Genomic DNA, 230,686 nt, shown 5'->3' with positions numbered 1-230,686 from the left:
TGGCCTTTACACCGTGCAGTTCGTCATACATCTCCTGCTTCTTGACGGGGTCGAGTGGCTCATTGGTAGCCGCCGTGCTGGGATATTCAACCGGGGCCGTGGTGGTCGACTGGTAGCGGGTTAGGGTAGTGGACTGTGGTTTGGCAGGCGCTTTTTTCACCACCGACGGTGCCATAGTGGACTTACGCGTGGTGGTAGTTGGCTTCTTTTTAGCAGTTGATTTCTGCTGGGCCATACCCAGTGTGGTAGTGAAAAGCAATGCCAGGGCGACGAAGAGTGCTCTCATATGTCGATGTGGGTGTTTAGTTGAGACAAAGTTGTTCTATTCCTACACGAGTTACTACGTGATTTGAGGTAACGGCCAAATTTAGCAGTAAGTCTGAAAGCGGCCCCAGATAAAAGTTTAAACAAGCAACGCCCTAACTGATTTTAGTAAGAAACAGCAGCTTACTCCATGACGACTGAACACCCAAAAACTGCATTTATAACTGGTGCTAACAAAGGTATTGGCTTTGAAGTGGCCCGTCAGTTGGCTAAACGTGGTTTCGCCGTTTTTATTGGTGCCCGTGACATAGCCAAGGGCCGCGCCGCCGCCCAGTCGCTTTGCGACGAAGGCTACGAATCGACGTTTATTGCGCTGGACGTGACCGACCCGTTAAGCATTAAGCAGGCGGCAGGCACATTTTCACAAAAGGCCAGCCACCTCGACGTGCTCATCAACAACGCCGCCATCCTGGAAGACCACGGCGAGAACATTATGAAACTCAACGCTGAGTTGCTGGACCGGACGCTGAAGACCAATGTGACCGGTCCGATGATGGTGACGCAGGATTTTTTGCCTTACCTCCAGAAAAGTGAAGGTGGTGCCCGCATCATCAACGTGTCGAGCGATGTAAGCTCTCTGCAAACGATGGGTACCTATGCTCCCGCCTACAGCATTTCGAAAACGGCCCTGAACGCCATTACCAAGCAGTTTGCGGCGGCGCTCACCAGTCCACCCATTGCCGTCAATTCGGTTTCGCCAGGTTGGGTACGCACCGACATGGGTGGTAACAATGCCAACCTGTCGGTCGAGCAGGGTGCCGAAACCATTGTCTGGCTCGCTACCGATGCACCCGCCACCGAAACCGGCAAGTTCTGGCGGGATAAGAAAGAGGTGGGGTGGTAATAAGTGATGAGTGGTAAGTGCTGAGTGATGAGTTTGCTGCCGCACGAATAATACGCTGGCGGCAGCAAACTCATCACTCAGCACTTACCACTCATCACTTTATTTCTATACCGGCTTGGCGAGGTGTGGAGTTTCTGCTGGAAGAGGCGGTTAAGGGTACTGATGTTGTCGAAACCCGTTCGGAGGGCGATCTGACCTACTGGAAAATCGGTTGAGACCAGCAGCTGGCAGACGTGCGTAAGCCGCACTTTGTTGAGGTAGTCTACAAACGTCAGGCCCATCTGCTGTTTGAACCAGCGGCAGAACGCGTTGGGCGAAAAATGACAGGCCTGAGCAATTTCAGGCACGAGAATAGGGCGTTGGTAGTTGGCGTTGATAAAATCGATGGCCGTGCGGATACGGGTGGGCGCATCAGAAAGCGCCGCATGACGCTGGTATACCTCCGTCAGAATCGGAACCCGCTCCGTTGCGTTGGTAAGCTCAGCCAGTACGGTCATCAGCGCCATCAGCGCGTTTACCCCGGTCGAGAATACCGCCCGTTTCAGGCAAGCGATAAGTTCGTCAGCAGGCTGGGCGAAGGCAAGCCCCCGGTTGGCTTCCTGAAACAACGCTGTCAGCGGGCGGCATTCGGTGAACGAATCAAATAGCTGGGCCGGAAACTGAATGCACAGCGCCTCAACAAACGAGGCCGATTCGTCTTCGTACGTAACGAACGTATGGGGCAGGTTTTCGCCGATCAGAAACAGCTCCCCTTCCTGGTACATCGAAATGTCGTCGCCGATGAAGCGGATGCCTTTGCCTTTGCTGAAAAACACCAGTTCGAGTTCGGGGTGGTAATGCCAATGCGACCGGAATGCCGGCTGATGGAGCCGAAATGCTTTGAAAGAAGCATGGGGCTGGTTGCTAATGCCGAGTTCGCGTTCTGGTTTCATTGCCTATACTATCTACAAAATCAATACGAGCTATATATATTGGTAGAATACGCATAAAAGTAGTGTAGATGGGTAAAAGAAGAAACCCGTTTTCGTTTCGACTTTTGCCCATGCAACGTGGTCATCGATGGCCCTGCATGTAGCTACGCTTCTTAGATGGAAACCCTCGACACCCCTTACGAACTCAGCCCAGAGCAGGTAGAGTTTTTTCAGACAAATCGGTACATCAAGCTTCGGCAGGTCTTCGACGCCGACACGCTAGCCTACTACAACGCGGTCATTACCAAGCAGGTAGACCGGATGAATACGGCCACGCCCGCCCTCGAAGAGCGCGATACCTACGGCAAAGCGTTTCTGCAACTCTTTAACCTCTGGCGCGAAAACGACGAGATCAAAACGTTTGTGTTCAGCAAACGGCTGGCCAAAATCGCCGCCGACCTCATGCAGGTAGCGGGCGTACGGATGTACCACGACCAGGCCCTGTTTAAAGAAGCCGGTGGGGGCATCACGCCCTGGCACGCCGACCAGTATTATTGGCCCCTCAGCAGCGACAAAACCGTTACGGCCTGGATTCCGCTTCAGGCCACGCCCCTGCCCATGGGGCCGCTGGAGTTCAGCGCGGGTAGCCACCGGGTGGTGGAAGGCCGCGATCTGAAAATTGGCGACGACAGCGAAAGACAGATCGCCGAGAAGCTCCGGGTAACCGATTTCGAACACGTCGTTGAACCGTTTGACCTGGGCGAGGTCAGTTTTCATTCGGGTTGGGTGTTCCACCGGGCGGGGGCCAACGTGACCGATCAGATGCGGAAGGTGATGACCGTAATCTACATGGACAAAAACATGCGGCTGCAACAACCCGCCAACAAAAACCAGGAAAACGACTGGCACACCTGGTGCCCCGGCGCTGTGGTAGGCGAGGTGATCGATACCGAACTGAATCCGGTGTTGTATTGACGTGCCTGATAATCAATCACTACCAAAATGAAATACCTCATTTTCCTCCTGCTGTTTACGGCAAGCCTGACCGGTTGGGCGCAGCAATCGCTGTCCAAACCCCAAAAAGGTGAGGTCATTTACCACGTTTGCCAACGGAGTTTCTACGACAGTAACGGCGATACGCAAGGCGACCTGAACGGACTGCGGCAGAAACTGGATTATCTCCAGGAACTGGGCGTCACGTCGATCCTGCTGATGCCCCTCTACGACGCCGACTGTTACCACAACTATTTCGCCAATGATTTCGAGAAAATAGATGCTGAGTTCGGCACCATGGCCGACTACATCAAGCTGGTAAAAGACGTACACCGGCGTGGCATGAAGATCTACCTGGACATGGAAACGCAGTACGTCACCAGCAAGCACCGCTGGTGGAAAGAGGCCGTGGGCAACCTCAAATCGCCTTATAGCGACTATATTCTATTTGACGATGCAGCCCATCAGCAGCCCACCACCATGATTTTCAACCTGCGCGAACTCATCAGCTACGATGGCACCGTGATACCCATTACCACCGTCAATCTGCGAAACCCGGACGTGCTGACCTATAATGTCGGGCTGTTCTCTTACTTCCTGGACCCCAACAAAGACGGCAATTTCGACGATGGTGCCGACGGGTTCCGGCTCGACCACGCCATGGATAACCTGGACGAGAAACCCGCCCTGACCAACCTCTTCGCTACGTTCTGGAAACCGCTGGTGACCCGGCTGAAACAGGTAAACCCCGCCATGACCATCGTGGCCGAGCAAGCCAACTGGAACGACGTCGGCACGGATTATTTCGAGCGGGCGGGCGTAGACCGGATGTTTGGCTTCGGCCTGCAACGCGCCATGCTCTCGTTCAACAAACAGCAGCTCATCAACAAGGCCGACTCCATCCTGAGGCTGTGCCCCCAGGGTAAGGACCAGCTTATCTTCCTGGAAAACCACGACATAGACCGGTTTGCTTCGCTGGAAAAAGATGGTCGAAAACAACGGGTAGCGGCAGCTTTACAACTCCTCATCGGCGGCATTCCGGCTATCTATTACGGGCAGGAAATCGGGATGCAGGGGCGAAACGGCTCGTTTGGCAACACCGATGGCAACGATATTCCCCGGCGGCAGGCGTTCGACTGGTACAAGTCGGGCGAGGGACCGGGCATGGCGGTCTGGTATAAAAATACGGGCCAATGGTGGGCGCAGAGCACGCTGAAACCCAATGATGGCATCTCGGTAGCCGAGCAACTGGCCAGCCCAACCTCGCTGCTCAGCTACTACAAAAAGCTAATTGCGCTGAAACAAAGCAACCCCGCCCTGGCCACCGGTCGCTACGAAAACGCCGACAACACCAACGCTTCTATTTATGGGTTCTACCGAACCACAGGAGCAAGCCGGGTGCTGGTGCTGGTCAATCTGTCAGACCAGCCGCAGCAAACCACCCTAACCGGACGGAGCAGGCCCTACAAAACCTTGCTGGGACCGGCCATCGGCCTGCAACGCGCTAGGCTGGCCCCCTATGAAGTGGGCGTTTGGGAAGTCCGTTAAACTGCCAACTCAATCATAACCCATGCCCCAGACTACCTATGCCCTGGCTTTCTGTTTGGTCCTACTAAGTCACCTCGTCTATAGCCAGCAACCAACCGTGGCGAGTGGCACCCTGAACCGGTGGGCTAATTTCCCGTCGAAGTTTGTCGATGCCCGACACGTAGATGTCTGGCTACCCGATGGCTATTCGACAAAAACCAACTACGCGGTGCTGTACATGCACGACGGGCAAATGCTATTCGACAGCACCACCACCTGGAACAAACAGGAATGGGGGGTAGACGAAACGCTGGGCAACCTGCTGGCTAAACAAAAAATCAGGCCCTGCCTCGTGGTGGCGGTCTGGAATGTGCCAGCAAAACGGTTTGCCGATTACTTTCCGCAGAAGGCGATCAGCCACATCTCGGAGCCTACCCGAACCAAAATCCTGACGCAGCAACTTAAGAGCACTCCTAACGCCGATAACTACCTGAAATTTCTGGTTACGGAACTCAAGCCGTTTATCGACAGCGCGTATTCCACCCGGACAGATGCCGCCAGCACGTTTATCATGGGTAGCAGCATGGGCGGCCTCATATCGGCCTATGCCCTCTGCCAATACCCCAACGTGTTTGGTGGGGCCGCCTGTTTGTCTATCCATTCGCCATTGGTCATGCCCGATCTGGTCAATGACCGCACCGACGCCGATGTGGCAAGTAAGTTTCGGGACTATCTGGCCACGCATCTACCCAGGGCCAACACCCGCAAACTCTATTTCGACTACGGCGACCAGACCCTCGACTCGCTTTATAAACCCTATCAAACCGCCATTGACGCCCTCATGGCGCGAAAAGGTTATTCGGCTACCCACTGGCAAACCAGATTTTTCCCTGGCGAAAGCCACTCCGAACAGTCCTGGCGCAAGCGATTAGCCATCCCACTAGCATTTCTTCTGGGCAAGAAGCCTTAACCCACTAACCCCGTGAAACCCCGCCCTACCCTACTCTTACTGATCGCCCTGCTGCTGCCCATGCTGGGGCTGGGTCAGCACCATACCGACCATGCGATGCCCAAAACCGGGCTGGGTGCTACCGCAGCGGCGCTGCCGGTCATTACCAACATAGATCCGCAGCCGTTGCTGGCGCAGGCGCTCCGGTTGCAACAGGCGCTGTCATTTTTGGGCAGCTCCCTGGCTGAATCAGATGCCAACCGCCTGAAAGCCCTGCAACAGCAACCCCCAACCGCGGCCACCATTGCCCAGATTCAGGCTATTCTGGATCCGTATTGCCTGGCCATGGTCACGATCAATCCCGAAGCGCGGGTGACCGTACAGCGTGGCCCGGCCCCCGCCAGGCTCATGCAGGGCGGCTGGACATCGTTTCTGGTGAAAGTACATAACGAAGCCCACGCAACGGCCGAGCTACAGGTGGACAGCCCAAACGCGCAGTTTCCGTTTCAACGCTTCGAGTGGAACCCCAACGACCAAAAAGAAAAGGCTATTTCGGCGGGACAGGTGGCCCAACGATTTCTGGAAGTACAGCTATATAAGAATCGCCCACTGCTGCCTAGCCTATCCGGCCTTCTGCTTGAATATGCTGTAGTTCAAGTATATAGCAAAGACAGAGGGCAGCGAGAGGCCCAAATTGGCTTCAACATTGGGCAGGGTAGTCAGGATATTGGCTTTCGCAACGTGATGCCCGTGCTGTTTACTATAGCCCCGGCGGTGAAGGTAGTATTGCGCGTGCGCGACCACGACGGCACCCCCACTATGGCCTCGTTTGTCATTGCCGACGGTATTCAACGCACGTCGGCCAACCCCGCCGACCGCAGTCGGGCCGATTTTCGCCTGACGGGCTACGCGCGGGAGTTCAACATCGACAACGCGTATCTGGGCCAGAAAAGCTTGACGGGCATTTACCCGCTGCCCTCTCGTCGGGTGGCCGAGACAGACGAGTATCCCGATTTCTATTTTCATCCGCAGGTGTACCGAGCCGATGGCGAACACGTGTTTTTGCCACCCGGCACCTACACCGTCACTTACACCAGGGGGCCGGAATACCTGATTCAGGCCAAACAGGTCACCATCCCCGAAGGCGTTGACTCTACGACGATTTCGTTCGATCTAACACGCTGGATTCACCTGGCCAGCCTGGGCTTTCACAGCGCCGACCACCACATTCACGCCGCCGGGTGCAGCCATTACGAGATGCCTCAGGAAGGCGTAAACCCGCAGGCCATGTGGCGGCAAATCCTGGGCGAAGACCTCAATATTGGCTCGTCGCTGGCGTGGGGACCCAGCTGGTATCATCAGAAAACCTTCTTTACGGGCAAAGATGAGTCGTTATCAAACACCCGCAACCGCCTCCGCAACGACGTAGAGATATCGGGGTTTCCCTCCTCTGATAGTGGGCATCTGGTGCTGCTGCGCCTGAAAGAAGACGACTACCCCGGCACGAAAAAGATTCAGGACTGGCCCACCTGGACGCTGCCCATTATGCAGTGGGCCAAAGCGCAGGGCGGTGCGGTGGGCTACGCGCATTCGGGTTGGGGGCTGGAGCCGGTGACGCCCACCAAAGCCCTACCCTATTACGAAATGCCCAAAATGGACGGTATCGGGGCCAACGAATTTATCGTGACCGTGACCCAAAACGTGGTCGATTTCTACAGTGCCGGCGACACCCCACCAACCTGGGAACTGACCATGTGGTACCATAGTCTGAACAGCGGGTTCCGGCCAAAGCTGAGTGGCGAAACCGACTTTCCCTGCATATTCGACGAGCGCGTGGGACTGGCCCGCAGCTATTTCAAGACCGACGGCCCGTTGAGTTACGACGGGTTTGTAGAGGCCATCAAAAAAGGCCGCGCCTACGTATCGGAGGGGCACGCGCACCTGATGAACTTCGCCGTAAACGGGCAGGAAGTGGGCATCAACAACAGTCAGCTCACGTTTACCGGCAGACAAACGGTCACGATTTCGGCCACGGCAGCGGCGTATTTGCCTGAGCGCCAAGACTCATTGGGTGCAGCCATTGCCCGGCGCGACCCTACTCAGCAGCCATACTGGCACATTGAACGAGCCAGAGTGGGCACCTCCAGAAAAGTAGCAGTCGAGCTGATCGTCAATGGCTTCCCCGTCGATACCGCCGAGATCGTGGCCGACGGAAAACTGACCGACGTGCGGTTCAGCTACCCCATCAGCCGGTCAAGTTGGGTAGCGCTACGGGTGTATCCGGGGGCGCATACCAACCCCGTTTTTATCGAGATTGGCGGTAAACCCATTGCCGAACCCAAAAGCATCGATTGGTGCCTGAAAGCGGTAGATCAATGCTGGCGGCAGAAAGCCAAGCACATTTCGGCCATCGAAAAACCCGCCGCTGAAAAAGCCTATGAAGCAGCCCGGCAAGTGTATCGGCAACGCCTCCAAGCAGCGGGACAGAAGTAGCTGGCACTAGCCTGATTGCGGCACCCTGGCCTGTGTCTCCACAGGCTTACGCATCCGGATGGTTAGCGTTGGCTTGCGCAGGAATAGGCCTATGGGGACACAGGCCAGGGTGCTCAACGTAGCTTCTTATGTTGCTGTAACTAACGTTACTTTTATGCGCAAAACCCCCGCCCCAATGTCCTCTCTATTACTTCCTGTGCTTTTTTTGGTTGGTCTGGTCTATGCCTCGGTGGGGCACGGTGGGGCCAGTGGCTATATCGTGGCCATGACGTTGCTGGGTGTGGCCCCAGAGCAGATCAAGCCTACGGCCCTGCTGCTCAACCTGTTTGTGTCGTCGGTGGCGTTTTTCCAGTACTACCGGGCGGGGCATTTTCGGTGGGCCACGTTCTGGCCATTTGCTATCAGCAGCGTGCCGCTGGCCTTTGTGGGTGCCCGCATCCCGCTGTCCGATACCCTCTACAAACAACTGCTGGCCGCCGCTTTGCTGTTGCTGATCGTGCGCCTAGTCTGGTCGGCCAAGGCTACTGAGGAAACCCAAAAGCCTATTCCGCTGGGGGTTGGGCTGCTGGTGGGCGGGGCAGTGGGGCTGCTGTCAGGTATGCTGGGCATTGGCGGGGGCATCATCCTCAGCCCGTTGCTGCTGATGTTCAACTGGGCCACCATTCGCCAGACAGCAGCTACGTCGGCCCTGTTTATTTTCGTCAACTCGCTATCGGGGCTGGTGGGGCTGGTCACCAAAGGTTACAGCCCCGCCCCCGAACAATACGCCTGGATTGCGGCGGCTTTTGCGGGCGGACTGGTGGGTGGCTACCTGGGCAGCCACCGGTTTAGTATACCCGTTTTGCGCTACGTGCTGGCTCTGGGCGTGGCCGTGGCCTGCGTGAAGCTGCTGATCTGAGCAAGGGCAGGTAAGAGACAAGAAGCAAGAGACAAGAGGTAAGAGGCAGGAAGCAACAGGTTTTTATGGCTCGTGCGTTAGGCATTTACAGCGCGTAGTCTGGACTATAAAATCCTGTTGCTTCCTGTCCCTTACCTCTTACCTCTTGCTTCTTGTCTCTTGCCTCTCACCTCTTTTATTCAAGGAACTAAAGGTCTTACGATGGGTTTATGGCAGTGAATCGAATACTAAAAACGACATAAACAACGTACGATTATGGCAGCAGGAACACATGCTATTGAAGCCACCGACGCGAACTTCAACGACCTCATCAACTCAGATATTCCCGTGTTGGTTGACTTCTGGGCGGAGTGGTGCGGCCCCTGTAAAATGATTGGCCCCGTGGTGGAACAATTGGCCGCCGAATATGAAGGTCAGGCCGTGGTAGCCAAAATGGACGTTGACCAGAACTCACAGGTACCCGGTCAATTCGGCATCCGCAGCATCCCCACCCTGATGGTCTTCAAAAATGGCCAGATGGTCGATAAAGTGATCGGTGCCGTACCCAAATCGGTGCTCGAACAAAAATTGAAAGCCCAGTTGGTGCAGGCGTAACTTGGTTTAAGGTTTAATGTCTAAGGTCCAAACGGTCCGCCGTCGCGGTTGCTTCGCGTGCGGTTAGGCTGAGCGCGAAGCAACCGCGACGGCGGACCGTTTGGACCTTGGACATTAAACTTTAAACTCCCTCCGAATAAAACACCCGTTTCACCCGTTCGCTGATGCCCGTCAGCACTTCATAGGGGATGGTGTTCATTTGCTGAGCCAGGGTGGTGACAGGCAGGTTTGGCCCGAAAATCTCTACCCGGTCTCCTTCAGTGGCGGGGGCATGGGTCACGTCGATCATGGCCATGTCCATGCACACATTGCCTACCGTGGGGCACAGCACCCCGTTTACCCACACCTGCCCTACTCCCTTCCCCAGCCGCCGGTCGAAGCCGTCGGCGTAGCCAATGGCCAGGGTGGCAATCTGGGCGTCGTGCTCAAGCAATCCGCTACGGCTGTAGCCCACGCTTTCTCCTGCTTTCACGGTTTTGATCTGACTGATGGTGGTGCTCAGCGTACCTACCGTGCGCACCCGATTGGCCTCCAGTTGACTGCTTTCCACGCCATACAAGCCAATACCCACCCGCACCATGTCGAGGGTGTATTCGGGAAAGCGCACGATGCCCGCCGAGTTAAGCAGGTGCCGCACCGGCCGATACCCCAACCCGGCCTCCAGCATGGCCACCGCCTGCGCAAATGCCTCGGCCTGCTGCCGCGAGAATTCATTAAATCGGGCTTCGTCGGCACCCACCAGATGACTAAACACCGTGGCTATCCGACACGCCGGGTGCTGCTTCAGATACTCGATCACGGCAGGTATCTCCTCCGGCAAAAATCCCAGCCGGTGCATGCCGGTGTCGATTTTTAGATGGATTGCACCCCCACCCCACTCGGTCAACAACGCCATACTATACATTTCCGGCTCTAAGTGGTTGTCAATCAGCGTCTGGAAGGTTTCGGGGGCGGGATTCATCACCATGATCGGGAGCGTGATGCCCTGCTGCCGCAGAAAAACGCCCTCGTCGGCGTAGGCCACGGCGAGGTAATCAACGCGGTGAAACTGAAGCAGGCGGGCTACTTCGGCACTGCCGCTACCATAGGCGAAGGCCTTCACCATCACCATCAGGCGCGTTTGCGGGCCTACTTTTTCGCGGTAATAATTCAGGTTGTGCGTCAGCGCGTCGAGGTCGATGTGGAGCACCGTGCCGTGTACTTTTTCCTGCAACCGGTTCACGATTCGTTCAAATGAAAACGCCCGCGCGCCCTTAATCAACACGACGCTCTCTTGAAACCAATCGGTCGAAAATTGGGACAGGAACGTGTCTGTATCGGGGTAAAAACGGGCATTTTCGGCGAAAAAACGCCTATTCCGGCTAATGACGGGGCCAATGCCAATCACCTGCGAAACGCCCTGTTCGGCCAGCAGCGCCCCAATAAACGCGTACAGATCGGCCTCGTCCTGTCCCGATTGCAGCACGTCTGAGAGGATCACCGTTTTAGGCAGGCGGCTGCTTTGCTGCTTCTGAAAATCGAGCGCCAGCCGTAGCCCCGCCACGTCGTTGTTGTACGAGTCGTCGATGAGTACGCAGCGGTTGATACCCTGCTTCAACTCCAGCCGCATCTGCACCGGGCGCAGCCGGGCCACGCGCCCGTTCAGGTCGTCGGTGGCCACGTCTTTCAGCGACAACAGCGTGAGCAGGGCGTGGGTCAGGTTCTCGACAGAGGCAGCGTCGGTAAAGGGAGTCTGAATGGTCCACGTCCGGCTGTCGGCGCGGCGCGTCAGCGTGAGTTGATCACCGTTTATGCGGGTCCAGAAAGCGGCCTCCGGATGCTCCTGCGCCGACCAGCCTAGGTAAGTTGCGGATGGATTCACGGCCCGCAACATAATGGCTACCTCGCTGGCAACCACTTCGTTATCAAGGCAATAGATCAATGTCTTCACCCGCGTGAACAACCTAAGTTTCTCGGCTACCTTCTGCCGCAGGGTCTTAAACCCCTCATCGTGGGCCGTGCCAATGTTGGTCAGGATGCCAATAGTGGGCTGGATAATAGCTTCCAGCGCCGCCATCTCCTGGGGTTTAGAAATGCCCGCTTCAAACACGCCGATGGTGTGGGCCGACGTGAGCTGATGCACCGACAAGGGGACCCCCACCTGCGAGTTATAGCTCTTGGGCGACCGCACCACCACAAAATCGGGCTGGGGCGAACCGCCACTCAGCAGTTGGGCCAGCCATTCTTTCACAATCGTTTTGCCGTTGCTGCCCGTAATGCCCACCACCGGAATACGGAACTGTTGCCGGTGCCGCGCCGCCTCCTGCTGCATAAACGCCAGCACATTTGGCACGGTAATAAACTGAGCATCAGTATACTGTGTCGCCTCTGCTACGGGCCGGTCGACCACAAACTGCCGCACACCCTGGGCATAGAGATCACCAATGTACCGGTGCCCATCGTGGTGATCGCCGCGAATAGCGAAGAAAACACTCTGCGCAGGCACAAGCACCTGCCGCGAATCGGTAAGCCAGAAGGGATTCAAGATAAATTAAGAATGCAGAATTAAGAATTAAGAATGGCTTCGCAATCGACAAATCAGGTAAGATATCATTCTTAATTCTTAATTCTTAATTAAACATTATATCCACTTCTGCTTCCGGAAGTAGACGATCATACCCACAAAAATAGCTCCCATCACGCCCAGTGCCCAGAAATAGCCGGTACGGGTGTGGAGTTCGGGCATGTTGTCGAAGTTCATGCCATAGATGCCCGCAATGAAGGTGAGTGGCAGGAAAATAGACGACATCACCGTCAACGTTTTCATCACCGCGTTCATCCGGTTGCTGGTGGTAGAGAGGTACACGTCGAGCAGGCCGGGGATCAGTTCGCGGTAGGTATCCAGCGTGTCTACGATCTGATTGACGTGGTCGGCAAGGTCGCGGAGAAACGGGTCGGTGTGGTCTTTGATCAGGGCCGATTCTTCGCGTTGCAGGGCATTGAGCATGTCGCGCAGGGGCGACACATAGCGGCGCATGATCGTGATTTCGCGTTTCAGGGCGTAAAGCATACTGAGCGTTTCGCGGCCAGCCAGTTCCTGCACAATCCGGTCTTCGACGGCGTCCAATTTTTCGCCGATGTTGTCTAGGACCACAAAATAATTATCTACAATCAGGTCCATGAGCGAATAGAGCAGGTAGTCGGGACCATTGCGCCGCGTTTTGCCCGCCGACGCCCTGATGCGCTCCAGCACCGGCGTAAAAATGTCGCCGGTACGTTCTTCCTGAAATGAAAGCAGAAACGTTGGCCCCAGCACAAAGCTGACGTGTTCGGCGTCTACTTCATGCTGCCGGGGGTCGTGGTGCAACATTTTCATGGTCACGTAGATCACCGGAGAGCTTACCCGGTCGTCGTCATAAAAGTCGACTTTGGGCTTCTGCTCGGTGTTCATTACGTCTTCCAGCAGCAACGGGTGCAACCGAAACTGGTGCCCCAGCGTAGCTACCACCGGCGCTTCGTGGATGCCGTCTACGTCGAGCCACAGCACATGCGGTGCACCGCCGTTGGGCAGTTTGCAGGCACTCAGCTTTCCCGAATCGTCGACGTTGTAGTCGGTTTCGTTGTACTCGATCCGCTGAATGTGCGTAGCATGGTCTATTTCCTGCCCCACATACGTGAGCGTACCCGGCGAAGTGCCGACCTGGGTCTTAAACGATTTATTCCGGCGACGTGACAAGGGGGGAAGGGGTTTTCAGTTTTCAGTTGCTTCGCGCTTTGGCGTAGCCCCCCGCCCTAAAGGGTGCCTGCTGGCGCATGAATAGCTTCGCCAGAGGTGTACTCATGCGCCAGCAGGCACCCTTTAGGGCGGGGGGCTACGCCAAAGCGCGAAGCAACTGAAAACTTATTTTTTGTTAAACCAACAAGTTAAAAACGTGTCGAACGGCCAAATATCGGGGATTAAGTTATGGGCCGGTCCATTTTATACGCACTCTTACTTACCGCCGGGCTAAGCGCCTGTAACAGCGGCAAAACAGCTTATCGGCGCGGCGACTATGCCGAAGCCGTTCAGAAAGCCAGCACCCGGTTGGCCCAGAAAAAGGGCTGGAGCAATCGTGGGCATGAACTAGCCGCGCTGGTGTTGCAGCAGGCCTTTGCCAAAGGCTATGCGGAGCATCAGGAAACCATTCGGCGGCTGAGCGCCAACACAGCCATGCCATTCCGCTGGGAGGCCGTCTATGCCGAATACAGAACCCTGCAAACTATGACCGACGAGGCCCGCCAAACCCTGACCCGTCCCGACGCGCAGGCCGACACCAACTGGCTGGCCCCCTACCCTGCTGACTACGATACCCACCTGGCCGAAACCCGCCAACTGGCCGCTGCCGAACGCTATGCCCTGGCCGAAGCCGCCTACGCCCACCGCGAAACCGACCGCTTTGCCGCCCGCGAAGCCTACGAGCAGTATGGGCAGGCCCTAAACTGGGAACCTAACTACCTCGATGCCAGCCAGAAACGCTTGGTCGTTTCGTCGTTCGGGCTGTTGCGGGTGCTGGTGGAGCCACCCACCCAAACCCGCGAGTTTGCCCCCGACGATACCCGCGACCTGGGGCAGTCGGTGTTTGCCAGTCTGGTGAAAAACAGCACACCGGCACCGTTTGTGCACCTCTATCAGCCCGATCAGATCGAGGTGACGCCCGACGGGGAATATCGCCTCTTCGACGGGCAGCCCATTGCCGAAACGGTGCAGTATCTGGTGAGCCGGTATGTGCCTTACGATGAACACGTTACCACCAAAACACAGACCGTAGAAAGCAACCAGCTATATAAGGTGGGCGTAAAACGCATCAACGACTCAACCGTAGTCGACGTGCTGGAAAAGGTAAAGGGGGTTATCACGACCTACACGCACCACGTTGAAGCGCGGCTGTCGCTGCAACTACGGGGAGTAGATACCCAGACCGATGCCGTAGTCTGGACCGACACTGACTACCTCACCCGCGACTGGACCGGCACCTGGGAAACGTTCAGCGGTGACGAACGCGCCCTCAACGGCCATACCCTCCTGACCCTGACGGGCACACCCCCTACCCCTAGCCAATTGCGCTCCGATCTGGTGAGCGGGGCGGGTGGTTCGGTGGTGAGTACACTTCGGAAGCAGTATAAAAATCGGTAGGTTTGCCCTATGCAAACTGCCCTCGACCACCTGCGCCAGGACCCCGTTCTGGCCAATCTGATTGCCATTACCGAAGCCCCCAAACCCGCCCACGCCCACGACGATATTCCCGAACATGACCGGCTGTATGTAGCCCTGCTGGAAAGCATCGTGTCGCAGCAGATTTCTACCAAAGCCGCCGACGCCATCTTCCGCCGGTTCAGGATGCTCTTCAGCCAAACCGCCGAAGCCGAGGGCTATCCCAGCCCCAAACAGCTATCAGAGGCCACGGTAGAAGACCTCCGCACAGCCGGGCTGTCGTTTCAGAAAATCAAGTACATGCACAGCGTGGCCGAGTTCGCCCTGACCAACTCGCTGGATTTTGACTACGTGCAATCGCTTGACGATGAGGCCATTATTGCGTATCTTACTCCTATCAAGGGCGTTGGCCGGTGGACGGTAGAGATGCTGCTGATGTTTGTACTCGACCGCCCCGACGTGTTTCCGGTCGATGATCTGGTAATTCGCCAAAAGATGATCCGTGCGTACGACCTCACCGAAACGGGCCGCCCCCTCATCCGCCGCCTCCACGACATAGCCCAGCCCTGGCAACCCCACCGCACCCTCGCCTGCCGGTACCTGTGGCGGTGGAAACCCTAGAAGGGGAGGAAAGGGAGGAAGGGGAGGCTGACACATAAGCAATACGCTGGCGTCAGCCTCCCCCTCTTCCCTTTCCTCCCTCATTCTACCAACTCCCCAAACAACCTCGCCAGCGTTTCGGCGGCGTCGGTGCATAGGCCGGGGTGAACGGCGGAGGCCTGAATTACGGTGCTACGGGTGGCGGTGAGCCAGCGAAACCGGGCCGCCGGGGCAAGTTGACCAATAGGCCCGCCCGTGGCGCGGCCAGCGCAGATTTTGTTGAACGAATCGAGCCGGGCGTGTAGCTCGTCAAGGTCTACTTCGGGCGAAAAAGCGCGGAGGCGATCTTCGGGCAGGTAGTGCCTTGTTTGCAGAAAACCCTGGGCGGCGCAGTAGAGGATCACGCCTACATTCAGGAATTCTTCGCGCTCAACCCGGGGCACCACGCGGATGACCGCGTATTCAAATACGTGCATGGCGGGCGTTGATTGCTTCCTGAACAAAAAGATGAGAATGGGCCAGCCGATCCTGCAAAAATCCGACGTAAACCGCCCGGCGTTCGGCCGCCGATTCGGCGTCGGGGTCGTTGGCGTCTACCAGCCATTCGTTGGGCACCAGATCAACGATGTCGGCGATGCGTTCAGGCGTGAGCAGCTGGCGATATTCCGCATCAACCGTCTCTAATTCAGATGCTTGCGACAGCAACACATGGTCTTTTACGGGCACAAACGGCCGTCGGCTTTGCTCCTGCCAGGGTTGACCACTATGGTGAAAATAGAGTGCCGCGCCGTGGTCAATAAGCCAGAGTTCCTTGTGCCAGATCAGCATATTGGTGTTGCGGGCGGTGCGATCTACGTTGGTCACGAAACAGTCGAGCCACACAATTTGCGAGGCCAGCCGGGCGGGAAGGGTGGTTACCAGCGGGTCGAAAGTGATGGCCCCGGAGAGGTAATGGATACCCATGTTCAGGCCCGTACTGGCCTTCAGCAGATCCTGAATTTCTTCGTCAGGTTCGGTACGGCCAAAGGCTTCATCGAGTTGGGCAAACACAATTTCGGGCATCCGCAGGCCTAGGGTGCGGGCCAGTTCGCCTGCAATGAGTTCGGCCACAAGCGCCTTCAGCCCCTGCCCGGCCCCCCTGAATTTAAGTACGTACAAGAAGCCGTCGTCAGCTTCGGCCAGCGCCGGCAACGACCCGCCCTCACGCAGCGGCGTAACATAGCGCGTAACCCGGACGGAGCGGATAGGAGAGTCCAACTGATTTACGATTTACGAGGTACGATTTACGATTGTTGCTGACGCATCAGCTTACGCACGATAGGTTGACGCGTCAGCAAAAATCGTAATTCGTACCTCGTAAATCGTAAATCCCTACAGTTTATTCACCGAAAACGCGGCCTGGGCTTCTACTTTCAGGAGAATCTGGATGCCTTCGGGGCGGATGGCGAAGCGCTGGGGAATAAAGCGAAATGACTGAATGGCCAGGTCGTTTTTGCGGCCTACTTTGCCCTGTTCAAAAGCCCGGCCAATCAGGCCCGGCAAGCTTAGCACCTGCGTGCGGAGCGGTATGTGCAGCGCCCGTTGCAGCGTGTCTTTCATGCGGTCGTGCAGCAGCCAGTCGGCGGTGCGCAGGAGGCGCTCTTCCGTTTCAATATCGAAATCTATATCCTTAACTAGCAGCGTGTTAGACAAGGTATCATAGGCGGGCTGACCTCGAAAATACAGCGTTCCGTTTACGGTCCCGCCCACATCGGTGCGGATCACGAGCGAATGCTGTGCGCCATAAACGACTGCTTTTCTGATTTTCAGCGTCCCCCCCATTAGGCTCATTTTTTGTTTTACAATGGTTTTTGTCAGCACCCGATTAATGTCGGAATAAGGCAACAGACTCAGCACCTGTATATCAGATACCTGCCGTACGTGGTGATCTTTCCGTACGGCGGGCAGCACCCGGTTAAGGGGCACAGATGGCTTTGGTCCCAGATGCGTGCTAGTATAAAACGCCACCCGAATAGGAATGGTGAGGGTGGTTTCGCTACCGGTCACGTCGCCAACGGCTACGCTGAATGGCGTGGGCACCAGCCAGAGCGTATCTGGTTTTTTGGTCAGCAACAGGGGCTTTTGCAGGTCAAGCCAAACGGGGCGCACCTGTTTGTCGAGGCGTAGTTCATCATGCACCGCCGCGTCAATCGCCGACTCGATGTAGGCCCGGCGCTTGGCAAGGGCTTTTTCGGCAATGCGCTGCACGGGTATATTGATGCCCAGAATACGCACTTTGGGTGTCTCGATCCAGGTGTAGTCTACAAATTTCACCCGTGTCGACAATCGCCAGTCGCTCGATACCTGCAAGGGGCTTTGGAACTGCACGGCTAATTTGCAGAGTGGGTGGGTGGCTCGCTTTTTCTTATTCAACCGCAGTGGATTGTCAAGCCAGACGCTGAGCGGTGCCGAAAACGTGACCCGGTGATTGGTATAGCGCAGCCTGATCCGGCCCGTGCGAATAACCCGCAACGTTACGGCGCTGCCTTCTACTTTTTCAGTGTTTACAATTTCGGATTTCAGCGCCGCATTGATCTTGTCCTCCAAACTACGAAGCCGGAAGGTGATTGGGCCAGCCAAAAACGACCGCACAGGCGGAATAGCGTCATCATAGCCTCCCGCCTGAGGCGGTTTAGGCTTTACCCGATTACAGCCAATGGCCAGACCGATGAGTAGCGTGATAAATAGAAAGCGGATGGTTCGATAAGGGATCATAATCCCATCGAACCATCCGCTTTCTATTTATGATTTTTCTGACCTCCTAAATCTTATTGAATGACTGCGTTTTGTCGGCAGCACAACCGCAACCTTTACCGCAGCCCGCCTGTTTAGCGGCCATTGCCCGGTAGCCTCGCCAGCCTAGATAACCCAGCGCCGCCACAAAAAGCACGAAAATCAGTAGGGTCTGCATAATAAACGGGTGTTTATCCAGAAACAGTGGCCTACGCCCATCCGTTCCGTTCGGCCAGGCGGTAGATATGCTGGTAGTGATGCTCGCCATGCCAGGCATACAGGGCCAGCACGTCGGCTACAGAATATGTACGCTCGCTGCCGGGGTGGTAATACGTACGTGCCAGATCGTTGTCGGTCAGCGCATCGAGGCAGGTTACCCAGCGTTCGTGCAGCACCGTTAGTAGTGTCAGCGATGGCGTAATGGACAAGGCCGAATCGGGGAGTTTGGCCCACTCACCTTCCTCATAAGGGCTAATACGCGGGTTCTCTTCGGTCAGGGCCAGTTTGGTGCGTATGTAGGCGTTCATGTGACTGTCGGCCATGTGATGCACCACCTGCCGCACGGTCCAGCCTTCGGGGCGGTAGGGGGTATCGAGCCGATCGTCGGGCCAGCTAGCTACGAGTTGGGCCAATTTGCGGGGGAGCGCGGCAATCTCGGCCACGTAGCCCTGCGCCTGACCAGCAGCCAGCGGGGGAGCGACGGGCATCGCGCCAATGGGGTAACGTAGGGCATCCAGATCTTGCATGGAACGGCGATTTAATAGCGATTGACGGGAAAGTTACGCTGAACTTTTCAGGCCCAAAAACCTTTTTCTGTGCAACAATAACCAACTACCAATGAACTGGACCAGGCTAACCGACGCTACCCAACTCGACCAAATTAAGGAAGAATCAACTGAACAGCCCGTGCTGATCTTTAAGCACAGCACTACCTGCTCCATCAGCGCAATGGCCCTGAGCCGTATGGAACGCAATTGGTCTGATGCCGCTGGTATCAAGCCATATTACCTCGACCTATTGGCCAACCGTTCGCTGTCAGCTCAGGTGGCCGAAACGTTCGACGTGCAACACCAGTCGCCGCAGGTGTTATTGATCCACAATGGCGCGTGCGTTTACGACGCTTCACACATGGCAATTTCCTTCCAGATGCTGACGCAGGCAGTTTAATTTGCTTACTGGCGTTACCTTTTATCTTCCAAGCAGTCATATTCGCCAAGAGTGTGACTGCTTTTTTATTAAAATTGTGACTTTAACGTACTGAATCTCAGGCAGTATAATTTTAATCACCATTTTTGTACTAAAATATGTAGTTACACATAATCTAAAAAGCTGCTACTTTCGTAAGTCTATTTGTCCTGATAAGTTGATAGGGTAAGGTCTTTTCGACCAATAACCGGTAGACTTATACGCCTCATCGGGATCTCACGCTTTTCACATTGCTCTTGCTGCGCTCCTGACAGACGCACGGCTACTGTTTGTATGAAAAAAGTTTACTCCGATGAGGCATTGGTCGGTGCGTTTATACGCACACACAGCGACCAGGCCTTTGCCGAATTGTACCGCCGTTACAAAGCGAAAGTGTACCAGAGCTGCTTCCGGTATCTCGACGATACCGATGACGCAGAAGATCAGACACAGGAAATCTTCAGCAAAGTGTTCATGAAGCTGGACACCTTCCGAGGCGAAGCCAAATTCTCGACATGGCTCTTTGCCCTTACCCGCTTCCACTGCCTGTCGGTCCTCGACAGCCAGAAACGCCGCTCAACGGTCTCGCTCGACCAACTCGACGAAACGCACATTGGCCCCATTGAGAGCGATGAGCCTAGCCTGGACGAACGCTGGTACAACGCCGAGGTCACCCTCGACAAACTCTCGATGAGCGACCAGGATTTACTTCGTCGGCGTTACCTGGGTAACAAAGATGTAGCCACGCTGGCTGGCGAAGACAACGTAAGCCTTAGTGCCATGAAAATGCGCCTGAAACGCGCCCGCGACATGGCCCAATCATTCCGCAAGCCGGACTGAGGGTGAAAGAGTGAAAGACAGAAAGAGTGAAAGAGTGTTTGCTACAGCGTAATACATTGGAGCAAACACTCTTTCACTCTTTCTGTCTTTCACTCTTTCGCCATTCACTCTTTCACTCCTTGAGCGTAATCCGGGCGCGGTGGCAGACGCCGCCGATGGGCGGGTTGAATTTCGACACGCTCACTTCTACGGTGTCGACGGCGGGGTACTGCTGCTTTATTTCGGCGATCAGGCTGTGGGCGATGTGCTCCAACAGTCGGGCGGGGCGTTTCATCACTGCCGCCGTAATCTTGTACAGGTCTTCGTAGTTGACCGTGGCACTGAGCCGGTCGCGGCGGGCCGCCTCCGAGAAGTCGGCGTAGACGGTAATGTCTACGGCGTATTTGTTGCCTATTTTCTGCTCCTCGTCATAGAAGCCGTGGTAGGCAAAAAACTCCAGCCCTTCTAGTGCAATGGTTCCCAATGAATTATGATTTTTACGAAGGAGAAGCAAGAGGTAAGAAGCAAGAGACAAGAGCTTACGCAGGCCTAAGTCTATCGCGTAAACTCTTGTCTCTTGCTTCTTACCTCTTGTTTCTCCCTCCTAGATCTGATCAAAAAACGACCCACCTTTTTTGGGGTTGCTTTCTTCCTGGATGGCTTCCTGGTGGGCCGTTTCGGCCGGTTGGGGAGCGGCACCTACCGCAGCGTCGGCGCCGGCAAGGGCTAGTGGCTCGTCGGTGACGGGTTCATTGGTGGGCAGGTCAGTTGGCACGTCGGCGTCGGCGGGGAGCGTGACGGCATTGGCGGCCAGCACCGAGGCCGTGGTAGGCAACGGCTGCGACTCGTCATCGTCAAACTGATCAAAATCGTCTTCGTGCTGCACCACCTCATTAGCGGCGGGGGCTTCGTCGACCAGACCTGTGGCCGTGTTGTCAACAGAAGCGTTTTCGGCAACGGGCATCTGCTCTGCCGCAGTATCGGCCGTGGTAGACTCAGCGGGCATATCGACCGACTGAACCGGTTCAGTTTCAACGGCTTGTTGGGCCTCCGGGGCGGCTACCTCATCGAATTTCTGCTTGGCCGATTGTTTCGCAAATTTCTTCTCAAACCGGTCAACGCTTTCCATGGCGTTGGTGGCCAACGCCCGAATCTGCACCATCAGGTTGTCTTTGTAGCGCTCCATGGCCTTGAAATCCTGTTCCAGCGACTTCAATTCCGACGATAGGTTTTCGCGGACGTAGCGGGTTTGGTTTTCGGCATCCTGCACCATCACAGCGGCTTTACGCTTGGCAGCGGTAATCTGCTCATCGGCTTTCTGGCGGGTTTCGGCCAAGTATTTTTCGGCTTGCTGGTTAGCCTGTTCGGCAATACTGGCGCTGCTGTCTTCGGCGTTTTTTAGCGTACGGAACAGGGTTAATTCGATTTCTTTCAGCTTATTAAGCTCTTTTTCGGCCAGTTCGAGCTGCATCTTGAGCATCTTGTTTTCGCCCGTTACGCGCTCCCACTCCTGCGAAAGCGACGATAAAAAGGCATCAACTTCATCGACCCGATAACCGCCTAATGGCTTTTTTTCAAAGGTATGCTGCCGAATTTCGATGGGTGTAATTTTCATATAGTTGGTGTCTCGAAAGACGAAATGGCTTGGCTGGAGGAGGTGAACAATAATCCCAAACAGGAACTCCCTGGGGGAATTAACAACAATATTCGTTAAAAACCGTCAATAGCCCACACCACCACGGTGCGGTCGTCGCTGGCGGTGGCAAACTGGGTGTTGCTTAACCAAAGCACCTTGTTGACAGATGTACTATGCCCACCATGCCGCGCCCGGTCGACCACTTTGCGCAGTCGCAGCGAGTCGGCCTCCCAGATCTTGATGGTTTTGTCCATGCTCACCGTGGCCAGCCACAGCCCGTCGGGGCTGTAGGCCATATGGTTGATCGTATACATATGAGCCACAATGTCGGCATCGGAGCGGTAGCTGGCTTCTACATCCCACGACCGCAAATGAGCATCGCGCCCCCCGGCCAGCATATGCCGGAAATCGGGCGAATAGGTCAGTGCAAAAACAGAGTTAGTCGGGCCTTCCAGGGTTTGTTTCAGATCGAACGTGTTGAGGTCGAATAGGCGAATGCGGTGGTCACTGTAGCCTATGGCCACTTCGCGTTCAACGGGATTGATGGCCACGCACCGCGCCGATTTATCACTGGCCTTCAAATACTTACGCACTGAGCGAGTGGGCACGTCGAGCACCACCACTACCCCGTCGGCCAGAGCCACAAAGGCGGTTTGGCCATAGAGTTGAATGTCGAAAATGGCCGCTGTAGTGAGTTGCAATGACCCGGCCACGGTGCGGGCCACGGGGTCGATAAACTGGAGTCCCTCGTAATTCTGCCCTACCCACAAAAGCCCACTGGCAGGATCACGCGCCAGGGCATAGACCGACGCCGGAATCTGCGCTACCAGCGACCCCAGATCGGGCCGGGCCATGTCCCAGTCGGCTACCTGCCCGTCGGCCCCTGCCGAGAAGAAGTGGCCCGGCTGGCCTGACAGAAGCAGCGTGAAAACACTATCGCGGTGCCCACCAAAAGTGTCGAGGCGTTGGATGTGGAAGGACATAGTAAGTTCAAAGTTCAATGTTTAAGGTCTAAAGTCTCAGAAAAGACACTGTTTCCGAAACTTTAAACCTTAAACATTGAACTTTGAACTTCAGACTTTAAACTCGCACATGCCCCACCTTGCCACCCACGCCATTACCGCCGAGTGTACGCTGATTCGCTGGCAGATTACCGAAGATGAGCCTACTCTGGCCGGACAACTGTCCTTGACGAATGAGGAACGGGCTGATCTGGCGGGGATTGCGCACCCGGGGCAGCGGGTGGAATGGCTGGCCTGCCGGGTGGCGCTGAAAACGCTGGTCGAGGCGCGGGGGTTTGTGTATGCCTGTATCTGGAAAGATGAATTTGGCAAACCGCACCTGTGCGAAGGGGCTTCCAGGCAGCCTACAGGGCATATTTCTCTGTCGCACACGCCCGGCTGGGCCACGGCAGTCTGGCACCAAACCCGCCCCGTGGGGCTGGATATTGAGCCCATCCGCGACCAGTTTACGCGGGTTGTACCACGTGTGCTCTCGCCGTCGGAAATAGCCGATGCCAACGGCCTGCCCGACCGGCTGGCGGTGTACTGGTGCGCTAAGGAAGCGCTCTACAAACTGTATGGAAAACGGCAGCTCACGTTCCGCGAACACTTGCTGGTTGACCCCTTCCCCACCGGTGCTACCTTACTAACCGGCCATGTTCGCCTGCACGACCACCAGGAAACGCTGCAAATTCACTGCCTGCACGTAGCGCCGGGGCTAGTTGCGGTAGCCTTTTAGGTCCACTTACTCGATTATTTCCGGCAGGTAAGTAGAAACAATAGCTGACTGGCTTAGTTTTATAGTATAATTGCCAGATACTACTGTCTTTTTTTGCGAAAGCTGACAGTCTAGTACGCTATCACTCAACGTCTTATGAACGAACGACTACCCGCCCGCTTCTGGCGGCGCACTTCCCTGTATCTATGGTTTTGGCTACTGCTACCCGCTATCGGACTAGCACAGGGCCGTGTTGTGTCGGGGGTGGTGAGCGACGAAAAAGGCCAGACATTGCCCGGCGTAAACGTCATTGTGAAGGGCACCAACGCAGGGGCCACCTCCGACGTAGAGGGGCGCTACAAGATTTCGGTGCCTTCTGACCAGGCCGTATTGCAGTTTTCTTATGTGGGCTACACCGGTCAGGAAGTGGTTGTAGGCGCTCAATCGGCCATCAACATTACTCTGCTGGAAGACAAAAAAACGCTGAATGAAGTGATCGTGGTAGGGTATGGTGCCCAAAAACGCAGCGACCTCACCGGGGCGGTTTCCACCATTACAGCCAAAGACATTGCGCGCCTGCCCGTGGCAGGTATCGACCAGGCCTTGCAGGGAAAATCGTCGGGGGTGCGCGTTACGCAGTCGACGGGGGCACCGGGCGAGGGCGTGGCCGTACGGATACGGGGCGTAGGCACTGTCAATGACAACAGTCCGCTGTTTGTGATCGACGGGATTCCTACGAAAGATGCCTTCAGCGTATTGAACCCGGCCGATATCGAGAGCATGTCGGTATTGAAAGATGCCTCATCGGCCGCTATTTATGGGTCACGCGCGGCCAACGGCGTCATTGTGGTGACCACGCGGCGGGGAGCATCGGGCGCACCGCGCATCTCGTTCAATGCCTACGGGGGCGTGCAGACCCACGGGCGACTGATTCCGATGGCCAACACGGCCCAGTACGTCAGTATCTACAACGAAGCGGTAGCTAATGACAACGCCGATTTTACCGACCCAGCCCTCTTCCGCCGACCCATCACCCCCGAAATAGCCGCCACGCTGCCCAACACCAACTGGCAGGAGGAAATATTCAGGCCCGCGCCCATCCAGAATTATCAGTTGCAGTTTAGCGGCGGCAGCAAGCAGTCGCACTACCTCATTTCGGGCAATTATTTCAATCAGCAGGGCATCGTGCTCAACTCCGGCTACGAACGGTATTCGCTCCGCACGAGCGTGGACTCCGACATTGGCGGGAAGGTGCGCGTAGGCACCAACCTCAACCTGACCTACAGCAACCGCAAAATTGTGGGCAGTTCGGGCGATGGCTTTGGTGGCAACGGTGGCAGTATTGTTCGCTACGCCCTGTTCCGTGCCCCCGCCACGCCCGTCTACAACCCCGACGGCACGTTTTTCGACCTGCCCACCCGCACCGATCTCTTCGGCGATGGCTACAACCCGGTGGGGCTGGCCCTGAAAGCCGACAACACCCAAACGCAGTACCGCCTCTTTGGCGACGTGTTTGGCGAGTGGACCATCAACCGCAATCTGACATTCCGCACCAACGGTGGCATTGACCTTAACATCCTGAACGACAAGCGTTTCAACGAAAATTGGGGCACCAATGGGCGCATCAACAGCCCCGCCACGCTGAGCAATACCATTAGTCCCATCAGCACGCTGACCTGGAATAACACGCTGACCTACAGCCGCAAATTTGGGGGCGTGCATGACGTAACGGTGCTGGCGGGTACCGAGGCTATCCGCAACGTGAGCCGCGCCGTGGGTGGGTCAGACCGCAACTTCATCGACCAGGACCCCAGCCTCCGGTACCTGGGTCGGGGTGTTGACCCCACGGGCCGCAACAGCACTGAGGCTGACCAGCGTTGGGCGTTGTTTTCCTTGTTTGGGCGGGTCAACTACGCCTACAAAGACAAATACCTGGCTTCGGTCAACGTACGCCGCGACGGGTCGAGCCGGTTTTCGCCCGCCAACCGCTACGCCAATTTCTTTTCGGGATCGGTGGGTTGGAACATCGACCAGGAAGCCTTTTTCCAGCCTATCGCCAACACGGTTTCGCTCATGAAACTAAGGGCGAGCATTGGGCAGTTGGGCAACCAGGACATTGGCAACTATCCCTTTGCCAGCCTCATTGGGTCGGGGTTCAATTATCCGTTTGGGTCGCCGCAGGCCCAGCAGCCGGGCTATACGGTGGTGAGCCGGGGCAACGCCAACGTGAAATGGGAGGCCTCTACCCAAACCGACATCGGGCTGGACATGGCGTTTTTGAAAAACAAACTGCAACTCACGCTGGACGTATTTCAGAAAACCACCTCCGATATTCTCATTCCCGTACCCGTGCCGCGTTCGGGCGGCACCACGGCTTCGGCACCGTACGTGAACGCCGGGCGGGTGGAGAACAAGGGGCTGGAAATTGATCTGATCTACCGCGACAAAAAAGGTGATTTCACCTACGATATCACCGCCAACGCCTCGTTCATTCGCAACCGCGTGGTGTCGCTGTCTGACGGGCGACCCATTCCCGGCGGGCGCATCGACAACGGCGTGTTTGCTACGCTGACGGAGCCGGGCCATCCCATTGGGTCGTTTTACCTGCTCACGCAGGCCGGTATTTTCCAGAACGAAGCCCAGCTTTTCACCAGTGCCAACCAGGGCAACGGCATCAAACCCGGCGACGTGCGCTACGCCGACCTCAACGGCGATGGCCTGATCACCAGCGCCGACCGGTCGCACGTGGGTAGTCCGATTCCGACGCTGACCTACGGCCTCACGGCAAATCTATACTGGAAAGGTTTTGACCTGAGCGCGTTTTTTCAGGGCGTCACAGGCAACAGCATCTATTACCAGGTAGCCACCGACATCGAGGGTTTTTACCGGGCGTTCAACATCACGCAACGGGTGGTAGATGGGCATTGGACCGGCGAGGGCACAAGCAACAGCCAGCCGAGGGTGTCGTGGCGGGGGTCGGCCAACAACAAGTTGCCGTCCACGCGCTTTCTGGAAGACGGTTCATATACCCGCCTGAAAAATCTGCAACTCGGCTACACCCTGCCGGGCAACATCCTGAAACGATTTGGAGCGTCGAACCTGCGCATTTATGTGGGCGGGCAAAACCTGCTGACGTTCACGAAGTACCCCGGCCTCGACCCCGAACAACAATCGAGTGATAACCTCAACACCGAACAGTTTCGCGGCGACGTGGCCGTGGGCATCGACTGGGGTACGTACCCGTCGGCAAAGACCTATACCGTTGGGCTAAATGTGAACTTCTGACCCACACCGCAACGGCGGACCGCCATGAAAACAAACCTCATTACTTTCCTCTGCCTGCTTTGCCTCGGCGCTTGTTCAGATATGCTGAACGAGCAGCCGCGGGGTGATTATGCCGAAGCGGCGTTTTACCAAACCTCGGCGCAGGCGGTTTTGGCCATCAATGCCGCCTATCAGCCGCTCTCATTTGCGTCGGACAATAACCGGCTGTGGGTCTTTGGCGACGTGGCTTCCGACGATGCGGCGAAGGGCGGCGACCCCGGCGATCAGGCCGACATTGGGCTGGTCGATAATTTCCAGATTTTCCCTAACAATGGCCCTGTAGAGTCGGAATGGGGTGTTTTGTACGAAGGCATCAACCGGGCCAATCTGGTGTTGCAGCGCGTACCGGCCATCAACATGGACGCCACGTTGAAGAACCGGGTGCTGGGCGAGGCGCGGTTTCTGCGGGCATTGAACTACTTCTACCTCGTGAATATCTATGGCGACGTACCCCTGATTCTGGAGCCACTCAACGCCGACAAGTTGCAGGTAACGCAGTCGCCGGTAAGCACGATTTACACGCAGGCCATCGAAGCCGATCTGCTGGTGGCAATCCAGAACCTGCCCGCCGCCCATGCCGGTCCCGACGTGGGGCGGGCCACCAAAGGCGCGGCGCAGGCCCTGCTGGCGAAGGCGTATTTGTACCAGCAAAAGTGGCAACCCGCGCTGGATCAGGCGCAGGCGGTAATCAACGGCGGGCAATATGACCTGCTGCCGGTGTATGCCAACAATTTCCGGGCGGCCTACAAAAACAACCGCGAGTCGGTGTTTGCGGTGCAACACTTGTCGGGGCAGGTACCGTTTCAGGGAAACCGGCTGAACCAGTGGTTTGCGCCCCGTCCCAACGAGAACGGCTATTTCTTCGATGCCCCCACGCCGGGTTTCGTGGCCGAATTTGAACAGACGGCGGCCAAAGTAGCCGACCCCCGCCTTGACTATTCAGTAGGCCGGGCGGGCACGACCTGGCTCAACGGCGAACCCTTCGACCCGCAATGGTCGCCGACGGGGTATCTGAACAAAAAGCACGTGCAGCCGCTGGCCGAAGTCCCCGCCGCCACCAAAGGCGATGGCAATTTGAACTACGTCATGATCCGCTACGCCGATGTGCTGCTGATGGCTGCCGAGGCCCTGACGGAGCTAAATCGGGGAGCTGAGGCCCTGCCCTATCTGAACCGGGTGCGGAAACGCGCCCGCGAAAGCTACCTCAACGACCCTGCCCTTGCCCCCGCCACGGGTGCGCCGGCGGTACCTGCCAATCTGTTGCCCGACGTGGTGAACACCAGTCAGGCCAACCTCCGCGACGCCATCCGGCACGAGCGGCGGGTGGAACTTGGCCTTGAGTTTCACCGCTATTTCGATCTTGTGCGCTACGGTCAGGCCTACGCCGAAGCCGCCCTGCGCGACAAGAATTATTCCTTCGCCAAAAACCGCTACGTGCCCCTCCCCCAGAGTGAGCGCGACACGAATAAGGCGTTGAAGTGAAAGAAGGGAATGTACAATGCATAATGAACAATGTACAATGAACCTCGCGCACAGCGCATTCCGAGCGCGAAGCCCATTGTACATTGTTCATTATACATTGTGCATTCCCTCTCCCCCCTTTTGCAACCATTTTTTCTCAATACATATATGAAAAACAAGTCGATTTCTCTCCAGACGCTACTCAAATCAGTACTGGCTATCTTGCTGCTACTGAGCGTGTTTGAGGCGTGTAAAAAAACGGATGACCCGGTGGTGATTCCTGTTGATAAGTCTAAGTTGAAGGCGCGTATTGACAGCGCCACCGCCATCTACACCGCCGCCGTAGAAGGTGTGCAGGTGGGCAATTACGAAGTGGGGTCGAAGGCTACATTCAAAAATTACATCGACGCGGCTTCTATCGTGAACGGTAACACCGCCGCCACCCAAAGCGACGCGACCAACGCCTATGCCAACCTGGGCGTGGGCATGACCAATTTTGCCGCTAAGCGAGTGCAGGAGATTGCCGCGGCCAACCTGATCCTCTACCTAAAAATGGATGGCAACGCCAACGATGCGTCAGGGAAAGGATTCAACGGCACCTTGAAAGCTGGTGCGCAACCCATGTCTGCGACAGTAACCTCAGGCACAACAACCGCCGCGGTAAGCTGGACGGGTTGGGGTGGTAGCGCCACCAACGTACCGGCGCTGACCAAAGACCGCTACGGTGTCGACGGCAAGGCTTATACCTTCGATAAAGGATCGAACATTGAGATTCCGTATAACTCGGTGCTGAACCCAGCCAAAGAACTTACCGTAGCAATGTGGGTGCGCCCGACCAGAATTTGGGATAATAACTATGTCCTTTCGCTGAACCGCTGGAACGGATATAAATTAAATCTACAAGGGGCCAACAAGGTGTTCATGACGGTAAAAACGGCTCCTGGTAAGATTATTGACAAAGACAATGATTCGCCCACACTCGACGTAAACAAATGGTATCACGTTGCGGTGTCGTACAAGTCTGGTACGATGACCTTCTATCTCAACGGTACACCTGTAAAAACCTGGACCGACGTATCAGGTGACCCGTACGCCGTAAAGAGTAATATCAACATGACTATCGGGCAGGACTTACCATCCAACTTATACAACTTGAGCACAGATAATGATGCTGATGGCAACGTTTTCTATGGCCCTTGGGGTGGCTTCTTCACCGGTGATCTGGACGAGATTCGCATGTACAATGTCGTGCTGAGCGACACGCAGGTGAAGTCGATTTATAACGCGGAGAAGCCGTAACATGAAACCCCACCCCCAGCCCCTCCCCGTTAGGGAGGGGAGCCGCTTCAGCCTGTTGGTCCGCATTGGTACGGTAGTGCGGCTCCCCTCACTAACGGGGAGGGGCTGGGGGTGGGGTTTGCTTTCCGTAATTCTCTTCCTCTCCTGCCAATCGCCTAACCCCACCACCGCCCCTACCCGTCCCCTGGTGCTTTGGTGCTCCAACAATGCGCCAGAGATCACCTTTGCGCGGGAGTTTGTGGGGGCGTGGGGCAAGGCTCGTCCCGATAAACCGCTGCGGTTTCAACCCATACCGGAGGGGCAGTCGAGCGAGGAAATCATCCTGGCGTCGGTGGTGGGCAAAACCACGCCTGACATCTACGCCAACATGTGGCAGGGCAGCGTAGAGATGTACGCCAAAGCGGGCGTGCTGGTACCGCTGGACACGATTCCAGGCTTTCGGACTTTCCTGCAAACACGCTGCGATTCAGCGGTTATGAAGGAAATAACGTCGGCTGACGGGCATATTTATCAGGTGCCGTGGAAGGTGAACCCGATCATGATGCTGGGCAACCGGCAGGCGTTGAGCAACCTCGGCGTGGGCGGTCCACCCTATACGTATGGCAGCTACACACAGGCGGGGCAACGCTTCCGCAAAGACCGCAACGGCGACGGCTACGTGGATCAGTGGATTGGCTATACCGAAGTGAAAGCACTCTGGTATCAGCGACTGTTTAATTTTTACCCGCTCTACCTCGCCGCGTCTGACGGAGCGCCGCTGCTGAAAACTGGTCCCGACGGGCATCAGCGGGCGGCGTTCAACAACGCGGCGGCGGTGGGCGTGTTTCGGTTTTTACAAAACCTCTACAAAAACAATTTCTTTGCCCGCGAACGGCTCTCGGCCACCCGCGACCCGTTTCTCGATCAGCGCATTGCCACCCAGTTTACGGGGCCGTGGCAGGTAAGTTTTTTACAGCGATATGCCGCCCCTGACCTTCAGTACGACTTTTTTCCCATGCCCGTGCCCAATAATCACACGGGACCAGCCTACACCTATGCCGACCCCAAAAACATTGTCATCTTCAACACCTGCCCCGACCCGGTGGCCGCCTGGCAGTTCGTAAAAACCCTCATCGACCGCCCCGGCGATCTGCGACTATTGGAATTAACCGGCCAGTTTCCCCGCCGCAGCACGCTGAACACCGACCCCTTTTTTGCTAGTTATTTGGCCCAGCACCCCAAGCTAAAACCCTTCGCCAAGCAGTCGAAGTACCTGCGCGGCGTAGACAACAGCGAGGTGATTGTGGAGGTGTTCGACATCATTTCGCAGGAGTACGAAGCCTGCGTGATCTACAACCGCAAAACCCCCGAAGCCGCCATTGCCGAAGCTGCGAAGGCCGTGGATGTGCTGCTGGGGAATTAGTGCATGAAGAAACTCACCCCCTACCTCCTTGTCTCGCCGTACCTGCTGCACTTTCTGGTGTTTGTGGCATTTCCGGTTGGGTTTTCGGTGGTGCTCACGTTCCACGACTGGAACATCATTTCGCCGATGAAGTGGGTGGGGCTGGCCAACTACGGGCGGGTGTTCCGGGACCGCGAATTTTGGCAGGCCGTCTGGAATACGCTGCGGTTTCTGGTGGTGCATATACCCCTCCAGATCGCCATAGCCCTGTTTCTGGCCGAACTGCTCAACCGAACCATCCGGGGTGCGGCGTTTTTTCGGGCGGCGTTTTTCCTGCCCGTGATCGTGTCGGGCGTGGTCGTGACCATCCTGTGGCAGCAGTTGTACAGCTTCAACAGCGGCCTGCTCAATCGCGGTTTGGTGGGGCTAGGCCTCGGTCGCGTGGGCTGGCTCGACGACCCCGACGTAGCCATGTATAGCATTGCGGTGATGGCCACCTGGAAGAACGTTGGGCTTTATGTGATCCTGTTTCTGGTGGGTCTGCAAAGCGTGCCGGAGCAGTATTACGAAGCCGCCGACCTGGAAGGGGCTACCACCTGGCAGAAGTTCCGCTACATTACGCTGCCCATCATCAACCCCACGCTCTTCACCGTCGTGGTGCTGTCGACTATCGGCGGATTTTCACTGTTCATCGAACCCTACATCATGACCGAAGGCGGGCCGCTGAACAGTACGCTCTCGGCCGTGATGTACATCTATAAACAGGCTTTCCAGTACTACCACATGGGCTATTCAGCCACCCTCGGCTTCTGCTTTGCGCTCATCATCCTGCTGGTGGTGGTCGTGCAGCGGCGGTATGTGGAGAGGGAGATTTAATGAAGAATGGATGATGGATGTTGGATGTTGGATATTGGCTTCGTTAGCTAGGCCCCTCGACTGCGCTCGGGGTGACAGGCTACTAAAACAAGTGTCCTAGCTTGATTCAAGTTCGTTGTCACCCCGAGCGCAGTCGAGGGGCCTAGCTAACGAAGCCAATATCCAACATCCAATATCCATTAAAAAACATGAAACCTCTCCGCTACATACTCCTTACCCTGGCCGCGCTGACGTTCATTTACCCGTTCGTCTGGATGGTGTCGGCGTCGCTGTCGAGTGAGGCGGGGCTGGGGTCGCTGACGTTGCTACCTATTGGGGCGAGCATCCAGAATTATGTGACCGTCTTCGAGCGCATTCCGCTGGGACGGGCGTTTCTGAACAGCCTGTTTGTGGCCGTGTTCACCACCGGACTCGTGCTTATTTCCGGGGCCATGGTGGGCTACGCGCTGGCCCGGATGACCTTCCGCGGGCGCGACGCCATCTTCTACCTCATCATCTTCACTATGACGCTGCCGTTTCAGATTACGCTGATTCCCAACTACATAACGATGGTAAAACTCGGCTGGGTAGATTCGTGCCTGGCGCTGATCGTGCCGTTTGCGCTCAACTCGCTGTCGGTGCTACTGTTTCGTCAGGCCTTTGCCAGCCTGCCGCAGGCCCTCATCGACGCCGCCCGCATTGACGGGGCCAACGAACTGCGCATTATCTTCCAGATCCTGATTCCGAACATTCTGCCCACGGTGCTGACCATCACGATCTTAACATTTATGGGCCTCTGGAACGAAGCGCTCTGGCCCCTGATCGTGATTCGCGACGAGGCCACCATGACCATGCCGCAACTCGTCACGCTGTTCTCGGTGGGGGGCCGCGCCGATGGGCAGCTGGGCGTCAAGATAGCGGCCGCCGTGCTGTTGGCCCTGCCCATTATCATCCTGTATTTGTTCTTCCAAAAACACTTCATCCGCAGCATGGCGTCATCCGGCATGAAGGACTGAGGGGTCTCAACTATATGAAAAAACTCGTTCTTCTTCTCTTTCTTTCCTCCTTTTCATGCAAAAAGGAGGCACCTGTAACCCCCACGCCGCCCGCAGCGCGGCAGGTGAATACGGCCCACCTGAACAGCCTGTTTCAGACCGTGAAACTGGCATCTAACGGGGTTGAGGTGGGCACGGTGGCCATCTACAGCGAAGCACCTGATTACCGGCTTGTTACCGACGCCGACGAGGGCTTCACCTGCGTAGACGATGTGGCGCGAGCGGCCATTTTCTGGCTGGCCGAACCCGACTTTGCCACCAACACCGACAAGCAGGCCAAACACAAACTGGCTACCGAATTTGTATTGCAGCTACAGGCTCCCGCAGGTGACGCCGGGGCGGGCTATTTCTACAACTTTCTGTGGCCCGACAAAACGATCAATAAGACCTACAAAACCAGTGTGGCCGAAGCTAATTTCTGGTCGTGGCGGGCCTTGTGGGCGTTGTCAGAGGCGTACCCAACGTATCTGAAAAGCGACCCGGCCTTTGCCACCCGAATGCGCACGGCAATGGACCGGGTGGTGGCCAATATGCTCCGTGATTTTGGGTCGAAACCCAAAGACTACACCTTCATCAAAGGCATCACCGTGCCCAAGTGGTTGCCGTTTGGGTCGGGTACGGATCAGGCGGCTATTATGCTGCTGGGGCTAGCCAACTACCAACAAATAGCCCCCAGCGCGGCCAATTTGGCCCTTATTGATCAACTGGCGGCGGGTATATTGGTTATGCAGCAGGGCGACGCAGCCAAGTTTCCATATGGCGCATTTCTGAGTTTCGAGAATGGCTGGCACGCCTACGCCGCCGATCAGGCCTACGCGCTACTACACGTGGGTAAGCAACTCAACAAGCCCGACTGGATCACCGCCGCCCGCAAAGAAATCGACAATTTTTATCCGTATCTGCTCAAAGAAGGTTTCCTGGAATCATTCTCAGTGGAAGCGCGAGACGGGGGAATTGGCCTGCTGCAATCGAACAAATTTCCGCAGATTGCCTACGGCATCCGGCCTATGATCTGGGCCACGATGGAAGCCTACGACCAAACCAAAGACGCCAAATACCTAACCCTGGCAAAGCAACTATATGGCTGGTTTCAGGGCAAAAACGTCGCCAGCATCGTCATGTATGATCCCGCCACCGGCCGCGGCTACGACGGCCTGCTAAGTGGTTCAAGAATCAACCAAAACGCCGGTGCCGAATCCACCATCGAGAGTCTGTGGGCGGCGCAAAAAGTGAAAGAGTGAATGGCTAACGTACAACTCAACCATATTGCCAAAGCCTATGCCGATGGTCCGCGCGTGATTCGTGACGTGACCATCGACGTGAAAGACCGTGAATTTCTGGTGCTGGTGGGGCCAAGCGGCTGCGGCAAATCAACCTTGTTGCGGATGATCGCGGGGCTGGAGGATATCACTGATGGCGACCTGTTGATTGATGGAAAACGGATGAACGACGTGCCGCCCAAAGACCGCGACATTGCCATGGTGTTTCAGAACTACGCCCTGTATCCGCACATGACCGTGTTCGAGAACATGGCCTTCGGGCTAACCCTGCGCAAAATGCCCAAAGCCGAAATAAAACAGCGGGTAGAGCAGGCGGCGCGGATTCTGGAAATAGAACCCCTGTTGCATCGGAAACCAAAAGATATGTCGGGCGGGCAGCGGCAGCGGGTGGCCATTGGGCGGGCCATCGTGCGTGAGCCAAAGGTGTTTTTGTTCGACGAACCGCTTTCCAACCTCGACGCCAAGCTACGTGGGCAGACCCGGATTGAGTTGCAGAAGCTGCACCGGCAACTTAACGCCACCATGATCTACGTCACCCACGATCAGGTAGAGGCCATGACCCTCGGCGACCGGATTGTGGTGCTGCGCAGCGGCGACGTGATGCAGTTCGACACGCCGATAAACCTCTATAACCACCCCGTTAACCTGTTTGTGGCAGGCTTCATCGGCACCCCCCCCATGAACTTCCTGCCCGGCACCATTCGGCAAGATGGCAGCAGTTTATCGTTTGGTAGTCAGGGAAATACATTAACAATTGACCTGATAAACTCGGTGCATTATCAGCGATTACAGGCCTACGTGGGTAAGGGAGTGGTGCTGGGTATCCGGGCCGAACACCTGACCGATGCACCCACGAGCGGAGACCGGCCATTCTTTTCGTCGGAACAATTGCCGTTCGAAGCCATCGAAAACATGGGCAACGAAGCCCTCGGCTACCTCACCATCGAGGGTGTCCGCGTCGTGGCCCGCCTCACGCCCGACCGTGCCGCTGGGCTTTCGGCAACAGATACAGTTAGGCTGTTCTGGGATGTAGACAAGGCGCACTTTTTCGATGCGGAAACGGAGGAGAGGATATACGGGAGTGTGCAGTAGGCAGTGGCTTCGCGCTCTACCCTACCAAACTCTGTCCCGCTACGAAGCCCGTTGTCCAGGCGTTTTGGAAGTTAAAACCGCCCGTAATGCCGTCAACGTCAAGGACTTCACCGGCGAAAAAGAGGCCGGGGTGGGCCAGGCTTTCCAGCGTCTGCGGATCAATAGCACCAAGCGAGATGCCGCCGCAGGTGACAAACTCGTCTTTGAACGTACTCTTGCCCTGCACCGCAAACTGACTGTTACCGATGCGTTCGATCAGGCGGTTTTGGGTCTTGCCGGGAAAATCGGCCCAACGAACACCCTCAACAACCCCGGCGTCGGCGCATAGATATTCCCACAGGCGGGCAGGCAGTCCGAAGGGATTGTAGCTCATTACCTGTTTGCGTGGATTCAGTTGCCGAAGCTCGTTGAACTCGAATTTTAGCTGGTCTTCGTTCCGCTCCGGCACCCAGTTCACACGCAGCGAAAACTGGTAATCCCGGTCAGCCAGTTCACGCGCTGCCCAGGCCGAGAGGCGCAGCACGGCGGGACCGCTGAAGCCCCAGTGCGTAATCAGCAGCGGCCCTTTTTGCGATAGTTTTGTGCCCACCACCTGCACCATCGCCATGGGCACCGATACTCCCGCCAGGGTCAGCAAAGGGTTATTGGGCGTGTTGAATGTAAACAGCGACGGCACCGGGAGCATCAGTGGGTCGGTCTGTTCGGGTAGCCAGCCATAGGACGGGGCCTGCGGATAACCACCCGTTGCCACCAACACCCGATCGGCCATAACCTGCTCACCACCAAACAATTGCATCAGGTATGTTCCATCAATGTGTGGTTCCAACCGCTCAATACCGCTGCTCGTACGCACCTGAATACCCAGTCGACGGGCCGTGCTGAGGAGGCAGTCAATGATCGTTTCGGACGAATCGGTGGTGGGAAACATGCGACCGTCGGCTTCGGTTTTTAGCGGCACACCGCGCTCCTCAAACCAGTCGACGGTATTGACAGCGTCGAAGCGGGTTAGCAGTGGACGAATCCAGGCGTTGCCGCGGGGGTAGTGGGCGGCGAGTTTTTTATGATCGAAACAGGCGTGGGTCACGTTGCAGCGACCGCCCCCCGAAATGCGCACTTTTTGCAGCACCTGGCGGCCTTTTTCATAGATGGTTACGGTGGCCGTAGGGTCGGCTTCAGCAGCGGCAATAGCCCCGAAAAATCCGGCAGCCCCCCCACCCACCACGGCAATGCGAAGCGAAGTCATACCAAGGCAACATCGGCTGGGGTTGGCGGGTTCGGCGGTGGTGCAAGAGTGAAAGAGCGTCTTGCCTTGTCACTCTTTCGCCACCGCTACCCTGACCTGTGTCTCCACAGGCCTACGCCTGCGTCAGCCATTTGGCGCGTAAGCTTACGCACGAGTAGGCCTGTGGAGACACAGGCCAGGGTAGCGGGGTAGCGGGGCTTCGCCCTCTGCTCCTGGCCCGCCGCTCCATGCCTTTTTATCGTAGCTTTGCCCTATGTCTCATCATCCTAAAAAAATTACCCTCCGCAACGGGTTTCGGTTGCGGGGTAACGTGCTCATTTTGTTATTTGGCTTTTTTCTGGTCGGTCTGTTTTTGCATTATAAAGGCCGTACCGAGCCGGTAGTGGCGTTTTGGAATGACGTTCGCGAGTTGCTGGGCATCCGGCGTGGCCATGCCGACCGCAACGAACGCAACCCCTACCAGGCCCCCGAACCTCGTACCGATGAGGCCTCGGAAGATCGCACCGACAAGGCAACCAAACCGACTGACAATGAAGCATCGGCCGATGGGTCAGCCACGGCAGAAAACACGGTTGGTGATGGCTCATCGGGGCAAAAACGCACATCGGGAAAGCTGTTTGACTTTGAAAAGCAGGTAGATTTCATCCTGCCTGCCGGGCTGAGCAATGACCAACTGGTTCGACATGAGGGCTATACGCTGCGGTATGATGAAGACCTGAAAAACCCCGTCTGGGTAGCTTACCCCCTACTAGCCTACGAAATCACCGGCGACGCCGAGCGCGAAGGCAGCAGTTTCATGCCCGACCCCGCCGTAGAAGGCGGCACGGCTTTGCCGTCTGACTACACCCGCTCCGGTTATGACCGTGGGCATCAGGCCCCGGCAGGCGATTTCAAGTTTTCGCAGCGGCTGATGAGTCAGTCGTTTTATATGAGCAACATCTCGCCGCAAGCCCCGCAGTTTAACCGGGGCATCTGGAAACAACTGGAAGAACTGGTGCGCGCCTGGGCCTTGCGCGACGGAGGCCTGTATGTCGTTACCGGCCCCGTGCTACGCGAGGGGTTGCCCACCATTGGCCGCGCCAACGAGGTGGCCGTGCCGGAATACTTTTATAAGGTAATTCTTTACTGCCGCAAAGGCGAGTCGCCCGACATCCGCATGATTGGCTTTCTACTCAAAAACGAACCCTCGCGCGAACGACTGCAAACTTTTGTCGTGCCCGTCGACCAAATTGAGAAAGCCACTGGCATCGACTTTTTCAATAAAATCCCCGACGATCTGGAGCGCCGCCTCGAAAGCCAGTCCCCCGCCGATATGGTGGATAAGTGGTTCTTTTAACAGTGAGCAACCAACACTGTTGGTTGCTCACTGCCACTGCTCACTGTTGGTTGCTCACTGTACGAACTTCGCGGTTATCTCAGCGACGCGTTTTCCCTGAAAGCGCGCGGCAGCAAGGGCGGTGTCGTCGGGTGAAACGGTGCCGTTTTGGCTCGTGAATGATGCACCATACGGATTGCCGGCCTGGAACTGAATAGGATCGGCGTAGGCGGGCGGCACAATCAGGCAACCCCAACTGTAGAAAATATTATTCAGCGCCAGCAGTGTAGATTCATGACCGCCATGGTTTGTAGCCACCGTTACAAACGATGACCCGATCTTATTGTTGAGTTTGCCCTGCCCCCATAGTGGGCCGGTAGTATCAATAAACTGCTTGAGTTGTGCTGATGGCAGTCCGTAGCGCGTGGGCGTACCGAAAATAATAGCGTCGGCCCATTCCAGGTCGGCCAGTGTAGCTTCAATTATGTGCTGTGTCTCGAGGCGATGCTTGCTCCAGCCTTCGTTTGAGGCAATCGCCTCTTCTGGCGCTAACTCTTTCACTTTCAATAGTTTTACTTCAGCACCAGCTTGTTTAGCCCCTTCCTCAATGGCCTTTGCCAGTTGGTAGGTAGTGCCCGTGGCACTGTAGTAAATGATCGCGACCTTTGCCATATCCCTACTTGATTGATTGGTTTAATTATTTTAATTAAATGTAGCTACATGTAATTTTGTTTCAGGGACAACCTTTATTTACCAAAATCCCGATGCTATGGTCTCAAAGAGTATTGACAACCTATTTAGTATAGCATGTAGCCAAAGTTTGGCAACTATTACTATTTTCGCGTAGATTGCAATCGTTCATCCATCCTACTTTTCTACTTATGAAATTCACCGCTACCCTTCTCGCCCTCACGGTCTTACCCGTCTCGCTGGCAATAGCACAAAGTCAGATTGTGGTACCCGACAATACGCCGGTAGCTATCAGCTCAGACAATGGCACCAACGCACTGTATGTAGGGCAGAGTACATCCCTGGCCAATGGTTCATCGGCCAATACTTTTTTGGGTACGCAGTCGGGGCAGGGCACTACGTCGGGTGCCCGCAACACGTTTTTGGGCCTCAAAGCGGGTTTTCCCAACACCACCGGATCGAACAACACGTTCGTGGGTTTCGAGTCGGGCAAGAATAACGTCGACGGCAGCGACAACGTGTTCATGGGCTTCAACGCCGGGCAAAACCTGCGCAACGGGCGCGGCAACAGCGCCATTGGCGTAGGTGCCGGGGCCATTGAGGGCGACGGTGATCAGAATACGTACATCGGTTTCAACGCCAACAGCAGCGGCAAAGGCCTGAGCAACGCCACCGCCATTGGGGCCAACGCCCGCGTCATGACCAGCAATGCCCTGATCCTGGGCAATGGTGCCAACGTGGGCATCGGCAACTCGGCCCCTCAAAGTCTGCTCGAACTGACCGCCCGCTATGAAAACCAAAGCGGTCTGCGCTTCACCCACCTCACGGCCAACTCAGCCGCCCAAACGCAGGTAGCTGAGAAGTTCCTTACGGTGTCGGATAAAGGTGACGTGGTACTGGCTAATAAGCTGACCAGCAACCAGTTGGTGGTGCGTACTGCTTCGGCGAAGGCCTGGGCCGACTATGTGTTTGAGAAGAATTATAACCTGCAACCCCTGGCGCAGGTAGAGCAGTACATTCAGCAACACGGCCACCTGCCCGGCATTCCCGCCGCCGCCGACATGGCCTCAACGGGTGTAGAACTGACTAAACTGCTGACCACGCTGGTGCAGAAAAACGAAGAACTAACCCTGCACCTGATTGCTCAGCAGAAGCAAATCAACGCGCTTCAAAAGCAGCTTGTTGCCAAAAAACGCCGGTAGTTCGCTCAGTCATAGGCCCATTGTGGGTATTGAACAGAAACGCCAATCTCGTGCTTATACTAGCACGAGATTGGCGTTTCTGCTGGTTGGCCCTATATCTTTGCGACTTTTTTTAGTACCAATATGGTAGATGATACGTTGATTGCCGACACCGAGTCGGTAAGCTGGCGGGCGGCCTGGAAACGCCCCCGTTTTCGCCGAATGGCCATTGGAGGCCTGTTATTAGTGCTGGCGTTGCTGGCGGTCTGGCCTACCTATCTGGCTCGTATTGAAGCCCGTGATGGCATCCAACTCAACGACGTTGTGCTGTATGCACTACCCGTCTACGATGCATCGCTGGCCGTTTTCATCAGCCTCTGGAGCGCGGCCCTGCTGCTCATTTACCGCGTTCAGCGCAGCCCGGCCATGTACCTGCACTTCATCTGGGGCTATGCGCTGCTGTTTATCACCCGCATCATCAGCATCGGCCTTACACCCCTCGACCCGCCCAACGGCCTGATTGAACTCCGCGATCCGCTGAGTAACTACTTCTACGGTACCACCTTCATTACCAAAGACTTATTCTTTTCGGGCCACACGGCCAGTATCTGCCTGATGGCGTTCTGCCTCACCCTCCCCCGCGACCGTTGGCTGGTGTTCTTCGGCACGGCAATCGTGGGCGTGGGTGTACTGCTCCTCCGCATCCACTACACCGCCGACGTTATTGCCGCGCCCTTCTTCGCCTACGGCGTTTATCGCCTGGCCAAATGGCTGGTGCGGGACGCGTTATAAAGTGAAAAAAGCGGTCTACCTTGCTTTGTCATACAACCGCCTAAGCCATTTTTCATGATTCGACACCTTTACGTTTGCGTTTTGCTCTGTTTGGCTGTCGGTCAGCTACAGGCTCAGTCTAAAAAAATTGTCCAATCGCTTACCGGCTACATCCGTCACGCCACCACCAAAGAACCCATTGTTGGTGCTACCATTTTCATACAGAGTAGCCGAATAGGCACCACCACCGGCAAAGACGGTTTCTTTGTTATTCCCCTCGAAGAGGGCAGCTATCCCATTCGTATTTCGCACGTAGGCTACCTCTCGCAGACCATGACCGTCAACGTGAATAAACTCACGCTGATCAATGTCGAACTGGTCGAAGACACCCAGTACCTGGAAGAAGTAGTGGTGCAGACCGAAGCCCCCGACAAGAACGTACGCAAGGTAGAGTTGGGCGTTACGCAGCTGAGCATCAAGAACATACGGCGCATTCCGGCCTTTATGGGCGAGGTAGACGTGGTGCGAAGCCTGCTGCTGCTACCCGGCGTAACGAGCGTGGGCGAAGGAGCCACGGGCATCAACGTGCGGGGCGGTTCCATAGACCAGAACCTGGTGCTGCTCGACGATGCCCCCCTGTTCAACACAAGCCACCTGCTGGGCTTTTTCTCGGTCTTCAACCCCGACGTGGTGCGCGACGTGACCCTGCACCGGGGGGGCATTGCTCCGGCCTTTGGCGGGCGGGCATCGTCGGTGCTGGATATTAAGATCAAAGAGCCGGAGACCGAAAAATGGTCGGCCTACGGTGGCATCGGCATCGTGTCGAACCGGGCGGGCGTGGAAGGGCCAATCATCAAGAAAAAGCTGACCATGCTGGCTGCCACGCGGGTGTCATACAACGATTTCCTGTTCAAGCTTGGCCCCGCCAGCATCAGTGGCACCCGCGCCAATTTCTACGACCTGACCACCAAACTAAAGTGGCAAGCATCTGAAAAGCATACCATTACGGGCACAGGTTATTTTGGCCGTGACGTGTTTCGGCTGGCGTCAGACTCGCTCTCAAGCGTCGAAATCAACTCATCGTCTACCCAATTCGATTACCAGAGCCTGGCGGGTACCGTGCGCTGGAACTACTTCATCAACCCCCAGCTGAACCTCAACACTACGGCCGTTTGGAGTCAGTACCGCAGCGAAACGTCGGCACCGGATTCGGCCAATCAGTTTAGCCTGGTGGCCGAAGTGCGCCACAAACAGATCAAAAGCGACCTGACCATTGCCCTTAACGAGCGGCACGCGGCGCAGGTGGGCCTCAGCGCCATCGATTATTACGTACAGCCCAACGCCCTCACGCCGGGTCGTTTTTCCAACGCGCTGCCGTTTGCGCTGCCTACCGAACGCGCCTACGAACTGGCCGCCTACGTGCAGGACGAATGGAAGCTGTCGGAGGCCACGTCGCTGCTGGCCGGGTTGCGGTATTCGCTATTCCTCAACGACGGCCCCACCACCCTGCGCAACTACAGCCCCGAACTGCCCCGCCTGCCGGGCACGGCCACCAGCCTCACGCCCTACGCCGCCGGCACGATATACCATACCTACGGCGGTCTGGAACCCCGGCTGGCCCTGCGCATGACCATCGGCGAAGGCAAGTCGATCAAGGTTGGCTATAACCGGATGCGGCAATACATCCATTTGGTGTCCAACACCACGGCGGCGCTGCCCACATCGCGCTGGCTGCTGAGCAACCCCAACATTAAACCTCAGATCGCTGATCAGCTGTCGGTGGGGTACTTTGCCAACGGCAAGCAAAACGAATATGAGGCCTCGGCCGAAGTGTATTATAAGACGCTGACCAACGCTATCGACTACCGCGACGGGGCCAATTTGCAACGCAACCCCGCCCCCGAAACCGATTTGTTGCAGGGCACGGGGCAGGCCTACGGGCTGGAAATGCTGGTGCGGAAAAACAAGGGTGCCTGGACGGGCTGGGTGAGCTACACCTTTTCGCGCACATTGCTGACCATGAACGGTCGTTTCTCCGACGAGCAGGTAAACAACGGACTAGCCTACCCCGCCAACTTCGACAAGCCGCATACGCTCAACGCCACGGCCACCTACCGCCCCAGCCTGCGGTTTAGCATGTCGTTCAACTTCACCTACAGCACCGGTCGACCCGTGACACAGCCCTACGGCCGCGCCCGCATCAACAACGTGGTGGTGCCTATTTACGTAAACCGCAACCAGGAGCGCATTCCCGACTACCACCGCCTCGATTTTTCAATGCTGTTTGAACAGGACCCCGCCAAAAAGCGGAAGGTGCAACAAAGCTGGAACTTCGCGATTTACAACGTGTACGCGCACAAAAACGCCTATTCGGTCTTCTACCGCTACGACCCGCGCCAGTTTGAGGACGCCTTCAAGCTCTCCATCTTCGGCACGGCTTTTCCGTCATTGACCTACAACGTGCGGTTCTAAACTGCCCGATCAGCTACGTAATTACAACCGATACTCATGCCCCGTTTCTATAAGACTTTGCCCGACTTGCTTGCCCGCCGACTCAGCCTGCGCCGGTTTCTGGTGCCGCCGCTACTTTATGTGGGCGTTATGGCCTGCGTAACACCCTACCAACCCGAGACTAAATCGTTACCCAACAAGATCCTGATCGTCGACGGCTATATTACCAATCAACTAGGACCACATCAGGTAAGTCTCACGTATACAGCCGATTACACCAACGCATCGGTTAATTTTCGGGCCGATAAAGCTACGGTATACCTCACCGACAGCACCGGCAAGCGGCAGGATTTTCTGGAAGTAAGCCCCGGCCTGTATCGCACACCCGCCAGTTTTTCGGGGGTGACGGGGCAGAAGTACAAGCTCAACATTACACTGGCCGACGGCCGTAAATACGAGTCGACACCAGAGACAATAACGGCAGCGCCACCCGTGCTGAAGGTCTACGACGAGTATACGGAGAAGCCAGTTATCGGTACGAAAACCTTCGACAAGGGCTTCAACATCTACCTCGACACGAAAGACCCCGCCACCCCCGGCGACTATTACCGCTGGCGCTGGACCAACTTCGACCCGGTCATTTTTTGCAACACCCGGTCGGTTACTATCCGCAACAATACCACTGAATACGGCTACTATTGTTGCCAGCAATGCTGGGATGTGCGTACCTGCGCGGGACCTGCCTGCCTCAACGCCACCTCCGACGAGGCCATCAACGGCAACGCCATTAGCCGACAGTTTATTCTGCGGGCACCGTTTGAAAGTTTCGACCGCTATTACGTTGAAATAGAGCAGCTTGCTATTTCCCGCGCGGCCTACGTTTACTACAAAACCATTGGTAACCTCACCAGCAACAACGGCGGCATTTTCGACGCAGCCCCGGCTTCGGTGCGGGGCAACATGAAGTCGCTGACCAATCCCGACGAACCAGTTTTTGGCTTTTTCAGCGCCGCCGGGGCACAGAAGCTGCCCTATGTGGTAGACCGTACCCGTGGGCAGGGCGCACCCAATATTAGGGTGCAACCTTTACCCGACCCCGCTACCCCACCTCCACCCTGCGCCGCCTGCGTAGAGAGCGACTTCCGAACCCGCATTAAACCCCGCTGGTGGACGTTCTGACCAGTTAGCTAGTGTTGCCCACATTGGTTACATTAGCGTATTGACAGACATAGGTAGTCAATCCTGGTTGCACTGCCCGTAAACCACACGTTTATGAAGCACTGGTTTATCTTCGTAAGCTCATCTTGGGTGCCTACACAGCGAACAGCGCTTTTCCTGTTACTCATCGGTGCCGTTTTTGCCTGTGTCACACCCTACCAACCCGATACTAAATCGTTGCCCGACAAGCTACTCATTGTCGACGGTTACATTACCGACCTGCCAGGACCGCATCAGGTCATGCTTTCATACACCGCCAACTTTACCAATGCCTCGACCAACTACCGGGTAAGCGGAGCCACTGTCTACGTGACCGATAGCGCCGGCAAGCGGCAGGATTTTTTGGAAGTTGGTTATAGAACAGGCGTATACCGTACGTCTGCTGACTTTCAGGGCACTCGGGGCAACACCTACCAACTCAACATCGTGCTGACCGATGGCCGACGCTATGTATCAGGATTCGAAACCATCAAACCGGTATCTCCCATCGACAGGGTATATGACGAGTACACCCAAAAGCTTATTCCCGGCACCCTTGTGTTCGATAAAGGCTTCAACGTGTATATCGACACCAAGGACCCCGCCACCCCCGTCGACTACTACCGCTGGAGATGGACCCACCACGAGTTGGTAAAATTCTGTGCGATTAAATCTGTCAGGGGTGCAGATAACCCCACGTTGAACAAGGAATATTCATATGGCTGCTGCGAGCAATGTTGGGACATAGAAACCTGTAGCGGCCCGAATTGCCTTAACGCTTTTTCCGATGAGGCAATCAACGGTAATGCCATCAGCCGACAGTTTATTCTGAGAGCACCCTATGATGAGTACATTCGCTATTACCTCGAAATTGAACAATTATCTATTTCACGCAGTGCCTATGCCTATTACAAGGCTACAGAAAACTTAACGGCCAGCAATGGCGGTATTTTCGACGTGGCCCCTGCCAAATTACAGGGCAATATCCGGTCGCTGGACAACCCTGACGAGTACGTATTGGGGTATTTCAGTGCTTCCGGAGCGCAAAAGATACCCTACTTCGTGTTACGCAATAACCGGTCACCACTGCCCCCCGACCTGCGCTACTATCCCCCCACGCCCCCCTTCTACGCAGAGTGCTTCCCCTGCGTGGAAAGCGACTACCGAACCCGCATCAAGCCTCGCTGGTGGGATTTATAACGTAGTTTTGCCCTATGGCAAAGTTTCTCATCCTGCGGTTTTCGTCTATCGGCGACATTGTGCTCACCACGCCGGTAGTGCGTTGTCTGAAACAGCAGGTGCCTGATGCCGAGGTTCACTTCGCCACCAAACGCGCCTTCGCCACCCTTCTCGACAGCAACCCCTACCTCGACGGACGTCACTACCTCGACGGCTCACTTCGGGCGCTGGTCGCGCAGCTTCGCGCCGAAGGGTTCGACTATGTTATTGACCTGCACAATAACCTTCGCACCCGCCTGATCAAGCTGCAACTGGGCGTGAAATCATACGCCTTCGATAAGCTGAACTGGCAAAAATGGCTGCTGGTGCAACTGAAAATCAACACCTTACCCAACGTACATATCGTAGACCGGTACCTGGCTACGGTGGCCTCGTTTGGTGTAACGAACGACGGCAAAGGGCTTGATTATGTCATCCCCTACAAAGACCAGATCGAACCCGACTGGCTGCCCCAAACCCACCGGTCGGGCTACGTGGCCTATGCTATTGGTGGTCAACATGCCACCAAAAAACTGCCTGTGCTGCGGATGATCGAGCTGTGCGCCCGGATCAACTACCCGGTGGTGCTGCTGGGTGGTAAGGAAGACCAAGAAGCGGGCGCGGCCATCGAAGCCGCCGTGGGGTCAGCGCAGATTTACAACGCCTGCGGACGGTATAACCTCAACCAGTCGGCATCGCTATTGGCAGGGGCGCGGGTGGTGTTCAGCCACGATACGGGCCTGATGCACATTGCGGCGGCCCTGCAAAAACCGGTGTATTCGATCTGGGGCAACACCACACCTCTGTTTGGCATGTACCCCTACAAAACGCCTTATGTCGCCCTGGAAAACAACCATTTAAGTTGCCGTCCCTGCTCGAAAATAGGCTATGCCAAGTGCCCCCGCGGCCACTTCCGCTGCATGAACGACCTCTCGTTCGATTTTGAGATTAAGGAGTTGGAAGGTAAGTGATGAGTGCTGAACGGTGAGTGGTAAGTGCGTAAGGTTGAGAGCCGACCCTACGCACTTACCACTCACCGTTTAGCACTCATAACTTACCTTCAATTCCCCTCCGCCATTTCTGGGCGATGGCTATTGCCGTTTCGAGCATGGCGGGTTGCCAGCGTTCTGGTTGCCAGGCCGTGTGGGCCAGTTCTGACGAGGCCAGGCGGGTTTGCGCTTGCTGGTAGTCGGTGGCGGTTTCGAGGATCGTGGCTAGGGTGCGTTGCTGCGCATGAAGAGCGGCGTCAGTCAGTGGCGGGTTGCTAACTGACGCTTGCTTTGGTGGTAAAAAACTGTTTACCAGCCCGTTACCGTCCGTATCCATTGCTTTTACAATGGCATCCATCCGCCGAAAATCGGCCCGGAACTGCTGGCGGCTTTCATCTGTATCCAGGGCGGTGCCGAGTTGCTCCAGCACCACGAAGCGCAGGTTGGGGCACTGATCCATTACGTAGGTGAGCAGGTTGAACACGGCATCGGGCACGGCATCGTCGTGGGTGTCGCGGCGGATGGCGCGCGTGGGGTCGGCGGCAGAATCGTGCCAGCTTCCACCAGATATATGAATCTCACGCACCCGGTCCAGCGGGTAGAGAGCCAGCAGGTCAGGAGCCGAGATGTCGAAATTCATGAGCTGGCAATACAGGTTGTGCAGGTCGAGAATGATGAAGCCGTTGATGGGTTCAATCAGCTGCCGCAGGAACTCGCCATGTTGTTTCACCTCATCGGGGGCATAGGCGAAGGCGAGATTTTCCAGCCCCACGGGGCACCCACAGGCGTCCTGAATCCGCTGCAACCGGTCGCGGCCCAGGGCCAGGGTTTGGGGGGTGCAGGGTACGCCCAGCGGTGCACCCTGATGAAAATTGGCCCCGGTCATAAACCCGAAATGTTCGGTAACATGGTCGAACCGGAACCGCTGACTCAACGCCCGCAGGCTGGTGAGCCAAGCCGCCTGTTCGGGAGTCCACTGGCCCGAAAACAACGAAAAAAACACGCCATGCCCCACCAGCCGCCCCGCCTCGCCATAGGTGGTGAGCAGGTCGGCAAACCAGCCGGGCAACTCGTCGTAGCGATACAGGCTGTCGAACGCCCACTCAATAGCCCCTACCTCCCCCGCCTCAAAAAGCGGCAAGGCAGCAGCCATCAGGTTGGCATCTAGGTTAAAGGCGATTGTTGAGTGGATCACGGGGGGGTATTGGTAGTTTGTGGTTGCTTCGCGCTACGTGCCCTTCGACAGGCTCAGGGTGACAGGCAACTAAGAAAGTATCCTAGCTTGATTCAAGGTTGTTGTCACCCTGAGCTTGTCGAAGGGCCAAGCGCCGAGACGTCGGACCGCAGCAACCCACAGCGCGAAGCAACCACCAACCACCAACCAATACCCCCTTTACCCCATACCACAACCCGGACAAGGATCTGGGTTGGTTTGGCGGATTACCTTCTTCTCAGGGTCGATGGTCTTGGCTTTTTTGCAGGAACTGGCCGCCGACAGGGTGACGGCTAACGCCATGGCGGAAAGAATGGTCTGGGAAAGTTTCATCGCTAAGTGAGTCATTTTTTGGGTAGACCCGCATGAGCAGCGAGGGGTTGGAAGGCAGGGAGTGAATGATGAAAGAGTGAATGGCCGCACCCTACTCTTCGCTCTCTGCCCTTTGCTCTTTCACTTTGGGAACAACAGCGGCCTGTTTTTGGTCTTTAGACTAGCGGGTTTTTGGCCCGCTATTTCAACTGTATGGCAAAACGTAAAGACGCGCCGGTTCAATCGTCCGACGTTATTTTAATTGGGGCAGGCATCATGAGTGCCACCCTGGGGGTAATGCTTAAAGAACTCAACCCCGACATCACAATCCAGATTTTTGAGCGGCTTGATCAGGCCGCCGCCGAAAGCTCCGACGCCTGGAACAACGCCGGCACGGGCCACTCGGCTTTTTGTGAACTCAACTACACCCCCGAACGCGAAGACGGCACCGTCGAAACGGTGAAGGCCGTGAAAATTGCCGAATCGTTCGAGCAGTCGAAGCAGTTCTGGGCGCATTTGGTGGAGCAGGGCTTTCTGAAAGATGCCCCCAACTTTATCCGACCTATTCCGCACATGAGCTTCGTTTGGGGCGACGATAACGTGACCTACCTGCGCAAACGCTACGAGGCGCTGCAACAGTCGCACTTGTTTCAGGGGATGCAGTACACGGAAGATAAGGCCAAAATTGCCGAATGGACGCCCCTGGTGATGGATGGCCGCGACCCGGCACAGCCCGTAGCGGCCACCCGCATGGACCTCGGCACCGACGTCAACTTTGGCGCACTCACCCGCGCTATGTTCCGGCGGCTGGAAGAAATGCCCGGCGTGACGATGCATTTTGCCCACGACGTACACGAAATCTGGCGCTCGAAGACGCTGGGCGGCTGGAAGATCCAGGTCGAAAACGTGACGACCAACAGCGTCTACGACGTCCACGCCAAGTTTGTGTTTATCGGTGCGGGCGGTGGGTCGCTGCGGCTGCTGGAAAAATCGGCCATTCCCGAAAGCCGGGGCTACGGTGGCTTCCCCGTTAGCGGACAGTGGCTGCGCTGCACCAACCGCGAGATCATTGAACGGCATCAGGCCAAGGTCTACGGCAAGGCGTCGGTAGGGGCGCCGCCCATGTCGGTACCCCACCTCGACACCCGCATGATCGACGGTAAGCGCGAACTGCTGTTTGGTCCCTACGCTGGTTTTTCGACTAAATTCCTCAAGAACGGCTCTTACTCCGACCTGCCTAAGTCGATCCAGATGAGCAACCTCGCGCCCATGCTCATGGCGGGGATGCACAACCTGGCCCTCACCAAATACCTCATTCAGCAGGTCATGCAGTCGCCGGAGGATAAGTTGGCGGCCCTGCGCGAGTACTTCCCCGAAGCCCAGCTAAACGACTGGGAACTGGAAATTGCCGGGCAGCGGGTACAGGTGATCAAGAAAGACGACGAAGAAGGTGGCGTACTAGAATTTGGCACCGAAGTGGTCAGCGCCGCCGACGGTAGTATTGCGGCCCTGTTGGGTGCTTCGCCGGGGGCTTCCACCGCCGTTTCCATCATGATCGACCTGCTCAACAAGTGCTTCCCCGACCAGATGCAGTCGGCCGACTGGCAAGAAAAATTCCGCGTCATGATCCCCAGTTTCGGGCAGTCGCTGGCCAAAAACCCGGAACTGACCGCGCAACTGCGTGAACATACCAGCCAGGTGCTCGGCCTGACTCAGTATGAATACACGGCCTGATTGAGTACCGTCTCTCTTCGAGAAGCCCCGTCGGCTATGTCGGTGGGGCTTTTTTTGTAAGCACAGTGGGCTAGCTCTACGCGAGCAGCCTGTGAGAGCTGACTAATTAATTCGTTTATAACCAGCAGTTAATGAGCGGTTAACGAACCAGAACTACGTTTCATGACCAGAACCTGATCCTAGTTCATTATGAAAACCTGGCTACTTTTTTTACTCATTCTATCGCTGCCGTCAACAAGTTGGGCGCAGGCAGATACTACGTCTTGGCCCAGAAAGCACCTGCTTCAAGCCGACATTGGGCTTACTTCACTACCCGTTCCGCGTGATCGGGGGCTGGGCTTTACCATCAATTTCCTCTACCAGCCCTGGCCGCGGTCGAACGTCTCAACGGGCTTTGCCATGACAATCGGGCAGGTGCGCAGTTCCGATTCGTTTGGGTATACCGTAGCCCAGCCGACTGTCTTTTTGCTCGATCTGGGCTGGATAAACCAAATCCGGCTCGTGAAGGCCAACCGGTTTGCCGTCGACGCCAGCCTGACGAGTTCGCTGCTGATTACCAAATTGGGCGACTGGGCCAAACCCCGCACGGTATACACCCGCTACGGCCGAACCACCGAGCCAACTTACATCAAAACAGATGCCTATTTCGCACTGGAGCCGGGCTGTCGGCTTACCTACCACTTGACCCCATATCGGTCCGATGGGGTGTCGCTTTTCGCCTGGGCGTTGTACCGGTTTACTTATGGTGTCGGCGGTTTTAGTACGGCATCTGAGCTGACCGCCCCGGTATTCATCACAGGCCTGATGATCTCCGGCTACTCATACCGATAGCCTCGCTTCGAAAACGCTGCCCTCCCCTTGCGCCAATTGCCAATGGGTAGCCACGGGTGCTTACTTGCTGGTGACGGTGACGACATACGTTTTTTTCACCTGCCCGCTCCCGTCTGTGCCAGGCTGTTTTTCCGCAAAAACCACCCTGGCGGTGCCCGCCGTGACGCCTTTGATGAGAAAAACAGCCGACTCGTTTGAGAGACCAGCACCCGTGGTTTTGCGCGACACGTCGACAACTTCCTGATTGTCGGAGGTGGCGGTCAGTTGCCAGGTGGTGTCGGCGCGGGGAGTCATAGACACCTCCCTGATATCGCCTACGCTCAGCCGCATCTTCTGGCCACTGGCCGTGTCTATACGGCTACCCGTGCAGGCACTCATCAGGGCGAACAAACAGAGCAGTAGCGTTAGTGCGTACAATTGTGGTGGGGACGTTCGGTTGTTCATAGCAACTGTAACCTGGTTAGTGGTCTTACGGTTTAGTAAGTCCAAGAACTAAACCTACGCCTTTCGGGCATGAATCAACCCGTAGTCCAGCAAGGTTGGGATAACGTCGGGCAGGGGTATCAGACCGGCGTCGGTAAACCAGCGGTGGTGTTCGGCGCGACTGTAGCAGCGGCCTTTGGTGACCCAAAAAAGCTGGGCCGAATAGTCGGTGGCGGCCAGGGAACCATCCAGCGTATCGTTCAGGAAGGTGTCGTGCACCCAGATGTCGCCATCGGAGCGCAGGGCAGCGGCAAACCGGCGGGCCAACGCCTGGCAGGTATCGGTAGGCCAGTCGTGGAAGAGGCTGCCGGCCAGTAGCAGGTCGGTAGGGGGCAAAGGGTCGGTGAGCATATCGCCGGGCTGGAAGGTTACCCGCTCTCTCACGGTGTCGGCACCGGGCCGCCCACTTTGCGCCCAGTCATCCAGCAGTTCGGCGGCAACGGTCAGCACAGCGGGGCGGTCGAAGAGGGTGGCCGTGGCGGTTGGGTTGAGCAGCAGCCATTCGTAGGTGTAGTAGCCCGTGCCGCCCGCCACGTCGAGCAGGTGTCCCGGCTGCGTGGGCAGGTTGGCAGCCACCAGGGGTGCCAGCAGCCGCGCCCGTCCGGCCAGCCCCAGCGTGAATTTTCGGGCCGATTTGGGATCATCCATGGGCGAAGGGCCATCGCCTTCTTTCACAAACGAAATGCCCGCTGGTGCTTCCAGCGGACCGTCGTTTCGTAGTAGCTGCGCCATGTGCAACACGCCCGGATCGTCTTTTTCCAGGCCGGTGTATCCCGTCAGGTTCGGCTCCTGATCCTGCACCAAGTATCGCCCTAATGCAGTCAACGTCAGCCGATTATGAATATCATATTCGAGCAACTGCATGGCGCAGAGGGCCGGAAAAAGCACCATGGCCGGGCGTTCGGCCAGGTTGAGTTGCTGCCGGAGGTCGGCCAGCGAGAGCGGTTCGGCGCTGAGCGTGTCAAACACCGCCAGTTCGTGGATAGCCGCCAGCAGCAGGCGCGACCCGAACATGGCGCGCAGCTGCCGGGTAATGGGTGCGGGATCGGGTTGAGTAGTACTGAACATCAGGTAACGTGCTTTGTAGACGGTGAGTGAATATGTTGCTGATGGGAGGTAAGTTGCTGCCGCGCGGCAGCAACACATTCATTCAACCACAACCTACATCAATTACTGCCGGTTTGGGTGATTGTTCCCGTGTTATTGTTGCCGATCTGGTTTACGTTGGCCATGTTGGCTATGGTTGTGGTGCCCGTCTGCGTCACGGTCAGGCCGTTGTTGTTGCCGTACTGAAGGGCCGGGTTGGTTATCATCGGGTCAGTCGGCAGGCCGCGCAGGGTGCTGTTGCCCTTTTGGGCTACGGTGGCGGTGTTGGCGGTGCCCCCTTGCACCAGGTTGGTGGCGTTCATGTCGTTTTCCTGGTTGATGGTAGCCTGATTACCCGACGAGATCACGTTTAGCCCCGTCACCGGCGAGATGCCCCCGCTGAAGCCCTGCTGCACCTGGGCCAGATTTCCGGTGGTGGCGGTGGTGGTGCGGTTTTGCACAATGCTGGCCTGGTTGCTGGTGCCCAAACCCGTGTTGGCCCCGGCGCTGCCACCCGCGTAGGCGTAGGTCTGCACGATGGCTGCGCTGTTGTTGCTGCCACCCGCGCCCTGCTCAATGGCCGCCTTGTTGTTGGCCGACTGGGTGCTTTGGTCAATAAACGCTGCGCTATTCTGGCCCGTCTGCCCAATGGTGGCCTGGTTGTAGTGGCTCTGGTCGGTCTGGAAGACGGTGGCTCCGTTGCCGCTACCGGCCCCCGTCTGTTCCACGGTGGCCTCGTTATAAGTCGCGTTGTTGGTCTGATAGACAAGGGCCACCCCGTTTACGTCCGTTTGCTTCACGTTCACCCGGTTGTCGGTGCTGACGTCGGTTTGGCGCACCTCGGCTACTTTGGCCGACCCTTCCTGCCCCACGGTGGCCCCGTTGCGCTGGCTGTTGTTGGTTTGCAGCACCACCGCGCCGTTGTTTGTAACCCCGCCATTTACGGCACCCTGCCGGATGGTGGCCCGGTTCTGTATTGACAAGTTGTTCTGGTCAATGACCGTGCTGCCGTTGTTGCTGCCGATCTGCTGAATCGTGGCCGAGTTGGCCGCGCTGGCCCCGGCGATTCCGGCGTTCTGCCGGATGCTGGTGACGCTCCCGGCGTTGACGTCGCCGTTGCCCGACCCGGTTTGGGTGATACTCGCTTCGTTGCCCGCGTTGGCCGGGCCGGGGCCAACGGGACTGCCACCGTAAAGCTGCGCCCCACCACTACGGAAGCCGTTGCCGCCGTTCTGGTCAATCGTGGCCGTGTTGCCCGACCCCGTCGTTTGGCGGATGGTGCCCTGGTTGAAATCGGCCCCGTTAAGCTGGTTGATCGTGGCCTGGTTGGTTTGGCTGGTGCTGTTGGCCTGCTGGAACGTGATGGCTTTGTTGCCCTCGTTCATGACGCCCGCTGTACCCGTCCGTTGCGTAATCACCGAGTTGTTACCCGCGCCTTTCTGCTGCACGTCGGTGCTCTGGTTCTTGCCCGACTGGTTAACCGTCGAGGTGTTTTGGGCCTGTAGGGTCGTAAAGGCACCCAGGCCAAGCAGCCCGCCCAGGGCCAGGGGAATGATATGTTTTGTGTTCATAAAGAAGTTGGGGGTTGGAAAAGATGGGGTGAGGTGGTGGGGGTAGTTTGTAGTTTGTGGTTGCTTCGCGCAGTGGCGTATTGCTGCCGCGCGGCCCCTCGACTGCGCTCGGGGTGACAACGACCTTGAATCAACTCAGTAACCAGATATAGTTTCCTGTCACCCCGAGCGCAGTCGAGGGGCCGCGCGGCAGCAATACGCCACTGCGCGAAGCAACCACAAACCACAAACCCCCTCCCCTCACTGCTTCAGCACGCGCACGGTTTGGGTTCGGCCTTCCGAGCGTACCTGTAAGAGGTAAATGCCGCCGGGGTAGGCGTTCATGTCCAAGTCTACGAGCTGCTCGTAGTCGGCGGTGGTCCAGTGTTGTTTGTTTACCACGTAGCCGTTCAGGTCGATGGCCTGCACGTGTAGCGGTGCCCCGCCCGCGCCCCAGATCGTGGCCCGCAGCCTTCCCGATTCGATGGGGTTGGGCATGAGCCGCACCGTCAGGGGTGTGGTGGGTTCGGCAGTAGCGGCCAGGCGACCACCGTTGGCAATGCACCCTCCATTGATCTCAACGGCAAACGGACCACTCCACGCGAAGCTGCCGTTAGCCCCGAACACTTTGGCGTAGTAGGTGGCGTTGGTCTGCACACTCACCAGCGTGAGGCTGCTGGCGGTGGTGCCCGTTTGCACACCCATGACGTCGATGAGCCGGTTGGCAACGGTTTGGCCGTTGCGATACCACTCGTAGCGCGTGCCGGTGAGCGTGGCGGTGAGCACCACGCGGCTGCTGCGGCACACGCGCTGGCTGGCGGGCGTACCGGTGTAGTCGAGCAGGCGGGCGGGGGTGGGTTGGTCGTAGCTACTGTTGCTGGTAGTGAGCCGACAACGATAATAGACCGGCGCATTGACCGACGCGGCGTAGGTGGCCCCGGTGGCGTTGGGTACGTCGGTCCAGGTGCTGCCCGTGGCCGACTGCTGCCACTGGTACTTCATCACGCTGCCGCTCATGTTGACCGACAACATACTGGCATAGGGCACAGCACCGGTCGTGAGGGTAGCCTTGGTCACCAGCCCCTGCACCGTGCCCGTCAGGACACCCTCTGTCATCATGGCGGCGTTGGGGAACTGATCGGTGCGGAGGTAAAGCTGCCCGTTGGCGTTGAGGGTGGCGTTGCTTCTGAGCGTGGCCAGGCCCGTTACGGAAAACAGGCTGTTGAGCGTGCTGCTGCCGGTGATGCCGTTGACACCGAGGTTAACGACGGTAGCCGTGCCGGTGCCGCCGTAGGTGACGGGGCCGGTGAAGACCAACGGCCCGGTGGCTAAGCTCAGCGTACCGTTGTTGGTGAGGGTGCCCCCGCCGTAGGTAATCCGGGCATCCCCGCTGCTGACCAGGCGGGTGTTGCTGCCGATGCGCAGCGTGGGTTGGTTGACCACAACCAGCAGGGTCTGATCCTGCGCATAGGGCGTACTATTGACCTTGGTTAGGACTGGCTGAGCTAGTGTGCTGCTGACTACCGCCAGCAGGCATAACAGGGAGAGAAGTCTCATAGTGAAGTCGTTCGCGGTTTCGTGAAAGATGATTTCGTAGGAAAACGCGTACTAATTCAGCTTCACAATCGTCAGCACCGTGCCGCCGTTGTTGTTCAGTGTGGCCGTTTGTGCTGAGTTGACTCCAAGTGCCCGGATGCGAATGGCATCACCAGCACTTAGGGTAAGCAAGTGCATATCACGGCCCTGCCCCCTTAAACCGTTGGGCAGGTTGTTGGGGCCACCTGAATTGGTGACATACGTTGCATATGAGTTACTCGATGAGATCGCATTTCCGTTCACCTCAACGTAGTTGTAGACCGCTATCGTGTTGGTACCGTTGTCAGTTACGTTGTATCGAAACGTGATTAGGTACGTACCAGCAGTGCCTATGATGTACGTGTTGTTGGAAGTGTTGTACGAGCCAATCGTTGGTGTCGTGATCACATTGTTGAAAGTCACCACATCGCCCTGATTGCTGGAATTCGCGAGAGCGAGTTGTTGCGTAGCGTTGGTTTTTGAAACCACCAACTCGGTTAGCGCACCGGTGCCGCCAGCCCAAGAAGTGCCACCGTTACCGTTCGTGATCAACGCCTGCCCGGCATTACCGCGTGTAGTAGGTAAGCTCAATGAGTTAGAACCGCCGTTGATGCTTACCCCGCTGCTGCTCCAGCTTAGGGCCGTGCTGCCGCCAGCCGTGCCGTAGCCTAAGCGGCCACCGCCAAAGCCCGACAGCACGGGACCGTCTGTGGTGCTGTTGTAACGCAGAAAGTGGTTTCCGTCGCTGGCTCCGCGTAGGCTTAGGGCGTTGTCGTTGAGGCCCAAGTTACCTGTGCCGCCAAAATCCAGCGTTTTGCCGCCCATCGTTATGGTGCGGTTGGCAGTCAGCGTACCATCGGTGGTGTAGAGACTGGCTCCACCGCCCGCGCTGGGCGTTGTCCACTCCGTGTTGTAGTTGACACCATTTACTTTAGTCAGCACTTGTCCGGGGGTGCCGCCCGTGGGTACGCCCTGTCCGGCAGTGCCTTGCGGGCCAGTGGGGCCAGCCGCACCCGTTGGGCCAGCTACACCAGCGGGGCCAGTTGGTCCCGTTGCACCGGTTGCTCCTGCGACCCCAGTATCTCCTTTATCACCCTTCACCCCTTGTGGGCCAGTTGCTCCAGCCGGACCTGTAGCTCCGGTCAGGCCCGTATCGCCCTTGTCGCCCTTGTCGCCTTTCAAACCCTGCGCCCCAGCCGGGCCGGTGGCTCCGGTTAGGCCCGTATCGCCCTTGTCGCCTTTGAGGCCCTGCGACCCTTGTGGGCCGGTTGGCCCTGTGGCCCCGGCTGGGCCAACAGCCCCCGTTGCGCCCGTAGCTCCGGCTGCGCCTGTATCACCCTTATCGCCTTTTGCGCCCATAGCACCAGTTGGACCAACGGGACCAGCCGGGCCGGTTAAGCCAATCGGACCTTGTGCCCCCGTATCGCCTTTATCACCCTTATCACCTTTGGCTCCCTGTGCACCGGCTGGACCTTGCGGCCCCGTTAAACCGGTGGGGCCTTGCGGACCAGCCGCGCCAGCGGGACCCGTAGCACCGGCTGCGCCCGTATCGCCCTTGTCCCCTTTAGGACCTTGTGCGCCAGTCGGCCCAGCAGGTCCAGTCAGACCAGTTGGCCCTTGCGGACCCGTAGCCCCTGCGGCACCCGTGTCGCCTTTGTCGCCTTTAAGCCCCTGTGCACCAGCCGGGCCGGTCGCACCTACGGCCCCAGGATCACCCTTATCACCTTTGAGACCAGCAGCACCCGTGGGACCGACGGGGCCAGCCGGACCGGTAGCACCAGCGGGACCTGCCACCCCTACGTCGCCTTTATCACCCTTGTCGCCTTTGGCCCCTTGTGGCCCAGTCGCGCCAGTTGCTCCAGTATCGCCTTTGTCACCCTTGCCCCCCTGCGGCCCTTGTGCGCCGGTAGGGCCTTGGGGTCCCTGCGGGCCGGTGGCTCCGGCACTGCTCAGGGAGGTCCAGGCCGTGCCGTTGTAGAAGTAGAAGCCCGGTGTGCCGTCTGTTTGGTAAACGAGCAGGCCGGTGGCGGGGCTGCTGATGAGGCCGCGCTGCTGGGCGTTCATGCGGGGCACGAGTACGCCCTGGGTGGTGCTCTTCACGTCGAGCAGGGCCGAGGCGTCGGCGTTGGACCCGTCGGTGTTGACCGCCACCGAGCCGTTTTGGGCCTGGGCAACGGTGAGGGTTGCCAGCAGGGCCACGCCCGTCAGCAGGGAAGAAGGTAGAAATCTGAAGCGCATAAACAAGAGAGAAGTTGGTAGCAAAAAGGTTGTTTAGTAATTGTTAATCAAGCAGTTGCACTGATGAACGCCGGTTTACATACCGCGCCAGGATGGGGTGGTGCCACAACTGTTTGCGCACCGGCGTAATACGGCGGCGGGCCACCTCGATGCATTCGCCCGTGCGCAGCCAAACCAGCATCCGTTCAGCGACGGGGCGCTCGATGCGGTCGATGTAGTCGAGGTTGACGGTGTAGTCGCGGCGCAGGCGGATAAACTGGTCCGGGGGTAGCTGGCCCTCCATGTATTTCAGGGTACGGGGCAGCAACACCCGTTCGCCGTTTTGCCACAGCAGCCAGGTGTAGTTGGCGCTCGACTCCAGGCTCATAAGCAGGTGAACAGATCGGTGCTGCCGTTCTTTCAGTACACTCATGTACAGGCGCAGGTTGGGCGAGTTGTCGGCGGGGGCGTTTGTGGTAATGGCTTGTGGCATCATGAATGAGTAGGCTGACGGGCAGGGCCGCACACAGCGTTTGATTGGTAGCGAGGATGGCGGCGGGGTTAAATCGCCGGTCAAACGTAGGCGTAGCGCCAGGGGATATCCCTACCCGTGCGGGTAGTTATGTAGGGTAGTGGTGCCTTTTTTGGCAAAAAATTATAAATTTTTGTATGTTAGGTTTACTATTTGATGATTTTATAATACTAAGTATAGAATTGGCTTGGTGCGGGTGTGGCTTCGCGCATGTGGCCCTTCGACTAGGCGTCCCCGACAGGCTCAGGGTGACAGTTAATAACCACCAGACCTTAGCTAAAACATGGTGGTTATTAACTGTCACCCTGAGCCTGTCGGGGACGCCTAGTCGAAGGGCCACATGCGCGAAGCCACACCCGCACCAAGCCGTTGCTTTATTTCCGCCAGACGCTGCCGTTCGTTTTGTCGAACAGGTCCAGCACACCATCGCCATAGAACCTGAGGATGTGCCCCTGGCCTTTCGTGTTTGTTTGCCAGAGTACTTTATTGGCCGTATCAACCACCACCAGATTACCGTCTGGCTGAAAAACCAGCTCGTTCACCGCCCCTGACAGTGGTATCGACCAAACTACGCTTGTGTGGGCACCCATATCATCGCCCGTTGTGATGGTGACGGTTTTTTTGGCGACAAGCGCGTTGCGTTCGAGTGCCAATTCGGCAGCGTCGTTACCTCTGGTCGCTAGCAAGGGCGCATCGCCTACTTTCATCCGCCAGTTTGCGCTGGCCAGCAACTGAGCCGGTCGTTCGGCAGCGTTTACGTCGCCGTTGTTAGTAGGTGGCTGGGCAAAAGCAGTGGTGAGGCTCAGTAGCAGCGCGAAGACCGCCAGGCATTGGGTTTTCATAAATAAATCGGGTTTTGGTTGGTAATTGATTAGTAATGAACGGGTTGCTGATTAGGGTGATTAATTTTTTGGTAGCGCACGGTGTTGCCGGTCGTACCTACCGATGGGTGAGTTTAGTAGCTGTGATCGCCGTGGTATCCGTGGCCTCGTCAGTTTCGATGTGGCCTTCGTAAAGCACCGTGCCTTTTGCCCCACTGAGGCTATACATACCCTTCCATTGACTCAGCGTCAGCGTGTCGAGCGTCCAGGTCCCGGTCTCGTCGCCGGCCTTTTTCGCCAATATGCGCCCCGGCTGACCGGGCAAAAACACCTCCGCCTGCCCGTCTTCGTCGAACGAAGCAAACACCAAATAGGCCGTTTGGGCGGTATCGGGGCCGGTTGAGGCCAGTTTGATGCCCGCCTCGGCCAGCCGTACGCATCGTTGTTGCACGGCTGACCATTGGTAGCCTGCCGAACCTTTGCAGCCGTGTTTGTCAGCATCGGGCGGTGCGGTTTCGTTGGTTTTTTTGGAGCCGGACGAACAGGCCCCGGCCAGCCCCAGCAGGACAGTTAGGCCAAGGAGGTAGGTTGTGTTTTGCATGGGGGGAAGGGGGTTCGTAGTTGGTGGTTCGTGGTTCGTAGTTGATGGTTGGCGGTTGGCGGTTGGTGGTTCGTAGTTGATGGTTGGCGGTTGGTGGTTGGTGGTTGGCTGGTGCGGGTAGCGATTGACCCCGGCGGGGTCTGGTCTTTGTAGCAGCAGTCCCGTACCGCTACGTTTCGACTCCAGCGGAGTCGCGTCTGTGTTGTAGTTCACTTCATACAGCTACGTAATGAAGCAGTTGCACAGGCTTGTGAGCGTCGTTATCACCCAAAAGCCTGTCTCCGTTGCGCCAACACAAACGCGACTCCGCTGGAGTCGAAAGCGTTCAGGGCGACCACATGGCTACAAAGACCCCGCTGGGGTCAATCGCCACTCGCACCAGCCAACCACCAACCTCCTTCCCGCTCCGGTCACTTCACAATGCGGTAGGTTTGGGGCAGGCCCTCGGTGGGTTCCAGGTGCAGCAAGTACAGCCCCAACGGTTGATTGACGACCGACACCCGGCTTAGCGTGCCTGGCTCGTCGGCCTGTTGCACCACCTGCCCCAGCAGGTTGGTAAGCCGGTAGCGGCGGTAGGCCACGGCGGGTTCCAGCGCGGCCTCGCCCTGCGGCCCCATGGGGTTAGGAAACAGCACCGGAGCGGCCCCTTCGCGGCTGAGGGCAATGGGTTTGCTGGGTATGCGGCTGCCGTCGCGGTCCACCTGCACCAGCCGGTAGTAATTGACGCCGGGCCGGGGTTGCGCGTCTACGTACTGGTACGTTAGCTCGGTGGTGGCGTTGCCGTTTGGGGCTTTGCTGGGTACGTGGGCGATGGCCTCGAAGCCCTGCAAGTCACCGCTGCGTTCGAGGAGGAAGTGGCTGCTGTTGATTTCGCTGGCGGTGGCCCAGCCCAGCAAGGCTCCCTCGGCCACCATCCGCCCGCTGAAGTAGCGCAGTGTGACAGGCAGGGCACCCAAGGCATCCAGCTTGCTCACAAAGATGTCCCGCGACCCCGCCGAGACAAGGTTGCTGGTGCCTGCCCCCGGGTCGAAGTCGACTGTACCGGTGAAGGGGCCTGTGGTGTGGACATTGCCCGACCCGTCTACCGCAATGGCATTGCCTATATCACTCCCCGTACCGCCCATGGCTTTGGCCCACACAAAGTTGCCCGACCCATCCAGCTTGCTCACAAAGATGTCAAAAGATCCCACCGCCGTCGAGGTGAGGTTGGCTACCCCTACCCCCGGGTCGAAATCGACTGTACCGGCAAAGTGTCCGGTGGTGTAGACGTTGCCCGACCCATTCAAGGCGATGCTAAAACCAATGTCAGAATCCGTACCGCCTATGCGTTTGGCCCACACGAAGTTGCCCGACCCATCCAAGGCAATGCCATTGCCTTGATCAATACTCGTACCACCCATATTTTTGGCCCAGGTGGTTTGGGCGTGGGCCGTCTGGGCGGTGTAGAACCAGCTTACCAGCAGCCAGGCCCAGATACAATATCGATGCCCACAGCGGGCCGAAACAAAAGTAGTCGTGTGCATCATGGGCAGGTCGAGTGGGTAGTAGTGGTCTGTCAGTGGTGATAGGCTTGCGTTGGTCGTGGGTCAGCCGGGGCAAACGTACCGGTAAGCGAAGGGTTCATCCCTACCCCTACGGGTAGTTTTGCGGGGTAGTGACCCCTTTTTTGGCCTAAAAACAGGGTTTTGGCCGCTTACTTTCCCGTCAGGTTCACCAGCAGGTCTACGCGGTCTCTCACGTTCAGCAGGACGTAGATGTTCTTGAGGTGGTACTTCACGGTGTTCTCCGAGACGAATAGTTTGTCGGCGATGTCGCGGTTGCTGAGGCCCGCCACGATGCCGTCGAGTACGTCGCGCTGCCGGTCCGAGAGGGTGCTCAGGTCGGGGCGTTGCAGGCGCGGCGGGTAGGTGGGTGTAGGCGCGGCGGTGGGGGTCATGGGCAAAACGGCGGGCGGAACCAGCGGCGACGACGACAGGGTCATCAGGGCGGTCAGTTCGGTACGCATCCGGTCCAGTTCCGCTTCCATCCGTAGCTGCCGGGCGCGGCGGCGGCGCAGCGCGATCCACAGCCCCAGCGCGAGTAGCGCCAGCGTACCCAGCCCCGCCAGCGCGTAGGTAAGCCACTGCTGTCGGGTGGCCAGCTGCCGGTCCTGCTTTTCGCGTTCCAGCGTTTGGTGTTGATTATGCAGTTCGGCCATGTGCTGCGTCTGGGCGTAGGCCTGGTTCAGCGAATCGAGTACCGACGTGGCCTGGGCCATCCCGATCAGGTCGTGGCGGGCTTTGTATATACCCTTCAATTCGTCGTAAGCGTAGATTTTGTACTTCACAATGCCGCACGAATCGGCATACCGGCAGGTTTGTTGCAGGGTTGTTTCCACGCGCTGCATCTGGTTCATGGCGGCGTAGAGCTGCATTTTTTTCACCAGAATCATGGGCATATCGCAGGGCGACGAAGCCTGTAGGTCAAGCATCGCGCGGTCATAAAGCGCGTCGGCTTCGGGGTATTGTTTGGCCAAAAACAGCAGATATCCCTGCTGATGCACGATTTTGGCCCGGTTTTCGGGATCAAGGTAGCGGAAATGATTGCGCTCCAACTGCCGCATCAGCCGGTCGGACTTGGCATACTGATAGGACAGGGCCAACTGCGCCTGAATCTGCGTCTGGTTGGAATCGGGCCGGGTGGTTTGGCGCGCCAGTTGCCCGGCTTTGGTTAGCCACGACAGGGCGGTGGTGTAGTCGAGCAGGCGTTTGTAGGTATACGACAGCAGCACGGTGGCCTGAAACTGCTCGTCGGGCGAGTAGGCGGGGTTGTCGAGCAGGGGAATGAGCAACGCCTGCGACTGCTCGTACTTCGCTTCGTTGTTGAGCCGGTACACCTGACTTTCCAACTGCCGGAACGTCGCCGACTGACCGTAGGCGGCGGGGCAAAAACTACCAGGCAGGCCAGTAAGCCAGCCGGTAACGAGTAGTGTAGCAATTGAGTAAAATTGACCCATATTGTTTTACAAATCGCTCTAAATGTGAACATATATAAATGACAAAAATCACGGTATGGGCAGTCAAAAAAAATACCTCGCGCGAGGTATTTTTGTCTAGTTCATCTGTAGGCAACTTTACCGTTCGTTTCTCCTTAACTGACCCATGACTAAACGGGTAAACGTGGGTGTGTTGCTGTTGGGGCTGGGTGTGGCCCTCGGCGGCTTTCTGCTGGGTCAGTTTTGGCACCCGATTCAATGGCGTCCCGAAACAAACGTACCCGTCTATACGCTACCCCCTTCGTTTGATACGGAGGCGCTCAACAACCGAATGCTGGTCAGTCAGTCGTTCGCCTTCGACACGACGCAGCCAGTCCGGCAGCTCACGTCCGTTATTCGCCGGTCGTTTCGCCGCAACCCGCACCCGGAGGCGGTATTGCACGGCAACGCGGCGTTGGCACCGGTGGGTTGGGCTTTCATCGAACTCCGCAACGCCACCGATCAGCCCCAACGCCTGGTGTTGTCGATGCCCCAATACCGCGCTAATCAGGCCACACTATGGATGGGGCAAAGGGATCGCTTCGCGTTTGTGGGTACGTTGCACAACAACACCCCCTTGGGCGAACGGTTTTACCCGTTTCTGAACTACGCCTTCCCCATCGTTATCCCATCCCAAACAACCGTACCGCTGCTGTTACGTACCCAGTTCTACGCCGGTTTTCACGAGGTAGACGTGCGCCTTTCTCACCAGCATACCTACGCCGATGATGCCTTCATCGGTAGCGTCGGCGACGGCGTCACGATGGTCGTGTTTGCCCTGCTGGCCGTGGTTGCCCTGCTGGTCGGTGGATTTTCGGGGAGCCGGTTGCTGGTTTGGTTTAGCGTGTACCTGAGTACGCTGACGGTGATATGCGCCAACGTCGTGGGGTATCTGAGTCTGCTGCCTTACCCAGCCGGGCTGGCCCTCAGTGCCAACACCGTAGGGCTGTTCTGCCGCATCTGGCTGAACCCGATGATCCACCCGTTTTTCTACCAACTGATCAAACCGGCGGTTCGGCAACCGCGCCGCTATTGGTGGGCGGTGGGTGCCTACAGCGTGGTCAGTGGTGGACTGATGGCCCTGTTCCTGCTACCGCCCCAGTCGTTTGACCTACTTAATTACGGCATCATCAACGGCATGACGACCCTCACGATTATCAACACCGGTTGGCTGGTGGTGTGGGTGGTGCTGGCCTACCGCCGGGCGGGTATCTGGGCACCGCTATTGGTCTGTGTGCTGGGGTTGGCTCCGATTATTCTGGCGCAGGTGATCGGGTTTGTTCAGGCCATCAACGGGCAGGACACGTACCGGCAGATAACGCTCCCACCCTTTTATTTTCTGTTCATTTTGAGCTACTTAGCCTTCGATGAGTTCCGAAAAGAACTCGTTACGCGGCAAGGAATGCGACGACAGGTACGGGAGCTGACCAAACACAACGAGGCCCTGCGGCGGCAGGAGATCGAGGGCATTGGCCGCGACCTGCACGATCAGGTGGGCAACACGCTCGCCACCGCCCTGAGCTACCTGGGCCGCACACCCCTGAACCCCGACAAACTGCGGAGTATCCTGCTCAGTGCCATCGGCGAACTGCGCTTCCTGAGCCACAACCTGGTCAAAGACGACGACCGCCCGCTTACCGACAAGGTCCAAACGCTCGTCAGCCGCTTTACCGATTTTGCCCCCGTCCGGCTAGCCTACACCGACTACACGCAGGGGCAGATTAACCAGTTGCCCCCACTAACGCAGCAAAATCTCTATCGCATTATTCAGGAACTGCTGACCAACGTGATCCGGCATTCGGGGGCCACACAGGCCAGCGTTCAGTTTTTTTGTGACGGCACAACGGTCGATGTCAGCGTGGAAGATGATGGCGTCGGCTTCGACGTGTCGGCGGGCCAGCAGAAAGGCATCGGTATTCAGACGATCTATAAACGAGCGGCGCTACCGGGCATCAGCGTACGGTTCGACGCCGCCCCCACCGGCACCAGCGTCCTGCTCCAGACCACCCTTGCGGCCCCCGTGCTCACCCCCAGCCATGCCAACCCGAACCCTGCTTATTGACGACCACCGCCTGTTTAACGACGGCCTGAGTCTGGTCCTGCGCGAATCGACGGATTTTGTGGTGGTAGAGCAGGTCTACGATAGTCGCCTGGCCCTGGATGCCTGCGCCCGCCACCTCCCCGACCTGGTGCTGGTGGATGTGAATATGCCCCATTACGACGGGCTGGCGGTGGTGGAGCAACTCAGGCAACTGCCCACGCCGGGCAAAATCGTGATCATCAGCATGTATGCCGAACGGCACGAGATTGCCCGGTTCAACGCCCTGAACATCAACGGCTACATTGCCAAGACCGTGGCCGCCGACCGTCTGCTGACGCTGCTGCGGCAAGTAATGGCGGGGAAACTCGTCATTGAAACCGACGCGGCACCCAGCCCGGCCCTGCCCGCCAGCGACATGGCCCGGTTAACCTACGGCCTCACCAAACGCGAGGTGGAGATTCTGAAACGAGTAAAGCAGGGCCTGACGTCTGAACAAATTGCCGACGTCCTGAGCCTGAGCTACTACACGGTGCAAACCCACCGCAAAAACATCAGCCAGAAGCTGCCCTTCACCACCAAAAAAGACTTCTACGATTTTCTGGAGACCCTAGCCTGACGCACCCATGGGCGGGCTATTCGGCTACGGCAAAAACGTACACCAGTGCCTGGGGTTCGTTGGGATACGTTGGCTGATGACGTACATAGCGAAAGCCGTTTTGGGTCAGCAGGTCAAGCAACGTCTGGTGGGTGAACAGAGGCTTTTTGCAGCCATTGTGTAGTCTTCCCGGCTTGGTTGAGATCATTTCCATTACGTACAGCAGCCCGCCTTTTTTCAGACTCTTGCGCACGTCGGCAAGCACATCGGCTGGGTTTGTAAATTCGTGCAAACTATTCTCAATCAGCAGCTTATCTATCGTCGAAGCAGGCAGTTTGGTTTCGCTTTCAGTACCGATGACCGGAATAAACGTAGCGGTGTTAGCCCGGTTGGCAGTGGCATATAGTGTGGCGGCGTTTTGGGCGATGGTCTGGGCAGCGAGGCAAGCCGGATCGATGTCTTGCAGGTAGAACGTCAGGCTGTCGGCCATCATCGAATAAATGATTTCTTTGGTGCCGCTACCCGCGCCAACTGAGGCAAACACCTCGCCTTTTGCAGCCTCGTAAATGGGCTTATAGATGGCCTGGTGTTCAGCAATGGCTTTGGGTTTGCTCATGTACGTGGCCAGACAAGGGTGCTTTTTCGACTGCGCCAAACCAGGCGTAGCAACCACAAGCACTGCCAGCAACAGGCACAGGCTGGCTTTATAGCGTACTTTGTCGAGTTGGGCAAGGGACTGAATCATGTGCTGCTTTTTTGTCGTGACTGTTCACCAAATTTACCCCTTCAGACCGAAATACAAACCCGGCCCCCAGCAGCCGTACACCCAAAACATAGTTTCCAGATGAACACGCCCGACGAGAATTTTGCGGCCATGAATCTTCAGCTGCCCCCCGCCCCCACGCCCAAGGGCGTTTACAAACCCAGCCTCATCGTAGGCAACTTCATCTACGTATCGGGCCACGGCCCCTACCTGCCCGACGATAGCCTGATGACGGGCCGTGTGGGTAGCGAGGTAGACCTGGCTTTTGGTAATGCCGCCGCCAAACAAACGGGCCTCGCCATCCTGGCTACCCTCACCGCTGCCCTCGGTAGTCTCAACCGGGTGAAGCGCGTAGTGAAGATCCTGGGCATGGTCAACGCCGTGCCAGAGTTTGGCGAGCACCCCAAAGTCATCAACGGATGCAGCGACCTGTTTGCCCAAATCTGGGGCACCGAAAACGGTATCGGCGTACGTTCGGCGGTGGGCATGGGGTCGTTGCCGGGCAACATTTCAGTGGAAATAGAAGCGATGTTTGAACTGGAAGCCTAGGCGCACTAGCCCAATCAGGCTAGTAAGTCCGGGAGTGGTTGAGCTTATAGGTACTGTTTAACGGTACATACCTCCTTCCGCTCCCGGCTTTCTATGTCGCCTATAACCTCCCTCTCGCGCCGTCATTTTCTGGCCAGCATCGGCGCTTCGGCCCTTACCGTGCCCTCCCTTACGGACGCCCTTGGCCAGCCCCTGTCGAGCCAGACCGGGCAGGACAAAAAGCTGGGCATCGCGCTGGTGGGCCTGGGCAGCTACAGCAAAAATCAGCTGGCCCCGGCCCTGCAACAAACGCAGCACTGCCGCCTCGCGGGCATCGTGACGGGCACCCCCGCCAAGGCCACCGAGTGGACCCAGAAATACAACATTCCGGCAAAAAACGTCTACGACTACAAAACCTTCGACCGCATCATCGACAACCCCGACATCGACGTGGTGTATGTGGTGCTGCCCAACTCCATGCACGCCGAGTACGTGATTCGGGCGGCGCAGGCGGGCAAACACGTGATCTGCGAGAAGCCCATGGCCATTACCGAAAAGGAATGCCAGGCTATGATCGACGCCGCCAGGAAAGCCAACAAGCAGCTGGCCGTGGGCTACCGGCTTCATTACGAGCCGTTTACGCAGGAAGTCATGCGCCTGGGTCAGCAAAAGGTGTTTGGCCCGGTAAAGTTTGTCGAAGCCAGCGACGCCTTCCGCATCGGCGACCCGTCGCAGTGGCGCATGAAAAAAAGCATGGCCGGCGGTGGTGCGCTCATGGACGTGGGCATCTACGCCATCCAGGGTGCCCGCTACGTCACGGGCGAAGAGCCGGTTTCGGTAACGGCCCAGTTTTCGCCCAAGACCGAGCCGGAGAAATTCAAAGACGTGGAGGAGACCATCTTCTGGCAGTTTCGGTTTCCGAGCGGGGCCGTCAGCACCTCCACCAGCAGCTACACGGCGGGGGTAGAACGCCTCTACGCCTCCTGCGAAAAAGGCTGGTTCGAACTCGCACCCGCCTTTGGCTATGGTCCGCTGAAAGGCCGCACCAGCAAAGGCCCCATCGAGATGCCCGTGGTGAACCATCAGGCCGCCCACATGGACGGTGTCTGCAAAGACCTGCTGGCCGGAAAAACCCTCCCCAACCACATCACCGGCGAGGAAGGCAAGCGCGACGTTCGCCTTCTCCAAGCCATTTACCAGGCCGCCGAAACGGGCCGCACCATCAAGCTGGCGTAAGGGGTCAACCTTCTTTGTGCACGTCCTTAAACCGGAGCATGTCGCCCAGGCGCAACTCTTTTTCGGGGTCGAAGCCGCAGGTTGACGTGAACTCTTTAGGGTTTTGGTAGGTACCAAAGAGCATGTCCCACCAGACGATATCGCCGTAGTTGCTGGTGTGTTTTTCGTATTCGTGGTGAATGCGGTGCATCTCTGGCCGCTGAAAAATGTAGCCGATCCACTGCGGTGTCTTCACGTTGGTGTGGTAGAAAAACTCACCCAGGGCCGTGCAGAGGGTATAAATAGCCCCCGCTTCGGCGTTCAGCCCCAGCAACGTGTAGACCAGCAGGCTACCAATAATGGAGTTGACCGTCATTTCGAGCGGGTGTTTATAGAACGACGTGATCACCTCCAGCCGTTGCGGGCTGTGGTGTATCTGATGAAAGTGCGTCCACAAAAAATCGACGGTATGCCGCCAGCGGTGCCACCAATAGAACAGGAACGTAGCAATGACGTAAGCGATGATGCCGCCCGCCGCATTACCTACCACCGCCGACAAGTGAAAAAGCGAGTAGGCCGACAGCCACTTTTCCCAGGTATAGCCCGCCACGACCACCACCAGTAGTTGCACGAAATTGATGGCCAGCACCCGGATAGTCCAGGTGGGCACGGCGGGTAATTTCCAGCCCGGCATGAGCCGTTCGAGCAGAAAACAGGCGGCAAATACGCCAAAAATGAGGGGTAACATAGGCAGTTGGGTTTGAGGTGATTGATACCCCAAAGCAAGCCTCCTACGAGTGCCCAACCATTGACGGATGTCAATATTGATGCTACCCAAACCTAACCCTAGCCATGAAAACGTCTTTTACTCAAAAACTCCGTAGCCCATCGCCATCATTGGGCACGTTGGTATCGTTGCCCGCGCCGGAGGTAAGCGAGATGCTCTCACTGGCGGGGTTCGACTGGCTCTTTATTGATATGGAGCACAGTACGCTGTCATTAGCTGAGGTACAGCGACACCTGCAAGCCATCCGGGGCGAGTGCAGTGGCCTGGTGCGCGTAGCCGAAAACAACCCAATCTACATTCAGCAGGCCCTCGATCTGGGAGCCGACGGGGTCATTGTTCCTGCTGTCAACTCAGCCGAAGAGGCCCGTCGGGCTGTGCAGGCAGCCAATTATCCACCCACCGGCACCCGAAACGTGGGTATTGGCCGGGCGCACGGGTATGGCCTCGCCTTCGCTGATTACGTGGCCACCGCCAACGAAACCACGGCCCTGATTATCCAGATCGAACACATAGATGCCGTCCGAAATCTGGATGAGATCCTGGCCGTACCCGGCATCGACGGGGTATTTATTGGCCCCTACGACCTGTCGGGCAGCATGAACCGCCTGGGCGACGTGCAACACCCCGACGTACAGGCAGCTATTCAAACCATAAAAACGGGTTGTGTAGCGCGAGGTATTCCGGTAGGTATCTTCACCCGCCAGCCCGAGGCCATCACCGCCGAAATCGCCAGCGGTACCCGTTTCATCGCCGTTGGCACCGATGCGGGGTTCATCTGGCAGTCGGGCAAAGCGGTTGTTGATGGATTTCGGAGCCTTGTTTAGCGGAGTGAGGCGCACAGCCCGTTGTTTGGCGGACCGTTCCGCTAGACTGCCTTCCGACCTCGCAATCGGCTGAGGGTTTCGGGCGAGATGCCCAGGTGCGAGGCAATATATTTCAGCGGCACCCGGCCGAAGATATCTGGGAAATCGGTCAGCAATTGTGCATAGCGTTCGGGGGCGGTGAGCATCCGCAGGTTCTGCGTGCGCAACTCGCTCAGTACGTAGTAGGTCTCGGTCAGTTTTCGGCCAATGACGTTGAACTCCGGGAAGTCGCGGTAAAGCTGCTGTAGCTGCTCATACTGAATGGACCAGACCACGCCGTCTTCCATCAGTTCCACATACTCGCGGGCGGGTTGGCGGGTGTAGAAGCTCACGATAGAGACAATGAAGTCGCCTTCGCGCATGAACCACGAGGTCACCTCGCGGCCGTCTTTGAGGTAATAGCCCCGCACCACGCCCTGCTGAATAAAATACAGCCGATCCGACACCTGACCGGGTTGCAACAGCCAGCTTTTCCTGGCCGGTTCCTCCCGCCGCAGCAATCCCATCAACGCCGATTTCAGTGCCTCAGACAACGGCCCCAGCGTCTGTATCTGGTCGATGAGTTGGTTCATGCGCGGGTTAGTGGTAGGCTGATGGCTTCGGTTTTTGGCAGTGGCTGCGTTGGCTTCACAAAAAACGCGATTTTTGGGTTCTATGGCCACGTTTTCCCTCCCCAACGACCCGCAACCCTGGCAGGTCGAGCAGTCTGACTACATTCACCGTCAAACCTGGTTTACCGTCCGCAAAGAGGCCATCCGGATGGCGGGCGGTGGTTATATCCCTGATTATTACCTGCTTGAATACCCCGACTGGATTAACGTTGTGGCCGTTACCACAGGCGGCGACCTCGTGCTGATCAGGCAGTATCGGCATGGGGTCGGCGATGTGCATTATGAACTTTGTGCCGGTTGCGTTGATCCGGGCGAGACACCGCTTGAGGCCGCCCAGCGCGAACTACTGGAAGAAACCGGCTACGGCGGCGGGCAGTGGCAACCATTGATGACACTCTCGGCCAACCCTGGTACTCACACAAACCGGAGTTATTCGTTTTTGGCCCTGGGGGTAGAAAAAATTGGGGAACAGGACCTCGAACTGACCGAAGAAATTGCCGTCTGGACCGTGTCGCCAGTCGAAGCGCTCACCGTTCTCGACACCGGCCAGATGATGCAGTCGCTCCACGCAGCCCCCCTGTTGCGTTACCTGCTAGGCAGTTTCGACGTGCACCCATAGAAGCGACTAGTATGAGCCGCCTATATCGGGCGATTCGTTAACTTGGAACCGGTTGTACAAAACCACCACAAGCCCGCTAAACCCACTCCGAATGCCAGCTACCACTACCCGTTTTTTGTCCCTGGACGTGTTCCGGGGGCTTACCGTTTGCTTCATGATCGTGGTGAATACGCCGGGTGCGGGAGCCACGCCCTTTGCACCACTGCTCCACGCCAGCTGGCACGGCTTCACCCCCACCGATCTGGTGTTTCCGTCGTTTCTGTTTGCCGTGGGCAACGCCATGAGCTTCGCCAACGCCAGGTTTCAGTCGATGCCCACGGCGACGGTGCTGGCCAAAATCCTGCGGCGGACGGCTATTATTTTTCTGCTCGGCTACCTTATGTACTGGTTCCCCTTTTTTCGGGTGAACGAAACGGGGGCTATCGTGGGTGCTCCCATGGGCGAAACCCGCATTTGGGGCGTGTTGCAGCGCATTGGCGTGTGCTACGGCCTGGCATCGTTGCTGGTTTATTTCTTCCCACGCCGCACGGTGATCTGGCTGGCCGTGCTGTTTCTGGTGGGCTACTGGCTTATCCTGCTGGGGTGGGGCAACCCCGCCGACCCGTTTAGTCTTCAGGGTAACGCCGTGTTGCGGCTCGACCGGTGGACCATCGGCGATGCGCACCTCTACATGGGCAACGGCGTTCCCTTCGACCCGGAAGGCCTGCTCAGCACGCTGCCCGCCATCGTGAACGTGCTCATTGGCTACTACGCCGGGCAGACGGTGCAGCGCGTGGGCAAGAACTACGAAAGCACCACCCGGCTGCTGCTGGCGGGCGCGGCCCTAATCTTCCTGGCCCTCTGCTGGGACGCGGTGTTTCCGATCAATAAAAAGCTCTGGACCAGTTCGTTCGTCCTGCTCACTACCGGCCTCGACCTGGTTATTCTGGCCGCATTGATCTACGCTATCGAGATTCGCCGCTGGAACCGGGGCAACTGGACCAACTTTTTCGTCATCCCCGGCAAGAATCCACTGTTTATCTACCTGCTCTCTGAACTGGTCGTGATCATTCTGGCCATGATCCCCGTCGGCAACGGCGAAAACCTGCTGGACTGGATCGGTACGCACCTGTTCCAAAATCTGGCCCCCGGTCCCGCCGGCTCCCTCCTCTTTGCCCTCACCTTCATGCTCTTCTGCTGGAGCGTGGGCTGGCTACTTGACAGGAAGCGTATTTACGTGCGGGTGTAAGGTAGGTGCTTCGGTTAGCGGCTCACGATGATGTAGACAAGGGTGATTAGCATGACCAGCAGTATAAAAAGGCCATAGCCCAGCAAATAAGCTGCTGCGCTTCGCCACACAATAGTTCGCGTGGGCAGTTTTCCCTGGTAAAGCTGCGTATGCACAATCATGTTATAGCCCATCATGACCAGGAGGCTCAGCGACATGCTGCTGGAGTACACGGCCATCGACGAGCCCATTGCCCAATACATCAATACCGGGATGAGCGAGAACAAAAGGGCAAAATTGGCCACGAACGTCTGTGTTACCAGCAGTTCCGGGTAGTTATAGCCACGGCGGCGGAACATGATCCAAAACCCCAGCGCGTAGATGGGAATCAGCGCAATCTGAACCAGGGTGCGGTTTCTTTCCACAAACTGGGATGCTTCCTTCTGAAAAGCCTGCAGTCGACCCGACTTAGTTGCTGAGGCGGGCGACAGCAGTTTTTGGGTATCCTGCGCGATGTTCACGTGCAGGCTGTGGGTGACAAACACCACTACCGCCCCCAGAATAAGCAGCAACGCCAGGGGCCGGTAATGCTTGACCCGTTTGCCCGCTAAAAATTCGCGGACGGTATGGCCGGGGCGCGTGCAGAGTTCGCGCAGGGTGAACAATATGCCCCGGTCGAGGTGCCAGACGCTATGGGGTACTTCGTGCCAGATGTAGTGCCAGTTGACGGCGTGGGTATGCGCCGACTGACCGCACTGATTGCAAAAATGCCCCTCGAACGGATTAGCACAGTTGCGGCACGTGATTTGACCTGTTGCGTGGTGGTTGTGAACGTCAGTAACGGGTTCGGAGAGCATAGCTATAAGCAAAGGGTTGAGAGGCAAATTCTCATTATTTCACCAGGTCAGCAACGGTGCTCATTAAAATCAGTGGCCCAGTAGTTATTCATAGCACCATCACACCTTCCCCACCATCTCAACGGGCACTACCCACTGATCAAACTCGTCGGGGGTGAGGTAGCCGAGGGCCACGGCGGTTTCTTTCAGGGTTGAGCCGTTTTTGTGGGCGGTTGGGCGATTTCGGCGGCTTTGTAGTAGCCGATTTTGGTGTTCAGCGCTGTCACCAGCATGAGCGAATTCTGCACGTGCTTGTCGATGTTGGTAATGATCGGTTCGTTACCCGAAGTACGTTTATCCGAGGAGTACTTATCGGCCAACCTTAACTTGTACGCCTGTTCCCAAAAGCAATTTTCCGGCGTTAGTATACCAAATTCGTTGAGCTTCTGCGATTTGCCCTACACCCACGACAACAGAATGGCGTAGGAGAACGGTGTCGGTGCTGGTGGGTATATTTCCACAGGACCATACTGACTGGTCATACCATTGACCCGGTTTAAGGCTATTTATAATGCCATTGTCGGCACCAGTCCGATTAGTACAGAAAGCCAGCCAGTCCCCACCGTTTGCCAAACCCACATTACCCGAAATATCTACCGTTTTACCGCACAAATTTGTCAAGGAAACCGGCAAACAACCTGTCAACTTATTGGAGGCTACATTCAACCGTTGCAACGCAGACAGGTTACCCAACCCCGATGGAATACGGCCTGAAAGCTGGTTGAATCCCAGAGAGAGCGACGTAAGTTTTGTGAGCGAACCAACCGAGGCAGGGATTGGCCCCGTTAGTCCGTTTGCCGATGCATCAAGCAGAGTGAGACTGGTAAGCGCACCAATTGATGTTGGCAGACCCCCAACAAGCTGAGGGTTATTATTAATGAGAAGCTGCTCCAAACCGCTAAGGACAGAAAGACTAGCCGGCAAGGTGCCCCGCAAATTGTTACCTGCCATTGGTGCAGATGGAGGTGATAAGTTTAAACTTGTTACCTGCCCCGTTAGGGGGCTTGTGGTTAGTCCAAACCAACCACTGTAGGGGGAACAAGTCGTTAGCCAACCGCTTTTGTTTGTCCAGTTTGGGCCGTCTGTGGCGTAGAAAAAATCAGCCAAAGCGTCAAATTCAGGATATGAACTTGCTTCGAGCGAGAAGGTAGCTCTTGTGGAGTAAGCACTGCCACAAGCTGCTGACAGGAACACTCTGTACGAAACAATGTCGCTTGGCCGGGCATCCCAGATGGTGAGTGTAGGACTGGTAGCCCCACTAATTCGGACCGAATTGGTGAGCGGGCCAGCCTCGTTATACCATTGGTACGAAACTGGCAGGCTGCAAGCCGCACTTACCTTGAGTTGCACAACCCCGCGATTGCAGGCGTACTGCATAGTAAATGGCTGTTGGGTTATGAGCAGATCGCAGGGTGGACAAATACCTGTCTGATTTGAACAAAAAGCGGCCCAGTCACCGTTGCCGGGCAAGCCTGCGTTATTGCTTATAGTTATAGTTCTACCGCACAACGTAGCAAAAGAGCGTGGAATGCAGCCGCTGAGTTGATTGCTTTGTGCCGAAAAACTCTGTAGCTGCACTCGGTTTGCTATATCACCGGGTAAACTTCCCGAAAATTGATTATTACTCACATCTACGTATCGCAAATAGCGGCTGTCTGTAAAGGCAGGTATTTCTCCTATAAAGCGATTATTTGCGGCTAAAAAAGATTGTAGATTAGACAAATAATTAATCGATTCTGGTAACGAACCAGTTAACTGATTATTGGCAATAATGAAATTATACAAATTTCTCAAATTACCGATTGTTGAAGGGATACTTCCCGAAAACTGATTATCATTAATTGTAAATATATTTAACCTGGGCAGGTCCCCAATAGAAGCTGGTAATGCACCTGAAAATTGGTTATTTGCCAACCTGACATCAAATAAATTGGTCATTCGTCCAATTGTCGTTGGTAACTGACCGCTCAATTGATTTTTTTCTACATCAAACGTACTCAACCTGGTAAGTGCGGTATACGATTCAGGTATGCTGCCTGTCAGCTGATTTGTATTTAAATTCAAAACGTAGAGTGCTGCCAACTGACCAAGACTACCTGGCAGTGTACCCGTCAATTGATTACCATACAGAACCAAATTCTCTAATTTGCTGAGCCGCCCTAAGCTAGAAGGAATAGGGCCAGTCAACGCATTTTGGCTGAGATTGAGTAACTTAATATTTTGCAGCGAGGTGAGCGAAGCAGGTATGCTTCCCGTTAACTTATTGTTACTTAATACTAACTGAGTTAACGCAGTGAAGGAAGAAACAGAGCTAGGGATTGGGCCAGAAAGTTGATTATCATTTAGGTAAAGAACTATCATGTTTTTGAGTTTGCCAAACGATTCAGGTATCGAACCAGTTAATTGACTCTGCTGAACATATATCTGAGTCAGTGCTGTACAATTACCTAATTCAGCAGGTAAAGAACCGCTGATTTTTGTTCCTCTCAATTGAAGAAATGATAATTTAGTTAAGTTCCCTAACGACTCGGGCAATGTGCCGGACAAACGCTCGTTGTCAACCAATTGAATATATTCTAAATCAGTCAGTTTCCCAATTGAAGTTGGAATTGGACCACTCAATCCTCTGTTGTACGATAAATTTAATGTAGTTAATTTCGTCAGTTGCCCAATACTTTCTGGTAAACTTCCAACCAGATTATTACCGTCATAAGTATAATCTACGTTGGCAAGTTCAATGCCCGTAACCCTGTTATTACTGCAAGAAATTCCGGTCCAACCGCTACAAGGTTCACAATTGGTGGCCCAGCCTCTTTTCAATTTCCAACCCGCTCCATTTGTGGCGTAGTACAAACTCATCAGGGGTAAATAATCAGGATGAAACGCGCTTGCAACGGCAGTAGTTACGGTATCCGTGCAGTTGCGTTCCCAGTTAGTGGCTGTCACTGTATACGTTCCGTCGGCTGTGACACTTGTTACGCCGGTTGTATTCCACGTAAAAAAGTTATTAGGGCCGCTGAAACTATAGAAAACACCACCTGTGCAGGAGGATAACGCAGTAATAGTCGCATTTTTTTGTGAACACGATAACGTGTTGCTTACTGAGACGGTCAACCTCCCCTGCGCTTTTCCCGATAAATAAGTAAGACTACACAACCAACCAATTATAATAACGCGGTACAACAAGCTACTTTTTACAAATGGGTAGAGTAGGAACATAATTTATAGTAGATGGAAGTAGTAGTTAAAACTAAGTTAATTGACAGCTATATCAAATCATTGTGCTTGCTGATATAGCTGTCAATAGTCTGGGCTTCTACACCTTTCCCACCATCTCGACGGGAACAACCCACTGATCAAACTCGTCGGGGGTGAGGTAGCCGAGGGCCACGGCGGTTTCTTTCAGGGTAGAGCCGTTTTTGTGGGCGGTCTGGGCGATTTCGGCGGCTTTGTAATAGCCGATTTTGGTGTTCAGCGCCGTCACCAGCATGAGCGAGTTCTGCACGTGCTTCTCAATATTGGCTTCGATAGGCCGGATACCTTCCGCGCACTTGTCGTTGAACGATACGCAGACGTCGCCGATGAGGCGGGCCGAGTGGAGGAAGTTGAAAATTATCACCGGCTTGAACACGTTCAGCTCGAAATGGCCATTCATGCCGCCGATGTTGATCGCCACGTCGTTGCCCATCACCTGCGCCGCCACCATGGTCATGGCCTCGCACTGCGTGGGGTTTACCTTGCCCGGCATGATACTGCTACCCGGCTCATTATCAGGAATAAACAACTCGCCAATGCCCGCACGGGGTCCACTCGCCAGCATCCTGACATCGTTGCCGATCTTCATCAGGCTGGCGGCTACGGTCTTCAGCGCGCCGTGGGCCTCTACAATGGCGTCGTGGGCGGCGAGGGCTTCAAACTTGTTTTCGGCGGTGATGAAGGGCAGGCCCGTGAGGTCGGCAATGTGTTTGGCCACGTTTTCCGAGTAGCCGGGGGGCGTGTTGATACCCGTGCCCACGGCCGTGCCGCCCAGGGCCAGTTCGCTCAGGTGGGCCAGCGTGTTGCGGATGGCGCGAAGGCCGTGATCCAGCTGCGACACGTAGCCTGAAAACTCCTGCCCCACCGTCAGCGGGGTGGCGTCCATGAAGTGAGTACGACCAATTTTCACCACGTGCATAAACTCCTTCGCTTTGGCATCCAGCGTATTACGCAGTTTTTCGATACCCGGAATCGTCACCTCCATCAGGATCTGGTAGGCCGCAATGTGCATGGCCGTGGGGAAGGTGTCGTTGCTCGACTGCGATTTGTTGACGTCGTCGTTGGGGTTCAAAAACTTCTTCTCGTCGGTGAGCGCGCCGCCATTGAGCACGTGGGCGCGGTAGGCCACTACCTCGTTCATATTCATGTTGCTCTGCGTGCCCGACCCGGTTTGCCAGACCACGAGCGGAAACTGATCGGCGAGTTCACCGGCCAGAATCTCGTCGCAGACGCGGCCAATGAGATCGGCTTTTTCAGGCGAAAGCACACCCGCGTCGAGGTTGGTGAGGGCGGCGGCTTTTTTGAGCACAGCGAAGGCCCGGATGATCTCGCGGGGCATTTTGTTAGTGTCCTGCGCAATGCGGAAGTTGTCAATCGAACGCTGGGTTTGTGCGCCCCAATATACGTTGGCAGGCACCTGTACCGGCCCCATCGTGTCTTTTTCTATGCGAAAGTCCATGTTATTGATAAGCAAATTAGTGACGGTCCGGCGCTCCGGTGAGTGAATGAGCGAATGCCTGGATCTGTGCAATATGCCTTTCATAACTCCCAGGCATTCGCTCACTCAATACTGGCGCAAAGGTATTGCAGCCGGGCGATTTAGTTGGCTGAATTTGATCGGGTACACCTAAACTGAGCGTAGGCGTTAGAACCGAAGCTTCACTGGCTTTACCCAGAAAGCCACCAAACCAACGGGCCTCATGGATCAGCGCATCATCAACCTCTTCGACGAGTACACGCACAAACCGCTTAACCGCGACGAGTTTTTGAAGCGGCTGGCCAAGCTTACGGGTGGTACCGCAGCCGCCATGGCCGTATTGCCCCTGCTGGAAGTCAACTACGCCAAAGCCGAAACCGTAGCGAACCACGACGACCGCCTCAAAACCGAGATGGTTTCCTTCCCCGGTGCCGACACCACCATGAAAGGCTACATGGCCCGGCCCGTGGCTAACGGCAAATACCCCGCCGTGGTGGTCATCCACGAAAATCGGGGCCTCAACCCCCACATTGAAGACATCACCCGGCGCATGGCCCTGGCCGGTTTTCTGGCCGTAGCGCCTGATGCCCTCTCGGCCGCCGGTGGTACCCCCACCGACGAGACCCAGATGCGCGAACTCTTCGGCAAACTGGACCCCGCCAAAACCCGCGACAACTTTGTGAAGGCCGTGGAGTACCTGAAAACCCGCCCCGACAGCAACGGCAAGGTGGGTTGCGTGGGCTTCTGTTGGGGTGGGGCCATGGCCAACCAACTCGCCATTTACGCCCCCGATCTGAAAGCGGCCGTACCCTTCTACGGTCGCCAGCCCGACGCTGCCGACGTGCCCAAGATTCACGCGCCAATCCAGCTCCATTACGGTGGCCTCGACGAGCGGATCAACGCGGGCATTCCGGCCTATGAATCCGAACTAAAAAAAGCGGGCAAGCCGTACGAACTGTACGTCTACGAGGGTGCCCAACACGCCTTCAACAACGACACCGCCCCCAGCCGCTACAACGAAGCCGCCGCCAAACTAGCCTGGGAACGCACGATCACGTTTTTAAAGAAGAATCTGGCGTGACAGCTTTAATAGGTTCCTATCGTTAAGGTTTTACAAGCGTCATCTTTTTCACTCACGTGGACCCCACTCATGATTTTTGGTCTGTAGTCATCCTGCTAGGTGTAGTACAGGGGTTCTTCCTGGCGATTAACTGCTTCTCCATTTCGCGACGGGGCCAGCCAGCCCATACCTTGCTGGGCTGGCTCCTGGTGAGCGTATGCCTGACGGTGGTGGAGGTGTTGCTCTGCTATTCAGACACAATCGCTTCTGTTCCTTACCTGATTGGCTTTTCAGAGCCGTTTAACTTTGTTTTCCCCCCACTCTTTTACTTCTACACGGTAGCGCTGGCCCGCCCCAATTTTCGGTGGAAGGCCAGCTTCAACTGGGCATTCCTGCCTGCTTTGCTCCACGCTATCTATTTGATTCCATTCGTTGCTCAGTCAAACACGTGGCTCCTTCAAACAGTGGAGATAGCCTACCGCAGAGCCACTCAAACAGATGCTGTGTTTCGTGATCTGTGGTGGGCTAGCTCTTACAAACCTTTTTATCAGGTCTTCAAATACCTGTTGGCGAGTTACCAGATCGGCTACCTCCTGTTGACGCTTCGGTTAATTAGCCAACTTAAACAGAAGGACGAAGCCACAAAGATCTCGCTGGAATGGGTGCGACAACTCTGTTTGTCTTTTCTGCTGGTAATCGTGGTTTATGCGGTGCTCACGTTCTATTATCAAAGCGACGTTGGCGATGTATACATAGCGACCTGCGTTTCGCTGGTCTTCTTCACCATGAGCTTTCGGCTGATTTCTCAGTCAAAAATTCTGGCCCGCCAGGCAATGAATGATGGTACTGCGACCTTGCCTCGCGTTAAATATGAAAAAACGGCCCTGGATGAGCAGACCTCGATTCAAACACTGAACCGGTTGCTAAACTATATGGAACGGGAGAAGCCATATCGTCAAAATAACCTCACCCTGTCGGTATTGGCATCACAACTGGCAACGGCTCCCCATCATCTGTCTCAGGTGATCAACCAATACTGTAGCCAAAACTTCTTCGATTTCATTAATGCCTATCGGGTTCAGGAAATTCAGTCGAAGCTGGTCGTACCCCAGTATAGCCATATCAAAATAGAAGAAATTGCCTATGAGTCGGGCTTCAATTCAAAATCGGCGTTCAACGCCGCGTTCAAGAAAATGACTCAGCAGACCCCTTCCCAATACCGTAAAACGGGCGTGAGGGGCTAACGGCAGGCCGTACGACCTTGCAAGGTGATACGGCTGCCTTGCAAGGCCGGTCGCTTACCGCTCCCTGAGGGAATAATTTTGGCGCTTATGAAAGCGACCACTCACCGGGCCATCTGGCTTGATTACTTACGTTCATTCGTCACGATGCTGGTTGTTGCCCACCATGCCGCCCTGGCGTATCCCACATTTGCCAGGTTTAACCCTGCCCATTACATATGGTCTACGGCCCCCATTGTGGATGACAGCCGATGGTATGGGTTCGACGTGTTTATTGGCTTCAACGACGCGTTTTTTATGCCGCTTATGTTTCTACTCAGCGGCCTGTTTGTCTATGGCGGGCTTCGTAGAAAAGGGTCCAAAAAGTATGTCGCAGATCGACTCGTTCGGTTAGGCATTCCATTCCTGATTGCCGAATTGGTGCTAATTCCAGTAGCATACCTACCTTCTTTCTACCAGTCTACGCAATCTTTTCAACTCGTTCCATTTGGTAGCGATTACGTTGTCGACCAGCAATGGCCAGTAGGACCTCCCTGGTTCGTCTGGCTTCTGCTGTCTTTTGATAGCATCACGGCACTGCTCTTCAACTATAAGCCATCCTTTTTTCCCGCCATCGCTGCCAGACTGGCCAGGTTGAGCCAATTTCCAATTCGTTTTGGGGTACTGGTGTATGGGGTTGTAGCGCTGAGTTTTATTCCGCTCAGTTTGTGGGTAGGTCAATACACCTGGGTAGGCCATTGGGGGCCTTTCGATTTTCAGCTCAACCGGCTCTTGTTCTACTGGTTGTTTTTTCTTCTTGGCAACTGCTTGGGAACCATCGACTGGCAAACGTATTTGTTTCACCAGGGGAAGCTATTGGGCAGGTCGCAGGCTTTCTGGCTTGGCCTTAGTCTAACCTGTTATGCGCTGGTGATAATTGAATCTGGGTGGGGGGCAGCGCAAGTCAAAAATGGTCAGCTAACGGCCACCGAGGGGTATTTGCTCTATGATCTTGTTTTTGTGGCAAGTTGCCTGGCAAGCATAGGGGCGTGTCTGAGCTTTTTTCGAAATCACGTAACAACGTCGATTCAGATATGGGATAGCTTGTCGGCTAATGCATATGGCATTTATATCGTGCATTACGGCTTTGTCACGTGGCTTCAATTCATCTTATTACCCGCTGACTGGCCCGTCCTTATAAAGTTTTTGGTTGTCTTTCTAGGCGCAGTAAGTCTCAGTTGGCTCAGTTGTAGGCTGATTAGGCGTAGCCCATTAATTGCCAGAGTTTTATAAGCACCACTTTTTTCGACGAGCAAACTAGTGTACGTAGTGACCTATACCGCGCATAAACCCTTAACGATCTTTAAGGCAACTGCTCAATCAGTTTGAGCACGAGTTTGGCTGAGTTGCGGGCGGCGATGCCCAGGAATTGTTGCATATCCATCCGGGCGTTGCTGTTGGCTTTGTCGCTCAGGCTGCGGATCACGAGGCAGGGCACCTGTTCCTGATAACAGATTTGCGCCACGGCAGCCCCCTCCATCTCAGTAGCGTCGGCCCCAAACTCGCTCCTGAGTTGAGCCACTTTCTCTTCCGACGATACGAATACATCACCCGTAACAATCGTCCCGACCACCACCCTCGGCGGGCGACTAGTGACCGGAATTGACTCAAAATCAATCGTTTTGGCCGTCTCCTGTGCCCTCGCCAGTAGCATCGAGTCGGCCGGGAGATAGAGTGGGTTCTCCTGTTTGGTGATGGCGTTGCGCGTTTGGTGAGAGAGCCGGGGCGGTGTGGTCATGGTCATCCAGCTATAGTCATGGTGGGCCACGCGTTGGCCAATAACCATATCGCCGGGTTGCAGGTCGGGGTTGGTACCGCCCGCAATGCCGGTAAACAGCACCCGCCGGGGCCGGAAATAGGCCAGCACAAAGGCGGTTGTGGCGGCGGCGTTGACTTTGCCAATACCCGTTTCGGCCACCACCACCCGCTGCCTGCCCACCCGCCCGGTGGTAAACGATATCCCATTAATCACGCGCGTTTTCGGACCATGCAGCGACTGCCGAACCAGCGTCAATTCTGGCCCAAATGCCCCCAGCAGCGCAGTTACGGGGCGGGGCTTGTACAGTTGCGCATGAGCTAACGAACTGACGAGCAAAAGCAGGAAGAGAGGTAGTCGTTGCGTCTTCATAGCGCAAAATTACCCCACCAGCGATAGCACGCACAGGCCATCTACCACCCACAACCCGGCAGGAATTTCACGTACCCGACCAGTGAACACCCGCACGATGGTCCACGATAAAAAACCCCAGACAATGCCGATGGTGATGCTGTAGCTGAATGGAATCAGCACCAGCGCCAGAAACGCAGGCAAGGCTTCGTCGAGGTGGTCCCAGTCTATTTTCAGGATCGGTTTCATCATAAATGCGCCCACCAACACCAGCGCCGGGGCCGTGGCAATAGCTGGAATCACAGATAGTAAGGGCGACAAAAATAGAAACGGCAAAAACAACGACCCCGCCACAATGGCCGTCAGCCCCGTGCGCCCGCCCTGCGCAATCCCCACTGCCGACTCGATGTAGGCCGTGCCGGGACTGGTGCCCAGCACCCCCGCCAGCGTAGTAGCTACGGCGTCGGTCAGCAGCGAACGGTTTAGGCGAAGGGGTTCGCCGTGTTCATCGGTGAGGTTGGCGGCTTCGGCTACGCCCACGAAGGTGCTAATGCTATCGAAGAGGTCGGTGAAGACAAACGCAAAAATGACCGGCCACAGTGACCATCGTAGTGAACCCACCAGGTCCAGTTTGCCGATCAACGAAAAATCGGGCAGGGCCAATAGCCCCTGCCACTGTACCAGCGGCACCGTTCCGCCCCACCACCGTCCAATGGGCAGCGCGGCCAGCGTAGTGAGCACAATACCGATGATAATGGCACCGGGTACGTTCCTGATGAGCAGTACCGCCGTGAGCAGCAGCCCGCCCACAAACGTTAGCACGGCGGGGTCGGTGAGGCGAGCCACTCCAACCAGCGTAGCCGGATTCGCCACGATAAAATGGGCATTTTCAAAGCCAATGAGCGCGATAAACAGCCCGATACCCGCGGAGATAGCATACCGCAACGGTCTGGGAATGAGCCGCACCAGCGCCGACCGCACGTTGACAGTCGACAACAGCAAAAACAGCACGCCCGCCCAGAATACGGCTCCCAGCGCCACTTCGGGCCGGATACCCATGCCCTTGACGGCTGTAAAGGTGAAAAACGCGTTCAGCCCCATGCCGGGAGCCACCACCAGCGGGTTGCGGGCATACAGGCCCATCATCAGGCTGCATAAAAAAGACAGCAGCACCGTAGCCGTGAGCACCCCCGAAAACGGCAACCCCGCCTGATTCAAGATCGCTGGGTTGACCACAATGATGTACATCGTCGCGAGGAACGTGGAGACGCCCGCCAGGATTTCGGTTCGTTTGTTCATTATTGCGTCTATTAACAGACAAACTAACCCGTTTTAGTAAGTATGCCTTTCTCATGCTGAAAATACGGTTTACCCACACATACAGCTACTTGGCGGCGGCTCTGGCTTTGTCGGTCAACTTTTGTGGAAACATATAACCCTCCGTCTAATAAACATATACCTACCGTTTATCAGATTTCCGAGTTATGCTAATCCGCCAATTAGTCGATCAAACCTATCGGAAATTCACTACCTGATGATCCTCAAAGTCGTTTTAATTTGCTTAATTTATAGGTTAACACCTTGATTAGTAACAACATATGAATAAATATATTGACTCACTTACGCTAACCCATACAGGGAATACAGCTGCATTTATATAAGAAAATAATAAACTATTTTCATTTTACATCCCAATACACAGCATTGTGTACTAAGATGAGGGCTTTAGCTTTGTTATGAAATTTTGCTTTGACAAGCAACTGAATGCTGCCTCAGAGTTGGAAACTTCTATCCACATTCCTCATGAAAGCAACTTTCCTATGTACCAGTTTGCGTCTTGCCGTAACGGCGGATGTGCTCAGTAGCATCAAACCAGTTGCTCCTCCCTGGAACTGCCAACGTCTAATACCGCGCATCGAATAAGCGCATTCACCTCCTGTTCTGTAGCAGTCGACCTGCTCAACATCAACCTATACTTACTCTTGACTAACGCAATTTGATTCGCGCCGGAGCCTGATTTGCGTTTATGTATTTTGTAACCAAATTTGTTGTTTTTACCACAAAACCGCAAGTAAGTAACACGCTGACAGGAGTCAGATGGCTTATCGACGTGCTCAGCTACGGTCTGAGGTTGTACGTGATAGGTTAACATAGACTGATCCGTGTACCCCGATACCAAGGCTTTGGTGCCTCATCAGGGTCAGTAACACGCAGATTAGTACGTGTCGGGCTTTGTTTGCCGACACTGCGCACAAGCCTGGTGATGACGCTCGCTGGCCAGGAGCTGAACACACACAGAAACCGCTCTGCATAACGGCTTTATGCCGACAATATCTGCTTATCAGTCAGACAGTTACAATACGTTTTCACTCCATTGTATCCATGAAAAAAGTTATCTTAACCGGCGCGGCTCTAATCGCCTTTGCCGCTACGGGCTTCGCCCAAAATACCTCAACGGTTAACCAGAGCGGTAACCAGCAAACAGCGAACGCCACTCAATTGGGTAGCCTGCTGATTTCCAACATCCAGCAGACGTCAACTGGATCCGTCACCAATCAGGGTAATTACGGTGCCACCAGTCAGAAGCTTGGCATCACGACGCCCGCCCGGAACAATGAAGCGTACATCAACCAGATCGGTACAAAATCGGGTTTCGCCAACATTGGGCAGGAAGGGGGCGGTTCAGGGAAGAACGTAGCCACGATTAACCAAAAAAATAACACGGGTGGCAGCGGGACAGCCATCACCGCCGCCAGTGCGCCGGGCGCACCGCTTGCCCAGGGTAATGCGCCTAATGCAGCGGGTATTGCGGCTGTTAAGGCTGCGGGGGGCAACTACGCGAACAGCTACCAACAGGGTCATAACCAAACGCTGACCATCAGCCAGAACGACGGTTTATCGGCCAACGACGCCGACGTGCGGCAGGACAACTACGGTACCGGGCAGACGGCCACGATTAACCAAAACAACGTATCGACCAACAACTCGGCAGCGACGAATCAGTTCGGCGATGTTAACACGTTGACGGTCAGTCAATCGAACAAGTCGAGCAACAACAAAACAACCGTACGGCAGGGTTTTTCCAACGCAGCGAGCGGGCCAAATTCCTTCTACGCCGTGGCCACGGTTGAGCAGAACGGTACCGGCACGAACGCCAGCACGGACAACATCGCTACGGTTGCCCAAAACGGCATCAACGGAGGCGATGCCACCATCCATCAAAACGCTGGTACCAATGGAAACAGTACCTTCAACGAGGGCACTATCACCCAAACCAGCAGCGGCGACATGGGCACCATCAACCAAAACGACCGCAGCGATAACAACGACGCTACCCTGACGCAGGCGGGTACGGGTGGGCACACGGCAACGGTAAACCAAAATGGCAGCTCATCAGGAACCAGTTCTAACAACGAGGCGGTGGTTGGTCAGACTGGATCTGCCAACCAGGCTACAGTCAATCAACTGGGTGTAGACAGCAACGGTGGAGGCGTTGGCGACAGCAACAACAACGATGCATTCGTAACCCAGTCGGGGCAGAGTAACGAAGCCTTTATTAATCAGAACGACGGCAGTACCGGCAACGTGGCGACTATTAATCAGGCTGGTGGTGGAGCCGGTGATTTGGCGACCATCGACCAGAATACCAACGCCTACACAAACGCGGCCACGATTAACCAGGGAAGCCTGAGCACGGGCGGCAACACCGCTGCCATTACTCAACAGAATACTTTCAATGATGGCGGCACGGCAACCATCAACCAGAACACGACAATCGGGGGTGGGGGTAACTTCGGTGCGCTTGTGCAAGGGACACCGGGAGCGGGAACCCAGTCTGTTAATAACACGGCCACACTCAGCCAGCAGGGCAGCTTCAACCAGGCACGCTTAGAACAGATCGATGACCTCAATACGGCTACCATTACGCAAACCGGCAACTACAACGTGGTGCGGAATGTTTCTGGGGCAGCCGGCTCGTTTGCGCGGCAAGAAGGCACATCTAATACGCTGACTATCAGCCAGACCAGCCCAGGAGGCGCGGGTATGGTTGGCAACATCGCCAACGTCTCGCAGATCGGAACCGGCAACGGGTCAGTTATTACCCAGACAAACAATTAGTGCGTTTCGCGTTTTTCAGCCCACCTGCCACAAGCCGGTGGGCTTTTTTTGTTGGGTCAGCCCAGCCACCGGGCCAACTACTTCACGTACCCCAGCGTGCGGGGAATCGTGTAAATTTCGGTTTGGCGACCGTCAATGTAGCGAAAGGATTGGCCGTCGAAAAAGCCGTCTTCTTCCAGCATGATGCGGACCATTTTCTTCCATTCGGGAATTTCTACGGCGGCATTTAGCTCAATCGAATAAGCCGTGTTAGCCAGCAGCGGGTAGTCGCCGGAGCCGGGAACGCCCTTTTGCTGATCCCAGAGGCCGATGGTAGGTCCGGCGGCGTGGCCGTGAACGCCGATTGGATGCGAGTAGATCGTGCCTTTGATACCTTCCGTTTCGGCCTGGGCCAGGGCCGCCAGCAGAAGTTGGTTACCCGTTTTTCCCGCCGAAAACTGCTCCGTTAGAATATCCTGCAAGCGGTTGCCCTGCACAAACGCCTTACGGATACTTTCAGGTACGTTAGTTTCGCCGGGACGAAGTACGTAGGCGTGTTGCTGTTGATCGGTGTTGAGCCGCAGGTACGTAATGCCAAAATCGACGTGGAGCAGATCGCCCGCCTGAATCACCTCTTTGTCAGGGCGTTTCGAGAAAGTACGCAGGTGGTTGAAATCGTTTTGGTCGGCCCGTTGCACATCTACCGTGGGGTGAAACCAGGTGTCTACACCAAGATCGGTGATGCGCTGCCGGAACCACCACACCACATCGTCGGTGGTGGTGATGCCGGGCTGGATTACCTGTTCCGAAAGGCCTTCCTGAATGATCTGGTGCGAGAGGCGGCAGATCATGGGGTACACGGCCATTTCCTTTTCCGTACGCGATTCGAGCCAGTCCACGGCGAGCTTTTCAGCCGACACAATGCGTTTTTGGTAATCCTGAGGCAGTTTTTCCAGGAACTCACCCTGTTCGGTAGCCGTCAGCCCGTCGGCGTGGGCGTAGTTGGCCGAGCGGTTGAGGCCAATTTTTTTGGGTTTACGGTCCTGAATAATCTTGGCAAGAGCATCCCACTGGTTGGGCCGCACGTCGATGTCCCACGCGCCTTTCAGCAGGTTGCCCACATCGTAGCGGGCAATGGCTAATTTCTCTACTCCTTCTTTCTCGCCCCGGTCAAAAAAGACCATAATGGTCCGCCGCCGGGCCGAGAGCCAGGTGCTGGGCAGCATGGTTTTCAGGACCGGATCTTCGTTGTATTCGCGCGAGATAATCACCCACATATCGATGTCCTCGCGGCGCATGAGTTGGGGCAGCAGGTTGGTGAACCGGTCTTCCAGCACCTCATCCACAAACTGCGCACGGGCACGTTCGGCCAGGATAGTAGTAGGCTGAGCAGCAAGAAGAAATGGAGTAAGAAACAAAAGGAGTAAGTATAGTAGACGCATAGTAGCATGTACGTTGTGTGCAGACAAGTTACGGCTAAGCCCGGATTTGTGTTCTGCATTGCTTATACGTATAGCCAATACCGTAAGCTGTTCCGCTAATTTTTATCAGGCTAAAATTTTTCTTACAGCCATAAATGTCTCATAGCCAATAACTAACAAGATCAATTGTAGTTTGGAGTCATTCCTTCCTACGATCAGCCATGTACTATATCAAACCAAACACCGTTCACAAGGCAAACACTAACGCTTTATCCAATGAAAAAATCGTATGTCTACGGGCTGCTCGTAGCCCTGCTCGGTGTGGCCGCGTGCCAGTCTGATAACAGCCTGACCCCAGCACAAGACGGCACAAAAGTAGCTACCTCGTCTACTAGTCTGGCTACTGAAGGTGCCACGGCTACGTCGTCGGGCGTGATTACGGGTAGTATTAACACGGCCAATGCCTCATCTAGCCCGATGGGGGCGCGGGCGGCATCGGCGGCGTTGCAGCAGGAGATTTTGACGTACCTGAACGCCGCCCGGTCGAAATCATGCTTGTGTGGTTCAACTACTTATCCGGCCGTACCTGCCCTGGCGCTGAACACCAAGCTGACCACGGCTTCCGACAAGTTTGCGCTGGATCTGGCCACCTACAACTACTTCAGCCACACGGGCCGCGACGGCTCGCAACCCTGGGACCGCATGACCCGCGAAGGATATGTCTGGCGGGCAGCCGGTGAAAACATCGCCGCGGGGTACCCCACCGCCCGCGCCGTGGTCGACGGCTGGCTAAAATCGCCGGGACACTGCGCCAACATCATGAGCGCCAATTTCAAAGAGGTAGGCGTGGGCTATGCCTACACCACCACGAGCACCTACAAACACTACTGGGTAACGGACTTCGGTACGCAGCGGTAAAGGGAAAGTTTAACGTTCAACGTCTAAGGTTTAAGGTTGGCTGACGCGAACGTACTGGTGCGTCAGCCAACCTTAAACCTTAGACGTTGAACGTTAGACTCCCTTTACAACTTACTTGCCGCGGCTTTGTCCAGAAACCAGACAAACTCCTCTGTTTTCGGCTTGATGCGCTGTGAGGGGTATTTGCTGGGTTGGTAATCGCCTTGCAGCACTTCTTTGAGCGCGTCGGCTTTTTTGGCACCCTCTACCTGGAAGATTACCGCCGCTGCCGCATTCACCACCGGGGCCGTGATTGTGAGGCGGAACATGTCCTGTTGCGGCAGAAAAAACGCCTTTGTCCAGTCTCGGTCTTCGTTGACGACTTCCGTGCCGGGAAACAGCGACAGCGTGTGTCCGTCGTCGCCCATGCCGAGAATGACCAGATCGAAGGTGTGTTCGTGACCATCGAAATACTGGTGCAATAACGTGCCGTACTCGGCCATCGACGCGTCGGGTGGCAGGTCGATGTTCATCGCGTAGATCTGCTCTTTGGGCACGTCGACGTGGTTTAGCAGCGTCTCGAAGCCCATTTTGGCATTATTCCGGTCGTCACTGAAGAGTACACAGCGTTCGTCACCCCAGAAAATATGCACCCGTTTCCAGTCGATCCGGTCGCGGTAGGGTGGCGCGGCCAGCAGTTTATGCAGCGCAATGGGCGTACTCCCTCCCGACAGTGCCAGCGTGAACCGTTCGCGTTGTTGCAGCACCAGTTCGGCATAATCAGTAATCCACTCAGCAGCTTCCCGCGCACAGTCGGCCGGGGTATCGGCGATATTGATGTTCATATGGAAAGGGGAGGAAGGGAAGAGAGGGAGAAAGGAGGAAAGGGATTTGAACTACAGTGTTCACGCGTAAGCAACCCCTTTCCTCCTTTCTTCCTCTCCTCCCTTCCTCCTTTTTTCACCCATTCATCCAGGTAAACCCGTCGCGTTCGGTGAGTTTGGTGGCTTCGTCGGGACCCCACGAGCCGGGGGCGTAGGTAGGCATGGCGGCGGGCGGTCCCGCGTCCGGGTCGGTTTGGGCGGCCCAATGATCCAAAATGGGCATCACAATCTGCCAGGCCTCATCTACCTGATCGGCCCGCATAAACAGGGTCGCATCGCCCGCCATCACGTCGAGCAGCAGGGTTTCGTAGGCTTCGGGTTGCTGCTCTTTAAACGACGTATCATAATTGAACTCCATCTCGACCGGGTCAAGCGCCAGGGTCTGTCCGGGACGCTTCGCCTGGAACCGCAGGCGGATGTTCATATCGGGCTGAATACTGATGATCAGGCAGTTATGCTGCCACGTCTTCGTCGCTTCGTTCGGAAATGCGTAATGCGGCGCGGGCCGAAACTGCACCGTAATCACCGACGACTTGGCCGCCAAATGCTTACCCGTGCGGACGTAGAACGGGGTTCCCTCCCACCGCCAGTTGTCGCAGAAGAAAGTTACGGCGGCGAACGTTTCCGTCATCGAATCTGGCTTTACCCCTTCCTCCTGCCGGTAAGCGGGCGATGATTTTCCGTTTTTCTCACCAGCGCCATACTGCCCCCGCACGGCAATGGTATCGACCTGATCGGGCGACACGCGGCGCATGGCCCGGAGCACGTCTACTTTTTTGTTTCTGATCTCGTCGGCCTCAAACGAGGTAGGTGGTTCCATGGCCACCATGCACAGCAGTTGTAGCAGGTGGTTCTGAATCATGTCGCGCAGGGCGCCAGAGCCTTCGTAGTAGCCTCCGCGGCCTTCCAACCCCACGGTTTCGGCGGCAGTCAGTTGCACCGACTCCACGTAGTTATGGTTCCAGATTGGCTCGAACAGGGTGTTGGCGAACCGCATGGCCAGAATATTCTGCACCGTTTCTTTACCCAGATAGTGATCAATCCGGTAGATCTGCTCTTCGGCGAAGTGGCTCAGTAGCAGGGCGTTCAGCTCACGAGCACTTTGCAGGTCGTGGCCAAAGGGCTTTTCCACCACCAGACGTACCCGGCTTTTGTCGCCACAAAATGGCAGCTGACTTAGGTTGGTGGCAATGCCCGGCACGAGTTGCGGGGCCACCGACATATAGAAAATAATGTTGGCGGGCGTACCCCACTTGTCCTCGCGGGCCTTCACGCGGTCGGCAATGAGGTGGTAGGCGGCAGCATCACCCCCGTCCATGCGCAGGTAGCCCACACGGCCCGAAAACGTTCCCCAGGTGTTGTCGGGGCCGTTTTTGCGCCTCGAAAACTCCTGAATACCCTCTGCCAGCCGCTCCCGGAAGGTGTCGTCGTTGTAATCGCTTCGACCAATGCCCACCACATCGAAGTGTTCGGGCATATACCCATCGAGAAAGAGGTTATAGAGGGCGGGTGTCAGCTTGCGGAAATTAAGGTCGCCGCTGCCGCCAAAGATGAAGACAATGGTGGCTGGTGGCCGCTGTGGCGCAGGAGATGTAGTCATGAGAAGGAGGTTGTACTGGTTTACGAATTACGATGTACGAATTACGATTTTTGCTGACGCAGGAGTACGCTGGCGTCAGCAAAAATCGTAATTCGTACATCGTAATTCGTAAATCAGTACAACCACAACCCAACATGCTTAGTTTGCAAGACTTGCGCGATGCCCACAACCGGATTCGGCCATTTATTCACCGGACACCCTGCCTCACCAGCCGCACTATCGACCAGATGGCCGGGGCAACGCTGGTGTTTAAATGCGAAAATTTTCAGAAGATAGGAGCGTTCAAAGCGCGGGGTGGCATGAATGCAGCCTTGCAACTCGCTGACAGTGAACGTAGAAATGGTCTTGCCACCCATTCGTCGGGCAATCACGGGCAGGCGGTGGCCTACGCGGCGCAGCAGTTGTGTATTCCGGCCTACGTGGTCATGCCCCGCACAGCCCCGCAGGTGAAAAAAGATGCCGTACGGGATTATGGCGCCACTGTTATTGAGTGTGAACCCACCATTGTAGCCCGCGAAGCCGGAGTAGCCAACATCGTTGCCCAAACTGGTGCCGCCCTCATCCACCCCTTCGACGATGACCGCGTGATCGCCGGACAGAGTACCGCCACGATTGAACTCATTGACGACAACCCCACCGGTAAACCGTTCGACGTCATCATGGCCCCCGTGGGCGGTGGTGGCCTCATCAGCGGAACAGCCCTGGCCACGTACTACCTGTCCACAACGGCCGATGGCTCAAAAACGCGGGTTATTGGGGGTGAACCAGAAGGTGCTGCCGACGCCGTTTTATCCTTTAAAAGCGGCCATGTAGAAACCGCCCCCTACATTAACACCATCGCCGACGGACTTATGGCTCCCCTCAGTCAACGCACTCTGGGCTATATCCGGCAGTACGTCAGCGACATCAAGTTGGTGAACGACGCCGAGATACGCGCCGCGCAACGCCTGGTTTGGGAACGCATGAAAATCATCATCGAACCCTCCTGCGCCGTCCCCTTGGCGGCAGTCCTTCGCTACCGAAACGAGTTTGAAAGACAAACTATTGGGATAATTCTGACGGGAGGAAATGTGGATCTAAAATAGTGGTAAGTGCTGAGTGCGGTCCGACGGGTCGGTAAGTGATGAGTTTGCTTCCGCACTAGTAATTGCTCCGGCGGAAGCAAACTCACCACTTACCGACCCGTCGGACCGCACTCAGCACTCACCACTATTTTAAACTCCCCATACCCCCATCAACGCCGATGATTTGGCCAGTGATCCAGGAGGCCTGGTCAGCGAGGAGGTAGGCGGCCATTTGGGCGATGTCTTCGGGCGTACCGACGCGGTTGAGGGGGTGGCGTTTGTCGGCGGCTTCACGCTTTTCGGGTGTGCCCAGCAGCCCTTTGCTTTCGGCCAGGGGTGTGTCGGTCAGGGACGGTGCTACGGCATTCACGCGGATGTTATACGGGGCAAATTCCGCCGCCAGTGATTTGGTCAAGCCTTCCACGGCTGACTTCGCCACCGACACCGATGAGTGCAGGCCCATACCCAGTTTGGCCGCAACCGTGCTGAACAAGACAATGCTGGCCCCTTTCGACTTCTTCAACAATGCCAGCGTAGCGTGGATGGCCGATACGGCACCCAGCACATTGATTTTCAGATCATTGTCGTAGTCTTCCGGCTGCAACCGCTGAAACGGCTTCAAGTTGATCGTGCCGGGACAGTACACCAGTCCATGCAGTGTGTCGGGAAGTTGGTTGAGCGCATCCACGGCGTTAGCCTGGGTCACGTCCCACTGCATGTGTATGGAGGTGATGCCTTCGGGTTGCCGCCGTCCTGCCGTATAGAGTACGGCCCCCTGCTGCTGTAACGTTAGCGCCAATGCGTACCCAATGCCTGAGCTAGCGCCGATGATGAGAATATTCTTGCCGGTCATAAAACTGTTCAAAGTTTAACGTCTAAGCGGTCCGCCGCTGCGGGTCCAAAGTTACTTCGCGCTTTACTTTTCCGAACGCGAAGCAACTTTGGACCCGCAGCGGCGGACCGCTTAGACGTTAAACTTTGAACTCCCTTATATTGTTGGCTTAGCCATGCCCACGTACTTCAGAAACTCCTGTTTCGTGGCCTCGTCCTCGAATTTGCCGCTGTAGGCAGCCGTGAGAGTCGACGAGGCAGTATCGTTCACGCCACGGGTCGATACGCACAAGTGCGCGGCGTCGATGATCACGGCCACGTCTTCAGTCTGTAGCGCCTTCTTTAGTTCGTCGGCGATTTGCATCGTCAGGCGCTCCTGTACTTGTGGCCGTTTAGCAAAATGCTGTACAATCCGGTTCAATTTCGACAGCCCAATGACCTTGCCGCTGCTGATATAGGCTACATGCGCCCGACCAATGATGGGTACAAAGTGGTGTTCACAATACGACTGCACCGTGATGTCGCGCTCCACCAGCATCTGGTTGTACTGGTACTTATTGTCGAAAAGCGTGGTGCTGGGTTTGTTGGCAGGGTTGAGGCCCTTGAACGTCTCGTTGACGTACATTTTAGCCACCCGGCGGGGTGTACCTTTCAGGCTGTCGTCGGAAAGGTCGAGGCCCAGAATGGTCATTATTTCGCGAAAATGTTCTTCAATCAGGTCAATCTTAAGGTTATCGTCCAGATCAAAAGCGTCGGCGCGGAGGGGTGTTTCCAGGTTAGCACTGCCGTGCGTATCGCCTTGTTCGTCAATGAGTTCGTCGGTAAGCAAATCGTCGTGGTTGTGGGAATGGCCGTTGCATGAGTGGCCGTTAGAGAGGGTATTCAACGAAATTCCGTTCGGTTTCATAGAGTCTGATTTTGAGGTCGAGCGTGGGCTCAAGTTGTTCACGTAGTATGTTGTAAATGACGATGGCGATGTTCTCGGCCGAGGGGTTCAGGTCACGAAATTCGTCGGTGTCCAGGTTCAGGTTTTTGTGGTCGAACCGATCCGTCACATGCGCCTTTATCAGGTCGCCGAGGTACTTCATATCGATCACATAACCCGTTTCAGGATCTACCGGGCCGTTTACCTGCACAATCAGGTCGTAGTTGTGACCATGGTAGTTAGGATTGTTGCACTTGCCATAGACACGCGCATTTTTTTCATCCGACCAAGTGGGGTTGTTTAGTCGGTGCGCAGCGTTAAAGTGTTCTTTTCGGAACACCGCAACGCGAGGGACAGTTGTCCCGGGGGTATACGTCATGTGTACTAGATCAAAATCAGTTGATCAACCTGTCGTTACAAAGTATGTGTACAACACAGGCAGACCTGGGCGCGGTACTGGCTGGGAGTTGTCCCAGTGCGCAGAGGAGTGCTTTGAGTCAATAACATAACCAGCCTGTTTAAGAGTTTGTTCAACGTTTTGTATCAAAAGTTAAACAGGATGATTAGTACCATTGGCTTACTTTTCTAACGTAACCGGTCCTTACTTTGTTCATTAAGCAGCTGGTTACCTGGTGCCTGTTTATCTTGCCACACTCTATCCAGCACCCCTGTATGCAACAACGCGCTACCCGACGCACCTTTCTGCGCACGGCCACATTGGCCACTGCCTTGGCTCCTTCCATAAGCACCTGGCTCACAGAGTCAGCAAAGGCAGCAACAACTGGTCCTGTCAGGCTAGCAATCGTAGGTGCCGGAAATCAGGGGCAGTATTACCTCAGGCAAGTTGTAAGCCGCTCCGATGTGTATATTTCGGCTATCTGCGATTCTGACCCTGAGGCTATCCGTCAGGCGCTAAGCTTATTCGATGCACTAGGTAAACCCCACCCGGCTATCTGTTCGAGTGATGAATCGGCTGTAGAACAACTTTTTCAGCAAACGAACATCGACGGGGTACTACTAGCTGCTGCTGCCAACCAGCAGGTACCACTGGCCATCCAGGCTATGCAGGCAGGCAAGTACGTGGGTATGGCCGTAGTTGCCCCCATCAGCGTTGGCCAATCGTGGGCACTGGTTCACGCCCATGAGCGGACGCAGACACCTCTTATATTGCTGGAAAGCACCTGTTACCTCCCCGAAAATATGGCTGTGCTCACCCAAATTCGGCAGGGCGCGTTTGGCGAAATCACTCACGCCCGGAGTGGCTATCAACAGGGCCGAAGCGGGTCCACCCCCTACCCTACGCATGGGCTTGGGCCGGTGGCGCAGTGGCTGTCTATCAATCGGGGAAACCAGTTTGTATCCCTCAGCAGTACCATCAACAAAAGCCGGGGATTGGTCCGGGTAGCCGCTGAAAAGGGGGTATCTAGCCTGTCTGGCACTACATACACGCTGGGCGAGGTTATCACCACCACCATCTTGTGTGCCAGCGGAGCCACCGTCGAGCTTATTCACGAGGGCGAAGCTACCCGCCCTTACGCGCCGGGATTCCGAGTACAGGGAACCCAAAAGCAGTGGATGGGTGCCCATGAAACAAGCGCCGATGCGCAGGCCAGTGCAAACGCCCTACTGGTGCATGACTTCGTTCGGGGAGTCCAATCCAAAGCCACCCCAGCCATCGACGTATACGACGCGGCGGTGTGGTCCTGCGTGCCTTATCTGGCTATGGAGAGTCTGGCAAATGGAGGTCAGCCGATAGCTATACCCGACTTCACGAAAGGCAAGTGGCAAACCGCTCTGGTATAAGCTTACCCGTTTAGCTCTACCACCTGCCCGTCCATACAGCGGAGGGTACGGCCCGGAAATTTGTGTAGCAGATCGTAGTTGTGTGTGGCCATCAGAATAGCGGTGCCGGCGTTGTTAATCTGCTTGAACACGCTCATAATCTGGTCCGACACACCAGGGTCGAGGTTGCCGGTGGGTTCGTCGGCCACCAGAATGAGGGGTTCGTTGAGCATAGCGCGGGCAATCACAATCCGCTGCTGCTCACCACCCGATAGCTGATGAGGCATCCGTTTATGAGCCGTGCCCAGCCCCACCTGCATCAGCACTTCCGAGATGCGGTTGGTCATCTTTCCCTTGTCGGTCCAGCCGGTGGCTTTCAGCACAAACTTCAGGTTCTCCTCCACGTTCCGGTCTGAGAAAAGCTGAAAGTCCTGAAACACGATCCCGATTTTACGACGCAGGTAAGGCACGTCTTTGGGCTTCAGGTTTTCAAGGGCAAACCCCGCCACCATGCCTTTGCCCTGTTGCAGCCACAGATCGGCATACAACGTTTTCAGCAACGACGACTTGCCACTGCCCGTTCGCCCAATCAGGTACACAAATTCGCCTTTGTGGATATCAAATGATACATCGCCCAGCACCAGCTTGGTATCCTGATAGATATCAGCCTGTTGCAGCGAAAGAACGGGGTCGGAGTTGAACATAATTAGTCAGTGGTAAACGGTAAACGATAAGTGGTGAGTTTGCTTTCGCAAGAATAACACGCGTCAGCAAACTCACCACTTACCGTTCACCGCTTACCACTATTTTTTATCCGTTGCTCGCTTTCTTGTGGTCGGCGAGGAATTTGGCGAGGCCGATATCGGTGAGGGGGTGGTTGAGCAGGGCCAGCATGACGCTGAGGGGGCCGGTCATTACGTCGGCACCAATTTCTGCGCATTGCACTACGTGCATCGGGTGCCGGATCGACGCGGCCAGCACTTCGGTGGTGTAGCCGTAGTTGCGGTAGATGGTCACGATCTGCTCGATCAACTCAATGCCATCGGTTGAGATATCATCCAGCCGACCTACAAACGGCGACACGTACGACGCACCCGCTTTGGCCGCCAGCAGGGCCTGACCAGCCGAGAAGATGAGCGTGCAGTTGGTACGGATGCCTTTCTCCGAGAAGTATTTCAGGGCTTTCACCCCGTCGCGCGTCATCGGAATTTTTACCACGATGTTGTCATCGAGTTCGGCCAGTTCTTCGCCCTCGCGTACCATCTCGTCGAAGGTAGTGCCGATGACCTCGGCGCTCACGTCGCCCTCTACGATGTCGCAGATTTGTTTGTAGTGGCGCATCACGTTGTCTTTGCCCGTAATGCCTTCTTTGGCCATCAGCGAGGGGTTGGTGGTCACCCCGTCGAGAATACCCATGTCCTGTGCCTCCCGAATGTCGGCGAGGTTGGCCGTATCAATAAAGAACTTCATATGCTGGAATCGTGTGTGCGGTTGTGAACTGGTAAAAGTAAATCAGTTTACAGTATGTGTGTGCCGTCTTCGATCACGCAACTATAGATTGACGTGTCTTTGCCGGTTTGGGCTTTATACTGTTCGCGGATAGTTTTCTCAAAATCGGCCAGGGCTTCTTCGCGCACGAGGTTGATGGTGCAACCGCCGAAGCCCCCGCCCATCATGCGGGCACCCAGCACACCGGGGTGATTACGGGCAATGGTCTCCAGAATATCCAGTTCGGGGCAGCTTACTTCATACCACTTGCTCAGCCCCTCGTGCGAACCGTACATGCGCTGCCCAAAGGCCGCCACGTCGCCGCGTTGCAGGTCGGCCACGCCATCGAGCAGGCGACCGTTTTCAAGCACCACATAAGCACAGCGGCGGTACAAAAGAGGTTCCTGATCGCGCACGTGCTGATTCAGCATGTCGATAGTCACGTCGCGGAGGCTCTGAATGCTGTCGCCATAGACGGCCTGAAGCATGGCCACGCCTGCTTCACATTCGGCCCGGCGCGTATTGTATTCCGAAGTCACGAGCGAATGTTTTACCCGCGAATCGCAGAGCACAATGCGGAAACCATCCAGTTGAAGAGGGGCATAGGCGTACTCCAGCGACCGGCAATCGAGCTGAATTACGCTGCCCTTCCGGCCCATCATGGAAGCAAACATGTCCATGATACCCACTTTAGCCCCCACAAAATTATTTTCGGCCCGTTGCGACAGCTTCACCATCGACACGCGCTCCATACCAAGGTTGTAGAGGTGGTTCAGGGCGAAGACCACGCCGTTTTCCAGCGCCGCCGACGACGAAAGGCCCGCCCCGATAGGGATAGTCCCGCCAAAGACGACGTTCAGGCCGGTGGCAAGGGGAGTAAGTTTGTTTACTTCATCGACTACGCCGAGCAGGTAGTTGGCCCAGCCTTTGGCCGCGTGCGTGAGGCTGTCGAGTGAGCCTTTGTAAGTACTGTTAAGGTCGGCGGCAATAAAATGGAGCTGCCGGTCGGTGCGAGGGCCAACAGCCAGATAGATGGCTTTATCAATGGCGGCGGGCAGCACGAAACCCATATTATAGTCGGTATGTTCGCCGATGAGGTTTACCCGGCCCGGCGACTTAATAAGCACCGGCGTTTCGCCAAACGTAGCCGCGAAGGTGGCGGACAGCGTATCCTGAATTTGCATAGGCAGGAAAAGGGTTTAAAGTTTAAAGTCTAAGGTTTAAAGTTGGCTGACGCTCCAGTACGCTTGCGTCAGCCAACTTTAAACCTTAGACTTTAAACTTTAAACTCAATTTAAATGGCAAAAAAAATGGCAAACCGAATGTCTCACCGCTACGACCACCTACCCTTGCTTCCGTCAGGACCTGGGGGATTCAGCAGGAGCTGGTAGCACCGATTTGCCGATGCAAAAGTAGGGCTTTGTTACGAATTTGTAAAGGGGTTGGGGCTAATTTTGGGGATAAAAGTCGTAAGTCGATAGTCGTAAGTCGTAAGTCGCTCTAGCTGAGCACAAACGTAATTCGGGTTGTCCTTGCGACTCGCCATACTGACGACTTATGACCAACTTACGCCACGTTCTTACATTGTTCATTGTTCATTGTTCATTGTTCATTATCACAGGTTGCACCTCCTCGACCGACTACCTGGAGCAGGGGCGGAAACTGCTACGCGAGGGTAAAACTCGCGAGGCAGTGCAGGTGCTCAACCAGGCCGTGGAGGCCGACGCCGACAATGCCGATGCGTTCAATACCCGCGGCGTGGCTTATTTCGAACTGAAAGAGTATAACAACGCCCTGCTGGATTACGAACAGGCCCTGAAAGTGAAGCCCGATTTCTACAGCCCCTACTACAACCGTGCCCTGCTGAAAACCACGCAGGGGGACATTCAGGGAGCCTTGACTGACTACTCGCAGGCGATCCGGCTGGCACCCGACACCGCCAAACGAGGTGCCTCAGAAGCGTTTCTAAACAGAGGACAATTGTTTGCTGCCCAAGATCAGATTCAGCCCGCCCTCACCGATTTCGACCAGTCGATCAAGCTTAACCCACGCAATGCGCTGGCTCTCTATAACCGGGGCAATCTGCGGTTCAACCAAAAAAACCTCGACGGAGCCATCGCCGATTTCCAGGCCTGCATTGCCGTCGATGCCAAATTTGGCAAAGCATTCTACGGTCTTGGTCTGGCGCAAGTGCTTGCCAATCAGCGCGATGCCGCCTGCCTCAGCCTGAAACAAGCCCAAAAGCTAAACTACCCCGACGCTGCCAACGCGGTTGCGGCATATTGTCAATGATAAAGAGTCTGGAAAGTCACGGTCCGCCGCTGCGGTAGAGGGGAGTACAGGTAGTCTGGAAAGTCACAAGCTATAAAAACGACTTTCCAGACTACCTGTACTCCCCTCTACCGCAGCGGCGGACCGTGACTTTCCAGACTATAAAGCCTATGAAACCCTTCTCGCTCATTTTTGCCGTTGTTTTCGTGCTGTTTGCGGCGGTGCAATACAACGATCCTGATCCGCAAGTCTGGATTCCGATATACGCGTTTGCGGCCATAGGCTGTATTATGGCCTATGCCGGACTGGGCCGACCCTGGTTTTTTATTGCTATGGCTCTAGTGTATGGCGGAGCTGCCATCTGGCAGTGGCCCCCGGCGTTTGAGGGCTTTCTGCTCAACGAGGTAGGCATGAAAACGGTGAACATCGAACTTGCCCGCGAGGCTGGTGGCCTGGCCATTTGCGCCATTGTTATGGGTACGCTCGCCTGGCTGACGCGGAAACGGTAGTGCGTTTGTAGTTGGTGGTTAGTGGTTGGCTGACGCATCAGTAGCTGACGCCTGGCCCCTCGACTGCGCTCGGGGTGACAACTACCTTGAATCAAGCTAGGATGCTTTCTTATTGGCCTGTCACCCCGAGCGCAGTCGAGGGGCCAGGCGTCAGCTACTGATGCGTCAGCCAACCACTAACCACCAACTCCATCACCCCATTCAGATACCTCAAAAAAGGCCAGGGCGGTTTTCCAATGGAAAACCGCCCTGGCCTTTTCTACTACAACCTAATCGAACCGCTACATACCACCAGCTTCAAACGTGACCGTGTCTACAGCGAAAAGCGGTTTGTTGGCTGAGTTGGGGTTTACAAATACCAAATACAGCTTGTGGGTGCCTGTTTCGGGCTTTTTAAACGGAATCTGCACCGGTGCCATCGTGCCCTGTTTCACTTCGGCTTCGCCCAGCAGCGGCCCCGTGGGCGAATCGGTACGGACCTCAATACTACCACCAGCAGTGCGGGGGTCACTGGCAATAGCCAGCACACTAACTCCGGTCAGGCCCGTCAGGTCGATATTATTGTAAGCCGTGAAGCTGCCATTGCCCAACGCCACGGCGGCATCGTTGCCAGTGGGCATCTTGAAATTCATGATCTCCTTCTTATCGTCGTAGCTCGCCGCACGCATTTTGGGGCTGCGCAACGCTACCGACTGCACCTGCGTGAGCGGGCCGATGTCGCCGTTGCCCCGGTCGGTGTAGGTGGCGGTGAGTACGTATGAGCCGTCTTTGGCGTGGTTCTCAGCGACGTAATTGCCTTGCAACGGCTGCTTGTTGGCCATCTTCGTATCGGCCAGCGACAAGATGTAGCGCACCATGCTTTCGGCATCTTCCTTCTTCAGCTGAGGGTGGGCACTCATGGCCTGTTCGCCCCAAACCCCGCCGCCACCGTTGATGACTTTGTTCACCAGCTTAGCTTCGATCATAAACGCACCTTTGTACTTTTTAGCCACGTCGATGTAGGCGGGTCCGATTGATTTCTTGTCAATGCCGTGGCACGACTTACAGTCGCTCAGTTCAATCAATCGCTTGCCGCTCGAGTAGCCAAGGTTTGCCTGGTGGCCCTGCGCCAGCATCGTTTTGTCGAATCCTTCCACGTAGTCGATGGTCATGGTCACGTCGTCGGGGTTGATGCCTTTGGCCAGCGTACCATCTTCTTTATCGACCACGTTGGCCTGATAAACAATGGGTTGTTTAGGGAAGTAGAACGTTTTGTTGCCCTTCACGGCCAGGTCAACTTTCGGCATGTCGTTGCCCACTTTCACGGTCATCGTCTGCGTGACTTTGTTACCCGATGCGTCCGTTACGGTGAGCGTAGGCGTGTAAATACCTGGCTTGCTGAACGTTACGGTGGGGTTGCTCGCCGAACTGGCTGGAATACCCTTGCCGAAATTCCAGCTGTAGGTCAGCGCGTCGCCGTCATAATCCATGGTGCCGTTGGTGTTGAACGTTACCTTCAGCGGGGCAGCCCCGGCCATCGTGCTGGCCGACGCCACGGCCACCGGCTTGCGGTTGCCTGCATTGTAGGTGATCCTAGAGAGCCGGGCGTCGTCATTCTGGGCAAACCAGTTCTGGCCGTATTCCAGCGTGTAGAGGCTACCATCGGGCGCAAACTGCATGTCGATGGTATGCGAGAATTTGGTGTTAGGCAGGAACCGCTCCATCTTCACGAAATCACCGTTGGGGGTCATCGTGACGGGGTTGATCCAGTCGCGCATCCAGTCGTAGGCGAAGAACTTGCCGTCGTAAGCGCGGGGGAACTTCACTTTCGAATCGGCCGCGTAGTCGTCGTAATAATAGACCGGGCCACCCATGGCGTTGCGGCCACCCTTGCCCACAATGGCACCAAAATCGGGCGAATCGGCGTAGGGATAGTAGATAAATGCTTTCTGCGCTGGGGGCAGGTTGTTCAGGCCCGTGTTATGGGGCGAATCGTTAACTGGCTTAGCAGCATCGAAAAGTGGTCCCGACGCCTTGGTAGCGAAATCGTAGGCGTTGTAAGCTTTGTTGTCGGCCACAAACAGAGGCCAGCCGTAGTAGCCAGCCTGCCGGGCCTGGTTCATTTCGTCGTGCCCACGGGGGCCGCGGCCCTCCTTGTTGTCGCCGGCATCGGGACCTACTTCACCCCAGTATAAGAATCCCGTGCGCTGGTCTACCGAGATCCGGTAGGGATTGCGGTTGCCCATGACATAGATTTCGGGGCGTGCCTTGTCGGTGCCTTTAGGGAACAGGTTGCCGTCGGGAATGCTGTAGCCGCCGTTGCCGTCGGGGGTGATGCGCAAAATTTTACCCCGCAGATCGTTGGTGTTGCTCGACGTAGCGCGGGCATCCCATCCCTGCCGACCAGGTTGGCCATCGCTGGGCGAGAAGCCGTCAGAGGCAAACGGGTTGGTGTCGTCGCCGGTAGAAAGAAACAGGTTGCCTTTGCGGTCCCAGGCAATAGACCCGCCCGTGTGGCAGCAGCCGGTACGCTTTACGGGCACGCGCAGCACCACTTTTTCCGAATCCATCAGCAGCGTGTCGCGCACGTCGTCATACGTGAACTGGGCTAGGTGCTGGGCAGTGTCGGCCCCAAATTTGGCGGCGTCGGGCGAATAATAAAGGAACAGGCGTTTGTTTTGTGCGTAGTTCGGGTCGGCATTCACACCCATCAGACCATATTCAAATTGGGTAAACACCGGCATTTTGGCCACTATTTTAGTCTTCTTGGTAACAGGGTTGTACATCTTCAGCAGCCCCTTGCGTTCACCAAAAATCACCTTACCCCCCGGCAACACCACCAATTCGGTAGGTTCGTCTAGTTTGTCAACCAACACGGTCCGCTCGAATCGGTTTTCTTCAGCAGGCGGCTGCGATTTGGCTAGCGAGTAGTCCAGCTTCGCGGCCATCACCGACTGTAGTCCGCCCAGCAGGTGCTTCAGAAACACGGGGTTGCTATAGGTCTCGTCGGGGTGGCCAAAGTTGGTGTAAAACGCCTTGCCGCCGTCGTAATCGTGGTACCAGGCCATGGGGTGGTCGTCGCCCATCTTGCCATCTTTGTAGGTCTTCTCGTCGATTTTGACGAGCACATTTACGGCCTTGTTGAAATTCTTGAAGTCGTAGAATTCGTCTTTGATGGTCCAGCGGTCGGGGAAACCAAACATCGAAGCATGGTTTTTATTGATAGCTACGGCCTCTCCCGTTTGCACGTTGGGGTTGCCGGGGTGCGAGGCAAATTGCGCACCCGACAGTTTATTATACCACGGCCAGTCATATTCGGTATCGGTGGCCGCGTGAATGCCCACATAGCCGCCGCCAGCCTGTATGTACCGCTCGAAAGCGGCCTGTTGGGCATCGTTCAGCACGTCGCCGGTGGTCGAGAGCCACACCACGGCATTATAGCGCTTCAGATTAGCCTCGGTAAACTTGCCGCCATCTTCGGTGGTGTCTACGGCAAATCCGTTTTGCTGCCCCATGGTCATGAGCGTGGCCTGCCCCACCGGTATTGACTTATGCCGGAAGCCAGCCGTGCGGGAGAAAACGAGGATGCGCTTTTGGGCAGGGGCGCCTGCCGTCGCAGCCGTGGCAGGGGCCTTCGCGCGCGTCTGCGCCATAGCTGGCTCGCCGACCAAAAGGGTCACCAAACCACCAGCCAGTGCAAGTGTTTGAAACAGAACTTGTTTATACATAGGATTGTGACGGTTCTTATTATGGCTAAAGGGTTAAGACAGGGGGTTTTCTACTTGCTTGAGAAGCAGAGGGCACGGGGCGAAGGGCGGGGAGCGGGATCGTTGTCGCTTGGCTCTCCGCCCCATGCCCTCTGCTCCTGGCCCTTCGCCCCTACCGCTTACCCCACCAGATAAGCAACCCTGTGGCGGTAACGATGGTCATGGCTAACGAGAGGATGAAATAGATCGTTTTGCTAACAAGACCACCGAAACGGCCGTAGTGCAGTTCTTCGTTGATGTGTTCAAACTTGTATTCGGCGTCTTCGTTATTGGCGTTGAATACCTTCGTCAGGGCACCTGTTTTGGTGTCGAATTCGGTGGCGGCGGTGAATTTGCCATAGAACGGATTGGCATCGGCACCGTTACCACGCACCACCAGCGGCCCGTCGGGCTTTTCGGGGAAGCTGATGACCTCAGCTACAAATCCAGGCACACTAGCTGAGCTTTTAGCCAGCAGCGCATCGACCGACGTAGTTAGTGTCAAGGCCACCGGTTCGGGGCGGGGCCCACGCGGACGACCTTCGCCGAAGGCCCGGTCAACGGTTTTTTCCCAGTGGAAAAACGTGCCGGTGGCCCCCATAATTAGTAAAAAGAGCAGCGCGGCCACCCCCAGGTATTTGTGCAAATCGCCGTAGACGATGCGTTTGGGCTTGTTCCAGCGCACACCGACGCTGAACACGCTCAGCAGTGATTTGCGGTAGTACCAGGTCCCGGTCAGCACCGAGCCGACGAAGCTGATGCCCACCAGCAGCAAAATCCAGTCGCCAACGGGGGGTGCCAGGAGGTGTTCATGCAGGTTGCGCACCTGCCGTACAAAGGCGTTTTCCATGTTGCGCTGCCCCAGAAAATGGCCCGTATAGGGGTCTACGTAGGCCCAGAGACGTTCGCGGCCCTGGTTCACGTCGGCACGAAGCGCACGGTTGGGGACGGCGGGATAAAGGTTGAGGTTTCTGAGTCCACCCGCCGGAAATTGCCGCTGCAAGGTCTGCACGGCGGCATCGTAGGGTTGGCGGGCGGCGTTGGCCGGGGCCGAAACGGTCACCAGGCCGGGGTTCAGCCAGCCGTCTATGACAATGTCGAAGAGAAGAATGCAGCCCGTAAGAGATAACATCAGGAGGAAAAGCCCCCCAACGAGGCCAAAAATGCGGTGCAAAGAGTAAGCCAGTTTGTCGGTACGCGTCATGGTCAGGTTGTCAGTATAGTACAAAAATACGCGCTACGTGTCAATGCGTTGCATCACGTATTTATTGATGCCACCACTTAAAGCGATGGCATCAACGGGATGGCCTATCCGGAGCCTAACGCCATGTATTGGTTCAGTAGAAAGCACAACGTGTTTACTTCGGCACTATATGAAAAATCGGAACGACGCTACACAACACACCCGTTTGCCGGGCTGGCTTTCGCCCACGGCAACAATACCCCAACCCTGTCTCGCCGGGGGCATAGACCGCAGGCAGTTTCTGAGCCTGGCCGGGCTGTCGGCGCTGGCGCTGGCAACTGGTTCGCGGGGGTTAGCGCAGGCACCCAATCATGAGGGCATTCACATTGGTTACTCGGCCATCACCTGGGGCGGCAGCGACGCGCAGGCTATCAATGATATTTCGGCCACGGGCTTTAAGGGCATTCAGCTACGGGCCAATGCCTTCGGACCCTACCGCGCTAAACCGTCGGAACTGAAGGCACTGCTGGATCAGCACAACCTGAAACTGGTCATGTTTTCGAGCGGCAACGTAGACATCAACCCGGCCAACGAACAGAGTACGATTGACACCCACGTGGCACACGCCAGCTTTGTAAAAGCCCTGGGTGGTTCGGCCATTCAGCTGACCAACTCGGCCCGGCCCAAAGACCGCCAACCTACCCCTGAAGAACTGAAACGGCTGGCCACAGTGATGAACGAAATTGGTAAGCAAACCGCCGACCTGGGGGTGCAGGCCGTATACCACAACCATATGCACCAACTGGGCGAAACCCCCGCCGAAGTAGACATGATTGTGCAGGCTATGAACCCCAAAGCCGTGCGCCTGCTGCTCGACATTGCCCACTATCGGCAGGGCGGCGGCCAGCCCGAAAAGGCCGTGAAGCAGTATAAAGACATCATTCATTCGCTGCACCTGAAAGATACCCTCTCGCCCCTCCCCGACCGCCCCACCGACCCCAACGCCTACAAGTTTGTGGAGCTTGGCCGGGGTAATGTCAACGTGCCGGCCGTGTTTAAAGCGCTGAAAGAGATCAATTTCTCAGGCTGGGGCATCGTTGAACTCGACGGAGTGCCCGACCAGGGCCGCACGGCCCTGCAATGCGCCCAAACAAACAAAGAATACATCACCCAGACGTTGAAAGTGAAATTATGAGCGCAGCGAACAACACCAAAACATGGCTAAACCGGCCCTTTATTAGCCGCCGCCAACTAATGCTGGCGGGCCTAGAAACTGCCCTGTTTGCCGTGGGCTTTCTGCTGTCGGCCAAAGCGCCCGTTCAGCCTAACACCCTGACTAAAAGCGAAATACGCGAAGGCTGGAAGCTACTCTTCGACGGTAAAACCACCACGGGCTGGCGCGGGGCCTACAAAGATGCCTTCCCCGAACGGGGCTGGCAAGTGGAAGACGGCACGCTCACGATTCAGAAATCGGACGGCTCGGAATCGCAGAGCTACGGCGACATTGTGACCGTGGATGAGTACAGCCAGTTCGACCTGAGGTTTGAGTTTAAGCTGAGCGAAGGGGCTAACAGCGGCGTGAAATATTTTGTGGCCGAAACAACGCCTAAACCAGCCGGATCGGCCTTTGGGCTGGAATTTCAGGTGCTCGACGATGCCCGCCACCCCGATGCCAAACTGGGCCGCGACGGCAACCGCACGGTGGGGTCGCTCTATGATCTGATTACAGCCCAGGGCAAAACCGTGAACCCCATTGGCCAGTGGAACGCCGGGCGCGTATTGGTGCGCGGCAACCACGTAGAGCATTGGCTGAATGGCAAGCGGGTGGTGTCCTATGAACGGGGGAGCGAAGCCTTCCGGGCGTTGGTTGCGAAAAGCAAGTATGCCGCCCCCGCCTACAACGCCAACGGCCGCTTCGGCGAAGCCCCCAAAGGCCACATCCTCCTGCAAGACCACGGCGAACAGGTGGCGTTTAGGAATATTAAGATCTTAAATAAGTGATAAGTGCTGAGTGGTAAATGATGAGTTTGCTTCCGCCCGTTTAATACGCTGGCGGAAGCAAACTCATCACTCATCGTTTATCACTCATCACTACTTTCTAACGTTTCCAGTACGTCCATGAGCGCTCCGAAGTCTTTGCTTCCGGGGCGTTCTTCGTTTTCGCCCGCCAGGGCAATGCCTGCCAGGGGTAGCTGGGTCAGAAGGGTATGCACATTGTCGGGGGAGATGCCCGTGCCCAGGAGCACGGCGTGGCGGCTGGCGAGTTGGCCCAGTGCCGCCAGCAGGTCATCGTCAAAATGAACGGGCGAGGCACTCTCCAGCAACAGGTATGTCATGTCGGGCATGGGAGTGCTGGCCAGGGTATCGAGTTGGGCCAGGGTGGTGCCTACCAGGTCGAGGCGCAGGATCAGGGGTTTGTTGAGCGTGTGCAAAAACGGCAGCAGGGCCGCTTCGTCTACCTGCACCATGTCGGGTTGGTAAACATCAACCATACTACTCACCGCTTCGGGGTCAATGGATTGCGTTTCGCCCACAATTTGTACGCCCGCCACCCAGCCCCGCATTTCGCCCACTTTTTCCGGGGCTACGTAGTCGGCACTGTGGGAGTCCATTGAGAAGCCAAGCATGTCTACGCCCATACCAGCGCAGTAGCGGGCATCGCTGAGGTTGGTAACGTTACTGATTTTAACGGTAGTCTGGAGAGCCATAAGGGAAGCGGTTGCCATTGGGCGTCCCAAAATTACACGATGCGGGCTAGTTCATCGACCGAAAATTGGGGTGGTTTGGTGCTGGTACGGATGTAATGGCCAACCACCATGTCGGCTCCCTGCGTCACATCCTGCGCAGCCGTCATTGTTGGTGCACCCGACAGGCAAATGGTAGCCCCTCCGTTGAAGAAAGCCAGCTTCAGTGGAGACGTGGCGATACTACTGTTGGAAAAAACGGCCATATTACCCGCCAGCTTGACTGTTGTTTTTGACACAGTCAACTGATTTTGAACAGGTTCATCGGTGACCGCCAGCATGGCAACGGCCAGAATCTTCTCGCCCATTTGCTGGATGTGTACTTGAGAAAATCGGTTTTTGGCACTGTAGCCATACTGATACAGACCCGTCAGATCAGCCAGCTTTGCTCTTGGTTCTTCGAGTTGTCGTACCGTACTTAACGAAAAAGCAAGCGACCGACTTGGCAAGCTGGGGCTGCTCCAGGTGCCGGAATACCCCGCCCTCGACCATTTGCCCAAGTGGATACCCGTGACATTACCCTTCCTATCGAACTCATGCAGGAGCAGTTCGTCACCAGCTAGCGTCCCTACTACCGGAATGGCAATACCCGACCGCATGTAGAGCAAGGTACCATGCGCCAAAGACCCCGTCGTAGTCAGTGTGAGGGTGACGGACACCGAATTGTTGATGGCGCCAACTAATGTCTGCGTCAGTTGTGATTCTGGTGGCTGTGTTGCATTGAATAGCGAGAAGAAAGATGGTAAAGCTGGCATGACAGTAGTAGCAAAAAATGGCACAGGCATATACACACACATATGTCGCCAAATACCTGGCTACAACCATTGTACCAATTCTGGTTTTAGGGCTATTCACCCTTGTGATCGCTTCAGAACGCTGCCTAAAAAGCTGCCTACAAATGTGAGCCCAATAGCGCCATACAAGCAAAACGCTTCGAGTTCACGAGCTACACTCGACGCCGACGGCCCAACCACCAGCCAGTAGCCAGTGAGCAGCAGAACCACCTGCCAAACAGCTAGTAACCAGCCTTTTCGTGGTTCGGCAAAGCCAATAGCCCCCGCCGAAAAGGCTGCCAACAAGTAGGGCCAGTGAATAACGGGACTCCGCTTAATCAATATTAACAGGATTAGGGCATTCAGTGTTGTAAAAAGTGCGTGAATAACCAGCTGACGGGTAACAAACGAGGTAGTGGTGGGGTGCGTTTGCCCCAACACATCGCGGGCCGCCTCAACGGTAGCCTCGGCTTTGGCCATGTCGCGGGCGGCCTCCTCAGCCTGGTTTAGATGCTGCCGGGTGCGGCCCCGCCAGTAGTATGACTCAGCAGAGGCACCATGGAAAATGGCTTTGTCGAAGTCGAGAAATGCCTGCTGATAATTGCGCTTGTCGAATTGAATCTGTCCCGTTTCCAGGTGCAGGTCAGCCACGGTGTCGTCGTAGCTTTTGCCCTTCTCCAAATCGGCCAGAGCAGCCTTGGTGTCATTGAGGGCGCGGTAGATGCGGGCGCGGTAGAGATAAGCCACCGCCAGTTTGGGCCGCGTGGCCAGAGTATTGTTGAAATAGGCTAGTGCCGCCGCAAACTGATCGTTTTCGTAGAGCGAAATACCCTCCCGCAGTTCGTCGGCCTGTTTTTGGGCGTCGTTGCGCCCATCGGCATAGTAGCGGAGGTAAATAATATAGCCTACAAAGGTGGTGATGGTCAATAATTCGATCATGACAGGCGGCGGAGGGGAGCATCAGTTGGTGGCCCCAAATAAGCAGCGCCGGACTTAGTTGGCCGGGATCAGCTTGCGGGTGAACTCCTGAAAGCGAATATGCCCAAAATCTCGTTTCCCTACCCGTTCGGGGGGCGTTATGCGTTCGCTTTTACCTCCATTAACCAATTCACTCTTAGACATACTAATAGTGTAGAGCAGCCAGTCTTTTTCTTTGTCCTCGTACCGAAACGTAACGAACTCATTTGTTTTCAGGCCCATGCCATAGCTCTGAATGAACGTCAGGCTTTTACCAAAAAAATCGACTCGGCTCAGGGGGTCCATCAATGAACCGCCGCCGCAGGTGCTACAGCGTAGCAGTTGATCGGTATAGGGGCCGTTTTTAAACCGCCCATTGGGTTCGTTGAGCAGCAACAGTACGCGCCGGTCGTAATTTACGCGGGTGGTGTTGGGCTTGGGGTTGGGTTTATGCGCAATAATCACCACGTCGGCCTGACGGTCGTTGTTGATGTCGCCGGTGGCGTGTTGTTCATACGTGTAGCCGCCCGGCGTTTGGGCAATGTGCCTTTTAAAGATGGCTATCGAATCGGCTCTGGATACGCGCTTTTGGGCTAACGTAGGCAGGCTGAGCAGAATAAGCAGGCAGGCTGTAACGGGCATCCGGGCAGTAATCAGACGGAGCATGGTGGTTGAGCTTGAGGTGTTTTATGACAACCAAACCACCGATACCGTTGAGTCGTTATAGCTAAGCGCATTAGGGCATTAGATATGGCTATCATCATCAGTAAAGAGCGTGTTCAGGTCCTTGATAAATTATTGTACTTCGAGATGGATGAAGAACAACGGTGTTTCATTCATATGAAACAAAAAAAATTTGACCAGTTAGTCAACTTTGCTGACAATCTGGTGTAGCTGCTTGTCCCATCGGGACATCACAGCGTAGCGTCGGTAGCTGTAGGGTTGGGGTTTCCCCTCCATGCGTGCCGTAGGTACGCCACTGGTAGCGTACCTACGGCACGCATGGACTCAGGACGAACTTGTTTTTCTACCGACGCTACGCTGTTAAATCCCTACGGGATAAGCAGCTACACCAGCTTGACACGCACCTCCGTAAACTGCCAACTGCCACTGCCCACTGCCTACTTATTTCTTCGCACGTTTCACCAGTTCGTCGCGCTTTAATGTGATCTGGCGGCCTGATGGCTGGCCGTTACGGTAGGTGATCGTGCGCAGCGTTACGTTGCCGTCGGGAATAAGCACGGGCTGGGTGTAGCGAAGGCTATAGCGGCCGGGCATGGTGTCATCCAGGGAGTAGTAAATCTCCGAATCGGGGATCTCGCAGTCGAGCATCAGGGTCAGCTTGCCGTCGGCGTTGGTGGTGCTCACAATGGGGTCGTAGGCGGCGCGGGCGTAGTTGATACCGGCGGCCTCGGCGCGGCGCATCTGGGTTTCCAGGCGGGGTATAAACCCGGCCCAGCTGCGTCGGCTTTTCGGGGTCCAGAACGTCTCGGAAAGCGCCCACACGCGTGGGAACGACATATATTCGGCATGGGCGAAGGTGCTGAGCTGCTCGCTCCAGAGGTTGCCCTGCCCACCCAGAATCAGCGTGGAATCGATACCATCGGGCACCGGCTCAAACTCGTAGCAGGTCTTCAGGCGCAGGCTGGCGTAAATACGCGGCTCCAGCGTGGGGTCGCTCTGCATATAGTCGATGTAGGTAAACGGGGCGGGGGTCATCACCACTTTATACCCCATTTTGGCCGCGTCGATACCCTGCTTCACCCCATGCCAGCTCATCACGGCGGCGTCTTTCGAGAGTTGGGCGTTGGGATCGTGGCTCTCGATGATCTCGTCCCAGCCAATGAGCTTTTTCCCTTTCGACTGGATGATCTTTTCCACCCGCTTCATAAAATAGCCCTGTAAGTCTTCCATATGCCCAAAGTTGTTGGCCTTCATGAGCGCCTGGCAGCCGGGGTCTTTTTCCCAGTAGCCTTTGTAGCATTCGTCGCCACCGGCGTGGATATACTGCCCCGGAAAGAGGCTGGCCACTTCGCCGAAAACCTTGTCCAGAAACACATACACGTTCTCATCGGCGGGGTTCAACGTATTGTCGATCAGCATCTTAAACGTACCGTCGGCATACCATTCCGAAAACTGCGTGCCGGGGTTCACGCGCACCGACGTGTCTTTGCTGCACGACAGGTTGGGGTAGGCCGCCAGCGCCGCCATGCTGTGGCCGGGCACGTCTATTTCGGGTACGATGGTAATGTTGCGGGCCTGGGCATAGCCAACTACCTCGCGGATGTCGTCTTGCGTGTAGAAACCGCCGTAGGTGGCCGGTTCGCCGGGTTTGGGGTCGGGGCGTTCGCCAAAATGACCATCGCGGGGTACGCGCCAGGCCCCCACGCTGGTGAGGCGGGGCAGCGATTTGATCTCGATCCGCCAGCCGTTGTCGTCGGCCAGGTGCCAGTGGAAGGTGTTGATTTTCAGCTGCGCCAGTTCGTCGATGTAGCGCAGCACCTCACTTTTGGGGAAAAACGTGCGGCTCACGTCGAACATGACACCCCGCCACGCAAAACGCGGGTAGTCAACCACTTGCACGCCGGGGATGGTCTGATTGGCCTTACCCATAGCCGGACTGGCCAACTGAACCAGCGACTGCACACCGTAGAAAATGCCGGCCTTGTTGTTGGCCGAGATCGTGATGCCTTTGGCCGAACTGCTGAGCCGGTAGCCCTCGCGGCCCAGCCGGGCGTCGGGCGTGGGGATAAGCTCCAGGCTGATGGCGGTGGCAGCGGGTGACTTCGCCAGGCGGTGGGCCAACGTCAGGCCCGTGGGGCGAGTAAGCTGCTCGGAAAGTCCAGCGGCAATGGTGGCCAGTTCGGGGCTGCTATAAACAATGGCGGTGGTTTTGGTCAGGGTGAATCCCACGGCCTGCGGTACTACGCTCACAGGCTGCGGAATGAGGTGGATGGGTGATTGGGCAAGGGACACAGTAGCCAAAAGGAAGAGGCAGATGAAGAGGCTTAGACGCATAAGAGGGGGCTTATTAGGTATCTGTTCCCAAAGTACGGAATTGCCGTCAGCGATTATGTGGGTTCGTTAAAAAAGCCACGCCCCTGTTTACACAGCTATACCTGCTTGTCTCGTTGGCCACATTAAGCCAGGCAACTGATTAACGCCTTACCTATCGTGACAGATCTCAGCCACCGGCCTGTATTTTGCTGAGTTGCGTGAGTACCACACCTGTCAGGACAACAATCAGCGCAACAACCTGTAGGCCAGTTACTGCCTCACCAGCGGCGAGCCAGCCTATCAGCACAGCAATAAGCGGGTTTATATACGTATGGGTACTGACAATGGCGGGCGGCTGAACGGTGACCAGCCAGGCAAAGGCGAGGTAGGCGATGAGGGAGCCAAAGAGAATCAGAAAAGCAAGTCCGCCCCAGGCTGGCAACGGCACGGCCAGCCATACAAAGCGATTCCATTCGCCGTTGACCATCGCCAAAAACGTCGCAAAAAGCCCGGCAGCTACTAACTGAATAGTGGTGTGCCAGAGGTTATAGCGGCCAGGCTTTATCCTGCGTGCCGCAAACAGGGTGCCACTCACCCACAGGATAGCCCCCACCAGAACAATCACTGTGCCTAAGAATTGGTTGGTTGACTGGTCTTGTTGAGGGGAATTGGCAGGTGCCATCTGGGCAAACAGAACGACGCCCGCAAAGCCAATAAGCAGCCCTGCAATAATTTTTCCATTGCTGAAATACAACTTCCACCGAGGCTGGTCCAGCAGAACAAACCAAAGCGGCTCAGTGGCTACAATGACAGCAGCAGAGCCAGACGTAATATATTGCTCGGCCACAACGACCAGGCCAGAGCCACCTACCAACATCAATACGCCACTGATGGCCAAATCTCGAATCTCTTTCTTTTGTGGCCATGCCTGGCTTTTACCGTAGGCGAGTAGGGCTAGCAATAAGCCCGCAACCAGATAGCGGAGTGCCGATATGACAAACGGCGGAATAGCCTTGAGCGCATACAGGTTGGCCAGATAGGTCGTTCCCCATACAAAGTAGATAGCGAAAAAAGCCAGCACCAGCCAAAAGCGAGAAACAATCGTTGTGTTCATCATATAACCTTTAAAACACGTTTTAACAGTATGAATTTCGCTACATAAACTATAACCGTTTAAACTTGTTTTACTGGTTATATAAATTGTCATCTTTTGAGCATGGCCAAGGTTAGTACAATTGCCGAAATGGACCTCACGGGCGGAATAGCGTGTCTCGATTTCATTAACACGGCACTCGGCGATCACTTGTCAGTAGAGCGCCTGCATAGCTACAGTGATCTGCTAGTTCTAAGCCGCCGGTTATCACTGCTCGACACGGCCACCCTTGACACCCTGGAGCTTATAGCCAACCAGCATTCAGAGCAGGCTGAGCGTGTCTTGCTGGAAGCCCGTGACGTCAGGCAGTCGATGTTGGGTGTATTCGACGCGCTGGCAAGTGGTCAGTTGCAGCAGGTTACGGCTCAGTTGTTGACATCCTTTAACGGGTATGTTCACGAAGCGCTCTGTGAACGCGGTTTTTCTATACAGGGCAACAAGCTGGCAATGACCCTGGAACGGTCAGAAAAACAGCTTATGCAGCCTGTCTGGTCTTTTAGCCTGTCGGCCTATGACTTGTTGACAACCAGAGACCAACAACTGGTTAAACAATGCGGTGCCTGCGGCTGGTTTTTCCTGGACGAAACCAAGAACCATCGTCGGAAATGGTGCGATATGCAAACATGTGGCACAAACCAGAAAGCCCGCCGCTATTACCAGCGTAAGAAACTGGCATCTTTGGGCTGACGTAGACTGTCTGTCCTATCCTGACCAGCACTCAAATACCCGCGCTCCACTACCCCATTTAGTCAGGGGTACCAATCGTTCGGGGGTGATGCTGTACTTTTGGGGTGCCAAGACTACCCCGCATGCTGTTCAATTCGCTTCATTTTCTCGTCTTCTTCCTGTTTGTCACCCTCAGCTACTACAGCCTCTCCAAACAGGGTCGGTGGGTGTTGCTGCTGGTGGCCAGTTGCTACTTCTACGCCGCCTTCATCCCGTCGTACCTGCTCATCCTGGGCGTAGTTATCCTGATCGACTACTTCGCCGCACTCTGGATTGAACGGTCTGAAGGCTCCCGGCGGAAGGCGCTGCTCATTATCAGCCTGGTGGCCAACGTGGCGCTGCTGGCCTTTTTCAAGTACTTCGATTTCATCAACCAGTCTGTTGACAGCCTGCTGGCGCCACTGGGCTGGCAAAGTTCGGTGCCCATGCTCGGCAACTGGTTACCCGGCGTAGTGCTGCCCATAGGGCTGTCGTTTCATACGTTTCAGTCCATGAGCTACACCATCGAGGTGTACCGCGGCAACCAACCCGCCGAACGCAACTTTGGGGTCTACTCGCTCTATGTGTTGTTTTATCCGCAGCTCGTGGCTGGTCCCATTGAACGCCCCGGCCATATGCTGCCGCAACTCAACGCCTTCCATGCGTTCCACTGGCCCACGGTGCGGATGGGCCTACTGCGCATGGCGGGCGGTTTCGTGAAGAAAGTGGTCATCGCCGACCGGCTCGCCCTGGTGGTCGATCAGGCTTATTTCGACGTCGATAGGTCATCGGGCACGACCATGCTGCTGGCCAGTATTTTTTATTCCATCCAGATCTACTGCGATTTTTCGGGCTACTCCGACATTGCCATCGGGGCGGGGCAGGTGATGGGTATCCGGATGTCCGAAAACTTCCGCACCCCCTACCTCGCCGCCTCTATCGGCGACTTCTGGCGGCGGTGGCACATCTCGCTCTCCAGCTGGTTCCGCGACTACGTCTATATTCCGCTGGGGGGCAACCGCCGCACCGCCACGCGCACGGCCCTCAACGTGCTATTTGTGTTTGGACTAAGCGGCCTCTGGCACGGTGCCAACTGGAAATTTGTGATCTGGGGTCTGTTGCACGGACTGTATCTGGTTATTAGTCAGTTCATTACCCCGTCGGCGCGGCCGTTGACCATTCAGGACGACAGTTCGGCCACGGTGCAACTCCGGGGCGTGGGCGGCGCGGTTCGGCACCGGGTCAATCAGTTGCTCACCTTCGGGCTGGTCACGCTCACCTGGATCTTCTTCCGCGCCCGCACCACCGACGATGCCTTTACGGTGCTGAAAAAAGTGTTTACGCTTAACCCCGCCGTGCCCGCCCAAACGCCCATGGCTCCACCCGAACTGTGGCTATGTGCGGCACTCATTGGGCTATTGCTCTACGAAAACACCTGGATTCGCTACGTGCCCCGCGCCAGCACCACCGCCTTCTGGGTGATGATGCCCCTGCTGGCCCTGATCTGCTATTTCCTTGGCGTGTTTACGTCAAACCAGTTTATCTATTTTCAATTCTAAAATGAGTTCAATGTTTAACGTCTAGGCGACCCGTCTAAAGTTGCTTCGCACTCGCAGGTTTGTACGCAGAGCAACTTTAGACGGGGTCGCCTAGACGTTAGACTTTAGACCTTGAACTTCACCCCCCCATGCTCTCCCTCCTCCGCTGGTTTTTTCTACTGCTGTCTGGCCTGGTGCTGTTCGTAGGGCTTACGCCACCGTTGCAACGCAAACTGAGCAGCAAAGGATTGATTCCCAATCAGTTCACTTATGGCGACCTGTATAATATGACCAACCTGCCCGCCTTTCGGGAAAAGAACATTGGCGAAAATATGGCCCTTACGCCGCAGGACAAGCCCGCCCGCCGCTACGAGAACGTACATTTCTACAACTTTGGCGACAGCTTCACCGATATCGACACGAGCTACTACGCAGGCGGGTTCAACTTCCGGGCGTCGCAAAATGAGCATCTCCAGCCCATCCACCTCGACCGCAGCAAGAAGAACATCCTGTTTTTTCAGTTCATCGAACGCGTCATTCGCGAACGGTTGCAGCCGTCAGTTTACCCCGCCATGTACATTCAGAATGGCGTGATGGACACCACCGGCAAGGGACCACTGCCCCCCCAGATCGCCGCCAAACCCAGCCCCCTGCCCGACTGGGCACTGGCGCAGTTTGGGCATGATATGTCGTCGCGGCTGGAGTTTATCCTGTTCAATTTCAAGCCGTTTCTGAAACTGAAAGAAGCCAAGGCGCAGTTCACCCTCGACGTGCTGGGTCGGGTGCCTGCCGCCGAAGTATCGCGCGACCACCAGCATGTTTTCTACAAGATCGAAGCCAACGGGCTGTCGAGTTCCAGTTCATTCTATCCCGTCGATGAAGCCGAACTGAAACGGGTAATCAGGGTCATGAACACCATCCGTGACTACTACAAAAAAATGGGGTTCGACGAAGTGTACGTGGCGTTTATACCCAACAAAGTAACGGTCTTGGAACCCAACCACCGGCCTTTTGGCCAGCCCTATAACCACCTCATCGAACGCCTGGAGGCCGATACCACGCTGAAAACGCCCCTGCTGTCGTTCTACGGCACCGTGACGAAGCACCCCGAATGGTACCACCTCGGCGACGGCCACTGGAACAACCAGGGCAAACGCTACTGGCTCAGCCGTGTCAACACCCTCATCGGCCAGGTCAGCCGCGGGGATTCCATTCCGAGGATACAGTATAAGTGAAAGAGTGAATGGTGAAAGATTGAAAGAGTGAATGGTGAAAGCGTGTGGCCTGGCACTCACTCTTTCACCATTCACTCTTTCAATCTTTCAATCTTTCACTCTTTCACTGAGGGAACCCCTGGAAGCAGACGGGCCTTGTGAAGCGGTAGATGGCCGTGGTGCCTACTGAGGTGCTGCGGCTGTCGGTGGTGGCGGGGAAGGGGCCGCCGTGCACCATGGCGTGGTTGACCTCTACGCCCGTGGGGAAGCCGTTGAAGATAAGTCGCCCCACCTTCGTGGTCAGGATGTCGATCAGGTCGGCGTACTCGGCGAGGTCGGCTTCGGTGCCATGGATGGTGGCGGTGAGGTGGCCCGTCAGCTGCCGGGCAAAAGAAAGCAATTCTTCCTTCGACTGAGCCAGCACCCCCACCGTCGACGGGCCAAATACTTCTTCAGATAATTCAGGGTGTTGTAGGGCATTATCTACTGATGTGAGCAGCAGGTGCGGCTGGGCCGTACCGCCTGTCCAGGGGGTTGGTTGCCGGGTGTTGGCAATGGTGCGCAGGTGCGTGATACCATGACTGTACGCCTGTTGAATACCCGCCGTGAGCATAGTACCCACGGGCATAGCGCTCAGTTGCCGGGCCAGTTCATTGGTGAAATCGGTGGCGGCGGCACTCGCGACAAACAGGCCGGGATTGGTGCAAAACTGCCCCACGCCCTGTGTTACCGACGCCGCAAATTGGGCCGCCAGCTGATCGGTTTGGCCAGCCAGGGCACCGGGCAGGAAAAAGACAGGGTTGGTACTGCCCATTTCGGCGTAGACCGGAATAGGCTCAGCCCGCCGTACGGCCAGGTCGTACAGGGCCTTGCCTCCTCGAAATGAACCCGTGAAGCCCACCGCCTTGATGGCCGGGTGCTGCACCAGCCGCTCCCCCACCCGGTTCGACGCGCCGTGTACCATTGAGAATACGCCATCGGGCATACCGGTCTGCCCAGCCGCTTTCTGAATAGCCCGGCCTACCATCTCGCAGGTGGCGGGGTGGGCGGGGTGCGCTTTGAACACCACCGGACAACCTGCCGCCAGCGCCGACACGGTGTCGCCGCCCGCTACCGAAAACGCCAGCGGGAAGTTACTGGCCCCAAAAACGGCCACCGGCCCCAAGGCAATTTGCTGTTGACGCAGCAGGGCCGGTTCGCCGTTGGGCATCTTCTGCAATTGCAACGGGCTGCTGATTTCACGCACCCAGCTACCGTCGCGGATGAAGTCGGCGAAGAGGCGCAGTTGGTTCACCGTCCGCCCCCGTTCGCCCTCGATGCGGGCGGTGGGTAGGGCCGACTCCTGCGCGGCGGTGTCGATAAGGTCGATGCCCAGGGCCAGTATTTCGGTGGCGATGGCCTCTAGAAACGCCGCCCGCGCTGCCCCGGTCGTTTTGCGGTAGGTCCAGAAAGCCCTATCGGCGGCGGCTACAGCGCGGTCAATTTCGGCGTCGGTGGCCTCGTAAAATGCCGTCGCCGTGGGTTTCCCGTTATGGGGTGTATACCCATGAAACGTAGTAGTTCCTTCGGCCACCAGCTCACCGTTAATCAGTTGTTTTCCAGTTAGTTGCATGTGTTTGGTCATTTTTCACTCCACCCAATTCTGCAAGGTACCGATACCGTCGATGGTAATGGTGATCACGTCGCCAGATTGGAGGGTGAAGGTATTTGGCGGGACAATGCCGGTGCCGGTCATCAGATACACGCCCTGTGGGAAGCTGCATTCGCGGAAAAGAAACGAGACCAGCTCGGTATGGCTGCGCTTCATTTGACTGATGAGAATTTGCCCCGAAAACTGCGCCTCGCCACCGCGTTCGATGGTCAGGCCAATCTGTGTGTCGGGTGAAATGGGCTGGTTGGTCACATAGAGGCAGGGACCCAGCGCGGCGCAGCGGTCATAGCTTTTGGCCTGCGGCAAATACAGCGGGTTTTCACCCTCGATGCTCCGCGAGCTCATGTCGTTGCCCGCCGTGTAGCCCACAATCTTACCCGAACTCGTCACGAATAGAGTTAGCTCCGGCTCCGGCACGTCCCAGGTCGAATCGCGGCGGATACGGACGGCATCGTGGGTGCCTACGGTGCGCCCGGCCGTAGCTTTAAAGAACAGTTCGGGGCGTTCGGCGTCATACACCTTATCATAAAACGTGTCGCCTCCCGATTCTTTCGACTCGTCCATGCGGGCGTTGCGGCTACGCAGGTAGGTCACGCCCGACGCCCATATTTCCTGACTTTGGATGGGTGGCAGTATATGCTGATCGGCCAGCCAATCGGCGGGTTGTAGTAGGGCGCGGGTGCTGTTAAAATCGGCCATGGCAGCGTCGTAGAGGTCATCGCGGTTGATGAACGTGTCCCAATCGGTATGGCCCAGCAGCTTGATTTGCCCGTCTAGTTCGAGTGCAATGCCAGCTGTAGTGCGGTAGAGTTTCATAGACGTGAAAGCAAGCCGCGCCCCGAAACTATTCAGCCGCGGTTCGTGGTTGATTAACTTTGTACTTATATCAATCCTATCGCCGGACTTTGAACCCGGTTAGATACCATGAGCAAACACGGACGAATCCTGGTCGCGATGAGCGGCGGGATCGACTCTTCGCTGGCGGCGGTACTGCTGCACGAAGAAGGCTATGAGGTCATTGGCATGACCATGAAAACCTGGGACTACGCCTCGTCGGGCGGGACCAAAAAAGAGACCGGCTGCTGTAGCCTCGACTCCATCAACGACGCCCGCAACATTGCCGTCAGCCTCGGTTTTCCCCACTACATCCTCGACATCCGCAACGAATTTGGTGATGCCGTCATCGACCATTTCACGGGCGAATACCTCGACGGCCGCACGCCCAACCCCTGCGTGATGTGCAATACCCACATCAAGTGGGACGCGCTGCTCCGCCGGGCCGACCGCCTCGACTGCGAACACATCGCCACGGGCCACTACGCCCACATTCGGCAAGATGTAAGCGAGGGACCATCCAACGGGCGGTACGTGATTTCTAAAGGCGTTGATACGCTGAAAGACCAATCCTACGTACTCTGGGGCGTATCGCAGGAGAGTCTGGCGCGGACCATCCTGCCCCTGGGCAACCTGCGCAAAACCGAAATCCGCGAGATGGCCACCGAGCGCGGCTTCATGGAACTGGTCTCAAAATCAGAGTCATACGAAATTTGCTTCGTACCTGACAACGACTACCGGGGTTTTCTAAAGCGCCGTGTGCCTACGCTGGAAGCTGAGGTGGCGGGCGGAAATTTCGTGATGGAAAGCACGGGCAAAGTAGTAGGCAAACATGAAGGCTACCCGTTCTATACCATTGGTCAACGCAAGGGCCTGGGCATTGCGCTGGGGCATCCCGTGTTTGTGACGGAGATTCGCAAAGACACCAACGAGGTGATCCTGGGCCTCGATAAAGACCTCTACCGCAATGGCATGCTGGTGAGCAAGCTGAACCTGCAAAAGTACCCCAGCATCGACGCTCCCCTGCAAACGGTAACGAAGGTGCGCTACAAAGACGCCGGTACACCCGCCACCATTATGCAAACTGCCTCCGACAAAATCGAAGTTCATTTCGACGAGGGCGTGTCGGCCATTGCCCCCGGCCAATCGGCGGTTTTTTATGAAGGCAACGACGTCATCGGCGGCGGCTGGATCATGAAGAGTTTTAATCAGGAGTAGGTGTACGTACCACGGACTTCAGTCGGGGACGCCTAGTCCGTAAGATTGGTTATTCTTATGGACTAGGCGTCCCCGACTGAAGTCCGTGGTACGTTTAATGATAATATCGAAACCAAAGCGGTAGAGAACCAGCAATAAATTCTGGCTCAGGCGAAGAGAACCGACGCGAATAAATTAACTCTATGGTTTCTGCCCTAACATTCACAAGTTGCAGTCTGTCAAGCAAGTGTTTATTTTTGGCAAGCAGTGGAAATGTATTGTGGTACATCGCTTCTACTATTGATGGCTCAACAGCGTGACCACCAGCTAGTTGCCTTACCCTTGCTCGATCCAAACAAAGCTGTAAGTCGTCGGTATAAAACAAAATGACAGTTATAGTTCTGAACGGATCGCGTTGTCGGACATCATGAATTACCGAATAATGATTATCAAAGCCCAGATTTAGTTCAAGGCCAAAATCGAGCTTGTTAGTTATTTTATTGGTAACGAATTCTTTCGCCTTCTGGCTGGCTATTTTTTGAAAATTAATAGCCCCTGCATTTTTATAGCGAAGCGCAATATAATCGTGATTCAGAATGTCAACTTGCGGATTAATAAAAGAGGGACCGTGAGTACTTTTTCCAATACCCGGTGGCCCGGCAATAACATAGGTTGTAGCCACTATTTACAAAGTCGTGATTGATCCGTCGGCAAATTCAGCGATTGTCTTTCCGTTCTTCTGGTATACCAATGGCATATTGATCGAAAAAAGGTACTGCTTTGCTTTTTCAGCACATCGGGCATAGTACACCTCTCGTTCTTCTGAAGTCATGTCCAGAATATCTTTTTCCATCTCACCCCGACGAATACCGATCTGATCGTGTTCTATATCTACAGCTAGCATCTGATTGTGTTGGCTTTACAGCAAGTTAACTATATCGCCCAAACGCGCAAGTTTGCCGTTTCGTTTATCACGTATTCCTCCTCTCCGCCCTTTCTCCTTTCTTCCTTCCCTATGCACCTCACCGAATGCCCACGCGATGCCATGCAGGGCCTGACCCGGTTTATTCCGACAGCCGACAAGATCCGGTACCTCAATGCACTCCTGACCGTGGGCTTTGATGTGCTGGACTTTGGCTCGTTCGTGTCGCCGAAGGCTATCCCGCAACTGCGCGACACCGCCGACGTGCTGGCCGGGCTGAACTGGGCCGCATCAGCTACCAAACTGCTGGCTATTGTGGCCAATGTGCGTGGGGCCGAACAAGCCGTAAGCCACGAAGGCATCCGCTACCTGGGCTTCCCGCTGTCGGTGTCGGAAACGTTTCAGCAGCGCAACACCAACAAGTCCATTACCGAGGCCCTGACCGACGTGGCAACCATGCACCGCTTATGCCAACAAGCTGATAAAGAATTGGTTGTGTATTTATCAATGGGTTTTGGCAATCCCTACGGCGACCCCTACAGCCCGGCCCTGATGCTCGATTTCACAGCCCGCCTCGCCGACCTGGATATCAAACACATTGTTCCTTCCGATACCATTGGCACGGCCACGCCAGCGGCCATTGAAACCCTGTTCAACACCCTCTCCGATGCGTTTCCGCACTACCGGTTTGGGGCACACCTGCATGCTATTCCTGGCGAAGCTCCCGCCAAAGTACGCGCCGCCCTTGATGGGGGCGTAGGGCGGCTGGAGGGGGCCATTGGCGGGCTGGGCGGTTGCCCCATGGCGGCAGATTCGCTCACGGGCAACCTGCCTACGGAGGCCATTCTGGACACGCTGGACGGAATGGGCATCAAGACCCGCATTGATCCTGATCAGTTTGCCGAAGCGGTCCAGCTTTCGCGGGAGTTGCTTTACTAAGAAGTGTTGCTGTTGCGCGGCCCACTAGAGCGCGTAGCTAAACGTCGGAATATAACCTGCCACCCACTTCCCTACTCCGCCTTGCCGTCGTCATTGCTGATGCGTTTTTTAGTACGCGAGGCTTTGGCTTCCATCTTGCCGAAGCGCCAGTTGGCACTTAGGCGGATGTTGCGGTAAGCGTTGTAGCTGTAGCCGTCGGTGATGAACTGCACCGTTCTGAACTCGTTGTAGATCGTGTTGTAGCGCGACAGGAAATTCTCCAGGTTCAGGGTCAGCACCACCTGCTTCGGCTTGAATTCCTTTCGAAACGCCAGCACATAATTGTAAAAACCCGACGACTGCCCCTGCAACTGAATCCGGGGCGAATTATAGGAACCGTTGGCCTGAATGCTGTAGTCCTGTGGCAACGGCACCGAGGCGTTGAGCGTGACGCGGTAGTTCCAGTTGGTGTTGCGGATATTCAGCGCCACGCTGTTTAGCACGTTGTAGTTCAGCCCAAACGAGCCGTTTAGCTGCCAGTTTTTGTAGGGCCGCCCCGCCGCAAAGAGGTTCATGCCGTAAGTGGCGTTTTTGGCAATGTTCTGAAACGTACTGTACGAGACGTTGGCTGTATCTACGGTCGTGATGCGCTCAATGGCATTATTGGTCAGGCGTGCAAAAAGCAACGCGTTGATATTCAGCCCTTTTTTGGTGAACGTGCTGTAAGTCAGTTCCACTGAATGGGCCAGTTCAGGACTGAGGTACGGATTGCCGAACGACAAATTCTTGGGGTCGGTGGAGTTGATGTAGGGGTTTAGGAAAAAGATCTGTGGCCGCTGAATCCGCTGGCTGTAGTTGAGCCGGATACGCTGACTCGTGCCGAAGCGCTTCGAGAGGGTGATGTTGGGCAAAAAGTTGCGGTAGTTGCTCGCAAACATCGTTTTCGTCGACATGAAGTTGGCGTCGATGTGGGTGATCTCGTAACGCCCGCCCAGCGTGTAGCTCCATTTTTTGGGCGTAACCAACCGAAACGACGCGTAGGCCGACCCCACCCACTGCCGGTAGTTGAACTGGTTGGCGCGGCTGGGCACGTCCTGGAAGGCGGTGCTGTCGGTGGCGTTTTCAAGGCGGTAATCACTGGCCACGGTCCGGTTGATGCTCTTGGCCCCCACTTCCAGCGTCTTTTTGCCCGTCTTGAACGGATGGGCGTAGTCGGCCTGTAGCGTTACTTCGGTGGTGGTGTTGAGGTTGGTATTTCGTTCGCGGTAGTTGATCAACTCGGTTTGCGGCAGCGGATACTGGTCCAGCGAATAGCCGCTGTTGTTTTTGTTGCGGTTGGCCTGCGCCAGAAACGTAAACTGCTGGTCGGTGCGTTTGAACAGCCGGGTATAGTTTACGTTGCCGTCCACGCTGTTGTTGCCCGACGGGCTATCGGTATAGCGCCGAAAGGGTTGCCGGGCATCGTCGGTACTGTAGCGGGTATCGCGAATAGACGAGCCGCTGCGAGAGCCACTGTTAAAGCTGCCGTCTAGCCCAAACTGATTAGTCGAGTCGAGGTCGTAGTCGAGGTTAAACGACCCAAACCCCGCCCCGCCCGTGTTGCGGTTACTGCTGGTCTGCTCCAGAATACCGCTGCCGGTGGTAGGAATCAGGCTGCGCCGAAGTGAGTACGAGCCACCGTCGTTCTGGTTCAAATTGGCCCCGGCATAGGCCGTCAGGGCCGTTTTGTCTTTCCGCATGTTCAGGTTGGCCCCCACATTGTGCTGCCGGTTGCCGGTGGTCGCGTTGAGGCCACCCATCAGCCCCTGCAACCGGCTTTTGGTGATGATATTGATCACCCCCGCTGTGCCTTCGGCATCGTATTTGGCCGATGGTGCCGTGATTACCTCCACCGATTTAATGGCATCAGCAGGGATCATCTGCAACGCCTCACCAATGCTCCGCGCCATAATGCTCGACGGCTTTCCGTTCACCAACACCTTAATGCTCGTACTGCCTTTCAACGTCAGCGTCCCGTCGGGGTCAACGGTAAGGAGAGGCACTTTTTTCATCACGTCGATAGCCGTGCCACCGCTGTTGGTGGGGTCGTTGCCTGCGTTATACACCAGCCGGTCTTCTCGATCTTCGATCAGCTCGCGCTTGGCGGTCACTTTCACCTCGTTCAGCGTCTGGTGCGAACTACGCAGCAGCAGTTTCGGCAGGGTCACGTCGGGCTGTACGGGTGTGACCATGAAGACGTTAGCCAGTTGGTTTTCATAGCCTACGAAGCTAATCAGCAGCCGGTAGGTACCGGGCGGTACGTGGTCGAACGAGAAATGCCCGCTGGCATCGGTGGTGGTGCCGGTGATGGGGCGGTTGCTTGTCGGACCCAGCAAGGCCACCGTGGCAAACTCCACCGGACCCTGCCCCGCCGAATCGAGCACCATGCCCGTAATATGGCCCGTTGCTAGTGCCGCAGGCTGATTACCGACAGATGTAACACGCAATGAATCAACGCGTTGTGCTGTAGAATCGGGCGGCGCGGGCTGGTTCGTTTTCTTCACCAGGCTATCCGGTGTCATTGTACCTTCGGGTGGAACGGTGGGGGTCTGCGCCCAGGCGGAGAGGCTGAACAAGGCCAACCAGAGGAGGAAATACTTTTTCATAAGTTGAGTTCGTAGGGGCGGGCACGATGGCCCGCCCCTACCGTACTACCGGGAACGCCGAAATACGTAACCTTGTCGTGCCCATGGGAATCAGCGTGATTGTTTCGAGAGGTTCGGCGGTGGCAACGGGGCTCTGGGGCAATACGGCGCACAAGCCATACTTATCTACGCCCCAGTCAGGAATTTTGCGGACTTTGGCCGTCAGGGTAATCGGAGCGGTGTCGGGCGTAAAGGGAAAGGTGCTGGTGGCTCCTTTTTTCTTCACCACCGTAAACGACGCTTCTGGTTTGCTGCCGTTTAGCACTAGCCCGTAGTTCCAGGCTGATTTCGGAAAAATCTCGAATGAGGGCCACTGCGTTGGGTCGGCGTTGGGTTGCCATTTGGAATCGCCAATGGCCGTTTTTTTGCTGTCTTCCTTCCGAAACTCTTCGTCAATTTTGGTCGAAAACGTCAGCGGGCCGTAGTTCACGCTCACGCTGTTTTTGTTCTTGTCCCACGTCCGCACGGCAAGGTGCATGGGCAGGTCGAGCGTGATCTTGTCGCCCTGCTTCCAGGTGTCGGTGAGCACGATATATTGGCCGGGTTTGGCGTCGGCTTTTATCGCCTGCCCGTTGATGCGCACGGTGGGGTTAGGGCACCAGGCCGGTACGCGCAGGTACAGTGGAAATGATACGGGCTTGGCCGTCTGTACCGTCATACACACCTGTTCGTCAAACGGATAATTTGTCTCCTGCTTCAGCGTAACAACCTGTCCACCAGCCACTTTTGCCGTTACCGACGAGGCATTATAGAGCACCGCCGCGAGGCCATTATCGGGCGTGGCCATCCAGAGGTTTTCGGCGTAATAGACCCATCCGTTGGAGTGGTTGTGCTGGCAGCAGCGGCTGCTGAAGGGGTTCATCATCAGAAAAGGCCCTTCGTTTTGCAGGCCGGGGCTGTGGTTTTTGCTGTCGCTCACCACCATATTAGGCGCGGTGAGGTAGCGTAGCGACCGGTAGTCGGGCATGAAGGCGGCGGGCAGGGTATTAAAAGCCACGTCTTCGCAGTTTTCGGCCCAGAACGGGTCGCCAGTGAAGCGCATCAGCAATTCATCAGAAGCCATTTGCTCCACCATGCCGCAGGTTTCCACCGCCTGCCGGGGGTCGTCGTAGCCGGGGCGGCTGTTTTCGTCGCCACCCCACATGCCGCCGGGCACCTGCCCGAATCGTTCGCGCACCATAGTATAGTCGCGGTAGGTGGCTTTCAGGTCGTCGGGGTCGTTGCTTTGGAGGTAATAGGTGGCCGGTTCGCGGAAGCACTGCGCAATGTTTACGTTGTGCAGGTTGGGCAGCTTGTTCGCCTGCCGCCAGTTGGCGGTGTTGTTATGAATTTTTGTACCCAGCTCCAGCAGCTTGGGGTTTTTGGTGCGGTTATAGAGCCAGTAGACGCTGTAGAGGTTGTCGCCACCCCGGCTGTTTTCCCAGTAATCTTCCAGAAACTGATCGTCGGGGATGGTGCTTTGCCATTGGAAATAGCGCGTCATCAGGGTCAGGATGCGCGGGTCGGGCTTGTGTTCGTAGCTCGATTGCAGGCACCAGAGCATGAGCATCTGCGCCCAGAGGTCGCGCTTGCCGTTTTTCATCACTATTGGCCCAAAGTCGCCGTTGTCGCGCTGACTGTTTATCGTGCCATCGAGCCATATTTTCGTTTCGGCCAGCAGGTCGGGGCGGTTCAGCACGTAGGCCATGTCGCCGTAGCCTTTTAGCCAGTAGGGCAGTTCTTCCCAGCCGTATTCGCCCTTGCCGGTTTTGCTCAGCCAGGCGTTGTCTTTCTTGGTTAGCCAGATGCTGATCTGCCCCAGATGCCCCGCCAACCCGTTGGCCTGCCGGTTTAGGTTTTCGCGCAGCCACCCCGCCGGTTTGATAGCTCCGATAGGCAGCTTCACCAGAAATTCGGGCCGCAGTGGCGCCTCGTTGCTCACGTAATGGGCGTTACGTGTACCAGTAGCCGGCCGGTCTACCACGGCAACAGTGCGGGTGGGGGCAGGCTTGTTGGGTGCCACAAATGCCGTTGCGGAGAGGGCAAAAATGGGAATGAGGTGTTTCATAAAGTTGGGGGTTACGCCGAAGCGACTACTTAAACAGCGGTGCGTGAATGGCTTTCAACGTTTCAACGGGGATTTTGATCACCTCGCGGTCATACGTCAGCAGGCCGTTGACTTCGCCTTCCACGTCGGTAGTTTGGGTATACACGGCCGCCGACAGCGCCTGCTTCTGGTAGTACTCCACAATCTTGGCGTATTTCTTCCGGTAGGCGGCTTCCACGTCAGCGGCGGTCTGGTAGGTCTGGTAGCCCCAGTTGCGCATCTCCGGGTTCCAGAGGTGCCCCTGCACCGGCCAGCCGATGCCGCCAAACTCGCCGATCACCACGGCCCGGTCACTTTTTTGGCCCGTGGGGCGGGGTTCGGGTTCGTAGGTGTGAATGTCGTAGAGGTCACCGCCGCCTCTGTCATTCCAGCCGCTGATGGCGTTGACCAGCCGGCTGGGGTCGATACCCTTTACCCAGTTAGCCAACCGGACGTTGTCATACTGCCCCCAGCCTTCGTTTTGAACTACCCACGTCACAATGCTGGGGTGGTTGTGCAGGTTGTTGAGCATGCGCCGGAACTCCAGTTCCCACTGCTCTTTGGCCCGCGACCGGCGCACCGGCTCGGTCACGTCGCCGGGAATTTCGTTCTGCCCTTCCAGAAATCCCGACGGCATATCCTGCCAGATCATCATGCCCATTTTATCGCACAGGTAGTAGTACCGGTCCGGCTCTACCTTGATGTGCTTGCGGAGCATGTTGAAACCCGATTTTTTCAGGAAGTCGATTTCATAGGCCATCGCCTCGTCAGAGGGGGGCGTGAGCAAACTGCCGGGCCACCAGCCCTGATCGAGCGGGCCGTTCTGAAACACAAACTTGTTGTTGAGCAGCATCACCGGCTGACCAGCCACGGGACCACCCGCACCAATGGCGCTTTTGCGCATGGCAAAATAGCCCGTCACGACGTCCATCGGTGCGCCTGTGACGGTGGCGTTGGCATATAAGGCCCGTTCTGTTTCGTTCCGATGCCCCCGCTTCTCTCTGGCCAGGTTGGCAAACGGGTCAGCCACCGTGACGAGTTCAACGCGGTAATCGTAGAGAAACGGGCGGTCGGGCGACCACAGCTTGGCATTTGGAATGGGCAGGTAGGCCGGGCGGTTTTCGCGCACCAGCGTAGTAGCTACTGTCTGCCCGCCGTCGAGGGCGGTAATCCGAATGGCGTTGGTGGCTTTGTTCAGCGACGTGTTGAGCGAAACATCCACCCGCACCCGCCCCGAATCGACCTCCGGCGTCAGGTGTACCTCTTCGATATAGGCCATTTTCGGCACCGGCTCCAGCCATACGGTTTGCCAGATACCCGACACCGGCGTGTACCAGATACCGTTGGGGTTCATCAATTGCTTACCCCGCGCCTGTTCACCAGTAGAGGTGGGGTCCGTAACGCCCAGAACGATCTGGTTAGTACCATTGACGAGGTAATCGGTGATGTCGAAGGTGAAGGCATCAGAACCACCCACATGTCCGCCCACGTAGGCCGCGTTGATCCACAAGCCACATTCGTAGTCGACCGCGCCGAAGTGAAGCAGCACCCGTTGGCCAGCCCAGTCGGCGGGGATGGTCACATTCCGCCGATACCACAGGCGCTCATCTGCCCCAAGAGACTTGTTTGCCTTCGAAACGGTCGATTCAAGACAAAACGGCACCAGAATTTGCGCTGTGTAACCTCGTGGCATCGTCGAGTTTTTGGGAACGATAGCGTAGTCCCACAGGCCGTTGAGGTTCTGCCACTGCTTGCGCACCAGCTGCGGACGGGGGTATTCGCGCCAGGCGTTTTCGGGCGTAATAGCCTTCTCCCAACGGCTCATAACGTTGGCCTTACGGGGGGCGTTGACCGTGGTTTGCGCCAATGCAGAGGCCACGCTAAGGCCCAGCAGGCAGATGACGAGGTGTATTTTCATAAAGTATATCGTAAATCACTTCGCCAGTTTTCCTTCCAGCATCTTGATATAATACCCTCCAACGACTGAACGGGCCTGAAAACCAACCTGTTTGGCATCGGTGGTTTCGTGCCAGTCGGTGAGAGGAACGCGGCTGGGTGTTTCGTTGGCGAACTTCCAGACGGGTGAAATGAGTGCCTGAAAATCCTTATTCGAGTCGGCCATGGTAGCCGTCCACATAATCCAGTCCGACTTGGTATAGGTCTTGCGGCTGTCGAGGGGCAGGCCGTAGGTTTGCTGATTCTTCAGGTAAAATGCAATTTCCTTCTGGGCCACTTCTTTCGGAAACACGTTCATACCCAGCAGTTTGTCCCAGACAATATTGTACTTCTGGCTCCAGCTATTTGGCGTTTTATCAAACGTCAGGGCGTAGTGGTCACCTTCACCGTCCATCACCATCCATTTTTTGGCCAGGTCGCGGGCCAGAGCCATGTGTTCATCGGCGATCTTTTTATCGCCCATCATCTGCGCCATTTTTCCGTAGCAGGCAATGCCCATAATGGCCTTGGCGGAGAGGTTGGCATTGCGGGCGAGGTGACCGGCAAAGTCGTCGGTGCAGAGTTGCGTACCGGGGTCGAAGCCGTCGCGTTTCAGGAAACTAACCCACTTGGTCAGCGTAGGCCAGTGCTTTCTGGCGAAGCTGGCATTGCCGTCTACCTGTGCTACTGCCGCCGTTATGATCATCATATTACCGGCTTCTTCCACGGGCATGTCTTCGCCGTAAGTCTGGCCGTTGGCCAGCGGGTAGGTACCCACGTCGTGCGCCGGAAAGTCTTTTTTCCACCGCCCGGTTTCGCTGTAGTCAAAAATAAACCGCAGCAGTCCCTTCGCTAACTCGTTGTTATACAGCAGAAACATGGGCGCCGAGGGGTAGGTTATGTCTACCGTACCGATGGAGCCGTTGGAGAAATTCTCTTTCGAGAAAAAGAACAGTTCGCCCTTGCGGTTAGGGTTTTCCACCATCTTGTGGGCGGCAATAGCCTGCCGGTAGGCCAGCACACATAGGTCGGCGTACTCCTTGCCGCCCGCTTTCTGGGCATCGGCGCGTAGTTGGGCATCAAAGGCGGTGCTTTTTTTGGTCAGGCGGGCGTAGTCTTTTTCGGCGGTCTGGAGCAGCATAGGCATGGTGGTCTTACCGTTGCGCCGCCACCAGGGCCGCAGGTTCTGACCAAAATACTGCACCGAATAGAGGTCATCGTAGGCCAGCAGAAGGTGTTTTTCCACCCCACTCGCCCCGACCGACCCCACCGGAATGCTCACTGCCAGGCCCACCTGACCCGCCGTACCCGTGTTGGCCCGGCCCGTGGGCACGGTACCTTCTTTCAGAAACGCGTCTTTCATAGCCGTCAACGACCCGCCCGATAGTTTGGCGTTGGCCTGTGCGGGGGCGGCCAGGTAGGCATAGCCCCAGTCAATGCGGACGTTGTCGCCTTTACGTTTCAGCAGCGGCTGCGCCTGCGTACCCACGTTGAGCCACCGGAGGCCCCCGCTGCCGCCCGCCGCTATCACCACGTCCTGATCGGGCGAATTGGTAGCGATGGTTCCGGCCTCACTCATAAACAGTTGCACGTTATGCGACTTGCCGTCGGTGGCTTTGGCCGTAAACGTAACGTAGGATACCGGGCGAGCCACCACCTCCAACTCGTCGAGCAGCAGAGGCGACAGGAAATTGACGGTTAGCTGCACCGGACCGGCCGCAAACGTGTAGTTCGTCTGCGTAGCCGACACCCGGACGCCCGTTTGCGTGGCCGTGCTCAACCCCATTGCGGGCGGGTTAGGCACCACAATGCCCACGTCGACAAAAGAGCCGCCGCCGGGGCTAGTGCAATGAATGGCCAGCACGTTTTTGCCTTTTTTTAAGGCCGCCTGCCCCGCCGCCGACAGGGGAAGCAGGATGTACTCGTTTACGTAGCCCGGTTTGTTCAGGATACTCACGCCGTTAAGGTAGATCTCCACGTCGTCGTCGTGGTTCAGGCTGAGCAGCAGCTGACTGGCATCGGCGGTGCCGTCGTAAGTGAATTCGCGGCGGGTCCAGATCTGGCCGGTTTGCCCAGTGCCGTTTCGCCAGTTAGTGCGGGCATCGGGCGTATCGCCGAAGGGCCCTGGGCCGGTTTGCCAGCTTGTGGCCACGTAATCGGCTGACTGCCAGTCGGCTTCTGGTTTGGTAAACGTGTATTGGGCGGTGTAGGGCCTGGTTTCGCCGGTGGGTAATATGGACGTGTAGGTGGTGGGCACGGCACCCAAAAACTGATACGAAACGCCATCGACCCGCACCACGCCCTCCAGCGATTGCGGCTTGCCGGTCCAGTGGCGCGTGGGCGAATCGGTGAGTTTGTCGGTTTCGCTCCAGACGCTGAAATAGGGGTCGTGGGTAATGAGCGGGTAGGCCGGTGGGCGCAGCGACTGCGCCTGCGAGAAGGAAATAGACCCCAGCAGGGCCAGATACAGGACACTATTTTTCATAACTCGTGAAGCAGGTATTGTATCAGCAGAAGAAAGCTGGGGGGAAAAACTATCCTTCTGTAGCTGCGGAATCGCTACACAACTCAGAAAATCCATTACCTCGAAAAAACAGCCCCGGCTCGTAGTCGTCTGTTAGGTAAAGACACAAAAGCCTGACGATTGACCTGCCTGACTATGCACCAACGGCTACTGACGATGGCCCTTTTTGCGCTGACACCGCTACTGACTAACGCTCAGCCTTCCCGTATCACTGACCACAATGCCATCGGCTGGTTTACGGTCAACGGCGACTACAAGCTGACCCGCCAATGGACTATCCATACGGAAGCACAGTGGCGGCGCGCTAATTTCATAACCAATTGGCAGCAAGCCCTTTATCGGCTGGGTTTGGTGTATAAAGCGACTGACAAGATTCAGCTTTCCGGGGGCTACACGGCCCTGGTTACCTACCCCTACGGCGGCTACCCGGTTGCCGATACGGGTGTGCCCACTACCGAACACCGGGCCTACGAAGACGTGACACTGTCCGATACGGCGGGCATTGTGAACCTCAGCCACCGCGTCAGGCTGGAGCAACGGTGGCTGGCGAACCTCCTGCCCGGTGGGTCGCGCGAGGTAGCCAACTGGCGCTATCAGAACCGGGTTCGCTACCAGCTACAGGCCACGGTGCCGTTGCAGGGCCGGACGCGGGACAACCGGGAATGGTACGCGTTCTTTTATGACGAAATTTTCATCGGTTTCGGGGAAAACGTGGGCAACAATGTCTTCAACCAAAACCGCATCAGCGGTGGCCTCGGCTACCAGTTTTCCGACGCGATCAGGCTGGAGCTTGGCTACCTGAATCAGATCACGCAACACGCTGATAATGACACCGTGACGGGCAAGTCGGTATTTGAAAATAACAACGGCTTCCGGCTGAACGTGGCCTGTGATTTTTAAGTCTGGCCAGACTACCCGTACTCCGTTTAACGACTGGCCAGACTTAGTACTTTATCGACCGTGATGGGCAGGTCGCGGAAGCGGTGGCCGGTAGCGTGGTAAATCGCGTTGGCGATGGCCGCCACGGTACCCACCACCCCAATTTCGCCGATGCCTTTTACGCCAGCAGGGTTCACGATATCGTCGGCTTCTTCGATGAAAAAACCGTCTATTTCCCGAATGTCGGCGTTTACCGGCACGTGGTATTCAGCCAGGTTGGCGTTCATCACGCGGTTGGTCCGCATATCGAAAGCTGTCTTTTCGTGGAGGGCCATACTCACCGCCCAGACCATGCCACCGAGTACCTGACTGCGGGCCGTTTTGAGGTTTACGATACGCCCCGCCGCAAACGACCCCAACAGCCGCGTAACCCGCACTTCGCCCAAGAGTTCATCAACCTCCACTTCGGCAAAAACGGCCCCAAAGGCATTCATGGAGTATTTTTCTTTCTCGTCGCCCTGCTTCGACTGCACTGTGGCCTCTACGGGATTATTGCCATTTCGCTTCAGCAAATTGGTGATGGACTCCCCTATTTTCGGGTTCGACTTCTGCTGCAAGCGGCCACCTTTTTCGGCCACAATGTCGGCTTCAGCTACGTTGAATAGCGGCGATTTCGAGTCTTTGAACGCCAGTTGTTTCGTTTTTTTGAGCACCTCCCGCGCCGCCTGCTCCACCGCCGACCCCGTGCTAGACGTGCAGCGTGACCCTCCCGATACCGACGAAGCCGGGTAGATTGAATCGCCGGCGCTGAGCGTCACCTGGTCGGGGCTAACACCAAAGACTTCGGCGGCAATCTGGGTCATGATTGTAAACGTGCCCGTGCCCAGATCCTGCGTGCCGGTTTCTACCTGTAGCGTGCCGTCGGGTTTCAGGCGCACCAGTGCCGATGACTCCGCCCGGTTCATGGGGTAGACCGTAGTACCCATGCCCATACCCCGGAGGTAATGACCGTTTTTCAGGCTGCGGGGTTCAGCGGGGCGTTTGCTCCAGCCAAAGCGTTCGGCCCCCTGCCGGTAGCATTCGCGCAACGATTTCGACGAAAAGGGCTTGTCCTTGTTAGGGTCTTTCTCCGCATAATTGGCCAGCCGAAACGCCAGTGGGTCCATTTTCAACTGCGCGGCCATTTCGTCGATGGCGCTTTCCAGTGCAAACACGCCGGGGGCCTCGCCCGGTGCCCGCATGGGGGTTGGCGTGCCAATGTTGGCGCGGATAAACTTATGGGTGGTGTCGAGGTTGGAACAGGCGTAGAGCATCCGGGTGATGGTGCCCGCCGGTTCGGCAAAGTCGTCAAAATCAGACGTTTGCACCAGCGAGTGGTGCGCCGTGGCCAGCAGTTTGCCATCGTTGCCGGTGGCCAGCGTCAGCGTCTGCTCCGTGGCCGACCGGTTGCCCACCATGCCAAACATCTGCTCGCGTTTGAGCACCAGCCGGACTGGTTTGCCCACGAGTTTAGCCGCCATAGGGGTCAGCAGTACGTGCGAAAACGTGGTGCCCTTGCTGCCAAAGCCGCCACCCAGAAACTGCGTAATCACGCGGACGTTTTCTTTGGGCATGCCGAAGAGTTCGGCTACCCGCTTCTGGCAACCCGAAATGCCCTGCGTGGCGTTGTACATGGTCAGCTTGTCGCCCTCCCAGAAAGCCAGTAGCGCGTGGGGTTCCAGCGCGTTGTGGTTCATGGTGGGCGTAGTGTAGGTAGCCTCTATCCGCTGCGTTGCCGCCCCTAGTCCCGCCGCCAGATCACCCCGTTTGGTATCGACCTGATCGTCTATGCGGGGCAGTTGCTTAGGCGTAGCCAGGTCGGCTTTGCCGGTGGGCAGCGGCTGTTTCACGGGTTGAATCTGGTAGGTCACCCGCACCAGCGAAGCCCCCTCGGTAGCCTGCTCCAGGGTATCGGCCAGGACCATGGCAATGGGCTGATTGTTGTAGTGCACCAGATCGTCCTGAAAGAGCTGCAACACCCGGTCAGTGGCGATCTCTGACGCCTTGTTTTTGTCTATTCCGGCCAGTTTAGGGGCATTTAGGTGGGTCATCACGTTCACCACGCCTGGCAGTTTCAGCGTCGCGGCGGTGTCGATAGCCGTAATTTTTCCGTTGGCCACGGTGCTCATCACCAGTACGCCATGCAACATACCGGGCCGTTTTATGTCGCCCGAATAGCGGGCACGTCCGGTCGCTTTCAACGCTCCGTCGACGCGGTTTATGGGATCACCCAGCAGTTTCTTTGCCATGTTTTTAGGAGGAGTTTAAGAGGGTTGGTGGTTGGTGGTTAATGGTTGGCTGACGCAAGCGTATTCTCGCGTCAGCCAACCACTAACTACTAACCGTTTGCAACGCTCTGATGATGGCGTTTTCGGCGAGCTGGATCTTGAATGCGTTGTGTTCGTGGGGTTTGGCACCGGCAAGCAGGGCTTGGGCAGCCGTTCGGAAGGTGGCTTCGGTGGCGGGTTTGCCAACCATCGTTTGCTCTACGACGGGCAGTCGCCAGGGTTTGTGGGCTACGCCGCCGAGAGCAATTCGGGCTTCACGGATCATGCCGTTTTGGGTCACCAACCGCGCCGCCACCGATACCAAAGCAAACGCGTAGGAAGCCCGGTCGCGCACTTTCAAGTAATGCGATTTACCACCAACTGCCGACGTCGGCAGGTCGATGGCCGTGATTAACTCGTTGTCTTCCAGCACGGTATCTCGCTGGGGTGTGGTGCCCGGCAGGCGGTGAAACTCCAGGATGGGAATGGACCGGCTGCCATTGGGGCCGGTTACCTGCACCACCGCGTCGAGGGCCGCCAGGGCCACATTCATGTCGCTGGGGTTGGTGGCAATGCAGCTTTCCGACGACCCCAGAATGGCATGGATCCGGTTGTAGCCGCCAATGGCCCCGCAGCCAGTCGGTCGGAATGCCGCATCACCGGCGTCCCGGCCAGGTGTCCGCTTGTTGCAGGGCTGACTGACGTCGTAGAAGTAATTACAGCGGGTGCGTTGCAGCAGGTTGCCGCCCATAGTGGCCATGTTGCGCAGTTGCGGCGATGCACCCGCCAGGAGCGCTTCCGCCAGCAACGGAAACTGTTTCTGTACCAGCGCGTTGGCCGCCACGTCGCTATTGCGGGCCAGGGCACCAATGCGCAGTCCGCCGTTAGCAGGCTCTATTTTGGCCAGATCGAGATGGCTGATGTCAACTAGCCGGTCGGGGTTTTCGACGGCGTATTTCATCAGGTCAACCAGGTTGGTGCCGCCCGCAATAAACTTCGATTGGGGCTGTGCGCCAAGCAGTTGCACGGCATCGGCGGGCTTGGTGGCCTGGGCGTAGCTGAATGATTTCATCCGATGGTGTCTCCTTTTTTAACCGATTCAATAGCCGCCACGATGCCCGCATAGGCCCCGCACCGACATATATTGCCGCTCATCCACTCCCGAATGTCGGCGGGCGAATCGGCGTGACCGTCGCGCAGCACCGCCACGCCCGACATGATCTGTCCGGGGGTGCAGTAGCCGCATTGCAGGCCGTCGTGCTTCACAAAAGCCGCCTGTAGGGGATGCAGTTGCTCCTGTCCGTTGGTTTTTCCGGCGGGGGCCAGCCCCTCGATAGTCGTGATCTCGCGGCCCTGCTGCATTACGGCCAGCAGCAGACAGGCGTTGGCCGTACGACCGTCTACGTGTACCGTGCAGGCCCCGCACTGCCCGTGATCGCAGCCTTTTTTGCTGCCCGTGAGGTCGAGCCGTTCGCGTAGCACGTCGAGCAGCGTTTCGCGGGGTTCGGCGTCGAGCCGGTACGTTTTTTTGTTGACTTTCAGCGTAATGGCCTGTTTCTGAGTCGCATCTACTGCTGGTTCTGCTGGTATCATAGCCCTCGTTGGTGCTACCAGCGGTGGCAATGCCAGCAGCCCCGCCAGAGCCGAAGACTGCTTCAAAAACCAACGCCGATCACTCCCATCAATTATGTGTATTTTATCTGCTGCCATACCCCTTCCCGGTGCTCGTTGGTTCGTATTCATACGTCTGTGCCCGATTAACGAAGGCATTCCAGGAAGGTTATAATAATTTAGCCAGCACAAAAAGTAGTCGGCATCAACGAACCGCTTCTTACCAAAACGTTCATTTTCCTACTTGGCCATTATGCCTATGTCTCCCACCCCCACCCGAAAACAGTTTCTTCAGCAGGCTGGACTACTCAGCGCGGCCACCCTGCTTGGGCCGCTGACTGGTCAGGCGTCTATCATGGCTCAGGCTCCCGACAAACGGGTGCGGATCGGACTCATTGGCTGCGGCAGCGTCTCGAATATGTACCTGCCGCACCTGAGCAAATCGCCCTTTGTGGAGTTGGTCAGCACCTGCGACATCATTCCCGAACGGGCACAGCAGGCCGCCGCCAAGTATAACATCGCCAACCACTACCCCCACATCGACCAACTCCTGGCTGGTGCGCCGTTCGATTTGCTCGTGAACCTGACCAACATGCAGGAACACGGCCGACTGAATCGGCTGGCGCTGCTGGCGGGCAAGCACGTCTGGAGCGAAAAACCAATGGCCAACACCTACCGCGAAGGCCGTGCCCTGCTGGAACTGGCCGTTCAGAAAAAGCGGCGCATCTGGGGCGCTCCGGCGGTAGTGCAGAGTCCACAGTTTGCATTTATGGCGCAGGCCATCCGCGACGGTAAACTCGGAAAAGTATCCGCAGCACACGCGCACTATGGGCACCTTGGCCCCGACTGGTCAGCGTTTTTCTACGAAAAAGGAGGTGGCAGCCTGCCCGACCTGGGGGTCTATAATTTGGCTACGCTGACGGGCTTACTGGGTCCGGCCAAATCTGTAATGGCCATGACGAGCATTGTGACGCCTACCCGCAATACTACCAACAAAGGGCAGATTCCGGTGGTAGCCGAAGACAACGCCATGGTGCTGCTCGACCACGGAAACGGCGTTTTATCGCACGTGCAGTGTGGTTTCAACTACTTCGACCCCTACGGCCACGAAGGCAAAGGCCAGGAAAAGCCCACCATTACGGTCTGGGGCACCAAAGGCAACCTGGCCCTGATTGGCTACGACTGGGCACCCTTTGGCGTGGACATGGCCACCACCGACAACGAAAAAGGCGACCGTTTTGCCACCGACGCCGGGGCCTATCGCTGGGAGATGGGCGCGTCGGTGATTGCCGAATGTTTGGCTACGGGCAAAGAGCCGCTCATCCACCCCGAACACGCCCTGCACGTGCTCGACATCATCGAAGCCGCCCGCAAATCGGGCGACACCGGTCAGCGTATAACGTTACAGTCCACCTTCCGATGGCCGGTGGTGTAGTGAAAGAGCGAATGGTGAGGGGCTAGGAGTCTTGAGTGATAAGGTTGTACTCAGCGTAGCTATGCGCTCTAGGCCTTTCACCCTTTCACTATCCGCACAGCTAACTTAATAAGCGCCTCGTTGGTGGCTTCGTCGGTGATGTGGCCGCTGGCATCCATCTTTTTTCGGACCGACGAAATCACCAGCGAACAGCCATCGGGAATACGTGTGTTTAGGGCCGTGAGCGTGGGTAAGAGCGACGCCATAGCTTTCTGTCCACCCTCATAACCCGGCGAGGCACTGACAACACCCACTAGTTTTTGATCCATCAAAACGGTGGATACAGTCCAATCAAGGGCATTTTTCAACACACCGGGGATGCCAAAGGCGTATTCGGGGGTGCTGATAAGCAAGGCATCGGCCTCGTCGATAGCAGTACGCCACCGAGCTACAGAAGGTAATGGGGCTGTGCCGTTTTCATGATCAGCATCCCGTTCGGGACTGAAATGAGGCAGGTCATCGAGGCCATCAAATACGGTTATCGTAACCCCTTTGGGTAACAGGCCGGCCACGGCCCGAAGAAGTAGCGCGTTGGTAGATCCCTGACGAAGACTACCTGAAATTCCGAGAATTGTCATGTATGCGTTAAAACGTCAATAAGCGATGGCCCGCTCTTTAACCCGTTCACTCGTTCACCCGATACCCTACGGTGAAGCCGACCTGGATATCGGGTTGGAAAAAGGTGTGGGAGCCTGACTTACCAAAGCGGTCGGCCGTGGCGAGGGGATTGTAATAGGGAGAGAACAGGTAATCGGAGGGGTATTGACCACTCAAACTGGCATCGAGCGGTGCCCGTCTGGTCCAGGCGTAGTTGATGCCAAGGCCCGCGTAGAGATCGAGCAAAAACCGGTAGGTACCGTTCAGGCGGGTTAGGGGTACGATCTTACCCACTTTGCCATAAGCCCCCACTACGTAGCGCGTAGCCAATTGATTGACCAACTGAAAATAAGCGCAGTTACCATTCCGGCAATCGCGACCAAGCGTCTGATTATCAACGGCGTTGACCTGTTTATACGTACCTTCCACGGCCCAATACCACGGCGAACTGGTGGCTACACCTTCGCGGGCATACCACCGGTATTGCAGCCGCGCCCGCCAGTTTTCTTTGTTCGTGTACGTGTCTGAGTCGAAGTTCATCAGGCTCCGAAACGCCCCGTAACCCACTTCGGTCTGTATGGCCCCGATCTTGCCCACGGGCGCTTCAACACCCCCATACACGGCCCCGTCGACACCCACGGCCATCAGCGGATTCAGCTTAATCACCACCGACCGGGGAATGGGGCGTTCATACAGCACCGGCCGCGGCTGCCGGACAACCTGTTTATAGCCCGGCACCTGGTCATACCGGGGTACGTTGGAATAAGGGTTCTGCGCCAAAGCCATCAGCGGCCCCAGCCAGCAACACAGCAGCAGGGTTGATTTCATCGGGGCGCGAAGGGAATGGTGCTCAGCAGTTTGATCGATTTCAGATTGCTGTAGTCATACTGGTAAATGCCTTTGGTACCCGTCACAATCAGCACGTTACGGGCCGGAATGAGGTCGTAAGTACTGATGTCCTGGAGGAAGGCAACCTCGCGCAGGTTGGCCGGGTCGGTGGCATCAAACACACGCAGGCCCGAATCGCCCTCACCCACAAACAGCGTGTTGCCGTCGATACCCAAGCCACGGGGGTTGGTCATGGGGTAGCTGCGAATAAGTTTCGGCTTCAGCGGGTCACTGATATCGACGGTTTCGAGCAGGTTTTGCCCGTTTCGGCAAGTGGTGCCGCTGCGGAGGGTAGCGTAGGCAATGGTGCCCTGCGCCACCACCGGGTCGCAACTAAACCAGTGGGTGTATGTGCTCACGTAGGAGGGCGTGGCGGGTTTCTGGCTGCGGTCGTAAAACAGGATGCCCGTAGGCGTACCCAGCAGCAGGTAGTTGCCAAACGGAAAAATGGTTTCGGGCATGGTGCCATACAAGGTGGTGCTGCTTCCAAATACTGGGTTCTGGCTGGCGGTTACTTTGTATGATTGCAGCGTTTGCTGGTGCAGAATATACAGAAAATCGTCGGCCACGGTAAACCGGGCCGTAGACCCACCCGTGCCCGCGCCAGTGGTGGGCGTGAGTGCATCGCCACTCGACCGGCAGGCGCACAAACCGGCTAGCAGCAAGACATATAGGACAGCTTTCATAGGCATAACGGTTTGGTGGTTAGCGGTAGCACTGTGGGTTGGTAAGGGCGGTACGTTCCCAGCCCACCACATAGCCTTTAGCCGGGTCGGGACACTCGAACCACACCTGCCGGGCATCGGGGTAGTTGCTGATGGTGAAGACGTCGGCCATGCGTTTTACCACCCGCACGCTGGCCGGGCGGCCAATATTAATGGCTATGAGGTCGGGGCCGTTGTTGGCGTAGAGCGTACTGTCTTTCACGGCCATTTCCGAGTTACCGGGAATACGCAGAAAGCCCAGTTCGACCGGTTTGGCAGGGTTGCGGTTGTCGAAAATATGGATGCCCCGCTGCTGATCGTTGATGAACAGGTAGCCGTCTTTGATGTAGATTTTGCCGGGGCTTTGCAGCGGCTGCGGGGCCTCTACCGTCACGTTGCGCAGGTCTTCGTTGGTGATGTAGACGGGTCGGTAGCCGTTGGCGGGGTCGCCTGGTTGCGGCGCGGGGGTGAATGGGTGCTTACAGCCGTCGAGCAGCAAAGGTACCAGCAGGGTCAGCAGGCATAATCGCGTATAGGTGTGCATGGGGCATAAGTTTATACATGACTTCACCAAGATACAATTTTCTGGTAAAGGGTTGGAATCGGTTGCTGGCAGGGGCTGGCCGGTACGTATTGGTGGCTGAGCGTATATTCTGCTTACTTCGTCCTTTGCTGTCAGCAGCCTATTCCTAAACCACGCTCTGCTTCATGGTGCCCCAACCAATAGCCTCACAAACCACCACTACCCGCTCGCTGATCAGCGTCATCGGTGCCTCGTCGGTGGGTACGCTCATCGAATGGTACGACTTCTACATTTTCGGCTCACTGGCGTCGGTGCTGGCCTCGAAGTTTTTCCCCGAAGCCAACCCCACGGCGGCGTTTCTAAGCACCCTGGCCACCTTCGCGGCGGGCTTTGTGGTGCGGCCATTCGGGGCGTTGTTTTTCGGGCGGCTGGGCGATATGATTGGCCGGAAGTACACGTTCATGGTCACGCTGCTGCTTATGGGCGGGGCCACGTTTGCCATTGGCCTTGTGCCCGGCTATGCTACCATTGGCTTTCTGGCTCCGGTGCTGGTGCTACTATTGAGACTGTTACAGGGGCTGGCCCTCGGCGGTGAGTACGGCGGCGCAGCAACCTACGTGGCCGAACATGCCCCCGCCCATCAGCGTGGCTACTGGACGTCGTGGATCCAGACAACGGCCACGGCAGGTCTGTTTGTGTCACTGCTCGTGATCATGGGTACGCGGCTGGCCCTTACCAAAGAGGCGTTCGACGATTGGGGCTGGCGGGTGCCGTTTTGGGCCTCGGTCATGATGGTCGCCGTGTCGTACCTGATCCGGCGCAACATGAGCGAGTCGCCCTTGTTTGCCAAAGCGAAGGCAGAAGGCAAAACCGCCACCAACCCACTGAAAGAGAGTTTCGGAAACCGCTACAACGTCAAATTCGTACTCCTGGCCCTGTTTGGGGCCACCATGGGGCAGGGTGTCATTTTCTACACGGGACAGTTTTACGCCTTGAGTTTCATCGAAAAAATCGGCCACGTCGATAAGATGCAGACCGACGGACTGATGACGATTGCCCTGCTGATGGGGACGCCCTTTTTCGTGTTCTTCGGCTGGCTGTCGGACAAGATTGGCCGGAAAGGCATCATGATGACGGGTATGCTATTGGCCGTGCTGGCCTACCGCCCCATCTACCAGCGGATGTACGAGGCCATGAGCCTGCAAAACCGCACCGAACAGCCCGACAAAACCACGCGAAAAAACACCCAAACCCCCGACCCGGTCATTGGCGGCGCAACGGTACAGACACAGACCGTGCAACGTACCTATACCGACGGTACCATGGCCACCGAGGTGACAACCACCAAACAACTGGCCGACGCCACGCAAGGTGAGCTGGGGCCACCGGTAACGACGGTGAAAGAAACGATTACACTCAACAGCAGCGACCGCTGGACGTTGATCTGGCTGGTGTTTGCGCAGGTGCTGCTGGTGACGATGGTGTACGGCCCCATCGCCGCGTTTTTGGTCGAGCTGTTCCCCACGCGCATCCGCTATACGTCGATGTCGTTGCCCTACCACATTGGCAACGGCGTATTCGGCGGGTTGATGCCCGCCGTAGCCACGTACCTGGCCACCAACGCCAATAATGCCAACGCAACGGCCAAACAAGCCGGACTAGCCGCTCCCTACGCCGCCCCATACCTGGAAGGCCTCTGGTACCCCATCGCCGTTGCCGCCGTCTGTTTCGTGATCGGCCTGTTGTACATCAACGGCAACGATAAACGTGGTTCGTAGTTGGTGGTTTGTGGTTGCTTCGCGCTGTAGTGGCTGACGCAACCACAAACTACCAACCACAAACTACCAACTACGAACCCCCAACCTTTCCCTCATGAACGCTCTCAAAAAATACCTCGGCATTGCCTGGCTCGCCTTAGCCGCGTTGGTTGGCTATTTCGGCATTATGGATTTTGGACTGCCCAAGCTGGGCACCGGCAAAACCGATGACCTCGTCTTTGGCATCATCATTTTGTTTATTTTGATGCCCATCATCGTGGGCGGCCTTGTCACGTTCGGCTGGTTCGCTCTCCAGGGTGATTATGACGAATAGCCCCTTATGCCCACCACCAACAACTACGCCGACCAATACCACCGCAGCCTGACCAACCCCGATGGTTTCTGGGCCGAGCAGGCTTCGCGCATCCCGTGGTACACGCCTCCCACGCAAAGTCAGTCTACGGATGCCGACGGCCTCACCCGCTGGTATGCCGATGGGGTGATGAACACCTGCTATGCCGCTATTGACTACCATATTGAACAGGGCCGGGGTGAGCAACCCGCCCTGATCTACGACTCGCCCGCCACGGGGCAGGTGCGTACCTATACCTACCTCGACCTGCGCGACGAGGTGGCACGGGTGGCGGGTATGCTGCGCAATCTGGGCGTAAGCAAAGGCGATACCGTGGTGATCTATATGCCCATGGTGCCCGAAGCGGCCTTCGCCATGCTGGCCTGCGCCCGGCTGGGGGCCGTGCATTCGGTGGTGTTTGGCGGGTTTGCTTCGCCCGAACTGGCCGTGCGTATTGATGATGTCCGGCCACGTGTGGTGCTATCAGCGAGTTGCGGTATTGAGTTCGGCACCGTCATCCCCTACAAACCCCTGCTCGATGCGGCATTAGCCCAATCAGCTTATCCACCCGCACACTGCGTCATTCTTCAACGCCCTCAATGTGAGGCCATTATGCAATCTGGTCGTGATCTGGACTGGGCTACCTTGCTGGCCCGCGCTACCCCCGCCGACTGCGTACCCGTGCTGGCCACCGACCCGCTGTATGTGCTCTACACGTCGGGCACAACGGGCAGACCCAAGGGCATTGTGCGCGACAACGGGGGGCATGCCGTGGCGCTAGCCTACAGCCTGGAAGCGATCTACGACGTACGGCCCGGCGAGGTATTCTGGGCGGCTTCAGACCTGGGCTGGGCAGTAGGCCACAGTTACATTGTCTATGGCCCACTGATCTACGGCTGCACGGCCATTTTGTTTGAAGGCAAGCCCGTCCGCACCCCCGACGCCGGTACGTTCTGGCGTGTCATTGCCGACCATAAGGTCAACGTGTTTTTTACAGCACCCACCGCGTTCAGGGCTATTCGGAAAGAAGATCCGGAAGCATCGCTGCGGCGCAACTACGACCTCTCATCGATCAGGGCCTTGTTTGTAGCGGGCGAACGTTGCGATCCACCCACCCTCGGCTGGCTCGATCAGATACTGAACATCCCCGTCATTGACCACTGGTGGCAGACCGAATCGGGCTGGCCGATGGTGGCCAATCAGTTGGGCCTCGACCCTATTCCCGTGAAAATGGGGTCGTCCTCGAAACCTGTTTGCGGCTACGACTTGCAGATTCTGGACGAAGATGGGCAGCAACTTGGGCCGAATCAGGAGGGGTACGTTTGTGTGAAATTGCCCCTACCGCCGGGGTTTACGCCCACCCTCTGGCACGACACGCCCCGCTTCCGCGAGTCGTACCTCAACCGCTTCCCTGGCTATTACCTCACCGGCGACGGCGGATACATCGACGAAGACGGCTATGTATTCATTATGGGTCGGGTAGACGACGTAATCAACGTGGCTGGTCACCGGCTGTCGACCGGCGAGATGGAAGAGATCGTGGGGGCGCATGCCGCCGTGGCTGAGTGCGCCGTGGTGGGGATTGCCTGCCCCCTGCGCGGACAGCGCCCGGTGGGGTTTGTGGTGCTCAAAGACGGCCAAACCATCACGCCCGAGCAACTGGAAACTGAATTAGTCACGCTGCTCCGTGAGCAAATCGGGGCTGTAGCTTATTTCCGTAATGCATTGGCCGTGAAACGATTACCGAAGACGCGCTCCGGAAAAATTCTCCGTAAAACCATCCGCCAACTCGCTGATGGCGAACCGTTCACCATCCCCGCTACCATCGACGACCCCGCGATTATCGACGAAATTCGGTTGGTACTGGCAAGCCGGAAGGTTGGGGTTGCGTTTGGTGAATAGTGTGTGCGATGGTGTAGCTTCGCGCTAGTACGGCTTCGCTAGCTAGGCCCCTCGACTGCGCTCGGGGTGACAGGCCAATAAGCAACTATCCTGGCTTGATTCAACATCGTTGTCACCCCGAGCGCAGTCGAGGGGCCTAGCTAGCGAAGCCACCACAGCAACAAGCCACTGCTAATACAAGCTCCCCCCTCCTTAACCATGAAAAAATACTACGTCTACCCGCTTCGCTGCGCTGACCGGACGTATTACACGGGTGTCACCAACGACCCCGACCGGCGGCTCGCGGAGCATCTCGAAGGTGAGGACGTGAACGCGTATACGTACCCACGCCGCCCCGTCGAATTAGTTTGGTACGATGCGTTTCAAAGCCCAATGGCCGCTATCGAAGTAGAAAAGCAGGTTAAAAACTGGAGTCGTAAGAAGAAAGAAGCCCTCATCGCAGGCAAATTTGACCTGCTTCGTGAGCTGGCTACCTGTTTGAATAAATCTCATTTTTCGTTGAAAGAGGTCCGAATGAAACGAAAAGATGAAGGTGACTAGCTGGTGTAACTGTTAGCGTGTGTGGCTTCGCTAACTAGGCCCCTCGACTGCGCTCGGGGTGACAGGGGAATAAGCAACTATCCTAGCTTGATTCAAGGTCGTTGTCACCCCGAGCGCAGTCGAGGGGCCTAGCTAGCGAAGCCACACACGCACGCAATCCCCGCACCCTCAACTGCGCCCAACTTTGATCTACTTAGCCAGGGGTAAACTTCGCCGATGCCTGTACTTTTACCCCGTCAATCATTCCGTTACCCATGCGCATTACAACCTTTGCCGAGTACGAAACCGCTTACCAGAAAAGCGTCGAAGACCCCGAATCGTTTTGGGCCGAAATCGCCCAGGAGTTCCAGTGGCGCAAACCGTGGACCAAAACCCTTCAGTGGAACTTCACCGAACCCAACGTGAAGTGGTTTGTCGGCGGTAAACTCAACATTACCGAAAACTGCCTCGACCGGCACCTCGCCACCCGCGGCGATCAACCCGCCCTGATCTGGGAACCTAACGACCCCTCGGAAGCGGGCGTCACGCTGACCTACCGGATGCTCCACGATCAGGTATGCCGGATGGCGAACGTGCTGAAAAAGAACGGCGTCGTGAAGGGCGACCGGATCTGTATCTACATGCCGATGGTGCCCGAACTGGCCATCGCCGTGCTGGCCTGCGCCCGCATCGGGGCCGTACATTCGGTCATTTTCGGGGGTTTTTCGGCCCAAAGCATCGCCGACCGGATCAACGACGCGGCCTGCAAGCTGGTCATCACTGCCGACGGTGCCTACCGGGGTAACAAAGAAATTCCACTCAAAGGCACCGTCGATGATGCCCTGATCGGCTGCCCCACCGTGGAACGCGTGATCGTGATGACCCGCACCCGCACGCCGGTGTCGATGCTGAAAGGCCGCGACGTCTGGATGGAGCAGGAACTGAAGCATGTCACCGCCGACTGCCCCGCCGAGGAGATGGATGCCGAAGACATGCTGTTCATCCTCTACACGTCGGGCAGCACGGGCAAGCCCAAGGGCGTGGTGCACACCTGCGGCGGCTACATGGTCTACGCGGCCTACACCTTCCAGAACGTGTTTCAGTACGACGCCCCGCTGGGCGAACGCGCACCCACTGAACGCAGCCCGGTCCATTTCTGCACCGCCGACATTGGCTGGATCACCGGGCATAGCTACATCGTCTACGGTCCCCTCGCCTGCGGGGCTACCACGTTGCTCTTCGAGGGCGTACCTACGTACCCCGACGCGGGCCGGCTGTGGGACGTAGTAGACAAGCACGACGTGAACATCCTCTACACCGCCCCCACGGCCATCCGATCTCTGATGGGATTTGGGTTGGATCCTGTGAAGGACAAGGATTTAAGCAGCCTAAAGGTGCTGGGGTCGGTGGGTGAGCCGATCAACGAAGAGGCCTGGCATTGGTACGACGATAATATCGGCAAGAACCGCTGCCCCATCGTGGATACGTGGTGGCAAACCGAAAACGGCGGCATCCTGATTTCGCCACTGGCGGGCATCACCAAAACCAAACCGTCGTTTGCTACCCTGCCGCTGCCCGGTGTGCAACCTGTGTTGGTCGACGAGAACGGGAAGGAAATCGAGGGCAACGGCGTCAGCGGCAACCTATGCATCAAGTTTCCGTGGCCGGGCATCCTGCGCACCACCTACGGCGACCACGAACGCTGCCGCCAAACGTATTTCGCCACCTACCCCGGCCTCTACTTCACCGGCGACGGCTGCCTCCGCGACGAAGACGGCTACTACCGCATCACGGGCCGCGTAGACGACGTGCTCAACGTGTCGGGCCACCGCATCGGTACGGCGGAGGTCGAAAACGCGATCAACATGCACACGGGCGTGGTAGAAAGCGCCGTTGTCGGCTACCCCCACGACATCAAAGGGCAGGGTATCTACGCCTACGTCATCACCGACCAGCAGCCCACAGATCACGACGCTGAACTGACCAAACGCGACATACTGGCCACCGTCACCCGCGTGATCGGGGCTATTGCCAAACCCGATAAGATTCAGTTTGTCAGCGGCTTACCCAAAACGCGTTCGGGCAAAATCATGCGCCGCATCCTCCGCAAAATCGCCGAAGGCGACACCAGCAACCTGGGCGACACGTCTACGTTATTGGACCCGGCGGTGGTGGAAGAGATTAAGAATGGGGCGGTATAGCATATTTGTGATACGTAAAAACGGAAGCCAGCAAGGTAATTTGCTGGCTTCCGTTTTTACGGAATTTGTATAATTTCTGTCCCTTCTCCTTTTTTCGGATACTTTACCTTAACCAAGTTCAAACCAAAAGGGACTAAATGATCATAATCGTTATCTGAGGTGTAGAGGTTTAGCTCATAAAAAATAGCTGTTGCAGCAATCCAAAGATCGTTTTTACCCATTTTCCGGGCTGTCTGTCCTTTCGGAGGTGGATCGTTCGGCAACTTTCCCTTACTGTAACAATCTATTCGTACATACTCATCGAATAAAGCCACATCTACAGCAATCTTTGGCAGTCTGTTAAGCATTCTTTCCAGCGGCCTTATGCGATTTTCGCCCCAATTCTATTGCTTAGCTAATGAGCGTAATTCAGCTTCGGTGACTAACGAGATGAATGAACTGGGAGGTAAGTTTAATCCGCTACGTAAGGCATTTACAACAACACACGTATCCAAAAGTGCAGCCATCTAGTAGTGCTTAGTTATCGCTACTTAAGTCATGTGTCATTTCTTCCCATTCCTTTTCCGAAATTTCAATCAAAGGCGCTTTTATAGAACGGCTATTACCAATTGCTTCGCTTAAAGCATCGATACCGCCCGCTTCCCGAATTTCTCTGGATGAGTAGACAGGAAACGAGGTTTGGCCGTCTGAGGCAGGTACAAATAAGGATGTTTGAGAGATCGGCAAAGCCACTTTAATAGCTTCACTAGAGAGAATAAATGTATTATCTCCTGATTTGACAACTACAAAACCTTCTCCAGCATTGTTGCGCCTTACTCTTGCCTTCCGTACAGAAGGATGTCTGCCTGTGCCAGTTTTATGCGTAGATTTCATAAGTCGTTTTTCTTAACCAAATATACATTTTTTGCCTGAGGATAGTTTATCCCAACCGGCATAAACACGTTACAGTCTTACTACGTCTATGCCTCGCCTGTTGCTGTTACTATTTTTTGGTTGTCTGAGTGCCTGTGGGCAGGGGCAGCAACCGCAGCAGGAAGCACATGCTGTAGCCATAGCACAGCTACCCGCGCCAACACCCTACGCACAGAAACTGTCTGAAGTAGCCCTCAGCCTGACCCGGCAATCGGTACAGTATGACCCGACCTATTTCCGAATTCCCTACCCCAACGGCGATGTTCCCGCTGACCGGGGTGTTTGTACCGACGTGGTTATCCGGGCATACCGCAAACTGGGCGTAGACCTGCAACAGCGCGTTCATGAGGACATGAAAGCCAATTTCGACCGCTATCCAAAAAAGTGGGGTCTCAGGACAACCGATACGAACATCGACCACCGGCGCGTCCCAAACCTGATGACGTTTTTCAGCCGACACGGGCAATCGAAATCCTGCTCCAACCGGGGCCGTGATTACCTGCCCGGCGACATTGTAACGTGGAATTTACCCGGCAACCTGACACACATTGGCATCGTGGTAAACCGCCTTTCGACAGACCATACTCGCCCGCTCGTTGTGCACAATATTGGTCGGGGGCAAGAAATATCCGACTGCCTCTTTTCGTGGCCCATCACCGGGCATTACTACTACACGCCATAGTAATCAGCGACCATACACAGGCGAAAAACCATACATGGCAGAATCGTTTTGTCGGACAGAGAACCCGTCTCGGCCGTTCTTTTTGCGGCTTCGGTACACCTTTCGACAACGTACCTAGTTGAACAGGCGAGGTTTGTGGCGTTCAATCAACGCACACAACACCATGTCGCTTTCCAGGCGTCTTTCTTTGCTACTTGGCTTTGGGCTACTGCTGAGTGGTCTTTTTTGGGGTTTCAGTAACCCGCAGTCAGACGAAGCAACTGCTGCACCAGGGCCAACTAACCCGCCCGACAAAACGGCGGCGGTTAACGTACCCAGCCCGGTTACCGTACAACGGGCAACCGCGGGCATCACGGCGACAACCACATCCGGGTCGCTCGAGTATGCGGGTGTGACCATGCCTAATCGCACAGTCGTCATTACTTCCGAGACGCAGGGGCGGGTGGTGCAGGTGCTGGCGAAAACGGGGCAGACCGTACAGCGCGGGCAGACGTTTGCCGTGGCCGATACGTACCTGAAAACGTTGGCGGTCCGGGCGGCGGAGGCCCAACTAACGCAGGTACGTGGCCAACTCGAACAGGCCCGCCGCCAAACCGACCGGCTTCGTGCCCTTGCCGCCGAACGCAACGCGTCGGTGGTTGAACTGGAAAACGCGCAGAACCAATTGAGTCAACTGGACGCGCAGCATACCGCCGCGCAGGTACAGCTTCAGCAGGCCCAACGCCAACTCGCCGACGCCACCGTGCGCGTTCCCGCCGCGGGCATTCTGGTCGAACGAACCGTTGAACCCGGCGCGGTGCTTCAACCCGGCACCGAACTCGGCAAAATCGTCGATATCTCGACCCTCAAGGTTCGCATCATGGTTCCGGAGCAGGAAGTATTCCGCCTGCGCCTCGGCCAAACTGCCCGCCTTCAGCCCGACGCGCTGCCGGGCCTCTCCCTCACCGGGCGCATCACCCTCATCGGCAGCCTCGCCGACGACGTCCGCAACTTCCCCGTCGAACTCACCCTCGCCAACCCAACCAGACGCTTGAAGGCGGGGCAAAGCGTAAGGGTAACGGTAAGCGGTGAGCGGTAAGTGATAAGTGGCTTCGCAAAGCCAACACGCAGCAAAAGCCCACTTACCGTTTACCACTCAGCACTTACCACTTAAAAAAATGAACCTCACCAGGCTCGCCATTTATCGCCCTATTCTCATCATCGTGCTGTTTACGGTGCTGGGCGTGCTGGGGCTGTTTAGCTACCGGCAACTGAGCTATGAACTGCTGCCGAACCTCAACACGCCGTTCGTCACCATCGCCACCACCTACCCTGGTGCCGCGCCCGCGGAGGTGGAACAAAGCGTGACCAAACCCCTCGAAGACGTGGTCTCGACGGTCGAGAAAATCAAGCGCGTCACGTCGTTTTCGAGCGACAGCTACTCGATGGTGACGCTTGAATTCAGGATGACGGCCAACGCCGATCAGGCCGCGCAGGAGGTGCAGCGCAAAGTAAACGAGATCGTCGGTACGCTGCCCACGGGCGTAAAAACGCCGATGGTGCTCAAATATGACATTGGGCAGTTGCCCGTGATTCGGGCGGGCGTGACGGCGGCGGGATTGTCTGGGCGGCAGTTTCGCGAGTTGCTGACCCGGCAGGTACGTCCCCGGCTGGCGCAGTTGCCGGGCGTGGGGCAGGTGGCGATAATCGGCGGCGACGAGCGCGAAATCCGGCTGTCGCTCCGGCCCGATGCCCTGCGGCTGTATAACCTCACGGCCCTGCAAGTGGCGCAAACTATTAAAAGCGCTAACCTCGACGTACCCGCCGGATCGGTACAAAACGGCCAGAACGAAGTCAGTTTGCGCGTGATGGGCCGCTACGTATCGCTCGATGCGCTGCGCAACCAGGTGATTACCCGCACGGGCAGCGGCTCGGAGGTACGGCTGCGGCAGGTGGCCGACGTGCAGGAAGCCACCCGCGATGCCCAGACCATCGGGCGGCTCAACGGCGTAGCCTCGGTGGGGCTGAACATCCAGAAACAAACCGACGCCAACGCCGTCGAGGTGGCGCGGCTGGTGCGGGCCGAACTGACGGCGCTGGAGACTGAATTTTCCGCCGAGAAATTCAAGGCCACCATCGCGTCTGATTCGTCGGAGTTTACGCTCGATGCCGCCGATGCCGTGAATCACGATTTGTTGCTGGCGGTCTGTCTGGTGGCAGTCGTTACGCTGGTATTTCTCCACAGCCTGCGCAACGCGCTGATCGTGATGGTGGCTATTCCGGCGTCGTTGGTCAGCACGTTCATTGCCATGTATGCCTTCGGGTTCTCACTGAACCTGATGACCCTGCTCGCCATGTCGCTGGTGATCGGGATCCTGGTAGACGATTCGATTGTGGTGCTGGAGAACATCTACAAGCACCTCGAAGCCGGAAAAGAACCGAAACGGGCGGCGGAAGACGGGCGGACCGAAATCGGGTTTACGGCCCTGAGCATTACGCTGGTCGATGTGGTGGTGTTCCTGCCTATTTCGGTGGTGCCGGGGCTGGTGGGCAACCTGCTGCGTGAGTTTTCGCTGGTGATGGTGGTGTCTACGCTGCTGTCATTACTGGTGTCGTTTACGGTCACGCCCATGCTGGCCAGCCGTTTCTCGAAGCTGGAACACCTCAGTACAGGTACGCTGATGGGGCGCTTCGGCCTCTGGTTCGAACGCGGTTTCGAGCGGCTGACCAACGGATATGAAACGGCGTTGCGCTGGGCATTGGCGCACCGAAAAACAGTGTTTCTAACGTCTACGACCCTGTTTGTCGGCTCACTGTACCTCGTCGTGGGTGGGTACGTCGGCTCTGAATTTGTGGCCGCTACCGACCGGGGGCAACTATCGGTGGTGGTTGAACTCCCGCAGGGCACGCGCCTGCAAACCACCGACGCCGTGGCCAAACGCCTGGAAGCCCAACTGCGCGCCCGCCCGGACGTACAGCGCGTGTTCACCAGCGTTGGTGCCACATCCGAAGGCGGGGGCACGGGCGAGAGCCTGCCCAACACGGTCGAGTTTTCGGTCACGCTTGTTAATAAGGAGCAACGTACCCAAACGTCAGCCGCGGTGGGTCGAGCCATCAAACAACAACTACTACGCGAATCCCGAACAACCGGAGTCCGAAAAGTGCGCGTGGGCACCATTGGCCTCTTCGGCACTGTCGATGATTCGCCCATTGTGGTTGTGATGACCAGCACCAACCGCGACACGCTGCTGTCGGTAGCCCGGCGGATGCTCACCTTAGTGAAAAACGTACCCGGCACCGACAACGTCCGGCTGTCAACGTCGGAACCCAAACTCGAAACCCGCGTGGCTCTTGACCACGACAAGCTGAGCCAGTTTGGCCTCACCACCGACAACGTGGGCTACGGGCTGCGCGTGGCGTTCAACGGTGATGACGAAAGCAAATTCCGCATCGGCGACAGTGATTACCGCATCAACATCCGCTTTGATTCCGTCAGCCGCGCGCAATCCGACCGGCTGGACCGACTGCCGTTTGTGAACGACCGGGGACAGGCGGTGCAGTTGCAGCAGATCGGGCGTGTCGAGACGGCGCAAAGCCCGGCAAAGCTGGAACGGCGCGCCCGCAACAACGCCATTGTGCTCTACAGCCAGCTCAATAACCGCCCCAGCGGCGACGTGGGGGCCGATATTCAGGCGGCGGTGGCGAAAGCGGGTCTCGACAAACAGGTACGGATCAGCTACGAGGGCGACCTCGAACTGGCCAATGACGGCTTCGACGCGCTCGGCCTCGCCCTGGGTGCCGCCATCCTGTTTGTGTACCTCATCATGGTCGCGCTCTACAACTCGTGGGCCTATCCGCTGGTGGTATTGTTCTCCATTCCGGTAGCCATTGTGGGAGCGTTGGCCGCGCTGTGGTTAACGGGTAATGCCCTAAGCATCTTCTCCATGCTGGGTATCATCATGCTCATTGGGCTGGTCACGAAAAACGCCATCCTGCTCGTGGACCGTGCCAACCAAAACCGCGACAACGGCACCGGGAGCGTCACGGAGGCCTTAATCGAGTCGGGGCGGAGTCGGCTGCGGCCCATTCTGATGACCACCCTGGCGATGGTGATCGGGATGCTGCCCATTGCGCTGGCGTCGGGGGCGGGGGCCGAGTGGAAAACCGGCCTGGCGTGGGTGCTCATTGGCGGCCTCTCGTCGTCGCTCTTCCTGACCTTGCTCCTCGTTCCGGCGGTGTATTACGACGTGGCGCGGCTGGTCGCCTGGTTTGCCCGAAAAACAGGGCCGACTATTGGAAAGACGGTCGTAGCGGGGGCGGTGTTGATGGGGCTTTGCTCGTCGGGATTTGCAATCCCGACGAGCGACACGCTCCGCCTTTCGCTCGATGATGCCATTCGGTTGGGCCTCGCGCAAAACGCTTCCGTAAAAGTGGCGCAATTGGAGGAGTTGCGGGCGCAGCAGCGGGTGCGGGAGGCGCGTGGGTTCCGGCTGCCTGAGGTGAGTGCCGGGCTTAGCTACAACCGGTTTCTTCAGGTGCCCAAGTTTCTGTTTCCGTCGTTTGTGGCCGACCCTGATGTAGGCGTTCGGGTCGATGAAGGCAGGTTTCAGGTGATCGACGCAGGATTGCGCAACGCTTGGAACCTGACCGGGCAGGTGTCGGTGCCGATCATCAACGGTGGGGTTCGCAACGGCATCCGGCAGGCCGAGGCGGGCGTTCGGGTGGCCGAGGCGCAAACCGCACAGGCCCGGCAGACACTGGTGGCCGAGATTCGGAAAGCCTATTACCAGGTGCTCATCGCTGAGGAAGCACGGGATATTGCCCGCCAGGCCATCCGCCGCGCGGAGGTCAGTTTAGCCGAAACCCGCCAACTCGCCCGCCTGGGTATGGCTACCGACGCCGACACCCTGCAAGCCTTTGTGCAAACCGAAAACCACCGCCCCGATGTCGAAAAAGCCGCCTCCGGCCTCCGCACGGCCCAAACCTTGCTCACGTACCTGATCGGTGCCGAATACAATACACCCGTGCACCTCACCGACCGCCTGACTCCCAACCTTAATTCGGTTCCCGATTTATCCACTGCCTACGCCGAAGCCCTCGCCCGTCGGCCTGATCTAGGTACATTGGCGGCGCAGGTGGCAGCCAGTCGGCTGCAGATCGAAGCGGCGGTGCAGGCCACCCGGCCCACCCTGGCGTTTTCGGGTCAATACACGCTGTCGCCGCAGGCCAATGACTTCAATTTTAGCCGGTATTTCTGGCCGCAACAGTCGTTTGTGGGCCTCACGCTAAGCGTACCCATCTACGCCGGTGGGCGCCACGACGCCCGGATTCAGCAGGCCCGAATTGCGCAGCAACAGGCCGAAGCCCAGCAGGCGCAGGTACGTCGGCAGGTGGCTACGGAGGTGCAAAGCGCGCTGGCGCAGGTGCAGGACGCCCGCCGCCGCATCGACAGTCAGGTACGTACGGTCGGGGCTGCCGAGCGGAGTTATGCGCTGATTAACAGCCGTTACCAGAAAGGCCTGGCCAAACGTACTGACCTGGCCGAAGCCGACTTTGCCCTTCGACAGGCTCAGACAAACCGGGTGCAGGCGGTCTATGATTACCTTGTGGCCGTGAGCGAGTTAGAACGCGTAACGGGGCAATAATGGCTTTGGTATATGTCTTCGCAGTTTGAAAAATGGTTCAGGTGGGTGGTGTCGCCGCTGGCGGGGCTGATGGTCTACGCGGCCTGCCAGTACCTGCTGCCCCCCAACCCGTTCGACGATTATTACGCTACGTTTGGCTGGAAAGCCTACGCCATCGACGTGCTGGCCACGTTGTTTGGCACCCTGCTCTTATCGGAAAGCAGCATCCTCCTCTCCCGAACCCTGGACAGGCTGATGCCCTGGGAACGGCAACCGGCCTACCGGCTTTTGTTGCAGTTCGTGCTCTTGCTGGTAGTCAGCACCCTGACCATCTATAGCATCGCTGAATTGATTGGCTTACTGACCACGCCGCCCAATTACGTCTATACAAAAGCCGATGAGCTGAGCATCCGTCAAACGCTCATTGTGGGGGGGCTGGTGGCGTTTGTGCTCAACGGCCTCTATACAGGCGAGTATTTCTTCCGCCGTTGGCGCGATGCGTTTCTGGAAACCGAGCGGCTTAAACGCGACACACTAACGGCGCAGTTTGAGACTCTGAAGGCGCAGATTGACCCGCACTTTCTGTTCAATAGCCTCAACACACTTACCACGCTGATTGAAGAACACCCACCAATGGCTGTGCAGTTTGTCGACAAGCTGGCGCAGGTGTACCGATATGTGCTGACTAACCGCGCCCAGGACATGGTGCCGTTGCGCGACGAACTGACGTTTCTGAACGCCTATACCTACCTCGCCCAGATGCGGTTTGGCGATAACCTGACCGTAACGATCTGCGTCAATGGCGCTGCCGACACGGCCACAATTCCACCGATGGCGTTACAAATGCTGCTCGAAAACGCCCTGAAACACAACGTCGTATCCCGCAGCCAGCCCCTCACCATCAGCATCAGCGAAACGCCCGACGGTTGGCTCGACGTGCGGAATACGCTCCAGCCCAAACCGCATCCCGAACCCTCTACGGGCCTGGGGTTGCTCAATATTCAGAACCGCTACAAACACCTCACCAACCGGCTACCCGACATCCGGCAGGAGGCCGGTACGTTTGTGGTGCGCCTACCCCTGCTGCTTCCCGAACCATGACCACTATTCTGATCGAAGACGAAGCCCCGGCGGCGCGGCGGCTGGCCAAACTACTCACCCAACTGGAACCCGACATCCAGATTCTGGCCCAGCCCGACACCATCACGGGGGCCGTGGGCGCGTTGCGGCACAACCAGCCGGACCTCGTCTTCTCCGACATTCGGCTGGCCGACGGGCTGAGTTTCGAGGCCTTCCGGCAGGTGGAGGTTAGTTGTCCCATCATCTTCACGACGGCCTACGACGAGTACGCGATCCGGGCTTTTTCGGTCAACAGCATCGACTACCTGCTCAAGCCCATCGACCCCGAAAAGCTGGCCCAAAGCCTGGTTAAGTTCCGACAACTGCGCCCTACAACCCTGCCGGAATCCACTACGTTTCAGGCCCTTATGACGCGCCTAATGCAGCAGGGGGAAGCAAACCGCCCCGTTTACCGGAGCCGATTTTTGGTCAGCTACCGCGATCAGCTAACCGCCGTACCTATCGACGACGTGGCGTATTTCTATTCCGAACAGAAAATTACGCATCTGATTACGGCGGGGGGCAAACTGTATCCCGTTGCCCAAACGATGGACGAACTGGAGACGCAACTAGACCCGCAGCGCTTCTTTCGGGCCAACCGCCAATTTATGGTCAGCGTGGGGGCCATTGGCACTATTTTCACCCATTTCAACGGCAAACTAAAGCTCGACCTCCGGCCCGCCACGCCCCATGAGGTGCTCGTCAGCCGCGAAAAAGCTACCGCGCTGAAAGCCTGGCTGAACAGTTAGCGGCCCTATCACCGCGTCGGCATCCAGACCAGGGTGGCCTGGCAGTAGGCTACTTCGGTGCCGGTTTCGTCGGTGATGGGGCTGGTCAGCACCAGCTCGCCGCGTTCGGTCTCGGCAATGAGCCGCGCCTGCTCATCGGTGAGCGTGGCCGTGGCCCGGATGCCCCCCTGCGCCCGGCGGCGGTAATCGATGGTGACGGTTTTAGCTACCACCAGGCGGTTATCGGGCAGATTGGCGCCCACCACCAGCGCCATGGCACTTTCGGCGGTGGTGTAGAGGCCGCCCGCCTGAATGCCGCCAAAACCGTTCTGCACCGCCCCGCTGTTGGGCAGGTGTAACTGGCAGTGGGTGGCTTCGTAGGCTTCGACCACCACGCCCAACGTACCCAACATCGGAATGATCCGCTGCATGGTAGTCGTCAAAGCGGAGGTACGGGCCTCGGCGGGCAGGGTCAATAGCTGTTGCTTGAGTTGGCTAAATCGGTTGGTCATACTTAAGGGAGTAGGGTTTCGAAAAGCTGGTCAATTTCCTGTCTTACCTGAAACGGGCTTTGCCGAAAAAGATCGCCCATCGCCAGTTGAATGGTATCACTGACGGCCTCGCGGCGGGTGTGCACAACCTGCTCAATGGTCTGGGTATAGTGGCGGTTAAACAGCAGCCGGTCTTTATCAACAACACCCTGTTGCACCATCGCCCTGGCTTTTTTGGGACAGCGGCAGGGGTTGCGTGGGTCGACAAGGCCGCACTTGCCCCCCACAAACTGCCGGAGGTCGGCGTTGGCGCGGTGGAGCCGTACCCGGTAGTTGCCCGGCGTGAGATCGAACAGCGCCGCACCAAGCTCGTGGTCGGCCCCGAAAATGTCGCCGATGATGTAGAGTAGCCGTTGTTCGCGGGTGAGGCAGAGCAACATGGCCGTAGCACACAGTACCCGCACCTCTTCAATTTCGGCTTCGTTGGCTTCGCGTTCCGGTACGTCAGGGAGTTGGCTCAGGTCGGCGACCCGGTCGTGCTGTTGTTCGTAACGGCGGAGGGGGCTATTCAGAAAATGGTTGACCACAATCCGGTACAGCCACGTCCGAAACCCACTTTGTCCGGCAAACGTCTTCAAACTCGTTACCACCTTAATCAGCACCTCCTGCGTGGCATCGAGGGCATCATCGGGGTGTAGAAACAGCCGCAGGGCCACGTTGAACACATAGTCTTGGTGGCGTTTCAGCAGCACCTCCAGCGACCGCCGGTTGCCGCCCACAGCGTCGGCCACCAGCGTTTCGTCGGGCGGGTTGGTTGGCACAGCCTGGTGGAATGGATGCATAGCCTACTAGGGGTTGGGTGACAACACCGTTTTGTTGTTCAGCAAAACCGGCGTTTTATACCAGTCGTAGTGCGTCAGGTGCTGTTTGGCAATAAACGACCTGGCCGTATCTGCCGACGCAAACAAAAAGAAGCCGCCCTGCTGCCCACCCGATTCTCCGACAAGATACGTCTGCCATAGGCCATCCTGCGCGCTCAGGGCGTGTTGCCGTTGTTTTTCGCTCAGGTTGTGCGCAAACACCGTCACGCAATCAGTCTCGTGCTGCCGGTAATTGAAGGAGGGGGTTACGAAGGTAGCCGTCTGTACTACCGGGAAATAATCGACCGTTGGTTTTACGTTCCGTTTTCGCTCCACGTCGGCAAACCAGGCGGGCGAAAACCATTGCCGGGCTTGCCGTTCGCTATCCCACCAGTAGATGCCCCCAAAAAATGTACCGTCGGGCCGGTCGATGCTGGAGAACGCTTTGAACCGAAGTCCATCGAGCGACTGGTAGGTGGGCAGCGCCTGGCGAAAGCCGCGGCGCAGCAAAAAATCGAAGGCATACCAGGGTGCTTTCACCCGAACAATAGTGATTACCTGCCCCGTGGTCTTAACCGCATCGGGTGGGGTGGCGGCAGCCGGTGCGTGGGGTTGGTGCGTGGTGGCTAGCAGCACCGTGCCGGCCAGTACCAGGTGGAGAAAAACAGGCGTCGTCATGTGTTAGCTCGATTTGTTGACGACACTTAGACCAGCATTCGGGCAGGTGTTACAAACTATCGACAACTTGCCTATTATCTTGTTGTATAGAAACATGATGAACCGCGTTGCTCCGATAGCTATTCAAAAAGTAACGGCCTCGACGATGGGCGAGGCCCAACCCGATCTGCTGGCCGTGGAAGAACCGATGGAAATCAGGCTAAGCTATGGCGAGATTACCGACCGGCAGCAGCGGAGCATTTCGGTCACGATGCGCACCCCCGGCCATGATTTCGAGCTGGCCCTGGGCTTTCTCTTCACCGAAGGCATTATCCAGAGCCGCCGACAAATCCACAGCATACGGCACTGCACCGACCTGGGCCGACAGGAAGCCGCGGGAAACATTGTCCGCGTGGAAGTAGCCCCCGACGTGACGGTTGACCTGCGCAGCACCGAACGAAATTTCTATACCACGTCCAGCTGCGGCGTATGCGGAAAAGCGTCTATCGAGGCCGTCAGGAACACCGACTGCCCGGTTTTACCACCCGCTGAGGCATTTGTTGATGCTGACATAATTCACACTTTACCGCAAAAACTCCGCGCCACACAGGCCGTTTTTGAATACACCGGAGGCCTTCACGCCGCCGCTATTTTCGACCAAAACGGTAACTTGTTGCTGCTGCGCGAAGACGTGGGGAGGCATAATGCACTGGATAAAGTGATTGGCGCGGCCATGCAACAGGATTTACTGCCCCTGCACCAGTCGGTACTTTTTTTAAGCGGACGCATCAGTTTCGAGTTAGTTCAAAAGGCCCTCATGGCCGGTATTCCGCTGGTGGCTGCCGTGGGTGCCCCGTCGAGTCTGGCCGTGCAGATGGCGCAGGAAACGGGTATGACGCTGCTGGGCTTTGTCCGAAATCAAACGTTCAACATCTACACCCACGCCGAGCGTGTTTTGGTTTAAGGTCTAAGGTCCAAGGTTTAGGGTTGGCTTCGCGCTGTGGTGGCTTCGCTAATCGGGCCCCTCGACTGCGCTCGGGGTGACAACCACCTTGAATCAAGCTAGGATAGTTGCTTATTGTCCTGTCACCCCGAGCGCAGTCGAGGGGCCCGATTAGCGAAGCCACCACGGCGCGTAGCCAACTTTAAACCCCAAACATTAAACTCCCTTATGGATAAATCACCCAATAACGAGCGCAAACCTATTGACCCGGCAGCGCAAACAGCAGCGGGCCAGAAAAGTGGCGAACGGCCCGAACTAGGTACGCCCGTGGCCCCCGACCATTACGATACCCACGGCAAACCCGACAGTGATAAGCGCATTTTTCCCGCCCCCGACAACGTGACCGCTAAAGACAAAAATCCCATTCTGGCCCAACCGCCCGCCGACCTGCTCGACCTGAAGCTGGAGCCAATTCCCACCGTAGCCACCGGCCTCACCGCCGTGCTCAAATCGGGGCAGTATGCCTGGGGATGGGACGGTGTGGGCCGGGGCACCAAAGCGCTGCTCAACCTGAACCAGAAAGACGGTTTCGACTGCTCGTCGTGCGCCTGGCCCGACCCCGACGGCAAGCGCTCCTTTGCCGAATTCTGCGAAAATGGGGCCAAAGCCACCGCCTCCGACGCCGACACCCGCCGCGCCGACCCGGATTTTTTCGCCAAACACAGCCTCGTCGAGCTAAGCCACATGACCGACCGCGACCTGAACAATTCGGGGCGGCTCACGCACCCCATGGTCCTGCGCCCCAGCGATACGCACTACCGGCCCATTGCCTGGACCGATGCGTTTCGGCTGGTGGCCGACGAGCTAAACGCCCTGGCATCGCCTAACGAAGCGATTTTCTACACGTCGGGAAAAGTGCCGAACGAACCGGCGTTTTTGTACCAGCTGTTTGTGCGGCAGTTTGGCACCAACAACCTGCCCGACTGCTCGAATATGTGCCACGAGAGCAGCGGTTCGGCCCTCAGCCCCACGCTGGGCCTGGGCAAAGGCTCGGTCACGCTCGACGATATCCACGAGGCGGAAGTGATCCTGATTATGGGTCAAAACCCCGGCACCAACCACCCGCGCATGCTGACGGCCCTACAAATTGCCAAGCGAAAAGGGGCCAAAATCATTGCCGTAAACCCCCTGCACGAGGTAGGGCTGAGTCGCTTCAAAAACCCGCAGGACTTTGCCAATCCGCTCAAGGCCCTCCCTACCCTGCTGGGCAACGGCACCCCCATCAGCGACGTGTATTTGCAGGTGAAGATCAACGGCGACATGGGTGTGTTGCGGGGCATCATGAAGCTCCTGCTGGAAGCCGACGAAAAAGCCCCCGGCACCGGCGTTATCGACCACGAGTTCATCAAGCAATACACCGCCAACTACGACGAGTTTGTGGCCACTATACGCAACACCAGCTGGGCGGACATTGAGCAGATTAGTGGGCTGACGAAAGACCAGATCAACGAAGCCGCCGACATCATTGCCACCCGCAAAAAGCTCATTACCTGTTGGGCCATGGGCCTGACGCAGCAGAAAAACGGCGTCATGAGCATCCAGGAGATCGTGAACCTGCAACTCATGAAGGGCGCGATGGGTATTCCCGGCGCAGGCACCTGCCCCGTGCGCGGCCACTCGAACGTGCAGGGCGACCGCACCATGGGCATCTGGGAACGGCCACACAAGGAGTTTCTGGACGACCTGAAAAAGGAGTTCAACTTCGAGCCGCCCCGCGAACACGGCTACGACACCGTAGAGTCCATCAAGGCCATGTATGAGGGCAAAACAGGCGTGTTTATCAGCCTCGGCGGCAACTTCCTCTCCGCCGCACCCGACACCGAATTTGTTGCCGAAGCCCTGCGCAAACAGCGCCTGACGGCCTTTGTGAGCACCAAACTCAACCGCGGCCACCTCGTCACGGGCAAGACGTCGCTTATTCTGCCCTGCTTCGCTCACGTCGATATCGACAGGCAGGCGTCGGGGCACCAGTTCACCTCCTGCGAAAATTCGATGGGGGTAGTGAGCCAGAACAAGGGCGTACTGGAGCCTGTGGAAGGTGAGATGCTAAGCGAAGTGGCCATTATTTCGGGCATGGCCATTGCCACGCTGACGGAAGGACGCCCGGATGCGAAAACCACCGCCAACTGGGTGGGCTTTACCGAAAATTACGACACCATCCGCGACGCCATTGGGCGGGTGATTCCAGGCTTCGACAACTTCAACGAGAAGATTCGCAAGCCGGGCGGGTTCTACCTACCCAACGGCCCCCGCGAACGGAATTTCACCACCGAAAACGGCAAAGCCAATTTCTCGGTGACGGAGATGCCGTTGCACCAACTGGAACCCGGCCAACTCGTGCTGATGAGCATCCGCAGCCACGACCAGTTCAACACCACGATCTACGACTACAACGACCGCTACCGGGGCGTCTATGGCGAACGGCGGGTGATTTTCATGAACGCCCAGGACATGGCCGACCGGGGCATTGCTGAAAAACAGTTAGTCAACATCACGAGCCATTTCGAGGGGCAGCAGCGGCACCTGGAGAAATTCATTGCCATCCCCTACAACATCCCCCGTGGCAACACCGCCGCCTACTACCCCGAAGTAAACCCGCTAGTACCCGTAGCCAGCGTGGCCGCCATCAGCAACACGCCCACGTCTAAGTATGTGGTGGTGACGGTGGGCTGATTTACGATGTACGAATTACGATGTACGATTTATTGCTGACGCCTGGGTTTGCTCTGGCGTCAGCAATAAATCATACCTCGTAATTCGTACATCGTAAATCAGACCATTTAGTCATAAATAATTCCTTGATCGCCTACTCATTTTCTGATCTATACTTCTCTACTTGAAGGATATTATTCTGAATGTCCTGCATAATCCACCTGGCCCACCAACTGGCGTAAAAATTAAACGTTGTGTGCAGCTTAAAATGACTGTACAAATGTAGTCTATGGGTAGTAGTATTTAACCGTTCAAGTTCATACGTCCCATTCAACACATCAAAATACTGACCACCAATAACTACATGCTCGTCCATAGTGGTTGATGGTATCTCGTGAGGATAGGCTTTAATGGCAAACACCATTTTCTGTCTATCGATGTAATCAGAGACTGTCTCGTGAAAAACCAGGCCATCGGTAAAAATTGCTTTTCTGTAGCCACCAACGCCGTTGTAATTCAGCTCTGCCTTAACAGGCCTGGGGAAACCAAGAAAACGCGTCAGCCAGCCCTTATCCTGTGCTGCTGAAATCCCGCGAACCCTGGTCACGTTGCCCCATATTTTGTCGGCGGGGGCAGTAATATCAATATATGTGTATGCCTCATAAGTGCCGGGTATAGAACCAATTATGGCCTCAATTGGCGCAGCTATTAGTGGCAATAGAGCAATCAGTGATATGTAAAGTTTATTGTCATGCTTACGCATTCTTAATCGGCCGCCAATCAGGCCACCAACTGACGAAGCAATCAAAAACAAGGGTAAAATCATCAACCAGCATGCCCACCCTTCAATAGAAAAGGCCGTGGTGATTAACAAGAGGATAACCACCGGAATCCAGGGAACGAAAAAACGATAACTAAATTTTCTTATATCATCAATGTCTGAATAATATACGGTAAGTATACCCATAATCGTAGGCACACAAAATAAAAATGACATCGACATAACGTAAAACAAATTCCCCCAGGCAGTAACGCCAAAAAACAACCTGAGTACCACAGCGTACAGCGTGGGTAATGCTAATATTTTTGCTACTGTTATTAAATTTTCTCGATTCATAAAAGCGTTTTTAACTTAAGACTAACATTCAATCGTTCAAGCCTTTGATCGGTCTGTTTTCTTTCGAGCCGGGGCCGAAGACGGACAGGCGTTTTTTGGGGTTGTTGATGAGGGCGTAGAATTGGTCGAGGTAAAGGATCGTGTCGCGGATGTAGGTTTTCTCCAGCAGCGGATTGTTCTCGTAGAGTGCGTAAATGGCCCGCTTCTTTTCGTTGAACCGGGCAAACACGCGGTTGAGCAACGCCTCCGAATAGCTCGGTCCCCGGTAGATCCGGTCGCGCACCGAGTCGATCATGAGCTGCTTGTCGGGCACGGAATAGCTCGTTTCTACAATACCGGCGTAGTCGAAATCATAGGGCACGGCCACAAACTGATTCCTGACCGTGTCGATCATCACGTTTACATTATGCTGGTAATTGACCGACCAGTCGGTGTTGCCAATCATGTACTGGAAAACGCCCACCGTGGCCATCGTCAGCGAATCGGTATACACAGCCTTAATGCGCTGATCGGTCAGTTTCAGGCCGTTCCGTTTGGCCACATCGTCGTTGTCTTCCACCAAAAATGCCCAGTGGGTGCCGCCCTGCTGCTTGTTGGTCGAGTCACGGTAGGTGATTTTAGCCAGCCGGGCGCGGAAGCTCAGGTCGGTGAGTTCGTTGAAGAGCTTGTAGACCAGGTACTCGCGCACAATGTAGTTGTCTTCCTGGCAGTGCGTCACCAGCTTCAGCTTGTTCTGTTCGGCAAAGACAGTGCCCGCCAGCTTCTTTTTGGGCAGGTCGAGCGAGAGCGGCGGGAAGATGCAGTTGCCCGCGTCGCGGCGGAAGTTACCCCGTACGGTGAGCGAAACCGGCAGCCGCAGCGGGGCCGAACCAGCCATAGTGAGCAGCGCCGGGTGCTTCTCGGCCTTTTCGCCGAAGGGAATCTTCACCCGGTCTTTGTTCAGAATCTGCAACTGCGTGGTCAGCGTAAACGATAGCGGCGCGTTGTCGGCAAACAAAGGCACCGTAGGCAGTTGCGCAAGGGCCTGCTGGCCCAACGTCAACGTAAGAAACAAGGCGTAGAAACGGTTCATAAAAGTCATTTAGAACTGAAACTGGCAAATAAGTGGCCGTCTTTGTCGCCGTTGAAGAAATTGGCCTTTACGGCAGCGGGGTCATTAATCAGGGCGTAAAACTTGTCGAAGTAGGCTATCGTCTGCTTCACATAGGCCTCAGACAGGCGCGGGTCATTGGTGTAACGGGCGTAGAAACGGGGTTTTAGCTCATTAAACCGGCCAAACACACGCTTCAGCAGCCAACCTGGATACAACGGTCCCCGGTACTGTCGCTGCCCGGCATCATCGGCTTTGGTGGCATACGAGGCATCGACAATAACGGCATGGTCGAAATCATACGGTGCTGGTGTGGGCGGATTGTTACTGCCCGGCAGGTTCATCAGGCGCACATTGTGGCGGTACATCACCTCCCAGTCAATATTGCCGATCATGTATTCAAACACCGCCATGGTAGCCATGCTGAGCGAGTCTACCTGAATCATCTGCGTTGGAACTTTGTATTCCCGCAGGCCATTACGCCGGGCCACGTCGGCCTCATCTTCTATTAAAAAGGCCCAATGTGTTTCGGCAGGGCGCTTTTTTACTGAATCGACGTAGGTGACGCGGGCCATCCGGGCGCGGAAACTGACGTCGGAAACCAGGTTATACAGTTTATAGACCAGGTATTCGCGCACAATGTATTCATCGTCCTGGCAGTGCGTTACCAGCTTCAGTTTGTTCTGTTTGGCAAAGGGCGTACCGGCCACGCGCTTCTTCGGAAAATCAAGATAGAGCGGGGGGAACTTGCAGTTTTTGGCCTTCCGGCGAAAATTACCCCGCACCACCAGCGACAGCGGAATAGCCCACTCCACACCGCGAGCGGAGTCGGCCACGTAGGTGAGCCGGGCGGGGTGTTTGACGGCCAAGCTGTCGTGAGCGGGGTAATTGCGGTCTTTCACGATGGCCTGCATCCGGGCCGTCAGCGTAAACGACAGTGGGACGTCGCTTGCAAACAAGCCACCAGCCACCTCCTGCGCCGAAGCACTCAGCGTACACAACAGACCACACAGCCACGGGGCAACAGAAACGAAGAGTGATTTCATACGGGGTGAAGATACAAACCCGAAGTACGCATTTTCAACCACGCAAAAGAACATCGGCCGCTACGGCTAGTTTACTAAGCCTACAAGGCTCAACCCACATGAAGAATCAACCAACTGACCACGCCGTACTCGACGCTCTTCCCGCAGGCGACGTCATCACGGCCACACCCTACGATGTAACCCACGATGTGTTTGGCATTAAAACACTGTTTGTCAACGTCTTCTTTATCGGCAAACCCGGCCCCGGCCACCCGTGGGTGCTGGTCGACGCGGGTTTCTTTGGTTATGCCGATGCCATTCAGCAACGTGCTGACCTACTTTTCGGCCCGAACAACCCGCCTAAAGCCATCGTACTCACCCACGGACATGCCGACCATGTTGGCTCGTTGCGTAAACTGCTCGACCGCTGGGGACCCGTACCCGTGTATGCTCACCCGCTGGAACGCCCCTACCTCACCGGGCTATCGGCCTATCCCCCACCCGACCCAGCCATTGGCGGTGGTGGCATGTCGCTCATGTCGTGGGTATTTCCCATTGGCCCAACCGATTTCAGCGACGTCTTCCACGCCATAGACCCGTCTGGCACCATTCCTGAATTACCCGGTTGGCGGACCATTCATACGCCCGGCCACGCGCCGGGCCATGTGTCGCTTTTCCGCGACAGCGACCGTACGCTGCTGGCCGGCGACGCGTTTGTGACCACCAACCAGAACGCACTGAGCGAGGTCATCAACCAGACCCAGGGCGTTCACGGACCACCCGCCTATTTCACCTGCGACTGGATCGCCGCCGCCGATTCGGTCCGGAAACTGGCCCTACTGAACCCCACGCGGGTAGGTACCGGCCATGGCGTGTCGATGCATGGGCTTGATCTTCAGCTTGAACTAGGCAGGCTGGTGAGCGAATTTCCCGAACGCGCCATCCCTTCGTCCAACGGGCGATACGTGCAGGAAGCCGCCGTTACTAACGAAAACGGCATTGTCACCATGCCAACGCCTACCTCCTTCATTGTGGCCCGCCTCCTGGGCATCGGCGCAGTAGTGGGCCTGGCCTGGTGGCTAGTGGTGAAAGAGTGAGATGGTGAAAAAGCGAATGAGTGAAAGTTGCTGCCGCCAGAGTACGTTTGCGGCAGCAACTTTCGCTCTTTCACCATTTCACTCTTTCACTCCTTGCTCCCCTCCGCTGAACAAGCTTACATCCTGGCGCACCTCACGGCCGACGTGCGGGCGTTGCTGCTGAACCCACCGGCCAAACCGGCACTGAATTACCGGCTGGTGGCCGAACAGATTCAGGCACGCCAAAAAGCTCGCGAAAAACTGCCCCGCTGGTATGCCAACCCCGATTTGGTGTTTCCGGCGGCCCTTTCAGTGGAACAGGCTTCGTCGGAACAGACGGCGGCGTATAAGGCGTCGCTGGTGTCGGGGAGTTTGCTGATTGACCTCACGGGCGGTATGGGCGTCGATGCAGCGGCGTTTGCAGGGCGTGTGGGCCGGGTCATTTACGTAGAGCGCAACGCCCAGTTGGCGCAACTTACAGCCCACAACCTGCGCGCACTGGGGCACTCAAATGTGGATTTTATCTCTGGCGATGGCCTCGAACAGCTGGCCTGCCTCCCCACCCCCGCCGACTGGGCTTACCTGGACCCCGCCCGCCGCGACGACCGGGGTGGCCGCGTGGTGCAACTCGCCGATTGTGAGCCTGATGTGCTCGACAACCTGCCGTTGCTGCTGGCTAAAGCCAACCAGATCTTATTGAAAACCGCGCCCCTGCTCGACATCGAGGCCACGCTTCGGCTGCTGCCCACCACCCAGGCGGTGCATGTGGTGGCCGTGCAGGGCGAGGTGAAAGAAACACTTTTTGTGCTGGGACAGACCCCCACAGACCCCGCCAACGTGCTGATGAACGCGGTCAACCTGCGCAGTAACATGGCTGACCATCAGTTGTTTACGTTTTTTCGCGGTGAAGAAGCTGCCGCACCGGTAATGCTGGCCGACCCGCAAACCTACCTCTACGAACCCAACGCGGCGGTGCTGAAAACGGGCGCGTTCCGGTTGATAGGGCAGCGGTTTGGCCTGGCCAAGCTGGCTCCGCACAGCCATCTCTACACGAGTGGGACACTTGTGGACGGGTTTCCGGGACGAACCTTCCAAGTGGTGGCCACCTGCAAGCCTGACCGCGCCGAACTGCGTAAGCTACTGCCCGACCAACAGGCCAACCTGACCGTTCGTAATTTTCCCGAAACAGTGGCGCAGCTTCGCCAGAAATTGGCCTTGCGCGAGGGTGGAAATACTTACATTTTTGCCACCACCTTCGCGAACAACGCCAAACGGCTACTTGTTACGGAGAAGGTCTAACTTGTAAACCATGTACCGAACCTACAAAGCCATGATGATGACAATGCGTACCGGGCTGCTCAGCGCCGCCCTTTTCCTGCTGACCACACTAAGCACCGTTGCCCAAACTGTTTATACAGGCGATCAGGTCATTGACAAAGTAACTTACAAAGGCATTTTCCTGACCCTACCCATCAGCGACCGGCAGGTGGAAAAAGAATGGGAAGACTACATCAAGCCATACGGAAAAATTTCCTCGTCGCGCAGTGTTTACCGCATCACCACCGCCGACATGCGCGACATCTCAGCCGAACCGGTGAATTTTACCTCGCAGGTGAAAGGCAACAAAAAATCGACCACCATTTTCGCCGCGTTCGATATGGGGGGAGGTAATTATGTGGCCCCCGGCAACGGCAACTACGACGCCGCCAGCAAATGGCTGACCGATTTTGCCACCAAAACAGTCTATAACGACGAAGTGCGTGTGGCCGAAGACGGCTTCAACGAAGCCCAGAAAGCCCACCAGAAATCGGTGAAAAACGGCGAACGGCTGGTGCGCGACATCGAAAACAATAAAAAGGAAAAAGAGCGCCTGCTGCGTAAAATCGACGAAAACGCCAAAGAACTGGAGCAGCTTACCAAAGACGTAGAGACCAACAAAACCGAGCAAGCCACCGCCCTCACCGAAGTAGACAACAAGAAAAAGAACGTCGAAACGGTGAAGACGAAGAAGCAATAGCGGTGAAAGAGTAAATGGCGAAAGAGTGAGAGAGTGGTCCGGCACTCCGGCTGCTTCGACATATGTAAGCTAAAACAGCCGGAGTGCCGGACCACACTCTTTCACTCTTTCGCCATTCACTCTTTCAATTCTGCCCGTTAAATAATTAATACTAACATAATCTGTTGATTAGCTAGGTTTTTGCTGGAAGTTGCTATTTTTACTCTACCGTTAATTAAGTACTGCTTAGTTAGTCGGAGCATCCAACGGGTATCTTCCTCTCTTCCTCATGTTAGCCAATCTCCCCTCAACAGACCGGTTTATGCTCTATCAGCAGGAGCATCAGCAATGGCTACGTTCCCTGGCAATGTATACCGACCAGGAATCGTACTTTGAATCGTTACTCAGCCGCGTCTGCAACAGCACCGCCGATTATGAGCTGGTGAACCGGTCGGGGTCGTTTCGGCAGTGGTTTGTGGGGTTGCGCTCGCAGATGGCGCAGCTATCGGAGTTGATTGAAGCCGAACAGCGGGCCACCGAAAACGGCATGCCTAACTGGCAGCGCCGTATGGATATCGACGACCAGCACCGCCGGATGCGTAGTGGCTACCAGATGCTGGAACAACAGTTTATCACCGTCCGTCAGCAGTTCTACGCCTTCATTACGCCGTATGTGCATTAGCAGTCGTAAGTAGTGAAGGGGTCGTACGTCGTAAGTGGCTGACGCAAGCATATTGCTGACGCCCGGCTCCTCGACTGCGCTCGGAGTGACAACCACCTTGATTCAACTCAGGAAAACTGTTATAGTAGCCTGTCACTCCGAGCGCAGTCGAGGAGCCGGGCGTCAGCAATATGCTTGCGTCAGCCACTTACGACATACGACCCCTGCACCACTTATGACTATTCTATTGACTCCTTTATTCGCCCACACGCCAGCCGGATTTCGTCGTCGGTGATGGTGAGGGGGGGGGCCAGGCGCATGGAGTTGTTGCAGAATAAAAACCAATCGGTGATAATGCCAGGCCGCACTAGGCCCGGCACGATGGCCCGGTCGATGATAGGTTTGAGCACCTCGAACGAATCGAATTCCACGGCCATCATCAATCCCTTTCCCCGAATAGCACGTATAGCCGGGTGCGTTAGCAACGACCGCATCAGCTGCCCCTTACGCTCGGCGTCGGCGTAGAGTTTCTGGTCTTCGATTACCCGGAGCGTGGCCAGCGAAGCCGCGCACGAAACGGGGTGGCCGCCAAACGTGGTAATGTGGCCCAGCATGGGGTTGTTCTTGATCACGTTCATCACCGCCGCAGGGGCCATAAACGCACCGATGGGCATACCGCCCCCCATGCCCTTGGCACTCACCAGCACGTCGGGCATAACCGCTACGCCCTGGAACGCCCAGAACGTACCCGTGCGACCAAAACCAGTCTGTATTTCGTCGAAAATGAGTAGCGCCCCCACGGCCGTACACCGCGCCCGGACCGCCTGCAAATAGGCCGGGTCGGGCACGCGAACGCCCGCCTCACCCTGCACCACTTCCATAATCACCGCCGCCGTGCGGGACGTAATCTGCGCCAGGTCGGCCCAGCTGCCGTGCTGAATATGCCGGATGTCGGGCAGTAGCGGGCGGTAGTTGCGCTTGAAATTCTCGTCGCCGCTGAGCGAAAGAGCACCCTGCGTAGAACCGTGGTAGGCGTTGTAGCAGGCAATCAATTCGCTTCGGCCCGTGAACCGCTTGGCTACCTTCATGGCCCCCTCAATAGCCTCGGCACCCGAGTTGGTGAAATACACATTGTCGATGGCCCCGTAAGCTGTTTCGGCGTTGATGGTCTCCACCAGCGCCCGTGCCAGTTCGGCCTGCGTACCCTGCACATATTCGCCGTAGACCATCAGATGCAAATACTTGTCGAGTTGCGCCTGAATGGCGCTCAACACGGCCGGGTGCCGGTGTCCTACGTTACTCACCCCAATCCCCGAAATAAGGTCTATATAGGGCTGACCGTCTTTGTCGTATAAATAAACGCCCTCGGCGCGGTCAATTTCCAACGCCAGCGGGAAATCAGTGGTCTGGGCAATATGCTGAAAGAAAAGCTGCCGATGTGTCACTATTTGTTATGATCGTTGTAGGTTGCTCACTGTTCACTGTCCTAACGCCCCATTCCATGAAAACAGTTCTCCTGGTTACCCTGCTGCTGGCGGGCTTTTCTGCGGCTACGTATGCACAAGTTTTACCCGTCGATACCACCAACGGCCGGTCGTATTATATCCTGCTGAAAGACGGGTCGCACATTCACGGGCGCATTGTCCGCAGCGACAGCGTCATGTATGTGGTGAAACCCCGCGTAGGGCCGGTCACCTACGTAGAGCGGGCGCTGTTTGGCTCCATAAGCAGCACGGCCCCTGTACCAGCCGCCGACCTCACCTATTACACCCAGCAAACGGTTTCGGGGCCAGGGCAAACCACGGTGGCACCCAACCAGTACGTTATCTCACTCTCTGACGGCACGGTGCTGAGCGGGCAGGTGCTTAGTCAGGACAGCAGCCGGGTGGTAATTAAAACCAACACCATCGGCACCGTCTACGTCCCCGCCGACCGCGTGCTGCGCATGGAACGGAGCTATTTGGCGGGCAATATGGCCAACAGACGGCAGCCGGTAGAAGGTGAGTACCCCAACGTGTTTCCGCAATATCTCAACTTCATGCCCACCGCCTACCAGGCCGAACGGGGGCGGGTTTATTATCGCAATAGTATGCTCTACTTCAGTCAGTTTGACGTGGGCGTGACCGACAACTGGAGCATAAGCGCGGGGGCTTTCCTGTTTCCTATCACCTCGTTTGGCTGGCTGACTACCAAACTATCGGTACCCCTGGGCGAACGTGCTCGCATTGCGGTGCAGGGTCAGCTTTTCTACGGGTCAACTAACTTCATCTACCGCAGTACGTTCAATACCAATTTCGTTCAGGGCATTTTATCACTGGGCACCAGTCAGAAGAACGTCACCATCGGGCTGGGTTTTAGTGGCCAACGAGGCTCAACCGGGCAGCTAGTGACCGTCGGCTTCGTGCGGAAGGTCAATCCCATGCTCACCTTCATCAGCGAAAACCAATTTATCGTGAACAATTACGGCGATTCAACTATCAAACTAGCCGGTGGGGTCCGGTTCGACCGCCGCCGCCACTCGTTCGATCTGTCGGGCAATGTGTTTATTACGCCCGGGTACTTCGGCAATTCAGCGCAGTTTGTTCCACTACCGTGGCTAAGCTACCAGGTTCGCGTGGGTCAGTAAGCCGATTTGACTATATGTATTGCATTGATTGTCAATGATTTGCGTACCGAAAGGCGATCTTGGCGCACGTAGATTCGTACGTCGTCGACGGTGGTTACCAACCGATACTGCTGCTGAATAACCTGGTTAACAGCGTCGAAATGCTCGTGGCGGTACTGCGGCTTGGTAAGCAGTAGGCTGGCGTTGCCTACGGCGTCGAGAAATACTACCGGGCGGTTTTGGCGCAGTTCGCGAGCATACCGGTTCAGGTATTGTTGTTGCATCCTGTTGGGCATGGCGCTCCGCTGGCTGTGGTTTTCGCTGATACCCTGCGCCAGTTGCGTTTCTACGTAATATTGGCAATTCCAGCCCCAGACGGCCATCCTGTCAGACGGAATCGCGTAGGTATCAACCACCCGCGACACGGGCGATTGGTGCAGTTGCGTCTGTTGCGGAAACGAAACCAGCGGCCTGTTACGAGCCAGTAGCCAGGTAACAGGCTGCTGCCTGAGTTCCATGTCGGCGGTTGTTTCGGGTCTATGCCGGATGGTCCGGGCCAGGTGGCTGCCGTAACTTACCGACAGCGGATCGGTGAGCAGCATATCCACCAGCAGCAACGCCCCTACCAATCCGGCCAACCGAAACGGCATCTGCGAACCGGGTTGTTGTTGCGCAACAACCTGAAGCCCCAGGGCCATAACCCACCCCAGCGGAAACACCAGCAACAGCAGGTGATGCCCGAATTCGGTACCGGGCGTGATGGTGGCCCACAAGGCCCCCGCCGCCGTAAGCCCCACCAGCAGAGACATGAAGTTCAGCCCAAACGGCCGGGGTCTATTTCGCCTAAAAGCAAGCAGCCCCAGCACCAGTACAAGCAGGCAGTTAATCAGGATAAACAGGAGAAAATCAGTGTATTGCGCCAGAAAAAAGGGAAAGTGCCACAACTTGGCCATAAACCCCTGCTGCACCAGCGGTACGTTGGCGTATATCTGCGTATAGGTGCTGAGGTTGCCCACGAAGTAGTAATCCACAAAATAGCGGTCTACGCCAAACCAGCAGGCCAGGCCAAAAACCAGTCCCGTTGGCAGTAAGAAACCAACCCCGGCCGCTGCCAGCCACCGAACGGCTCCGGCCCTGTATCGCCAGCATAGCCAGACCGTGAGTGTAATGAGCATCATGCCCACCACAGGCAAGGCCTGCAACTTGCAATAGGGCGTTAGCCCAGCCACCAGACCTAGCCCCAGCAAACCAACCAGCGACGGAACAGGCGTCTGCAACACCCTGACTGTCAGCAAAAAACAAGCTGTGATAATTACCAGCGACGATAGTTCACTGCTGAAATGGAGGAAGTCGGCGTGGGAGGTCCAGCCAAAAAACACCAGTACGGGCAAGAGCGTCAGGCGGCTAACAACCGGCGACACTAGCCGCAACAAACTCCGAAAAAACAGAAAAATAGCCCCGCTAATCAGCAGCAAACCCATTAGCCGGGCGGCAATGTAGTCGATGGGCAATCCCGCAAGGTGAGGCAGTAGCAGCAGGTAACTGTTAACAGGACCGATAGAGGTACCATCTACCGACCGGCCATAGACCGGGTCGCGCAGCAGCGTGAGGGCCTGAGTAAGTAGCTGACTTTCGTCGGGGTTCAGTTCCTGGTTATAAAACAGGCTGGGCAGCCGCAAAAACGTGAGCAGTAATAACGCAAGCCCAATGAAAAAACCATCACGCCAGATCACTGACCGGGCCGTGGCTGGCCGGGTTAGCTGAGCCGGTTGGCACAACCAGATTAACCCGCCAAACCACAGCACCGAAGCCAGATAATAGAACCAAATAAACATACCGTCGTGTCATTTTTTGAGGCCAATACGTATAAAGTTACGTGCGACCAACGACACCGGCAGTATATTAGACTATCATTCCTATAGATTTTATTAAACGCACTTTTTAGCGCGACGGGGCCTGTTTTATGCCTATTTATTGCTCGAAAAAGGCAATCGTGCCCCCCACCCAGTCGAAGTCCTTATTGAAGCGAACCCCGATCATCTCGCCCCGGCTGAGCCGGGCCAGGTTGGTGATAAGCTGAGGTTTGTCGTCGCTGTCGGGCCAGATAAACAACAGCCTGATTTCGCATTTCACGCCACTGCCATTCGGGGTAGTGACCACGGGTTCATAGCGCACCTTGCGTTGCAGGAGGTAGTTGCCGCGTTCGGCGGCGGGGATAGCCGCGATGTCGGCGGGGGTGACGTGAATTAGCACGCCACTGCCCGCAAACGAGAACAGGGGCTTGAGCACATAGTTGTCCAGGTCGACGGGTAGCTCGGTCAGGTCGCTCAGAAAATAGCTCTTGGGTACGTAGGGACTGTTCAGGAAAGGCAGCGTGTATTTGCTGATGCGGAAAAACCAGTTCGGGTGCCCCACCCAGGTTACGTCGACGTCGTCGGTAAGCTGAAAATCCGTTTTTAGGTCAGGCAGGGCTTCTAACTCGTCGAAAATGAGCCGGTTATAGATGCGCTTGATTCGAATCTGCCGCCCGTCTTTTTCGTAATACAACGCTCGTCCCTCCTTTCTGATCTTGGTCAGGCAAACGGCGTCTATACCCACGTAGGCTTTCGTAAGGGCGAAGTCGACACGGGTTTTTTGTTTTTCGGGGAAAATCTCCAATAGGATCACTTCCTCCGGTTGGCAATCGCCCAAAATCAGGTTGCGGAGGCGGGCTATGTAGTTGGCGTTGGTGTCTACGCCAAACAAATGGCTGACCGAATCGGACACGGGAAAGTTAGCCCGGTACGTCTCTGACAAGTAGGCCTGAAAACCATATAGCGACGGAAAACCTTGCAGTTCAATTAGTTGCGGCTCTAGCTCACCCGACTGTTCATTCTGGCACACGGCGAAATCAACGGCCAGAAACGTGGTGTGGGGTGTTTCGTTGGGCACACGCTGATGCGGCGGAATGGCGGCCATGGTCAGCGCTTTATAATCGGGCCGGGTAATGGTGGCCACAATATCGTCGCAGGCCGAGAGCAGCTTATCGGTCAGCAACTTCGGTACGAACACGGGCGTTTCGGCCACCCGGAAATCGAGTTGACCGGGGTAGTCAGCATCTATTTTCGCTAAAAACGCCGCGTACCGTTCGGGCGTAAAGGCCGCGTTATACGCCGCACGGATGGATGAGATCATAACCTGCTCAATAAACCTGTAAGGTCTCCTTCGACCTTGCAGGTTTGTTTCTTATAGCTGCCCGCAGAAAACCGGGAATGATAACGGCTTCGGTCAGGGCAATCTTGTCGGGGTCCTGGAGCGAACCAACCATTTCGTTGTACTTGTCCTCACCGTAGACCAACGTGATCTGCTGCCGTTTTTCGTCGAGCAAAAAGTAGCGGAGCATCCCTTCGTCGTCGGCTTCGGGGTGAAACTGCGTACCGAAGACTTCAGGCGTAAACCGGATGGCCATAATGGCCCGGTCGAGGGGTACGTGGGGCCTGATTTTCTCCAGACAGAGCAGTTTGGCACCCAGTTCGGCAAAGCGGGCTTCATCTGGCTGGGTCAACTGATAATCGCGCGAGTCGACGGCGTAGAACGGTTCGGGCAACGCCGACAGCAGCGGATCATGCGCACCGTCGGCGGTTTTGTGCATCGGAAAAATACCAAACGAGGTCGACCTGCGCTTGCTGACCTTACCCAGCCCCAGGTGCCCGGCCACGAGTTGAAACGAGTGGCAAATCAGAAAAAGTGGCTTTTTCACCTCGTTTTGGGCGTTATAGGCTAGTAGCGCGTCGATAAAATCGAAATAAGGCTGCTCCCAGGGTTCACCCAACGGCAACGGCACCCCCGGCCCACCTGTGGATATATAGGTATCATACGACAAGTCGGGCACGGCGTTTTCGGCACGGACATTATAGACCGTAAACGGCAGCGGCTCGCCATCGGTCGTTTCCACCAGCCTGATCGCCTGCTGAATACAACGCATGCCCTCATTGGCCACGTTGTTGTACATATCTAGGATTGCAATTCTCATTCCTTCCCTAACTACCTCACGCCGAACGAAGTTTCCTGCACGATGTAATCGACCACGGCTTTGAGGTCGTGGGTTTCGTTGAAAACCGCCAGCTGCCGGTCGGCACCGGTGCCGTTTTTCAGGATCTGCTCAACGTACTGACACTCATGGCGGCTGCCCAGGTCGTCGACCACGTCATCGATAAAATCGAGGAGTTCCATGATCAGATCGTGGGTGGGCACTTCTTCCTGTTTGCCAAAGTCGATGAGCTTGCCTTCGATGCCGTAGCGCGCCGCCCGCCACTTGTTTTCGGCGATGAGCACCCGACGGTAGGGCTGAAAATTGAGGTTCTGATGCTGTAGCTTATAGATCTTGGCCACCAGCGCCTGCATAATCGCCGCCAGGCAGATGGTCTCGTCAACACGCATGGGTACGTCGCATATGCGGAACTCGATGGTGTCGAAGAAAGGGTGCAGGCGGATGTCCCACCAGATTTTTTTGCCGTTGTCAATACAGCCCGTCTTTACCAGCAGGGCAATGTATTCGTCGTATTCGGTGGCGCTGCTGAAATAATCGGGAATGCCCGTGCGCGGAAACTTATCGAACACCTTCGACCGGTACGACTTGAAGCCCGTGTTGCGCCCGCACCAGAATGGCGAGTTGGTCGAGAGGGCATAGATGTGGGGCAAAAAGTAGCGCACGGCGTTCATGATCTTGATGCCCTCGTTGCGGCTGGCGATGCCCACGTGCACGTGCATCCCGAAAATCAGGTTCGACCGTGCCACGTCGCGCATCTCTTCGATGAGCCGGTCGTAGCGTTCGTTGGGCGTGATGAGCTGCGCCTGCCAGTCGGAGAACGGGTGCGTCCCCGCCGAAGCGATCAGCAGGTTTTGCTTGTCGGCCATCTCCATAATCTCGCGCCGCAGAAAGGTCACTTCCTGGCGGGCTTCATGAATATTATGGCAAATGTTGGTTCCCACTTCCACCACGGCTTGGTGCATTTCGGCCTTTACGCGCTCCTGAAGCACAATTTGCCCGCCATCGACGAGCTTCGACATGTGCGACCGTAGTTCGCGGGTTACGGGGTCAATCGTTTGAAACTCTTCTTCAATACCAAGGGTGAATTCACGCATGAGAGCTGGGGTTGGGCTAGAAAGTTAAGGCATTCGGACAAACGGGCCAACGGTAAGGGCGTTTTTCGATTATTTAACTACTAATTCTATAGATTTTACTAACACTGACCTCGTTCGTTCCGTTATCAGCGTATGAACAACATAACGCTTATGAAACGGGACATCAACGTAAACCTGCTCCGGTTTGTCGCGCTGCTGGCGCTGGCCATAATTGGCTTATTAGCCAGTTGTACTAGTAACGATACGACTACCGTAACGTCGACTATCAAGGCCACAACGAGCCTGATAGACACCACCGGCAAGGCTATTGGCACGGCCACCTTTACCGAAGAAACCCCCGGACTGGTCACCATGGTGGTGAGCGTGACGGGCTTGAAGGCCGGGCAGCACGGTATTCACTTCCATATGGTGGGCAAAGCCGAACCAAGCACCAAATTCATGTCGGCAGGTGAGCATTTTAACCCCGACAATAAAAAACACGGCCTGCAAAGCCCCACCGGCGCGCACAACGGCGACCTGCCCAACCTGGTGGTAAACGCGCAGGGCGTGGGTAGCCTGACCACCGCCACCGACCGTATCACGCTAGGCACGGGCACCAAATCGGTCTTCGACACCGACGGCACGGCCATCATCATCCACGCCAACGCCGACGACCAGCTAACTGACCCCTCCGGCAACAGTGGCGGCCGCATCGCCGCAGGCGTACTGACGAGGAATTGATTTTTAATGAACAATGTATAATGAACAATGTACAATGGGTGTACGCCAGCGTAAATGCTCTAGCATAAGCTCATTGTACATTGTTCATTATACATTATTCATTAAATGATCCTCCTCCTCACGCCGCCGTTTACGCAGTTGAATACCCCCTACCCGGCTACGGCGTATTTGGTGGGGTATCTGAAAACGTTGCCCTGGCCGGGTGGTGGGCTCCAGGTGCGGCAGGCCGATCTGGGTATCGAAACCATTCTGGCCCTTTTTTCGGTGGCCGGGCTTTCGGCGCTTTTTGAGGAAGTAGACAAGGCTGTTTTGGGCGGTACGGTGCTGTCTGATAATAGTTTACGCATGGTTCGTCTGCGCGAAGACTACCTGGCGACCATTGGCCCGACAATCCGGTTTTTGCAGCATAAAAACCCCACCTTGGCCCACGCCATTGCCACGCGGAGCTACCTGCCCGAAGCAAACCGCTTTGCCGAACTCGACGACCTGGAGTGGGCTTTTGGCACGATGGGCTTGCAGGACAAAGCCCGCCACCTGGCCACGCTCTACCTCGAAGACCTCAGCGACCTGATTGTGGAGGCGATCGACCCGCACTTTGGCTTTAGTCGCTACGCCGAACGTCTGGGCCGTTCTGCTGCCCATTTCGATGAACTGTACCAAGCCCTTCACCAGCCCAAGACGTTGATTGGTAAGCTGCTGCTCCAGTTGCTGGATCAGAAAATGGCGACCTGTAATCCCGATGGATTACCGCCCGATTTGGTATGTTTGTCGGTGCCGTTTCCGGGTAATCTGTTTGGTGCGTTGCTGTGTGGGCAGTACATCAAAACCCATTACCCCGGCGTACGGGTGGTTATGGGCGGCGGCTACCCCAACACCGAACTCCGCACCCTGGCCGAACCCCGCCTGTTCGATTTCCTCGATTTCGTTAGCCTCGACGACGGCGAAGCCCCCCTCCGCTCCCTGCTCGAATACCTCCACGGCGACCGGCCCATCGGCCAGCTCAAACGTACGTTCTACCGCAACGCTGAGGGTCGCGTGATCTTCGGCAACGGAGCCATTGAAAAGGATGTGGCGCAGCGCGACGTAGGCACGCCCAGCTACGCCGACCTACCCCTGGGCGACTACCTGTCGGTAATTGAAGTAACCAACCCCATGCACCGGCTCTGGAGCGACGGCCGCTGGAACAAGCTCACCCTGGCCCACGGCTGCTATTGGGGCAAGTGCTCGTTCTGCGACATCTCGCTCGACTATATCGCTCGGTATGAACCCGTTACGGCCAACCTCCTCTGCGACCGCATCGAAGTCCTAATTGCCGAAACGGGGCAGAACGGCTTTCATTTCGTGGACGAAGCCGCCCCGCCCGCCCTCATGCGCGATCTGGCGCTGGAGATCCTGCGCCGCCGCCTCACGGTGGTCTGGTGGACCAATATCCGGTTCGAATCGGCCTTTACAGCCGATCTGTGTCAGCTGCTGAAATTGTCGGGTTGCATTGCCGTATCGGGTGGGCTGGAGGTGGCTTCGGACCGGCTGCTGGAGAAGATGAAAAAGGGCGTGACAGTGGCGCAGGTGGCCCGCGTGGCTGAGCATTTCACGGCGGCGGACATCATGGTACACGCCTATTTGATGTACGGTTTTCCGACGCAGACCACTCAGGAAACGATTGATTCGCTGGAGATGGTGCGGCAGCTTTTCGCCGCTGGCGTGGTGCAATCGGGCTTTTGGCACCGCTTTGCCATGACCGCCCACAGCCCCGTTGGCCTCCACCCCGCCCTCTTCGACGTTACCCGCATCGACCCCGTTGGGGCCGTAGATGGCCTTGGTCCCTTTGCCAATAATGACCTCGACCACCACGACCCGCAGGGAGCCAACCATGACCTCTTTGCCGAAGGTCTGCGCAAGTCGCTGTTCAATTTCATGCACGGCGTAGGGCTGGATTTCCCGCTCAACAGCTGGTTTGACTTCACCATCCCCGCCACCACCATTCCGAAGCGCTTCATTGAACGCGCCGTTTCTGAACCCGACGACAAGGCCCCGCGCAGCAACGCCCTGGTAGTCTGGCCAGGCCGGAAACCTGATATAGAACTAGTTACGCAGGGATACGGCAAGCGCAAAACGCAACAAGCTGAGCTACTCCTGGCCCGCCGACAGGATGACCTAGTTGTCGATATGCCCGTTGGGCTAGGTGAATGGCTTGTGACGATGTGGCCCAAACTCAGCACGCAAGCCCCCGCCCCCCTCACCTTTGCCCAGTTCCGCACCGACTTCGAGCAAGCCAACCTCGGCCTCTTCACCGAATTCCTAGCCTCCGAAACCTGGTCTGACTGCCGCGAAGCGGGGTTATTGGTGGTGTAGTTAGTAAGCGGTCAGCAACTACTTGGTAAGTAGTAGGAAGCTAATTAGCTTGCAAGCACATAATCAACGGTAAGGGTATATCAAAACAAGCTAACAGCCAGGGCAATACGACAAATGGTTAGTCCGAAGCACCAGATAGATATCACGACAGCTTTTAGCGAAAAAATAGAAAGCTCATTTGCAGCTCTTTTACCCTATGGACGACAGAAAAATGTTAGCAAAGGCACTTTTATAGTAGAAAAAAACGAGTTGTGTAGCAAACTGTTCCTTGTTCAGGATGGCGTTTTCAGAACATACAGAGAAACAAATGATGTAGAATATACCACAGGTTTTTCTTTTAGAGGTGATTTCGATACCTCGCCATTCTCATTTTACTATGGCTTACCTGCTACTGAAACTATTGAAGCTATCACTAACGCAACAATTTTAGTGATCGACAGGCAAGATTTTTGGAACGTTACACGCAACAATATTGATTTTCAGAAGGGGGTCTATTTATTATTAGCAGGCTACATAGAGCTATTGGAAAACCGACTTCATGAGAACAGGAGTATGACAGCTGAAGAACGATACATACACTTAAAAGCAACTCAACCAGAAGAAATAAAAAAAATACCGTTACATTTTATTGCCTCTTACCTTGGTATTACAAAAGAGAGATTAAGTAGAATAAGAAAAAAGATAGCCTGAATTGACTTAGGTCAAAAATGACTTCAATAACGCTCAGCACATTTGTATCTCAAGGTAAAGAAGAGATACGATGACTACATGGCTAACTTCTTTTTTGTTCATGGTCGTGCTATGCTACGAAAGCAACGCCCAGGCCACAATAGATAACAAGACCCAATTTCATTCTCGAAGTTTTGGCGTACAGGGAGGGCTTTCTTTGTTAGAAAATCCTTTCGTGCTGTACCCAATCGTGGGTTTATCCTATTCGCAGACTGCTTTAGGATTCAGAAGGCATCAGCTAGCTATTTTTTCTCAACTAGACGTAATAATGTTGCCAACCATTGAAACAAAATTTTTGTTTTCTACTTCGTTACAATACAAGTACATATCGAAAAAAAGGTTTGAGTCAGCTATTTTTTTGGGGTTGAACTACCAACTCAGAAAACTTGCATACGATAATTATCAATTCGAAGATAACGTATTAAAAAACAAAGGAAGTTACTTGCATCAAATCGGACCGATAGCAGGCATCAATATTGGATATAAACTAATCAAGAAAAAAAATTACTCAGTTAGTCCTTTCTTTGGTGTTTCAATGATAAAATTAAATAAGAGTTACAAACCAGGTGTATTGAGTGGGTACAAACCAAATTTTACTTTTGGTTTATTTTTAAACAAATAAGAAGATGAAAAACTCCATATACCTGCTGTTAATTTGCCTGTTTTTGATCACATCCTGCAAAACAGAAGATATCATAATTTCACCGAAACTAATCAGTAATAATCCATTATTATCAGCGACAGATAGTGCCGTAAACAGAGCATTCTTAAAATATCAATCTGATCTTAATACTGTCGGTGTTTCCATCGGCTTATATAAAAATAAGAAAAGCAGTTTTTATGGTTACGGCGAATCAAAACTGGGTAATGGAATTGCACCGGACAGAAACACTTTTTTTGAAATTGGCTCAATCACTAAAACCTTTACCTGCATAACAGCGATGAACATGCTGTTGGAAAAAGGCCAAACTATTGATAACCCAATTCGTCCTTACCTTCCCATTGATCTGCCAACGCTAGCCAGAGATGGCGTCGAAGTAAACTTCAAGCACTTAATGACACATACATCGGGACTTTCGTACTTTCCTGATAATTTTGGTGTCGGCTATTATACAGGACATATTGGGGAGGAATTTGCCAAGTATGATAGAGATAAGCTGTTCACTTGGTTGCTTAATACGCCACTGAGATCAAAACCATTTACAACATGGGAGTACTCCAATGGCGCTATGGGTCTGCTAGGAACGCTTTTAGAAATAAATTATGGCAAAGAGTATGGTACTGTTCTGAAAGAAAAGCTATTAGTGCCTCTTCAGCTCACTGATACTAAAACTGACATGAACGAAACAGATATGAGCAGGTGGTCTAAGGGTTACAGTAATGGAAAAGAAGTGGCTTACTGGAATTCGCTTAACGCTATGAATGGGGCTGGTGTGATTAAATCGACGGCGTCTGACATGATTAAGTACGGGTTAGCTAATTTGAATCCGCCTAACACACCCTTGGGTGATGCAATCACAAGAACGCAACAGGTAACATTTCTACCATTCACAGAAGCTGGTAGAATAAAGATCAATGGTCGGCTCGGTTGGTTTCAGTGTATTCATAAGGATTTGCCCAATGAAACATTTATTTGGCACAATGGTGGTACAGGGGGATATAGTTCGGATATGTTCATTAACAAAGCCAAGGGCAGTATACTTGTTGTACTCTATAATACAGACAAAGGAACACAAGCCAGAGAAGACTTTATGTTAGCTTTACTAAAAATTATGAGCAATTAAAATTAATATAAAACTTACAGAGCTATGCAATACCAGGCAAAATCAATAAGAGCATTTATCGGGGCGAAGGACTTCGGAGTATCAAGGAGTTTTTATACCGATTTAGGTTTTCAGGAATCGGTCATTTCTGCAACTATGTCTTACTTTAGGATATCCGATACGTTGGGCTTCTATTTACAGGACGCCTACGTGGCAGACTGGGTAGACAATACGATGCTGTTTCTTGAGGTGGAGGACGTTGAGCACTATTACAACGTGTTAAAAGCCCTTGACCTGCCAGGTAAATACAACGGTGTTAGACTGCTGCCTATACGTAACGAAACATGGGGCAGCGAATGCTTTCTGCACGACCCGTCGGGCATATTATGGCATATTGGCGCGTTCAACAAATGAGGTAGCTTACAAGCCTAGCCTTGCCAATCTATGATTAAAACCAAAAAACAACTTATACTACCTCCAAAAAATATATTCTTAGTTGATGCACTGGGTGCGTTGATTACTACGCTTTTCTTGTCCACGGTTTTGAGCACATTTAATGAATACGTCGGCATACCTAAAACAATACTGATGTACCTCTCTGTTGTTTCAGCCATAGTTTGTTTCTATTCATTCACGTGCTTTTTTGTCCTAAAAGCCAATTGGCAACCTTTTCTGAAAAGTGTTGCTCTGGTCAATTCCCTTTACTGTTGCCTGACAGTGAGTCTCTTATTCTATTTTCACGAAAGCCTTACCAGCTTGGGACTCACCTACTTCTTAGCCGAACTAGTGGCCATAGGTGGACTTGTTTTTTTTGAGCTAAAAACGTTGCATACCCAACAGGACAAGTAAAACGTATAAGCCCGGTAAAGGGTGTCCCGTCGATAGAGAGTTAGCTGGCAGGTTAAACGAAACGGGCGAGGTGCCTGTTTCTTCGATACCTTGCCAAACCAATGAGGTGCTGGACAGGGCTACCCAGGTCCCGCTCGTTTAAACAACCTCTCTCATCAACATGAACTACTACAATTCCATTGTCGATACCATTGGCAACACGCCGCTGGTGAAACTCAACAAAGTCACCAAGGGCATCCGCGGTACGGTGCTGGCCAAAGTCGAATATTTCAATCCGGGTAACTCGGTGAAAGACCGCATTGCAGTGCGCATGATCGACGATGCCGAGGCGGCGGGGCTGATCAAACCGGGCGGGACCATCATTGAAGGCACCAGCGGCAACACGGGCATGGGCCTGGCGCTGGCGGCCATCGGCAAGGGCTACAAGTGCATCTTCACCATGGCCGACAAGCAGTCGCAGGAGAAGATCGACATCCTGCGGGCGGTGGGTGCTGAGGTGGTGGTTTGTCCCACTAACGTCACGCCCGACGACCCCCGCTCCTACTATTCGGTGGCTCAGCGGCTGGCCCGCGAGATTCCTAACTCGCTGTACCCCAATCAGTACGACAATATGTCGAACACGGCGGCGCACTATGCTACCACTGGTCCTGAAATCTGGCGCGACACCGACGGACTCATCACACACTTCGCGGCGGGCGTGGGAACGGGCGGCACCATCTGCGGCACGAGCAAGTTTTTGAAAGAGCAAAACCCCGGCGTTATCTCGGTAGGGATCGACACGTACGGCTCCGTTTTCAAGAAATACAAAGAGACAGGCGTGTTTGACGAAGGCGAGATTTACCCCTACCTAACCGAGGGCATTGGCGAAGATATTTTGCCCAAAAACGTCGATTTCAGCCTCATAGACCACTTTGTGAAGGTTACTGACAAAGACGCGGCGATTATGACCCGGCGGCTGGCGCGGGAAGAAGGCCTGTTTGTGGGCTGGTCGTGCGGGTCGGCTACGCACGGGGCGCTGGAGTGGGCGAAGGAGCATTTGCAGGAAGAAGACGTCATGATCATCCTGCTCCCCGACCACGGCACGCGCTACCTCGGCAAGGTCTACAACGACACCTGGATGAAGGACCACGGCTTTCTGGAGTCGCGGCAGTTTGCCACGGCGCGCGACATTGTGCGGTCGCAAAACGGGCGGGCTACCAACGGGGCCAGTTCACTCACTACCGTAGAAAAAGGCATGACCGTGAGCAAGGCCATTCAACTGCTCAACCAGCAGGGCATCTCGCAAATGCCCGTCACCGACGCCACCGGCCACATTGTCGGCAGCCTTACCGACTCGACCATCCTGAGCCGCCTCATCGACGACCCCAGCGTGAAAGATCAGGCTGTGGAGACGGTGATGGACAAACCCTTCAAATTTGTTGGCTTAGACAATACCCTCGACGTACTTTCGTCGCTTATTGACCGCGACAACAAAGCCCTGCTCGTCCGCGATGAGCACGACCACATTCACGTCATCACCCAAGCCGACTTGTTAGCGGCGGTAACAGCATAAAGGACGTTGGATGTTGGACATTGGCTATCAGATTTATTCTTATCAGTCCAATGTCCAATATCCAACGTCTACTATCCCCATTTCCATGAAATTCGGAACCAAAGCCATTCACGCGGGGGTACACCCCGACCCGACTACGGGGGCCATTATGACCCCTATTTATCAGACATCGACCTACGTGCAGGAGTCGCCGGGGGTGCATAAGGGGTATGAGTATGCCCGTACGCAAAACCCCACCCGCGATGCATTGCAGGCTAATCTGGCAGCGCTGGAAAACGGCAGACACGGCATCTGCTACGCCTCCGGGCTGGGCGCTACCGACGCCATTCTGAAGCTGTTCAAACCCGGCGACGAAATCATTGCCAGCAGCGATCTCTACGGCGGCACCTACCGGATCATGACCAAAGTCTACGAGCCGTTTGGGATGACATTCCAGTTTGTTTCGCTCGATGACCCCGCCCGGCTGGAGGCGGCCATTACGCCCGCTACCAAGATGGTCTGGATCGAAACGCCGACCAACCCACTGCTGCGCATTGTTGATATTCAGGCAATTGCGGCCATCACGGAGGCACGGGGCATCATGCTCGTGGTGGACAATACGTTTGCGTCGCCCTACCTGCAAAACCCCCTCGACCTGGGGGCCGATATCGTGATTCATTCGGTGACCAAATACATCGGCGGCCACTCAGACACGGTCATGGGTGCGATTATTTGCAACGACGACGACACCGCCGCGCAACTGAAATTTATTCAGAATGCCTGCGGGGCCGTGCCCGGTCCGCAAGACTGTTTTCTGGCCCTGCGCGGCATTAAAACCCTGCACGTCAGGATGCAGCGCCACTGCGAAAACGCGCAGAAGGTGGCCGAATACCTTCAGCAGCACCCCCGCGTGAGCCACGTACATTACCCCGGCCTGCCCAACCATCCCGGCCATGAACTCGCCAAACGGCAGATGCGCGGCTTCGGCGGCATGCTCTCGTTTGAACTCCACGGCGACTCGTACCCAGAGGCCATCAAGGTGATGGAGAGCATCAAACTCTTCGCCCTGGGCGAGTCGCTGGGCGGTGTGGAGTCGCTGTGTACGCACCCCGCCAGCATGACCCACGCCAGCATCCCGAAAGCTGAGCGCGAGAAAAACGGCCTAAAAGACACCCTTATCCGCCTCAGCGTGGGCATCGAAGATGCCGAAGACCTGATTGCCGATCTGGAACAAGCCTTAGCGGCGTAATTATCCTGAAATAGTAGCCTGAGAAGCATAAAATAGATCTGCTTAAAACCCGTTTTACGGGCACAGAAAAGCCGTAGTCCCACACGGGACTACGGCTTTTCTGTGCCCGTAAAACGGGTCGTCTAATTCTTACCTACGTACTTCATGGTCAGGTTTTTATCGCCGTTGTTAACCACGATTTTTAGTTCTGCGGGGTGAATGGTGGCATTGACAAACACCGCCGTCGACTGGGCGGCGAAGTCGAAGCGTTGCTGGTCGCCGGGTTTAAACTGGCCAAGCTGAGTTACGCGGCCGTCGGCCTGCCGTTCGCTGACGGTGACCGGTACGGTGCCAACGTTTTCCACCCTTGCCGTGAAGCCATTCTTGCTGCCCAATTCAAATTCTTTCCCCGGCGGAACCGTGGTGCGCGACATTAACGAACTGCATTGCGTGAGCAGTAGCACAATGGCCACGGCCGAGAGTAGTGTTTTCATGGTCGGTTAACGTTTGTTTTTGTACACTAGCGCCAAAGATTATACCATTGTAGCAAAACAGGCCTAGCGCGCTGTATGCACTGGTTCACCAGCGCCTACCCGTACGATTTCGGACAAGTTGGGCAGTTGGGTTTTTGGGTTGGTGGTTGGCTGACGCAATATTATGCTTGCGTCAGCCAACCACCAACCCAAAAACCCTCACAATTCCAGCGTTCTTAGCTTATGCATGAGCCAATAGTAGTAATCGGGGTAATCACTTCTGAGGCGATGCTCCAGGCGACTGCACACGATTTTGTCCCGCTTGCCACCACCGGCGGCATGGGTGTACTGGCTGGTGGGCAACGTGCCGGGAAAGGCAAACAGCCAGTCGAGGCGTTTACCCAGCCCACCAAAGCAACAGGTTATGTCAACTTGCCGCGCCTGCGCCAGGGTGTAGAATAGCAGCTGCTCATAAATAGTATTGTACAGGTCAAGGCTGGAAATATGCTCCAGCGCCAACAGGTTTCGGTCTACAAACCGAAACGCTTCGGCCGTGTAATCGTTGAAAAAAGCGATGTCCGTACCGCCAATGATGCCCGCGTTGACCGCCGTAAGCATACCTTGGGCCTGAGTGTGAAAACACGGCGAGATATAAGTAAAGCTGGCGTTGATCTGCTCCATCAGTTCGCCATAATGCGCATACCCCACTTCCAGTTGTTGCACGGCAAGGGGTGCGTTCATGATGACCTCGTCGAACGGTTGCCAGATAAACACATCGGCATCGACGTGCAGAAACGGCTCGTCCTGGATACTGTAGGCATACAGCTTCCCCAGTGCCCAAAGGTCGTCGGGGTAGTGGGACATCGATTCCAGGCCTACATTCACGGTCGTGTAGGGCAGTTCCAACTGGTCGATCAGCAGCTTTTTACCGGCTGCATCCGTTACCAGTTCTACCACGTCGTAGTGTTTGCGCAGGTTGAAACAGCTCAGCGCCCAGGCCATGTAATTGTACTTTTTGGCCAGCCACCCATTCGCGTGCTTGTAAAAAACATCGTCGCTGTACTTCTTGGTTGGTTTTGACCAGTAACTCTGCACTATTTTCATGGCTGAATGGAGCTATCGTTTTTACAAGCTACTACGGCACCTTAAATGGAGAAGATGAACGTTTTCTGTATTCCTTATGCAGGCGGTAATAAACACTCGTATTATAAATTTCTGGAATGCCAGCCCGAAGCCATCCAGCTACGTTGTCTAGACCTCCCGGGCCGGGCCAGCCGATTAAACGAGCCGTTATTGGGCTGCGTCGATGACCTGGTCGACGATTTGTATGCCTCTGTCAAACACAATCTGGACCAACCATACGCTATTTACGGGCATAGCATGGGGGCTATCCTGGCTTACTTGCTGGCCCGCCGCATCAATCAACTGGGTCTTCCAGAGCCGGTTGCCCTAATTCTTTCGGGCAGTAAGTCGCCGCGTAGCCGGGGGGCCGCCCCTGAGCGCCCGTTATCCAGCCTGCCCGATTCTGACTTAATCGAGGTGCTGGAGGAGCTGGGCGGTTTCCCAAGCGAATTACTTCGCGACACCGTTTTTCTCGACTTTTATTTTCCCATCATTCGTGCCGACCTTAAAGCACTGGAGGATTACAGGTACAGCGAAAAGCCACCCTTGTCTATTCCTTTTTTTGTGCTGGCTGGCGACAGAGAAAAAATCACGCCCGACGAGCTAAACGCCTGGCAATCAGAAACAACTGCCCCTATTGAAACCGCCCGTTTTTCGGGAGGCCACTTCTTTATCTTCGATCATTGCGAGACCATCCTACGCCTGATCGCCGCTACGAAGCCTGCTTATTCATAAAATCGGCCAGTACGCGTTTTCTGAACCGGGTCACGCCCTGCACCAACTGATGCACCGGGTTGTCTTGACCCGCAGCAGGGTAATTGGCCAGGGCCTGCTCGAAGTTCTCCCACCACAGTCGGAAGGCGTCGTTATAGAGGCTTGGGGCATGGTCGACCTGGCCAAAATCCCAGGGCTTATGTGGTCCCCAGAAATGCAACACCCGAATGGTGCGGGCATTGGCAGGCGTGTTGGCCGTAGGCAGGTGGTAGCCAAACAGGTGGTGGTAGCGGTTCAGGTGCCCCACATACAGGTTGTGCGCATGGTCGAGGTGCAGGTGCGGCAGGGTACTCCATTCGGGAAAATAGCTGTGCAGAAAACCCTGGTCACCTTTGTCGTAGGAAGGGAGTATATCCTTCTGCTGAAGCATATCGGCAAAGAGATCAGCATTGGGTTCTACCACCAGGAAGCCCGAATTCAACGCCAGCCAGTCGGCGTGTTCGGGTAGCATCCCACCCGCGTTGACCGCCGACCAGCCGGGCTTGTTGAACACGTCGTCGAAGTTGGCACACACGAGCATGTCGAGGTCCAGGCTCACCACTTTCTGGTAGTCGGTCAGGCCAAAAACCTGGAGTTTGGTGTAGGTGCGGGCCAGCTCGGCGCTCACCTGCCCGGCGTAGGGGTTCGCCAGGGATTCTACCAGTTTGGTCCTGATGCCGCCCGCCTCAAGGTAGTGGCGTACGTGGGCGCTTACGTCGGGCGTGAGCAGCACCAAATACTTGTGGGTAGCGCCCACGTTTTTAAGCGACTGGTTCATCGCCAGTACCCCCGGCAGGAAGTTGTCGTTGCAAAGCACGGACACGTAGCATTGTTGCATAATAGTCAATTAAGAAATCGCTTGTCGGTGAGGGCCTGGAGAAACACGAGCAGGTCATCAATTTCTTCTTTCGTCATGGGGCGTTCCTGCTTGTACATAGCCTCGTCGACATTGATGCTTTTTGAGAAATGAACCGAGTCGTTATAAAACTCGATTACCTCCCGGAGGCTGCTCACCGAGCCGTCGTGCATGTAGGGGGCCGTGAGGGCAATATTACGCAGGTTAGGCACCTTAAATTTACCCAGGTCGGCACTGTCGCGTGAAATGGCAAACCGCCCCACGTCGTCTTTTCCCATGCGTTTGTATAGCCCAATGTTGGCAAATTTGTCCATGGCAAAATCGCCCTCTATGCCGTGGCACTCCTTGCAGTTGCTGGTCAGGTAGGCGTTTAGCCCCCGCACGGCGGCCTCGCTCATGGCGTCGATGTCGCCGCGTGTGAACCGGTCATAGGCCGAGTCGTAGGTACTCAGCGAGCGCTGAAAGTCGGCCAGGGCTGTGGAGAGGTTGTTTATATCAGGGTCGGCCTGAAACACCGCGTCGAACGCCTTTAGGTAGAACGGGTTCTTTTTCAGCCGCCCCACGATCTTATCCAGGGGCAGATTCATTTCCCGGGAGTTGGTAATGGGGTTGATGGCCTGCTCTTCCAGTGAGCCAACCCGGCCGTCCCAGAAAAAATGCAGTTGCTTACCGGTATACATCACCGAGGGCGTGTTGCGGCTGGTGAAGTTGCCGTTGATACCCACACTCAGGGGCATATTATCGGCAAAAGCAAATTCAGGTTTGTGGCAGGATGCGCAACTCACCTGCTGATTGCCCGACAGGATGGGGTCGAAAAAAAGCAGCTTACCCAGTGCAACAGCTGTAGTGGGCAGCGGTTCAGAAGTGGGCACCGGTAGCGATGTTCTGGCGGCCGTCAGCACCAGCACAAGTGCGGCAACGCCGACACAGGTTAACGAAGAAGATGGCATACGTTGGCGGTTTTTCTGTGGTTGGTCATTGGTCATTCGTGCGGTCCGACGGGTCGGCTGGATACGACCAATGACTGATTACATAGCGCTTCAATAAGCTGAACACTTTTATCGAAATCATCACTGTTGACTACCCGTTGCCGCATTGTGTCCATGCGCTGCCGGTAGGTGGGGTTGGTGAGGACCTCGGCTACGTGGCTGGCAAGCTGCGTGGTGCTGTCGCGGCGGATGTTGCCCTGCACCCCCAGCCCGTGATACACGGCCCGGGCCGCGTTGCCCGGCTGGTCGAAGTTGGTACTCAGCGGATAGACCACCACCGGCACCCCGAAATAGATGCATTCGGTCAGGGAGTTCATGCCCCCGTGAGTAATCATCAGAGTGGCCAGGGGCAGGATCTCCAGCTGCGGGATGGCCTTCAGGAGATAAATGTTGCCCGGCAACGACGCGTGGTCATACGTGGGGGCGAACGGCCCCGCCACCAGCACCAGGGTCAGGTCGGGGCGGGCGCGGAACACCTCGATCACTTTATGGTAAAAATCGCCACAACGGCGGTACTGGTAGTGGCTCAGCGTGCCCAGCGAGCAGTACACCACTGGCTTTGCCTCTGCCCCGTGCTGCTGTTGTAGGGTGGCCAGCTTACCCGCCCAGGCCGGATCGACGAATGATTCGCGCCGGTGCAGGTCTACGGCGGGGCTGACGTAGTGCTGGTTAGGCCGCGGCGTTCGGGGAAAGTCAAACTCGCGGGGCGAGGTAATAAATTCGGGGAGGTTAGTGAACCCCACGTGCAACGCCCGGCTGGAGTTATAGCTCTGGTTGAGGGGAAAACCGGTCTGCGCGGCAATCTTTTTCAGCAACGGGTAGTCGCGCATTCGTTTGTCGATGCCCGAAAACCAGACCTTATCGCGGAGGTAGTCAACCAGGTTTTTGGCAAAATAAGCCAGCCACGATGCCTCGGCCAGGAGGTAATGTCCCGGCGTTTTTCCAAAGGGCAGCGCCGTGGTAAACACCGGCACGTAGGGGTCTTTGTCGAGCGACACACAGGTCTGGATGATGGCCAGCGGAATGCGGTACTTGTAGAGCAGCACGCTGTTGCAGACAAAGTCAGTATCGAGCATGACCAGGTCGGGGCGGAGTTGAGCCACCAGGTCGTCATAGAGCGTGCCATCGAGGATAAACTCGTTCACGCGCCGGATGTAGCCCAGTTGCCGGAAGAGGGCCTTGCCGCGCTGCCATAGGCTGGTGCCCGGCTTGGGAGGTGGCTCTGGTGCCGGAAACCGATCCATGGCTACCCGCACCACCTCGAACCCCTGCGCCAGAATACTGGCTTTTATAAACGGCAGCGTTTCCACATACAGCACCCGGTGCCCCCTGGCTTGCAGGGTCCGGGCCAGCTTATAGGTAGCGTTGTGGTGGCTGAGCGCGTGGCAAACGGCGAATAGAATGGTCATGGGATAGACAACTCATTTATGCTGGTTGAAGAGCCAGGTGAAGAGAGCGGGGGTTTCGGTGAGGCGGTACCAGCAGCGGTGACCGGCATTATCGATTCGGCTGTATTTCATGTTCAGGTTGCCCTTCTGGAGATTGGCGAGCATGACCTGCGCCAGCGTGGGCGAAATCTGCTCGTCGCTGTCGCCGCTGACTACCCAGAGGGGAATATGCCGGATGGTTTCGGCGCGATCGGGGGTAATTTCGTAGAAAGCTGATACGGGCACGGCGGCAGCCACTTTTTCCGGATAACGCGTTACCACGTCCCAGGCAGCGGCAGCACCCCAGTCGAGGCCAATGACGTAGATCCGGCTGGTGTCTACCATACCGCTGATTTCCAGCTGCTCTACGATGTTCATAGACAGGTGAATGGGCCAGGATATACTCCGAATACGGCTTTGCGGCACCCACGACACCCCAGGGGGCAACAATGGCATGAGCAGCACGGCCGGAAACTGACTACGAAACGCCTCGGTAGCCATATACCAGGCCATGTCGCGCATGGCCTGCTTGGGACTGCTGCCCGGCTCCAGGGTGGGATGGAACAACAGGATGAGCGGGTACTTTTTGGCAGGGTCGAACTGCCGGGGTTTGATGAGGCAGTAGGTCAGCGAGTCATTCCGAAGCCGGTAGGTATGAAACTCATGCAGCGAATCGGCCTCATAAAGCAGGTCATAGTCGTTACTGACAGCTTTGTTGCCGCCGCTGACCCAGCCAACATGTTGGGTTACCTCCAGGCGGTTGTTGGTGAGCACGACTTTCTGAGCCGGGTCTGCAATAGCCTGATTACCAGTGGACACCTGCACGTAGGTATCGGTAATGGCTACGTTGTTGCTCTGCACGGCAATGCCGGTATGGTCGGTGAAGATGAACTGGGCCTGGCTGCCGTCCAGGATCATGCCGTCGTCGAGGAGGTAGCCATGCTGCCGAAAATTGTCGGTGGTGGCATCGTTGAGGCGGCAGTTGGCCACCACGCAGCGGCACCCCGCACCGATGGTCATGTTGGCGCCAGTTTTCAGCGGCCAGCGTTGCCAGTCGCGGCCCCGGCTGCGCTGCGTGGGGGTCGGAATGAGCGGGTCGGGCAGGGCGGCGTTGTTTTGCCGGATACCCAGCAGGAGCATACTGGCCTGACTGTCTGCTTTAGTAGCGCCACGAGTCGGGCTGGCAGCGCAGTCAATCACTGCCCGGTTAATGTCCAGGTTCACCAGCCCACTCCGCTCCTGCTGTGCCACCGTGGCATAGATCCCTTTGAACCCCGTGGCGCCGGGCGCACCCATTTTACCCTCTTTTCTGGGCGTATAGGCCGGAAACTCAAATTTGGTGGGAGGACTAAACTGGTCTGACAGCGCACTGGATTCGCTCCGGGGGGTGGCTCCCCGCAACACCACCCCGCCCGGTAGCCGCAGGTCGTAGCCCAGGGTGTAGGTTCCGGCCGGGAAATACAATACGCCGCCACCCCGTGCCGCCAGCCCCAGCATGGCTTGCTGCAGCCGTGCCGAATCGACCAGGTTGCGCGGCCCCAGCAGGCTGTCTACGTCGCGGGCATTGACCACCTGGCTCCAGCGAATAGCACCCGTCCAGTGATGGACGGCAGCATAGCGAGTCTGGTACGGATTGTCGGTGGGCACCTGCGAAAAAGCAACGGTGGTGACCAGCCACGTAGCCAGTATCAGGCTCAGGTTTTTCAGGGTAGTCATAGGGAGACGTTGGCTGTTATTCATAAATCATACACCGTGATGGCTTCTGATGGCGCCTTGGCAGGCGTAGTGCGTTGCCGGATGAGGTCGGCAAGCTGCCGGACACTGGGGTAGCTGAAAACGTCCTGAATCTGCACCACGGCGGGAAAAGCTCGGTGCAGGAGCCTGACCGATTCGATAACGCTGAGCGAGTTGAATCCGGCGTCGAACAGGTTATCGCCCAGGCCAAACAACTGGCCGGGGATGACTTCCTGGAAAAGCTGCATCACTACCCGCTCTTCGTCGTTTCTGAACAGGTGCTGCGTCGGGAGGAACGCCACGGGCTGGGTGACAGGTGGGGGAAACGACTTCGTATCGATTTTACCATTGACCGTAACGGGAAACCGTTCCAGGCAGATGATCCGGTCGGGCTGCATGTGGTCGGGCAGTTTTTTGTGCAGAAAAGTCTTCAGATTGGTGGGCAGGAAATCGGGGCGGGGTACTACGTAGGCCACCAGCAACTTCTGGCCCGACGGCTCGGTGTGGAGCAGCGTACGGACATCGCTCAGGTCCGCAAAGGCGAGACAAGCGTGATCAATCTCACTTAACTCAATGCGGTACCCTCTGATTTTCACCTGGTTATCACGGCGCGACATGTAGACCAGGCTGCCATCGTCCTGCCACTTACCCAAATCACCCGACGCGTAGAGGCGCTCTCCGGACACGTAGGGATTCTCGATGAAGCGTTCGGCGGTGAGGGCGGGGCGGTTCAGGTAGCCCCGGCTTACGCCCGCGCCCCCTACCATCAGCTCGCCCACCACCCCCACCGGCACCAGCTGCCTTTGGGCGTCCATGAGGTAGACTTTCAGCGTGGGTATGGGCGTGCCGATGTTGCTGATACCCGCCGCCATGTCGGCCGGGCCAATGCGTTTGTAGGTCACGTGCACGGTGGTTTCGGTGATGCCGTACATGTTCACCAACGCCACCTGCGGGTACTGTTCGTGCCAGCCCACCAGGGTGGCGGGTGTCAGGGCCTCGCCGCCGAAGATCACGTACCGCAGCAACAGCGGGGGTAGCTCGGCCCGGCCCAGCACTTCCTGCGCTACCAAGCCAAACAGGGTGGGCACCTGGTTCAGCACCGTAACACCCTCGGCCACCAGCAGATCCACCAGCCGGGCGGGGTCCTGCACCGTGTGCCGGGGAGCCACCACCAGCTTACCGCCAAACAGCAGGGCACCAAAGATTTCCCAGACCGAAAAGTCGAAGCAGACGGAGTGAAACAGCACCCACACGTCGTTGGCGTTGAAATCGAACAGGGGGCGGTCGTTGACGAACAGGCGCACCACGTTACGGTGTTCCACCAGCACCCCCTTGGGCTGGCCCGTCGACCCCGACGTGTAGATGATGTAGGCCAGGTCAGCGGGCTGATTCACCGCAACGGGGTTGTGCGTGGGCTGCCCGGCAAGGGTCTGTGCCCACGGCTGAAGGTCCACCACGGCGCAGCCGTCGGGCACACAGGCAGCGGTGGCGGGGGGCAGGCTACCATTGGTGATCACCGCAACCGCCGCCGCGTCGTGCAGGGTAAAGCCAATGCGTTCCGTGGGGTAGTCAGGGTCAATGGGGACGTAGGCGGCACCAGCTTTCAATACCCCCAACAAGGCCACCACCAGGTATTCGGAGCGATCCATGAGCATGGCCACGTGGTCTTCCGGGCCAACGCCATGTACAGAGCGGAGGTAATGCGCCAGCTGGTTGGCCCGCTCGTTTAACTCTTTGTAAGTAAGCCGGTTATGCTCAAAAACAAGCGCTGTGTGGTTGGGCGTGGCCAGCACCTGGGCGTCAAACAACGCCCCGACCGTCTGGTGGTGCGGGTAGTTGGCATCGGTTTGGTTGACGGCAACCAGCAGATGATGGCGTTCGTGGTCGGTGAGGTAATCCAGTTCGCACACGGGCCGTCGGGGGTGGCAGACTACCTGTTGCATCAGGCCCTGGAAGTGGTCCATCAGGCGGCGGATACGCGGTTCGCTGAAGCGATCAGTGTTGTAATTGACCAGCAGTTCCACCCCTGCCACCGACTCGAACACACTGATTGTCAGGTCGAATTTGCTGGTCTGGTTGTCCAGAAAGTAATCGGTCACCACCAGCCCGGAAAGTGCGGTTTCGGCGGTAGGTTCGGTGAAGCGCTGGTACATGAGCATCACATCGAACAGGGCGGGCAGCGGGCCGGTGGCGGTGGCCGTCAGGTCGTCCAGCAGCACGTCGAAGGGGTAGTTTTGGTGGGCGAAGGCGGCGAGGGTGTTGGTTCGCACCCGGTGCAGGATGGTGGCAAAGTCTTCGGCCCCGTCCAGCTGGGTACGCAGAGCCAGCGTGTTGATGTAGAACCCAATCTGGTTCTGAAGCTCAGTCTGTTCGCGGCCAGCCACCGGCGTGCCCACCACCAGGTCGGTTTGGCCGGTATAGCGGTAGAGCAGCACGTTGAGCGTAGCCAGCAGGCCCATGAAAAAGCTGGCTTCGTGGCTGATACACAGCGCATTAAAATTACTGACGATACCCGCGTCTACCGGCATTTTCAGACTTGCCCCCCGAAAGGTCCGTCCCCTGGCTTTTGGAAAATCAGTGGGCAGTTCCAGCACCGGAGTGCCATCGGCGAAGGTCTGTTGCCAGTATTGCTTATGCTGCGCCTGACCGGGCGACGTCAAGCCGCCCAGTTGCCAGTGGGCGTAGTCTTTGTAGTGGATGGGCAGCGGAGGCAGCGGCTGGGCAGCGGCGCCAATTTGGGTGTTATACAGGGCACTCAGTTCCCGCATCAGCACCTCCACCGACGTACCATCGGCGATGATATGGTGCAGGGTTAACACCAGCAGGTGTTCGTTGAGTTGTTGCCGAAGCAGCGTTACCCGCAGCAACGGCCCTTTTTCCAGGTCAAATGCCCTCTGTGCTTCCGTCTGTAGCCAGTCGGGCAGAGCATTAGGGTTGGGCAGGTCAACCTGTTCCAGCGCGGCAATGCCGTGATCGGCTACCTGCTGCCGGGGCTCACCATCAACGACCAAAAATGTGGTTCGCAGGCTCTCGTGGCGGGCCACTACCCCCGTCAACGCCGCTGCCAGTGCCGCCACGTGCAGCCGACCGCTGAGCTGGTAGGCCCCAATGATGTTGTAGGCCTGCCGGGCACCGGGGTACTGGTCCAGAATCCACATCCGCCGCTGGGCACTCGACAGGGGGTAGTGAGCCTGCCGTGCCACCGGCACAATGGTTGGTGTTCCGCCAGTCTGTGCCGCCCGCAGGAAGTCGATGAGGGCCGTTTTATGCGTCCGCACGGCATCCAGCAGCGCAGGCGGAATGCCGGTGGCCGGTTGCAGGGCCAGCCGGTCGTTGACCACCCGCACCTGTATCTGGGCGGCACGAAGCGCATGAATCAGTTCAGGAATGGTCATGGGGGGGGGTGGTCGTTACGCTGCGCTGTCATTCAGTAGCCATTCAATTGTTATTCATTGCCTTTACAACCAATGACTATCGAATGACAACTGAATGGCAGCGTAGCGAATGACCAATGACTAATTATCAGATCAGTAACTCGTTGTCTTCCAATGAAATAGACTCGTTCTGACTGGCGACTGCTGCCCATTGTGCGGCGTCGATTTCAAGGGCGAGGCCTTCAATGGTTGGGTTGGTGAACAGGCTGGTCAGCCCGATTCGTACGCCCAGCTGATCGTAGATGTGCGCTACAATCCGGGTGGCCAGCAGCGAGTGCCCGCCGATCTGGAAGAAATTATCGTCGATACCGATAGCCTCTTTCAGGAGCACCTGCTGCCAGATGGTGAGCACTACCCCTTCCAGCTCGTTGCGGGGGGCCAGGCAGGCCTGTTCGGGCGGGGCCTGCTGCGGGGGCGGGAAAGCCGCCCGGTCCACCTTGCCATTGGCGTTGAGCGGAAACGCGTCCAGCTGCATATAGCTGGCGGGCAGCATGTAAGCAGGTAGCCACTGCTTCAGCCAGGCCGTCAGTTCGGTTCCTGACAGCACCCGGTCGGCCACGACATAGGCCGCCAGGCTGTTGGTGTTGGCGGCGTCGCGGAAGGCGGTCACGGCGGCTTGCTGCACTCCTGGCAGTGTTAGCAGCACCTTCTCAATCTCGCCCAGCTCAACGCGGTAACCCCTCACTTTCACCTGGTTATCTTTCCGACCCAGAAATTCCATGTTGCCGTCGGGCATCATCCGGCCGAGGTCGCCGGTGCGGTACATAGTCTGGCCGGGTGTGGTGGCAAACGGATCTGCTACGAAGGCGTAGCGCGTTTTTTCTTCTTCCTGCTGATAGCCCCGCGCCACGCCCACGCCGCCAATGTACAGTTCGCCGATTACGCCCTGCGGCACCGGGTGAAGGCCTTTGTCGAGGATGTAGAACGTGTTGTTGGCAATGGGTTTGCCATACGGAATACTCCGCCAGTGGGGGGCCACGGCGTCTACGGGGTAATAATTCGACCATACCGTACCTTCCGTAGCCCCACCCAGGCTGACGACGCGGGCGTTGGGGAAGCAGATTTTCAGCCGGTCGGGCAAGGACACGGGAATCCAGTCGCCGCTCATGAACACCAGCCGCAGGGTCGTTTGCACGTAGGTACCATTGGCCTGCTCCAGAGCCGTAATGAGGTGGTCCATGGTGCTGGGCACCGAATCCCAGAACGTGATGGCCTCGTCGTGAAGCAGCCGCGCCAGCACGTCCGGGTGCTGCACCTGCGCCGACCCGGCCATCACCACGCAGCCGCCACAGGCCAGCATTCCAAACAGATCGTAGACCGACAAATCGAAACACATGGACGTCACAAACAGCAACCGGTCACCCACTCCCACGGCGTAGGTCGTGTTGACCCACTCTATCAGGTTCACCGCCGAATGATGCTCGATCATTACGCCCTTGGGTTGGCCCGTCGACCCCGATGTATAGATGATGTAGGCCAGGTTACGGCTCGACGTTTCGATGCCGGGGTTGGTGTCGGCATAGTGGTCAACCACCTGGGCGTCCCCACCAAACAGAAGGCAGTGATTGTCTTTATAGGCCCCGTAGCCAGCCATCAGAGCGGCCTGCAAGGGCTGGCTGTTAGTAATCGCACACCGAATACTGGCGTTACCGAGAATGTATTCCTGCCGCGAAATGGGGTAGTCGGGGTCGATAGGGACGTAGGCGGCACCGGCTTTCAGAATGGCCAGCATCCCGATCACCATGTCGAAACTACGGTCGGTAAGCAGGCCCACGCTGTTGCCCGGTGCCACGCCCGACGCCACCAGGTAGCGAGCCAGCTGGTTGGCCCGGGCGTTGAGTTGGGCGTAGGTCAGCCTGCGGTCGCTGTGTTGCAGGGCGGTAGCCAGCGGGGTTTGGACCACCTGCCGTTCAAACAGCCCATGCAGTGTCTGGTGGGCGGCGTAAGGCGTTTGGGTGTCGTTGAACTGCACCACCAGATCCTGGTACTCCCTGTCCGACAGGTAGTTATGCGCATAGATAGACGCCTTGGGCCGTGCCAGCGCCTGTTGCGAGAGTGTGACGAAGTGCGCAAACATCCGCTGAATCCGCTCGGGCCGGAACAGGTCGGTGTTGTAGGCAATCCTGACGGTGATCCGACCCGCCACTTCGCCCAGGTAAAACGTCAGGTCGTATTTATTGGCCGAAAAATCGGTGCCAAACTCCTGCGTCGTCAGACCGTCGAACGTAGCCGGGCCGGGTAGTGCCTCGTGCGCCAGCCCAAAATCCTGCGACACCACCAGCACGTCGAACAGGGGTGAGCGGCTCGTGTCGCGGGTCAGGTGCAGGTCGTCGACCAGTTGTTCGAAGGGATAAGCCTGGTGTTCAAACGCCGAGAGCATGGTTTGCTGCGTTTGCTGCGCGAGGTGGACAAAGTCGTCGGGGCCGCCAAACGAAAGGCGTAGGGCCAGCGTGTTGAGGTAAAAGCCAATCTGGCTGTGCAGGTCGTGGTGATCCCGACCAGCCACGGCGGTACCGATAATGATGTCGTCCTGGCCCGAATAGCGGTTTAGCAGTGCCGCCACGGCCGTAAACAGCGTGGCAAACAGGCTGGTGTTAGCGGTAGTGCTCACCTGCCGGAATGCCTGGGTCAGTGACTCGTCCAGCGTAAAGTCGAGGGCATGGCTGGCGTAGGTTTTAATGGCGGGCCGGGGAAAGTCGGTGGGCAGTTCCAGCACCGGCAAGGTGCCCCCCAGTTGCTCTCGCCAGTAGGAGCCGTGACCAGCCAGCACCGCCGCCCCCCCCGCCTGTTGCCAGAGGGCATAGTCGCCGTACTGAATGGGCAGTGGCGGCAGCGGACTAGCCTGACCCCGCAGGGCCGCATTGTAGAACTGAGCCAGTTCCCCCACCAGCACCTCCAGCGACCAGCCGTCGCAGATGATGTGGTGCAGCGTCAGCCCCACCATATGCGCCGCCTCACCCACCTGCCAGACAGCGGCCCGCAACAGCGGACCTTCGCCCAGATCAAATGGCTCGCTCGCCTGCCGCTGCCCGCGCGCCTGGGCTTCTGCCAGTGGCTGGGCCATTTCGCGCAGGTCTTCGTAGTGCAGGGGCCTGGTCAAATCCTCCACCGGCAACACCCGCTGGCGGGCCTGCCCCTGATGCAGCTCAAACACTGTCCGCAAACTCTCATGCCGATTCAGCAAGCCTTGCAGCGCTTCCGCCAGGGCAGGCACGTTGAGTGGCCCCTGCACCAACAGGGCGCTGGGTACGTTGTAGGCCGCTCGCGCCGCCGCATCATCGGCGTGCAGTTGGTCCAGAATCCACAGCCGCTGCTGGGCGTGAGAAAGCGGATAGTGAGTCGGCACCGACTGCCGTGCAATAGCCTGATAATCAGTTGCCTTGCCTACCGTTGTTGCCAGTACCGCCGCCAGCGACCGAATGGTGGGGTGGGCAAAGACCGCCCGCAGCTCCAGGCTGATGCCCGCCTGCTGGTAGAGCCGGGCAATGACCTGGATGGCCTTCAGCGAATGCCCCCCCAACTCGAAAAAGTTATCCGACACCCCCACCCGCTCCCGGCCCAGCACCCCCTGCCAGATGGCCACCAACTGGGCTTCCAGCTCGGTGGCCGGGGCCTCATAGCGGAGGTCGGCAGCCTCCGAAAAGGCCCCACCCCCCAGGGCCAGCAGGGCCGCCCGGTCTACCTTGCCGCTGGAGGTCAGGGGCAGCTGGGCCAGCCGCTCATAGCGGGTGGGCACCATGTAAGCGGGCAAACTCGCCGCCAGCTCTTGGCGCAAAGCAGCCAGCGACAGACTTTCCTCAGCCACCAGGTAGGCCCGCAACTCTTGGCCGTGGAGCAGCACCACGGCCTGCTCAACGGCCGGGTGCTGGCGCAGAGCGTGTTCGATCTCCCCCAGTTCGGTGCGCATGCCCCGGATCTTGACCTGCCCATCGAGCCGACCCAGGTACTCCAGCTGCCCATCGGCACGCCAGCGGGCCAGGTCGCCGGTGCGGTAGAGGCGCTGGCCGGGGGCGAAGGGGTGGGCCACAAAGCGGTCGGCGGTCAGGTCGGGGCGCTGCCAGTAGCCCCGGGCCAGGCCCACGCCGGCCAGGTAGAGTTCGCCGGGCAGGCCGGGGGGCAGGAGTTGGTGGTGGGCGTCGAGCACCAGCAGCTGGGTGTTGGCAATGGCCCGACCAATGGGAATATTACGACACTCACTATCAGCAAGTTGCGTGGTGTAATGAGTCACGTCTACGGCTGCTTCGGTGGGTCCATAGAGGTTGTACAGCGGTACGCCCGTGCGCTGGGCGTTCAGCCGTACCATGTCGGGCAGGAGTGCTTCGCCACTGGCAAACACGCGATGCAGGGAGGCCAGTTTGGCACGGTCTTCGTCGCGTATGCCGTCCAGGAACTGGGCGAACATGGTGGGTACGAAGTGAATCGTGCTGACCCCATACTCTGCGATGCAGTCTAGTAGCAGGGCTGGCGTATGGGCCACCGCCGTATCGCACACCACCAGCCTGGCCCCGTAGCAAAGCGGCATAAAAAATTCCCATACCGATACATCAAAACCGTAGGACGTTTTTTGCAAAATGACATCGTCCGGCCCAAAACCGTACTGTTTCCACATCCATTCAATCCGGTTCACCACGCTGGTGTGTTCCAGCATCACGCCCTTGGGCCGACCCGTAGACCCCGACGTGTAGATGACGTAGACCAGGTTATGGGGACCGCTCAGCGGCGGCAGGTTATCTGTCGGATTAGCTTCCAGGCTATCCCAGTTGGCCAAAGCAAGCTGCTCAACGCCAGTAAGTTCACTCGTTACCAGAGGGTCGCCGGTATCGGTCAGCAGCACCTTCGCAGTAGCATCGGCCAGGGTATAGCGGATACGGTCGGCGGGGTAATTGGGGTCGATGGGCACGTAGGCGGCACCGGCCTTCAGAATAGCCAGCAGGGCAACAACTCGTCTTTCCGATGGCTCCATCAGTACCCCAATCAAGTCGTCGGGCTGAATCTGGTAGGTGGTGCGCAGATGATAGGCCAGTTGGTTGGCCTGGGCGTTGAGTTGGGCGTAGGTCAGTTGCCGATGGCCATACTGAACCGCCACGGCGGCGGGGGTTTGGGTCGCCTGCCGTTCAAACAATCCGTGAATGGTGGCGTCGGCTTCGTAGGCGGTAGCCGCATCGCTAACCGCCTCAGCCAGAAAATGTATGTCATTGACAGTCAGCCAGTCAAGGCGCGAAATAGGTGCCGTCGGCTGGGCCACCACCGACCGGACGAGGGTGGCAAAAAGCCCGGCCAACTGCGTCATGCGGTCGGCGGTAAACAGATCGGCGGCGTAGGCCAGTTCCAGCGAAATACCCCCGTCGGTCGGCATGAATGTAAACGTGATATCGTATTTACTCTGCACAAACGCCACCTCATACGGGCGCACCCGCAGGTGGTCGAGTTCAATAGATTTCGTCAGTTCCTGGTCGGGCATCACAAACTCTACCGACACATCAAAAATCGGCGACCGGCCCGCCTCCCTCCGGGGGTCCAGTTCGTCCACCATCCGGTCGAAGGGGTACAGTTCGTGGGCGTAGGCATCTAGTACGGTGCGGGTAACATGGGTAAGCAGGGCCGAAAACCCGTCATGACCCTCCAGGCGGGTGCGGATGGGCAGCATGTTGACGAAGAAACCAACCTGCTCGTCCAGCCCCAGGTTACCACGACCCGCCACGGGGATGCCCACGATCAGGTCGGTTTGGCCGGTGTAGCGGTAGAGCAAAGTTTGCACGGCGGCCAGTAGCACGGTAAACAGGCTGCTGCCGTGATCATTGGCCAGCATCGACAGGCCATCGCGCAGGTCGCTTTCCAGAAAGATGACCACCCGGTCGGCGCGGTACGTTTTAATAGCGGGTCGGGGAAAGTCGGTGGGCAGTTCCAGCACCGGCAAGCTACCCCCCAGTTGCTCCCGCCAGTAGGAGCCGTGACCAGCCAGCACCGCCGCCCCCCCCGCCTGTTGCCAGAGGGCATAGTCGCCGTACTGAATGGGCAGTGGCGGCAGCGGGCTAGCCTGACCCCGCAGGGCCGCATTGTAGAACTGGGCCAGTTCCCCCACCAGCACCTCCATCGACCAGCCGTCGCAGATGATGTGGTGAATCGTGATCAGGAACAGGTATTGCTCGTCGGCCACCTGCCACACGCCCGCCCGCAGCAGCGGAGCCACCCCCAACTGGAAGGGTACGCCCGCCTGCACCTGCGCCAATGCCTGAGCCTGCGCCAGTGGGTCGGCCTCCTGACGCAGGTCCTGACAGGCCAGCGCAAGATCCAGGCTGGCTAGGTCCACTACCCGTTGCCGGGCCTCACCCTCCTGCAAATCAAACACCGTTCGCAGGCTATCGTGGCGGGCCAGCAGTCCCAGCAGCGCCACCTCCAGGGCCGCCACATTGAGCACCCCACCCAGCCACAAAGCACTGGGCACGTTGTAGGCCGCCCGCGCCATCGCATCATCGGCGTGCAATTGGTCCAGAATCCACAGCCGCTGCTGGGCGTGAGAAAGCGGATAGTGACCCGACACCGGCTGCCGTGCAATAGCCTGATAACCAGCAGCCTCACTAACCGAATCAGCCCCCGTTGTTGCCAGTACCGCCGCCAACGACCGGATGGTGGGGTGGGCAAAGACCGCCCGCAGCTCCAGGCTGATGCCCGCCTGCTGGTAGAGCCGGGCAATGACCTGGATGGCCTTCAGCGAATGCCCCCCCAACTCGAAAAAGTTATCCGACACCCCCACCCGCTCCCGGCCCAGCACCCCCTGCCAGATGGCCACCAGCTGGGCTTCCAGCTCGGTGGCCGGGGCCTCGTAGCGGACGTCGGCAGCCTCCGAAAAGGCCCCACCCTCCAGGGCCAGCAGGGCCGCCCGGTCTACCTTGCCGCTGGAGGTCAGGGGCAGCTGGGCCAGCCGCTCATAGCGGGTGGGCACCATGTAAGCGGGCAAACTCGCCGCCAGCTCTTGGCGCAAAGCAGCCAGCGACAGACTTTCCTCAGCCACCAGGTAGGCCCGCAACTCTTGGCCGTGGAGCAGCACCACGGCCTGCTCAACGGCCGGGTGCTGGCGCAGAGCGTGTTCGATCTCCCCCAGTTCGGTGCGCATGCCCCGGATCTTGACCTGCCCATCGAGCCGACCCAGGTACTCCAGCTGCCCATCGGCACGCCAGCGGGCCAGGTCGCCGGTGCGGTAGAGGCGCTGGCCGGGGGCGAAGGGGTGGGCCACAAAGCGGTCGGCGGTCAGGTCGGGGCGCTGCCAGTAGCCCCGGGCCAGGCCCACGCCGGCCAGGTAGAGTTCGCCGGGCAGGCCGGGGGGCAGGAGTTGGTGGTGGGCGTCGAGCACCAGCAGCTGGGTGTTGGCAATGGCCCGACCAATGGGAATGTTGCTAATGGCTTCGTCGGTGGGCGCAACCCGATAGATGCTGGCGCAGACCCCATATTCGGTAGGGCCATAGGCATTGAAACACCGGGCTACCACCCTACTGGCCCGCGCCAGGGTTCCCGGCGCAGCTTCACCAGCCGATATCAGTACATGCAGGAAACCCAGCTGATCTACGTCCATCACCTGCAAAAGGGCGGGCGGCAGGGTAACCACGGTGATGCGGGCGGCCCGCAGGGTATCGGTTAGCGTGTCTAGTTCGTTTCGCCCTGCAGGCAGCACCAGGGTGGCACCGCAGTAGAGTGCCATGCAGATTTCGGAGATCGACGCGTCGAAGCTCAGGGGGGCAAACAGCCACACCCGGTCACCCGCTTCCACGCCAAAGCTGTCGATCTGCGAGAGGGCCATGTTCACGTTGCTGCCATGTTCCACCAGCACCCCTTTGGGCTGACCTGTCGAGCCGGAGGTGTAGATCAGATAGGCGGCATCGGTGGGTTGGCAGGTGTAGGCGGGGCGGGTCGATTCGGGCAGGCCATCCAGTTGCACGTCGAGGGCAAAAATGCCGCCCTCATACCCGTCCAGATCGAACAGGTGGTCCGAGTCGGTGAGCAATACGCCCACGGCGGCATCGGTGAGCATATACTGCTTTCGGGCGGCGGGCAAGGCGGGGTCAATGGGTAGGTACACGCCGCCGGCCTTCAGAATCGCCCAGAAGGCGATCACCATTCGTTCGCTTTTTTCGGCCATCAGGGCGACGCACTGACCCACGGCCAGGCCCATTTCGTGGCGCAGGTGCTCCGCCAGCCGGTCCGATTGGTCGGCCAGTTGCTGGTAGCTCACCACCCGACCGTTGCATTCCAGGGCCGGGTGGTACGGCGTTTTTTCGACCTGGGTGGCCAGCAGGCGGGTCATGGTGAGGCCGTCGGGCAGGGGCGTGTGGGCGGGGTTGAGGCCCATGAGCCAGTCGCGCTCCTCGTCGGGTAGGACATTCAGGCGGTCGAGCGGAGCATCGGGTTGGTGCAGGAGGTTTGCCACCAGATGCTGGTAGTGACCCAGTAGCCGGTCGATGCGCGGGGCCGAAAACAGGCTGGTGTCGTAGTCAAGCTCCAGGTCCCAGCCGTGGTCCGTCTGGTTGAAAATAAAGCGCAGGTCTACCAGGCTGGTGGTCTGCTCCACGGGTAAATCGGTGGCGTGCACCCCGTCGGTGGGGTGGCTCCACAACGGCTCGGCGTTCTGGTATTGCAACAGCACCACCACGTCGAACAGGGGCGAGCGGCTGGGGTCATGCTGAAGGTCGAGGTCATCCACCAGCTGGTCGAGGGGATACGACTGGTGGGCGTAGGCGTCGATGGTACAACTTTTCACCTGTTCCAGCAACGTGCCAAACCGTTCGCCGGGCTGCACCTGAGTCCGCAGGGCAATGGTGTTGGTGTAAAACCCAATCTGGTCGGCCAGGTCGGCCTGTTCGCGGTCGGCCACGGGGGTGCCCACCACCAGGTCGGCCTGGCCGGTGTAACGGTACAGCAGAGCTTTTACCGTGGCCAGAAACGTCATGAATGTACTGGCCCCGGCCTGCGCGCCCAGCCTGTCCAGGCCCTGGCACAGGGCAGCATCCAGCACCAAGCGCCGGGTGCTGCCCTGGTAGGTTTTGCGGGCCGGACGTGGCCAGTCGGTGGGCAGGTCCAGCACCGGCAACACGCCCGCCAGCACCTCCGTCCAGTAGACCCGGTGGGCATCGAACCGGTGTTCCAACTGCTCCTGGCGTTGCCAGACGGCGTAGTCTTTATACTGAATGGCGGGGGGCAACTGGGCCACGCCGGTACCCAGGCGGTGGTGCCGGTAACGCTCCGAAAACTGCGCCAGAAACCGCTCGGCCGACCAGTCGTCGCAGATAATGTGGTGGATACAGAACTGAACCACCCACTGATCGGTGGGCAGGCGCAGGAGGTATACCCGCCACAGTGGCCCGGAGGCCAGGTCAAAAACGGCACCCGCCTGCGCCTGGCAAAGGGTCATAGCCTCGGCCCAGGCATCTTCGGCATGGGACAGGGTCAGTTGGGTCAGCGGCAATGCCTGGGCATCGAACGGGTGAATCACCTGCCGGGGTTCGCCCGCTACCGTGCTGAAGGTGGTACGCAGGCTTTCGTGCTGCTGCATCAGGTCGGTGAGGGCCGCTACGAACGCCGCGGGATCGAGCGCGCCGGTCACCACATACGCCTTGCTGATGTTGAAGGCCGTCAGACCACTGTCCAACTGCTGATTGATCCATAAACGCCGCTGGGCAAACGACACCGGGTAGTCGGCCTGCACCGGGGCGGGGCTGATGCCCATTACGGGCAAAACTTTAGCCGCCCGGACCAGATCGCCCATGGCTTCGATGGTAGGCTGGGCAAAAATATCGCGCAGTTCTACCCTGACGTTCAGCTCATTAGCCACGCTTGCCACCAGCTGAATGGCCCGGAGCGAATGCCCCCCGATGGCAAAAAAGTTGTCGCCGATGCCAATGGGACTACGCCCCAGCACCCGTTCCCAGATGGTGATCAGGGCCTCATCTACGGCATGGCGGGGGGGCACGTAGCTGGCCGTCTGGCTCAGGGCCTGGGCATCGGGCGGGGGCAGGGCGCTGCGGTCTACCTTGCCGTTGCCCGTCAGCGGAAACATGTCCAGTTGCACCACGTACGTTGGAATCATGTAGGCCGGTAGCCGCGTGGCCAGAAACGCGCGCAGGTCCGCGTCCGGCACCCCATCGGCACTGCCCACGTAGGCCACCAAAACAGGCGATTGCCCGGCCGGTTGCCAGACCTTCACCACCACCTGACGCACAGCCGGATAAGTTAGCAGGACCTGCTCAATTTCGCCCGTTTCCACGCGATAGCCCCTGATTTTTACCTGATTATCTTTCCGACCCAGGTACATGATCTCGCCGTTCGGCAACCAGCAGCCCACGTCGCCCGAGCGGTAGAGGCGGCCGCCGAAGGTTTCCTGTGGCCAGCTACTGATGAACCGGGTGGCGCTCAGGTCAGGAGCGTTGAGGTAGCCCCGGCCCACGCTGGCACCCGCAATGGCAATTTCGCCGGGCACCCCCACAGGCAGCAGGTTCAGGTGGCGATCTACGATATGGATATGGGTGTTGGCAATGGGCCTGCCAATGGTAATCGGCGCGGGATCATCAGCCGGGGCGATGCACTTGACGGTGCAGCCCACGGTGGTTTCGGTTGGCCCGTATTCGTTGTAAATCAGCAGGTTAGAATTAATACTTCGCAGCACACCTACCTGTTTGCCGGTCAGTTCCTCGCCGCCCACAATCACCAGGGCCAGCCGCTCGTTGGGCACTGCCAGGAACGCCAGCGCGTTAATGTGAGCCGGGGTTAGTTTCAGCCAGTTGATGCGGGGATGACGAAGCAGATCGCCAAGCAGCCCGTCGATTTCCTGATTGGGGCAGATATATAGCGTATCGCCGCGCAACAGGGTGGTCAGGATACTGGTGAGGGTAAAGTCGAACGAGAGCGACGAAAACAGGGCCGTGTGGTATCCCGAGTCGCCACCAAAATAATAGGCGTTGGCCCAGTTCAGGTAGTTGGCCAGGTTGCCCTGTTCGATCATCACGCCCTTGGGCTGCCCCGTAGACCCCGACGTGTAGATGACGTAGGCCAGCGCGCCGGGGTCGTTTGCCAGCACCAGCGGCTGAGGCACGGCCGCCAGTTGCGCCAGCTGAATATCGAGGGCAAAGACGGCCTGTTCATACGCTTCCGGCAGGTCGAACAGGTGGTGCGAGTCGGTCAGGAGTAACTGACTATCGGCATCGGCCAGCAGGTAGGCAATGCGGTCTCTGGGGTAGGCCACGTCGATGGGCAGAAATGCGCCACCGGCCTTCATGATCCCCAGCAGCCCAATCACCGTGCGCTCGGAGCGCTCCAGCATCAGGGCCACCCGTTGCCCCGGCAGCACGCCATACGCCTCCCGCAGGTGATAGGCCAGTCGGTCCGATAAGTCATCTAACGCGTTATAGGTCAGCGATTTATCCTCTATCTCAAGCGCCACCGCGTTGGGATTTTTTGCCACCTGCTCCCGGAAGCGGGTCAGGAATAGGGTGGGCGGCGGGCCAGGCACTACCGGTGGGTTAAACACCTGCAACAGCGTATGCTGCTCAGTGGCGGGCAGCAGACTCAGGTTAGCCACGGGCCGGTTCTCGTCGGCGGCTATCGCTGCCAACAGGGTGCCGTAGTGTGCCAGCATGGCCTTCATCCGCCAGGGGGCATACAGGTCCTGGTTGTATTCGAGCTGAAGCGTTATGGACGTGCCTTCTTCCAGAAACCGGAACGACAGGTCATACTTGGCGGTGGTATACTGAGGGGCGCACCGTTCAATGGTCACGCCTTCCAGGAATAGGGCGCTCTCGGCGTTGATATCGGCACTAATCAGCTCCACGAGCACATCGAACAGGGGCGACCGGCTGGGGTCGCGGGTCAGGGGCAGCGCCTGAATCAGCTGGTCGAAGGGGTAGTGCTGGTGTTCGATGGCCCCCAGCCACACGCGTTTCACGGCCTCGGTGCACTGGGCGAAGCTATTGGTTTCCAGCAGGGGGACGCGCAGGGCCAGGGTGTTCACAAACAAGCCAATCTGGTCTTCCAGGTCGGGGTGGTCGCGGCCGGCCACGGTGGTGCCCACCACCAGGTCAGTTTGGCCGGTGTAGCGGTTCAGCAGCACCAGTACTGACGTCAGCAGGGTGGTAAACAGGCTGGTACCGTGGCGGCTGGCCATGCCCCGCAACGTTTCGAGGGTGGCAGCATCCAGTGCGCGCACCACCGAACTGCCCCGGTAGGTTTTCACCGCCGGACGCGGAAAGTCGGTGGGCAGATGCAGACTTGGTACATCGTCGGCAAACTGACCCAGCCAGTACGCTCGCCCTTGTTGGCAAGCGGCGTTGTCGGGGCTGAGTTGCCCGTGTTGCCAGGCCGCGTAGTCTTTTTGCTGAATGCGTAACGGTGCCAGCAGGGGTGATTCGCCCCGGGCATAGGCATGGTAGTGCAGCATCAGTTCCCGCACCAGCACCTCCAGCGACCAGCCGTCGCAGCTGATGTGGTGAATCGTGACCAGGAACAGGTATCGGTCGGCACTGGTTTCGGTCAGGCTTGCCCGCAGCAGGGGGCCTTTTTCGAGCGAAAAGCACCGCTGCGCCTCGTCGATGATCTGGTGGGTCAGCTGGGCATCGGTGCCGTCATGCCGCCCATAGGTTAGCTCGAACGGAGACGCATCGGCGGGCAAAACGCGCTGCACTGGCTCCCCATTGTCTACGGAAAAGACCGTCCGCAGGCTTTCATGGCGGTCCATGATAGCCCGGAACGCCCGCCCAAACGCTTCCCGGTTCAGAGGTCCGGTGAGCCAGAACGCCCCGGGCATGTTGTAGGTAGCCCCAACCCCGGCCAGTTGGTCCAGAATCCAGAGCCGCCGCTGCGCCGACGATACCGGGTACACGTCGGCCTCGGCCACCGGCTCAATTCGGCCGACAGTCTCCCCGGCAGCCGCCTGAATCAGGGGTGCCAGGGTGTTGATGGTGGTGTTGACAAACAGGTCTTTCAGCGACAGTGACACGTGCAGCTGCTTCTGAATACTGGCCTGTAAGCGTATGGCTTTCAGTGAGTTACCGCCTACCTCGAAGAATCGGTCAGTAATGCCGATTTTGGGGCGATTGAGCAGGTTCTGCCAAATGCTCACTAGTTGCAGCTGGGTGTGGTTACCGGGCGGCACGTAGCCCGCCGTGGGGGCATCGGGCGTGCTCAGCCGGGCCAGGGCGTTGCGGTCCAGCTTGCCGTTGGGTGTCAGGGGCAGGCTGGACCGTATGTACAGTTCGGCGGGCACCATGTAGCCGGGCAACTGCCCCTGGGCCATGTCGCGGATGGTGGCGGCGGTCAGCCCAGAGCGGGGTTCAGTCACCACCCAGCCGGTCAGGTGACCGTCGCCGTCGGGGCCAGGCTGGCAGATCACCACGGCGTTTCGGATGCCGGGAATGCGCGCCAGCGTCTGCTCGATCTCGCCCAGCTCAATACGATGCCCGCGCACTTTTACCTGAAAATCGCGCCGACCGTAGAACAGCAGCGTGCCATCGGGCAGCATCCGGGCCACGTCGCCGGTGTGGTAGAGGCGCTGACCAGGAACAAACGGGTCCGGCCCAAACACGGCGTCGGTTTTGGCTTGGTCGCCCAGGTAGCCCTGCCCCACACCCACGCCCGCCACGCACAGTTCGCCCTTCACGCCCAGGGGACATAGGCGCTGCTGCCCGTCGAGAATGTAGATCGACAGGTTCTGGATGGTCCGCCCAATGGGCACGTCGTCGCCATCCGGGGCGTGGTCCAGGCGGTGGTGCGTAATGTCGTCCGAGGCCTCTGTCGGGCCATAGGCATTGACCATCGGAATCCCCGGAAACTGCGCGAACCACCTGGCTATCAGATGCTTCGGCAGCGTTTCACCCGTTACCAGCAGGTGTTCTAGCTGGGCATATTGGGCGGGATTGTGGTGGTCGGCGAGTTTATCCAGCAGCGTGGCCAGGTATGACGGCACCACTTCCAGCACCGTTACGCCGTCGTGGCTGGTGCGGTGCAGAAACGCGTCCATGTCCAGCACCACGTCCTGCCCGTAGATGATCGTTTTGCCACCACAAACCAGCGACACCAGCGTTTGCCAGACCGAAATATCGAAGCTCTGGGAGGCATTCTGCGCCACCACACTACCCGGGTGCAACCCCAGGTCGTTGATTTTGGCGTGGAGGTGGTTGATCATGCCCTGGTGTTCGATCATGGCCCCCTTGGGCTGCCCCGTCGAGCCGGAGGTGAAGATCACGTAGGCCAGGTCGGCGGGGGTGTTGACCGGCATGGGGTTATGCGTGGGGCCTTGGGCAATGGTAGCCCAATCTGTCGCCAATCCGAGCCAGTGCGCGGCCGATTCGCCCACCGGTGCGCGGTCGGTGAGCACCAGCCGGGCGCGGGTTTGGGTCAGTAGGTTGTCGATGCGGGGCGGGGGCAGGTCGGGGTGAATGGGGAAAAAAGCACCACCCGCCTTAAACACCGACAGCATCCCGATCACCATCCAGGGCGACCGGTCGGTGTGCAGGCCTACCAGGTCGTTGGGTTGCAGGGCGTGGTGGTCGCGGAGGTAGTGAGCCAGCTGATTGGCCTGGGCGTTGAGCTGCTCGTAGGTAAACCGGACCCCTTCGTGCTCCAGGGCCGTGGCCTGTGGTGACCGCCGCACCTGGGCTTCAAAAAGCAGCGCGAAGGTCTCGTGAGGCGGGGGGGACACCACGGGTCCTCGGCCCAGCGCCAGCAGTTGCGCCTGCTCGTGGCGGGTGAGCAGGTCCAGCTGCGCCACGGGCAGGCGGGGGTTGGCCACCAGGCTCTGGAGCAGCGTTTGGTACTGCCCGGCCAGCCTACCGATGGTATCATCGTGAAAAATGTCGGCGTTGTACCGAAAAATGCCCGTGAGCGTGTCGGCGTGTTCCACCACCTCCAGGCTGATATCAAACCGGCCTTCTTTGCTCTCGAAGGGAAAATAAGCCAGCGGAATACCGTGCATGTCCAGCACGGACCCAGCAGTACCCACCAGCAGATCGGTATAGTCGGCGTACTGCCCGGCGGTCTGCAGGTAGAAAAAAGCCTGAAACACAGGCGTTTGACTCAGATCACCCGACAGGCCCAGCTGGTCTACCAGCAGCGGAAAGGGGTAGTCCTGGTGCTCGATGGCCCCCAGCACGGTCTGCTTGGTCCGGGCCAGAAACGCCGCCCCGCTGGTGGTGTCGCGGGTGCTGCTGCGAATGGCCACCGGGTTCACAAAGTAGCCTACCACCTGCTCGAAATCCGCGTGGCTCCGGGTCATGGTGGGGGTACCCACCACCAGGTCGTCCTGGCCCGTGTGCCGGTGCAACAGCAACTGAAACGCCGACAGCAGGGTGACGAACAGGGTGTTACCCTCCGTTTTCGACAACGCCTTCAGCGACCGCGTGAGGGCCGCGTCGAGGTGCAGGGTATGGGTGCCGCCCCGGTCTGAGTGGATGCGGGGGCGGGGCTTGTCGAGGGGGAGATCCAGCAGGGGCAGGTTGTCGGCGAGTTGGGTGAGCCAATACTGCCGCAGCGCCTCCCCTGCCTCGTCCGCCAGTTGGTTATGCTGGGCATCCACAAAATCGACATACCGGCTCGTGAGCGTGGGCAGGTCGGCTTTCTGGCCAGTGGCTTCTTCCTGATAAAACAGCAGCAGTTCACTCAGTAAAATCGTCATCGACGACCCATCGCAGGCAATGTGATGCACCGACAGCAACAGCACCTGGTCGGCAGGGCCTGCCTGATACAAAAACACCCGGCATACCGGCCCGGTGGTCAGGTTAAATGGCATGTAGTGATCCTGCTTCACCTGCGCCACCAGGTCCGTTTCGGTGTCGGTATGGGCATCCCGCACCGTAACGTTGGCGGCCTGATAGCCGTGGATTTGCTGCATGGGCACCCCGTCCTGCGCCTGGTAGGTGGTGCGGAGCGCCGGGTGACGGTTCACCAGTTTCTGCGCCGCCCGTTGCAGGGCATCGGGCCGGATAGCCTGTGGTATCCGCACGGCAATGCCCTCATTATACGCCACGCTGTCAGGAGTAGTGTAGTACAAAAACCACAGTGCCTGCTGGTTATATGACAGCGGGTGAACGGTGGTGTGTTTGTTGGCCTTCTCAATCAGCAACGCCCGGGCCAGGTTCACTTTTTCCTGCATCGACGGGATGGCCCTGGGCGTATGGCCAACCTGGCTGTCGGGGGTAGACACGAGCGAGTCACTTGGTGGTAGACTAGTTTCCATACGCGTTTGGTACGTGAGAAGGTAAGGGCAGGCGGGGTTACGCTTCACTGATTCGTTTCAGTACGTCGTCCAGTTCCTCGGCACTGAGCGACTCCAGATCGGCCAGCAGATCGTGGGTTTCCTGTACGCTGGCGGCTTCGGCAATTTGGGCTGAATTGATTTTAACTAATTGACTATCAGCAATTTTTACGAGAGAGCCGCTTGTCCAGTGGTGAGCCAGGCGGGCGAGTAGGTCCTGCTCAAGCTGGTGCAGTGAGATACCCTGCATGAACCTGACTACGCTAAATTCCAGCGCCAGATCGGTGCTGATCCGGTTCTTGAGTTCAATGGCCATCAGCGAATCAAGCCCCAGGTAGGTGAGCGGGCGGGCATAGTCGAGTTGGTCGGCGGTCAGTTTCAGTGCCCGCACCACCAGTTGTTCGAGGTAGGCCCGTAGCAGAGCGGGGGCCTCGTCGGCAGTGGCCTGCTGCAACTGCGTTAGTGCTGCCGGGCGGGCTGTCGACGAATCGGTTTTGACCGTGCTGCCCTCCGTTGCGTGGCGTAACTCCGTGAGCATCACCGACTGGCTGGCCCGGATGCCACTGGCAAAAAAAGTAGGCCAGTCGGCACGGAGGGCAGTAGTTTGGCCTGCCGGTGCCAGCAGCAACGTTTCCAATACGCGCATCCCTTCAGCGAAAGGCCAGGCACCAATGCCCAGCAAGGCCAGGTGGCGATGGGCTGTTTGGCCATACTCCGTGGCAGCATGCCCCTGCCCCAACCACGGCCCCCAGTTGATGCTCAGCGCGGGCAGACCCAGGGTATGGCGATAGTGGGCCAAGGCATCCAGAAAGGCGTTGGCTGTGGCATAACTGGCTTGATCGGCCATACCGATGAGCGACGAAACGGATGAAAACAGGCCAAAATAATCCAGCGGCAGCGCCCTCGTAAGCTGATGCAGGTGCCAGGCACCAGTGGTTTTGGCATTGCTACCCGCCGTAAACCGGTCCGGGTGCAGGTCGTTCAGTGGAGCATCATCCAGCACCCCCGCCAGGTGAAAAACACCCCGCACCGGTGGTAGAGTCGTTGTGATCTTTTCCCAAACGGCTTCCAGATCGGCGAACTGCGTTACGTCGACGGCGAAGACCGCCACGGCGCAGCCTGTGCTGATTATATTGCTGATTACCAGCACAGTATCCGCATCTGGCTCCCGCCTGCTGAGCAGTGCCAGCTGCCGGGCACCCTTGCTGGCCAGCCATTGGGCCAGTTGCAGGCCCAGCCCGCCCGTGCCGCCGGTCACCACATAAGTGGCATTGGGAGACAGCCGTAGAGGTGCCGTAGCAGGCAGTGTCGCCACGGGCAGCAACCGGGGCGACAGGTACTCCCCTGCCCGCACGGCCAGTTGGTCATCGGCGGGGCCATGGGTCAGCACAGCCTGCACCTGTTGCGCAATGGCGGCGGTGGTTAGGCCCAGCTCCAGATCGACCAGCCGGACGTTTATGGCGGTGGCTTCGGTCAGGAGCACACGGCCAAGCCCCCATAAAGCCCCCTGCATCAGTGCCACAGGTTCGTTGGTGGGGCCGGTGTGCTGCCCACCCTGCGTCATCAGCCAGAGCGTGGGTGGGGTGGGCAAGGCCGCTTTGGTCAGTTCAAGCACAAGTTGCCGGATGGCTTCGACCAAAAACTGCTGCTTCGGCAACAGGTCGGCCACGGGCGTTTGTTCGTCCACGCGGGCATCAAGCCCCCACAAAAACAGCAGTTGCAACGTCGGCTGGCCCGTGTGGTGCCGCGACTGGCTGGTCAGGCTGGCTACGAACGGTTGTATAGTAGCTACGTCCAGGCTGGCGGGCGGGTAGACAACGGTGCAATCGTGACCCTGCCCTTCCAATTGCCGCGCCACTGCCGCACCCATGCCCAACCCATCGGCCAGGACCAGGAACCGACTACCCCGTGCAGGTGGGGTTGCCACCTGTTTGCTGGCAACAGGAAGCCAGCTTACCCGGTACAGTTCGTCGGGGGACGGCGAGCCTGGAGCAAGCGTCAACTGTTGCGCCCGGAACCCGATCACCTCCAGTAAAAGTTCACCTTCTAGACTGAATACCAGCAGATTACCACTGTAGTACGGTAACGATTTGGTGGGGAAACCATCCAGATAGGCATGGCTATACACCTCTTCGGGCAGAGCAGCGTGGGCCTGTAATTGCCGAAAACCCACCGGAACACTAAACGTATTGGCGGCGCGTTCATCGGTGAGCAGGGTGGCAATAAAGACCTGAAAACAGGCATCGAGAAACGCCGGGTGGTACGAAAACTGGGAGGCGGCACCCACCAGTTCGGCGGGCATGGTCAGCCGGGCCAGCACCTCTGCCCTACCCTGCCAGAGTTGCCTGATACCCCGAAAACCTGTGCCGTAGTGAAAACCCCGGTGGCTTAGCGTAGCATAAAAAGCGTCGCCGTCGGTTAACTCAACACACCGTAACCGGATGGATTTCAGGCACTTGTGATCTACGGGTGCGGGGGCTGGCGGGGGCACGGGCGCATGAACCACTGGAGGATGCCGCAACACCTCGGCCAGCGCCGGGCGGGGTACGTACAGGTCTTTCAGGCGCGACAGATGAGGCAGATTATCCAGAATCAGGTCGGTGCCAGGCCCGAAGTCGAGCAAACAGGCCAGTTCATCGACGCCGATAGTCGCCAGTTCATGCACCAGGTCCAGGCAGGTTTCGGGCGTGCCGATCAACCCCTTCACCGACGCAAACCGGTCGAACATATAGTTCAGCATTTCGTCCAGTTCAGCGGGGGCCATGGCCTGGAGGTCCAGTTCCTGCCCCCGGCTCCGGGCCAGCCCCTTCAGCAACCCAATGTTGGTCCGCATGTAGTCGCAATAGGGTTTGCGTGCTTGCTCGCGGACCACGGCGTTATCGCGCCCCACAAACGTGTGCAACAGCAGAGTCACCACACCCGTGGCCGGGTCATGGCCGTTGTCGGCGCGGGCCTGCCGGTACGCGCCAATTTTTTGGGCCAGCTGGTCATTGTCGTGGTCAAGGGTGTGGGTAAGTACGTTGGCACCCAGTTGCCCCGCTTTGACAAACGTAGCCGGATTGCTGGCGGCGGTGATCCAGATGGGCAGTTGAGCCTGCAAGGGCGTGGGGTAGGTTTTTACCTGAAGAGGCTGCCCCGTACCACTTTGGGCGGCTATGGTGTGCCCCGCCCAGAGTTGCTGCACCTGCCCGATGCTGGCATACATGGCTTCGTGGCGGTCATCGTAGCGTTCCGGAAAAAAGGCAAAGTCGGCGGGGTTCCAGCCAGCGGCAAACGAAATACCCACCCGCCCCCCCGACAGGTTGTCGACCATGGCCCACTCTTCGGCCACCCGCAGTGGGTTGTGCAGCGGCATCACCACGCTACCCGCCTGAAGCCTGATGCGGTGGGTTTCGCGGGCCAGGGCGGCGTGCAACACGGCCGGGTTCGGGTACAGACAGCCAAAGGGAGTGAAGTGCCGCTCCGGAATCCAGACGCTCGAAAAGCCGTGCTGATCACCAAACCGGGCGGCTTCAATAATGAGCTTGTACTTCTCCTGCTGACTGAGGGAGTCTTCCGTACTGGCAAAAAACATCAGGCCGAACTTCATGGGCAGGTTACGCTGGACGTAAGCAGTGAGCAGTGGCAGTGGGCAGTACGGACAAGTCGACTAAAACGCTGGCGTGCAGTACCCAGTCCTGGTAAGCAGACCCCGATGTGGGTAGGCTATAGACCCGGAACGACAGCGTGTTGGGCGTGAGGCGCAGGGCCACCGAACGTACCCGGCGGGGTGCCTGCCGCGCAAAGGGCAGCACCTCGCTAAGTTCCAGATCCCGAAGCTGACCAGGCCGGCGCTGATGCACAGCCCAGGCTGCCGCCATGGCCATATCGACATAGGCCGAAAACGGCACCACGTCGGCACCCATAAACTGGTGGCCTTCCAGAAACATATGCGCCAACGGGCTCAACGTTGTTTCCCAGACGGCACTGCCCGGCGTGCCGGCTTCGGCGGGCAGCCTCCGGCCCAGCAACGGGTGCACCACCGGCACATCGTCTGGTTCGTTCACGGGTGACGCTGCCGGGTGTTGGGCCGCAATCCAGTACGACTGCCGGTCGAAGGTATACGTAGGCAACCGCTGCTGGCGACGGGGGGTGTGGGCGTGAAACGCAGGCCAGTCTACAGAGTAGCCCAGGCCGTATAGCTGGCTCAGGCTGTCAAGAATCGGTTGCTGCCCTGCCCCACCCCGACGGCTGCTGGGCAAATAATGCAGCGCGCCATCGGGGGCGTGGTGTTTGGCCAGGGCCAGCAACACCGGCTGCGGCCCTATTTCGATGAGTACGGTACTGCCGTCGGCCAGCAGGGTTTGCAGGCCTTCCGAAAATTGGACCGGTGCCGTTATGTGCCCCACCCAGTAGCCGGGGTGCGTAACTTCGGCACCCGCAAACGCCCCGGTCACGTTGGCCACCAGGGGCGTGTGGGGCGGGTGGTAGCTAACCCGGCTGGCGGCTTCCCGAAACGCAGGCAGCATGGGGGTCATTAGGGGCGAATGAAAAGCGTGGGTGGTGGTGAGCCGTTTGGCCATAATGCCCGCCCCGTGCAACCGGCGGATCAGCTCGGCGATTTCAACCCCAAACCCCGACACCACCAGGTGTTGCGGTCCGTTCTGCACCGCCACGCACAACGTATTGTCGAACGAGGCCAGAAACGAGTCAACCACCGCTGCTTCGGCCAATACCGAGACCATTTCGCCCCCGGCGGGCAGCAAATCCATCAACCGGCCCCGTTCGGCCACCAGCGTCAGGCTGTCGGCCAGGCTCATGACCCCGGCCACGCAGGCGGCCACGTATTCGCCCAGGCTATGGCCAATCACCACGTCGGGTGCAACGCCCCACGACTGCCACAACCGGGCCAGAGCGTATTCAAACGCAAACAGGGCTGGTTGGCCATAGGCTGCCGTAGCGAGCAGGTAATCAGCGTTTTCACCAAAGAGCGCGTCGGTGAGCGGCACGGCCAGGCGGGTTTGCAGGATGGTCGCGCACTGCCGGATCGTCTGGGCAAAAACCGGATAGGTCTCGTAGAAGTCACGGCCCATGCCCGCATACTGCGCGCCCTGGCCGGTAAACAAAAACGCAATTTTCGGCTCAGCAACCGGGATATGTACCTGACCACCGGGGTGCTCGGCCACATAGCTGGTGAGTTGTTGGGCCAGTTGGGCGGGGGTGTCGGCGGGTAGGGCCAGGCGATGCTCGAAGGGGGTGCGGCCCGTGTTGCTGGTGTAGCAGACGTCGGCCAGGTGTTCAGGTGGCATGGTTAGCACGAAAGCAGCATACCGACCCGCCAGTGCCACCAGGGCCGCTTCTGTCCGCGCCGACAGAGTCAGGATACCCCGTGAAGCCGTAGTGGTCACGGGCATCGGGCTGGTCTGGGGGGCTTCTTCCAGCACTACATGGGCGTTGGTACCCCCAATCCCAAACGAACTAATACCTGCCACGCGGGGGCCTGCGGGGTTCCAGGGCTGCAAGCGGGTGGCCACCCGGAAGGGCGTTTGCTCGAACCGAATGTGCCGGTTGGGCTGGGTGAAGTGCAGGTTGGGGGGTAATTGCCGTTTCTGCACGGCCAGCAGCACCTTGATCAGTTGCGCCATGCCCGCCGCCGACTCCAGGTGGCCGATATTGGTTTTTACCGAACCGATGGTGCAAAACTGCGTGCGGTCGGTGTGGCGGCGGAAGGCTTTGGTCAGACCGTCGATCTCAATGGGGTCGCCCAGGGCCGTGCCCGTGCCGTGGGCTTCTACGTAGGTGACGGCATCGGCAGTCAGCCCGGCATTGTCCAGGGCTTTGGTGATCAGGTCGGCCTGGGCCAGTGGGTTGGGGGCGGTGAGGCCGTTGGTTTCGCCCCCGTGGTTGACGGCCGTGCCCCGAATGATGCCGTGGATGAGGTCGCCGTCGCGCAGGGCCAGCCGAAGCGGTTTCAGCAGGACGGCCCCGGCCCCTTCGCCCAGCACAATGCCGTCGGCCCCAGCGTCGAACGTGCGGCAGCGGCCCGTGGCCGAGTGGACTTTCATGCGGCTCATCTGCACGTAATAGGCGGGCGACAGCAGGACGTTTACGCCACCCACCAAGGCCACCTCACAGTCGCCGGTGCGCAGGCTCTGGCAGGCCATGTGCACAGCCACCAGCGACGACGAGCACATGGTGTCGACCAGGATAGACGGCCCTTTCAGGTTCAGCCAGTACGAAATGCGGTTGGCAATGATGGCGTTCTGGTTGCCCACCCCCGCCGAATAATCGAGCGCCGAGAGAGCCGGTTCGATCTGGTGGAAGTAGCCGTTGAAGGAGCAGCCCACAAATACGCCAGTCACGAACTGGGCCAGCTTGTCGCGGGTGTAGTTGGCATTCTCCAGGGTTTCCCAGGCCACCTCCAGCATCAGGCGTTGCTGGGGGTCCATCAGGTGTGCCTCGCGGGGCGAAATATCGAAAAATAGCGGGTCGAACTGGTCAACACTCTCCAAAAAGCCACCCCAGCGCGAGTACGCTTTGCGCTCGGTGCCCGGCGTAGGGTCGTAGTAATCACGCCACGACCAGCGGTCAGGCGGCACATCAACCACGGCATCGGTACCAGAGGCCATCAGTTCCCAGAAAGCCTCCGGGTTGGGGGCCATCGGAAACCGGCAACCCATACCGATCACGGCAATAGGCTCACCGGCCGGGCGATTTACTACGCTGTTCGTGGTCATTGGTGGTTGGTGATTCGTCATTCGATGCGCTGTCATTAGTCATTGGTGCGGTCCGACAGGTCGGCTGGATATGACCAATGACCGCGTAGCGTAATGACCAATGACTACTGCCTAACGACCACTGACCACTGACCAACGACCAATGACAGTTCAGCCAGGTGGTTGGTCAGCAGGTAGTCGGTGAGGCGGTCAACGGTGGGAGCTTCGAAGAGCACCGACGGCGCAAGGTTTACGTTGGCAGCCTCATTGAGGGCACTGATAATAGCTACTGCCCGCAACGAATCGACGCCAATGCTGTAGAAGCTTTTGGCGGCCGGTATTTGCTCTGGCAACAGATGCAACGCCCCAGCCACACAGGCAATCACTTTTTTGCGCACCGCCCGCCGAATCAGTTCGGTGGGTAGGGCAGGTGGCACCGGCGCCACCACCCTATCCAAGATCGTAGGCAGGGCGGGCGGGTTGGGTACTGCCGGGGCCGTTTGTTGTTGGTAGCGAGTTGTCTGCCCGTCCCGTTCAGGCGTGTTCTGCCCCCTGGTGGTGGTTGGTTCGTGGCTGGGCTGGAACTGCTGCCGGAGGGCATCCAGGTGAACCAGGTTGTCGAGAACAGTCTGGGCATCGATGCCAAAGTCGATGAGGGCGGCGATCTCGTCGACGCCCGCCGCGTGAAGCTGGTCAAGCAGGTGGCGGCAACTATCGGGGGTGCCGAACAGGGCCGTGGTGGTCATGTACCGCTCGAAGGCGTAGGTAAGCATTTGCTCCCGTTCGGGTGCCGACAGGGTATTGAGACCCCCAAATTCGTGCTGCCACAGGTCAACAGAGCTGCGCAGGTAATTCATGAACGGTTCTGTCACCTGCTGGCGCACGTAGGCCGGGTCGGGGTGAACAAACGTGTGCAACATCAGCGTCACCTTGCCACTCGCCGCCCCGTGTCCGCTTCGCTCACGGGCCTGTCTATACGCCGCTATTTTTTGCGCCAATGCCTCCGGCGACTGAAACAGCAGGGCGGTCAATACATTCGCGCCGGCCTCCCCTGCTTTTACAAACATGGCCTCACCACCACTGCACGTGATCCACACGGGCAGGTCAGGCTGGTAGGGTAGCGGAAACAGAGCCACGCTCACGGCCTTGCCCTGCCCGTCGGGCCGATGAATGGCCTTGCCCCGCCAGAGCTGTTGCACCGTAGCCAGCCGCGCAAACAGCACGTCGCGGCGCCGAGCAAAGTCATCAGGGGCCAACACGAAGTCAGCGGGATTCCAGCCCTGAGCGAACGCCAGGTCTACCCGCCCTTTCGACAGGTTGTCGACCACCGACCAGGATTCGGCCACACGGATGGGGTCGTGCAGGGGTAGCACCACACTGCCCGCCCGCAGGCGAATGCGACTCGTTACCGTAGCCAGCGCGGCGGCCAGCACACAAGGGTCGGGATATAGCCCACCAAAGGCATGGAAATGCCGTTCGGGCAACCATACGGCCTTGAAATCGTGGGTATCGGCAAATTGGGCTCCCTCCACCACCAGCCGATATTTGTCATTGGCGAACGTGGCTTCGTTGCTGGAGAAATATAACAAACTAAAATCCAGCGTCCTATTTACCGGTGCGGGGACACTGCTGGCCACCACCGTGAGGGTACCCAGCAGAAACCGCCGCCGACAGTCCTGCCGCTGAATTTTGCCGCTCGACGTTTTCGGGATGCTCATCGTTTTCAGCAGTACAATGGCATGCACGTCGAGGGCGTGGTGCAGGCCAACAGCCTCCCGGACCTGGTCGTAAATGGCCTGTTCGGGGGTATTCTGCAAAAAATGGCGGTTCAGTTCGCAGGCAACCACCAGCCGTTCTTCGTCGGCCACATCGACCGAAAACGCGATGCAATGGCCCTTTCTGAGCGCCTCATGGCTATTTTCAACGGTCAGCTCAATATCCTGCGGGTAGTGGTTCACACCCCGGATCACCAGCATATCTTTCAGCCGGCCTGTCACAAATAATTCTCCGTCGGCAAAGAAGCCTAAGTCACCCGTCCGCAGGTAAGGACCGTCGGTGGTGTTGTATATATAGGCCCCAAACGTATCAGCAGTGGCAACTGGGTTCTGCCAATAGCCCTTTGCCACCGACCCACCCGCTACCCAGATCTCACCCACCTGATGCGGCACACAGCACTGTTGGGTGTTGGGGTCTACAATTACGACCGTCAGTCCGTCGAGCAATTTCCCGCATCCCATTAGCTTAGTTGTTTTACCAGTGGATCTGCCCGGCATCACCTTATTTTGTTCCAGGGCCGCAGCATCCAAAGTCAACTCTAATAGATCATGGTCACCGTTTTGACTACTCACGGCCAGGGTAGCTTCTGCCAAACCATAAGCTGGACACATGGCTCGTTGACTAAACCCGTATGGCCCAACTATGTCTAAAAAGCTTCGCAATGTACTGCCACGTACAGGCTCTGCCCCGTTGACCATCGCCTGGAAATTACTTAGATCTATACCCGTCAGTTCCTGTGGTTTGGCCAGACAAAGTTCATAGGCAAAATTAGGAGCTGCCGAATGTGTAGCCCGGTAGGTTGATAACGCTTGCAACCACCGAACTGGCTTTGCAATAAAAGCCGTTGGAGCCATAACATAGCAGGGGAAGCCATTGTAGAGCGGGATAAGAATAGCGTATATCAGACCCATATCATGGAAAACGGGCAGCCATGTCACCATGCAGCATTGAGGCGAATAGTTCATCCGGGCGCTCATGCTACGAAGGTTATCCAGCAGGTTATCGTGGCCCACCATCACCCCTTTCGGGTTGCCGGTTGACCCCGATGTGTATTGCAAGAACGCTAGCGAGTCGGTAGTCAGCATTGGCGCAATCCACAGTACGGCACCGTCAGATGTGATCAGATCAGTAGCCAACAACGGAACGCCTTTTAAGGTGGCACTCAGTTCAAAATGTCGTTCAATGTCTCGCCTGACCTGGTCAGTAGTTAGAGCAACCGTCGCCTTGGCATCCTTCGAGATCAACTCTATTCGAGCCACTGAGCTGTTTTTCTTGGGCGGGTAAGCTGGTACGGCTATCACTCCTGCATATAGACAGCCAAAAAAACTTGTCAGAAACTCCAACCCGGAACCGTAAAGCAACATGGCTCGGTCACCAGGTTGACAATGGGTGAGGAGTTCAACAGCAACGGCTTTGGCCTTGATAGCCAGTTGGCCATAGGTGAGAGTACCTTCTTCCCGTTCGCCGTCGGCCAGGTAAATGTAGGCGGCTCTGTCAGGCTGCTCGGCAGCGTGCCGCTCCAGAATGTCGACCAGTGTTTGGGTATGCATGTCTGCTTTAGGGTTTAATCGGGTAATGATTGACTATCTCTGGTCCGAAGGCTAACATCAACAGGCATATTTGAGTAGTAGTACGTAATGTCCTGGATCTGCGGAAAACTAGTCTGTTATAAATAGAATTGGAACAATTAAATATGGATAATAAATAAACTAAACAATGTGAAATTAATTGCTTTAATAAGCACCATTATAATCAAATTGAAGCAATGATTAAATTAGCTGGAATTGATTATAATGGTGCTTTCTGATAAACAAATCTAATGTTAGTCAACGTGGCTATTTATTCTTTTTCGCCGCGAAAATCTTTACCCTCCAGCGTCACCACTACCGCGCCAATGGCCTTGTTTGCGTTGGTAATGAATTTGGCTTTTCCGGCCGCGTTGGGCACATCGAAGAGGTCATCTTTCATCCGAAAAAGCTCAAACGATTCGTTAGCGCTGGTCTTCGCCACAAGCACGCCATTCACCTGCGAGATAGTCACGTAGTCGAAGCCGGGCGTAGGGGCGCTCATTTTGTATTTGCCTGCATACTTGTCCAGGGCCGGGTCTGGGGCTTTAGCGGCATTTTGGGCGGCAGTTGCCTCGGCGGGCTTGCTTGCTTCGGCGGTCGTGCTGGCATCGGTCGTGGTTGAGGTCGACTCACTCACCTGCTGCCCGGAGCAGCCAAGCATGATGGCGCCCACCAAGCCAAGGGCAACCAGTTTTTGCATCATGTACATAAAGTAGAGAGGGGGGTTTGTGAAAAAAAGGGTTAAAAGTTGGTCATTGGTCATTCGCTGCGCTGTCATTCATTGGTCATTACGCTGCGCGGTCACTCAATGGTCATTAATAGCTGGATACAACCAATGACCAATGACCGCGCAGCGTAATGACCAATGAATGACAGCGCAGCGAATGACCAATGTCTAATTCTGCCGGAGTGATGACACAGCCGTGGCCCGGGCTATTTTAATAACCTGTGCCATGACCGTAGCCATCGACAGCGTGAGCATGACTACAATGGGGGTAGCAAAAAAGAGCCAGTTCAGGCCAATACGCTGCGCGAAATTCTCCAGCCACTTGTTCAGCAGCAGGTAAGCAACGGGGCAGGCTATAAGGCTGGCGGCACCGATGAGCAGGATAAATTCTTTGCCTAGCAACACCGTGATCTCCTGATTCGACGCGCCCAGCACCTTCCGAATGGCTACTTCGCGGGTGCGCTTAGCCACCGTAAATGCGGCCAGTCCCAGCAGGCCAATGCAGGCTACTACCACGGCCAGCAGCGAAAACATGCCGAACATGATGCCAAACCGCACGTCTTCGCGGTACTTCTTGTCGAAATATTCATTCAGGAAAAAGTAGTCAAACAGGTCGCCGGGGTAGCTGCGTTCATACTCCGTGCGCAGTTCAGACACTAGGCGTTCCAGCGTACGCGACGAACTTAAATTGGTCTTGAGCCGGATCGAGTAATAGTCGTAGCTGGTGTTGAGCATCACCACCAGCGGGTCGATACTTTTCTTGAGCGACTCATGGAAATAGTCATCAATCACCCCCACGATCACGCAGTCGCCCATGCCGTTGTTTACGTGTTGATCAATGGCGGCGGCGGGCAGCGAAAAGCCCATCAGTTGAGCAGCCGTTTTATTGAGAATAATTTCCTGCGCACCGTTGAAGACACCGTTTTTAGACCGATACCCGCCCCCCGCCAGAAACTTCACGTCGTAGGTAGTGAAGAAGTCTTTGTCGGCATAGAAGACGTTGTATTTGGTGTTTTTGTTGAGCGTCATGTCTGCCCGTTTGAAGCCTATGGCAATCCAGCTGATGCCTCCGCCCGGAAAGGGGTTCGTCACGGCCACCTTGTCGACAAACGAGTAGCCAGCCAGGGCCGTTTTGAAGCGGTCGAACACGTAGCTCTCCTGTTCTTTGGGCCGGTTAAGCACCGGTCCCTTCACGACCACAATCTGGTCGATGCTGATATTGAGGTTTGCACTTCGCAGAAAATTCACCTGCTTATAGATCGTAAACGTGCCAATCAGCAGCGTAACAGAGGCAGCAAACTGAAGGATAACCAGCCCGTTGCGAAACAGGGTGCCGCCCCGCAGGTTGCTCTTCATCTTACCTTCGATAATTTCGACCGGCTTCAGCGACGAGAGCATAAAGGCCGGATACGCCCCGCTGGCTAGCGCCCCCATCAGAATCAGCGCCAGCATGAGCAGCCAGAAGGTGTAGCTGCTCATGATAAAGCCAGTAAAGTCTACGCCAATGAGTTGGTCGAGGTAACGCCGCACAAACAGCGTGATGATGATGGCCAGCACAAACGCCAGCACGTTGAGCAGAAAAGCCTCGATCATGAACTGACGCGCCAGCTGACCCTGGTTGGCCCCAAACACTTTCTTCACGCCGATCTCCCGTGCCCGGTCGCTGGAGCGCACCGTAGAGAGATTAACGTAGTTGATCCAGGCAATGATGATGGTGAACAGGGCCACGTAGAGCAGCAGACAAACCACCTCAATGTTGCCCTGGGGGATGATTTCGCCAGCGTAGCGCGAGTAGAGGTGAATAGATTTGAGGGGCTGTAGCGCCAGCTTGTCTTTTTCCTGGCCACCATACTTTAGCAGCAGGTCGTGCAGTTTGGCGGCCACACTCGGAGCCGTAGTGTTCGACGAGAGCACCACATAGGTGTGAAACACGGTCCAGTTCCAGCTGTCGAGTTGCTGGTCTGGCCCCCCCCGGTTGGTTACCGAAGGCAGCGAGAGCAAGACATTGAACTGGATATGCGAGTTGATGGGAACGTCTTCGGCCACGCCCGTGACCTGGTAAGTATAGTTAGTATTCGACCCAATCAGCACCAGCGTTTTACCAACGGCTTCGGTCGTGCCGAAGCATTTTTTGGCAAACGAACGGGTAACGACGGCGGCGTTGGGTGCCTTCAGGGCCAGCGAATCCGTACCGCTCAACAGCGGGAAGGAGAACACCTTCAGAAACGACGCGTCGGCATAGAGCATACGGTCCTCTTTGAAAAGACCCACCTCTGTACCACTGCGAACAAGGCCCCCTTTGTTAAAAAACCGGGTGTAGTCTTTGATTTCAGGTAAGTCTGCTTTCAGGGCAGGCCCTAACGGGGCGTTTACAGCCACCGAATAGTCGGCGTCTTCAGCCCCCTTGCTCAGCACCCGGTAGATGTTGTCGCCCTGCCGGTGAAAGCGATCAAACACCATCTCGAAGGATACGTACTGGAGAATCAGCATACTGGCCGTCATGCCAATGGCTAACCCCAACAGGTTGATGAGCGAAAAGAATTTATTCTTCAGCAGGGCACGGCTGGCGATAATAACATAATGTTGGAGCATGATCTGGGCAGGTTGACAAGTTGGTCTTATCGGGCAGTTCGTCACTATATACAGCGGCTCTGGCTGGAAAACAGCAGACCGGTGTCCCCATGGCTAGACGGGCAAACGTAGCAGCCGAAACGGGCACAGGATTACCGGGATGAGGTCGTTTAATTTCACGCCTCGACAGGCTCCGTTAGTCAATTAATTCTCGCTAAATATCTTGTTATTTTCCCTAAGAATACTACGCTTGTATTAATTTTTTCTGCTTTTCCTAAACCCGGCCGGTTGCGTAGTTGTAGGGCGTTTACAGCAGTGGTTTCACCCCCCAGGTTGCCTTCTCCTGGGCGGTCCAGAGGTCGGGGAAAAAGATGATTTTCTGAACGCGGGGCATTAAGTACTTCTGCCAGTTGGTGCCCCCCGTTGCCTTGGGCGCTTCGTGGCCCTCTCTGTGCAGGTGTTTCACGGCCGTACGGTAGTGCATGGTGGGCCAAGTGATGTTGATGGCCACGTCCATTTTCTTCAGACTTTCGGCGGCGGCATCGCGGTCGGGGCTGCGGCTGACGTGCTGCCGAAACACCTGGTAGAGGTTCTTTTGCTGCAACTCCTGCGCTTTGCCAAACAATAGCTTAGTATACTTCGCCTGGAAATCGAGCAGCGTGGCATCAACCGGCTGCGTACTGTCTACGCCCAGGTTCCAGTACAATTTCTGGTACAGTTTGGGCAGTGTCTCGCTGCCATCCAAGTGTTGCCGTTCCTGGGTATGCACCAGGTTGAGAAGGTCAGTAGCGTAGATCTGAATCAGCCGGTATTGGTACGACTGAAACCCGCTGGCCGGAAACAAGGCCGTTCTGAACCGGGCAAACTGCGGTGGCTCGATGCCCTCATACATAATGCTCATAGACCGAATCAGGCTCTCATAATAGCGATTGATGCGGTTTACTTTCTGAACAAAGCGCTCGGAATCGCCAGTGGCCATCTCCGTGAGCTGATCCATCTCCCAGAGTATGAGCTTGAAATGCAGTTCACAAACCTGGTGAAACGTGATAAACACCATCTCGTCGGGGTAATCGGTTTTCATGTGCTGAATGCTCAGCAGCGCGTCGAGGTTAATGTATTCCCAGTACTTGAGGAGGCCCGCGTTGAGCAACCCCTCCAGGTGGCATGTAATGTTTTGGCCCTTGGCGGCATACTTTTCCGTCAGCTGGTCGAGCAGGAGCGAAACCTCAGGGGGGTAGCGAAAATCGGTCATGATTCGGGAGGGTAAGGTAACGGCAACGGGGTGTAGGCAGGTGGTTCAGGCGGGGGTCAGTGGCTTACTCCCAGCTTTGTCGAGCAACTGACGCAGGCTAATGCCCGGCTGTTGGCTGACGACCTGAAAAATATGACGCAACTCACTGAATATTAGTTCAATACGGTCAGGCGCGAACAGATCGGTGCGGTAGAGGCAGTTCAGCAATGCCCCGTTGGGGTGATCAATCACGCAGCAGTCCATGTCATTGCTGGGGTGGCCGATCACCAGGTGTTCGGCAAATGGTTTCTCAACCAGGTAGCTGTTTTCCTCAAACCGAATCAGGTTCAGCTCAATGTGGCCAATCGAATCGAAGGCCACGTCGAGGTCGGCAAGAATCTGCGCCAGGGCATGGGTTTTATATTTTATACCGTCCAACACCGACAAGTGTACCTCGCTCAGGAAGGTCTCGAAGGTATCTTCCAGCGACAACCTGACCCGATACATGGTGGTACCCATCAGGCAGCCCACCATATCCTGCAAGTCGGGGTGGCTGCGCATGGTGATCGGTGCGCAGAAAATAACGTCGTTTTGCCCCGACAGCCGGTATACCACCAGGCTCAACCCAGCCGCCATCAGGCTGTACATGCTACTCCGGGTACTGTTGATCACCGGCCTCAGCGCCTCGTACAGTTCTGTGTCAATGGCCGTGCGGTAAACCGCTCCGGGGCGGCGGGCCAGCTTTTTCATCGAGCCGTATAGCTGCGCCGCCTCGGCGGGAGGAACGTGGCCCAGCACCTGGGCAATCTCTTCGCCAAGCTGCCACCGGTATGAAGTCGACTGGCTGTCTTTGGCTTCCGGGTACGAATACAGGCTCCGGATGCGGGCATAATCGCCGGGGTAGTTCAGCTGTTGCTGCCAGTAGGCCTGGTAATCGCGGGAACTGTGAAGGTCGAAGGTTTTGTTGGCCCACTCCACAAAGTCTTTAAACTGTAGCTGAAGAGCGGGCAGGGTGCATTCCCGGCTTTCGAGGCGGGCCACATACAGTTCGGTCAGCTCTTTGCTGATGATCTCGATGGTGGTGCCGTCGGCCACCAAATGGTGAATAGTGAGCACCAGCAAGTGAAAACCACCCGCGGTGTTGAGCAGCCGGAAGCGGATAAACGCTTCGTTTTCCAGGTCAAAGCGCACATCGAACCGTTCCGCCCGCATGAATTCCTGCGCTCTTTCGGCCCCGTCGGCGGCCTGACTGAAGTCGACGATGCGGTAATTCAGGGGCAGCGCGTTTGGCGGATGAATGATCTGTTTGATCTCCCCAGCCACGTGGCATAGTGTCGTTCTCAGGCTTTCGTGGCGGGCCACCAGGCCACGAATAGCCTCCTCAAGTGCCGTATAATCTACCTCGCCTTCGATCTTGATAAGGTCCTGCATGTTATAGACGTGCTCTTCGATATACTTGAAGAGAATCCACTGGGCACTCATGGACGGTGTTACGTCATAAACGGGCTTGGCGGTGCTGCGCACAGGTCCCTGCTGCCCGGTTTCGCCCAGGGGCATCAATTGCCGGGCCTGCTCATGCAACAGGGGCCACTGAAAAATGGCCTTCAGTTCCAGCCGGTAACCTTGCTGATAGAGCCGGGAGGCAATCTGGATGGCCTTGATCGAGTCGCCACCAGCGCGGAAAAAATCCGACTCCCGCCCCACCACCCCGCCCCCCAATACCTGCAACCAGGCACCCGCCAGCACAATCTCCTGCTCCCCTTGTGGGGCACTGAAGGCCACGTCGGCTACGGGCAGGGGGCGCTCGGCCAACGCCCGGCGGTCGAGCTTACCGTTGGTTGTCAGGGGCAATTCGGCAAGCACCACCAGTTGGGCAGGAACCATGTAGGTGGGTAATGTTTGGCTTACAGCGGCCAGCAGGGCATCCGTGTCGGCCGGGGTGATGGTGCCCGTCAGGTAGCCCACCAGCTGCCCACTGCCCGCCGCCTGCACCACCACAGCCTGCGCCACCCCCGCCCCGCGTATCAGTACGCTTTCGATCTCACCCAACTCCACCCGCATACCGCGCACCTGCACCTGACCATCCAGCCGACCTCCGTACACTAGCTCACCATTCTCATTCCACCAACCCCGGTCGCCGGTGCGGTAAAGGCGCTCGCCAGGCTGGAATGGGTGATCCACAAAGCGTTCGGCGGTCAATTCGGGACGACCCCAATAGCCCGCCGCCAGCCCAATGCCACCCACCCACAGTTCGCCCTCCACCCCCAGCGGCAACAACCGTCGCTCACTATCCAATACATATATAGTTGTATTGGCAAACGGCCGACCAATGGGAATACCCCCCGCCTGCCGGTACGCTGTCGCCCTGTCGGGATCTACCCGGTGGAAACTGGCCCCGATACAGCTTTCGGTGGGTCCGTAGCCGTTGTAAACCCGCTTGTGGGTGGCAAAGTGCAGGCTGGCGGCCAGGCTGGCGGCCTCGCCTGTGCTGATGAGCGTATGTAAGCTTCCCAACTCCTGACCCACCAGCAATTGTAGATAAGCCGGAGGTAGGACAGCTACATTCACCTGCTGCTGGGCCAAAAAGTCCACCAGGGCAGGCAGGTCGTTGCGCGTGGCGGTCTCCAGTAGCACCAGTCGCCCCCCACTCAGCAGGGCCATAAACGTCTCTACGAGCCAGGCATCGAAGCCCAGGGCGCTGAATTGCAACACCGCATTATGAGTGGTAAGATCCAGATAGTCAATGTGATACAATGCACGATGAACCAGGCTTCGGTGGCGAATAGCCACGGCCTTGGGCGGGCCACTGCTGCCCGAGGTGTAGATGAGATAAGCCAGCGCCGCCCCAGAATCGGCAGTGAGCGACGGGTGATTTGGAGCAGGCGGGGCGGTGAAGGAAACAGCAGCCTGGTTCGGTTCACCCCCGTTGGTAAGCAGCAGTTGGGGGGTGCCGTCGGGCAGCAGGGCGCTCAGGCTGGCTTCGTCCACCAGCACTAGGGCCACGCCCGCATCGGCCAGTTGATGGGCCAGCCGGGCGGTGGGCAGGCTAGCCTCCAGCGGCACCACCACACCACCAGCAGCCAGGATACCCAGCAGCCCACCCACCCGCCATGGACTGGCACCGCTGAGCAGCCCTACGCGGTCGCCGGGAGCCAGCCCGCAGGTTTGGCTCAGGTAGGCTGCCAGGCGGGTAGCCTCGTCTTGCAACTGAGCGTAGGACCACTGCCCACCCGCCCAGCTGAGGGCTGGGGCCTGTGGCGTTCGGGCCGCCCGTTGGGCCACCAATTCATGAAGACCTACCGTGCTGGGGTAGTCGACGTAGGTTTGGTTAACGTCCTCAAGCAGCACCCGTTGCTGGGCCGGGGTGAGCAAATCGAGTTGACCCAGGGGGCGGTTTGGCTCAGCCACCACCTGGTCGAAGAGATACGTCAGCTGGTCGGCAACGGCCTGTAACTGCGTCGCGGTGTAGACCAGTTTGTTGTAGCTGAAGCGGAAACCCAGCGTCTGGCCGGGCAGGACAATAAGATTGAGGGCGTAGTTGGTCTGGGCAAATCCCCCTACCTGACTAACATCAGGCGGGGCAAATCCTACTGCCGTAGCGGCCTCTGTATCGTTTGTATGTTGATGCTGAGGGGCATCGGGCAGGTTTTCGAAGATAAGGATGTGGTCGAGCAGCCCCGCCCCCAGCCCGCTCTGGGCCTGCACCGCCGCCAGCGAACAATACTGGTGCGCCTCGCCCTCGCTGGCCAACTGCTGACACTGGCTCAACCAGTCGACAAACCCCAGCGAAGCCGCAGCACGCACCCGCACCGGCAG

Annotated in this window: 174 protein-coding genes and 1 pseudogene (1 of these 175 cut by a window edge); 80 read left to right on the top strand and 95 right to left on the bottom strand. The window is 56.9% G+C overall.

All coding sequences use genetic code 11. The features are described 5' to 3' along the window. Positions 1-286, bottom strand: partial view of a porin family protein gene (locus tag J2I48_RS11515; protein ID WP_207335588.1) — the 5' end (the start) only. Its footprint begins 683 nt before the window's first position; the window shows 286 of its 969 coding nt (coding positions 1-286); its start codon is at positions 284-286; its stop codon lies beyond the left edge, outside the window. A gap of 168 nt (positions 287-454) precedes the next feature. Here J2I48_RS11515 and J2I48_RS11510 point away from each other — a divergent pair, with 168 nt between their 5' ends. After that, positions 455-1,168: an SDR family oxidoreductase gene (locus tag J2I48_RS11510; protein ID WP_207335587.1), complete on the top strand. Its 714-nt coding sequence runs from the start codon at positions 455-457 to the stop codon at positions 1,166-1,168. 77 nt (positions 1,169-1,245) lie between these two features. On the opposite strand, the gene J2I48_RS11505 is transcribed toward J2I48_RS11510, so the two are convergent. Beyond that, entirely contained in the window at positions 1,246-2,100 is an 855-nt protein-coding gene (locus J2I48_RS11505) for an AraC family transcriptional regulator (protein ID WP_207335586.1), read from the bottom strand. A 156-nt stretch (positions 2,101-2,256) separates the two neighbouring features. On the opposite strand from J2I48_RS11505, the gene J2I48_RS11500 reads away from it, so the two are divergent. From J2I48_RS11500 to trxA, 6 genes are all read left to right on the top strand, one after another. Next, positions 2,257-3,054 (top strand): phytanoyl-CoA dioxygenase family protein, encoded by a 798-nt coding sequence (locus J2I48_RS11500; RefSeq protein WP_207335585.1) that lies wholly within the window; start codon positions 2,257-2,259, stop codon positions 3,052-3,054. Between the two features lie 27 nt (positions 3,055-3,081). After that, entirely contained in the window at positions 3,082-4,620 is a 1,539-nt protein-coding gene (locus J2I48_RS11495; protein ID WP_207335584.1) for an alpha-amylase family glycosyl hydrolase, read from the top strand. Between the two features lie 22 nt (positions 4,621-4,642). Beyond that, positions 4,643-5,569, top strand: coding sequence for an alpha/beta hydrolase (locus J2I48_RS11490; protein WP_207335583.1), 927 nt, complete (start codon positions 4,643-4,645; stop codon positions 5,567-5,569). A 12-nt stretch (positions 5,570-5,581) separates the two neighbouring features. Beyond that, positions 5,582-8,041 carry a CehA/McbA family metallohydrolase gene (locus tag J2I48_RS11485; protein WP_310587270.1) on the top strand — a complete coding sequence of 820 codons (2,460 nt, stop codon included), beginning with the start codon at positions 5,582-5,584 and terminating at the stop codon, positions 8,039-8,041. Positions 8,042-8,216: 175 nt separating this feature from the next. Then, positions 8,217-8,939 (top strand): sulfite exporter TauE/SafE family protein, encoded by a 723-nt coding sequence (locus J2I48_RS11480; RefSeq protein WP_207335582.1) that lies wholly within the window; start codon positions 8,217-8,219, stop codon positions 8,937-8,939. Between the two features lie 252 nt (positions 8,940-9,191). Continuing rightward, positions 9,192-9,533, top strand: coding sequence for a thioredoxin (trxA, locus tag J2I48_RS11475; protein ID WP_510186078.1), 342 nt, complete (start codon positions 9,192-9,194; stop codon positions 9,531-9,533). Between the two features lie 121 nt (positions 9,534-9,654). Here the strand turns inward: trxA and J2I48_RS11470 are convergent, their stop codons facing one another. Further along, complete coding sequence (locus tag J2I48_RS11470) at positions 9,655-12,057, bottom strand: bifunctional UDP-N-acetylmuramoyl-tripeptide:D-alanyl-D-alanine ligase/alanine racemase (protein ID WP_207335580.1); 2,403 nt, start codon at positions 12,055-12,057, stop codon at positions 9,655-9,657. Between the two features lie 96 nt (positions 12,058-12,153). Further along, positions 12,154-13,248 carry a magnesium/cobalt transporter CorA gene (gene corA / locus J2I48_RS11465; protein WP_207335579.1) on the bottom strand — a complete coding sequence of 365 codons (1,095 nt, stop codon included), beginning with the start codon at positions 13,246-13,248 and terminating at the stop codon, positions 12,154-12,156. A gap of 228 nt (positions 13,249-13,476) precedes the next feature. On the opposite strand from corA, the gene J2I48_RS11460 reads away from it, so the two are divergent. Further along, on the top strand, positions 13,477-14,685 hold the full coding sequence (locus tag J2I48_RS11460) for a hypothetical protein (RefSeq protein WP_207335578.1): 1,209 nt from the start codon (positions 13,477-13,479) through the stop codon (positions 14,683-14,685). 9 nt (positions 14,686-14,694) lie between these two features. After that, positions 14,695-15,324 carry a DNA-3-methyladenine glycosylase family protein gene (locus J2I48_RS11455; protein ID WP_207335577.1) on the top strand — a complete coding sequence of 210 codons (630 nt, stop codon included), beginning with the start codon at positions 14,695-14,697 and terminating at the stop codon, positions 15,322-15,324. An 80-nt stretch (positions 15,325-15,404) separates the two neighbouring features. Here J2I48_RS11455 and J2I48_RS11450 read toward each other — a convergent pair whose 3' ends face one another. From J2I48_RS11450 to J2I48_RS11430, 5 genes are all read right to left on the bottom strand, one after another. Next, positions 15,405-15,779 (bottom strand): DUF3037 domain-containing protein, encoded by a 375-nt coding sequence (locus J2I48_RS11450; protein ID WP_207335576.1) that lies wholly within the window; start codon positions 15,777-15,779, stop codon positions 15,405-15,407. Next, a complete protein-coding gene (locus J2I48_RS11445; protein ID WP_207335575.1) occupies positions 15,766-16,560 on the bottom strand; it encodes a HipA family kinase in 795 nt (264 codons plus the stop codon). The genes J2I48_RS11450 and J2I48_RS11445 overlap by 14 nt, the downstream gene beginning before the upstream one ends. Positions 16,561-16,674: 114 nt before the next feature. Further along, on the bottom strand, positions 16,675-18,057 hold the full coding sequence (locus tag J2I48_RS11440; protein WP_207335574.1) for a DUF4403 family protein: 1,383 nt from the start codon (positions 18,055-18,057) through the stop codon (positions 16,675-16,677). 46 nt (positions 18,058-18,103) lie between these two features. Next, positions 18,104-18,253: a FeoB-associated Cys-rich membrane protein gene (locus J2I48_RS11435; protein ID WP_207335573.1), complete on the bottom strand. Its 150-nt coding sequence runs from the start codon at positions 18,251-18,253 to the stop codon at positions 18,104-18,106. Positions 18,254-18,284: 31 nt separating this feature from the next. Continuing rightward, complete coding sequence (locus tag J2I48_RS11430; RefSeq protein WP_207335572.1) at positions 18,285-18,821, bottom strand: YfiT family bacillithiol transferase; 537 nt, start codon at positions 18,819-18,821, stop codon at positions 18,285-18,287. A 91-nt stretch (positions 18,822-18,912) separates the two neighbouring features. Here J2I48_RS11430 and ytxJ point away from each other — a divergent pair, with 91 nt between their 5' ends. Next, positions 18,913-19,242: a bacillithiol system redox-active protein YtxJ gene (gene ytxJ, locus J2I48_RS11425; protein ID WP_207335571.1), complete on the top strand. Its 330-nt coding sequence runs from the start codon at positions 18,913-18,915 to the stop codon at positions 19,240-19,242. Between the two features lie 312 nt (positions 19,243-19,554). After that, positions 19,555-20,100, top strand: a complete 546-nt coding sequence (locus tag J2I48_RS11420; protein ID WP_207335570.1) for an RNA polymerase sigma factor — start codon at positions 19,555-19,557, stop codon at positions 20,098-20,100. A 112-nt stretch (positions 20,101-20,212) separates the two neighbouring features. Here the strand turns inward: J2I48_RS11420 and folB are convergent, their stop codons facing one another. The 3 genes from folB to J2I48_RS11405 form a co-directional block, all read right to left on the bottom strand. Then, positions 20,213-20,563: a dihydroneopterin aldolase gene (gene folB / locus J2I48_RS11415; protein WP_207335569.1), complete on the bottom strand. Its 351-nt coding sequence runs from the start codon at positions 20,561-20,563 to the stop codon at positions 20,213-20,215. Positions 20,564-20,683: 120 nt separating this feature from the next. Then, positions 20,684-21,694, bottom strand: coding sequence for a DivIVA domain-containing protein (locus J2I48_RS11410; RefSeq protein ID WP_207335568.1), 1,011 nt, complete (start codon positions 21,692-21,694; stop codon positions 20,684-20,686). A 95-nt stretch (positions 21,695-21,789) separates the two neighbouring features. Beyond that, on the bottom strand, positions 21,790-22,698 hold the full coding sequence (locus tag J2I48_RS11405; protein ID WP_207335567.1) for a WD40 repeat domain-containing protein: 909 nt from the start codon (positions 22,696-22,698) through the stop codon (positions 21,790-21,792). Between the two features lie 109 nt (positions 22,699-22,807). Between J2I48_RS11405 and J2I48_RS11400 the strand changes: the two genes are divergently transcribed. The 9 genes from J2I48_RS11400 (at position 22,808) to J2I48_RS11360 (ending at position 35,181) form a co-directional block, all read left to right on the top strand. Continuing rightward, entirely contained in the window at positions 22,808-23,455 is a 648-nt protein-coding gene (locus J2I48_RS11400; RefSeq protein WP_207335566.1) for a 4'-phosphopantetheinyl transferase family protein, read from the top strand. Positions 23,456-23,590: 135 nt separating this feature from the next. Further along, entirely contained in the window at positions 23,591-26,719 is a 3,129-nt protein-coding gene (locus tag J2I48_RS11395; protein WP_207335565.1) for a SusC/RagA family TonB-linked outer membrane protein, read from the top strand. Positions 26,720-26,743: 24 nt separating this feature from the next. Continuing rightward, positions 26,744-28,240: a RagB/SusD family nutrient uptake outer membrane protein gene (locus J2I48_RS11390; protein WP_207335564.1), complete on the top strand. Its 1,497-nt coding sequence runs from the start codon at positions 26,744-26,746 to the stop codon at positions 28,238-28,240. 147 nt (positions 28,241-28,387) lie between these two features. Continuing rightward, the gene (locus J2I48_RS11385; RefSeq protein WP_207335563.1) at positions 28,388-29,518 is read left to right on the top strand and encodes a LamG domain-containing protein; all 1,131 of its coding nucleotides are present in this window, start codon (positions 28,388-28,390) and stop codon (positions 29,516-29,518) included. Position 29,519: 1 nt separating this feature from the next. Next, positions 29,520-30,920: an ABC transporter substrate-binding protein gene (locus J2I48_RS11380; protein WP_207335562.1), complete on the top strand. Its 1,401-nt coding sequence runs from the start codon at positions 29,520-29,522 to the stop codon at positions 30,918-30,920. A gap of 3 nt (positions 30,921-30,923) precedes the next feature. Next, positions 30,924-31,775 carry a carbohydrate ABC transporter permease gene (locus tag J2I48_RS11375; protein ID WP_207335561.1) on the top strand — a complete coding sequence of 284 codons (852 nt, stop codon included), beginning with the start codon at positions 30,924-30,926 and terminating at the stop codon, positions 31,773-31,775. A gap of 188 nt (positions 31,776-31,963) precedes the next feature. Continuing rightward, complete coding sequence (locus J2I48_RS11370; RefSeq protein WP_207335560.1) at positions 31,964-32,770, top strand: carbohydrate ABC transporter permease; 807 nt, start codon at positions 31,964-31,966, stop codon at positions 32,768-32,770. A gap of 14 nt (positions 32,771-32,784) precedes the next feature. Further along, on the top strand, positions 32,785-34,050 hold the full coding sequence (locus J2I48_RS11365; RefSeq protein ID WP_207335559.1) for a hypothetical protein: 1,266 nt from the start codon (positions 32,785-32,787) through the stop codon (positions 34,048-34,050). Further along, positions 34,051-35,181, top strand: coding sequence for an ABC transporter ATP-binding protein (locus J2I48_RS11360; RefSeq protein WP_207335558.1), 1,131 nt, complete (start codon positions 34,051-34,053; stop codon positions 35,179-35,181). A 16-nt stretch (positions 35,182-35,197) separates the two neighbouring features. On the opposite strand, the gene J2I48_RS11355 is transcribed toward J2I48_RS11360, so the two are convergent. Continuing rightward, positions 35,198-36,424 (bottom strand): BaiN/RdsA family NAD(P)/FAD-dependent oxidoreductase, encoded by a 1,227-nt coding sequence (locus tag J2I48_RS11355; RefSeq protein ID WP_207335557.1) that lies wholly within the window; start codon positions 36,422-36,424, stop codon positions 35,198-35,200. A gap of 253 nt (positions 36,425-36,677) precedes the next feature. Here J2I48_RS11355 and J2I48_RS11350 point away from each other — a divergent pair, with 253 nt between their 5' ends. Further along, on the top strand, positions 36,678-37,760 hold the full coding sequence (locus tag J2I48_RS11350; RefSeq protein WP_207335556.1) for a DNA/RNA non-specific endonuclease: 1,083 nt from the start codon (positions 36,678-36,680) through the stop codon (positions 37,758-37,760). A 54-nt stretch (positions 37,761-37,814) separates the two neighbouring features. Here J2I48_RS11350 and wrbA read toward each other — a convergent pair whose 3' ends face one another. Continuing rightward, on the bottom strand, positions 37,815-38,411 hold the full coding sequence (gene wrbA / locus J2I48_RS11345; RefSeq protein WP_207335555.1) for an NAD(P)H:quinone oxidoreductase: 597 nt from the start codon (positions 38,409-38,411) through the stop codon (positions 37,815-37,817). 209 nt (positions 38,412-38,620) lie between these two features. Here wrbA and J2I48_RS11340 point away from each other — a divergent pair, with 209 nt between their 5' ends. From J2I48_RS11340 to J2I48_RS11315, 6 genes are all read left to right on the top strand, one after another. Continuing rightward, the gene (locus tag J2I48_RS11340) at positions 38,621-39,631 is read left to right on the top strand and encodes a hypothetical protein (RefSeq protein WP_207335554.1); all 1,011 of its coding nucleotides are present in this window, start codon (positions 38,621-38,623) and stop codon (positions 39,629-39,631) included. Positions 39,632-39,754: 123 nt separating this feature from the next. Continuing rightward, positions 39,755-40,402 (top strand): phosphatase PAP2-related protein, encoded by a 648-nt coding sequence (locus J2I48_RS11335; RefSeq protein WP_207335553.1) that lies wholly within the window; start codon positions 39,755-39,757, stop codon positions 40,400-40,402. A 54-nt stretch (positions 40,403-40,456) separates the two neighbouring features. Beyond that, complete coding sequence (locus J2I48_RS11330; protein ID WP_207335552.1) at positions 40,457-42,853, top strand: TonB-dependent receptor; 2,397 nt, start codon at positions 40,457-40,459, stop codon at positions 42,851-42,853. A gap of 36 nt (positions 42,854-42,889) precedes the next feature. After that, positions 42,890-44,011: a DUF4249 domain-containing protein gene (locus J2I48_RS11325; protein ID WP_229376111.1), complete on the top strand. Its 1,122-nt coding sequence runs from the start codon at positions 42,890-42,892 to the stop codon at positions 44,009-44,011. A gap of 93 nt (positions 44,012-44,104) precedes the next feature. Then, the gene (locus J2I48_RS11320) at positions 44,105-45,229 is read left to right on the top strand and encodes a DUF4249 domain-containing protein (RefSeq protein ID WP_207335551.1); all 1,125 of its coding nucleotides are present in this window, start codon (positions 44,105-44,107) and stop codon (positions 45,227-45,229) included. 14 nt (positions 45,230-45,243) lie between these two features. Further along, entirely contained in the window at positions 45,244-46,218 is a 975-nt protein-coding gene (locus J2I48_RS11315; RefSeq protein WP_207335550.1) for a glycosyltransferase family 9 protein, read from the top strand. A 76-nt stretch (positions 46,219-46,294) separates the two neighbouring features. Here J2I48_RS11315 and J2I48_RS11310 read toward each other — a convergent pair whose 3' ends face one another. Then, a complete protein-coding gene (locus J2I48_RS11310; protein WP_310587269.1) occupies positions 46,295-47,431 on the bottom strand; it encodes a multinuclear nonheme iron-dependent oxidase in 1,137 nt (378 codons plus the stop codon). A 198-nt stretch (positions 47,432-47,629) separates the two neighbouring features. Then, positions 47,630-47,782, bottom strand: a complete 153-nt coding sequence (locus J2I48_RS11305; protein WP_207335549.1) for a chryseobasin-related MNIO class RiPP peptide — start codon at positions 47,780-47,782, stop codon at positions 47,630-47,632. Positions 47,783-47,974: 192 nt separating this feature from the next. Here J2I48_RS11305 and J2I48_RS11300 point away from each other — a divergent pair, with 192 nt between their 5' ends. Together J2I48_RS11300 and J2I48_RS11295 are read left to right on the top strand one after the other, a co-directional pair. Then, on the top strand, positions 47,975-49,495 hold the full coding sequence (locus tag J2I48_RS11300; protein ID WP_207335548.1) for a malate:quinone oxidoreductase: 1,521 nt from the start codon (positions 47,975-47,977) through the stop codon (positions 49,493-49,495). 189 nt (positions 49,496-49,684) lie between these two features. Further along, complete coding sequence (locus J2I48_RS11295) at positions 49,685-50,326, top strand: hypothetical protein (RefSeq protein WP_207335547.1); 642 nt, start codon at positions 49,685-49,687, stop codon at positions 50,324-50,326. A gap of 60 nt (positions 50,327-50,386) precedes the next feature. Here the strand turns inward: J2I48_RS11295 and J2I48_RS11290 are convergent, their stop codons facing one another. From J2I48_RS11290 to J2I48_RS11245, 10 genes are all read right to left on the bottom strand, one after another. Next, entirely contained in the window at positions 50,387-50,770 is a 384-nt protein-coding gene (locus J2I48_RS11290; protein ID WP_207335546.1) for a hypothetical protein, read from the bottom strand. A 54-nt stretch (positions 50,771-50,824) separates the two neighbouring features. Then, the gene (locus J2I48_RS11285; RefSeq protein WP_207335545.1) at positions 50,825-51,877 is read right to left on the bottom strand and encodes a methyltransferase; all 1,053 of its coding nucleotides are present in this window, start codon (positions 51,875-51,877) and stop codon (positions 50,825-50,827) included. A gap of 98 nt (positions 51,878-51,975) precedes the next feature. Next, a complete protein-coding gene (locus J2I48_RS11280; protein ID WP_207335544.1) occupies positions 51,976-53,466 on the bottom strand; it encodes a beta strand repeat-containing protein in 1,491 nt (496 codons plus the stop codon). 240 nt (positions 53,467-53,706) lie between these two features. Next, the gene (locus J2I48_RS11275; protein ID WP_207335543.1) at positions 53,707-55,002 is read right to left on the bottom strand and encodes a DUF8696 domain-containing protein; all 1,296 of its coding nucleotides are present in this window, start codon (positions 55,000-55,002) and stop codon (positions 53,707-53,709) included. Positions 55,003-55,053: 51 nt separating this feature from the next. Then, positions 55,054-57,258 carry a phage tail-like protein gene (locus tag J2I48_RS28555; RefSeq protein WP_207335542.1) on the bottom strand — a complete coding sequence of 735 codons (2,205 nt, stop codon included), beginning with the start codon at positions 57,256-57,258 and terminating at the stop codon, positions 55,054-55,056. A 43-nt stretch (positions 57,259-57,301) separates the two neighbouring features. Then, positions 57,302-57,733, bottom strand: a complete 432-nt coding sequence (locus tag J2I48_RS11265; protein WP_207335541.1) for a LytR/AlgR family response regulator transcription factor — start codon at positions 57,731-57,733, stop codon at positions 57,302-57,304. A gap of 410 nt (positions 57,734-58,143) precedes the next feature. Beyond that, positions 58,144-58,611 carry a hypothetical protein gene (locus J2I48_RS11260; RefSeq protein WP_207335540.1) on the bottom strand — a complete coding sequence of 156 codons (468 nt, stop codon included), beginning with the start codon at positions 58,609-58,611 and terminating at the stop codon, positions 58,144-58,146. Positions 58,612-58,708: 97 nt separating this feature from the next. After that, a complete protein-coding gene (locus J2I48_RS11255; protein ID WP_207335539.1) occupies positions 58,709-59,404 on the bottom strand; it encodes a hypothetical protein in 696 nt (231 codons plus the stop codon). Positions 59,405-59,601: 197 nt separating this feature from the next. Beyond that, the gene (locus tag J2I48_RS11250; protein ID WP_207335538.1) at positions 59,602-60,717 is read right to left on the bottom strand and encodes an NHL repeat-containing protein; all 1,116 of its coding nucleotides are present in this window, start codon (positions 60,715-60,717) and stop codon (positions 59,602-59,604) included. A gap of 167 nt (positions 60,718-60,884) precedes the next feature. Beyond that, a complete protein-coding gene (locus tag J2I48_RS11245) occupies positions 60,885-62,186 on the bottom strand; it encodes a helix-turn-helix domain-containing protein (RefSeq protein ID WP_229376109.1) in 1,302 nt (433 codons plus the stop codon). Between the two features lie 145 nt (positions 62,187-62,331). Here J2I48_RS11245 and J2I48_RS11240 point away from each other — a divergent pair, with 145 nt between their 5' ends. Together J2I48_RS11240 and J2I48_RS11235 are read left to right on the top strand one after the other, a co-directional pair. After that, entirely contained in the window at positions 62,332-64,266 is a 1,935-nt protein-coding gene (locus J2I48_RS11240) for an ATP-binding protein (protein ID WP_207335537.1), read from the top strand. Next, positions 64,241-64,861: a response regulator gene (locus J2I48_RS11235; RefSeq protein ID WP_207335536.1), complete on the top strand. Its 621-nt coding sequence runs from the start codon at positions 64,241-64,243 to the stop codon at positions 64,859-64,861. The genes J2I48_RS11240 and J2I48_RS11235 overlap by 26 nt, the downstream gene beginning before the upstream one ends. Before the next feature lie 16 nt (positions 64,862-64,877). Here the strand turns inward: J2I48_RS11235 and J2I48_RS11230 are convergent, their stop codons facing one another. Further along, positions 64,878-65,585 (bottom strand): class I SAM-dependent methyltransferase, encoded by a 708-nt coding sequence (locus J2I48_RS11230; protein ID WP_207335535.1) that lies wholly within the window; start codon positions 65,583-65,585, stop codon positions 64,878-64,880. Between the two features lie 99 nt (positions 65,586-65,684). Here J2I48_RS11230 and J2I48_RS11225 point away from each other — a divergent pair, with 99 nt between their 5' ends. Further along, the gene (locus tag J2I48_RS11225; protein WP_207335534.1) at positions 65,685-66,152 is read left to right on the top strand and encodes a RidA family protein; all 468 of its coding nucleotides are present in this window, start codon (positions 65,685-65,687) and stop codon (positions 66,150-66,152) included. Between the two features lie 93 nt (positions 66,153-66,245). After that, positions 66,246-67,367 carry a Gfo/Idh/MocA family protein gene (locus J2I48_RS11220; RefSeq protein ID WP_207335533.1) on the top strand — a complete coding sequence of 374 codons (1,122 nt, stop codon included), beginning with the start codon at positions 66,246-66,248 and terminating at the stop codon, positions 67,365-67,367. Between the two features lie 4 nt (positions 67,368-67,371). On the opposite strand, the gene J2I48_RS11215 is transcribed toward J2I48_RS11220, so the two are convergent. After that, complete coding sequence (locus J2I48_RS11215) at positions 67,372-68,094, bottom strand: sterol desaturase family protein (RefSeq protein WP_207335532.1); 723 nt, start codon at positions 68,092-68,094, stop codon at positions 67,372-67,374. Positions 68,095-68,198: 104 nt separating this feature from the next. On the opposite strand from J2I48_RS11215, the gene J2I48_RS11210 reads away from it, so the two are divergent. Then, on the top strand, positions 68,199-68,957 hold the full coding sequence (locus J2I48_RS11210) for an HpcH/HpaI aldolase family protein (RefSeq protein ID WP_207335531.1): 759 nt from the start codon (positions 68,199-68,201) through the stop codon (positions 68,955-68,957). A 41-nt stretch (positions 68,958-68,998) separates the two neighbouring features. Here the strand turns inward: J2I48_RS11210 and J2I48_RS11205 are convergent, their stop codons facing one another. After that, positions 68,999-69,568 (bottom strand): Crp/Fnr family transcriptional regulator, encoded by a 570-nt coding sequence (locus J2I48_RS11205; protein ID WP_207335530.1) that lies wholly within the window; start codon positions 69,566-69,568, stop codon positions 68,999-69,001. Positions 69,569-69,650: 82 nt separating this feature from the next. Here J2I48_RS11205 and J2I48_RS11200 point away from each other — a divergent pair, with 82 nt between their 5' ends. Both J2I48_RS11200 and J2I48_RS11195 read left to right on the top strand, forming a co-directional pair. After that, the gene (locus J2I48_RS11200) at positions 69,651-70,226 is read left to right on the top strand and encodes an NUDIX hydrolase (protein WP_207335529.1); all 576 of its coding nucleotides are present in this window, start codon (positions 69,651-69,653) and stop codon (positions 70,224-70,226) included. A 91-nt stretch (positions 70,227-70,317) separates the two neighbouring features. After that, positions 70,318-71,454, top strand: coding sequence for an acyltransferase family protein (locus J2I48_RS11195; protein ID WP_207335528.1), 1,137 nt, complete (start codon positions 70,318-70,320; stop codon positions 71,452-71,454). A 14-nt stretch (positions 71,455-71,468) separates the two neighbouring features. On the opposite strand, the gene J2I48_RS11190 is transcribed toward J2I48_RS11195, so the two are convergent. From J2I48_RS11190 to fumC (J2I48_RS11175), 4 genes and pseudogenes are all read right to left on the bottom strand, one after another. Further along, on the bottom strand, positions 71,469-72,290 hold the full coding sequence (locus J2I48_RS11190) for a DUF3667 domain-containing protein (RefSeq protein ID WP_207335527.1): 822 nt from the start codon (positions 72,288-72,290) through the stop codon (positions 71,469-71,471). A 99-nt stretch (positions 72,291-72,389) separates the two neighbouring features. Beyond that, positions 72,390-72,631 (bottom strand): annotated as a pseudogene (gene fumC / locus J2I48_RS11185) (class II fumarate hydratase); the annotation flags it as partial. A gap of 7 nt (positions 72,632-72,638) precedes the next feature. Further along, on the bottom strand, positions 72,639-75,548 hold the full coding sequence (locus tag J2I48_RS11180) for a leucine-rich repeat domain-containing protein (RefSeq protein WP_207335526.1): 2,910 nt from the start codon (positions 75,546-75,548) through the stop codon (positions 72,639-72,641). Between the two features lie 97 nt (positions 75,549-75,645). Beyond that, positions 75,646-77,043, bottom strand: a complete 1,398-nt coding sequence (gene fumC / locus J2I48_RS11175; RefSeq protein WP_207335525.1) for a class II fumarate hydratase — start codon at positions 77,041-77,043, stop codon at positions 75,646-75,648. Positions 77,044-77,284: 241 nt separating this feature from the next. On the opposite strand from fumC (J2I48_RS11175), the gene J2I48_RS11170 reads away from it, so the two are divergent. The 3 genes from J2I48_RS11170 to J2I48_RS11160 all read left to right on the top strand — a co-directional run bounded on the left by J2I48_RS11170 (position 77,285) and on the right by J2I48_RS11160 (position 80,634). Continuing rightward, positions 77,285-78,142, top strand: a complete 858-nt coding sequence (locus J2I48_RS11170) for a dienelactone hydrolase family protein (protein ID WP_207335524.1) — start codon at positions 77,285-77,287, stop codon at positions 78,140-78,142. 56 nt (positions 78,143-78,198) lie between these two features. Then, the gene (locus J2I48_RS28550; protein ID WP_207335523.1) at positions 78,199-79,365 is read left to right on the top strand and encodes a helix-turn-helix domain-containing protein; all 1,167 of its coding nucleotides are present in this window, start codon (positions 78,199-78,201) and stop codon (positions 79,363-79,365) included. An 87-nt stretch (positions 79,366-79,452) separates the two neighbouring features. After that, the gene (locus tag J2I48_RS11160) at positions 79,453-80,634 is read left to right on the top strand and encodes an acyltransferase family protein (protein WP_207335522.1); all 1,182 of its coding nucleotides are present in this window, start codon (positions 79,453-79,455) and stop codon (positions 80,632-80,634) included. 70 nt (positions 80,635-80,704) lie between these two features. Here J2I48_RS11160 and J2I48_RS11155 read toward each other — a convergent pair whose 3' ends face one another. Continuing rightward, positions 80,705-81,529, bottom strand: coding sequence for a 5'-methylthioadenosine/adenosylhomocysteine nucleosidase (locus J2I48_RS11155; RefSeq protein ID WP_207335521.1), 825 nt, complete (start codon positions 81,527-81,529; stop codon positions 80,705-80,707). A gap of 9 nt (positions 81,530-81,538) precedes the next feature. After that, entirely contained in the window at positions 81,539-82,807 is a 1,269-nt protein-coding gene (locus J2I48_RS11150; RefSeq protein WP_207335520.1) for an NCS2 family permease, read from the bottom strand. Positions 82,808-83,890: 1,083 nt separating this feature from the next. Between J2I48_RS11150 and J2I48_RS11145 the strand changes: the two genes are divergently transcribed. Continuing rightward, positions 83,891-85,627, top strand: a complete 1,737-nt coding sequence (locus J2I48_RS11145) for a beta strand repeat-containing protein (protein WP_207335519.1) — start codon at positions 83,891-83,893, stop codon at positions 85,625-85,627. 77 nt (positions 85,628-85,704) lie between these two features. Here J2I48_RS11145 and J2I48_RS11140 read toward each other — a convergent pair whose 3' ends face one another. Beyond that, positions 85,705-87,048: a M24 family metallopeptidase gene (locus J2I48_RS11140; protein ID WP_207335518.1), complete on the bottom strand. Its 1,344-nt coding sequence runs from the start codon at positions 87,046-87,048 to the stop codon at positions 85,705-85,707. A gap of 255 nt (positions 87,049-87,303) precedes the next feature. On the opposite strand from J2I48_RS11140, the gene J2I48_RS11135 reads away from it, so the two are divergent. Then, a complete protein-coding gene (locus tag J2I48_RS11135; RefSeq protein ID WP_207335517.1) occupies positions 87,304-87,945 on the top strand; it encodes a CAP domain-containing protein in 642 nt (213 codons plus the stop codon). Positions 87,946-88,049: 104 nt separating this feature from the next. On the opposite strand, the gene pgl is transcribed toward J2I48_RS11135, so the two are convergent. Both pgl and zwf read right to left on the bottom strand, forming a co-directional pair. Then, entirely contained in the window at positions 88,050-88,769 is a 720-nt protein-coding gene (pgl, locus tag J2I48_RS11130) for a 6-phosphogluconolactonase (RefSeq protein ID WP_207335516.1), read from the bottom strand. A gap of 115 nt (positions 88,770-88,884) precedes the next feature. Beyond that, positions 88,885-90,408 carry a glucose-6-phosphate dehydrogenase gene (zwf, locus tag J2I48_RS11125; protein WP_207335515.1) on the bottom strand — a complete coding sequence of 508 codons (1,524 nt, stop codon included), beginning with the start codon at positions 90,406-90,408 and terminating at the stop codon, positions 88,885-88,887. A gap of 134 nt (positions 90,409-90,542) precedes the next feature. Between zwf and J2I48_RS11120 the strand changes: the two genes are divergently transcribed. Beyond that, positions 90,543-91,493 (top strand): threonine ammonia-lyase, encoded by a 951-nt coding sequence (locus J2I48_RS11120; protein WP_207335514.1) that lies wholly within the window; start codon positions 90,543-90,545, stop codon positions 91,491-91,493. A 124-nt stretch (positions 91,494-91,617) separates the two neighbouring features. Here the strand turns inward: J2I48_RS11120 and J2I48_RS11115 are convergent, their stop codons facing one another. From J2I48_RS11115 to J2I48_RS11105, 3 genes are all read right to left on the bottom strand, one after another. Continuing rightward, positions 91,618-92,325: an SDR family NAD(P)-dependent oxidoreductase gene (locus tag J2I48_RS11115; protein ID WP_207335513.1), complete on the bottom strand. Its 708-nt coding sequence runs from the start codon at positions 92,323-92,325 to the stop codon at positions 91,618-91,620. Between the two features lie 135 nt (positions 92,326-92,460). Further along, on the bottom strand, positions 92,461-93,210 hold the full coding sequence (gene folE / locus J2I48_RS11110) for a GTP cyclohydrolase I FolE (RefSeq protein ID WP_207335512.1): 750 nt from the start codon (positions 93,208-93,210) through the stop codon (positions 92,461-92,463). After that, a complete protein-coding gene (locus tag J2I48_RS11105; RefSeq protein WP_207335511.1) occupies positions 93,173-93,607 on the bottom strand; it encodes a 6-pyruvoyl trahydropterin synthase family protein in 435 nt (144 codons plus the stop codon). The genes folE and J2I48_RS11105 overlap by 38 nt, the downstream gene beginning before the upstream one ends. A 293-nt stretch (positions 93,608-93,900) precedes the next feature. On the opposite strand from J2I48_RS11105, the gene J2I48_RS11100 reads away from it, so the two are divergent. Next, positions 93,901-95,031 (top strand): Gfo/Idh/MocA family protein, encoded by a 1,131-nt coding sequence (locus tag J2I48_RS11100; RefSeq protein ID WP_207335510.1) that lies wholly within the window; start codon positions 93,901-93,903, stop codon positions 95,029-95,031. A 2-nt stretch (positions 95,032-95,033) separates the two neighbouring features. Here the strand turns inward: J2I48_RS11100 and J2I48_RS11095 are convergent, their stop codons facing one another. The 3 genes from J2I48_RS11095 to galK form a co-directional block, all read right to left on the bottom strand. Continuing rightward, positions 95,034-95,714, bottom strand: a complete 681-nt coding sequence (locus J2I48_RS11095) for a cell division ATP-binding protein FtsE (RefSeq protein ID WP_207335509.1) — start codon at positions 95,712-95,714, stop codon at positions 95,034-95,036. A gap of 106 nt (positions 95,715-95,820) precedes the next feature. Continuing rightward, positions 95,821-96,480, bottom strand: a complete 660-nt coding sequence (gene fsa, locus J2I48_RS11090) for a fructose-6-phosphate aldolase (RefSeq protein ID WP_207335508.1) — start codon at positions 96,478-96,480, stop codon at positions 95,821-95,823. A gap of 47 nt (positions 96,481-96,527) precedes the next feature. Further along, on the bottom strand, positions 96,528-97,682 hold the full coding sequence (gene galK / locus J2I48_RS11085; protein WP_207335507.1) for a galactokinase: 1,155 nt from the start codon (positions 97,680-97,682) through the stop codon (positions 96,528-96,530). A gap of 430 nt (positions 97,683-98,112) precedes the next feature. Here galK and J2I48_RS11080 point away from each other — a divergent pair, with 430 nt between their 5' ends. Both J2I48_RS11080 and J2I48_RS11075 read left to right on the top strand, forming a co-directional pair. Beyond that, positions 98,113-98,790 carry a tetratricopeptide repeat protein gene (locus tag J2I48_RS11080; protein WP_374758158.1) on the top strand — a complete coding sequence of 226 codons (678 nt, stop codon included), beginning with the start codon at positions 98,113-98,115 and terminating at the stop codon, positions 98,788-98,790. Positions 98,791-98,939: 149 nt separating this feature from the next. Next, positions 98,940-99,278 carry a transmembrane 220 family protein gene (locus tag J2I48_RS11075; protein ID WP_207335505.1) on the top strand — a complete coding sequence of 113 codons (339 nt, stop codon included), beginning with the start codon at positions 98,940-98,942 and terminating at the stop codon, positions 99,276-99,278. Positions 99,279-99,559: 281 nt separating this feature from the next. Here J2I48_RS11075 and J2I48_RS11070 read toward each other — a convergent pair whose 3' ends face one another. Both J2I48_RS11070 and J2I48_RS11065 read right to left on the bottom strand, forming a co-directional pair. Further along, the gene (locus tag J2I48_RS11070) at positions 99,560-102,985 is read right to left on the bottom strand and encodes a ThuA domain-containing protein (protein WP_207335504.1); all 3,426 of its coding nucleotides are present in this window, start codon (positions 102,983-102,985) and stop codon (positions 99,560-99,562) included. Positions 102,986-103,136: 151 nt separating this feature from the next. Continuing rightward, on the bottom strand, positions 103,137-104,207 hold the full coding sequence (locus J2I48_RS11065) for a PepSY-associated TM helix domain-containing protein (protein WP_207335503.1): 1,071 nt from the start codon (positions 104,205-104,207) through the stop codon (positions 103,137-103,139). Positions 104,208-104,376: 169 nt separating this feature from the next. Between J2I48_RS11065 and J2I48_RS11060 the strand changes: the two genes are divergently transcribed. Then, positions 104,377-105,381 (top strand): sugar phosphate isomerase/epimerase family protein, encoded by a 1,005-nt coding sequence (locus tag J2I48_RS11060; protein ID WP_207335502.1) that lies wholly within the window; start codon positions 104,377-104,379, stop codon positions 105,379-105,381. 59 nt (positions 105,382-105,440) lie between these two features. Then, positions 105,441-106,187 (top strand): 3-keto-disaccharide hydrolase, encoded by a 747-nt coding sequence (locus J2I48_RS11055; RefSeq protein WP_207335618.1) that lies wholly within the window; start codon positions 105,441-105,443, stop codon positions 106,185-106,187. 80 nt (positions 106,188-106,267) lie between these two features. Here the strand turns inward: J2I48_RS11055 and trpF are convergent, their stop codons facing one another. From trpF to J2I48_RS11025, 6 genes are all read right to left on the bottom strand, one after another. Then, positions 106,268-106,894 carry a phosphoribosylanthranilate isomerase gene (gene trpF / locus J2I48_RS11050; protein WP_207335501.1) on the bottom strand — a complete coding sequence of 209 codons (627 nt, stop codon included), beginning with the start codon at positions 106,892-106,894 and terminating at the stop codon, positions 106,268-106,270. Positions 106,895-106,926: 32 nt separating this feature from the next. Beyond that, the gene (locus J2I48_RS11045; RefSeq protein ID WP_207335500.1) at positions 106,927-107,685 is read right to left on the bottom strand and encodes a hypothetical protein; all 759 of its coding nucleotides are present in this window, start codon (positions 107,683-107,685) and stop codon (positions 106,927-106,929) included. Positions 107,686-107,781: 96 nt separating this feature from the next. Beyond that, entirely contained in the window at positions 107,782-108,642 is an 861-nt protein-coding gene (locus tag J2I48_RS11040) for a tetratricopeptide repeat protein (protein WP_207335499.1), read from the bottom strand. A 54-nt stretch (positions 108,643-108,696) separates the two neighbouring features. Continuing rightward, the gene (locus tag J2I48_RS11035; protein ID WP_207335498.1) at positions 108,697-109,326 is read right to left on the bottom strand and encodes a hypothetical protein; all 630 of its coding nucleotides are present in this window, start codon (positions 109,324-109,326) and stop codon (positions 108,697-108,699) included. A gap of 459 nt (positions 109,327-109,785) precedes the next feature. Continuing rightward, positions 109,786-111,678: a beta-N-acetylhexosaminidase gene (locus tag J2I48_RS11030; RefSeq protein WP_207335497.1), complete on the bottom strand. Its 1,893-nt coding sequence runs from the start codon at positions 111,676-111,678 to the stop codon at positions 109,786-109,788. A gap of 166 nt (positions 111,679-111,844) precedes the next feature. Further along, on the bottom strand, positions 111,845-112,864 hold the full coding sequence (locus J2I48_RS11025) for an EamA family transporter (protein ID WP_229376104.1): 1,020 nt from the start codon (positions 112,862-112,864) through the stop codon (positions 111,845-111,847). Positions 112,865-112,873: 9 nt separating this feature from the next. On the opposite strand from J2I48_RS11025, the gene J2I48_RS11020 reads away from it, so the two are divergent. From J2I48_RS11020 to J2I48_RS11010, 3 genes are all read left to right on the top strand, one after another. Continuing rightward, complete coding sequence (locus J2I48_RS11020; protein WP_207335496.1) at positions 112,874-113,497, top strand: CGNR zinc finger domain-containing protein; 624 nt, start codon at positions 112,874-112,876, stop codon at positions 113,495-113,497. A 122-nt stretch (positions 113,498-113,619) separates the two neighbouring features. After that, positions 113,620-115,074 carry an MBOAT family O-acyltransferase gene (locus J2I48_RS11015; RefSeq protein WP_207335495.1) on the top strand — a complete coding sequence of 485 codons (1,455 nt, stop codon included), beginning with the start codon at positions 113,620-113,622 and terminating at the stop codon, positions 115,072-115,074. Positions 115,075-115,202: 128 nt separating this feature from the next. Then, positions 115,203-116,288, top strand: a complete 1,086-nt coding sequence (locus tag J2I48_RS11010) for a hypothetical protein (protein ID WP_207335494.1) — start codon at positions 115,203-115,205, stop codon at positions 116,286-116,288. A 103-nt stretch (positions 116,289-116,391) separates the two neighbouring features. On the opposite strand, the gene J2I48_RS11005 is transcribed toward J2I48_RS11010, so the two are convergent. After that, positions 116,392-117,879 carry an aldehyde dehydrogenase (NADP(+)) gene (locus J2I48_RS11005; RefSeq protein WP_207335493.1) on the bottom strand — a complete coding sequence of 496 codons (1,488 nt, stop codon included), beginning with the start codon at positions 117,877-117,879 and terminating at the stop codon, positions 116,392-116,394. Between the two features lie 15 nt (positions 117,880-117,894). Beyond that, positions 117,895-118,734, bottom strand: a complete 840-nt coding sequence (locus tag J2I48_RS11000; protein ID WP_207335492.1) for a fumarylacetoacetate hydrolase family protein — start codon at positions 118,732-118,734, stop codon at positions 117,895-117,897. A 108-nt stretch (positions 118,735-118,842) separates the two neighbouring features. Here J2I48_RS11000 and mnmA point away from each other — a divergent pair, with 108 nt between their 5' ends. Continuing rightward, entirely contained in the window at positions 118,843-119,970 is a 1,128-nt protein-coding gene (gene mnmA, locus J2I48_RS10995) for a tRNA 2-thiouridine(34) synthase MnmA (RefSeq protein ID WP_207335491.1), read from the top strand. A 94-nt stretch (positions 119,971-120,064) separates the two neighbouring features. Here mnmA and J2I48_RS10990 read toward each other — a convergent pair whose 3' ends face one another. Further along, a complete protein-coding gene (locus J2I48_RS10990; RefSeq protein WP_207335490.1) occupies positions 120,065-120,631 on the bottom strand; it encodes a hypothetical protein in 567 nt (188 codons plus the stop codon). A 3-nt stretch (positions 120,632-120,634) separates the two neighbouring features. Beyond that, positions 120,635-120,853 (bottom strand): hypothetical protein, encoded by a 219-nt coding sequence (locus J2I48_RS10985; protein ID WP_207335489.1) that lies wholly within the window; start codon positions 120,851-120,853, stop codon positions 120,635-120,637. 111 nt (positions 120,854-120,964) lie between these two features. On the opposite strand from J2I48_RS10985, the gene J2I48_RS10980 reads away from it, so the two are divergent. After that, positions 120,965-121,810 carry a hydroxymethylglutaryl-CoA lyase gene (locus tag J2I48_RS10980; protein WP_207335488.1) on the top strand — a complete coding sequence of 282 codons (846 nt, stop codon included), beginning with the start codon at positions 120,965-120,967 and terminating at the stop codon, positions 121,808-121,810. Positions 121,811-121,881: 71 nt separating this feature from the next. Here J2I48_RS10980 and J2I48_RS10975 read toward each other — a convergent pair whose 3' ends face one another. Genes J2I48_RS10975 through J2I48_RS10960 form a run of 4 tightly spaced genes read right to left on the bottom strand, consistent with a single transcriptional unit; the run spans position 121,882 to position 130,958 of the window. Next, positions 121,882-124,434 carry a TonB-dependent receptor gene (locus J2I48_RS10975; RefSeq protein ID WP_229376102.1) on the bottom strand — a complete coding sequence of 851 codons (2,553 nt, stop codon included), beginning with the start codon at positions 124,432-124,434 and terminating at the stop codon, positions 121,882-121,884. Between the two features lie 37 nt (positions 124,435-124,471). After that, entirely contained in the window at positions 124,472-126,520 is a 2,049-nt protein-coding gene (locus J2I48_RS10970) for a beta-L-arabinofuranosidase domain-containing protein (protein WP_207335487.1), read from the bottom strand. Between the two features lie 25 nt (positions 126,521-126,545). After that, a complete protein-coding gene (locus J2I48_RS10965; protein ID WP_229376100.1) occupies positions 126,546-128,456 on the bottom strand; it encodes a glycoside hydrolase family 2 protein in 1,911 nt (636 codons plus the stop codon). A gap of 15 nt (positions 128,457-128,471) precedes the next feature. Then, positions 128,472-130,958 (bottom strand): glutaminase family protein, encoded by a 2,487-nt coding sequence (locus tag J2I48_RS10960; RefSeq protein WP_207335486.1) that lies wholly within the window; start codon positions 130,956-130,958, stop codon positions 128,472-128,474. Positions 130,959-131,132: 174 nt separating this feature from the next. Between J2I48_RS10960 and J2I48_RS10955 the strand changes: the two genes are divergently transcribed. Next, positions 131,133-131,897 carry a DUF2490 domain-containing protein gene (locus J2I48_RS10955; protein ID WP_207335485.1) on the top strand — a complete coding sequence of 255 codons (765 nt, stop codon included), beginning with the start codon at positions 131,133-131,135 and terminating at the stop codon, positions 131,895-131,897. A 26-nt stretch (positions 131,898-131,923) separates the two neighbouring features. On the opposite strand, the gene J2I48_RS10950 is transcribed toward J2I48_RS10955, so the two are convergent. The 3 genes from J2I48_RS10950 to J2I48_RS10940 form a co-directional block, all read right to left on the bottom strand. After that, entirely contained in the window at positions 131,924-134,164 is a 2,241-nt protein-coding gene (locus tag J2I48_RS10950; RefSeq protein WP_207335484.1) for a xanthine dehydrogenase family protein molybdopterin-binding subunit, read from the bottom strand. An 82-nt stretch (positions 134,165-134,246) separates the two neighbouring features. Continuing rightward, on the bottom strand, positions 134,247-135,254 hold the full coding sequence (locus J2I48_RS10945; RefSeq protein WP_207335483.1) for an FAD binding domain-containing protein: 1,008 nt from the start codon (positions 135,252-135,254) through the stop codon (positions 134,247-134,249). Beyond that, complete coding sequence (locus J2I48_RS10940) at positions 135,251-135,925, bottom strand: (2Fe-2S)-binding protein (protein WP_374758157.1); 675 nt, start codon at positions 135,923-135,925, stop codon at positions 135,251-135,253. Before J2I48_RS10940 ends, J2I48_RS10945 begins: the two co-directional genes overlap by 4 nt. Before the next feature lie 121 nt (positions 135,926-136,046). Here J2I48_RS10940 and J2I48_RS10935 point away from each other — a divergent pair, with 121 nt between their 5' ends. After that, on the top strand, positions 136,047-137,228 hold the full coding sequence (locus J2I48_RS10935; protein WP_207335482.1) for a Gfo/Idh/MocA family protein: 1,182 nt from the start codon (positions 136,047-136,049) through the stop codon (positions 137,226-137,228). A gap of 77 nt (positions 137,229-137,305) precedes the next feature. Here the strand turns inward: J2I48_RS10935 and J2I48_RS10930 are convergent, their stop codons facing one another. Genes J2I48_RS10930 through J2I48_RS10915 form a run of 4 tightly spaced genes read right to left on the bottom strand, consistent with a single transcriptional unit; the run spans position 137,306 to position 140,000 of the window. Next, complete coding sequence (locus tag J2I48_RS10930) at positions 137,306-137,845, bottom strand: NADPH-dependent FMN reductase (RefSeq protein ID WP_207335481.1); 540 nt, start codon at positions 137,843-137,845, stop codon at positions 137,306-137,308. Between the two features lie 46 nt (positions 137,846-137,891). Further along, complete coding sequence (locus J2I48_RS10925) at positions 137,892-138,692, bottom strand: hypothetical protein (protein WP_207335480.1); 801 nt, start codon at positions 138,690-138,692, stop codon at positions 137,892-137,894. Further along, positions 138,689-139,438 (bottom strand): LVIVD repeat-containing protein, encoded by a 750-nt coding sequence (locus J2I48_RS10920; protein WP_207335479.1) that lies wholly within the window; start codon positions 139,436-139,438, stop codon positions 138,689-138,691. The genes J2I48_RS10925 and J2I48_RS10920 overlap by 4 nt, the downstream gene beginning before the upstream one ends. A gap of 19 nt (positions 139,439-139,457) precedes the next feature. After that, positions 139,458-140,000, bottom strand: a complete 543-nt coding sequence (locus J2I48_RS10915) for an LVIVD repeat-containing protein (protein WP_207335478.1) — start codon at positions 139,998-140,000, stop codon at positions 139,458-139,460. 164 nt (positions 140,001-140,164) lie between these two features. Between J2I48_RS10915 and J2I48_RS10910 the strand changes: the two genes are divergently transcribed. The 5 genes from J2I48_RS10910 (at position 140,165) to acs (ending at position 146,710) form a co-directional block, all read left to right on the top strand. Then, a complete protein-coding gene (locus tag J2I48_RS10910) occupies positions 140,165-141,757 on the top strand; it encodes an MFS transporter (RefSeq protein WP_207335477.1) in 1,593 nt (530 codons plus the stop codon). Between the two features lie 94 nt (positions 141,758-141,851). After that, on the top strand, positions 141,852-142,070 hold the full coding sequence (locus J2I48_RS10905; RefSeq protein WP_207335476.1) for a DUF6814 family protein: 219 nt from the start codon (positions 141,852-141,854) through the stop codon (positions 142,068-142,070). A 6-nt stretch (positions 142,071-142,076) separates the two neighbouring features. Continuing rightward, the gene (locus J2I48_RS10900; protein WP_207335475.1) at positions 142,077-143,990 is read left to right on the top strand and encodes a propionyl-CoA synthetase; all 1,914 of its coding nucleotides are present in this window, start codon (positions 142,077-142,079) and stop codon (positions 143,988-143,990) included. Between the two features lie 198 nt (positions 143,991-144,188). Continuing rightward, positions 144,189-144,530 carry a GIY-YIG nuclease family protein gene (locus J2I48_RS10895; RefSeq protein ID WP_207335474.1) on the top strand — a complete coding sequence of 114 codons (342 nt, stop codon included), beginning with the start codon at positions 144,189-144,191 and terminating at the stop codon, positions 144,528-144,530. Between the two features lie 254 nt (positions 144,531-144,784). Then, complete coding sequence (acs, locus tag J2I48_RS10890; RefSeq protein ID WP_207335473.1) at positions 144,785-146,710, top strand: acetate--CoA ligase; 1,926 nt, start codon at positions 144,785-144,787, stop codon at positions 146,708-146,710. Between the two features lie 56 nt (positions 146,711-146,766). Here acs and J2I48_RS10885 read toward each other — a convergent pair whose 3' ends face one another. Continuing rightward, positions 146,767-147,057, bottom strand: a complete 291-nt coding sequence (locus J2I48_RS10885; RefSeq protein WP_207335472.1) for a PIN domain-containing protein — start codon at positions 147,055-147,057, stop codon at positions 146,767-146,769. A gap of 169 nt (positions 147,058-147,226) precedes the next feature. Next, positions 147,227-147,583, bottom strand: coding sequence for a hypothetical protein (locus J2I48_RS10880; protein WP_207335471.1), 357 nt, complete (start codon positions 147,581-147,583; stop codon positions 147,227-147,229). 88 nt (positions 147,584-147,671) lie between these two features. Here J2I48_RS10880 and J2I48_RS10875 point away from each other — a divergent pair, with 88 nt between their 5' ends. The 5 genes from J2I48_RS10875 (at position 147,672) to J2I48_RS10855 (ending at position 155,775) form a co-directional block, all read left to right on the top strand. Then, positions 147,672-148,304 carry a DUF1287 domain-containing protein gene (locus J2I48_RS10875; protein ID WP_207335470.1) on the top strand — a complete coding sequence of 211 codons (633 nt, stop codon included), beginning with the start codon at positions 147,672-147,674 and terminating at the stop codon, positions 148,302-148,304. 163 nt (positions 148,305-148,467) lie between these two features. Continuing rightward, positions 148,468-149,382: an efflux RND transporter periplasmic adaptor subunit gene (locus J2I48_RS10870; RefSeq protein ID WP_207335469.1), complete on the top strand. Its 915-nt coding sequence runs from the start codon at positions 148,468-148,470 to the stop codon at positions 149,380-149,382. 79 nt (positions 149,383-149,461) lie between these two features. Continuing rightward, entirely contained in the window at positions 149,462-153,928 is a 4,467-nt protein-coding gene (locus tag J2I48_RS10865; RefSeq protein WP_207335468.1) for an efflux RND transporter permease subunit, read from the top strand. A gap of 12 nt (positions 153,929-153,940) precedes the next feature. Further along, positions 153,941-155,008: a sensor histidine kinase gene (locus tag J2I48_RS10860; protein WP_207335467.1), complete on the top strand. Its 1,068-nt coding sequence runs from the start codon at positions 153,941-153,943 to the stop codon at positions 155,006-155,008. Then, a complete protein-coding gene (locus tag J2I48_RS10855) occupies positions 155,005-155,775 on the top strand; it encodes a LytR/AlgR family response regulator transcription factor (RefSeq protein WP_207335466.1) in 771 nt (256 codons plus the stop codon). Before J2I48_RS10860 ends, J2I48_RS10855 begins: the two co-directional genes overlap by 4 nt. A gap of 8 nt (positions 155,776-155,783) precedes the next feature. Here the strand turns inward: J2I48_RS10855 and J2I48_RS10850 are convergent, their stop codons facing one another. The 3 genes from J2I48_RS10850 to J2I48_RS10840 are packed head-to-tail and all read right to left on the bottom strand — an operon-like array spanning position 155,784 to position 157,783. Then, complete coding sequence (locus tag J2I48_RS10850) at positions 155,784-156,266, bottom strand: DUF4442 domain-containing protein (protein ID WP_207335465.1); 483 nt, start codon at positions 156,264-156,266, stop codon at positions 155,784-155,786. 2 nt (positions 156,267-156,268) lie between these two features. After that, positions 156,269-157,087 (bottom strand): RNA polymerase sigma factor, encoded by an 819-nt coding sequence (locus J2I48_RS10845; protein WP_207335464.1) that lies wholly within the window; start codon positions 157,085-157,087, stop codon positions 156,269-156,271. 6 nt (positions 157,088-157,093) lie between these two features. Continuing rightward, positions 157,094-157,783: a hypothetical protein gene (locus J2I48_RS10840; RefSeq protein ID WP_207335463.1), complete on the bottom strand. Its 690-nt coding sequence runs from the start codon at positions 157,781-157,783 to the stop codon at positions 157,094-157,096. Positions 157,784-157,880: 97 nt separating this feature from the next. Between J2I48_RS10840 and fdhD the strand changes: the two genes are divergently transcribed. Together fdhD and J2I48_RS10830 are read left to right on the top strand one after the other, a co-directional pair. After that, positions 157,881-158,726, top strand: coding sequence for a formate dehydrogenase accessory sulfurtransferase FdhD (gene fdhD, locus J2I48_RS10835; RefSeq protein ID WP_207335613.1), 846 nt, complete (start codon positions 157,881-157,883; stop codon positions 158,724-158,726). A gap of 207 nt (positions 158,727-158,933) precedes the next feature. After that, entirely contained in the window at positions 158,934-161,438 is a 2,505-nt protein-coding gene (locus J2I48_RS10830; protein ID WP_207335462.1) for an FdhF/YdeP family oxidoreductase, read from the top strand. A gap of 133 nt (positions 161,439-161,571) precedes the next feature. Here J2I48_RS10830 and J2I48_RS10825 read toward each other — a convergent pair whose 3' ends face one another. The 3 genes from J2I48_RS10825 to J2I48_RS10815 are packed head-to-tail and all read right to left on the bottom strand — an operon-like array spanning position 161,572 to position 164,670. Continuing rightward, complete coding sequence (locus J2I48_RS10825; protein WP_207335461.1) at positions 161,572-162,534, bottom strand: hypothetical protein; 963 nt, start codon at positions 162,532-162,534, stop codon at positions 161,572-161,574. A 28-nt stretch (positions 162,535-162,562) separates the two neighbouring features. Beyond that, positions 162,563-163,606, bottom strand: coding sequence for a hypothetical protein (locus J2I48_RS10820; RefSeq protein WP_207335460.1), 1,044 nt, complete (start codon positions 163,604-163,606; stop codon positions 162,563-162,565). A 5-nt stretch (positions 163,607-163,611) separates the two neighbouring features. Beyond that, on the bottom strand, positions 163,612-164,670 hold the full coding sequence (locus J2I48_RS10815; RefSeq protein WP_229376098.1) for a hypothetical protein: 1,059 nt from the start codon (positions 164,668-164,670) through the stop codon (positions 163,612-163,614). A gap of 98 nt (positions 164,671-164,768) precedes the next feature. Between J2I48_RS10815 and J2I48_RS10810 the strand changes: the two genes are divergently transcribed. The 4 genes from J2I48_RS10810 (at position 164,769) to J2I48_RS10795 (ending at position 168,403) form a co-directional block, all read left to right on the top strand. Next, the gene (locus tag J2I48_RS10810; RefSeq protein WP_207335459.1) at positions 164,769-165,746 is read left to right on the top strand and encodes an MBL fold metallo-hydrolase; all 978 of its coding nucleotides are present in this window, start codon (positions 164,769-164,771) and stop codon (positions 165,744-165,746) included. Positions 165,747-165,839: 93 nt separating this feature from the next. After that, positions 165,840-167,024: a THUMP-like domain-containing protein gene (locus J2I48_RS10805; protein WP_207335458.1), complete on the top strand. Its 1,185-nt coding sequence runs from the start codon at positions 165,840-165,842 to the stop codon at positions 167,022-167,024. Between the two features lie 10 nt (positions 167,025-167,034). Further along, positions 167,035-167,742: a hypothetical protein gene (locus J2I48_RS10800; protein WP_229376096.1), complete on the top strand. Its 708-nt coding sequence runs from the start codon at positions 167,035-167,037 to the stop codon at positions 167,740-167,742. A gap of 268 nt (positions 167,743-168,010) precedes the next feature. Further along, positions 168,011-168,403, top strand: a complete 393-nt coding sequence (locus J2I48_RS10795; protein ID WP_207335457.1) for a hypothetical protein — start codon at positions 168,011-168,013, stop codon at positions 168,401-168,403. 218 nt (positions 168,404-168,621) lie between these two features. Here J2I48_RS10795 and J2I48_RS10790 read toward each other — a convergent pair whose 3' ends face one another. Continuing rightward, a complete protein-coding gene (locus J2I48_RS10790) occupies positions 168,622-169,827 on the bottom strand; it encodes an aspartate aminotransferase family protein (protein ID WP_207335456.1) in 1,206 nt (401 codons plus the stop codon). A gap of 56 nt (positions 169,828-169,883) precedes the next feature. Here J2I48_RS10790 and J2I48_RS10785 point away from each other — a divergent pair, with 56 nt between their 5' ends. Continuing rightward, positions 169,884-171,008 carry a hypothetical protein gene (locus J2I48_RS10785; RefSeq protein WP_207335455.1) on the top strand — a complete coding sequence of 375 codons (1,125 nt, stop codon included), beginning with the start codon at positions 169,884-169,886 and terminating at the stop codon, positions 171,006-171,008. Here the strand turns inward: J2I48_RS10785 and J2I48_RS10780 are convergent. The 4 genes from J2I48_RS10780 to J2I48_RS10765 all read right to left on the bottom strand — a co-directional run bounded on the left by J2I48_RS10780 (position 171,002) and on the right by J2I48_RS10765 (position 176,111). Beyond that, positions 171,002-172,822 (bottom strand): hypothetical protein, encoded by a 1,821-nt coding sequence (locus J2I48_RS10780; protein ID WP_207335454.1) that lies wholly within the window; start codon positions 172,820-172,822, stop codon positions 171,002-171,004. The two genes, J2I48_RS10785 and J2I48_RS10780, sit on opposite strands and share 7 nt — an antisense overlap. A 136-nt stretch (positions 172,823-172,958) precedes the next feature. After that, positions 172,959-174,161 carry a hypothetical protein gene (locus J2I48_RS10775; RefSeq protein ID WP_207335453.1) on the bottom strand — a complete coding sequence of 401 codons (1,203 nt, stop codon included), beginning with the start codon at positions 174,159-174,161 and terminating at the stop codon, positions 172,959-172,961. Positions 174,162-174,168: 7 nt separating this feature from the next. Continuing rightward, the gene (locus J2I48_RS10770) at positions 174,169-174,999 is read right to left on the bottom strand and encodes a type 1 glutamine amidotransferase (RefSeq protein ID WP_207335452.1); all 831 of its coding nucleotides are present in this window, start codon (positions 174,997-174,999) and stop codon (positions 174,169-174,171) included. An 11-nt stretch (positions 175,000-175,010) separates the two neighbouring features. Continuing rightward, the gene (locus J2I48_RS10765) at positions 175,011-176,111 is read right to left on the bottom strand and encodes a carboxylate-amine ligase (RefSeq protein ID WP_207335451.1); all 1,101 of its coding nucleotides are present in this window, start codon (positions 176,109-176,111) and stop codon (positions 175,011-175,013) included. A gap of 150 nt (positions 176,112-176,261) precedes the next feature. Here J2I48_RS10765 and J2I48_RS10760 point away from each other — a divergent pair, with 150 nt between their 5' ends. From J2I48_RS10760 to J2I48_RS10725, 8 genes are all read left to right on the top strand, one after another. After that, entirely contained in the window at positions 176,262-176,831 is a 570-nt protein-coding gene (locus J2I48_RS10760) for a superoxide dismutase family protein (protein ID WP_207335450.1), read from the top strand. Between the two features lie 105 nt (positions 176,832-176,936). Next, positions 176,937-179,183: a B12-binding domain-containing radical SAM protein gene (locus tag J2I48_RS10755; protein ID WP_207335449.1), complete on the top strand. Its 2,247-nt coding sequence runs from the start codon at positions 176,937-176,939 to the stop codon at positions 179,181-179,183. Positions 179,184-179,297: 114 nt separating this feature from the next. Then, a complete protein-coding gene (locus J2I48_RS10750; RefSeq protein ID WP_207335448.1) occupies positions 179,298-179,873 on the top strand; it encodes a Crp/Fnr family transcriptional regulator in 576 nt (191 codons plus the stop codon). Between the two features lie 70 nt (positions 179,874-179,943). Next, the gene (locus J2I48_RS10745; RefSeq protein WP_207335447.1) at positions 179,944-180,534 is read left to right on the top strand and encodes a hypothetical protein; all 591 of its coding nucleotides are present in this window, start codon (positions 179,944-179,946) and stop codon (positions 180,532-180,534) included. Between the two features lie 4 nt (positions 180,535-180,538). Beyond that, positions 180,539-181,696: a serine hydrolase domain-containing protein gene (locus tag J2I48_RS10740; protein ID WP_207335446.1), complete on the top strand. Its 1,158-nt coding sequence runs from the start codon at positions 180,539-180,541 to the stop codon at positions 181,694-181,696. A 24-nt stretch (positions 181,697-181,720) separates the two neighbouring features. Continuing rightward, the gene (locus J2I48_RS10735; RefSeq protein WP_207335445.1) at positions 181,721-182,089 is read left to right on the top strand and encodes a VOC family protein; all 369 of its coding nucleotides are present in this window, start codon (positions 181,721-181,723) and stop codon (positions 182,087-182,089) included. A 595-nt stretch (positions 182,090-182,684) separates the two neighbouring features. Then, positions 182,685-184,076: a cystathionine beta-synthase gene (locus J2I48_RS10730; protein WP_207335444.1), complete on the top strand. Its 1,392-nt coding sequence runs from the start codon at positions 182,685-182,687 to the stop codon at positions 184,074-184,076. Positions 184,077-184,161: 85 nt separating this feature from the next. Further along, positions 184,162-185,304 carry a cystathionine gamma-synthase gene (locus tag J2I48_RS10725; RefSeq protein WP_207335443.1) on the top strand — a complete coding sequence of 381 codons (1,143 nt, stop codon included), beginning with the start codon at positions 184,162-184,164 and terminating at the stop codon, positions 185,302-185,304. A gap of 122 nt (positions 185,305-185,426) precedes the next feature. On the opposite strand, the gene J2I48_RS10720 is transcribed toward J2I48_RS10725, so the two are convergent. Both J2I48_RS10720 and J2I48_RS10715 read right to left on the bottom strand, forming a co-directional pair. After that, positions 185,427-185,777, bottom strand: a complete 351-nt coding sequence (locus tag J2I48_RS10720) for a hypothetical protein (RefSeq protein WP_207335442.1) — start codon at positions 185,775-185,777, stop codon at positions 185,427-185,429. Positions 185,778-185,975: 198 nt separating this feature from the next. After that, positions 185,976-186,860, bottom strand: a complete 885-nt coding sequence (locus tag J2I48_RS10715; RefSeq protein WP_207335441.1) for a DUF6734 family protein — start codon at positions 186,858-186,860, stop codon at positions 185,976-185,978. A gap of 54 nt (positions 186,861-186,914) precedes the next feature. Between J2I48_RS10715 and J2I48_RS10710 the strand changes: the two genes are divergently transcribed. After that, positions 186,915-187,613 (top strand): thioesterase II family protein, encoded by a 699-nt coding sequence (locus tag J2I48_RS10710; RefSeq protein ID WP_207335440.1) that lies wholly within the window; start codon positions 186,915-186,917, stop codon positions 187,611-187,613. On the opposite strand, the gene J2I48_RS10705 is transcribed toward J2I48_RS10710, so the two are convergent. The 13 genes from J2I48_RS10705 to J2I48_RS10645 all read right to left on the bottom strand — a co-directional run. Beyond that, complete coding sequence (locus J2I48_RS10705; RefSeq protein WP_207335439.1) at positions 187,591-188,469, bottom strand: glycosyltransferase family protein; 879 nt, start codon at positions 188,467-188,469, stop codon at positions 187,591-187,593. The genes J2I48_RS10710 and J2I48_RS10705 overlap by 23 nt on opposite strands. Positions 188,470-188,474: 5 nt before the next feature. Then, positions 188,475-189,437: a cytochrome-c peroxidase gene (locus J2I48_RS10700; protein WP_207335438.1), complete on the bottom strand. Its 963-nt coding sequence runs from the start codon at positions 189,435-189,437 to the stop codon at positions 188,475-188,477. Positions 189,438-189,469: 32 nt separating this feature from the next. Next, entirely contained in the window at positions 189,470-190,885 is a 1,416-nt protein-coding gene (locus J2I48_RS10695; RefSeq protein WP_207335437.1) for a nucleotide disphospho-sugar-binding domain-containing protein, read from the bottom strand. A 12-nt stretch (positions 190,886-190,897) separates the two neighbouring features. After that, positions 190,898-192,619: a dienelactone hydrolase family protein gene (locus J2I48_RS10690; RefSeq protein WP_207335436.1), complete on the bottom strand. Its 1,722-nt coding sequence runs from the start codon at positions 192,617-192,619 to the stop codon at positions 190,898-190,900. A gap of 20 nt (positions 192,620-192,639) precedes the next feature. Then, a complete protein-coding gene (locus J2I48_RS10685; RefSeq protein ID WP_207335435.1) occupies positions 192,640-196,032 on the bottom strand; it encodes a non-ribosomal peptide synthetase in 3,393 nt (1,130 codons plus the stop codon). Between the two features lie 127 nt (positions 196,033-196,159). Further along, the gene (locus J2I48_RS10680) at positions 196,160-212,284 is read right to left on the bottom strand and encodes a non-ribosomal peptide synthetase (RefSeq protein WP_207335434.1); all 16,125 of its coding nucleotides are present in this window, start codon (positions 212,282-212,284) and stop codon (positions 196,160-196,162) included. Positions 212,285-212,321: 37 nt separating this feature from the next. After that, on the bottom strand, positions 212,322-215,891 hold the full coding sequence (locus J2I48_RS10675) for a bifunctional LLM class flavin-dependent oxidoreductase/SDR family oxidoreductase (protein ID WP_207335433.1): 3,570 nt from the start codon (positions 215,889-215,891) through the stop codon (positions 212,322-212,324). Positions 215,892-215,898: 7 nt separating this feature from the next. Beyond that, complete coding sequence (locus J2I48_RS10670) at positions 215,899-219,018, bottom strand: type I polyketide synthase (protein WP_207335432.1); 3,120 nt, start codon at positions 219,016-219,018, stop codon at positions 215,899-215,901. Between the two features lie 104 nt (positions 219,019-219,122). After that, positions 219,123-222,323 carry a MupA/Atu3671 family FMN-dependent luciferase-like monooxygenase gene (locus J2I48_RS10665; RefSeq protein WP_207335431.1) on the bottom strand — a complete coding sequence of 1,067 codons (3,201 nt, stop codon included), beginning with the start codon at positions 222,321-222,323 and terminating at the stop codon, positions 219,123-219,125. Between the two features lie 289 nt (positions 222,324-222,612). Next, entirely contained in the window at positions 222,613-223,050 is a 438-nt protein-coding gene (locus J2I48_RS10660) for a hypothetical protein (RefSeq protein ID WP_207335430.1), read from the bottom strand. Positions 223,051-223,236: 186 nt separating this feature from the next. Continuing rightward, positions 223,237-225,660 carry an ABC transporter permease gene (locus J2I48_RS10655; RefSeq protein WP_207335429.1) on the bottom strand — a complete coding sequence of 808 codons (2,424 nt, stop codon included), beginning with the start codon at positions 225,658-225,660 and terminating at the stop codon, positions 223,237-223,239. Between the two features lie 286 nt (positions 225,661-225,946). Continuing rightward, positions 225,947-226,891: a tryptophan 2,3-dioxygenase family protein gene (locus J2I48_RS10650; protein ID WP_207335428.1), complete on the bottom strand. Its 945-nt coding sequence runs from the start codon at positions 226,889-226,891 to the stop codon at positions 225,947-225,949. A gap of 45 nt (positions 226,892-226,936) precedes the next feature. After that, positions 226,937-230,686, bottom strand: a 3,750-nt coding sequence (locus J2I48_RS10645; RefSeq protein WP_207335427.1) for a non-ribosomal peptide synthetase, incomplete at its 5' end; no start/stop codon positions are given.

The organism is Fibrella aquatilis, from assembly GCF_017353255.1.
In the GTDB taxonomy this organism is placed as follows: Bacteria; Bacteroidota; Bacteroidia; order Cytophagales; family Spirosomataceae; genus Fibrella; species Fibrella aquatilis.
This window is presented reverse-complemented; position numbering and strand designations above follow the sequence as displayed.

Coding starts and splice junctions, on each gene's coding strand:
- J2I48_RS11510 (WP_207335587.1), top strand. CDS start 455: ATGACGACTGAACACCCAAAAACTGCATTTATAACTGGTGCTAACAAA.
- J2I48_RS11505 (WP_207335586.1), bottom strand. CDS start 2,100: ATGAAACCAGAACGCGAACTCGGCATTAGCAACCAGCCCCATGCTTCT.
- J2I48_RS11500 (WP_207335585.1), top strand. CDS start 2,257: ATGGAAACCCTCGACACCCCTTACGAACTCAGCCCAGAGCAGGTAGAG.
- J2I48_RS11495 (WP_207335584.1), top strand. CDS start 3,082: ATGAAATACCTCATTTTCCTCCTGCTGTTTACGGCAAGCCTGACCGGT.
- J2I48_RS11490 (WP_207335583.1), top strand. CDS start 4,643: ATGCCCCAGACTACCTATGCCCTGGCTTTCTGTTTGGTCCTACTAAGT.
- J2I48_RS11480 (WP_207335582.1), top strand. CDS start 8,217: ATGTCCTCTCTATTACTTCCTGTGCTTTTTTTGGTTGGTCTGGTCTAT.
- J2I48_RS11460 (WP_207335578.1), top strand. CDS start 13,477: ATGGGCCGGTCCATTTTATACGCACTCTTACTTACCGCCGGGCTAAGC.
- J2I48_RS11455 (WP_207335577.1), top strand. CDS start 14,695: ATGCAAACTGCCCTCGACCACCTGCGCCAGGACCCCGTTCTGGCCAAT.
- J2I48_RS11450 (WP_207335576.1), bottom strand. CDS start 15,779: ATGCACGTATTTGAATACGCGGTCATCCGCGTGGTGCCCCGGGTTGAG.
- J2I48_RS11440 (WP_207335574.1), bottom strand. CDS start 18,057: ATGATCCCTTATCGAACCATCCGCTTTCTATTTATCACGCTACTCATC.
- J2I48_RS11435 (WP_207335573.1), bottom strand. CDS start 18,253: ATGCAGACCCTACTGATTTTCGTGCTTTTTGTGGCGGCGCTGGGTTAT.
- J2I48_RS11430 (WP_207335572.1), bottom strand. CDS start 18,821: ATGCAAGATCTGGATGCCCTACGTTACCCCATTGGCGCGATGCCCGTC.
- ytxJ (WP_207335571.1), top strand. CDS start 18,913: ATGAACTGGACCAGGCTAACCGACGCTACCCAACTCGACCAAATTAAG.
- J2I48_RS11420 (WP_207335570.1), top strand. CDS start 19,555: ATGAAAAAAGTTTACTCCGATGAGGCATTGGTCGGTGCGTTTATACGC.
- J2I48_RS11410 (WP_207335568.1), bottom strand. CDS start 21,694: ATGAAAATTACACCCATCGAAATTCGGCAGCATACCTTTGAAAAAAAG.
- J2I48_RS11405 (WP_207335567.1), bottom strand. CDS start 22,698: ATGTCCTTCCACATCCAACGCCTCGACACTTTTGGTGGGCACCGCGAT.
- J2I48_RS11400 (WP_207335566.1), top strand. CDS start 22,808: ATGCCCCACCTTGCCACCCACGCCATTACCGCCGAGTGTACGCTGATT.
- J2I48_RS11395 (WP_207335565.1), top strand. CDS start 23,591: ATGAACGAACGACTACCCGCCCGCTTCTGGCGGCGCACTTCCCTGTAT.
- J2I48_RS11390 (WP_207335564.1), top strand. CDS start 26,744: ATGAAAACAAACCTCATTACTTTCCTCTGCCTGCTTTGCCTCGGCGCT.
- J2I48_RS11385 (WP_207335563.1), top strand. CDS start 28,388: ATGAAAAACAAGTCGATTTCTCTCCAGACGCTACTCAAATCAGTACTG.
- J2I48_RS11380 (WP_207335562.1), top strand. CDS start 29,520: ATGAAACCCCACCCCCAGCCCCTCCCCGTTAGGGAGGGGAGCCGCTTC.
- J2I48_RS11375 (WP_207335561.1), top strand. CDS start 30,924: ATGAAGAAACTCACCCCCTACCTCCTTGTCTCGCCGTACCTGCTGCAC.
- J2I48_RS11370 (WP_207335560.1), top strand. CDS start 31,964: ATGAAACCTCTCCGCTACATACTCCTTACCCTGGCCGCGCTGACGTTC.
- J2I48_RS11365 (WP_207335559.1), top strand. CDS start 32,785: ATGAAAAAACTCGTTCTTCTTCTCTTTCTTTCCTCCTTTTCATGCAAA.
- J2I48_RS11360 (WP_207335558.1), top strand. CDS start 34,051: ATGGCTAACGTACAACTCAACCATATTGCCAAAGCCTATGCCGATGGT.
- J2I48_RS11355 (WP_207335557.1), bottom strand. CDS start 36,424: ATGACTTCGCTTCGCATTGCCGTGGTGGGTGGGGGGGCTGCCGGATTT.
- J2I48_RS11350 (WP_207335556.1), top strand. CDS start 36,678: ATGTCTCATCATCCTAAAAAAATTACCCTCCGCAACGGGTTTCGGTTG.
- wrbA (WP_207335555.1), bottom strand. CDS start 38,411: ATGGCAAAGGTCGCGATCATTTACTACAGTGCCACGGGCACTACCTAC.
- J2I48_RS11340 (WP_207335554.1), top strand. CDS start 38,621: ATGAAATTCACCGCTACCCTTCTCGCCCTCACGGTCTTACCCGTCTCG.
- J2I48_RS11335 (WP_207335553.1), top strand. CDS start 39,755: ATGGTAGATGATACGTTGATTGCCGACACCGAGTCGGTAAGCTGGCGG.
- J2I48_RS11330 (WP_207335552.1), top strand. CDS start 40,457: ATGATTCGACACCTTTACGTTTGCGTTTTGCTCTGTTTGGCTGTCGGT.
- J2I48_RS11325 (WP_229376111.1), top strand. CDS start 42,890: ATGCCCCGTTTCTATAAGACTTTGCCCGACTTGCTTGCCCGCCGACTC.
- J2I48_RS11320 (WP_207335551.1), top strand. CDS start 44,105: ATGAAGCACTGGTTTATCTTCGTAAGCTCATCTTGGGTGCCTACACAG.
- J2I48_RS11315 (WP_207335550.1), top strand. CDS start 45,244: ATGGCAAAGTTTCTCATCCTGCGGTTTTCGTCTATCGGCGACATTGTG.
- J2I48_RS11305 (WP_207335549.1), bottom strand. CDS start 47,782: ATGAAACTTTCCCAGACCATTCTTTCCGCCATGGCGTTAGCCGTCACC.
- J2I48_RS11300 (WP_207335548.1), top strand. CDS start 47,975: ATGGCAAAACGTAAAGACGCGCCGGTTCAATCGTCCGACGTTATTTTA.
- J2I48_RS11295 (WP_207335547.1), top strand. CDS start 49,685: ATGAAAACCTGGCTACTTTTTTTACTCATTCTATCGCTGCCGTCAACA.
- J2I48_RS11290 (WP_207335546.1), bottom strand. CDS start 50,770: ATGAACAACCGAACGTCCCCACCACAATTGTACGCACTAACGCTACTG.
- J2I48_RS11285 (WP_207335545.1), bottom strand. CDS start 51,877: ATGTTCAGTACTACTCAACCCGATCCCGCACCCATTACCCGGCAGCTG.
- J2I48_RS11280 (WP_207335544.1), bottom strand. CDS start 53,466: ATGAACACAAAACATATCATTCCCCTGGCCCTGGGCGGGCTGCTTGGC.
- J2I48_RS11275 (WP_207335543.1), bottom strand. CDS start 55,002: ATGAGACTTCTCTCCCTGTTATGCCTGCTGGCGGTAGTCAGCAGCACA.
- J2I48_RS28555 (WP_207335542.1), bottom strand. CDS start 57,258: ATGCGCTTCAGATTTCTACCTTCTTCCCTGCTGACGGGCGTGGCCCTG.
- J2I48_RS11265 (WP_207335541.1), bottom strand. CDS start 57,733: ATGATGCCACAAGCCATTACCACAAACGCCCCCGCCGACAACTCGCCC.
- J2I48_RS11260 (WP_207335540.1), bottom strand. CDS start 58,611: ATGAAAACCCAATGCCTGGCGGTCTTCGCGCTGCTACTGAGCCTCACC.
- J2I48_RS11250 (WP_207335538.1), bottom strand. CDS start 60,717: ATGATGCACACGACTACTTTTGTTTCGGCCCGCTGTGGGCATCGATAT.
- J2I48_RS11245 (WP_229376109.1), bottom strand. CDS start 62,186: ATGGGTCAATTTTACTCAATTGCTACACTACTCGTTACCGGCTGGCTT.
- J2I48_RS11240 (WP_207335537.1), top strand. CDS start 62,332: ATGACTAAACGGGTAAACGTGGGTGTGTTGCTGTTGGGGCTGGGTGTG.
- J2I48_RS11235 (WP_207335536.1), top strand. CDS start 64,241: ATGCCAACCCGAACCCTGCTTATTGACGACCACCGCCTGTTTAACGAC.
- J2I48_RS11230 (WP_207335535.1), bottom strand. CDS start 65,585: ATGATTCAGTCCCTTGCCCAACTCGACAAAGTACGCTATAAAGCCAGC.
- J2I48_RS11225 (WP_207335534.1), top strand. CDS start 65,685: ATGAACACGCCCGACGAGAATTTTGCGGCCATGAATCTTCAGCTGCCC.
- J2I48_RS11220 (WP_207335533.1), top strand. CDS start 66,246: ATGTCGCCTATAACCTCCCTCTCGCGCCGTCATTTTCTGGCCAGCATC.
- J2I48_RS11215 (WP_207335532.1), bottom strand. CDS start 68,094: ATGTTACCCCTCATTTTTGGCGTATTTGCCGCCTGTTTTCTGCTCGAA.
- J2I48_RS11210 (WP_207335531.1), top strand. CDS start 68,199: ATGAAAACGTCTTTTACTCAAAAACTCCGTAGCCCATCGCCATCATTG.
- J2I48_RS11205 (WP_207335530.1), bottom strand. CDS start 69,568: ATGAACCAACTCATCGACCAGATACAGACGCTGGGGCCGTTGTCTGAG.
- J2I48_RS11200 (WP_207335529.1), top strand. CDS start 69,651: ATGGCCACGTTTTCCCTCCCCAACGACCCGCAACCCTGGCAGGTCGAG.
- J2I48_RS11195 (WP_207335528.1), top strand. CDS start 70,318: ATGCCAGCTACCACTACCCGTTTTTTGTCCCTGGACGTGTTCCGGGGG.
- J2I48_RS11190 (WP_207335527.1), bottom strand. CDS start 72,290: ATGCTCTCCGAACCCGTTACTGACGTTCACAACCACCACGCAACAGGT.
- J2I48_RS11180 (WP_207335526.1), bottom strand. CDS start 75,548: ATGTTCCTACTCTACCCATTTGTAAAAAGTAGCTTGTTGTACCGCGTT.
- fumC (WP_207335525.1), bottom strand. CDS start 77,043: ATGGACTTTCGCATAGAAAAAGACACGATGGGGCCGGTACAGGTGCCT.
- J2I48_RS11170 (WP_207335524.1), top strand. CDS start 77,285: ATGGATCAGCGCATCATCAACCTCTTCGACGAGTACACGCACAAACCG.
- J2I48_RS11160 (WP_207335522.1), top strand. CDS start 79,453: ATGAAAGCGACCACTCACCGGGCCATCTGGCTTGATTACTTACGTTCA.
- J2I48_RS11155 (WP_207335521.1), bottom strand. CDS start 81,529: ATGAAGACGCAACGACTACCTCTCTTCCTGCTTTTGCTCGTCAGTTCG.
- J2I48_RS11150 (WP_207335520.1), bottom strand. CDS start 82,807: ATGAACAAACGAACCGAAATCCTGGCGGGCGTCTCCACGTTCCTCGCG.
- J2I48_RS11145 (WP_207335519.1), top strand. CDS start 83,891: ATGAAAAAAGTTATCTTAACCGGCGCGGCTCTAATCGCCTTTGCCGCT.
- J2I48_RS11140 (WP_207335518.1), bottom strand. CDS start 87,048: ATGCGTCTACTATACTTACTCCTTTTGTTTCTTACTCCATTTCTTCTT.
- J2I48_RS11135 (WP_207335517.1), top strand. CDS start 87,304: ATGAAAAAATCGTATGTCTACGGGCTGCTCGTAGCCCTGCTCGGTGTG.
- pgl (WP_207335516.1), bottom strand. CDS start 88,769: ATGAACATCAATATCGCCGATACCCCGGCCGACTGTGCGCGGGAAGCT.
- zwf (WP_207335515.1), bottom strand. CDS start 90,408: ATGACTACATCTCCTGCGCCACAGCGGCCACCAGCCACCATTGTCTTC.
- J2I48_RS11120 (WP_207335514.1), top strand. CDS start 90,543: ATGCTTAGTTTGCAAGACTTGCGCGATGCCCACAACCGGATTCGGCCA.
- J2I48_RS11115 (WP_207335513.1), bottom strand. CDS start 92,325: ATGACCGGCAAGAATATTCTCATCATCGGCGCTAGCTCAGGCATTGGG.
- folE (WP_207335512.1), bottom strand. CDS start 93,210: ATGAAACCGAACGGAATTTCGTTGAATACCCTCTCTAACGGCCACTCA.
- J2I48_RS11105 (WP_207335511.1), bottom strand. CDS start 93,607: ATGACGTATACCCCCGGGACAACTGTCCCTCGCGTTGCGGTGTTCCGA.
- J2I48_RS11100 (WP_207335510.1), top strand. CDS start 93,901: ATGCAACAACGCGCTACCCGACGCACCTTTCTGCGCACGGCCACATTG.
- J2I48_RS11095 (WP_207335509.1), bottom strand. CDS start 95,714: ATGTTCAACTCCGACCCCGTTCTTTCGCTGCAACAGGCTGATATCTAT.
- fsa (WP_207335508.1), bottom strand. CDS start 96,480: ATGAAGTTCTTTATTGATACGGCCAACCTCGCCGACATTCGGGAGGCA.
- galK (WP_207335507.1), bottom strand. CDS start 97,682: ATGCAAATTCAGGATACGCTGTCCGCCACCTTCGCGGCTACGTTTGGC.
- J2I48_RS11075 (WP_207335505.1), top strand. CDS start 98,940: ATGAAACCCTTCTCGCTCATTTTTGCCGTTGTTTTCGTGCTGTTTGCG.
- J2I48_RS11070 (WP_207335504.1), bottom strand. CDS start 102,985: ATGTATAAACAAGTTCTGTTTCAAACACTTGCACTGGCTGGTGGTTTG.
- J2I48_RS11065 (WP_207335503.1), bottom strand. CDS start 104,207: ATGACGCGTACCGACAAACTGGCTTACTCTTTGCACCGCATTTTTGGC.
- J2I48_RS11060 (WP_207335502.1), top strand. CDS start 104,377: ATGAAAAATCGGAACGACGCTACACAACACACCCGTTTGCCGGGCTGG.
- J2I48_RS11055 (WP_207335618.1), top strand. CDS start 105,441: ATGCTGGCGGGCCTAGAAACTGCCCTGTTTGCCGTGGGCTTTCTGCTG.
- trpF (WP_207335501.1), bottom strand. CDS start 106,894: ATGGCTCTCCAGACTACCGTTAAAATCAGTAACGTTACCAACCTCAGC.
- J2I48_RS11045 (WP_207335500.1), bottom strand. CDS start 107,685: ATGCCAGCTTTACCATCTTTCTTCTCGCTATTCAATGCAACACAGCCA.
- J2I48_RS11040 (WP_207335499.1), bottom strand. CDS start 108,642: ATGATCGAATTATTGACCATCACCACCTTTGTAGGCTATATTATTTAC.
- J2I48_RS11035 (WP_207335498.1), bottom strand. CDS start 109,326: ATGCTCCGTCTGATTACTGCCCGGATGCCCGTTACAGCCTGCCTGCTT.
- J2I48_RS11030 (WP_207335497.1), bottom strand. CDS start 111,678: ATGCGTCTAAGCCTCTTCATCTGCCTCTTCCTTTTGGCTACTGTGTCC.
- J2I48_RS11025 (WP_229376104.1), bottom strand. CDS start 112,864: ATGACAATTTATATAACCAGTAAAACAAGTTTAAACGGTTATAGTTTA.
- J2I48_RS11020 (WP_207335496.1), top strand. CDS start 112,874: ATGGCCAAGGTTAGTACAATTGCCGAAATGGACCTCACGGGCGGAATA.
- J2I48_RS11015 (WP_207335495.1), top strand. CDS start 113,620: ATGCTGTTCAATTCGCTTCATTTTCTCGTCTTCTTCCTGTTTGTCACC.
- J2I48_RS11010 (WP_207335494.1), top strand. CDS start 115,203: ATGCTCTCCCTCCTCCGCTGGTTTTTTCTACTGCTGTCTGGCCTGGTG.
- J2I48_RS11005 (WP_207335493.1), bottom strand. CDS start 117,879: ATGCAACTAACTGGAAAACAACTGATTAACGGTGAGCTGGTGGCCGAA.
- J2I48_RS11000 (WP_207335492.1), bottom strand. CDS start 118,734: ATGAAACTCTACCGCACTACAGCTGGCATTGCACTCGAACTAGACGGG.
- mnmA (WP_207335491.1), top strand. CDS start 118,843: ATGAGCAAACACGGACGAATCCTGGTCGCGATGAGCGGCGGGATCGAC.
- J2I48_RS10985 (WP_207335489.1), bottom strand. CDS start 120,853: ATGCTAGCTGTAGATATAGAACACGATCAGATCGGTATTCGTCGGGGT.
- J2I48_RS10980 (WP_207335488.1), top strand. CDS start 120,965: ATGCACCTCACCGAATGCCCACGCGATGCCATGCAGGGCCTGACCCGG.
- J2I48_RS10975 (WP_229376102.1), bottom strand. CDS start 124,434: ATGAAAAAGTATTTCCTCCTCTGGTTGGCCTTGTTCAGCCTCTCCGCC.
- J2I48_RS10970 (WP_207335487.1), bottom strand. CDS start 126,520: ATGAAACACCTCATTCCCATTTTTGCCCTCTCCGCAACGGCATTTGTG.
- J2I48_RS10965 (WP_229376100.1), bottom strand. CDS start 128,456: ATGAAAATACACCTCGTCATCTGCCTGCTGGGCCTTAGCGTGGCCTCT.
- J2I48_RS10960 (WP_207335486.1), bottom strand. CDS start 130,958: ATGAAAAATAGTGTCCTGTATCTGGCCCTGCTGGGGTCTATTTCCTTC.
- J2I48_RS10955 (WP_207335485.1), top strand. CDS start 131,133: ATGCACCAACGGCTACTGACGATGGCCCTTTTTGCGCTGACACCGCTA.
- J2I48_RS10950 (WP_207335484.1), bottom strand. CDS start 134,164: ATGGCAAAGAAACTGCTGGGTGATCCCATAAACCGCGTCGACGGAGCG.
- J2I48_RS10945 (WP_207335483.1), bottom strand. CDS start 135,254: ATGAAATCATTCAGCTACGCCCAGGCCACCAAGCCCGCCGATGCCGTG.
- J2I48_RS10940 (WP_374758157.1), bottom strand. CDS start 135,925: ATGAATACGAACCAACGAGCACCGGGAAGGGGTATGGCAGCAGATAAA.
- J2I48_RS10935 (WP_207335482.1), top strand. CDS start 136,047: ATGCCTATGTCTCCCACCCCCACCCGAAAACAGTTTCTTCAGCAGGCT.
- J2I48_RS10930 (WP_207335481.1), bottom strand. CDS start 137,845: ATGACAATTCTCGGAATTTCAGGTAGTCTTCGTCAGGGATCTACCAAC.
- J2I48_RS10925 (WP_207335480.1), bottom strand. CDS start 138,692: ATGAAATCAACCCTGCTGCTGTGTTGCTGGCTGGGGCCGCTGATGGCT.
- J2I48_RS10920 (WP_207335479.1), bottom strand. CDS start 139,438: ATGAAAGCTGTCCTATATGTCTTGCTGCTAGCCGGTTTGTGCGCCTGC.
- J2I48_RS10915 (WP_207335478.1), bottom strand. CDS start 140,000: ATGCACACCTATACGCGATTATGCCTGCTGACCCTGCTGGTACCTTTG.
- J2I48_RS10910 (WP_207335477.1), top strand. CDS start 140,165: ATGGTGCCCCAACCAATAGCCTCACAAACCACCACTACCCGCTCGCTG.
- J2I48_RS10905 (WP_207335476.1), top strand. CDS start 141,852: ATGAACGCTCTCAAAAAATACCTCGGCATTGCCTGGCTCGCCTTAGCC.
- J2I48_RS10900 (WP_207335475.1), top strand. CDS start 142,077: ATGCCCACCACCAACAACTACGCCGACCAATACCACCGCAGCCTGACC.
- J2I48_RS10895 (WP_207335474.1), top strand. CDS start 144,189: ATGAAAAAATACTACGTCTACCCGCTTCGCTGCGCTGACCGGACGTAT.
- acs (WP_207335473.1), top strand. CDS start 144,785: ATGCGCATTACAACCTTTGCCGAGTACGAAACCGCTTACCAGAAAAGC.
- J2I48_RS10885 (WP_207335472.1), bottom strand. CDS start 147,057: ATGCTTAACAGACTGCCAAAGATTGCTGTAGATGTGGCTTTATTCGAT.
- J2I48_RS10880 (WP_207335471.1), bottom strand. CDS start 147,583: ATGAAATCTACGCATAAAACTGGCACAGGCAGACATCCTTCTGTACGG.
- J2I48_RS10875 (WP_207335470.1), top strand. CDS start 147,672: ATGCCTCGCCTGTTGCTGTTACTATTTTTTGGTTGTCTGAGTGCCTGT.
- J2I48_RS10870 (WP_207335469.1), top strand. CDS start 148,468: ATGTCGCTTTCCAGGCGTCTTTCTTTGCTACTTGGCTTTGGGCTACTG.
- J2I48_RS10865 (WP_207335468.1), top strand. CDS start 149,462: ATGAACCTCACCAGGCTCGCCATTTATCGCCCTATTCTCATCATCGTG.
- J2I48_RS10860 (WP_207335467.1), top strand. CDS start 153,941: ATGTCTTCGCAGTTTGAAAAATGGTTCAGGTGGGTGGTGTCGCCGCTG.
- J2I48_RS10855 (WP_207335466.1), top strand. CDS start 155,005: ATGACCACTATTCTGATCGAAGACGAAGCCCCGGCGGCGCGGCGGCTG.
- J2I48_RS10850 (WP_207335465.1), bottom strand. CDS start 156,266: ATGACCAACCGATTTAGCCAACTCAAGCAACAGCTATTGACCCTGCCC.
- J2I48_RS10845 (WP_207335464.1), bottom strand. CDS start 157,087: ATGCATCCATTCCACCAGGCTGTGCCAACCAACCCGCCCGACGAAACG.
- J2I48_RS10840 (WP_207335463.1), bottom strand. CDS start 157,783: ATGACGACGCCTGTTTTTCTCCACCTGGTACTGGCCGGCACGGTGCTG.
- fdhD (WP_207335613.1), top strand. CDS start 157,881: ATGAACCGCGTTGCTCCGATAGCTATTCAAAAAGTAACGGCCTCGACG.
- J2I48_RS10830 (WP_207335462.1), top strand. CDS start 158,934: ATGGATAAATCACCCAATAACGAGCGCAAACCTATTGACCCGGCAGCG.
- J2I48_RS10825 (WP_207335461.1), bottom strand. CDS start 162,534: ATGAATCGAGAAAATTTAATAACAGTAGCAAAAATATTAGCATTACCC.
- J2I48_RS10820 (WP_207335460.1), bottom strand. CDS start 163,606: ATGAACCGTTTCTACGCCTTGTTTCTTACGTTGACGTTGGGCCAGCAG.
- J2I48_RS10815 (WP_229376098.1), bottom strand. CDS start 164,670: ATGAAATCACTCTTCGTTTCTGTTGCCCCGTGGCTGTGTGGTCTGTTG.
- J2I48_RS10810 (WP_207335459.1), top strand. CDS start 164,769: ATGAAGAATCAACCAACTGACCACGCCGTACTCGACGCTCTTCCCGCA.
- J2I48_RS10800 (WP_229376096.1), top strand. CDS start 167,035: ATGTACCGAACCTACAAAGCCATGATGATGACAATGCGTACCGGGCTG.
- J2I48_RS10795 (WP_207335457.1), top strand. CDS start 168,011: ATGTTAGCCAATCTCCCCTCAACAGACCGGTTTATGCTCTATCAGCAG.
- J2I48_RS10785 (WP_207335455.1), top strand. CDS start 169,884: ATGAAAACAGTTCTCCTGGTTACCCTGCTGCTGGCGGGCTTTTCTGCG.
- J2I48_RS10780 (WP_207335454.1), bottom strand. CDS start 172,822: ATGTTTATTTGGTTCTATTATCTGGCTTCGGTGCTGTGGTTTGGCGGG.
- J2I48_RS10775 (WP_207335453.1), bottom strand. CDS start 174,161: ATGATCTCATCCATCCGTGCGGCGTATAACGCGGCCTTTACGCCCGAA.
- J2I48_RS10770 (WP_207335452.1), bottom strand. CDS start 174,999: ATGAGAATTGCAATCCTAGATATGTACAACAACGTGGCCAATGAGGGC.
- J2I48_RS10765 (WP_207335451.1), bottom strand. CDS start 176,111: ATGCGTGAATTCACCCTTGGTATTGAAGAAGAGTTTCAAACGATTGAC.
- J2I48_RS10760 (WP_207335450.1), top strand. CDS start 176,262: ATGAAACGGGACATCAACGTAAACCTGCTCCGGTTTGTCGCGCTGCTG.
- J2I48_RS10755 (WP_207335449.1), top strand. CDS start 176,937: ATGATCCTCCTCCTCACGCCGCCGTTTACGCAGTTGAATACCCCCTAC.
- J2I48_RS10750 (WP_207335448.1), top strand. CDS start 179,298: ATGGTTAGTCCGAAGCACCAGATAGATATCACGACAGCTTTTAGCGAA.
- J2I48_RS10745 (WP_207335447.1), top strand. CDS start 179,944: ATGACTACATGGCTAACTTCTTTTTTGTTCATGGTCGTGCTATGCTAC.
- J2I48_RS10740 (WP_207335446.1), top strand. CDS start 180,539: ATGAAAAACTCCATATACCTGCTGTTAATTTGCCTGTTTTTGATCACA.
- J2I48_RS10735 (WP_207335445.1), top strand. CDS start 181,721: ATGCAATACCAGGCAAAATCAATAAGAGCATTTATCGGGGCGAAGGAC.
- J2I48_RS10730 (WP_207335444.1), top strand. CDS start 182,685: ATGAACTACTACAATTCCATTGTCGATACCATTGGCAACACGCCGCTG.
- J2I48_RS10725 (WP_207335443.1), top strand. CDS start 184,162: ATGAAATTCGGAACCAAAGCCATTCACGCGGGGGTACACCCCGACCCG.
- J2I48_RS10720 (WP_207335442.1), bottom strand. CDS start 185,777: ATGAAAACACTACTCTCGGCCGTGGCCATTGTGCTACTGCTCACGCAA.
- J2I48_RS10715 (WP_207335441.1), bottom strand. CDS start 186,860: ATGAAAATAGTGCAGAGTTACTGGTCAAAACCAACCAAGAAGTACAGC.
- J2I48_RS10710 (WP_207335440.1), top strand. CDS start 186,915: ATGAACGTTTTCTGTATTCCTTATGCAGGCGGTAATAAACACTCGTAT.
- J2I48_RS10705 (WP_207335439.1), bottom strand. CDS start 188,469: ATGCAACAATGCTACGTGTCCGTGCTTTGCAACGACAACTTCCTGCCG.
- J2I48_RS10700 (WP_207335438.1), bottom strand. CDS start 189,437: ATGCCATCTTCTTCGTTAACCTGTGTCGGCGTTGCCGCACTTGTGCTG.
- J2I48_RS10695 (WP_207335437.1), bottom strand. CDS start 190,885: ATGACCATTCTATTCGCCGTTTGCCACGCGCTCAGCCACCACAACGCT.
- J2I48_RS10690 (WP_207335436.1), bottom strand. CDS start 192,619: ATGACTACCCTGAAAAACCTGAGCCTGATACTGGCTACGTGGCTGGTC.
- J2I48_RS10685 (WP_207335435.1), bottom strand. CDS start 196,032: ATGACCATTCCTGAACTGATTCATGCGCTTCGTGCCGCCCAGATACAG.
- J2I48_RS10680 (WP_207335434.1), bottom strand. CDS start 212,284: ATGGAAACTAGTCTACCACCAAGTGACTCGCTCGTGTCTACCCCCGAC.
- J2I48_RS10675 (WP_207335433.1), bottom strand. CDS start 215,891: ATGAAGTTCGGCCTGATGTTTTTTGCCAGTACGGAAGACTCCCTCAGT.
- J2I48_RS10670 (WP_207335432.1), bottom strand. CDS start 219,018: ATGACCACGAACAGCGTAGTAAATCGCCCGGCCGGTGAGCCTATTGCC.
- J2I48_RS10665 (WP_207335431.1), bottom strand. CDS start 222,323: ATGCATACCCAAACACTGGTCGACATTCTGGAGCGGCACGCTGCCGAG.
- J2I48_RS10660 (WP_207335430.1), bottom strand. CDS start 223,050: ATGTACATGATGCAAAAACTGGTTGCCCTTGGCTTGGTGGGCGCCATC.
- J2I48_RS10655 (WP_207335429.1), bottom strand. CDS start 225,660: ATGCTCCAACATTATGTTATTATCGCCAGCCGTGCCCTGCTGAAGAAT.
- J2I48_RS10650 (WP_207335428.1), bottom strand. CDS start 226,891: ATGACCGATTTTCGCTACCCCCCTGAGGTTTCGCTCCTGCTCGACCAG.